Raw genomic sequence first — 229,430 nt, 5'->3', positions numbered from 1 at the left:
TCGACAGCGCGCCTTCTGGCAATAGGGATGGACAAGGCGCCGATCGGGTCAGGTTCCTGCTGGGCCAATGTACTTCTTCGGGATGCCCGAATTTCCGCACTCGAACCTCACTGCTGGGTGACATCGTCAATTCCTCACCGGTCATGGTAGGACCCGCCCAGTATCTGGCGTACCGGATCGGCAAGGTAGACGGCACTGAGGCCAGCTATGCCGCCTTTCAAAAGACTCAGGCCTCGCGACGCGCCCAGATCTATGTCGGCGCCAACGATGGCATGCTGCATGCCTTCGATGCGGCCACTCTGAAGGAGACCTTTGCTTTCGTCCCCACACCGGTCATACCCAATCTCAACCGGTTGATGGCGAAGGACTACGGCACGGCCAACCTTGCCCACCATTACTATGTAGATGGGCCTATCACAGTCAGAGACGTCTACTTCAAGAGTGACAGCACGTGGCGCACGGTCCTGGTTGGGACGCTTGGCGGTGGTGGACGGGGCTTGTTCGCTTTGGATATCACGGATCCAGATCCTGCCAAAATCAAACTGCTCTGGGAGTTTACGTCCGATAGCGCAGCCACACTTGATGCAGCCACCAAGCTGAGCAACCTAGGTTATAGCTTCGGTAAGCCATCTATCGAGCGCCTACACGACGGTAACTGGGCGGCCATTTTTGGTAACGGCTACTACAGTGCCAACGCCAATAGCGGCAAGGCTATCCTCTATGCCTTAAAGATCGAAGACGGAACCTTGATAAAAGCGTTGGAAGCAAAGAGTCCCACCGGAGGCAGCAATGGCCTTTCTACGATTCAAGCCGCGGATTACAACGCGGATATCGTGACTGATGCAGCCTACGCAGGGGACTTGCTGGGTAACCTGTGGCGATTCGATCTATTCAAGCCGACGTCAGCGGATACCCCCTTTGCCCGAGACAACGATGGTGCAGACAGTGCGAGAAGTTTCCAGGTGGCTTTTGGTGGTGCCCCCCTCTATCGTGCCACTACCAATGACCAGACCACAGGATCTGGCGCCGGCAAGCCGCAGGCGATCACGGTGGCGCCCGTGCTGATTCAGCACCCGACCCTGATCGGCTATCTGGTCGCCTTCGGGACGGGTCGCTACCTAGGCGTCAACGACAAGGTCTCGCCCTTCGATGTACAGACCGTTTATGGCGTCTGGGATCGCTGGACACTAGGTCAAACCACCACTGACAACATGGTGAAGACTCGAAACCGCTCTTCTCTGCAACAGCAAACCCTCACCGCCGCCACCTACTCGAACAACGGCGTGACAAGAAACGTTCGGCTCCTTTCCGCCAATCCGATCAACTGGTACAAGGCGAGCGGCGAAACAGATGCCGATGTCGACAGATCCGGCTGGTATGTCGACCTCAAACTGGTTGGCAGCACAACGAATACCGGCGAAAGGATAGTGTTTCCGCTGCGTACCCTGGGTGACGCCCTGGTATTCACGAGCATTACACCCAACGCTGATCCCTGTTCCGCGGGCTTGGATAGCATCCTCTATGCCACCGATGCCAAAGCGGGCGGACGAACCTTGCACAACGTTTTCGACCTTAACAATGACGGTCGAATAGATGGGGCAGACAGCCTGAGTTCCGGCTCCATATCGGGTACGGATGGCACCATTGGAGACAACTCTCTTACCGGAACCCGAACGGGCAACACCAACCTCACCACGCTGATCTGTGATTCCAGCGGCAACTGCATTTCGGCCACGACAGGTCCTGCAGCCAATGGACGTCAGTCCTGGCGGATGCTGCTTCCCGCTCAATAACAAAAAGGCCGCTGCTCCTGGGAGCAACGGCCTTTTGTTTACCTCCTGTGCCGAGGCGTTATACCGCCTTCACCCTGAGCTCCCGCGGCAGGGTGAAGGTGATGTTCTCCGGCTCGCCTTCCAGCTCGACCTCGCCAGTGGCGCCCCAGCTCTGCAGCTGGTCGATGACGCCGCGTACCAGGACTTCGGGGGCCGAGGCGCCGGCGGTGACGCCGATGCGTTGCACGCCTTCGAACCAGCTCTGCTGCATATCCTCGGCGCCATCGATGAGATAGGCCGGGGTGCCCAGGCGTTCGGCGAGTTCGCGCAGGCGGTTGGAGTTGGAGCTGGTGGGGCTGCCCACCACCAGTACCACGTCGCTTTCCAGCGCCAGGGTCTTCACCGCGTCCTGGCGGTTGGTGGTGGCGTAGCAGATGTCGTTCTTGCGCGGGCCGTTGATCTGGGGAAACTTGGCGCGCAGGGCGTCGATCACCTTGCGGGTGTCGTCCATCGACAGGGTGGTCTGGGAGACGTAGAACAGGGCTTCGGGGTTGCGCACCTCGAGCTTTGCCACGTCGTCCTCGTCTTCCACCAGGTAGATGGCGCCACCGGCGCGATCGTCGTACTGACCCATGGTGCCCTCCACTTCCGGGTGCCCAGCGTGGCCGATGAGGATGCACTCCTGGCCGTCGCGGCTATAGCGCGCGACTTCCATGTGCACCTTGGTCACCAGCGGACAGGTGGCGTCGAACACCTTGAGGCCACGCGCGGCGGCCTCGCGGCGCACGGCCTGGGAGACGCCATGGGCGCTGAAGATAAGGATGACGTCGTCCGGTACGTCGGCCACGTCTTCGACGAAGACGGCGCCGCGGGCGCGCAGGTTGTCGACCACGAACTTGTTGTGCACCACTTCGTGACGCACATAGATGGGCGGACCGAAAACGTCCAGCGCCCGGTCGACGATGTCGATGGCGCGGTCCACTCCGGCGCAGAAGCCGCGGGGATTGGCGAGCTTGATCTGCATAGGCTCCTCTGCCCGCTTCACGGGCGGCGTTGGATCAATGGGAGACGGCAGGCTCGATGGCCAGGATTTCCACGTCGAAGGTCAGTACACGGCCGGCCAGCGGGTGGTTGAAGTCGATGATCACCTGCTCGTCGTCGTAGCTCTTGACCACGCCAGGCATCTCGCCACCGGCGGCATCGCTGAAGATGATCAGCAGGCCGGGCGACAGCTCCATGTCACTGAAGTCGTCCCGCGCCATGGTCTGCAGATTGCCGTCGTTGGGCTGGCCGAAGCCACGCTCCGGCGGAATGGTCAGGCTGGTCTTGGTGCCGGCCTCGAGCCCGAACAGGGCTTGTTCGAAGCCGGGCAGCAGGTTGCCGTCGCCGACGGTGAAGGTGGCCGGCGCCTTGTCGAAGGTGCTGTCCACCACATCGCCGTTCTGCAGCTTGATGGCGAAATGCAGGGTGACCCGGGTATCCGGACCGATGGTGATTTCAGCCATGGGCTTCCTCGGGCTTCTTCTTACGGAACATGTCCAGTGCCAGCATGATGGCACCGACGGTGATGGCGCTGTCGGCCAGGTTGAAGGCCGGATAGCGCCACTCCTGACGCCAGTGCACCAGGATGAAGTCGACGACATGGCCCAGCACCAAGCGGTCATAGAGATTACCCAGGGCACCGCCGAGGATCAGCGCCAGGGCGATGGCGGTCCAGGTGTCGTTACGCAGGCGCTTGAGCCAGACCACCAGGACCACGCTCACTACGGCGGCGATGCCGGCGAAGAACCAGCGCTGCCAACCGGAGTGATCGGCCAGGAAACTGAAGGCCGCGCCAGGGTTGTAGGCCAGGGTCCAACTGAGGATATCCGGAATGACCGGCACCTGCTGGTAGAGCGACAGATTATTCTGGAAGTAGAGCTTGGTCAGTTGATCCAGCAGGATCACCACCGCGCTCAAGGCCAACCAGGGCAAGGCACCGAAACGCTGGGCGTCACGCATGCTCGCGTACCTCGCCTGCGCCGTAGACATTGGTCACGCAGCGCTCGCAGATCTCCGGATGCGCGGCATCCTGGCCGACGCTGTGGCTGTGGTGCCAGCAGCGGGCGCACTTGGGCGCCGCGGACTTGCGTACCACCAGCTTGAGCCCACTCAGCTCGCTGACCACGGCGCCTTCCGGGGCCTGTTCCAGCGGCTGGACAGCCGCCTGGGAAGAGATCAGCACGAACCTGAGCTCGTTGCCCAGGGCCTCCAGCACGGTCTGCAGGGCGCTGTCGGCGTAGAGGGTGATCTCCGCCTGCAGGCTGCCGCCCAGGGTCTTGGCCGCGCGCTGGTTCTCCAGCTCCTTGTTGACCGCGGCCTTGACCGCCATGACCTGATCCCAATAGGCGCGATCAAGGGTCGCACCCTCGGGCAGGGCGAAGAGGCCGTCATACCAGGTGGTCAGCATCACCGACTCTTCACGCTCGCCTGGGAGGTACTGCCAGATCTCGTCGGCGGTAAAGGACAGGATGGGCGCGATCCAACGTACCAGGGCCTCGGCGATGAGGTACAGCGCGGTCTGGCAAGAGCGCCGCGGCAGGCTGTTAGCCCCGGTGGTGTACTGGCGATCCTTGATGATGTCCAGGTAGAAACCGCCCAGTTCCTGTACGCAGAAGTTGTGCACCTTCTGGTAGACGTTGAGGAAGCGGTACTCGGCGTAGGCCTGTTCGATCTCCTGCTGCAGCAGCAGGGCGCGATCCACCGCCCAGCGGTCCAGGTCGATCATGTCCTCGGGGGCGACCCGGTTGACCGCCGGATCGAAGCCGGACAGGTTGGAGAGCAGGAAGCGCGCGGTATTACGGATGCGGCGATAGGAGTCGGCGCTGCGCTGCAGGATCTGGTCGGAGACCGCCATCTCGCCGGTATAGTCGGTCGAAGCGACCCAGAGGCGCAGGATGTCGGCGCCCAGGCTGTCGATGACCTTTTGCGGAGCGACCACGTTACCCAGCGACTTGGACTGCTTGCGGCCCTGCTCGTCCACGGTGAAGCCGTGGGTCAGCAGTTCCTTGTAGGGGGCATGGCCGTCGATGGCGCAACCGGTCAGCAGCGAGGAGTGGAACCAGCCACGGTGCTGGTCGGAGCCCTCCAGGTAGAGATCGGCCGCCGGCCCCTGCGGGTGCGCCAGTTCGGCATGGGATCCGCGCAGCACGTGCCAGTGGGTGGTGCCGGAATCGAACCAGACGTCGAGGGTATCGCGACTCTTGTCGTACTGGCCGGCTTCTTCGCCGAGCAGTTCAGCAGGATCGAGCTTGAACCAGGCTTCGATGCCCTCGCGCTCGACGCGCTGGGCGACCTCCTCCATCAGCTCGACGGTGCGCGGGTGCAGCTCGCCGCTTTCCTTGTGGGTGAAGAAGGGAATCGGCACACCCCAGTTGCGCTGACGCGAGATGCACCAGTCGGGACGACCGGCGATCATGCCGTGCAGGCGCGCCTGGCCCCAGGCGGGGACGAACTGGGTCTGCTCGATGGCTGCCAGAGAACGCTCGCGCAGGGTAGCGCCTTCGTTGGGCTGCTTGTCCATGCCGACGAACCACTGGGCGGTAGCGCGATAGATCAGCGGGGTCTTGTGGCGCCAGCAGTGCATGTAGCTGTGATTGATCGCCTCGTGCTTGAGCAGGGCACCTGCCTCTTCCAGCGCGGCGACGATGGCCGGATTGGCCTTCCAGATGAACTGGCCACCGAACAGCGGCAGCGACTCGGCGTAGACGCCATTGCTCTGCACCGGATTGAGGATGTCGTCGTTGCTCAGGCCGTATTGCTTGCAGATGCGGAAGTCGTCCTCGCCATAGGCGGGCGAACAGTGCACCACACCGGTCCCGGCGCCCAGCTCGACGTATTCGGCCAGGTAGATGGGCGACAGCCGCTCGTACAGCGGGTGGCGGAAGTTGATAAGTTCCAGGTCGGTACCCGGGGCAGTGGCGATCACCTCGCCCTGCAGGCCGTAGCGCGCCAGGCAGCTTTCCACCAGCTCCTCGGCCAGCAGCAGCAGGCGATCGCCGACGTCCACCAGCGCATAGGTGAACTCGGGATGCACGTTGAGCGCCTGGTTGGCCGGGATGGTCCAGGGGGTGGTGGTCCAGATGACGATGGCGGTGGGCTTGGCCAGCGCGTCGAGGCCGAAGGCGGCCGCCAGCTTGTCGGCATCGGCGACCGGGAAGGCCACGTCGATGGCGTCGGAACGCTTGTCCTGGTACTCCACCTCGGCCTCGGCCAGGGCCGAGCCGCAGTCGAAGCAGAAGTTGACCGGCTTGAGGCCCTTGAAGACGAAGCCCTTCTTGACCAGTTCGCTCAGGGCGCGGATCTCGCCAGCCTCGTTGGCGAAGTTCATGGTCAGGTAGGGATTGCTCCAGTCACCCAGCACGCCCAGGCGGACGAAGCCGGCCTTCTGCTCTTCGATCTGCTCGCTGGCATAGGCGCGGCAACGCTCGCGGGTCAGGTCCGCCGGCTGATTCTTGCCAAAGGTGGTCTCCACCTTGTGCTCGATAGGCAGGCCATGGCAGTCCCAGCCCGGCACATAGGGGGCGTCATAGCCGGCCAGGGTCTTGGAACGGGTGATGATGTCCTTGAGGATCTTGTTCAGCGCATGACCGATGTGAATGCTGCCGTTGGCATAGGGCGGACCGTCATGCAGGATGAAGGTCGGCCGGCCCTTGCCGATGGCGCGCAGCTTCCCGTACAGGTCGATGTCCTGCCAGCGCTTGAGCGCTTCCGGCTCGCGCTGCGGCAGGCCGGCTTTCATCGGGAATGCCGTTTCCGGCAGGTTGAGCGTCGCTTTGTAATCGGTCATGTCAGTCCAGGCTCGTTGACGGTTGCCCCTGCCAGTAGGCGCGGGCCGTGGCGACGTCCGCTTCGATCGCCGCCTTGAGGGCCTCCAGAGAGGCGAATTTCTGTTCGTCGCGGACCTTCTGCACGAAGGTCACGCTGAGGTGGCGGCCATAGAGGTCGCCGGCAAAGTCCAGCAGATGGATCTCCAGGTGCGGACGACCATCGCCCTGCACCGTCGGCCGCTGGCCGATGTTGGCCACGCCTGGCACCACCCGCCCATCGATCAGGCTGCTGACCAGATAGACGCCGCGCAGCGGCGGCCGGCGCCGCTTGAGCTGGACGTTGGCGGTGGGCCAACCCAGCTGACGCGCCAGCTTCTGGCCATGCAACACCCGCCCCGAAAGGCTGTAGGGTCGTCCCAGCATGCGCGCGGCCAGGGCCAGATCGCCATCGGCCAGGGCCTGGCGGATCAGGGTACTGCTCACCCGCAGGCCATCCAACTCGACGGTGGTGGCGGCTTCCAGGGTGAAACCGTGGTCGCGAGCGGCCAGATTCAGGTAGGTGAAGTCGCCGGCGCGGTCGCAGCCGAAACGGAAGTCGTCACCGATCTCCAGGTGCTTCACCCCTAGCCCCTCCACCAGCACCTGCTGGACGAAGGCTTCGGCGGACAACTCGCGCAGCCGCCGATTGAAATTCAGGCAGAGCACGTTGTCGACGCCCAGGCGCGCGAAGCATTCCAGCTTCTCGCGCAGGCGGGTCAGGCGTACCGGCGCGATGTCAGGCAGGAAGAATTCGCGGGGCTGCGGCTCGAAGATCACCACGCAACTGGGCACCCCGAGCTCCGCCGCCCGCTCACGCAGCCGCGCGAGGATGGCCTGGTGCCCCAGGTGAACCCCGTCGAAGTTGCCGATGGTGGCAACGCAGCCCTTAGGAAAGGCGTCGAGATGATGGAGACCGCGAAACAGCTGCATGGGTAGGGATTGCTCAGAAATTAATCGATTATATCTGGATGCCCGCCGCGAGGACAGGCGCACACCCGGCCATGTGCAATCACAGCACCGCCCGCCGATTGAAGTCGCGCAGGCGGAAACCGAGCAGGAACAGGCTGGCGAAATAGGCCAGTACGCCCGCCGCGACCAGGCCGCCCAGACGCAGCAGGCGCTGCCACATCAGCCCTTCGCTCCAACTGGGCAGCAGCTGCATCAGGCCGAACAGGACGGCGCTCATCACCGCCACCGCGATCAGCAGTCGCATCAGGAAGCCCGTCCAGCCGGCCTGGGGAATGAACAGGTTATGGCGGCGCAACTGCCAGAATAAAAGGCCGGCGTTGAGACAGGCCGCCAGACCTATGGCCAAGGCCAGGCCGACGTGCTGCAGCGGCCCGATCAGGATCAGGTTGAGCACCTGGGTCACCGCCAGGGTGAAGATGGCGATCTTTACCGGCGTCTTGATGTTCTGCTGGGCATAGAAGCCTGGCGCCAGCACCTTGACCAGGATGATGCCGAGCAGTCCCACGGCATAGGCAACCAGCGCCCGCTGGGTCATCAGGGCGTCATGGGCATCGAAGCGACCGTACTGGAACAGCGAGACGGTCAGCGGCTCGGACAGCAGCGCCAGGGCCGCGGAACAGGGCAGCACCAGCAGGAAGCACAGCCGCAGGCCCCAGTCGAGCAGCCGCGAGTATTCCTGGCGATCGGCCTTGGCATAGGTCCGTGACAGCGCCGGCAGCAGGATGGTCCCCAGGGCCACGCCGAGCACCCCCGAGGGCAATTCCATGAGGCGATCGGCGTAGTACATCCAAGACACCGAGCCGGCGGCCAGGAAGGAGGCGAAGATGGTGTTGATGATCAGCGAGATCTGGCTGACCGAGACCCCGAGGATCGCCGGCCCCATCTGTTTCATGACCCGCCAGACACCGGCGTCGCGCAGATTCAGCCGCGGCAGCACCAGCATGCCGATGCGCCTGAGGTGCGGCAGCTGATAGAGAAACTGCGCCAGGCCACCCACCAGGGTCGCCCAGGCCAGCGCCATGATCGGCGGATCGAAATAGGGCGTCAGGAACAGCGCGAAGATGATCATGCTGATGTTGAGCAGGGTCGGCACGAAGGCCGGTACGCTGAACCTGTTCCAGGTGTTGAGCACGGCGCCGGCCAGGGACGCCAGGGAGATCAGCAGGATGTAGGGAAAGGTCACCCGCAGCAGATCGGACGTCAGGGCGAACTTTTCCGGGGTATCGGCGAAACCCGGTGCGGTGATCCAGATCACCAGGGGCGCGGCCAGCATGCCCAGCACCGTGACCACGGCCAGCACCAGGGTCAGCAGGCCGCTTACGTAGGCCAGGAAGGTGCGGGTGGCCTCCTCGCCCTGCTGGGCCTTGTATTCGGCCAGGATGGGTACGAAGGCCTGGGAGAAGGCGCCCTCGGCGAAGATACGCCGCAAGAGATTGGGCAGCTTGAAGGCGACGAAAAAGGCATCGGTGGCCATGCCGGCGCCAAAGGTGCGGGCGACGATGGTGTCGCGCACGAAACCCAGCACGCGGGACAGCATGGTCATGGAGCTGACGGCGGCCAGGGACTTGAGCAGATTCATGACTGAGAGAGCACTCGGTGAACGCAGCGGGAGGTGACGAAAGATGCGCGTGAGCGCAGTCGCGCGATGGGCACAAGCGATCGAGTGTAACGACGCACTTCATCGGCGACCAGCCGGATATCCATCCAGACAGCCTTGACAGCCGCCGCCAGGGGCGTCAAGATTCGCGACCTTAATTTAGCTCTGTACTCGCTACAGAGTTCGCTCTGTACCCAATACAGTCTTTTTCGAAGGAGCTCCACGGTGGCTAACTCCCCCTCCGCCAAAAAACGCGCCAAACAGGCTGAGAAGCGTCGCAGCCACAATGCGAGCCTGCGCTCCATGGTGCGCACCTACATCAAGAACGTCGTCAAGGCGATCGACGCCAAGGACCTGGAAAAAGCCAAGTCCGCCTATATCGCTGCCGTTCCGGTCATCGACCGCATGGCCGACAAGGGCATCATCGACAAGAACAAGGCCGCTCGCCACAAGAGCCGCCTGAACGCTCACATCAAGGCCCTGGCTACCCCCGCCGCCGCCTGATCAGCGTTCGAATAAAAAACCGGCCGAGGCCGGTTTTTTATTGCCTGCGATTTGAGAACCCAACGCCCCCGAAGAGGCGCCAGGATCGACGATCGTCAGACCAAGACCAGATTGTCCCGATGGATCAGTTCGGGCTCGTAGACGTAACCCAACTCGACGACGATGGCATCCGAAGGTCTTCCCAGGATGCGTCGCGCCTCAGTCGCACTGTAGTTGACCAGACCGCGCGCCACTTCGCGCCCATCCGGACCGACGCAGGCGACCATCTCGCCACGCCGGAAGCTGCCCTCCAACTCCCGCACACCCACCGGCAGCAGACTACGATGCCCGCCCACCAGGGCCTGCACCGCACCGGCATCCAGGCGCAGAGTGCCACGCACCTGCAGATGCCCGGCCAGCCACTGCTTGCGCGCCGCCACCAGGCCGCGCTCGGGTGACAGCAGGGTGCCCAGCTGCTCGCCCTGCTGCAGGCGACTGAGCACCTGCTGGATACGGCCACCGACGATGACGGTATAGGCACCGGAGCGCGCCGCGAGACGAGCCGCGCGCAGCTTGGTCTGCATGCCGCCACGCCCCAGGGCGCCGCCGGTACCGCCAGCGACCAGATCCAGCGCCGGATCGTCGGCGCGCGCCTCGCTGATGAGGCTGGCGTCGGGATTGTTACGCGGATCGGCGTCGAACATGCCGTCGCGATCGGTGAGGATGACCAGCAGATCGGCCTCGACCAGGTTGGCCACCAGGGCGGCCAGAGTGTCGTTGTCGCCGAAGCGGATCTCGTCGGTGACGACGGTATCGTTCTCGTTGATCACCGGCACCACACCCAGGCTCACCAGGGTGCGCAGGGTGCTGCGGGCATTGAGGTAGCGCTTGCGATCGGACAGGTCGTCATGGGTCAGCAGGATCTGTGCGGTCTGCACCTGATGCTCGGCGAAACTGGATTCCCAGGCCTGCACCAGCCCCATCTGCCCCACCGCCGCGGCCGCCTGCAACTCGTTGATGGCGGTCGGACGCTGCGCCCAGCCGAGCCGACTCATGCCGGCCGCCACCGCCCCCGAAGAGACCAGCACCAGCTCTATGCCGGCCCGGTGTAAGGCCACCATCTGCTCGACCCAGCCGGCCATGGCCCCGCCATCCAGGCAACGACCGTCGTCGGTCAGCAGAGCACTGCCGATCTTCACCACCCAGCGCTGGGCGCCAGACACCTGATCACGCATGGGCAAGCTCCTTTCTTACCGTACGTAGAAGATTTCCGGACCGTCGCCGTCGTCTTCGTCATCGAAGTCGTCATCGGCATCGTCCACCGCCTTGACCCCGGAACGACGTAGCGCACGCTGGTCGTCCAGCGCCTGCAGCCGCGCCCGCGCCTCGTCCTCGATCCGCTGATCGAGTTCTTCCAGCGCCTCGGCATAGGCCGGATCCTCGGCAAGGCGCAGGGTACGCTCGTCGAGGTACTGCATGATCGCCTGGCAGAGCTGCTCGGTGCCTTCCCGCTCCAGGGCGGAGATGACGAAGACCGGACCCTGCCAGTCCAACCGCTCGACCACCGCCTTGAGGCGCTCTTCGCGCTCGTCATCGAGCAGCTGGTCGGCCTTGTTCAGCACCAGCCAGCGATCACGCTCGCCCAGCGCCGGGCTGAACTTGGTCAGCTCGTTGATGATGGTCTCGGCAGCCTCGGCCGGATCGCTCTCGTCCAGGGGCGCCATGTCGACGAGGTGCAGCAGCAGCCGGGTGCGCGCCAGGTGCTTGAGGAAACGAATCCCCAGACCGGCGCCTTCGGAAGCGCCTTCGATCAGGCCCGGAATGTCGGCGACCACGAAGCTCTTGAAACGCCCGACGCTGACCACGCCCAGGTTCGGCACCAGGGTGGTGAAGGGATAGTCCGCCACTTTAGGCTTGGCGGCCGACACCGCACGGATGAAGGTGCTCTTGCCGGCATTGGGCAGGCCGAGCAGACCGATGTCCGCCAGCACCTTGAGCTCCAGCTTGAGATCACGCTCTTCACCGGGCTTGCCGGGGGTGGTCTGCCGCGGCGCGCGATTGGTACTGGACTTGAACCGAGTGTTGCCCAGGCCGTGCCAGCCGCCCTGGACGACACGGATGCGCTGACCGGGCTGGGTCAGGTCACCAATGATCTCCTGGGTCGCCGCATCGATCACCGTGGTGCCCACGGGAACCGGCAGCACCAGGTCTTCACCCTTGGCGCCGGTGCACTCGGTGCTCCCGCCCTTCTCACCGTTCTGCGCGGTGAAACGCCGGGTGTAACGGTAATCGACCAGGGTGTTCAGGTTGATGTCGGCTTCGAGCCAGATCGACCCACCGTCGCCACCGTCACCGCCATTGGGGCCACCCTTCTCGATGAATTTCTCCCGGCGGAAACTCATCATGCCGTTGCCGCCGTCACCCGCTTTTACGTGTATGGATACTTCATCGACGAATTTCATCTGGACCTCCCGCGCTCGCGGGCCGCTGCAAACAAGGAAATAGCTTAACTACAAACGAAAAAGCCCCGTCGGGTAGACAGGGCTTTTCTTTCGTCACGGGCCTTAGGCGGCGGCGACGATGCTCACGTAACGACGGCCAAAGGCGCCCTTCACGTCGAACTTGATCACGCCGTCCACTTTCGCGAACAGGGTGTGATCCTTGCCGAGGCCCACGCCGTAACCGGCATGGTACTGGGTGCCGCGCTGACGCACGATGATGTTACCGGCCTTGACGACCTGGCCGCCGTACAGCTTCACGCCAAGGCGTTTGCTTTCGGAATCGCGACCGTTACGAGTAGAACCACCCGCTTTTTTGTGTGCCATGAGTCAATTCTCCGTTAGAGGCGAGATCAGGCCTGGATGCCAGTGATCTTGATTTCAGTGAACCACTGACGGTGGCCCTGACGCTTCATGTGATGCTTACGACGACGGAATTTGATGATGGTGACCTTGTCGTGACGGCCCTGGGCGGTCACTTCGGCGGTCACTTTGGCACCATCAACGACCGGCAGACCGATCTTGACGTCGTCACCGTTGCCAACCAGCAGAACCTGGTCGAAGGTGACGGTTTCACCGGTGGCGATGTCGAGCTTCTCGACCTTCAGGTACTCGCCTTCGGCGACCTTGTATTGCTTGCCACCGGTAACGATAACTGCGTAGGACATGGTAAATCTCCGTTAAACCTGCTCACCCGGTGCTTTATAAGAGGCATCGTCGACCGGCATGGCTGCACGGGACCGGAAGGAGCGCCGCGCAATTGCGTAAGACAGGGGGTTAACCCTAGGAATGTTCAGGGCCCGCGATTCTACGCAAGCCAAGGCCCGGAGGCAAGAGCCGCCCGCCCGCGCCTTGACAGTCCCCCACCCCACCCCTAGCATGCCGCGCAACCTCGTTCAGCGGCCATGCCGGGCCGGTGCCCAGCCGAATCGGCAGGAGCGGCGAGCCGCGGGAGCGCGATGGCAATCCCTGGGCATGGCACTGGTGCCGGTCCCTAGGGCATAGTCTGGCGGTCATGCGCCATCCGGCCGCCTGAATATTGCCCGGACCTCCAGTGGACACCTCTCAATGACGCAGCAATCCCAGTCCTTCTATCGCGTGGTGACGGACGATTTCGCCGCCGTAGACGGCATCATCCGCCAGCAGCTGACCTCGCGCGTGCCGCTGGTCGAGAAGATTGGCGACTACATCGTCTCCGCCGGCGGCAAACGCCTGCGTCCGCTGCTGGTCCTGCTGGCCGGCAAGGCCCTCGGGCGCGCCGACCACGATCTGCAGCTGCTGGCGGCCACCATCGAATTCCTGCACACCTCCACCCTGCTGCACGACGACGTCGTCGATGCCTCGGGGATGCGCCGCGGCCGTTCCACCGCCAATGCCCTCTGGGGCAATGCGCCCAGCGTCCTGGTCGGCGATTTCCTCTATGCCCGCTCCTTCGAGATGATGGTGGCGCTGGGCTCCATGGAGGTGATGCGCATCATCTCCCAGGCGACCCGCGTCATCGCCGAAGGCGAGGTGCTGCAGCTATCGAAGATCCGTGACGCCAGCACCACCGAAGAGATCTACATGGAGGTCATCCGCGGCAAGACCGCCATGCTCTTCGAAGCCTCCACCCACAGCGCGGCGATCCTGGCCGGCGCCAACGCCGAGCAGGCCGAAGCCCTGCGCCGCTATGGCGATCACCTGGGCGTGGCCTTCCAACTGGTCGATGACCTGCTGGACTACCAGGGCGACGCCGTGGCCCTGGGCAAGAACGTCGGTGACGACCTCGCCGAGGGCAAGCCGACCCTGCCGCTGATCGTGACCATGCGCGAAGGCACTGCCGAACAGGCGGCGCTGGTGCGCCAGGCGATCCGCCAGGGCGGCAGCCAGGACCTGGAAAGCGTGCGTGCCGCCGTCGAAGCCGCCGGCGCCCTCGACTACACGGCGCGCAAGGCGCAGGAATTCGCCGAGCGGGCCATCGCCTGCCTGGATGCCCTGCCCGCCAGCGAATATCGCGACGCCCTCGCCGACCTGGGTCGTTTCTCGGTGGCCCGCACTCACTGACGCTTGCGCCGACCGATCGAGCCCGCCGTCGCCAGACCGCGGGCTTTTTCATGTCCGACCAAAAAAGTCAGGTAATCCCTTGCTATTTATTGAATAATAATTATTCTCATAAATAGCACAGCAGGAGCCTTGCCATGACTTATCTGATCGACGCCTGGCTGGACCGGCCTCATCCCTATCTGCGCATCCTCAATCGGGAAACCGGCAAGGTTTGCGCGGAGTTGGACGAGACGGCCCTGGAAGAACTCAAGGACCTGGGCGAGCTGGATCTGCACAGCCTCACTTCCAGCGAACCGCGGGTGGTGAAGGAGCAGATCCGCCAGGTCTTCCTGTTCAGCTACGCCCTGGCGCTGCGCCCGGAAAACGAGGCACTATGCCTGGACTGCTAGCGTTAGAGAACGTCAAGCAGCTCGACGTCGAACACCAGCACGCTGTGCGGCGGGATGCCGCCGACGCCCTGGGCGCCATAGGCCAGTTCGCTGGGCACATGCAGGCGCCACTTGCTACCGGCGGGCATCAGTTGCAGGGCTTCGGTCCAGCCGGCGATCACGCCGCCGACCGGAAACTCGGCCGGCTGGCCGCGCTGGTAGGAGCTGTCGAACACGCTGCCGTCGATGAGGGTGCCATGGTAGTGGGTGCGTACCTGGTCTTCGCGAGTTGGCGTAGCGCCCTCCCCTTGGGTGAGCACTTCATATTGCAGACCGGACGGCAACACCACGACGCCAGGGCGCTCGGCGTTGGCCTTCAGGTAGTCGACGCCTTCCTGGGCCGCTGCGGCGGCCTTGGCCTGGGCTTCTGCCTGCATGCTCGCGGATGACGCGGAAGCTGGCATTCAGCGACTCGACGTCCACCCGGGAATCCTGGCCATCGAAGGCTTCGGTGAGGCCGGCGAGCACGGCAGCCAGTTGCATGCCGGGGACCGGATTCTGGCGCAGCTGATCGCCCAGCTGGCGGCCGATGCCGTAGCTGACGCGAGCTTCGTCGGTATCGAGCAGGATGTCGTTCATAGCAGCCTTTCCATCGTGAAAAAAGGAGCCGAGCCTAGCACATCAGGAACCTGGCTCGCCGCCGCCCAGGTTGCCGCGCTGCCGGCGACAGCGCTCGGAGCAGTAGCGCACCTCGTCCCAGCTGCGCTCCCACTTCTTGCGCCAGGTGAAGGGCCGCTGGCAGACCGGACAGAGCTTGGTGGGCAGGTCACCCTTCTTCATAGCGATTCTCCCGCGTCGAGACGCGTCAGCAGAGCCTCGCCACGCTGCCAGAGGGCCTGCTTCCGCTCCGGGGCCTGGCGGTCGAGATTGCGATAGAGATTGAGCATGCGCGGATACTGGGCGAACCGCTCGCGATGGCGGATCAGGAAGTGCCAGTAGAGGGCGTTGAAGGGACAGGCCCTGTCGCCCAGTGCCTCCGTGACCTGGTAGTGGCAGCCCTTGCAGTAGTCGGACTGGCGACGGATGTATTGGCCGCTGGCGCAATAGGGCTTGCTCGCCAGATAGCCGCCGTCCGCATGCATCACCATAGCCTGGGTATTGGGCAGCTCGACCCACTCGAAGGCATCCAGGTAGACCGCCAGATACCACTCGCCGATGGCCTGGGGCGCGATACCGGCCAGCAGGGCGAAATTGCCGGTGACCATCAACCGCTGGATATGGTGGGCGTAGCCCAGCGCCAGAGTCTGGCCGATGGCCTCGCGCATGCAAGCCATGTCAGTGGCTCCGGTCCAGTAGAAGTCCGGTAGCGCTCGGGTATTGCCCAGCACATTGAGCTTCCGATACTCGGGCATGCGCAGCCAGTAGACGCCATGGACATACTCCCGCCAGCCGATCAGCTGGCGCAGGAAGCCCTCGGCGCTGTTGAGCGGCACCCTCCCCTCACGATAAGCGGCATCCACCTCCGCGCAGAGCTGGCGCAGGTCCAGCAGCCCGATATTGAGCGCCGCACTGATCCGGGCGTGATGCAGATAGGGCTCGCCGCGGGCCATGGCGTCCTGGTAGGTACCGAAGTCGCGCAGCCCTGCATCTAGGAAGTGCCGCCAGAGGCGCTCGGCATCCGCGCGGGTCACCGGATAGTCGAAGCCGTCGAGCCGGCCATAGTGGTGAGCGAAGCGCTGCCCGACCAGCTCGAGCACTTCTTGGGTACAGGCATCGGGCGGACAGCTGAAGGGCTCGGGAACAGGATGGCCCCTGGGCAGCGCCTTGCGATTGTCCTTGTCCAGATTCCAGACGCCACCGCAAGGCTCGTCTGGTCCCTCCATCAGCCAGCCGTGGCGCCTGCGCATGCCGCGGTAGAAGGCCTCCATGCGCAATTCGGTGCGGGTTCCGGCCCAGCGGGCGAAGGCGGCGCGACTGCAGAGAAATCGGTCGTCGCCGTGCCAGTGCACAGGCACCGCCAGATCGAGCCCGTGCAGCGCCTGCTCCAGTCGCCATTCGCCGGTCTCGGTCAGATGGACCTCGTGCGCGCCCGACGCCCTGACCCAGCAGGCGATCTCGGCCGGCAGCGAGCCCTGGTTGTCCGGGTCGTCCAGGGTACGGTAGTGGACCTGGAAGCCACGCGCGCGCATCTCGATGGCGAAATGGCGCATGGCACTGAAGATCAGGGCGATCTTGCGCGGATGGTGAGGCACATAGCTGGCCTCGCTCATGACCTCGGCGAGCAGCAAGACGTCCTGCGCGGGATCAGCGTCGCGCAGGGACGCCAGCTGGGGCGACAGCTGATCGCCGAAGACCGGTAGCAGGCGCCGGACGGCGCCCTCGCTCAAGAGGCGTTCCGGTAGTTCAGCGGGATCTTCAGCGGCTCGGCCGAGCGTGGCGCCATGCCGACCATCTCGTCGTAGGCGCTGTGCTGGATGAGAAAGCACGGCAGTGCCGGCAGATCGGCCAGCAGGCGGCGGGCCTGGGCGGCCGAGCCCAAGCGGTAGAAGTGCCCGTCCCGTCCGGTCAGCCGCGTGCGACCGTCCTGGGTGAGCACCTCGAGCACATAGAAGCCGCCCTCGATGGACAGCAGGTTGAGTTCACGGACCTCGCCGGCCTGGGCGCGCTGGGTCAATTCCGGCAATTGCATGGGAACCTCCGGGTCGAGATCGACATCCGGGATGACGTCGATTGGCAGCTGTGAGCATTCGACAACCTAGGACAGGCAAGCGCAGCGGCGCAATCCACAAAGCGTAAGCGGAGATGCCCGGAACGGACGAGCGGCTGCCCTACCCTAGTGCTTGGTCAGACGATCCAGGTAGCCCATGGCAAAGGCAGACACCACGAACACCAGGTGGATGATCACGTACCACTTGAGGTATTCGGGATTGGTGTTCTGAGCGTCCATGAAGATGCGCAGGAGATGGATCGAGGAGATGGCGACGATGGAGGCGGCCACCTTGTTCTTGAGCGAACCCGAATCCATCTTGCCCAGCCAGCTGAGCTTTTCCGACCCTTCGTCGATATCCAGCTGGGACACGAAGTTCTCATAGCCGGAGATCATCACCATGACCAGCAGACCACCCACCAGCGCCATGTCGATGAGCGACAGCACCAGCAGGATCAGCTCGGCCTCGGTGGACTCGAAGATATGCGGCAGGACGTGGAAGACTTCCTGAAAGAACTTCAGCGCCAATAGGACCAGCGCCAAGGATAGCCCCAGATAGATTGGGGCCAGCAGCCAGCGGGAGGCGTAAAGGGCTTTTTCGATCAGACGTTCCATGCATACTCGCTCGGATTACCAGGGCCGGGCGAGTATACCGGGGCGTTGCAGGCGGACCAATGCGGCAGGTTGTACCTGACTCAGGCGTCGGGGCCGACCTGGAAACGCACCTGCTGATGAGCACGCTCGCCATTCATCTTGCGCAGCTCGCTTTGCATGTGCAGGCGCCAGATCTGGGTCTCTTCGACCTGGATGTAGCCCTGCTCGACCAGGTTCTCGGCAATGGCGGTCATGACACCTTCAGCGGCCTTAGGACCATGGAAGGGGCCCTGCGCCTTGATGGCGGTAGGCTGCTGACCGTTGAGGCCAGCGGCGCACAACAGGGTCCAAAGGCCCTGCTCCTGACCGAGCGGCTTGATTTCGCATTCGATACGGGTGACGAGGCCCAGGCAGGGGCGGATCAGGGTAATGGTGCGGGACATGGCGTCATCCTCTCGAAGCGCTCGATGCTCGCCGGTCCTAGGGCCAGAGGTATCCACAGAGGTTGTGGACAACCCTGTTGGTCAACAGGGGGCAAGCGGGTCTGGGCGCCGTGCTACTTGGGCTGCGACGCCTTGTACAAAATCCGACCTGCCCCCTGGACCTCAGTTCTCCTCCGCTTCGTTGTTTTTCCCTTTTGCCTGGGAGTTATCATTGAGTTTGTCGGCCAGTTCATCTTCCAGCTCGAGCTCGGCGATTTCCTTGAGACGCTGTACCACGCGCGCATTGACGCTGCCGTCGGGAAAGCGACCTTTGGCATCCGGCGCCCCGGCGGGCTCGCCCACCAGTAGCGACAGAGCCTCGTCCGCCTGACGTACGGCATAGACATGGAACAGCCCTTCACGGACCGCTTCCAACACGGTTTCGTCGAGCATCAGGTTGGTGACATTGGCGCGCGGGATGATCACGCCCTGCTCGCCGGTCAGGCCGCGGGCCTGGCAGAGGCGGAAGAAACCTTCGATCTTCTCGTTCACGCCCCCGACCGGCTGCACCTCGCCGAACTGGTTGATGGAGCCGGTGATGGCGAAGCACTGCTTGAGCGGGGTGCGCGACAGCGCGGAGATCAGGGTACAGGCCTCGCCCAGGGAAGCGCTGTCGCCATCGACATAGCCATAGGACTGCTCCAGGGCGATGCTGGCCGAGATCGACAGCGGGAATTCCTGGGCATAGCGACTGCCCAGGTAGCCGGTCAGGATCATCACCCCCTTGGAGTGGATCGGCTGACCCAGGCTGACCTCGCGCTCGATGTCGAGGATGCCGCTGGCACCCGGGTAGACGGTGGCCGAGATGCGCGCCGGCATGCCAAAGGCGGAATCGGCCACTTCCAGCACCGTCAGGCCATTGCACTTGCCCACTGCGGCGCCCTGGGTGTCGATGAGGATGAGCCCGGTGAGCATGTCGTCCAGCACCCGGGCACAGACGCGACCGGTGCGGGTTTCCTTAGCCTTGAGCGCGCGCTCGACATGGCCCTTGTCAGTGCGCTCGTCCCCGGCCAGATGGCGGATGAAATCGGCTTCGCTGACCAGCTGGAAGAGATCGCCGATACGCGCTGACAGCCGCCCCTGGTGCTCGGCCAACCGGGCACTGTAGGTGGCCAGACGGGCCACGGCCGCCGAGGTCAGGGGCGCCATGCCCTCTTCCGAGGTGCGCGTCTTTAGCAACTGGGCGAACTGCTCCAGGCTCTCGTCACGCAGCGGCAGTTCCTCGTCGAAGTCCACCAACACCCGGAACATCTCCTGGAAGTCCGAATCCAGCTCCTGCAGGGTGTAGTAGATGTTGCGCGAGCCGATGATGATGACCTTGAGCTGCAGCGGGATCTGCTGGGGCGCCAGACTCATGGCGGTGAGGCGCCCCAGCTCGGCCAATGGCGATTCCATCTTCAGCTGGCGCGAATGCAGGGCACGCTTGAGCGCGTCCCAGACGAAGGGCTCGGTCAGCAGCTTGTCGGCTTCGACGATGAGGAAGCCGCCATTGGCACGATGCAAGGCGCCCGGGCGCAGCTGGCGATAGTTGGTGTAGAGCGCGCCCTGATCGGACTGGTACTCGATGCGGCCGAAGAGATTGTCGTAGGTCGGGTGGGACTCGAACACCACGGGCGCACCGCCGGTGACGTGGTGGCCGATGATCAGATTGGGCTCGTACTGCTCGCGCAGTTCCTTGCGCCGCTGCATGTCGGGCTTGGCGTCGTCGGCCAACTGCTCGACCACCGTCTTGAGCAGATCCACCTGCATGGCCTGCAGATAGGCACAGACGCCGGGGTTGTCGTTGTACTTCTCCGACAGCGGCGCCAGGAGCGGCTGCAGGGCCTGGATGATGGTGTCCTCGTTCAGCGCCCGCAGCTGGTTGCTCGACTCGCGCCGCCATTGCGGCAGGCTGGACAGCTCTTCGTTGAGACGTTCTTCGAGGCTGGAGATATCGGCGTGAAAGCGTTCGCGCTCGGCCTCGGGCAGCTGGGCGAATTCGGCTTCATCCAGCGCCTTGCCCTCCTTCATCGGCGTGAAGGCGACATTGTTGGCATCGCGATAGAGGGCGATCTCCTTTTCCAGCGCGAGCTTTTCCACCACGTCCAGGGCCTGGTCGTAGCGCTGATTGAACGCACGTTCGATGGCGTTCTTCTTCTGTTGGAATGCCGGATGCTCGAACACCGCCGGAAAGGTGGCCAGCAGGTTGTCGATGAACTGCGCCATGTCGGCCACGAAGGCCTCGCCTTCACCAGGTGGCAGTTCCAGGGCGCCGGGAGCGCGCGGCTCTTCGAAATGATTCAGGTACACCCAGTCGTTCGGCGTGGGCTGGCGTTTGGCTTCGGCCTTGAGGTAGCGCTGAACGAAGGAGAAGCGGCCGGTGCCCGGCTCGCCCATGACAAAGACGTTGTAGCCGGGCCGTGGCATCGCCACCCCGAACTGCAGCGCCTCTACCGCACGCTCCTGGCCCAGGATGCCGCGGAAGGGTTCGAGCTGATCGGTATCGGCAAAGGAGAATTGTTCGGGAGCGAAGGGGCGGGTCAGCTCATCGGGAGCGAGCCGGAGACCGGCCGCAACGGGATCGTGCATCGTAAGTCCTTGTCAGGCATGCAAGCAGTGTCCGCATTCTGCGACCGGGATGACAGCGGAGGCAAGGCAAGCCGCGCTCCCCTGCGTATTTAAACGCAGCGGTTCGAAGGGGCTGACATGACGTCTGTCGGTATTTTCCGACCCCAGCGTTTTTTGACGAAATTCTCACCAGACGCCTACTAAGCTTTCTATAGGGGGATCAGTCGTAGGATCCCGTGAGGAGGCCCCATGGCTGGCTCTCGTCGTTTCATTCCGCTGTTCTTCCTGCTGTCCGCGCTCGCGGCCTGCACCAGTTATCACGACCAACTGATTGCCAAAGGCTATCCGCCGGCCTATGCCGACGGCTTCAGCGACGGCTGCCAGACCGGCAAGCAGGCAGTCAATGGCATAGGGTACGAACACAAGGATGCGCGCCGCTTCGTCGCGGAGAAACCCTATCAGCAGGGCTGGGACGCGGGCTACGCGCAATGCGTGCAGGTGGCCCAGCGCGAAGAGCAGCAGCGCTTCATCGAGCAGGTCCGGGAAAACCGCGAAGGCGCGGAGCAACTGCATCTGCGCTCCAAAACACGTTGAGGTCGCAGCCATCCTTGCAGCACAGATAGGATGACCTATGCTGGCGGGCCCGCTTGTTGAGCTCAGCCAATGTCCGCCCGTTCGCCGCTGTTCGCCGTCGCCCTGCTGCTGGTCGCCATGACCTCGATCCAGACCAGCGCGAGTCTGGCCAAGACGCTGTTCCTGCGCCTCGACCCGGTGGGTGTCACCACCCTGCGCCTGATCTTCGCCGCCCTGGTCCTGCTGATCGTGCTGCGTCCCTGGCGCAACTTCCGCCGCGAGGCGCTGGGCAGTCTACTGGGCTATGGCGTCGCCATGGGCGTGATGAACCTGACCATCTACATGGCCATGCAGCGCCTGCCGATCGGCATCGCCGTCGGCCTGGAATTCGTCGGCCCCCTGGTGGTAGCGCTGTGCGCCCTGCGCCGCTGGCTGGACCTGCTGTGGATCGTCCTGGTAGTCGCTGGCCTGGCCGTGCTCCTGCCCTTCGGTCACAACGCCTCGGCGCTGGATCCCCTAGGTACCAGCCTGGCACTGGGCGCCGGTGCCTGCTGGGCGTTGTACATCGTGCTGGGCAAGCGCGCGGGCGCGGTGCATGGCACCGGCACGGTGGCCTTTGGCGCTTCCATCGCCGCCCTGGTGATTCTCCCCATCGGCCTCGTTCACAGCGGCAGCAATCTCTTGCAACCGGAAATCTGGCCACTGGCACTGGCCTTGGCTCTGATGTCCACGGCCATTCCCTATGCCCTGGAAATGGTCGTACTCACCCGCCTGCCGGCCTCGACCTTTGGCACCCTGATGAGTCTGGAACCCGCGCTGGGCGCCCTTTCCGGCTGGGTGTTCCTCGGCGAGATCCTGGGTATCGCCCAATGGTTCGCTCTCGCCTGCATCATCGCCGCCTCGATCGGCGCCACCTGGAGCAGCCGTCTGACCCCGGAGCAAACGCCGCTCTAGGGACTCTATAACGAGGCGAATCCTCACGCGGAGTACCGACGATGATCTATCTGATAATGGGCGTCTCGGGCAGTGGCAAGACCACCCTGGGCGAACTCCTGGCCAGCCGACTAGGCTGTCGTTTCGACGATGCCGACACCTTTCACAGCCAGGCCAACAAGGACAAGATGGCCAAGGGCATCGCCCTCACCGACGAGGATCGCTGGCCTTGGCTGGATGCCATCCACGATGCCATGCAGCAGGCGCGGGCCGAGGGCACTACCCGGGTGTTCGCCTGCTCGGCGCTGAAGAAAGTCTATCGAGATCGCCTGCTGAACGGCCTCGAAGGTGTGCGTCTGCTGTTTCTCAAGGGCTCCCCGGAGCTGCTCGCCGAGCGTATCGGCAGCCGCCGTGGGCACTTCTTCGATCCCAAGCTGTTGCAGAGCCAGCTCGACACCCTGGAAGCGCCCGATCACCTGGAGGCCCAGGTGCTGGACGTGCGGCAGTCGCCGGAGCAACTGGTGGACGAGGTGCTGGAGCACGACCGCAGCGCCTGAGCGCTGCGATCACGGCGTCAGACCGCGACCGGTGCCTTGATGTGCGGGTGGGCCTGATAGCCTTCCAGCTCGAAATCCTCGAAGCGGAAGGCGAACAGGTCCTGTACCGCCGGATTGAGCTTCATGGTCGGCAGCGGCAGCGGTTCACGCGTCAGCTGCAGATCGGTCTGCTCCAGGTGATTGGCATAGAGGTGGCAATCACCGCCGGTCCAGATGAATTCGCCCGGTTGCAGCCCGGTGACCTGGGCCACCATCAGGGTCAGCAGCGCATAGCTGGCGATGTTGAAAGGTACGCCGAGGAAGATGTCGGCGGATCTCTGATAGAGCTGGCAACTCAGGCGGCCATCGGCGACATAGAACTGGAACAGCGCATGGCACGGCGGCAAGGCCATCTCGTCCACTAGCGCCGGATTCCAGGCCGAGACGATCAGGCGGCGTGAATCGGGCTTGGCGCGGATCATGTCCACCACCCCGGCGATCTGGTCGATATGGCGACCATCCGGTGCCGGCCAGCTGCGCCACTGGTAGCCGTAGACTGGGCCCAGTTCGCCATTCTCGTCGGCCCACTCGTCCCAGATGGAAACGCCGTTGTCCTTGAGATAGCGGATGTTGGTCTCGCCCTGCAGGAACCACAGCAGCTCGTGGATGATGGATCGCAGATGGCATTTCTTGGTGGTGACCAGGGGAAAGCCCTCGGCCAGATCGAATCTCATCTGGTAGCCGAAGACGCTGTAGGTCCCGGTGCCGGTGCGGTCGCTCTTGAAGGTGCCGTGTTCGCGCACGTGGCGCATCAGGTCGAGGTACTGTTTCATGGCGGGGGCGCTACCTGGCAAAAGCCAAATGGTATCAAATCGCGCCCTGCGGGAGCGGTCGCGCTTGTCGCAGCCAGCAGCGGGGCACAAAAAAAGCGGCCCGGAGGCCGCTTCTCGTCGCTTAGCTGTTAGCTGTTGGCCGGCGGCGCCGTGAGGGTCGCCGTCTCGCGCTCGCGCTGGCTGATCTCCGAGGCCGTGGCGTCCATGGCCTCCTGCAGCCCCTGCAGGCGCTTCTTCTCGGCACGCCGGGTGAAGTACCAGGCGAAGAAGGTGAACAGCGAGACCACCAGCAGGATCAGGCTGGCGATGGCGTTGATCTCCGGCTTCACGCCCAGGCGCACCGCGGAGAACACCTCCATGGGCAGGGTGGTGGAGCCGGGACCGGACACGAAGCTCGCCAGCACCAGGTCGTCCAGCGACAGGGCGAAGGACATCATGCCACCCGCCGCCAGCGACGGCGCGATCATGGGAATGGTGATCAGCAGGAACACCTTCCAGGGCCGGGCGCCCAGGTCCATGGCCGCCTCTTCGATGGACAGGTCCAGCTCGCGCAGGCGCGAAGAGACCACCACCGCTACATAGGAGGCACAGAAGCTGGTGTGGGCGATCCAGATGGTGGTCACGCCGCGGTCCTGCGGCCAGCCGATCAGCTGCGCCATGGAGACGAACAGCAGCAGCAGCGACAGACCGGTGATCACCTCGGGCATCACCAGCGGCGCCGTGACCATGCCGCCGAACACGGTGCGGCCGCGGAAGCGCGGGATCCGGGTCAGCACGAAAGCCGCCAGGGTGCCGAGGATCACCGAGGAGATGGCCGTGTAGAAGGCGATTTCCAGGGAGCGGAACACCGCGCTCATCAGTTGGCTGTTGTCCAGCAGGCCGACGTACCACTTCACCGACCAGCCACCCCAGACGGTCACCAGGCGCGACTCGTTGAAGGAGTAGATGACCAGGATGACCATCGGCAGATAGATGAACAGCAGTCCGAGCACCAGCATCAGGTTGGTGAACTTGAGGCCTCTCATAGCTTGCCCTCCAGTTCCTTGGCTCGGCTCCAGATTGGAGAGCCGGTTGAACAGCACGATGGGCACAGAATGGCTGTCTGGCTCACAGCTTGCCCTCCAGTTCCTTGGCTTGGTTGCGATTGAACAGCACGATGGGCACGATCAGGATCAGCAGCATCACCACCGCCAGGGCGGAGGCCACCGGCCAGTCACGGTTGTTGAAGAACTCCTGCCAGAGCACGCGGCCGATCATCAGGGTCTCCGGGCCGCCCAGTAGCTCGGGAATGACGAATTCGCCCACCGCCGGAATGAACACCAGCATGCAGCCGGCGATGATGCCGTTCTTGGACAGTGGCACGGTGATCTTCCAGAAGCTGGTGAAGCGACTGGCACCCAGGTCGCCGGCGGCTTCCAGCAGGGTCAGGTCGTGCTTCACCAGGTTGGCGAACAGCGGCAGGATCATGAACGGCAGGTAGGAGTAGACGATCCCCAGGTACACCGCGAAGTTGGTGTTGAGCATCTGCAGCGGACTGCTGATGATCCCCAGGTTCATCAGGAAGCTGTTGATCAGGCCATTGGTGGAGAGCAGCCCCATCCAGGCATAGACGCGGATGAGGATGGCGGTCCAGGTCGGCATCATGATCAGCAGCAGCAGCACCGTCTGTTTCTCGCGACTGGCCCGGGCGATGGCATAGGCCATGGGATAGCCGATCAGCAGGCAGATCAGGGTACTGATGCCGGCCATCTTCAGCGAGCCAAGATAGGCATCCAGATACAGCGGATCGCCGGCGAACATCAGGTAGTTGCCGAAGTTGAGCGCGATATCCAGTTGCTGATCGGCGTAGCTGAACAGCTCGGTATAGGGCGGGATGGCCACGTCCGCTACCGAGAAGCTGATCTTGAGCACGATCAGGAACGGCAGCAGGAAGAACAGGAACAGCCAGACGAAGGGCACGCCAATGGTCAGGCGGCGGCCATCGAGCAGGCGCTTGAGCAAGGGAGGTCTGGTCATGCTTGCAGTACCACGCCGCTTTCGTCTTCCCAGTACACCACCACGGCGTCGTCCCAGGTGGGTCGTTTGCCGAGACGCTCGGCGTTGGCGATGAAGCACTGGACGATGGGCCCGGTCCCCAGCTTGACGTGATAGACCGAGTGCCCACCCAGGTAGGCGATGTCATGCACGGTGCCGCTGCACCAGTTGTAGTCGGGATGCTCGTGATCCGCCGGCAGGCTGGTGCCCATCAGCAGTTTCTCGGGCCGCAGGGCGAAGGTGACCTGCTTTTCTTGAGCTCGGGTGCTGATGCCGTGACCGATGTAGATCGGCCGCTCCAGTTGCGGGCTATGGATGATGGCATGGTCGGCGCCATCGTCGGTCAGCTCGCCGTCGAAGACGTTGACGCTGCCGATGAACTCGCAGACCAGCCGGCTCGCCGGGGTCTCGTAGATGTCCATGGGGCTGCCCACCTGGGCGATCCAGCCCAGGTGCATGATGGCGATGCGCTCGGCCATGGTCATGGCCTCTTCCTGGTCGTGGGTCACCATCACGCAGGTCACGCCCACGCGTTCGATGATTTCCACCAGTTCCAGCTGCATCTGCGAGCGCAGCTTCTTGTCCAGGGCGCCCATGGGCTCGTCGAGCAACAGGAGCTTGGGTCGCTTGGCCAGGGAACGCGCCAGGGCCACCCGCTGGCGCTGGCCACCGGAGAGCTGGTGCGGCTTGCGCTTGGCGTACTGGGTCATGTGCACCAGCTTGAGCATCTCGGCCACGCGCGCGTCGATCTCGGCCTTGGGCAGCTTGTCCTGCTTGAGGCCGAAGGCGATGTTCTGCTCCACGCTCATGTGCGGGAACAGCGCATAGGACTGGAACATCATGTTGATCGGCCGCTCGTAGGGCGGCATGTCGGTAATGTCCTCGCCATCGAGGAAGATGCGTCCTTCGCTGGGCCGCTCGAAACCGGCCAGCATGCGCAGCAGGGTCGACTTGCCCGAACCCGAGCCGCCGAGCAGGGCGAAAATCTCACCCTTGTTGATGGTCAGGGAGACGTCGTCGACAGCGACGGTTTCGTCAAATTTCTTGGTGACCCGGTCGATCTTGACCAGGACTTCCTTGGCTTTCTTGTCGCCGGTGGCGGCTTTCTTGAAGGCACTGGTGGCGGTCGCCATGTACATCTCCCCAGGAAAATCGGGGACCGGCCGGTCCGGTCCGCTTAGCGTTGGTTATTTGCCGGACTTGACCCGCGTCCAGCTACGGGTTTCCAGGCGCAGGAGTTGCGGGGGCAGCTCCTTCATGACGTACAGCTTGTCCATCACCGCCTGAGGCGGATAGACGGTCTCGTCCTGCCGCAGCTCGGCATTCATCAGCTCGCCCGCCTTGGGATTGGGGTTGGCGTAGCCGACATAGTCACTGACCTTGGCGATGACCTCGGGCTGCAGCAGATAGTTGATGAAGGCATGGGCCTCCTTTACGTTCTTGGCATCCTTGGGGATGGCCAAGAGGTCGAACCAGAGGTTCGCGCCCTCCTTGGGAATCGCGTAGCCGATGTTGACGCCCTTCTTCGCTTCCTCGGCACGCGAACGCGCCTGAAAGACATCGCCGGAATAGCCGAAGGCCACGCAGATGTTGCCGTTGGCCAGGTCCGAGATGTACTTGGAGGAATGGAAATAGGTGATGTAAGGCCGCACCTTGAGCAGCTGTGCCTCGGCCTTCTTGTAGTCGTCAGGGTTGGTGCTGTTGGGATCGAGTCCCAGGTATTGCAGTACCGCCGGATAGACCTCATCGGGCGAATCCATGAAGGAGACGCCGCACTTGCTCAGCTTCTTGAGGTTCTCGGGTTCGAACAGGATGGCCCAGGAATCGAGCTTGTCGGTACCCAGCGCGGCCTTGACCTTGTCGACATTGTACCCGATGCCGTTGGTGCCCCACAGGTAGGGCACGCCGTATTGATTGCCCGGATCGCTCTTTTCCAGTTGCTTGAGCAAGGCCGGGTCGAGATTCTGCCAGTTCGGCAGCTGACTCTTGTCCAGTTTCTGGAAGGCGCCCGCCTTGATCTGCTTGGCCAGGAAGTTGCTCGAAGGCACCACCACGTCGTAGCCGGTGTGGCCGGCCAACAGCTTGCCTTCGAGGGTTTCGTTGGAATCGAAGACGTCATAGACCGGGGTGATGCCAGTGGCCTTCTGGAAGTCTTCCAGCGTGGTCTCGCCGACGTAATCGCTCCAGTTGTAGACACGTACCGTCGGGTCGGCGACAGCGGTTCCCATGACGGTCAGGGTCGTCATGGCCAGCAGGGTTTTACGCAACGAAAGCACGGGCGGCTCCTTTCATGATGGGCATCGACGGCGACACACTTTCAGCGGTCCATACAGACGTACGGCACGCCGGAGCGACTCCGGCGTGCCGTCCTTTCAGCCGCACGCGGCGGCAGCAATCACTTGCCGGACTTGATGGTGGTCCAGGTACGGGTCATCAGACGCTGGGTCTTGGCCGGAAGATCCGGGAAGGCATACAGCTTGGTCATGGTTTCCTGGGTCGGATAGATCCCCGGGTTGGTGCGGATCTCTTCGGCCACCAGCGGGGTGGCCGCCTTGTTGCCGTTGGGATACTGCACATAGTCGCTGACCGCCGCGATCACCTTGGGCTCCATCAGGTAGTTGATGAACTTGAGCGCGCCTTCGGAGTTCTCGGCATCCTTGGGAATGGCCATGGTGTCGAAGAAGGTACCGGCGCCTTCCTTGGGAATGTTGTAGGCCACGGTCACGCCGTTCTTGGCATCGGCGGCACGGGCCTTGGCCTGGGCGATGTCACCGGAGTAACCGACCGCCACGCAGACGTTGCCATTGGCCAGGTCCGAGATGTACTTGGAGCTGTGGAAATAGGTGATGTACGGCCGCACCTTGAGGAACAGCTCCTCGGCCGCCTTGATCTCCTTGGGATCCTGGCTATCCGGCTTGTAGCCGAGGTAGTGCAGGCCGGCGGGAATGATCTCGGTGGGCGAATCCAGCACCGCCACGCCGCAGCCCTTGAGCTTGGAGAGATTCTCGGGCTTGAAGATCAGGTCCCAGGAATCCACCGGGGCATTGTTGCCCAGGGCAGCCTTGACCTTGGCCGGGTTGTAGCCGATGCCGATGGTGCCCCACAGGTAGGGGATGGCGTACTGGTTGCCCGGATCGCTGACTTCCAGGGTCTTCATCAGCTGCGGATCCAGGTTGCTGTAGTTGGGCAACTTGGACTTGTCCAGCGGCTGGTAGACGCCGGCCTTGATCTGCTTGGCCAGGAAGGAGTTGGACGGCACCACCACGTCGTAGCCGGAACGGCCGGCCAGCAGCTTGGCCTCGAGGGTCTCGTTGCTGTCATAGACGTCATAGACCACCTTGATCCCCGACTCCTTCTCGAAGTTGGCGATGGTGTCTTCGGCAATGTAGTCGTTCCAGTTGTAGACGTGCAGGACCTTGGGGTCCGCCGAGGCGTTGCCGGCAAAGAGGCCGGCCAGGCTCAGCGCTAGAAGAGTCTTGCCAAAAACATTCATGCGGTGGTGCTCCTCAAGTCATCGTTGGTCTTTTGATTCGGTGCGCGGCCAGCGCCCGCGCGCAGTCTGGCAAGGTCCGCCGCCGCGCTCAAGCCTTGCCGGCCATTAGCCACGTTGACGTAGCACCGCATGGGTCTGATCGAGACTCAGGCGCGCCAGGGTGACGAGCTCGTCGATGGACTCCGGAGTGATGACCAAAGGCGGGGCGATGATCATGGTATCGCCCACCGCACGCATCACCAGCCCATTGCGGAAGCAGTGCTCACGGCAGAGCATGCCCGCCCCACCCTCGTACCGCGTCCGCGTCTTCTTGTCGCGCACCAGCTCCAGCGCCGCCACCATCCCGACGCCGCGGGTCTCGCCCACCAGCGGGTGGTCCGCCAGCTCCGCCCAGCGTTTCTGCAAATAGGGTGCCGTGGCGCTGCGAACCCGATCGACGATGCCCTCGTCACGCAGGATGCGGATGTTTTCCAGAGCCACGGCAGCCGCCACCGGATGCCCGGAATAGGTGAAGCCGTGGTAGAACTCGCCGCCCTCGTCCAGCACCTTGACCACTTCGTCGCGCACCACCACGCCACCCATGGGCACATAGCCCGAGGTGAGACCCTTGGCGATGGGCATCAGGTCCGGGGCGTTGCCGTAATACTGGCTGCCGAACCATTCGCCGGTACGGCCGAAGCCGCAGATGACCTCGTCGGCGATGAAGAGGATGTCGTACTTATCCAGGATCTGGCGCACTCGCGGCCAATAGCTTTCCGGCGGCACTATCACCCCGCCGGCACCCTGGATGGGCTCGGCGATAAAGGCGGCGACACGTTCTTCGCCGACCTCGAGGATCTTCCGCTCCAGCTGATCGGCCGCCCAGACGCCGAATTCCTCCGGACTCATCTCGCCGCCTTCACCGAACCAGTAGGGCTGCGGGATATGCACGATGTCGGGTAGCAGACCGCCCTGCTCGTGCATCGCCGCCATGCCGCCCAGGCTGGCGCCGGCCATGGTCGAGCCGTGGTAGCCATTCCAGCGGCCGATGACCACCCGCTTCTCCGGTTGGCCCTTGGTTGCCCAGTAATGGCGCACCAGACGCAGCACCGTGTCGTTGGCCTCCGAGCCCGAACCGGTGAAGAACACGTGATTCATGCCCTCCGGTGCCAGCTCGGCGATGGCCTTGGCCAGTTCCAGCACCGGCGGGTGGGCGGTCTGGAAGAACAGGTTGTAGTAGGGCAGCTCACGCATCTGGCGACTGGCCGCCTCGACCAGCTCTTCACGGCCGTAGCCGACGTTGACGCACCAGAGCCCGGCCATACCGTCGAGGATGCGCTGACCCTCACTGTCCCAGAGGTGCACGCCCTCGGCGCGGGTAATGATGCGCGCGCCCTTCTCGTTGAGCTGGCGATAATCGGTGAAGGGCGCCAGCAGGTGCCGGCGACTCAGGTCCTGCCAATGGGCGGTGGTAAAGGTAGTCACGAAGCCTCTCCTTGAATCGCGGTCAGACGCTGAGCAGCAGGAATTCCCGCTCCCACGAACTGATCACGCGCTTGTAATTCTCATGTTCGGCGCGCTTCACCGCGACATAGCCACGGGTGAAACGACTCCCCAGATAACGTTCCAGGGTGGCCGACTGCTCCATGCGCTCCAGGGCGGCTTCCAGGGTCAGCGGCAGGCGCAGGTTGCGGCGCTCATAGCCGCGGCCTTGTACCGGAGCACTAGGCGAGACGTTCTCGACCATGCCCAGATAGCCACACAGCAGGCTGGCGGCCAGGGCCAGATAGGGGTTGGCATCGGCGCCGGCCAGACGATTCTCAACCCGGCGATTCTGCGGATCGGAATCCGGTACCCGCAGGCCCACGGTGCGGTTCTCCTCACCCCACTCCACGTTGACCGGCGCCGAGGTGTCGGGCAGGAAGCGGCGGAAGGAATTCACATTGGGCGCGAACAGCGGCAGCGCCTCGGGAATGTATTTCTGCAGACCGCCGATGTGGTGCAGGAAGAGCTCGCTCATGCTGCCATCGGGGTTGGAAAACACCGTCTTGCCGGTCTTGAGATCCACCACGCTCTGGTGCAGGTGCATGGCGCTGCCAGGCTCGCCGGTCATGGGTTTGGCCATGAAGGTGGCGGTGACGTTGTGCTTGAGCGCCGCCTCGCGCAGGGTGCGCTTGAAGACGAAGATCTGGTCGGCCAGGTGCAACGGATCGCCGTGGCGGAAGTTGATCTCCATCTGGGCGGTGCCCTCTTCGTGGATCAGGGTATCCAGATCCAGCTCCTGGGCCTCGCACCAGTCGTACATGTCCTCGAACAGCGGATCGAATTCGTTGGCCGCGTCGATGGAAAAGGACTGGCGCCCGGTTTCCTGGCGACCGGAGCGCCCTACCGGCGGCTGCAGCGGATAGTCGGGGTCGTCGCTGCGCTTGGTCAGGTAGAACTCCATTTCCGGCGCGACGATGGGCTGCCAGCCGTGCTCGGCATAGAGCTTGAGCACCTTCTTGAGCAGGTTGCGCGGCGACAGCTCGATGGGGATGCCGCGCTTGTCGTAGGTGTCGTGGATCACCAGGGCGGTGGGTTCCAGCGCCCAGGGCACCAGGAACACCGCGCGATCGTCCGGGCGACAGTGCATGTCGATGTCGGCCGGGTCGAGCAGTTCGTAGTAGATGTCGTCGTCGACATAGTCCCCGGTCACGCTCTGCAGGAGCACGCTCTCCGGCAGGCGCATGCCCTTTTCATTGAGGAACTTGGCGGTGGGAGAAATCTTGCCGCGGGCAATGCCGGTCAGGTCGGCTACCAGGCATTCCACTTCAGTGATCTTGCGTTCTTTCAACCAGGCGGTGAGCCGGTCAAGCGGGGTGCTCATAAAGACCTCGAAGGTTCGAGCGGGGTGAACAGCATCAGCGGCCGGCAGCGCGCTCCTTGCAGGCCGTGCCGAACGCCTTGAATAAAGCGAGATAGATCGGGTGACTGCGCACCTTCCACTCCGGGTGCCACTGCACACCGCAAGTGAAGGCGCGGGCCTCGGGAAGCGAGACGGCTTCGATCAGGCCATCGGGGGCCAGCGCCTCGGCGCGCAACCCCGGCGCCAGGCGCTCGATACCCTGGCCATGGATGGAGTTCACCTCGAAGCGCGCCGGCAGATCCAGGGTCTCGAACAGGCCACCTGGCTGGACCTCGACCGGATGGTGCAAGCCATAGTGCTCTTCCAGGGTCTCGCCGCGCTCGCGGTGATCCATGAGGGAAGCGACCTCATGCACCTTCTGGTGCAGGCTGCCGCCAAAGGCCACGTTCATTTCCTGGAAGCCCCGGCAGATGCCCAGCACCGGCACGCCCGCAGCCACCGCGGCGCGCAGCAGCGGCAGGGTCACGGCGTCGCGCGCCGCATCGTGCAGGGTGCCGGGCTCGCTGGGCGGGCCCTGGTAATGGCGAGGTTCGACATTGGACGGCGAACCGGTGAACAGCAGACCGTCCAGACGCTCCACCAGGGCCTCGGTGGCGATGAGGTCGGCGAGGGCCAGAATCACCAGCGGCATGCCCTCGGCCCCCTCCACCACCGCGCGCAGATACTTGTCGCCAGCGATGTGAAAGGGATGCAGGCCTAGTTGCCTGGTACAGGCTGTGACACCTATGAGGGGCAGCGCGGACATGGGGCACCGGGTTGAACAGGAATCATCCGAGCCTAGTCTTGTTCGTTATTTTTCACAACCACCGGTAAAAAGTTTCGAGATTCTGCACAGAAGCGGCGCAACAGAGGCGTTCTAGCGCTCATGAATGCGCCAAAAACAGGCACCTGCGCACCACCCCTGAGCAGGCTTTCCGCCAGTTGACTTTGCTCCGCCTTTCGGATTGACTCCAGGGTGGTAACTCCGCTGATTGATATTTTTAACAGGGGCGCTGGCAAAGCGTCGGAGCGCAGGCGAGACCGTACTCTCAGGTCGCTGTCGGATCGACAGCGGGCACTCGTGCCCTCACTGCGGTTGGCCCACTGGGCAAACAGGCGCGTCAGGCGCTAACCGTTTTGTCGAGCGCAGCCAAAAGCAAAGGTGTTTCATCATGTCGGTACCCCCGCGTGCCGTTCGTTTGGATGAAGCGACCGACTTCCTCAGGGAACATCCTGAGGTTCAGTTCGTCGATCTTCTGATTGCAGATATGAATGGCGTGGTGCGTGGCAAACGCATCGAGCGCAACAATCTGCCCAAAGTCTTCGAGAAAGGAATCAACCTCCCCGCTTCGCTGTTCGCCCTCGACATCACCGGCTCCACCGTCGAAAGCACCGGTCTCGGTCTCGACATCGGCGATGCCGACCGCGTCTGTTTCCCCATCACCGACACCCTCTCCATGGAGCCCTGGCAGAAGCGTCCCACCGCGCAACTGCTGATGACCATGCACGAGATGGAAGGCGAGCCCTTTTTCGCCGATCCCCGCGAGGTCCTGCGCCAGGTCGTACAGCGCTTCGACGAACTCGGACTCACCGTCTGCGCCGCCTTCGAGCTGGAGTTCTACCTGATCGATCAGGAGAACATCAACGGCCGTCCGCAGCCACCGCGCTCACCCATCTCCGGCAAGCGTCCCCAGTCGGTCCAGGTCTACTCCATGGACGATCTGGACGAATACGCCGACTGCCTGCAGGACATAATCGACGGTGCCCGCGCCCAGGGCATTCCGGCCGACGCTATCGTCGCCGAATCGGCGCCGGCGCAATTCGAGGTCAACCTCAATCACGTCGCCGATCCGATCAAGGCCTGCGACTACGCCGTGCTGCTCAAGCGCCTGATCAAGAACGTCGCCTACGACCATGAAATGGATACCACCTTCATGGCCAAGCCCTACCCGGGCCAAGCGGGCAACGGCTTGCACGTGCATATTTCCCTGCTGGACAAGGAAGGCCGCAACATCTTTGCCGGCGAGGATCCCGAGCAGAACGCCGCATTGCGTCACGCCATCGGCGGTGTGCTCGAGACCCTACGCGCCTGCATGGCCTTTCTCTGTCCCAACGTGAACAGCTATCGGCGCTTCGGCTCGCAGTTCTTCGTGCCCAATGCCCCGAGCTGGGGCCTGGACAACCGTACCACCGCCCTGCGCGTCCCCACCGGTACACCGGAGGCACACCGCATCGAGCATCGGGTGGCTGGCGCCGATGCCAACCCCTACCTGCTGCTGGCGGGTGTCCTGGCCGGGGTACACCACGGCCTGACCCGGCAGATCGAGCCCGGCCCGGTCACCGAGGGCAACTCCTACGAGCAGCACGAGCAGAGCCTGCCGAACAACCTGCGCGATGCCTTGCGCTACCTGGACGATAGCTCGGTGATGGCGGAGTACATCGATCCGAAGTACATCGACATCTTCGTCGCCTGCAAGGAGCACGAGCTGGAGGAGTTCGAACACTCCATCTCCGACCTTGAGTACAACTGGTACCTGCACACCGTGTAAGCACCGCCTGCCGATCGGTCCTGCACCGGTCGGCAGGTGCGCTGCAGTACCGCCGGAGCCCTGCGCGTAATCACGCTCGCGGCACCCTGCCGATCTTTCCCCTTTATCACCTACGACGACTCTGGACGGAGAGCTTCGCCATGACCACCCTCACCACGCCACGTGCCGACGGCTTCCACATGCCGGCCGAATGGGCCGACCAGCGCCAGATCTGGATGGTCTGGCCCGAGCGGCCGGACAACTGGCGCCTGGGCGGCAAGCCTGCCCAGGCGGCCTTCACCGCTGTGGCCCAGGCCATCGCCCGCTTCGAGCCGGTCACTATCGGTGCCTCGGCGCAGCAGTACGAGAATGCCCGCGCCCGCCTGCAGCACCCGAACATCCGCGTGGTGGAAATCAGCAATGACGACGCCTGGTGCCGCGATACCGGCCCGACCTTCGTCAGCGACGGCCAGGGTGGCGTGCGCGGCGTGGACTGGAGCTTCAACGCCTGGGGTGGCCTGGACGGCGGCCTCTATTTCCCCTGGCAGCGCGATGACCAGGTGGCCAGCAAGATCCTGGCGATCGAGAACCTGCCGGGCTATCGCACCCCGGATTTCGTCCTCGAAGGCGGCTCCATCCACGTCGATGGCGAAGGCACCCTGATCACCACCGAGGAATGCCTGCTCAACGCCAACCGCAATCCGCACCTGGATCGCGAAACGATCGAGCGCTACCTGAGCGACTACCTGGCGGTGGACAAGGTCATCTGGCTGCCCCACGGTCTCTACAACGACGAGACCAACGGCCACGTGGACAACTTCTGCTGCTACGTGCGTCCGGGCGAGGTACTGCTGAGCTGGTGCGACGACCAGGCCGATCCCAACTACGGCCGCTGCCGCGAGGCCCTGGCCGTGCTGGAGCGCGAAACCGATGCCCGCGGCCGCACCCTCAAGGTGCACCGCATTGTTACCCCAGGTCCGCTGTTCGCCAGCGAGGAAGAATGCCGCGACGTGGACGCCTGCCTGGGTACCCAGCCGCGCCGGGCTGGCGAGCGTCTGGCCGCCTCCTACGTCAATTTCCTGATCGTCAACGGCGGCATCATCGCCCCGACCTTTGGCGTTCCCGAGGATGCCGAGGCGCTGCGCACGCTGCAGGCCTGCTTCCCGGAGCACGAGGTGGTGCAGGTCCCCGGTCGCGAGATCCTGCTGGGCGGTGGCAACATCCACTGCATCACCCAGCAGCAGCCGACCGGCCGCTGATTTCCGGCGGAAACGAAAAAAGCCCGTCTTTCGACGGGCTTTTTTCTGACCTGAGCGCGGCTTAGAGCAGCGGCAGGGTGTAGCTGACGATGAAGCGGTTTTCGTCCTGATCGCGCTGACCCGGAACGCCCTGGGTGCTGGCTGCCGGCAGGTCGGAGCGCAGCGAAGCGTTACGCCAGGTGAAGCCCAGACCTTTCAGCTGGCCTTCCGGGACCACGTAGCTCAGCGTCAGATCGCGTTCCCACTCCATGTAGTCGCCATTGCGGGTGCGGATGTTATCGCCGTACTGGTAAATGATACCGGCGGTCAGACCCTTCATACCCAGCTGACCGAAGTCATAGGAGTAGCGAGCTTGCCAGGTGTCTTCACCGGAGCGGGCGAACTTGTTGATCTGCAGGTCGGTGATGATGTAGGCGGAAGCGCCATCACCCTGGTTCAGGAAGGGGAAGTCGCTGTTGCCATTGCTACCCTGGTAGCCGGCGCCGAACGTGTGGCCCTTGATCGAGTAGGTGAACAGGGCGCTGTACAGACGGTTGTCCACTTCGCCACGGGTAACGGCGCCAGTGGCGGTGCGGCCGTAGTAACCACTGGACGCATAGAGCGCGCCTTGGGTGTCGGCATTCTTGTTAGCGCCATCGCCGTTGCTGTCGAAGTAGCGCAGATCGGTCTTGAAGGTACCTTCACCCAGCTTGACGCTGTGGGTCAGACCCAGGAAATGCTGGCTGTAGAAATCTTCCAGCTGACCGAAGTAGTACTGCAGCGTCAGGTCCTTGGTGACCTTGTAGTCGGCACCGGCGAAACGGAACTGGTTGCTGTCACGCGCGGTGGAACCACTGTTGGAGCCCGCGATGGACATTTCTTCGTAGTTGCTGGAAGCACGGCCCTTGACGTGTTCGATCTGACCAGCAGTCAGAGTCACGTCCTTGATTTCCTTGGAGGTCACCTGACCGCCCAGGAAGGTCTGCGGCAGGATACGACCATCGTTGAAGGTGATGACCGGCAGCTTGGGCATCAGGGTGCCGTAGCGCAATTCGGTCTGGGAGATCTTCATCTTGGCAGTAGCGCCAACGGTGCTGAATTCGTCGACGGAGCTGCCGTCGGTTTCACGCGGGAACATGGTGCCCGGCTGATTGGAGCCGTCGGTCTTGCCAGCACGGCCGCCGCCGTCCAGACGCAGACCCAGCATGCCGATCGCGTCGACACCGAAGCCAACGGTGCCCTGAGTGAAGCCGGACTGATAATTGAGCAGGAAGCCCTGACCCCATTCCCGGTTGGTCGACGGGTTGGCGGCGCCATTGCGGTTATCGAGATTCTCGTAGAAGTTGCGCAGGCTCAGGGTTGCTTTGCTGTCCTCGATAAAGCCGGCAGCGTTGGCGGCGGCAATGAGGGACAGGTTCAGACAGGCCGCGGAGACCGCGACCACCAGTGGCTTCTTGACCATGTGTGCTCCAGGGGTGAATCGTTGTTATGCAGCCACCAGAGGTGTCAGCGTCTGCTGGTGGTATGCCCGACGGGCCGTGCGGAAGGGAAAGCTAGAGGGCTTTTGTTTCAATTTGGAGAATTATCCCGGGCTTGGTCGACTTTTAATTTGCGACTTCAAGCACAGGTCCCCTGCCACCGTCTTCCACGTTGCGAAAGCTAATTGCAAAAAAGCATTTCGTCTAGCGATACCTCGTTGAAAACCCGCTCTGTGGTCTTCCCCTTAGACTGGTCGGTCATGGCTGTAGGGAACCTTCCCCGCATGCCGCACCGGAAAGGCTGGCCTTTTCCTGAAAAAAGGCCAGCTCATAGTCTACGACTTTCCGCTCTAGGACGGTATTTTCAAGGCACTGGAAAACCCTTGCAGCCCGTCATCGAATGCTGGATCCAGAGAAATTCTCTACGCTCTTCAAGGACTTGTAATTTTTTGCTACGGCTTCCAGGGCCGACTCGCCCAGCACATGACACGCCTCGTCCGCCGCGTGAAACCTGACATCCCGCATCACCGTGGTTACGACGCGTTAGCGGCTTGGAAACAGACTTTCCATTCAACGGGTGCCAACTCGCCGGCTTCCACAAACAGCTGTGGATAGCGTCAGGCTGCCGGGGCAAGGGGGAAGAAAGGAGTCCATGCCAGCTGACTGGGGAGAGGATGAAGCTACCGGGCACCGAGGACCAGGCTAGGCTAGGCATGATCGGAACTGGCACGCTGGTATCCGAGAGCCAGACCTGGAGGTACGGCTCTGGAACATCTGCCAAGGGCTTCAGCCTTGGACGACTTGATCCTTGCCCTGGCGCTTGGCCTTGTACATGGCCTCGTCGGCCCGTACATAAAGAGTGTCAAGGGACTCATCGCCCTCACGCAGGACGGTGACACCCTGACTGATGGTGACCTTCAGCGGCCCCTCGGCGGTGGGTACGGCCAATTGGCGCACGGCGCGCTGTAGTCGGCCCCCGATCTGCAGTGCGAGGTCGCTGTCGCAACCTGGCAACAAGAGGGCGAATTCTTCGCCGCCGATACGGCCGAACAGATCGCCTCGACGAGTGGTCTGAGCGCCGCACTCGGCAACACGCTGTAACACCTGGTCGCCCATCTGGTGGCCGAAGCGATCGTTGATCTTCTTGAAGTCATCAATGTCGAGCAGCAGGAAGGCCAACGGCTCGCCTTCGTTCTGGGCGAATTCGAAGGCGCGCTGGGCACTTTCGAAGAAGTGCCGACGATTGCTGCTGCGGGTCAGGACGTCGGTGGTGGCGAGCCGCTGCAGCTCCTCCTCCATACGCTTCTTGTCGGTGATGTCTTCGGCGATGCCCACCACCAGGAGCGGCATGCCCGCCTCGCTGCGTTGACTGACAAAGCACTTGTCGCTGAGCCAGCGGATCTCCCCATCGGCGCGGATGATGCGGTACTCGCGCGACTCCACGGCTCCCTGCTCGATCACCTGTTCCAAGGTTCGCTGGGCGTATTCCAGGTCGTCGGGATAGATGTTGTTCAGCCAGGTGCTGTAGTCGCTCATCACCAGCGACTGGGAGCGCCCGAAGATCTGTTCGTAGGCGGGGCTGACATAGATGATCTGGCGATTGCGCCAGTCCAGCGCCCAGAGGACCGCGTTGACGCTTTCCAGCAGCGCACTGAACAGTTGCTCACGATCGCGCAGGCGATCTGCTTCGGCCCGCGAGTGCAGGAGAGCCAAAAGATTCTCTTCCGGGGTGGGAAGAGCAGACAGGGGGGGTTGTTCATCCATATACACATGCGCCTACGCGGGGTCCTGAGGGAGTTAGAGACAGCTGAAACCAGCCTGGTTCAATCCCCGCATAGTGCGCCCCACCGCTTCGGTGGGCTTTTGTGAAGCCTTTCTCAGGCGGTTCCGGCCGGCCGCAGGGAATAGGTTTTCAGCTGCTCGGCGAATTCGCGCAGCGACTGGATGCCGCTGGCTTCGGCCTCGCCGATCCACTGCCGGGTCGCGGCCAGCATGTCGTGACCGTTGGCACTGGTCCGCGCCCAGATCTGCTGCAGCGCCAGGCGCTTTTCGTAGATCAGCTTCAGCGCCTGACTGTGCTCGAGCAGTTCGTCGATGCGCACCTGATGGCGAGCCTTGAGCAGACTGGTCTCGCGGGCCAGCAGCCCCCGGGCGCGACGGAACAGCGGACGCTGGGAGGGCGCCGCACTGCCCCGCTCCTGCCGCAGCAGCGGGCCGATCACCTGCTGGCGGTATTGGGCCATGATCTGGAAGCGGTTGTTGAGGATGGCCATGGCGGTGTCCATGTCCAGCTGCCCCTTGCCTTCGATGCGATGGGCGATGGGGGCGACACGGTTGACCTTCGCCAGACGCAGCCAGGTGAACAGCTTGATCCAGGCCCAGCCCATGTCGAATTCCCAGCGCTTGACCGACAGCTTGGCCGAGTTTGGATAGGTGTGGTGGTTGTTGTGCAGCTCTTCGCCACCGATGACGATGCCCCAGGGGATGAGGTTGGTGGCGGCATCGCGGCATTCGAAGTTGCGATAGCCCACGGCATGGCCCAGGCCATTGACCACACCTGCGGCCCAGAAGGGAATCCAGACCATCTGCACGGCCCAGACGGTGAGACCCAGGGCACCGAACAGGGCGATGTCGATCAGCAGCAACAGCACCACCCCCATATTGCGGGTGCGCGGATTGGAGTAGAGCTTGCGCTCGATCCAGTCGTCCGGGCAGTTCTTGCCATAGATGCGCAGGGTATCGGCGTTGTTCGCCTCGGCCTTGTACAGCTCGGCGCCGCGCCGCACCACGGTGGCAAGGCCCTTGTGCACCGGGCTGTGCGGGTCCTCTTCGGTTTCGCACTTGGCGTGGTGCTTGCGGTGAATGGCGGTCCACTCACGGGTGTTCATCGCCGTGGTCAGCCACAACCAGAAGCGGAAGGCGTGCCTGAGCGCAGGATGCAGCTCCAGCGAACGGTGGGCGGAGTAGCGATGCAGGTAGACGGTGACACTGACAATGGTCAGGTGGGTCAGCAGCAGGGTGACCACCACCAGTTGCCAGACCGACAGGTCAAGCAGGCCGTTGTAGCTCATGGACGCAGAGGACCTCGCGCGGGTTGTGTGGTGCAACTGTCACTGAAAGTTCAGTGAACAGGCGTTCGCGCATTATTGCCGGGGTGGGCGATAAATCCAGCCCTCCCTTTTGCTACACAACGTGTCCTTCACAGACTGCTAATTCTAAAAGTGAATAAACAAAGCATTATTAGCAATTTTAAGAAATAAAGATCAGCCCCCTAAGATGGCGCCACCTCCCCGCCCACCGCTGTACACGAGGACGCCAACCATGAGCTCCGTTCCGTTCCGCAGCCTGGAAAACCAGGACGAAACCGCACTGCTCCGCGATATCCAGCAGGCTTTGCGTGGACTGAGATTCGGCGCCATCGAGATCACCGTGCACAACGGACAGGTGGTGCAGATCGAGCGCAAGGAAAAATTCCGGCCTCAGACCGGCCAAGCCAACAAGCCCTGAGTTTTCGCGGTCAGCGGACGAGTGGGCAAGGTGCCCGCCAGACGGTGTCCGGCTTTCTCACGTCAAGGAGCCTTTTCATGTCGATTCGCCGTTTCGCCCTGGCCGCGCTGGCCGGAGCCCTGTTCGCCACCCAGGTCCACGCCGTCGAATTGCTCAACGTGTCCTACGATCCGACCCGTGAGCTCTACCAGCAGTACAACGCCGCCTTCGCCAAGCACTGGAAGACCGAAACCGGCGAAGACGTGACCATCAAGAATTCCCATGGTGGCTCCGGCAAGCAGGCGCGCTCGGTGATCGATGGCCTGCAGGCCGACGTGGTGACCCTGGCGCTGTCCGGCGACATCGATGCCCTCAATCTGCACCAGCAGCTGGTCGACCCGAATTGGCAGAAGCGTCTGGCGGACAACAGCACCCCCTACACCTCGACCATCGTCTTCCTGGTCCGCAAGGGCAATCCCAAGGGCATCAAGGACTGGGACGACCTGGTGAAGAAGGATGTCCAGGTCATCACCCCCAATCCCAAGACCTCCGGCGGTGCCCGCTGGAACTTCCTTGCCGCCTGGGCCTATGCCAAGGCCAAGTACGGCAGCGATGCCGAGGCGCTGAAATTCGTCACCGAGCTCTATCGCCACGCCCCGGTGCTGGACACCGGCGCCCGCGGCGCCACCATCAGCTTCGTGCAGCGCCAATTGGGCGATGTGCTGATCGCCTGGGAAAACGAAGCCTATCTATCCCTGAAGGAAGAAGGCGGCGACCAGTTGGAGATCGTCACCCCGTCGTTGTCGATCCTGGCCGAGCCGCCCGTAGCCGTGGTGGACAAGGTGGTCGACAAGAAGGGTACCCGCAAGCAGGCCGAGGCTTATCTGCAGTATCTCTACAGCCCCGAGGGTCAGCGCATCGCCGCGCAGAACTTCTATCGTCCTCGCGATGCCAAGGTGGCGGCGGAATTCAAGGATCAGTTCAAGCCGGTCAAGCTGGTGACCATCGACCAGGAATTCGGCGGCTGGAAAGCGGCGCAACCCAAGTACTTCGCCGACGGCGGCGTGTTCGACAAGATCTTCGCCGACATCAACAAATAGCACCGCAGCCGGGACGGCTCACGCTGACCGGCCCGGAACAGGTATCGTTCCACCCCTCTGCGCCCTGGCGAATGCATCGCCGGGGCGCCTTGCAGAAGGACGCCTCATGTCTCGCCGTCTCTCCCCGGTCATACCCGGCTTCGGGTTGACCCTGGGCTTCTCCCTGACCTACCTCGCGCTGATCGTGCTGATCCCGCTGGGCGCCATGTTTCTCCATGCCAGCCAGCTGAGCCTAGGGCAATTCTGGTCGCTGATCACCGGTCGCCAGGTGTTGGCGGCGCTGCAGCTGTCCTTTGGCACCGCCCTGCTCGCCGCCTTCGTCAACGGCATCCTCGGCACCCTGCTGGCCTGGGTGCTGGTGCGCTACGAGTTCCCTGGGCGCAAGCTGATCGATGCCATGGTCGACCTGCCCTTCGCCCTGCCCACCGCGGTGGCCGGCATCGCCCTGACCGCCCTCTATGCCCCCAACGGCCTGATCGGCTCGCTGTTTCCCTTCAAGATCGCCTATACCCCGATCGGCATCACCCTGGCGCTGATCTTCGTCACCCTGCCCTTCGTGGTGCGCACCCTGCAGCCGGTGCTGGCGGACATCCCCAAGGAGATCGAGGAAGCCGCCACCTGCCTGGGTGCCCGCCCCTGGCAGGTGTTTCGCTATGTGCTGGTGCCGACGCTGTTGCCAGCCTGGCTGACCGGCTTCGCCCTGGCCTTCGCCCGCGGCGTGGGCGAGTACGGCTCGGTGGTGTTCATCGCCGGCAACATCCCGTTCAAGACCGAGATCCTGCCGCTGCTCATCGTCTCCAAGCTGGACCAGTACGACTACACCGGCGCCACCGGCATCGGCGTATTCATGCTGCTGGTGTCCTTTGTCATGCTGCTGCTGATCAACATCCTGCAGCGCCGCATCCAGCCCAATATTTAAGGAGTCCGCATGAGCCTCATGACGTCGACCAAGGCGGATGCGCGCGCCAACAAGCAGCGCACGCCGGTGGCCATCGCGCTGATCGCCAGCGCCTGGCTGATCTTCCTGCTGATCCTGGTGCTGCCGCTGTACATGGTGCTGAGCCAAGGCCTGGCCAATGGCATCGGCGCCTTCTGGGACGCCATCAGCGAACCGGACGCGATCTCGGCGCTCAAGCTGACGCTGTTCGCCACCGCCATCTCGGTCCCCCTGAACCTGGCCTTCGGCCTGGCCGCGGCCTGGTGCGTCACCAAGTTCGAGTTCACCGGCAAGAGCCTGCTGATCACCCTGATCGATCTGCCCTTCTCGGTCTCGCCGGTGATCGCCGGTCTCATCTATGTGCTGCTGTTCGGCGCCCAGGGGCTGATGGGCCCCTATCTGCAGAGCGTGAACGTGCAGATCGTCTTCGCCGTGCCCGGCATCGTACTGGCGACGATCTTCGTCACCTTTCCCTATGTGGCCCGCGAACTGATCCCGCTGATGCAGGAACAGGGCACCCAGGAAGAAGAAGCCGCACGCCTGCTGGGCGCCAGTGGCTGGCAACTGTTCTGGCACGTGACCCTGCCCAACGTGAAATGGGCGCTGATCTATGGCGTGGTGCTCTGCACCGCGCGGGCCATGGGCGAGTTCGGCGCGGTGTCGGTGGTCTCCGGCCACATCCGCGGCCTGACCAATACCCTGCCGCTGCACATCGAGATTCTCTACAACGAATACAACATCGTCGCCGCCTTCAGCGTGGCGATCCTGCTGCTGATGATGGCCCTGGTGATCCTGCTGCTGCGGCAGTGGAGCGAGAGTCGCCTGAGCCGCCAACTGCAGCACCGTGACGAGGAATAAGGCGCCATGAGTATCGAGATCCAGGGTATCAACAAGAGGTTTGGCGCCTTCCAGGCGCTCAAGGACATCAACCTGCACATCGAGAGCGGCGAACTGGTCGCCCTGCTCGGCCCCTCCGGCTGCGGCAAGACCACCCTGCTGCGCATCATCGCCGGTCTGGAAGCACCGGACACCGGTAACATCGGCTTCCACGGTGAAGACGTCTCCGGACGTGACGTGCGCGATCGCAACGTCGGCTTCGTCTTCCAGCATTACGCGCTGTTCCGCCACATGACGGTGTTCGACAACGTGGCCTTCGGCCTGCGCATGAAGCCGCGCCGCGAGCGGCCGAGCGAGACGCAGATCGCCAGCAAGGTGCACGAACTGCTGAACATGGTGCAGCTCGACTGGCTGGCCGATCGCTATCCCGAACAGCTCTCCGGTGGCCAGCGCCAGCGTATCGCCCTGGCCCGTGCCCTGGCGGTGGAGCCCAAGATCCTGCTGCTCGACGAACCCTTCGGCGCCCTGGATGCCAAGGTGCGCAAGGAGTTGCGCCGCTGGCTGGCACGGCTGCACGAGGAGATCCACCTGACCTCGGTGTTCGTCACCCATGACCAGGAAGAGGCCATGGAAGTGGCCGACCGCATCGTGGTGATGAACAAGGGGCAGATCGAGCAGGTCGGCTCGCCCGCCGAAGTCTACGAACAGCCGGCGAGCGACTTCGTCTATCACTTCCTGGGGGACTCCAACCGCCTGGCGCTGGGTGAGCAGGAGGTGCTGTTCCGTCCGCACGAGGTGGAGCTGGAGCGTGAGCCGCGAGCGGGTTATCACGCCGCCGAGGTGCGCGACATTCGCCCGCTGGGCGCCATCACCCGGGTGACCCTGAAGGTGCCGGAGCAGACCGAGGTGATCGAGGTGGAACTGGTCAAGGACCACCCGGCGCTGGCCGGTCTGCAACGCGGTGCGCCGCTGCATTTCCTGCCGCGTACGCCCTGAGCTGCAGCAGGCGGCTAAGACCAAAGTCGTAGCCGCCTGGATCAGACAGCGGTTGCAACCTCCGGAAAGCTGGCTCCATGATCGACGAAGCTGACCCACGTCACATTTCGTAATCGATCGAGCCGAATCACAAGGAGGTCGCATGCCCAGGCGCTGGCCCGTCGTGCTGTCGCTTCACCTGGCCATCCTCGTGGCTGCGCTGCTGCTCTGGCAGGGGCTGGCGCTGCCCTCCACCGCCGGCCTGGGACTGGTTCTCGTGGCAGCCCTCTGGCCTTGGCTACTGCTGCTGCGCAAGCCTGTCGCGCCGCCGGCTCCGGCCCAGTCCTTCGACGAGCTGACCAGCGATCTTTCGCGCAGCACGGTGCGCAACGCCGTGGCCATCGCCGGCGTGGCCTTCGCCGCCCAGCAACTGGCAGCCCGGGTGCAATCTCAAGCCAGCACGGCCGCACAGATTTCCAGCAGCGCCACGTCCCTTACCCAGACCGAGCACGACAGCGCCGGCAGCGCCCGCCAGGCCCTGGCGGTGGCGCAGCAGGTGCACCAGCGCAGCGAGGCCGGCCGGGAAGCCCTGAACTCGGCGATCGCCGCCATCCGCGCGCTCAGCGAGCACGCCCGCCAGAGTCGGGAATTGATCGCGGGCCTGAGCGCCCGCACCGACAAGATCCAGCAGGTCACCGAAGTCATCCAGGCCATCGCCAGCCAGACCAATCTGCTGGCGCTCAATGCCGCCATCGAAGCCGCCCGGGCCGGCGAGCACGGCCGCGGCTTCGCGGTGGTCGCCGACGAGGTCCGCGGCCTGGCGGCGCGGACCTCCAGCGCGACCGGCGAGGTGGGCGTGATCGTGGCCGATATCGGCCAGCAGACCGAGGCCGTAGTGGCGCAGATCCAGGAACTGGCCCAGGCGCTGGAAGATGGCGTGCGCCAGGTCGAACGCACGGGCGAAGGCCTCCAGGAGATCGCCCAGCTGGCGCAGACCGCCGAGCGCCAGGCGGCAGACATCGCCCAGGGCACCTCGGCCAATCTCGCCCAACTGGAAAGCCTGGCCCAGGCGGTGGAGCAGGTGCACAGCGATCTTGCCGACAGCGAGCGTCAGACCAGCCGCCTCAGCGGCGGCGCCGATGAATTGGTGGACATGGCCGAAGCCAGCAGCGAACGCCTGGCCGAGGTCGGTCTGGACAGCTATCACCAGCGCATCTTCGAACTGGCACGCCAGGGCGCGGATGCCATCGGTCGCCGCTTCGAGGAAGACCTGGCTGCCGGACGCATCACCCAGGACGCCCTCTTCGACCGCCAGTACCAGCCCGTGCTCGGCAGCCAGCCGGCCAAGTACCGCACCCGCTTCGACAGCTACACCGATGGCGTGCTACCGGCGATCCAGGAGCCGCTGCTGGACCAGCATCCCGGCCTGGTCTTCGCCATCGCCTGTACGCCTGAGGGCTATGTGCCCACCCACAACCGCGCTTTCGCCCAGGCGCCCACCGGCGATGTGGCGGTGGATACGGCGCGCAGTCGCAGCAAGCGCCTCTTCAGCGATCGCACCGGCAAGCGCTGCGGCAGTCATCAGCGCCGCCTGCTGTTGCAGACCTATATGAGGGACACCGGCGAGGTGATGCATGACCTCTCGGTGCCGATCCTGGTGAACGGTCGGCACTGGGGTGGACTGCGCCTGGGCTATCGCCCCGACACCGCGCGCTAGCCCAACTTGAGCTGGGTGACCGCCAGCTGCCAGACCGCGGCTTCCAGCCCGAGCATGCGCCCGGCCTTGTGCTCGAGCAGGGCCTCGAGGGATTCGCCCGGAGCAGGATTCGCCGCCTGCGCCGCCAGGTGCAGGATCAGCGACGGCTTGGGCAGTACGCCGTGCAGGCTATGTACCGCTGTCACCAGTTCGCGCAATTCCAGCGGCAGCCGCCAGTGCCGCTGCAATTCCGCGGAGAACTCCAGGCTGTAGCTCAGCAGGGCGCGCTCCAGCGCTGCCTCCTCGAGAACGCCGCCCCCGTCGCACCAGCGTTGCACACCTTGCAATACGGCCAGCTCACCCAGCCGATGGAGCAGACCGGCGGTATAGCAGCGCTCGGCGTCTTCGCGCGCATAGCGCAGCGCCAGCAGACGCGCGCAGTCGGCGGCACGTTGGGCCAGGTGCAGATAGCCTTCGGCGCGCGTGGCCAGCAGCGGATCGGACAGACGCGTCGCCCGTCGCAGACTCAGGCCCAATACCAGATTGAGGGTAAAGCCGACGCCCAGGCGCGGTAGGGCCTGGCTGAGGGTCTGGCAGGACTGCCCGACGCGCTGGGAGGCGCTGTTGGCTGCGGCAATCAGGGTCGCCGTGACCAGCGGATCCTGGCCGAACTCGGTTTCCAGCTCGCCCAGACTGCAGCTGGCGCTGTCACGGCAGCGCTGGATGATGGCGGGCAGGTCGGTGAACAGGGGTACCGCGTCGATCTCGGCGGCCATGCGCTGCAGATGGTCATCCAGCGAGCCCAGGACCGCAGCCCTCGCCGCCTGGGCCTCGTCATCCGCCGGTGGCATCAGACTGCGCAAGCGGCGCAATACCTCTTCAGCCGCATAGGGTTTGACCAGATAGGCCGTGGGTGCCAGCCGCAGGGCGGCGCGCACATAGGCGGTATCGGCCTGATCGGACAGGAGGATCACTGGCTGCAGCGGCTGGGCGCCGCGCTGGCGGATGCGGCGCAGCAGGTCGAGCCCGTCGCAGTCGGCTGGCCGCTCGACGATGATCAGCGTGCATCTCTTGTGTCGATCCAGCTCGGCGAGGGCCTGATAGCCATGGCCATACTCGTGGACCAGGGCATCGGCCCGCACGGCCAGCACCAGGGACTTGAGCAGGTCACGGGTCCAGGGATTGGCATCGACGATGAGTATCAGGGGCGGCATCCCAACCCACTCCTGCTTGAGGAAAGCGAAGCGGCGAATGATGCGTCAAAGCGGACTTTGTGCCAAGCGTGTCACAGAAAAACCGCCCTCGTGGAGGGCGGTTTGATCAGGACTCAGGCCAATTCGGCAAAACACTCGCCGATAATGGCCAAGCCGCGATCCAGCTCTTCGTCGCTGGCGGTCAGGGGGACGAGGATGCGCAGCACATTGCCGTAGCTGCCGCAGCTGAGCAGGATCAGGCCCTTCTGGCGTGCGCGGACCACGATCTGGCTGGTCAGCTCGGCGTCGGGCTGCTCGATATCGCCACTCTTGCCCAGCTCCATGGCGATCATGGCGCCCAGACCCCGGACGTCGCAGATCTGCGCGTGCTTGGTGGCCAGTTCGCGCAGGCCGGCGGTGAGACGCTCGCCCACGGCCTTGGAGCGTTCCAGCAGCTTCTCTTCCTCGAAGGTCTCGATCACCGCCAGGGCCGCGGCGCAGGCGATGGGGCTGCCGGCGTAGGTGCCACCCAGGCCACCGGGGGTGACCGCATCCATCACCGTGGCCCGACCGGTCACGCCCGACAGCGGGAAGCCACCGGCGATGGACTTGGCGAAGGTCACCAAGTCGGCGTCGACGCCCATCTGCTCCATGGCGAAGAAGGTCCCGGTACGACCGGCGCCGGACTGGACTTCATCGGCGATCAGCAGGATGCCGTGGGTGTCGCATAGCTTGCGCAGGCGCTGCATGAATTCCTTGGGCGCGGCATAGAAACCGCCCTCGCCCTGCACCGGCTCGAGGATGATGGCGGCGATGTCGCCAGGGGCGGCATCGTTCTTGAAGATGCGCTCGACACTGGCGATGGCGTCATCGACGCTGATGCCGTGCAGTTCGCAGGGATAGAGCGCGCGATAGACGCCGCCGGGCATCAGGCCCATGCCGGCCGAATAGGGCGCGACCTTGCCAGTCAGCGACAGGGTCATCATGGTGCGGCCGTGGTAGGCGCTGGAGAAGGCGATGACCCCGGCGCGCTGGGTGGCGGCGCGGGCGATCTTGACGGCGTTCTCCACGGCTTCGGAGCCGGAGTTGAACAAGGCGGTCTTCTTCGGGAAGTTGCCCGGCACCAGTTCGTTGAGCTTTTCGCAGACCTCGACGTAGGGCTCGTAGGCCAGCACCTGGAAGCAGGTATGGGAGACCTTGGTCAGCTGCTCCTGCACGGCCGCCACCACGCGCGGATGCAGGTGGCCGGTGTTGAGCACGGCGATGCCGCCGGCGAAGTCCAGGAACTCGTTGCCCTCGACGTCCCAGACCTTGGCGTTCTCCGCACGGGCGACGAAGATCGGGTGGGTCTGGCCGACGCCACGGGCGACGGCGGCGCTGCGGCGGTGCATCAGGGAATCGTTGGTGTGGCTCATTGCAGTCCTCGATGGCCGCTCATCGTGGCGGCCGGCTACGGGAAAGGCGCGGACCGGATTCCGGGCAGCATACGATGATCGACTGCCAACGGCCCGGCGTCCGCGCCGGGAAAAACTTTGGATCAGGCTGAGGGGCTGTTGGGCTTCGACGGTGAAGCCGTCTCAACCCAACCTACCTCGACCGTAGGTTGGGTTGAGCTCCGCGAAGCCCAACAGATCCAGCTAGCAGCGGTATCAGACGCCCAGGCAGAGGTACTTGATCTCCAGGTACTCTTCGATGCCGTACTTGGAGCCCTCGCGGCCCAGGCCCGAGGCCTTGACGCCGCCAAAGGGCGCGACCTCGTTGGAGATCAGGCCGGTGTTGATGCCGACCATGCCGTACTCCAGCGCCTCGGCCACGCGGAATACGCGGGACAGGTCGCGGGCATAGAAGTAGGAGGCCAGGCCGAACTCGGTGTCGTTGGCCAGCTCGATGACCTCGGCCTCGTCCTTGAAGCGGAACAGCGGCGCCAACGGGCCGAAGGTCTCTTCCTTGGACACCTTGGCGCTCTTGGGCACGTCGGCGAGGATGGTCGGCTCAAAGTAGCTGCCCCCATTGGCGTGGGCCTTGCCGCCGGCGATAACCTTGGCGCCTTGGCTCACGGCGTCGTCGATGTGTTCCTTGACCTTGGCCGCGGCCTTGGCGTCGATCAGCGGGCCGATGGTGACGCCCTCTTCCAGGCCGTTGCCGACCTTGAGCTTGGCCACCGCGGCCTTGAATTTCTCGGCAAAGGCGTCGTACACGCCGTCCTGAATATAGAGGCGATTGACGCAGACGCAGGTCTGGCCGGCGTTGCGGTACTTGGAGGCGATGGCGCCTTCCACGGCCTTGTCCAGGTCGGCGTCGTCGAAGACGATGAAGGGCGCGTTGCCGCCCAGCTCCAGCGACAACTTCTTGATGGTGGGCGCGCTCTGCTCCATCAGCTTGGCACCGATCTCGGTGGAGCCGGTAAAGGAGATCTTGCGCACGATGGGGCTTTCGGTCAGCTCGGCGCCGATCTCGGCGGCGGAGCCGGTGACCACGCTTAGCACGCCCTTGGGAATGCCGGCGCGCTCGGCCAGTTCGACCAGGGCCAGGGCCGAGTACGGGGTCTGGCTGGCGGGCTTGATGACCATGGTGCAACCGGCGGCCAGGGCCGGACCGGCCTTGCGGGTGATCATCGCGGTGGGGAAATTCCACGGCGTGATGGCGGCGGTGACGCCGATGGGCTGCTTGATCACCAGGATGCGCTTGTCGGCCTGGTGGCCGGGAATGGTGTCGCCATAGATGCGCTTGGCTTCTTCGGCGAACCACTCGATGAAGGAGGCGGCGTAGACGATCTCGCCCTTGGCCTCGGCCAGCGGCTTGCCCTGCTCCAGGGTCATCAGCCGGCCCAGGTCGTCCTGGTTCTCGATCATCAGCTCGTACCAGCGCCGCAGCTTGGCCGAACGCTCCTTGGCGGTCAGCGCACGCCAGGCCGGCAGGGCGCGGTTGGCGGCGTCGATGGCGCGCTTGGTCTCGGCGCGACCAAGCTTGGGAATGGTGCCCAGGGTCTCGCCGGTGGCCGGGTTGTCCACGGTGACGGTGGCACCGCTGTCGGCGTCGATCCAGGCGCCGTCGACATAGGCTTGCTGGCGAAACAGGGAAGCGTCTTTGAGCTGCATTACGGTCTCCTTGGCTGAAAGGGCCGGAAGCAAGGGCATGACACCCCTGCGCCTGCGATAGGGTCAGGCTTGAGAACGCTGGCATGGCCACCGTTCAGCGCCCGCTCGAGCAACATCCGAAGCGACTGGGCGTTCGAAATATTGAACGCATCCTAGGAGAATATTGAACTCCCGCGCAAGAGCGCCGGAGCGGTTTTCGCGCGGCCCTCCTCCTTGTTTATGCAGCCCTTGCCACGCCCCGCGAAACAGTCGTTCAAAATCAACAACATCGTGCATCCGGGCATGGACGGTCAGAGGCAAGGTGAGTATGATGGCGACCGATTCAGCGTCATCGAATCATTGCACTCGTAGCTCAGCTGGATAGAGTACTGCCCTCCGAAGGCAGGGGTCGTGGGTTCGAATCCCGCCGAGTGCGCCATCTTCTTTCCCTTGTTTCACAAGGGGTTAGCGCTCCTGACAGAAACCTGTCCTAGTCCTGAAAGTCGTTTTTGCCACAAATTTGCCACACTCAAGTGTGGCGGGAATGGCTGAAATGGCAACAATCAGGAATCGCGGCGAGTATCAGTGGGAAGCGCAAATTCGCCGTAAGGGCTATCCAGCCCAGCGCAAAACCTTCGAAACCAAAGCCGACGCCCAAGCCTGGGCACGTATGATCGAAAGCGAAATCGACCGAGGCATCTTTGTCTCTCGGGTCGAGGCTGAACGCACCGCCTTTCATCAGCTCATCGATCGCTACATCTCCGAGATCGCCCCGAAGCACAAAGGTGCGTACTCGGAAATCAAACGACTCGAAGCGCTTAAGCGTCATCCGCTCGCAACCCGCATCGTTGCCACCCTCACCTCCTCGGATTTTGCCCGCTACCGTGACGAGCGCTTGAAAATTCGCAAGGGCAACACGGTGAAGCGTGAGTTGGCTTTGTTCCAATGCGTGATCGAGGTCGCCCGGCGCGAGTGGGGTATTCATCTCGCGGAGAACCCGGTGCGGATGGTTAGCCGCCCAAGCTACAACGACGAACGCTCACGGCGGCTTGATCCAGTTGAAGAGCAGTACATCCTCAGCGCGCTGGAGCTGTGCGAACGCCGTTCGGACGGCACCTATGCTGATGCCTCTCATAATCCTTGGATGCGCCCCATCGTCCAACTGGCGATTGAAACGGCCATGCGCCGTGGTGAGATCTTCGAGCTGCGCTGGAAGCACGTGAACCTGGATCGTAGAACCGCACACCTTCCTGCGACCAAAAATGGACTGCCAAGAACAATCCCGCTCTCACCCAATGCCATCCAGCTGTTGAGAGGACTACCACGCTCCCTGTGCGGTCGAGTCTTCCCCACCACTGCTGACGCTCTTAAAAAAGCCTTTGTGAGAGCGCTGGAGCGCGCGCGGTCAAAATACCTGACTGACTGCCATCAAGTTGGTGTGTTGCCCCAAGAAAATTTCCTGCTGGATCTGCGTTTTCACGACCTACGGCACGAGGCTACTTGTCGGCTTGCCACCAAACTGCCGAACCTCATCGAGTTGGCTAGCGTGACTGGGCACCGTGAGGTGAACATGCTGAAGCGGTACTACAACATCACGGCAGAGGAGCTGGCGGCCAAGCTGGCCTGATCTAGCGTCAACTGAAAGAGTGCGCTATCAGTTCGCAGGTATGCGAACTTGACCAGTCGCCTGAGGCAACCGACGACTGTCGACGCGAAGCTGCGCTTTACGAAGGACAGCAATCGGCCATAAGCGGCCGTCGGGCGTCTACTGAACTAGGGGCGAATTAGATTAGATTAGATTAGATTAGATTAGAAGGTGAGTATGGAAGATAGATATGTAAAGGAAAAGCTGGCTCGGGATAATTTTGAGAACCAGTTTATGGATGTCTTTTTCTTAAAAGATATGGCTCAGTCCATTATTGATGACTTAGTTAAGTGGTCGAATGATGAGGTCTATTCACGCCTTGGTGGAAAGCTTGAGTGTGAGCTGGCTCTTTCTGAAGCTGTAAATGCAAGGGCATCAGTTGATCCCGCTGATCCATACAACCCGCGTATAATAATTTATATGGGGATGGTGCGCGAAATCTATCGTGACTCTTTGGTCTTTCCAATTCTGGCAGATAGGATTTCTGCCATTCCTGGTCATGATGAAAGTTTTAAAGAGGTGTTTGGTGGCGCACCCTCATATTTTGAAGGTGGTGCTCCTGATATTCCTGATACACTGCTTACTCCACTTTATAAGATTTATAAATCTGCATTAGAAGGAAAAGACCAAGATGCGCGCATGACGGACAAGTCAATCGCTTGCCGATTTTTGATGTTTGAGGTGATGCTGGTGTGGGTGTTTTTTCACGAACTTAGCCATCTTGCACAGCGTCACTACCTATTCAGGAATGGCAAGGTTACTGTGGAGAAGTTAGAAGAAGAGTCTTACGAGATATCTGAGACTGAGTGTGCGGGTGATGAGTGTGTGAGGTTCCAAGCAAGAGAGGTGCTCGCTGACGTTGAGGGTAGCGAACTGACAATACGGTACTTACTTCGGAAAAATATGTTTCATTTTTCATCTATTTATCTTTTGTATTGTGCTCAATATTGCATGTTCAATAGATTCTATATGGGGTATGAGCCTAATCTCGATTTTGTGAACAAAAAGCACCCCCATCCAGTTGTGCGAAATGAATTAACATCATCGTTTCTAACTGAGCATGTGATTTATTGTCTAGTTAACATGAAGGGGGATGTTCCGGTTGAGAAGATATCAATGGCCGTTGTGTACCTTTCAGTCAAGTCGTCACTTATTTCCGGAATCTACTGGGGAAATAGGTATGAGGTTATGAGTGGAGAACTGACTCCGTTTATGAAGCTAATGATGGACAAATTGAAAAGAGACGAATACTGCTCAACGCTTATGCGTTCAGTGCATGAGCACTTGTCCGTAATTAAAGGGCACCACTTGAATAGGCACAATTTTACTGACTTCATTGGTGTGCTGCGTTTTTTCTCTACCGATATCGAGGAAGGTCAGCAAGCCTAGTTTTGATACTCCGACTCATCATCCGGCGGCGCATTTCCCATTCCGGCTTAAACGAGATGCGCCCTGAGTGCAACGCATGCTTGCCGTACTTCCTGTTCACTTGATCTAGCACAGCCATGAGCCCATCCGATCTTGCCGGCTGCGAAGGCGTGAACAGATCCATCGTGAACTCCCCGCGCTTCCGCAAATCCATCAGCAGCACCGCGGCCTTGCTGTACTTGTAGCCATCTCTTCATATCGCATTCAGGCCATGCATAGCGACGTTTGTTAGGAAAACCCCGTCGTCGGTTGGGTAGAGTGGATGAAGGGTGACGCGGTTGGAGTATTTCGGGTCGTCTCCAAGCGGGCTTTCGAGCTCTTGGTAATTTGTCCGCTTCTGGCCGCTAGCTGCCCTAAGGGCAACGTCAGCTTTGGGTCGTCAGCTGCCCTGCACGAAGGGCAGCTTTGGGATGCTTCCCGCCGATCATAGACAACCGGTGCGCTGCTCAATTCGATGCAAACGTCTGGCCCAGTCGTATGCAGGCAACCGGGAATGGCAATTCAAACGCCCAATCATGTGGAGTGGAATTACTCACACAAAGCCAGGTGAAGCTTTTGCAAAGCCCAAAAACCGTTAAAAAACTGTCCTAGCCACGAACTCGGCAAGCAGCAAAAACTGACCTCTCAGATCAATTGAGAGATAACCAGATGCCAGTAGATTACGAAACCATTCAGAAAATACAGAAACTCGGTGATGACGTTCTCGTTGGTGTTGCAGAGGTAGCCGCATTAACCGGGTTCAGCGTACTTACCGTACGCCAGCGGAAGCTGCCTGGCCTTCAGCCGGTACATGGGTTATCGAGGCTTAGGTGGAGGCTTGGCGACCTCAGGGCCTGGATGCGTACCGGAGATACGAATACTCGCCCCCAACCACCAAGAGAGATTGTACCTTCACAGCCGAAGCGCACGGGCAGACCCACGAAAAAGGCACAAGTAGAGGCGCGTCAATGATGGACGCCTCGATCCGACTTCTAAGTTTGCAGGCGGGGGAGCAGTGATCATGGGCAGACAGAGAACCATCAGAGACCAGAATTTCTGGCGATCGCCACGCCTCATGAATTGCACGACTGAGGATAAGGTTGCATTGCTGCACCTATTAACCGCGCCTGACAGCAACATCACTGGTGTCTACCCGCTCGTGCCGCGCATTGCGGGCGCAGAGCTCGGGTGGACCGCAGATCAATGGCTACAGGTTATCCATCGGCTGCAGGATGAAGACCTTGTCAAATATGACCACAACCGCTTCGTTGTCTGGGTGCGCCTTTGGTGGGACCACCATTCTGCAAGCCAAGTAACAGGTCCGAAACTAAGAGACCGCACGGTCAGTGAAATCCGTCGTATACCTGGCGAGTGGCTTGGTGAATTTCTAAATGACTTCAAAGAGCGACTAACCGGCGATCAGCAGCGCCTGGTTGAGGATTTGCTCCACTCAGACCGCCCACGCGTACCTGAAGAGGTATCGATACCACAGCAATGCGGTATCGATACCCTATTTGCCAACGCCCGCCCTAACAACAAACCTCAATCAAAAACACTAACCGAAACGTCGAGCGTGAGCTCTCGTAAGCTGGATATGTCGGGCATCCCTTCCGAACACCAGACGAATGTACACAGGGGACTGGTAAAAGCCATGACCAGCGGTAAGCTCCGCTTTGCGCCCCAGGTGATCGTTAACGCGATGGCTGAAAATTACCGCTCGGTCTCAAGCAAGCCACAAAACGCAATGGCCCTGACGCTGTACCTAGCAGAGCACCTGAACAACGCCCCCTCAGCCAACAGCTCAAGGCCGTAAACTCGGTCAAGCAAGAGCTGCGGGACGACGGTTGCTTTCATTCGTCAGGGACTGATTCGAAACCTAGGATCCGTGCCAATTCGCGATTGGATGAATCGACACGCAGGCGGCTAACCAGTCCCTGCTCTCGCTCCCGCTGCTTGAGTAGATAGGCATCGTCAAAGCATTGCACGATGTCATACTCATTCAAGATTTTCGCCGTGACCTGTCGCTTCAGCCGATTGATTATCTTTCGAGCGCTGAGCTGAGCTGCCTCTCGCACATACGCACGCATGAGGAGATCTCGAAAAACCCAGTCCGAAATCCAACCTTTCGTGAATGCCCAAAACACCAAACGCTGGAACGTATCCCAAGCCATGCGCGATTGCCCGCTGAGGTAGCGCCTCAGCACTCGACCATCAGCATCACCGAAGCCGGACACTTTCAGCTCAGCAAGCTGACGCTCAAGCTTCACCTTGGACATGCCTGACTTCACGCCAACCCCGGCGAACAGATACTCGATCAAATCAACAGGCACGCGGATCACGAAGTTTTTCCTGCCAGTGCCTTGGTGATGCTTGATCTCACGAAAGACAGCCTGCAGGGCTTCAGACGGCTCGATATCCTGGGGGCTTAGCTTCATGCAGCTATTGTTCGACTACTCCGTCGCTCTGTCAAAAGCATATTTGCTTTCAAAAATGCATGATCCAGGCAGTATGGGACCCTTCGCTCATTTCTAGAGCCGTCATCACCTGCCCGCAGCTGCAAGCAGAGCCCTGGAGCAAGCTGGGCACGACCTCAAGCTCCCTGGAGTAAACCCGTAGTGTGCCGCATCTGGCAAATACTTTACCCCTGCCCGGTTCGGCTTTCTGTGCCCTTCTTAATACCGACCGCCAAATGTTCCTCATCCATCCAGTCGATATTTCACTACACCTCGTACCTAGCCATTTTTGCGTTAGCGATAGGCTAGAGATCCCCCATTCCTGCTATTTGACTGTTACCCCAATCATCTTGGAATGCTTCTTTAGAAAATTTATCGAAACACTTACTGCTTACAGACACCGCACACTCTAGAGATACCAAACGTAATGTCGGACGGGCCTCCTTCAGCTCTTTGTCTGCGTCCCCCAGCCATCATTTCCAGGATATGCTTCATGCTTACCAGCGCTTTGTCTTTGCATCCTCATCACCTGTTCCCGCAGTTGTCACGCTAACGCGCGCAGAAGCTGGGACAGGGTAGGGTTTGTACTCCCGCCAAGCATGGCGTACGTACAAGCGACGGTGCGGCAGTCGTTTCACTCCCTTGCCACGTCTACCATCCCTGCTCAGGGCAAGCCCCGAGACCCAGAGCGCAAAGCGGTTACCGATAAGGCATCAGGTAAGCTGGCCACCTAAAAATCAATTGAGATACCAAAAATTGAAAGAATTTCATGCTCCGCCAAGCCTCGGCTACGCATCTCTGAACCCGCTGAAGACGTCAGCACATCGTGCTCAATCCTCTGCTGCTCAAGAAGCCGACTCAGAAGGAAAAATTCATCTTGTGTCTCCATCTCCTGGAGACGCTCTGGTGCGCTGAGCGCCCAGCGATCAAGAATCCGCCAACCGCGGAAATGGTAGGAGCTTGAGAGGCGGATTGAATCGATAGTCGCTTTGCTCAGCACGCGTGTTGCAACACCTGAAATGTTTCGCTCAGTTAGCATCTGTGCTCTCCTTAAATAGGCGATTGATCAAGCGGGTGTTTTGACCAATTGAAGATGATCGAAAACCACCTCTTTCCCGCAGCTCGCAGATATGTGCAGCGGCAAAACCGAGAAAACTCAAAGCCTCTAAATCGTCTAATGCCAGGGCAGCATTCGCGGAACGCATTAACTTATTCGCAGCCTGAAGCCGAGCAATAGTCTCATCAAAACAGCCGACCCCGATATCTTCAGCCATACCCTTAGCACTCCTCATTAAATGAGCAATCATGAAATCAATCGCCAAGCAGCATTCGCAAGCGAGCTTCCGTATCTACTACCTCCCATGGCTTCAATGCCAAGCCAAATGATGGGATAGATAAATTGGTAGTTAAGATCTCTAAACGATAATTTCGTTTCCCTACTGGAAGGATACGCCAGGACCTGATCTCATTTAGCTTAAAAAAATGCCCACCCTCACTCACTGGATAAGCAAGCAACTTATTATTTAGAGAATCGATACCAAGATATGCATCATTGATCTTGGCAAACACCTCTACCTGAGGCTCAAATTGCGTAGAACGATATCTATCGGCTATGCGCCTAAGCTTTTTCCGTAAATCTCATTCACCTTCCAAAAAAACCATCCGCCTCCTGCGAAGTACATAAACAAGACCCAGAATAACCAGCGAATGGCTGGATTCTAGCTATTAGAAAACCCCAGGAAAAAAGGCAGATTAAAGCCAGTAAGCACTAGTACAACCAGTAGCAATGCGCCAATAGGTAGGCAACCAACAGCCCAAGCTACCCGGATTAGCTCCCAAACCAGTCTCATAGCTACTCCAAAATTCGTTTACGCTACGACTTTATCTGAAAATCAGTTATCCGAAAAGCAGATATAGCTTCAGAGGCTGAATTGCCACTGGGCGCAGCCATGAGTAAAGCGATCTACCGACCTGAGCATGCGATTTTTCTGGAAGAACTGAAGCGGATGCGGGTCAAAGCTGGGCTGACACAAGCCCAATGCTCAGCGGCATTAGGCAGGCCACAATCGTTTATGAGTGATGTAGAAAGAGGGATTAGGCGGCTAGATACGATTCAGCTTCGCGATCTGTGCAAGGTCTTGAACACCGACCTTCTCAGCTTCATCAGGTGCTTTGAACGCGCCCTCGACCATAGCAACTCGAACGAGTGAGCCATGGAGCCGCTGTCCGGTCAGCAATGCCGGGGGTGTATAGCAGTCTTTGTAGCTGGCAATTACCGTCTACCATGCATCATAGACAGATGCTCTCCTTGAGGGATGTCAAAATTTATCTCAAGCTTCTCACGAAGCTTGAGAATGTAACCGAAAAAATCACATGTCCAGGATGGCACTCTGCGGCACCTCTCTCTGCCCTGTCTAGCTACCCCTGAATATTATGATTTGGCGAATTCTCACCAAAAGACTTGAGCATCTTCAGAATCGTCAGTGCGAACGCTCTCGTCTTTGTTTCACTCTCTAAAACTTCCAAAGACAGCTTTTCGTGATCAGTGATGGAGTCCAGCACCGTGTCCAATACCCGCTTGGGGAAAAGGCCATGCATAACCTGGTCGGTCGAGTGATTGTTGACCTGAGCCATCACATCTTCTTGTCGACTAATGCGTTTTGCAATGCCGGTTAGAAAATGCAGCTGATCATCATCGCTCACCTCTGCTCCAAAAATATCGTTTAGTGCCTTCACAATCTCTGATAGGCGCTTTTTCTCCGGGTCGTGAGGCTTGCCGCTGCCTACCTCGCTCGCTGGTTGCAACTGGTGTTCACTGTTATCAGCACTTAGCTGAAGCATCTGTTCTGCGCGTTTGCTTAGCCGATAGTGAGTCAACTCCAGCTCGCCAAGATCTACATCATCCCGCTCAAGCCGATCTACTCGAAGCAACGGATACAGGTGCTTAGCAAAGACGCATAGCTCCTCTAACTCACGGTCCTCGTATGGGACAATTTGCGAGAGGAACTCGTACAGGCGTACAAAGCTTTGCAGGTTCTTACGGAAGAGGTCGAGCTGGTCCACCTGCTCGCCCGCCTCCCTGAGAGCATGCTCAGCTTTCTTTAAACCGGCGCTATCGCCATTGGCCTCAGCGGTACGCTTGAAATCAAGTGCCTGCTGGCGTGACTCGACGCTGAAGGCGTAACGCTTGGCAAAGCGTTCCTTCGCCGGTTGGCAGTAATAGCTGAGCTTGCTGGCGGCCGCTTTCGGGTCGAAGAACGCCAGGGCAAACGCCTCAACCTCTTGCCAGTGATAGATCCCTTCAGCATCCAGCCTTTTCTGCAGGTCATAGATGATCTGCGGGTCAGTGACATCGCTCAGCTCGGCCCTAGTGTAGTAAGGCAAGAAAGCATCGAGAATGTCCTGCGGCTCGTTGAAAAAGTCGAGAATGAAGGTCTGCTTCGCAGGGAAGGTTCGATTAAGGCGCGATAGCGTCTGTACGCAATCCACGCCCTGTAGCTTCTTATCAACGTACATCGCGCACAGCTTGGGCTGATCGAAGCCAGTCTGATACTTGTTGGCAGCGATCATGACGTTGAAATCTTGAGTGTCGAAAGCCTTGGCTAGGTCGCGGCCATTTAGGCCAACGTTGAGTAGGTTGCTAGTCTCGGTTACCTCCTCTGGAATCACGTCGTCAGGCGGCACACTACCTGAAAAGGCCACCAGTGGATGCACATCGGCATAGCCCATCCGCTGTACATACTCTTTAACTGCGAGTTGGTAGCGCACCGCCTCCTGGCGACTACTGGTGACTACCATTGCTTTGGCCTGGCCATTGAGCAGATGAAGGATGTTGGCGCGAAAATGTTCGACGATGATCTCGACTTTCTTGTCGATATTGTAAGGATGCAGCCGCACCCAGCGTGCCAGCTTCATGCGCGCTTTCTTCGAGTCCACCTCGTCGTCTTCACCATCGGGGTGGGCGATCTTCCAGGCAGTGCTGTAAGTGGTGTAGTTCTGTAGCACATCGAGAATAAAACCTTCCTCAATGGCTTGACACATGGAATACAGATGGAACGCCTCGGGTTTATTGCTGGCGCTTGGTGGCAACGTCGGCTCAGGCACACGACCAAACAGCTCTAAGGTCTTAGCCTTCGGCGTGGCGGTAAAGGCGTAATAGCTGATGCGCTCGCTCGGCTTGCGCGCCTGTACGGCAGCGTCGAGCAGGTCTTCAGCGCTGACCTCTTCAGCTTCGAGCGCATCGCTGCCGAGGATCTGCTTCAGTTTGCTAGCCGAGGAGCCGGTCTGCGAGGAATGCGCTTCGTCAGCGATCACGGCATAGCGCCCTAAGGCGAGTTTTGGATACTTCTCTAGCGCGTCGAACAGCGCCGGGAACGTCTGGATAGTGACGATGATGATGCGCGTCTGATCAGCCAGTGCCTCCGCGAGTTGCTCGGACTTGCTCTGGTTGCCAACGTCGCGTGTAATTGGTCTCACCACACCTTGAGCATGCTCGAACTGGTAGATGGTGTTCTGCAGCTGGCTATCCAGCACCGTTCGGTCGGTGACTACGATCACCGAGCTGAACAGCCGCTGTCCGTCATCGCTGTACATCGAGGCAAGCTGGTGGGCGGTCCAGGCGATGGAGTTGGACTTGCCGGAACCGGCGCTGTGCTGGATCAGGTAACGCTTGCCCGGCCCTTCGGCGTGGGTGGTCTCGATCAGCTGGTTGACCACATTCCACTGATGGTAGCGCGGGAAGATCATCGTCTCTTTGGTGGTCAGCGTACCGTCGAAGCCTTCGCTGGTCTTCTTGTCCAGATGCAGGAAGCGCCCGAGCACCTTGAGCCACGCATCCGGCTGGAACAGCTGCTGCCAAAGGTAGCCGGTGGCGTACTGGCTGTCGTCGGACGGTGGTGGGTTGCCAGCGCCGCCTTCCGCGCTGCCGAGGTTGAACGGTAGGAAGAAGGTGTCCTTGCCGTCCAGCTTGGTGGTCATTGCCACCTCATTCTGGCCGACGGCGAAATGCACCAGCGCGCCGCGCTTAAAGGTCAGCAGCGGCTCGGGCTTGCGGGTCAGCGGATCTTTTACCGGGCGGTCGTAGCGGTACTGGCGCTTGGCATTTTCTACCGACTGCTTAAATTCGCTTTTTAGCTCCAGCGTGGCGGTGGGGATGCCGTTGACGAATAGCACCAGATCCAACCGTGGGTTGTAGCTCTGCCCGCCGCTCGCCGCATCACGCGCATGGGGCGAGTAGGACACCTCCGGCACCACGCGCAGGCGGTTGCAGCGGTAGCGCTTGAGGGTGTCCGGGTTCATGCCGTGGTCGGGCTGGAAGCTGCACAATTCTACCTTCACTGCCGGCAACTTGAAGCCGTGGCGCAGCACATCCAGGGTGCCGCTCTGTTCTAGCTCGCGCACCAGTTTCTGCACCAGCACGTCATCCGGGTTGTTTGGATTGGCTTTAGCGAACTTGTCCCAACGCTCTGGCCAGGCTTCCTTGAAGTAGCCCAGCACATCCTCGGTATACAGCGCGGTACGGCGGTCGTAGCCACTGGAAGTGCCGACCAGCCAGCCTTGAGCGGCCAGGGCGTCGGTAATGTCATGTTGAAACTGAGCTTCCTTGCTGTCCGCCATCACACGGCCTCTTGTACTAATTCGGGAGTTGGTGCGCTGGCCGGTGGCTGCCAACCGCGCACGTCGATTTTGCCGGTAACGGCGGCGGAGATTAAGGCGGAGCGGCGTTCTTGGAGCAACCTAATGCCCTCTACGGCTTCTTTGCTCAAGAAATTGAACTGTGCTCTTAGCTTTTTTACCGCGGCGACAATTTCAGCCACCTCGTTGCTTGGGGGTATAGGCACATCAATTGATTTGACGATGTCAGTGTTCAAGTTCGGCTGCCCCGAGCCAGCAGCCCTATCTCTAAGCCCCTCAGTCAGGGTTGCCAGATAGAGATATGAATACTCTTTATCCAAGGAGAGGTTTTCGAAGCCAACAACTCCGTCATTAGCGTTTGCGTTAATCATCAGTATTTTCGGGACCCCTAAGGTCGCCCCGCTATTTGAAAGTAGCAAAGTGCCCTTAGAAAAAATTCGGCATTGATCGCTGCCTTTCTTTGTCAGAAACGCCTCTGTTTCATTCAGATAAATCTCATCGTCTTTCGTTATTTCTGCAACTGTTACCCAAGGCGAATAATCACCATTGAAAAGTTCTGGGTCACCGGCTGGTCGCGGTGAGCCACCTCTGACAACAGAAGATATATAACCAAACTTGCTTACCACCCAATGCGCCGGCACCTCGCCTAGCCACTCCACGCCGGAGTCTTTCATCGGCACCGTGGTGTCGAGGCCTTTGGTGACGGCGTGGGAGATCACGGCCTGGCGCTTTTCCTTGAGTAGTTCGATCAGGCGCTGCTGCTCTTCGATCAGCGCGTCGATGCGGGCGGTTTCGTGGTCGAGGAAACAGGCGATTTGGATTTGTTCTTTGTGTGGCGGGAGTGTCACTGCGAGGGCAGCCATGTCCTCCCAGCCGACACGCGGCATTTTGGCACCAATGGTTGATGCATTGAGATCCTCAATCACGGAGGGCGTCAAAATGTACTTATGAAGAAATTCACTATTAACCGCGCGCGGACGGAGTACAAAGAAATCACCAACAGCCTGCCCCGGCCTGTCTGCCAGCCAAACCTTTGCCAAGTAGGGTCTCAGCTTTCCAAACAGAATGTCTTCTTGTCGGAATGCTATTCCGTCACCGGCAAACTCCATATCAGTTTCAATAAAGCGCCCGGTCCATCCTTCAATGTTTTCTAGCCCTACCTGAAACTCTGATGTTGTCGCCTTATCAGTGACCTGCTCGGCTATCCACTTTAAAGGACTGCCCCCCCAATGCTCCGGTACAACTCCGAGCCACTCCACGCCAGAGTCTTTGTACTCCGGATACTTCGGAAACCTACTCGGGCTTTCCCTGCCCTCGCACTGCGGGCCAACGGCTGCGCCGTTGTTCAAATTTGTTCCCGACAAATTTGTCATGCCGACAGCCCCTCGATCATCTGCTTGATGCGGTCGGTGCAGGCTTTCAGGTCGCGGTCGATCTCTTCCAGCGGGCGCGGCGGCTGGAATACATAGAAGTGGCGGTTAAAGGGAATCTCGAAACCGACAACGCCAACTTCGCCGTCCTGCTCATCACGCTTGCTCTCGTCTATCCAGGCATCCGACACATGGGGTTTCACTTCGCGTTCGAAGTAGTCGTACACGGACTCGCCCAGCGGCACGTTCTCGTTGTCGCGCAGGCCGGCATCCGCTTCCGGCTGGCCTTTGACCATGCAGATATCCGCCTCGGGGTCGCGCTCGCTCAAGGCATTGAGGATGGCCTTCAGCTCCGGCGTGCTGGGGAATACGTTGTGGGCGTTGAGCGCCTTCTTCAGCAGCTTGCTGAATTGCTCGCGGTTGCGGTGCAGCACGCTGGCGTCCATGGCCTGCAGGGCTTCGATCAGGCGCTGGCGTGCAGGGGCTTCCAGCTTTTCAATGGCTTTTTCTTCCAGCACTTTCTCAATGCGCTCGGCACTGGTTTGGAAATTCAGGCGCAGCGGGCGCTCGACGGTGATGCGCCGGTAGCCGAAGGCTTCGACGGGGAAGATCTTGCTCTGCGGGGTTTCCTCGAAGCGACCATACAGGCGCACCAGCGCGTCGATCTGCTCCTCGGTGAGGTACTGGCGCTTGCTGCCCAGCGACTTTCGCATCTTGGCAAAGTGCTGGCTGCCGTCGATCAACTGCACCGTGCCCTGGCGCGCAGCGGCCTTGTGGTTACTGAGTATCCACACATAGGTGGCGATGCCGGTGTTGTAGAACATGTCCGTCGGTAGCGCGACGATGGCTTCGACCAGATCGTTTTGCAGGAGGTAGCGGCGAATCTCCGATTCACCCGAGCCCGCGCCACCGGTAAACAGCGGCGAGCCGTTCAGGATAATGCCGATGCGCGAACCACCATCGCGCGGATCACGCATCTTGCTGACTAGGTGCAAGAGGAACAGCAGCGAGCCGTCGGACACGCGGGGCAGGCCTGGGCCAAAGCGGCCATCGAAGCCCTTCTCCGTATATTCGTCAGTGATCTGCTTCTGAACCTTCTTCCACTCCACGCCGAATGGCGGGTTGCTCAGCATGAAGTCGAAGCGCTTGTCAGCAAGCTGATCATTGGACAGCGTGTTGCCGAGCTTGATGCTGGTGACGTCTTGGCCCTTGATCAGCATGTCCGCTTTGCAGATGGCGTAGGACTCGGGGTTGAGCTCTTGGCCGTGCAGAGACACGGTAACCTTGTCGCTAATGGACTGGATGTACTCGTCGCCCTCAGACAGAAATCCACCGGTGCCGGCGGTTGGGTCATAGATGGTGACGATGCTGTTGGGCCCGAGCTTGCCGTCCTGCCCAGTGATCACCAGCGAGGTGGTGAGGTGCACGATATCGCGGGGGGTGAAGTGCTCCCCAGCGGTTTCGTTGGAGCTTTCCGCGAATTTGCGGATCAGCTCCTCGAAGATGATGCCCATGCCGAAGTTGCTTATGCGCTCGGGGCTCAGATCGGTAGCAGCGAAGCGCTGTACGACCTGATATAGCAGGTTGGCGCTAGTCAGCTGCTGGACGAAATCTTCAAAGTGAAAGTGCTCAAATATCTCGCGAGCGTCCTTGCTGAACGCCTGCACATAGCTCATCAGGTCGGCGGCGGTCTGAGTATCAGACAGCGTGGCGAGGGTGAGCGACGAAGCATTGAAAAACTGTTGGCCAGCCGTGCGCAGCAGGATCATCTCGCGCACCGCGTCGGGACGACCCTCCTGCGCGAAGGTCTGTTTGATGACTTCATCCTTAGTAGGCGCAAGCACGCATTCCATCCGCCGTAGCAGCGTGAACGGCAGGATGATGCGACCGTACTGGGACTGCTTGAAGTCACCGCGTAGCAGGTCGGCAATCGACCAGAGAAAAGCGGCCGTTTGAGAATGGTTTTCCGTATTCACGTTGGAGCTCCAAGAATCGCTAGCAAAAACACTAGTTTAGCTTGGATGAATCAAACGATTAGACCTTACCCGTGCCTTCTAGCTACCTAGCGCTACCACTGGCCGGGCGATAGAAAAGCGTGTCTCCTCTCAGGATAGGGTAGCTACGCTCAGATAGTCCGCGAGCTAGAAAATTTTGGATCCCTGTGGCAACCCCTATCAACCTCAGTTGGCGAGGCGCTAAATACTCCTTGTGATGAGTCAAACGTCTCGAAGACAACCGCTGGCAAGCTATGCCACAAATTTGCCACACTCAACCCGCTAATCACGGCGAAATCGAGCTAACGCAAGCTAACTTAACTCGTTGATCAGCAAGCTAAATTCCGCTAACGTGTTGTTTCTAAACGTCGACTTTTAGGACTCCGAAGGCAGGGGTCGTGGGTTCGAATCCCGCCGAGTGCGCCATCTCCGTTCACCGTCGCGTGAACCTCAGCAAAGCCCGCCATCGAGCGGGCTTTGTTGTTTCTGACAGTCTCTCAGGCTGTCCCAAGACGCGAAGAGCGTTCATGAAAGGGACGTAGCCAGATTACCGGCGAAAATTATCTGACCATTATCACCATCCCTCGCGCGATCCTGGTCTAAGCTCTGCCCCTTAGAACCGCTCCAACCAGCCGGCCGGATGCCGATACCCTGGTGATCACCCGCAAGGACGCCTCATGAAATACCTCCTGACCAGCTCGGTCACCCTCTTTCTCGCCGCTCCGCTCTTGACCGAAGACACCGCCCTGGCTCAGGCCGGCCATGCCCTTCGCCCGGGGCTGGAGGCAGCGGCGCACTCCCTCAATCTGTCGCTCCTCCAGAGCAGCGCGGTGGGCAGAGGCCCGGTGGCCGACGGGGCGCGGCTACAGCTGGCGGCGCTGGAGCGACAAGCGCGGTTGGACGACTAGCCTCAGGGCTTTGCCAAGGCCCGGCGCAGAGGCCTTCTTGAACGAAGCGCCCACCCCGAGCTCTCAAGGTCTCCACTACGGCCGCCCCGAGGAGACCTTGATGAAATCCCTGATTCCCCTTTTGCTGCTGCCCCTCGCCCTGGGCGCCTGTACCCGAGAGCCGGTTCGGCAGGACGACCTCGGCCTGCCGAGCTGGAATCTCGAAGAGCAGCGCGCCGTGCCGGGAGAGCTGGGCGGATCGATCACGGATCCGCGGCAGGCGCATGTCTCGATGCGGGCCAATGTGCTGCTGGCGGATGTGAGCACGGCGCGCAAGGCGCGGCGGATCAGTCAGGAGCAGGCGACAGCCTTCAGCGAGCGCATCGCCGCAGTGCGCAGCCAGACCGATGCCTTCGTACAGCAGCAAGGCTTTCTCAGCGCGGCCGAGCGGGCCAGTTTCGATCGGGAATTCGACGGGATCGCCGCGCAGATCTGCCAGCCACGTCCGGCACAGTGATCTCTGCCTAGCCAGGACGGGTCGAAAGACCGCCGCTCGAACGGCTAGGATAGCGGGGCCGATCAGGCGGTGAGGACCCTGCCGCCCTTCTCTTCCAGCCCAGGGGACGACCCCGGCGATCGGTGGGCAGCGTTCCGGGACGGCCCGGTTTCACAGGAGGCCGTCTTTGGCTTGGTTCTATCTGGTCTGTGCAGGACTGCTCGAGGTGGTCTGGGCGTTCTACATGAAGCAGTCCGCGGGCTTCACTCGCCTCACGCCGACGATCATCACCGGGGTCGCCATGGTGGCCAGCGTGGCGCTGCTGTCGATCTCCATGCGCAGTCTGCCGTTGGGTACCGCCTATACCATCTGGACCGGTATCGGCGCGGTGGGCGCCTTCATGGTCGGCATCCTGCTGCTGGGCGAGGCGGCGAGTCCGCTGCGCATCCTGGCCGCGGCGCTGATCGTCAGCGGCCTGGTGCTGATGAAGCTGACATCGTCCTGAGCGCTTGCCCCTAGCGCAGGTCCCCTGCTCGGTCGGCTTTTGGTCGGACCAGCCAGATGAACAGCAAGCCTCCCACCAGGCCGCCCACGGCCATTGCCAGCAGGCCATCCAGGGTACGGGTGGCGTAGATGAGCACCGGCATGGGGGCGAAGGCGTCGATCAGGCGAATGGCGGCGATCAAGCTGACACTGGTGGCTAGCGGCACCACGCAGACTAGATAGGCGCCCTTGCGACGGCCGAGCCAAAAGGCGGCGGCAAAGGCTGGTAACCAAGCGGCGAGCACGATGGCGGCGTAGACGGGTCCGAAGCCCAGCAGATCCTGTAACGACGTCTGACAACGGGTGGCGGCGTCTATCGACTGCCCCAAGCCCTGCAGCGCGGCCAGGTTGTACTGGGTCTGCACCAGGCTGCCCCAGGCGGTGGCCAGCAACAGGGCGGCGGCGAACGCCAGCAGCGGGCGGGGTCTGAACGAGGCGCGCCAGAGCGGTTTGGACATGATCGATCAGTCTCGAAGAGAGGTAGTGATGGTAACGACAGCGGATGCCTGCGGTAGACCTCGGCCGTCACGTAAAGCTTCCCGGCGTGGGGTCTGGTTTGTGTTGCTAACCGTTGTGCTGGGAAGCCCGTTGGCCACGGCGGCGCCCGCCTACCGGATCGAGACGGTAGCGACCGGACTCGAGCGGCCTTGGTCGCTCGCCTTTCTGCCCGATGGCCGGGCGCTGTTGACCGAGGGTGCCGGGCGTTTGCGGCTGCTGGTGCCGGATGGCCAGGGCCGGCTCAGCCTGCAGGCGGAGGCCGTGAGCGGACTGCCCGAGCTCTATACCGAAGGCCAGGCCGGTCTGTTCGAGGTCATGCCGGATCCAGATTTCGCCTGCAATCAGCTGATCTATCTCTCCTATGCGTCAGGCACGCGCCAGGCCAATCACCTCAGGGTGGTGCGCGCGCGGCTGAACGGCGGACGCCTGCAGGACGTCCAGCCGCTGTTCACCAGCCAGCCGGCCAAGGCGTTCGGTCAGCACTTCGGAGCGCGGATGGCCCTGCTAGGGGACGGCACCCTGGCCATCGCCCTGGGCGACGGCAATGTCGAGCGCACCGACGCCCAGCGGCTGGATACCCATCTGGGCAAGATCGTGCGCATCACTCGGGACGGCCAGGTGCCGGCGGACAATCCCTTCGTCAAGCGACCCGGCGCCCTGCCGGAGATCTACAGCCTCGGCCATCGCAATCCCCAGGGTCTGGTCTGGGTGGCCGAGCGCCAGGCGCTGTACGAGCATGAGCACGGCTCCAAGGGCGGTGACGAACTCAATCTGATCCGCGCGGGCGCCAACTACGGCTGGCCGCTGACCACCGGCGGCGTGGACTACACCGGCGCGCGCATCTCGCCCTTTCGCGAGTTGCCGGGCATCACCCCACCGCTGCTGGAGTGGACGCCGTCGATCGCGCCTGCGGGCATGACCTGGTACGACGGCCAGGGCTTTCCCGCCTGGCGCGGCAGTCTGTTCGTGGCGGCGCTGCGCGAGAAGTCGGTACGGCGGATACCGCTGGTGAACGGCGTGCCTGGCGAGCAGGAGCTCTTGTTCCAGGAGCTGGACCAGCGTTTGAGAGACGTGCGCAGCGGACCGGACGGTAATCTCTGGCTGCTGACCGATGGCGAGGACGGCCAGCTGTTGCGGGTAGTGCCGGGTAAGGGCAGCGGCGCCTGAGCGGGCATAGAGCGTTCGGCCTATCGCGGCCATGGCGGTCCGCCGATGCGGCCGCTCCTACAGGCTCGATGTAACCGTAGGAGCGGCCCATGGCCGCGATCAAGGTTCAGCGCGAAAACCTGATTCGGCAAAAGCGATCCGACCCACGAGCGAGACGCCTCGTCGAAACGACGAATACTCCGCCGTTTCGTCAAATAAAGCACAACGATTCGACGCTCTGACGCTCACATCTGGCAGCACCGCTTTTTAAGCTGGAGCCTCAACCACGGAGGATCCGCCATGAACGTCACCCTGCTCGGCGCCGGCCACATCGGCTACACCATTTCGCAATTGCTGCACGCCAGTGGCGACTACCGGGTGACGGTGGCGGATCGTGACGAACGCGCCCTGGCGGCCATCGCGGCCCTGGGCGTGCAGACCCGCACCCTGGACACGTCCGACGCCAGCGCCCTGACCGCGGCCCTGGACGACCAGGACGTGGTGCTCAACGCCCTGCCCTACCACCTGGCGATTCCCGTCGCCCAGGCGGCCAAGGCAACCAACACTCACTACTTCGACCTGACCGAAGACGTCAAGGCGACCAAGACCATCCGCCAGCTGGCCGAGGGCGCGAGCAATGCCTTCATGCCCCAGTGCGGTCTGGCGCCTGGCTTCATCGGTATCGCCGCCCACTCCCTGGCCAAGCGCTTCGACAGTGTGCGCGAGGTGAAGATGCGCGTCGGCGCCCTGCCGGAATTTCCCACCAATGCCCTGAAGTACAACCTCACCTGGAGTGTCGACGGCCTGGTCAACGAGTACTGCCACCCCTGCGAAGCGGTGCGCAACGGCGAACTGCAACTGGTGCAGCCGCTGGAAGGCCTGGAGCACTTTTCCCTGGATGGCGTGGAATACGAGGCCTTCAACACCTCGGGCGGCCTGGGCACCCTCTGCGAGACCTTGCAGGGCCAGGTGGAAACCCTGGACTACAAGACCGTGCGCTATCCGGGTCACCGCGACCTGATGAAGTTCCTGCTGGAAGACCTGCGTCTGGCCGGTGACCAGGAGCAACTCAAGAACATCCTGCGCGGCGCCGTGCCCACCACCATGCAGGACGTGGTGCTGGTGTTCGTCACCGTCAGCGGGATGCGCGGCGGCAAGCTGGTGCAGGAAGTGTTCAGCCGCAAGATCTTTGCCGCCGAGCGCGATGGCCGCCTGACCAGCGCCATCCAGATCACCACCGCCGCTGGCATCTGCACTGCCCTGGATCTGTTCCGCGAAGGCAAGCTGCCGCAGCGCGGCTTTATCGCCCAGGAGCAGGTGGACATGGACGCCTTCCTGGCCAACCGCTTCGGCAAGGCCTACCAGCCGGTCTGATCGACGAAGCCTAACGGCGCACCTGGGGTCCATAACGGTACGACCACCGTTAGAGGACCCTTTTTCATGCTCAGCGTCGCCATCGTCGGTTGCGAACAGATCCACGCCCAGGACTACCTGGACACCAGCCTGGCCGATCCGCGCGTGCGGGTGGTGGCCGTGGCCAGCGAACGCGATCCCGCCCGCGCCCGGCGCCTTGCCGCCCCCCATGGCCTGCCGGTACTGGACGATTTCGCCCAGTTGCCCGAGGTGGATCTGGCCTTCGTCACCACCGCCATCGAGGATCACGAAGCGGCGGTGAGCGCTTTGCTCCCGCGCGCTCGCCATCTCTTCGTGGAAAAGCCCCTGGCCGTCTCGGCTGAACGCGCGACGGCGCTGGCGGCGCAACTGGTCGGTCGTTCCTGCTTCAGCGGTTTCTACCTGCGTACCGACCCGGCCCTGCGGCAGCTGCGCCAGCTGGCGCGGGACGGGGCCATCGGCAGCCTCAGCCACCTGTCGCTCACCGCCGGGCACCCCGGGTTGCTGGAGGGCTGGCTGAGCGATTGGCCCGCGCATCTGGACGAGACGCGCATGGGCTATGGCGCCTTTGGTGACCTGGCGGTGCATCTGCTGGATTTCAGCGCCTGGCTGACCGATGAAGCCCTGACGGTCGAGTACTGCCGCCTCGAGCGCGATGCCCGCTGGCCGCTGGATCACAGCGGCGAGGCGCTGCTCCGGGCCGGTGACCTGCCGATCCAGCTGCGCGCCAGCGCCACCCTGCGCGGTCCGCGGCTGGCCATCCGGCTGGATGGCAGCACGGGAACCCTGGAGCTCGCTGCTGGGCGCCTGCTCCTGCACGAGGCCAGTGGTGAGAGTCAGGTGCTGGCCAAGGCGATCGCCCCCGGTGTTCCCCAGGGTGCCCAGGCGGTATTCGATCAGCTGCTCGGTCAACCCCGTCCAGAATTGGCCAACCTGGAGGATGCCCTTGCGGCTAACGGCCTACTGGATCGCCTCTATGGACGCGACTAGGACGTTAGGCCGGGGCAGCATGAGTAACCATTGCCGAGAGACCGGAGGGGTTAAAGGTCAGACTGTTGGTGCCGATAGCGAGGGCATCCGGTGCAATCTGGCTGGCATCCACGTCGCTGAAAGGAATTCCCAATGGTCTGGTTCAACAATCTGGCACTGGCGAAGAAACTCGCCGTAGCCTTCGGTCTCTGTACGCTCATTACTCTGGGCATAGGCGCGGTCGGCATGAGTGGGCTCAACAGCCTCAACGCCTTGCTGGGTTCGGTGCTGAGCAACAATCTGCGCTCCATCACCCTGCTAAACGACGCCAAGAACAACGTGATCGCGCACAACCGCGACATCTTCCGCCTGATATCTTTGGCCTACGCCAACGCGCCGCAGGCCGAGCAGGACAGCATTGTCGCCTCCCTGCGCTCCAACCAGGCCGACGCTGAAAAACCCTTTGCCGACTACCGAGCCACGCCTCTGGAACCTGATGAAAAGGCTGCGGGCGATGCCTACCAGGGTGATTGGAAAACCTACCTGACTGCCGTCGACGCCGTCTTGGCGCGGCTGGCTGCCAAGGACGTGGCCGGTGCCAACCAATTGCTCAACGAGCAGGCTCAACCCAGCTATCGCAAGACCATGGGCTCCTTCAAGATCATGGTGGAATCCAACAAGCGCCAGGGTAACGAAGCCGGCGTGGCTGCCAGTGCTACTTACGACAAAGCTTTCTGGACCCTGAGTGGTGGCCTCCTGCTGGCAGTGTTCTGCGCCCTGGCCCTGGGCATCGTCATTACCCGCCTGATCGTGACCCCGATTCGCGAGGCCGTCTCCAGCGCCGAGCGTGTCGCCCAAGGCGATCTGACCTTGCCGATCCAGAGCAGCCGGCGTGACGAAGCGGGCCTGCTGCTGCAGGCCCTGGGCGGCATGCAGCGCAGCCTGAAGGATACGGTGCAACAGATGGCTGGTGCTTCCAGCCAACTCGCCGCGGCCGCCGAAGAGCTGCACGCCGTGACCGAGGAGACCTCCCGTGGCCAGGTTCGCCAGCACGACGAGGTGCAGCAGGCCGCCACTGCGGTCAACCAGATGACCGCTGCCGTGGAAGAGGTGGCGCGCAATGCCGCCTCCACCTCCACCGCCTCCCAGGACACCAGTCGCGAAGCCCAACAGGGTCGCGAACAGGTGCAGCAGGCCGCCCAGGCCATGGCGGTGATGACCCGCGAGATCACCGACTCCACCGAGAAGGTGCAAACCCTGGAAGGCCAGGTACGCGAGATCGGCAAGGTGCTGGAAGTGATTCGTGGCATCGCCGAGCAGACCAATCTGCTGGCGCTCAACGCCGCCATCGAAGCGGCCCGCGCCGGCGAGCAGGGTCGTGGCTTCGCCGTGGTGGCGGACGAGGTCCGTGCCCTGGCCCATCGCACCCAGGGGTCCACCGGCGAAATCGAACGCATGATGAGCGCCGTGCGCAGCAGTGCCGAAGAAGCCGTGAGCGCCATGCACAAGAGCCAGTCCCTGGCAGGGGATACCCAGGAGCGCGCCAACCGTGCCGGCGAAGCCCTGAACCGCATCACCACCGGGGTCGCCCAGATCGAGGAGCGCAACCTGGTGATCGCCAGCGCCGCCGAGGAGCAGGCTCAGGTGGCCCGCGAAGTGGACCGCAATCTGGTCAATATCCAGGACCTGTCCACCCAGACCGCCACCGGTGCCCAGCAGACCGCCGCGTCCAGTCAGGAACTGTCGCGACTGGCCAATTCCTTCCAGGGCCTGGTCGCGCAATTCCGTTATTGATCGGTCATCCAGGAAACTTCCGACCAGCGGACGACCTGCCCTCACCCCGGTGAGCGGCAGGCCGCAAGCGCAGCGGTAGCCCTCCTGGTTCAATACCCTGGGACGGGGAATTGAACATTGCCCGCCAGCGCGGCTCTGATCTGAACCCCCTGAATGGATGCTCCCATGCGCTTTACCTACGATGCCCGCCGCAGCTATCGCCTGATCGGCCTGGACGACGGACGTCTGGCGGGTCAGTTGCTGCGTGGGCAGCTGTACATCATGGTCGCCGGCGATGGGAAGCAACCGCAGTCCTATGCCCAGCTCGAAGACGATCAGCTGCGTACCGCCGAAGGCCACCTGATCGGTTGCCGCGAGGCGGATATCCTCACCCTGCAGCGGACTGGTGTCGCCTTGCGTCTGGAGCCACTCGACGCCTGAATCGAGGCGGCTCCGAAATCGGCGTAACCTTTAAAAGCAGGTTGATAAAGCCGTTCGGGCCGAGACACCCATCACCTATCAGTGGGAACCTCTCCCGCGAGTTGTTGCTCCATTTCCTTGAACGTCATCGAAAAGATGCCAAACGGGCGCCTTTTGGCCCCCTTCAGGAGATGTCATGTCCAGCGACAACCAGTACCGCATGCAAAACCCCCTTACCCAGTATCCCCAGCCGGAATTTCCCAAGCAGCCCCAGGAAGCCCCGGGCCTGGCGCAGGTCATGCAGCCGCGCCCCGACCATGGCGAGACCAGCTACCAGGGGTTCGGTCGTCTGGCCGGGCGCAAGGCGCTGATCACCGGGGCGGACTCGGGGATCGGTCGAGCCACCGCCATCGCCTATGCCCGGGAAGGTGCCGACCTGGTGCTCAACTACTTGCCCGAGGAAGAGGCCGACGCCCAGGAAGTGGTCAAGCTGGTGGAAGCCGAGGGTCGTAAGGCCGTCTGCGTTCCTGGTGACCTGAAGGACGAAGCCTTCTGCACCCAACTGGTGAGCAAGGCCAAGGAGGCCCTGGGTGGCCTCGACATCCTGGTCAATGTGGCTGGCAAGCAGACCGCCGTGCAGGACATCGCCGAGCTGACCACCGAGCAGTTCGACGCTACCTACAAGACCAACGTCTACGCCCTGTTCTGGCTGTGCAAGGCCGCGCTGCCGCATCTGCCGGCTGGCGCCGCCATCATCAACACCACCTCGATCCAGGCCACCCAGCCCTCGGAATTCCTGCTGGACTACGCCTCGACCAAGGCGGCCATCACCAACTTCACCAAGGCGCTGGCCAAGCAGGTCGCCAGCAAGGGCATCCGCGTCAATGCCGTGGCCCCCGGTCCCTTCTGGACCCCGCTGCAGCCCAGCGGCGGCCAGCCCCAGGAAAAGATCCCCACCTTCGGCGGCGAGACGGTGTTCAAGCGCCCCGGCCAGCCGGCGGAGCTGGCGCCCATCTATGTGCTGCTGGCGTCCCAGGAGTCGAGCTATGTGACCGGTGAGGTCTATGGTGCTACCGGAGGCATGGGCTGACGGCCGTGGCGGCCTTCGACCCCGCTCGCCAGGACGGCTACGCGCCCCTGGCGGGCTACGCCGCCCTCTCCGATGGCCGTTCGGTCGCCCTGGTGGCGCCGGATGGCTCGCTGGATTGGTGGTGCGTCCCCAACATGGATTCCGCACCGCTGTTCGACCGCCTGCTGGACGCCCCAGCGGGCGGTTTCTTTTCGATCGCCCCGGTCGCCCACTATCGCGTGGAGCGGGCCTACCGCGAAGACAGCAACGTCCTGGAAACCTGCTTTCACACCGCCGAGGGCAGCGTGCGCCTCACCGAATCGCTCAACAGCGGCTCGGCCGGACGCCTGCCCTGGTGCGAACTGGGTCGTCGCGTCGAAGGCCTCTCCGGACGGGTCGAATTGCGTATCGAGCTGGTACCCGGGACCCAGGGCCAGACCGTCTCGCCCTGGATGCGCAGCACGCCCAATGGCGAGGTCATGCACGTCGATGGCGTGATGGCCACCCTGCGCTATTGCGAACGGCTGGAGATCCTCGAGTGCGACGATCGCCGGCTGGTGGCGCGACTGGTACTGGAGGCAGGGCAACGCAGTGTCCTGGCCTTGACCGCGACCGAGAACGAACCCCTCGTGGTGCCGTCCTTGGACGAAGTGGACCAGCGCATCGACCGCAGCGATCAGGCCTGGCGTGAATGGGCCCAGGGCTTCGCCTATCAGGGCGAATTCCTCTGCGAGGTGAAGCGCTCGGCATTGGCGCTCAAGCTGCTGCTCTACTCGCCCACCGGTGCCATCGTCGCCGCCGCCACCACCTCGCTGCCGGAACGCATCGGCGGCGACAAGAACTACGAATACCGCTATGCCTGGGTGCGCGATGCGGTCTTTACCATCAAGGCCTTCCTGCGTCTGGGCGCCCTTGGCGAGGCCCAGGCGGCCCTGGCCTGGATTCAGAACGTCATCCGCCGCCACGGCAATCGCCTGCATACCTGCTTCACTCTGGAAGGCGAACTGGCACCGGAAGAGCGCACCATCCCCGTACCCGGCTATCGCGACTCCCAGCCGGTACGTGTCGGCAATCGCGCCAGCGCCCAGTGTCAGCTGAGTCTCTATGGCGATCTGCTGGAGACCTTCCGCCTCTATGCCAGCAAGGGCCATGTGCTGGATTTCGCCACCGCCAGCCTGCTCACCGATCTGGCCAACCTTTGCGCCGATGGCTGGCGGCAGACGGATGCCGGGATGTGGGAATTGCCTGAAGAGCGCCACTACACCCTGTCCAAGCTGGGCTGCTGGTTCGCCCTGGATCGCGCCGTGACCCTGGCCCGCGACGGCCACATCCCCGACGCCATGTGCGGTCGCTGGGAGCGCGAGCGCGACCGCATCCGCGACTGGGTCAACGAACACTGCTGGAGCGAGCGCAAGCAGGCCTACACCTTCTATGCCGGTACCGAGCGCCTGGACGCCGGGCTGTTGCTCGGCATCCGTTTCGGCTTCGACGGCGGTGAGCGCTCGGTCAGCACCCTGGCGGCCATCCGCCGCGAGTTGGCCCATGGACCTCTGGTCTATCGCTATAGCGGTGCCGAGCAGGAAGAAGGTGCGTTCCTGGCCTGCTCCTACTGGATGGTCGAGGCCCATGCCGTGCTGGGCGAGGTGGACCAGGCGCGCGAGCTGATGCGCGAGGTCCTGGCCGCCAGTCTCAATGGCGTCGGCCTGATGACCGAGATGCGCGATCCCCGTGACGGCGCGGCCCTGGGCAACTTCCCTCAGGGCCTGAGCCACCTGGCCATGGTGCATGCGGCGCTGATCCTGGAAGAGCCGGAGCCCGAGGCGTGAGCGACCTGGATTTCACCCGCCCGGTGGACGAGGTCGCCCGGCAACTGATCGGTGCGACTTTCAGGCTCGAAGGTGTAGGCGGCCTGATCGTCGAGACCGAAGCCTACGACGGCGAAGATCCGGCCTCTCACAGCTTTTCCGGCCCCACGCCGCGCAACAAGGCCATGTTCGGTCCGCCCGGGCATGCCTATGTCTATCGCTCCTATGGTATCCATTGGTGCTTCAATCTGGTCTGCCGCGAGGCTGGCCATGGCGCGGGGGTGCTGATCCGCGCCCTGGAGCCGCTGTGGGGGCTGGAGGTGATGCGCGAACGCCGAGGCGGGTTGGCCGATCGCCTGCTCTGCGCCGGTCCCGGCCGGCTGTGCCAGGCATTGGGCATCGATGGCAGTCACGACGGCCTGTCGCTGGCGGAACCGCCCTTTCTGCTGGAGCCGGCGACCGCCGCGGTGGCGGTGATCGCAGGCCCGCGCATCGGTATCAGCCGCGCCCGCGAGGTGCCCTGGCGTTTCGGCCTGGCCGGCTCGCGTTATCTGAGTCGTGGCTTTGCCAAAGCGCCCCACGCCAGCGATAACGGCTAGGCTGAAGGCAACGTCCTCTGCCAGAACCTCTCGGAGTTCCCATGCGCGCTCGTCACCTGCTGCTGACTGCCCTGCTCTTGCCCCTGCTGGCCCAGGCCAGCCTGCGCTGCGGACAGAATCTCGTCGAAGAAGGTGACAGCGTCGAGCAGGTCCTGGCCGCCTGCGGCGCCCCGGCCGAGCGCAAGGTCAATCACCCTGCCCTGCGTAACAACAACGTGCCCAAGTTCAATGCGGCCGAGACCCAGTTCTGGACCTATGGCCCGGAGAACGGCGCCTCCCGCCACCTCAAGTTCATCGATGGCAAGCTGGTGGAGATCAGGGTCGAGCGGTAGTGGGCGGGAGCTTCCCTTACCCGGCTCTCTCCCAGAGGGAGAGGGGGCAGAGCGTCTCCGGCGTGGGTTGAGCGCAGCGAAGCCCAACATTTTCAGGCGAGCCTCTCCATCAGTTGGTAGGCGGGAGCTTCCCTCACCCCGGCCCTCTCCCGGAGGAATAGGGGGAGGAGCGGCTCCAGCGTAGGTTGGGTGAGCGCAGCGAAGCCCAACATTTTTTAGGCGAGCCTCTCCACCGAGCAGGCAAAAAAGAACCGCCCGAGGGCGGTTCAAGAGGAGCACGACCTAGGGCCGTGGTTAGAACTTGGCTTCCAGGTCCAGCTGCAGGGTCTTGACGTCCGCGTCGCGGCGGAAGCGGCTGGCGGTATCGGACTCGGCGAGGAAGTAGGTCAGGCCCACGCCGAAGTTCTTGTCGATGTCGTAGCCGAGCTTGAGCTTGTGGCCGCGGGCCCCGGTCGAGCCGTTGCCGAAGTCCGAGTCGGTGAAGGCACCCACCACGGCGTTGCGCTGGACATCGCGGTAGTTGTATTCCAGCCCGACCCGCTGCATCAGCTTGGTCTTGGCGCCCAGCAGCCAGGCGGTGTCTTCGCCGTCGTCGGCCTTGTCGTTGACCACGTACTGGCCATAGAAGGACAGCGGCACCCACAGCTTGGTCAGGTCCAGCTGGGCGAAGCCCTCGTAGAGCTGGAAGCGGTCGGTGGTGTTGCCATTGACCGCCAGGGCGCAGGGCGCGGTGACCGAACCGGTGGTCGGGCAGGCGCTGTCCTGCTCCTTGTCGTAGGCATAGACGCTGCCGCCCACCATCAGCTTGGCGGCATCGCCCAGGTTGAAGCGGCTGCCCAGCTGACCGGCGTAGAGGCGCAGGTCATGCTTGAATTCATAGCCTTCGCCGTCGACGTTGTCCTTGAGCACATAGTAGCCCGTGCTGCCGAACAGCTCGGCGCCGCCGCCCAGGTCGTACTTGTAGGTGCCGGCCAGGCCTTCGGGATTGATGTCGGCGTCCCAGATGACGTCGCCGGTGCTGACCCACTGCTGGCCCATCTTGCCGCCCACCAGGTGCAGATTCGGCACTGCCGTGGGGTGGTAGTCGATGTAGGCCTGATCCAGCCAGAGCTGCTTCTTGTTGAAGTAGTTGTTCAGATCCTGGTTGGTGGAGCGGGCGTCGTCGCCACCGCCGGTGGCGATGCGGATGCCAGTGTTCACCTGCGGATTGATCTCGCTGTAGGCACCCAGCCGCGCGCGGATACGCTGGCGCTCACGGTCGCGGCCGTTGTCCGGCTCGCCGCTGATGTCGATGCTCTCGTGGCGCACCCGCACGTCGCCCTTGATCTGGGTCTTGGCGGCCCAGGCCAGCTTCTTCTCGAAGTCGGAGGTCTTCTGCTGCTGGGCGACCTGGGCGGCACGCGCCTGCTGTTCCTGCTGCAGGTCGCCGCGCAATTCGCTGTATTGGGCCGGGGTGATGGAGCCATTGGCCTTGAGCATGTCGAGCAGTTTCTCATCGACAGCGGCACTCGCGGTGGCTGAGCAGGTGGCCAGGAGCACGCCCGAGAACAGCGCCGTGAATCGATAAGGGTTAACAGACATCGGCAGATCTCCTTTCAAGACAATCCAGGTGGTAGTGGCTGGCGGTGCAGCCCGTCACAAAGCTGGGTCAGTCTCGGCAGAAGAGATGTCGTTTTGCTTGCAGGAACATAAAGGTTTTAATTCAAGTCACTGAATCTAAAGCAAAATTTAACCAAAGATTCATCCGTTCCGAACGGCTCCGCTGCGGACCGGGAAGGATGAGGACGACCAGAGGCCCTAGCTCGCCGCTTTTCAGCCACCCATGAAAAAGGCCACTTCGAGGAGTGGCCTTGCGAGCCCCGGCGAGATTTTCAGCCGAAGCGACCGGTGATGTAGTCCTCGGTCTGCTTCTTGTCCGGCTTGGTGAAGATCTTGTCGGTCTTGTCCACTTCGATCAGCTCGCCCAGGTACATGAAGGCGGTGACGTCGGAGCAACGCGCCGCCTGCTGCATGTTGTGGGTGACGATGACCACGGTGAACTCCTGCTTGAGTTCGGCCAGGAGTTGCTCGATGCGCGCGGTGGAGATGGGGTCCAGGGCCGAGGTCGGCTCGTCCAGCAGCAGCACCCGCGGACGCAGGGCAATGGTACGGGCGATGCACAGGCGCTGCTGCTGACCGCCGGAGAGCCCCAGGGCGCTCTGATTGAGCTTGTCCTTGACCTCATCCCACAGCGCCGCGCCGCGCAGGGCCTGCTCGACCCGATCCTGCAGCTCCACCCGGGACAGCCGCTCGTGGTGGCGAATGCCATAGGCGACGTTGTCGGCGATGGACATAGGGAACGGTACCGGCTTCTGAAACACCATGCCGATGGTGCTGCGCAGGCGACTCAGCGAGTACTTGGGATCGAGGATGTTCTCCCCGTCCATGAGGATCTCGCCGGTCGCTTCCAGCCCCGGGTATTCCGAGTAGATGCGGTTGAAGATGCGCAGCAGCGTGGACTTGCCGCATCCGGACGGGCCGATGATGGCGGTGATCTGCTTGGCCGCGATGTCCAGGTTGATCGACTTGAGCGCCTGGTGGCCCTTGTAACGGAAGCCGACGTCGCGCGCCTGCAGTTCCGGTATCTGCGTCTGCATGGTAGTCACTTGGAATCCCGGTTACGAAAGAAGAAGCGAGAGGAAAGGTTCAGGAACAGCACGAACAGCGTCAGCAGCAGGGCGCCGGCCCAGGCCAGGTGCTGCCAGTTCTCGAACGGACTCATGGCGAACTGGAAGATGGTCACCGGCACGGTGGCCATGGGCTTGAGCACGTCGGCGTTCCAGTACTGGTTGCCGAAGGCGGTGAACAGCAGCGGTGCGGTCTCGCCGGTGATGCGGGCGATCGACAGCAGCACCCCGGTCACCACGCCGGCGCGGGAGGCACGCAGCAGGATCTGCAGAGTCACCTTCCACTGGGGGATGCCCAGGGCCAGGGCCGCTTCGCGCATGGCCGGCGGCTGCAGCTGCATCATCTCGTCGGTGGTACGGGTCACCACCGGCACCACCAGCATCGCCAGCGCCAGGGAGCCGGCAAAGCCGGAAAAGCCCAGGCTGCCACCGGAGTACTGGTTCAGCGTCACCACCACGGCGGTGTAGATGAACAGGCCGATGACGATGGACGGCGCCGACAAGAGGATGTCGTTGACGAAACGCACCACCAGGCCGAGCTTGGAGTGGCGGGCGTATTCGGCGAGCCAGAGGCCGGCGAGGATGCCGATGGGTGCACCGATGGCGGTGGCCAGCAGGGTGATCAGCACGCTGCCGAACAGGGCGTTGGCCAGACCGCCGTCAGTGGCGCCGGGTGGCGGCGTCATCTCGACGAAGATGGCCGGGCTCAGGGCGCTGACGCCCTTGATCAGGGTGGTGCCAAGGATCCAGGCCAGGAAACCCAGGCCGAGCACGGCGGCGGCGCTGCCAAAGATCAGCGCGATGCCGTTCTTGATCCGCCGCTTGCGATAGAGATAGGCGTCGATGTGCATCAGTTACCTGCCTTGCGCGACAGTTGCGTCAGCATCAGCCGTGCCGCCAGCAGCACGAAGAAGGTCACCACGAACAGCAAAAAGCCCAGGGCGATCAGCGAAGAGCGGTGCAGATCGGTGTAGGCCTCGTTGAATTCGTTGGCGATCACCGAGGCGATGGAACTGCTCGGCATCATCAGCGAGAGGGAGAACTGGTGGGCGTTGCCCAGCACGAAGGTCACCGCCATGGTCTCGCCCAGGGCGCGACCCAGGCCGAGGAAGGCGCCGCCGACTACCGCCGAGCGGGTGTAGGGCAGCACGATGTCCCAGCAGACTTCCCAGGTGGTGGACCCCAGCGCATAGGCCGATTCCTTGAGCTGGGCCGGCACGCTGCGGAAAACCTCGTACATCACCGAGGTGATGAAGGGCAGGATCATGATCGCCAGGATGATGCCGGCAGTCAGCATGCCGATGCCCAGCGGCGGTCCCTGGAACAGCACGCCGATCACCGGGATGGCGCCGAGGTAGTCGTTGATGAAGGGCGAGATGTGCGCGGCCATGAAGGGGCCGAAGACGAACAGGCCCCACATGCCGTAGATGATCGAGGGGATACCGGCCAGCAGTTCCACCGCCGTGGCCACCGGACCGCGCAGCCAGGTAGGGGCGATCTCGGAGAGGAACAGGGCGATGCCGAAGGCGGTAGGCACGGCCAGCAGCAGGGCGATGAAGGAGGTCATCAGGGTGCCGTAGATGGGCACCAGGGCACCGAACTTCTCGGCCCCGACATCCCATTCGGCCGAGGTGATGAAGTCCAGGCCAAAGGTCATGAAGGCGTGGCGACCGCCCCAGAGGGTGGACGCGGCGGCGCCGACCAGTACCAGCAGTACCAGCAGCGCGGCGGAAAACAGGAGCCGGCGGAACCAGACATCGGCGCGGGTATCCCGGCGGATGCGCTGTTCCTGAGCGGCGGAGAGGGGCAGGGTCTGGTCGGTCATGGAGCTTTCCGTCTACCTGGAAGGACGCGCGAAACCGCCTGGACCCCAGGGGATCCAGGCGGCGGGACAGGCGTGTTTACTTCTTGAAGTCGGACGCCCAGTAGCCTTCGATCTGCTGGACCAGGGCATCCGGGACCGGGACGTAATCCAGGGCCGCGGCATCCTTCTGGCCATGCTCCAGGGACCACTTGAAGAAGTCGAAGGCGACCTTGCTGCGCTCTTCGTTCTTGGGTTCCTTGTACATCACGATCCAGGTGGTGGCGGTGATCGGCCAGGCATCGGCGCCCGGGGCGTTGGTCATCAGCAGGTTGAAGTCCTTGGCGCTCTTCCAGTCGGCGGTGGCGGCGGCGGCCTGGAAGCTCTTGGCGTCGGGCTGCACGAAGTTGCCGGCGGCGTTCTTCAGCTGCACATGGGACATCTTGTTGGTCAGCGCATAGGCGTACTCGACGTAGCCGATGGAGCCCTTGATCTGCTTCACGTAGGCGGCGATACCCTCGTTACCCTTGCCGCCTACACCGACCGGCCAGTTGACGGTGGTGCCGAAGTTGAACTTCTCCTTCCACTCCGGGCTGACCTTGGCCAGGTAGTTGGTGAAGTTGTAGGAGGTACCCGAGCCGTCGGAACGACGCACCACGGTGATGGCGCCCTCAGGCAGCTTCAGGCCGGGGTTCAGCGCGGCGATGGCCGGGTCGTTCCAGGTCTTGATCTCACCCATGAAGATCTTGGCCATGGTCGGGCCGTCGAGCTTCAGCTTGCCGGGCTCGATGCCTTCCACGTTGACGACCGGGACGATGCCGCCAATGATGGTCGGGAACTGGCCCAGGCCACCCTTCTGCAGGTCGTCGGTGCTCATGGGGGCGTCGGTGGCGCCGAAGTCCACGGTGCCGGCCTTGATCTGGGCAATGCCGCCGCCGGAGCCAATGGACTGGTAGTTGATACGGTTGCCAGTCTTCTCGCTGAAGCCTTGCGACCACTTCGACAGAACGGGGAAGACGAAGCTCGAGCCGGCGCCCGTGACATCCACGGCGTGAGCGGCGGTGCTCAGGCAAAAGGCCGACAACAACAGAGAGAGGCTGAACGTGCGTTTCATGGTGGCTCCATTACCTAGTGAGGGCTGGCGCTAGGCTATTGCCGAAATGTGACAATTAAGTGTCAGCGGCATGACGAAACGGGGACGGCAGAGCGCCATCATTGAGAGCGGCGGCGACAGCTCCTGCGTTGGCAAGCGAAGGTGTCCGCACCCAGGCCTTGCAGCAGACCGCTCGGACCCATCTGCCCTAGGCTGTGGATGGCAAAGAGGCCGCCTACCTTCCGGCCGGCTTCCACCGGCGACCTCCAGCGGTCACCAGACGACACGCCTGTCCGCCGCCCGCGGTCGCCCCGGCAGCCTGTGCTGTGGCCGCGACCCAGTTATGGCGGGCCTCGCAGGCCTCCTGGCGCATCTGCGCGAGCGAATTGGCAGGAGGAATTTAGCCAAGGCTATATATATTAGAACTATCTACAAGATAGACTTTCTCTATCCGGATGGGTAAGGTGGCGGCCTCTTTGGGGAGTAGCCTGCTTCCACTGCGGTGGAAAGCGTTCTGATCAACATACTCGGCAACCGCCGTGGTCAGGACAGCCGGTCAGGGTTGGCGAGACCAGAGGCATCACCGCGCCATGCCGGGCGTGCGGGGGTGTCTTGTGGATCGAGCCCGGTCGGCGCTGTGACGATGAACCCCGCTTCCCTGATGTTCCTGGCCTTCGCCATGTCCACCGATGCCTTTGCCGCCGCCGTCGGCAAGGGTGCCAGCCTGCACAAGCCCTGCCTGCGTGAAGCCCTGCGCACCGGCGCCATCTTTGGCGTCATTGAAGCCATCACTCCGGTGATCGGCTGGGCCATCGGCCTGACCGCCGCGCAGTACGTCCAGCCCTGGGATCACTGGATCGCCTTCACCCTGCTCACCGTGCTTGGCCTGCGCATGATCTGGGCCGGCTTCGGCGCGCCCGAAGCCGAAGCCGAGAAGCCCCGCCAGCACTCCTTCCTGCTGCTCGCCCTGACCGCCGTGGCCACCAGCATCGACGCCCTCGCCGTGGGCGTGGGCCTGGCCTTCATCGACGTCAACATCATTACCGCCGCCCTGGCCATCGGGCTCGCCACCATGGTCATGGTCACCACCGGGGTGATGCTGGGCCGGGTGATGGGCAATCTTGTGGGCAAGCGCGCGGAGATGCTCGGCGGCGTGGTGCTGATCGTGATCGGCGCGGCCATCCTCCATGAACACCTGGCCGCTGTCGTCGCCTGATGGCCCGGCTGTGGCGTAGCGCCCTCCTCGTCCTGGTCGCTCTGCTGCTGGCAGCCTTGGGCTTTCTCGCCTGGCAGCGCTTCTGGCCGGCCCAGGCCGCGCCTGGCTGGCGCTACGAAGTGGCCCATGCCGATATCGCCAAGGCCAGCGCCCTGGCCTGGCAGGGCGACGCCCTGCTCACCGCGGAAGAACTCAAGGACGGCAAGGGTCGCCTGCTGCGCATCGATGCCCAGGGCCGGCGCAGCGTGCTCAGCGCGGGCCTGTACAAGCCCGATGGCCTGGTGCCCTACCAAGAGGGTTTCGCCTACAGCCAGGAAGGCGGCACCCATCCGATCCGCTGGTTCGACGCCACTGGCAGTCGTGATCTGTTCATCGGCATCAACGCCCAGGGCCTCTGGGCCGAAGGCAAGCGCCTCTATGCCGTGGAAGACCGCAAGGGCGAGGGACGCCTGCTGCGCTACGACGCCGCCGATGGCAGCCTGACCGTGCTGCGCGACCACCTGGACGAGGCGGAGTCCTTTACCCGCTGCCCGGATGGCAGTGCCTTCTATACCGAGAAATCCCGTGGCCTGGTGCGCCAGCTGAGCGACGATGGCCGTGATCCGCCGGCGCTAAGCGATTTGCGCGAACCGAGCTTTCTGCTCTGCGACCATCGCGGCCTGTGGATCAGCGAAGACTCCACCCACCGCGCCCGCCTGCTGCTCTGGGATCGCCAGTCAGACCCGCGCGCCATCCTGACCTTCCTGCGCGCACCCCAGGCGCTGCTGCCGCGAGGCGACGGCTACCTGCTGGCCGAAGGCGGGCGCGACCGCATCATCGCCCTCGATCCGCGCTAGAGCATGCGTCTCAGGGTGTCGTCCTTGCGCACCAGGTGATGCCAGAGCGCGGCCAGCACGTGCAGGCCGATCACCCAGTAGAAGGCTTGGCCGAGCCAGAGGTGCACGCCCTTGAGCGACTTGGCCAGTTCCGGATCCACGGGAAAGGGCGAAGGCAAGGCCCAGGTGCTGGAAGGAATCTTCACCGCGCCGATGGTCAGCCAGACGGTGAACAGCCCGAGCAGCGGCTGGGCCAGCAGAAAGGCATAGAGGGCATAGTGGGTCAGTCGGCTCACCTGCGCGAGCCCCGCAGCCAGCGGCGGCGTGATGGGCGGCACCGGATGGCGATGGCGCACCAGCAGTCGCGGCAGGACCAGAGCCAGGACCAGCAGACCGACCCAGAAATGACTGAGCACCACCCACTGGCGCTCCAGGGAACCCCGCTCGAACTGGCCGCGGTTGGTGATCAGTACATAGGCCAGCAACACCAGCAGGGCCATGAGCCAGTGCAGCAAGCGGGCGCTGCGCGCATAGCGGGGAATAGGAGAGGCGGAAGACATGACGAGGTCCTGCTACTGAGGTGAAAAGGCGCCGGCAGTGTAGCGGTGCCCCGTTGCCGAGGGTAAGACGGCAACGGCACTAACCGCAGGGCGCCGCCGAGGTGTCCAGCAGCAACTTACTCAGTTGCTGCGGCGGCTGGTGCACCAGGCCGGTGGGCGATTCGCAGACGCGCTGCACGAAGTTGTCGCTGAACAAGAGCTTGCCATGGACGAAGTACTCCTCCGGGCGGCGATTGGGATTGTCGATGCGGGTACCCAGACGCTCCGCCAGCCAGCTGCCGGCTTCGTAGTGACTGATCCAGCGCTCGTCCTGCAGTTCGGCCAGGGCCTCGGTCGGGGCATCGCGCGCCACCACGATCATTGGGACATCGCTAACCTCGGGCACCAGGTCGTTGTGGCCCCAGTGCCCCCCCTCCCCCAGCCGCTGACCGTGGTCGCCGGTGATGATCAGATAGCGCTCGCCGTCCAGACGATCGAAGTCGGCGAGAATCTCGGCGAGCAGGCCATCCAGGTAGTGCAGGGAATTGTTGTAGGCATTGGCCTGGCCCTCGGCGCCGCTGTCCGGCCAGGGCGCGGGCGTGGTCTCGTGCCGATAGTTCTGCGCATAGGGCAGGTGCGCGGTGCGCAGGTTGAGCACCACGAAATTGCGTGGCGCCCACTGCTGTTCGTCGAGGATCTCCAGCAGGGCGCGATCCTGGCGCTGCAGAAAGCGCAGCGGATGGTCCTCGCGGGTGATGGAAACGTCCAGGTGGCGACTGCCCAGGTGCGCCAGCAACTTGGATTCCTGGGACGACAGCCAATGGGTGCGAAAGCCGGCGGCCTGAGCGAAGCGAAACAGATTGATCTCGCCGCTGCGCAACCGCTGGTCCTGGCCCGGCTCGCGGATGGGATTCAATAGATAGGGCAGACTGACGTCGGTGGCCACCCCTGCCGCTACCCCGGGGCGGATCAGCGCCTGGGGATTGTCCGCCAGGTAGGCCGAAAGCTTAGGGGTGGTATCGCGTTCGTAACCAAAGGCGCCCAGCTGATCGCTGCGCAGGGAATCGGCCACCACCAGCCAGACGTGTCGCGCGGTACTGGGCACCTGGGCCAGCCCATAGGGCGCATAGGCGGTGGGCGGCAGGACGACGTCATCACGCCCGGCCAGGCGCACCGCCCAGGCGGAAAAGGCATTGAGGCTGTTGTGCAGGCCGCTGCGACTGGGGCTGGGCACGAAGGCATCGAGGTTGCGATAGGTGGCGCGATAGGGTTTGGACAGCAGCACCGCGGCGATCAACAGCAGCGCCCAGCGACTGGCCGGCAGCGGCACCCGGCCCGGCAGGTAGAGATGCAAGGCGATCAGCAGCCCATAGGGCAGGCCCACGCAGAGGAGCACCGGCCAGTGCTCGGGGAGGCTGAGCCAGAGCGTCTGGCGCACCTCGGTGGTGTCACCCAGCAGAGCCTGGATATCGATGGCGCTGAGCGGCTCACCGAAAAAGCTGAGGTTGCCCAGCTGCAACAGCTGCATCAGCGCGAACCCCAGCAGGATGGCCACTGCCAGGCGTGGCAGCTGGCTCAACCAGAGCGCCAGGCTGAACACCCAGAGCGCGGCTACATAGCCCGCCTCCAGCTCGGCGCGGTTGTTGGGGGTGAAGCCTTGCTGCAGGAAGTCGTCGGCCAGCAACAGCAGGCAACTCAAGCTGCTCAAGGCCAGCAGATTGCGCCAGTGCCGCCAACCCGTGGCGCGGGGGCGGGAAAACGTCGCGAGCAGCATCAGGGGGCCCTGCGCAAGCGCAAGGGGAAGCGAAGGCGAGCGGCCATGAGCGGGCTCCAATGACAGGAAGCCGCTACCCTGAGGGGCGAACCTTAATGAAGTCTTAGTGGCTCATGCGCGGTAACAGATGACCAGGCGGTCAGCCGGTAGGAGGCCGGCTTGACCCTGAAGTCACTTCAGGCTTCAGGATGGTCACAGAAAAGCTATTGCCCGCTGCCTCCTCAACCCTTCGGAGACCTGTAGATGAGTGGCTCCACCCCGCACCACGATCACGATCACGATCACGATCACCAGCATGGCCACGATCACGGCCATGGTCACGCCCATGCCCCGCGGGTCACCGCCGACAACGAGCGCAAGCTCAAGCTGGTCTTCGTCCTGACCTTTGGCTACGCCATCGTCCAAGCCGTGGGCGGCTGGTGGTCCGGCTCCCTGGCGCTGATCGCCGATTCCGGGCACATGGTCTCGGATGCCGCCGCCCTGCTGCTGGCCCTGGTGGCCTACCGCGTGGCGGCCAAGGCGGCCAATGCCCGCTTCACCTATGGCTTCCACCGGGTGCGCATCCTCGCCGCCCTGACCAATGGCGTCGCGCTGTTGCTGCTGGTCCTGTGGATCGGCTGGGAAGCCATCATGCGGCTGCGCGAGCCCACCGAGGTGCTGTCCGGCCCCATGCTGGTGGTGGCGGTGATCGGTCTGGTGGTCAATATCGTTGGCTTCCTGGTGCTGAACGGCGGGCACAAGGACGACAGCAATCTGCGCGGCGCGCTGCTCCACGTGGCCGGCGACCTGCTGGGTTCGGTGGGCGCCATCGTCGCCGCCCTGGGCATCCTCTGGACCGGCTGGACCTGGCTGGATCCGGCGCTGTCGATCCTGGTCGCCCTGCTCATCGTCAAATCGGCCTGGACCCTGGTGCGCGATGCCGGCGCGGTGCTGTTGCAGGCCGCGCCGCGAGAATTCGATACGGCCGGTGCCACGGCGGCGGTCCGTGCCCTGCCGGAGGTGGCCGAGGTGGGTCATCTGCACGTCTGGACGCTGACCGACGAAACCCGCATCGCCACCCTGCACATCACCCCGGCGCCGGGCAGCGACCCCCTGCGTCTGCCGACCCTGGTGGGCGAGCTGCTGCGCAGTCGCCATGGGTTGCAGCACGTGACGGTGCAGGTAGATCCGCCCGGCACCCTCGACGGGCACTGCGCCTAGACTTGTCTGAACAGTGCCTGCGCCAGCCCAGGCTGCGTTAAAAATCCGCTGGGTCGGAATGCTCATTTACCACTCGTAACTTCGCGCGCGAGGCCGATCCGCTTCCTCCTGGATTCGCTTCGCTGGCACTCACCCTTCGGGTAGCCATTAGCTGTTACTCCCGTTGATCGTTGCGCCTCGCCTGATCTTCGCTCGGCGACTGTTCAGACCAGCCTCGGCATGCAACGCCCGGTAACAGTCGCCCTCGCCGGCGCCCGGTCTTCGCGGCGATGATGACGGGCTGGCGGCATGGCAGAGCGAGGAAGACAGGCGTGCGGGTACTGCTGGTGGAAGACGATGCGGCCCTGGCCCAGGGCATCCGCATGGCCCTGCGCGGCGAGGGCTATACCCTGGACTGGGTGGCCGACGGCCTGGCCGCCGAGCACGCCCTGGCGTCCGAACGCTTCGACCTGGTGCTGCTGGACCTGGGTCTGCCACGGCTGGACGGCCTCGATCTGCTGCGCCACCTGCGCAGTCGACCCGACGGCCAGGTGCCGGTGCTGGTACTCACCTCCCGCGATGCCAAGGCCGATCGTATCCAGGGCCTGGATGCCGGCGCCGACGACTATCTGGTCAAGCCCTGCGACCTGGACGAACTCAAGGCGCGCCTAAGGGCCCTGATCCGCCGCAGCTGTGGCCGGGCGCAACCGCTGCTGGAGCACGCTGGCATCAGCCTCGATCCGGCCAGCCAGGCAGTGCACTATCGCGGCGCCGAGGTGATGGTGACCCCCATGGAGTATCAACTGCTGCACCAGCTGCTGTTGCGACCGGGCGCCGTCATCACCCGCGAGCGGCTGAGCAATGCGCTCTATGGCTGGCAGGAAGCGGCCTCGGGCAACACCCTGGAAGTGCTCATCCACAACCTGCGCAAGAAGCTCGACAGCGGCCTGATCCGCACCGTGCGCGGGGTGGGCTATCTGCTGGAGCGTCAGCCATGATCGCCATCCGTACCCGCATCCTCGCCCCCACCCTGGCCCTGGTGCTGGCCGGCAGTCTGGCCCTCGCCCTGCTGGCCCTGCGCGACAGCCATCGCGAGATCGAGGGCATCTACGACGCCCAACTGGTCCAGGGCGCACGCCTGCTGGAAGGCCTGCTGCAGGCCGGTACGCCGGCGGCGGATCGCTGGCCGGAGCTGATCCGGGTGTTCGACCGGGCCATGCAACCCGTTCCCGGCAGCGTACCGGCGCACCCCTACGAGAATCAGCTGACCTTCCAGATCTAGAGCGCGGACGGCCAGTTGTTGGCCCGGTCCGGCCAGGCGCCGCGGTTGGCCGAGGTGCCGCCCGAGGGGCTGCACGAGGTGTTCGACAACGGTCGCGAATGGTGCGGAATGCTGGTGCGTACGGCCAATGGCGGCCTGCGCATCTGGGTCGGTGAGCGCGAGGACCTGCGCCAGGATCTGATCCAGCGCATCGTCAGCCATACCCTCTGGCCGACCCTGGTGGGCCTGCCGCTGCTGGTCGGGGTGCTCTGGTTGCTGCTGGGCTGGGGCCTGCGACCGCTGCAGGACTTCGCCCGCAAGCTGCGCGAGCGCGACCCCCACAGCCTGGCGCCGCTGCCGGCCGGACCGTTGCCGCCGGAGCTGCAGCCCATGCGTGGCGCCCTGGATCACCAGCTCGCCCAGTTGCGCGCCCTGCTCGAGCGCGAGCGCCGCTTCATCGCCGACGCCGCCCATGAATTGTGTACCCCCCTGGCGATCCTCGATCTGCATGCGCAGAACGCCCAGCACGCCGAGACGGCGGCAGAGCGCGAGGAAGCCCTGGGCTATCTGCGCCAGGGCGTCGGTCGAGCCACCCGTCTGGCCAGCCAGTTGCTGACCCTGGCGCGGCTGGAACCCGGCGCCGCCCAGGTCCAGGCGCTGGACCTGGAACCCCTGGTGCGCGAAGAGCTGGCGGAATTGACGCCCCTGGCGCTCAAGCATCAGGTGGAACTGGTGCTGGCGGCCCAGGCCGGATCACCGGTGCTGGGCGATCCGGATGCCATCGCCATCGCCCTGCAGAATCTGGTCACCAACGCCCTGGCCTTCGCCCCTGCCGGCAGTGCGGTGGAGGTCGGCATCGAGGCCAGCCAGGACGACGGCGTGCTGCTGCGGGTGGAGGATCGCGGCCCCGGGGTGGACGAGGCCGAGCTCACGCGGCTGTGCGATCGCTTCTACAGTGCCGGCAATCCCCAGGGCGCCGGGCTGGGGCTGGCCATCGTCGAGACCATCACCCGCCGCCTGGGTGGTGCCCTGAGCTTCAGCAATCGCGCCCGGGGCGGCCTTCGGGTGGAGTTGCGCCTGCCGCGCGCGGGCTAGGTTTACACGGCTAGACCTGCTGGAAGCCGCGCGCCAAGACCGGCCGCGCGGGTCGGGTCAGACGCAGACCGAGGCCCATCAGCAGCACCACGCCCACCGCCATCAGCAGCCAGGCGTTGGCCAGGCTGTCCAGGTAGTCGCGCAGGATGCCGGCGGCCAGCGGCGCCAGGCTAGCGATCAGATAGCCACCGCCCTGGACGAAGCCGAGCAGGGCCCCGGCTTCGGCGGGATCGCGCACCTGGTCCATCGCCAGGATCAAGGACAGCGGAAACAGCGCGCCGATGCCCAGACCGAGCAGGATGGCGGTGGGCACCGCCAGTTGCAGCGGCGCCAGCGCCAGACACAGCAGTCCCAGCAGCACCACGCCGAGCACGCCCAGCACCAGCGGCCGGCGATTGCGCAGCCGGGCGATGGTGGCCGACAGCAACAGACCGGCGCTGACCTCGGCGAGACTCACGCCGCCCAGCAGCAGACCGCTGTCGGCGGCTTGCCAGCCGAGGCCGGTGTAGTACGGCGGCAACCAGGCCAGCACCAGGGTGTAGGCCGCGGTGCCGATGCCGAAGAAGGCCAGCAACAGCCAGGCCTGGCGCTGACGCCAGGGTTGCGCGCGAGGTGCTGCGCCCTGCGCTGGCGCATCCGGACGGGCCAGGGCCAGCCAGATGCCGAGCGCCAGCAGCACCGGCAGGGTCCAGAGCGCCAGACCCTGGGCCCAGCCCCACTGCTCGGCCAGGGGTGCCGCGGTGGCCGCCGCCACGGCCGCGCCGCCCATGATACCGGTGGTGTAGAGCCCCATCAGGGTGCTGGTGCGCTGCGGATGGCAGCGGCGGATATAGGCTGGGATCAGCGCCTGTACCAGAGCGATGCCGACGCCGCCCAGGGCAGCGGTGAGGATCAGCCCCAGGCCGCTCGGTTCTTCCCAGCGCAAGGCATTGGCCAGGGCCAGCAGCAGCAGGCCCTGGCCAATGCCGCGGCGCTCACCGAGCCAGACCTGTAAGCGCGCGCCACCCAGGGCGCAGAGCCCCATGGCGGCGATGGGCAGGGTGGTCAGCGCCCCGGCACCACTGCCTTCCAGGCCGGTCGCGGCCTGGATACCATCCAGCAGCGGACCGATGGCGGCCAGAATGGGCCGTAGATTGAGGCCGACCAGCAGCACCAAGAGCACGGCGAGGAAAGCATCCTGGCGCGGTGCGGGCGTGGTCGGGGATGATGATGACGCGGAAAGCATGGACAATCTCCAAAGTGACGCGGTATTTCTCTTGACGAGAAGTATCTTAACATCAAGATATATTCCCGAGGTAAGCCGATGGCCGATCGCGCCGAATTCGCCGTGGACCAGTGGCACCGCGAACGCCCCGACCTGGATCCCCTGCCCATGCGCCTGGTGGGTCGTCTGGGCGAGGTGGCCCAGGTGCTCAGTCGCGATGTCCTGCAGCCCTTCTTCGACGAACACCAGCTGCACTATGGCGAATTCGACGTCCTGGCGACCCTGAGGCGCGCCGGCGAGCCCTATGCCCTGAGTCCGACGGTGCTCTATGAATCGGCCATGATCTCCTCGGGCGGCATGACCAATCGCCTCGATCGGCTGGAGCGTGCCGGCCTGATCGAGCGCCGCAAGAATCCCGAGGACCGCCGCAGCACCCTGGTGGCGCTCACCCCTGCGGGCTTCGCCCTGATCGACGGCCTGATGGCCGCCCACGTGGACAATGAGCGCCGCGCCCTGGCCACCCTCAACGAGGCCGAGCAGCAGCAGCTGGACGCCCTGCTGGGCAAGTGGCTGGCCGGCCGCACGCCCTCCTGACGGCCATGCTCATCGACTTCAGCTCATGCAATGGGTTGCACGCCGTGGCCCAGGACTTCGCGCATGGCGATCGGGTGCCACCCCACAGCCATCGCCAGGCGCAACTGATCCATGCGCAGTGCGGCGTGGTGATCGTCAACACCGCCCAGGGGCGCTGGGTGGTGCCGCCGGAGCGTGGCGTCTGGGTACCGGCGGGCGAAGAGCACGACCTGCACCTGCTGGGGCGCGTCGAGGTACGCACCCTGTTCGTCGACCCCCAGGTGCGCGCCGATCTGCCAACGCGCTGCCAGTTGATCGCCGTCTCGCCGCTACTGCGGGAACTCATCCTCGCCGCCCTACCCTTGCCGGTCGACAGGCCAGCCGAGGGCCGCGCCCGGCACATCCTGCAGCTGATGCTCGACGAACTGCAGGGCTCGCCCACTGCCGGGCTGCACCTGCCCTGGCCGAGCGATGCCGTGCTCGCCGAGCTCTGCCGCCACCTGCGCCAGCACCCAGGCGAACGCTGGACGCTGACCCGGGCCGCCAAGCGGCTGGCGGTCAGCGAACGCACCCTGAGCCGGCTGTTTCTCAAGGAGACCGGCCTGAGCTTTGGCCAGTGGCTGCAGCGGGCGCGACTGGATTCCAGTCTCACCTCGCTGGCCGCCGGCCATGCCGTCGTCGACGTGGCCCTGGATCACGGCTATGCCAGTCCCAGCGCCTTCGCCACCCGCTTCCGCCAGGTGCTGGGCGTGTCGCCCTCGGCCTATCGGGGCCGGACGGAACTGCCTGTCGTCCCTAGCCCGCCACCCGGCCCAGCTCGGCTGGATCGATGAGCCCCAGGGCCGCGCTCTGCGCCGAGCGGGCAGCCAGGGCCAGACGACCGCCATAGGGATGGCGCGGGTGGATCGTCAGCTGGTTGCAGGCTTCCACCACGCTGGCCACCTCTTCCAGGCGGGAGAAGTCGATCCCCGGCGCGATGCCCTGGCTGTAGAGATTCAGCGCCAGGGTCACCAGGTCCACGTTGCCGGTGCGCTCGCCATTGCCGAACAGGCAGCCTTCCACCCGCGTCGCCCCGGCCAGCTGGGCCAGTTCGGCGCAGGCGACCCCGGTGCCCCGGTCATTGTGCGGATGGACGCTGATGGTCACATGGGGCGCCGGCCCCAGGCCGCGGATGAAACCCTCGATCTGATCGGCATAGACGTTGGGGGTGGCCACCTCCACCGTCGCCGGCAGATTGAGGATCAGCGGGCGCTCCGCCGACGGTTGCCAGGCCTCGCGGACCGCCTGGCAGATCTCCAGAGCGAAGTCCGCCTCGGTGAAACAGAAGGTCTCCGGTGAATACTGGTAGGTCCAGGCCGTTTCCGGCTGGGCGTCGCACCGGGCGCGTACGCGTTGGGTCCCGGCGACCGCCATGGCCAGGGTGGCGGCGCGATCCTGGTCGAACACCACCCGACGGAACAGCGGCGCGGTGGCGTTGTAGAGATGCACGATGGCCCGGGGTACGCCCACCAGGGCCGCGAAGGTGCGGTCGATCAGCTCGTGGCGCGCCGGCGTCATCACCTGCAGCCAGAGATCGTCCGGCAGCCCGTCCGCCGTGACCAGTTCGCGCACGAAGGCGAAATCGGTCTGGGACGCCGCCGGAAAGGCCACCTCGATTTCCCGGTAACCCACTGCCAGCAGCAAGGCGAAGAAGCGCCGCTTGCGTTCCAGTCCCATGGGCTCGATCAGCGCCTGGTTACCGTCGCGCAGATCGGTGGAGCACCAGCGCGGCGCTCCGGTCAGCTGACGGCCCGGCCATTGGCGATCGGGCAGGTGGGGCGCGGCGAAGGCTTGGTACTTGGTCTGGGGTTGCTTGAGCATGGGAGACTCCAGGGCTAGGCCCCAGAGTCTGACCGGCCACCCTGGCCGCTGCGCTCGCGAGCAGGACAGCGCCCTGCGCGATCCGGACAGCCACCGGCATGAAAAAAGCCGCCGGGGATGACCCGGCGGCTGTGTGTGCCTCGGACGCTAACGATCAGTCTACCGAGATGCGCTCCAGCGGCACCGGCTTGAGGCGCGGCGTGAGCACATGGATGACCACGATGGCCACCAGGTAGGCGCTGCCGGCCACGATGAAGATCGGCTGGTAGGACTTGAAGATCTCCAGGATGTAGCCGTTGTAGGTGGTCATCAGCATGCCGCCGATGGCACCGGCGGTACCGCCGATGCCGATCACCGAGGCCACGGCTTCCTTGGGGAAGAGATCCGACGGCAGGGTCATCAGGTTGGCCGACCAGGCCTGGTGGGCCGCGGCGGCGAGGCCGATGATGCCCACCACCAGCCACAGGCTGGAGACGAATTGGGCAGTGACGATGGGGATGACCGCCAGGGCGCAGAGCAGCATGGTGGTCTTGCGCGCCAGGTTGGCGCTGCGACCGAGCTTCATCTGCTTGGAGGAGCCCCAGCCGCCCATCACCGAGCCGATATCGGCGAGGATGTAGATGGCGATCAGCGGCGGACCAAAGGATTTCAGATTCAGGCCATAGGTCTTGCCGAGGAAGTCCGGCAGCCAGAACAGGTACAGCCACCAGATCGGATCGGTGAGGAACTTGCCGGCGGCATAGGCCCAGGTCTCACGGAAGGTCAGCAGCTTGAACCAGGATATCTTGGTCTCGACGGCGGGCTTGGCCGATACCGGGGAGCCGTCGTCGGCCTGGATGTAGGCCAGCTCTTCGCGACTCACCTTGGGGTGCTCATGGGGACGGCGATAGATCAGCAGCCAGGCGATCAGCCACAGGGCGGTGACCAGGCCGATGGAGATAAAGGCCGCACGCCAGCCCCAGGCCAGGGTGATGGCCGGCACCAGCAAAGGTGTGATGATAGGCCCCATGGCGGTGCCGGCATTGAACAATCCGGTGGCCTGGGCGCGTTCCTTTTGCGGAAACCATTCCGAGACCGCCTTGAGGCTGGCCGGAAAGCTGCCGGACTCGCCGAAGCCGAGGGTGAAGCGCACCAGCACGAAGTGGGTGACGGTGTGGGCAATGCCGTGGCCGATGCTGGCGATGGTCCAGATGGTGAAGGCCAGGGCGTAGCCGATGCGCACCCCGACCTTGTCGATGATGCGGCCAAAGGTCAGGAAGCCGATGGCATAGGCACACTGGAACCAGAACACGATCTTGGCGTAGTCGGTCTCCGTCCAGCCCAGGTCCGCCTGCAGCGTGGGCTTGAGGATGCCGATCATCTGGCGGTCGATATAGTTGATGCCGATGGCGACGAACAGCAGGGCGCAGATCAGCCAGCGATAGCGGGTGAAACGGGAGGTTTGCGAGGTAGCGGCGACGGGCGTGTCCTGCGGCCGCAGGGCGGACTCCGTCTCGGGAGTGACCTGGATAGTCATTGAATGGGCTTCCTGACTTGTTGTTATTGACCGGGGTGAACCGGGGTCGTTGGAAAGCTGTTACCAGATATTCATATGACATCGTATGAGTGACTTTCAAAGGTGTCAATCCACCCAAAGCAGAGTGGTCAGCCAGCTCGTCTGAGGGTAGGCGCCCTGCCCGAGCCCGCCCTCTTTGCGCCTCGAATGGGCGCGGGCAGGCGAGAAATACAGGGGCGAAGGATCTGTGACGCGCCTGGCACTTTCGCGCCCGCGGACGTCTAATGCCCCATCCTTGAAGCGAAGCCGTCGCCTCATCTTTTCTGCCGAGCCTGCCGTGTCCTTCGCCGATACCCCCTCCCTGCTGGCGCGCCTCGCCGAGCTGGAGCAGAGCAATCGTCACCTGCGTCAGCAGCTGGACGCGTGCGCGGCGCCCCGGGAAGGCGCCGCCACCTTGGCCAGCGAGCGCTACCAGTTCCTGTTCAATGCCATGGACGAGGGCTTCTGCGTCATCGAATTCATCGATGGCCCCCATGGACCGCTGAGCGACTATGTCCATGTCGAGGCCAACCCGGCCTATACCGCCCATGCCGGCATCCCCGACGTGGTCGGCCAGAGGCTGCGCGACATGGTCGGCGACGAGGCCCAGGCCTGGCTCGATCGCTACGGCCATGTGCTGCGGACCGGCGAAGCCATCCGCTTCGAGCAGGAGTTGGTGGCCACCGGCCGCTATCTGGACGTCACCGCCTTTCGCATCGAGCCGGCCAGTCGCCGGCAGGTCGCGGTGCTGTTCCAGGACATCACCCCGCGCAAGCGGGCCGAAGCGGCTCTGCGGCAACTCAACGAGACCCTCGAAGAACGGGTACAGGCCGCCCTGGCGGCCAATCGCATCCTGGCCAACGTGGTGGATGGCGCCGCCGCCCTGATCCAGGTGCTGGATTTCGATTTCCGCTGGCTGGCGATCAACGGCTCCGGCGCCGATGTCTTCGAGCAGGAGATCGGGGTCCGGCCGCGCATCGGCGATTCCTTCAGCGAAAGCCTCAGGCAGCGGCCCGAATTGCGCGACGGCATCCTCGCCCACTGGCGCCGCGCCTTTGCCGGCGAGACCTTCAGCGAGATCATCTCGCTGGGCGAAGGGCCGGGCCGGCGCCATTACGAACTGCAATTCAGCCCGCTGCACGATGCCGAAGGACGCTCCATCGGTGCCTATCAATTCGCCTACGACGTGACCGAGCGCCTTGAAGAACAACAGCGCATCCAGGTCATGGAAGAGGCCCTGCGCCAGTCGCAGAAGATGGAGGCCGTCGGCCAGCTCACCGGGGGCATCGCCCATGACTTCAACAACCTGCTGACCGGCGTCCTCGGCTCGTTGGAGATGCTCGACCTGCGTCTGCGCCAGGGCCGGTTGCAGGAACTTGATCGCTACACCGGCACCGCCCGCAGCGCCGCCCAGCGCGCCGCCGCCCTGACCCACCGGCTGCTGGCCTTTTCCCGGCGCCAGACCCTGGATCCGCAACCGGTGGCGCTGGAACGACTGGTGATCGGTCTGGAAGACCTCATCCAGCGCAGCATCGGCCCGCAAATCGCCCTGGAGCGCGAAGCCGATCCCCAGCTGTGGCTGACCCACATCGACGCCTCCCAGTTGGAAAACGCCCTGCTCAACCTCTGCCTCAATGCCCGCGACGCCATGCCGGACGGCGGTCGCATCCGCATCGTCCTGGGCAATGAGTGTCTCGACGAAGCCCAGGCCGAGCACCAGGCGCTGCCGCCGGGCGACTTCGTGCGCCTGAGCGTGGGCGATACCGGCAGCGGCATGAGCGACGAGGTCCTCGCCCGGGTGTTCGATCCCTTCTTTACCACCAAGCCCCTCGGCCAGGGCACCGGGCTGGGGCTCTCCATGGTGCATGGTTTCGTGCTGCAATCGGGGGGCGAGATCCGCATCGACTCCGCCCCCGGCGCGGGCACCTGGGTACACCTCTATCTGCCGCGCCATGGCTTGGCGCCGGTGATCAGCCCCCCGGTCCATCCCGAGCCCGAACCCAACCTGCCCGGCCAGGGCGAGACCATCCTGGTGGTCGACGACGAACCGACCATCCGTACCCTGCTGGTGGACGCCATGACCGCCCAGGGCTACTGGGTGCTGGAAGCGGCCGATGCCGTCACCGCCCTGGCGCTGCTCCCGCCCGACCACCATCTGGATCTGCTGGTCACCGACGTCGGCCTGCCTGGCGCGCTCAACGGTCGCCAACTGGCCGATGCCTTGCGCGGCCTGCAGCCGCAGCTGCCGGTGCTGTTCATCACCGGCTATGCCGAGGCCAATGTCATAGGTGCCGGGGATCTCGAGGCGGGCATGCGGGTGCTGACCAAGCCCTTCACCCTGGATACGCTGAAGCGACGCATCCAGTTACTGCTCGACGAACGCTGAACCCAGCCTGAGCGATTACGAATAATGGCTTTTTGCTACCATTCGCCATCACTTCTTTCAGTGCCCTCTGTTGTCGAGAAGCCTATGGACAAGCGCTCTCTGGTTCACCTGCTGCTGATCTTTACCCTGATCGCCTGCATGGCCCTGCTGGCCTCGTTGATTCGCTAATCACGTTAAGCCAGCCATAAGCCGGGCGGTGGCAAGCTCTACCTCGTGCCGAAAGGCATCGTAGAAGCTGACATCTGCGCTTTCAGCCCGGGAGGATCCCGGGCTTTTTTTCGCGCCGACAAAATGCGCAACAGTCCACGGGTCCGCGCTTTGCCACTGCAGCGACATTCGCCGGCCCTGGCATCATGAGGCTCTCGTCCAGGAGGGACAGCCATGATCACCAGGATGCCGTCAGCCACCGCCTCGTCGCTCGCCTTCGATGTCTGCCCCCTCGGCGCGGAGGCCCCGTCCCTGTCCATCGAGATGCTCCGGCAGGGCTTTCTGACCCTGGATCATCATGGACAGCTCGACCTGAGCCGCACGATCAAGCGCCAGTTGCGCGAGCGCCTGGTTGAGCAGCTGGATGCCCAGCTGCCCGTTGTCGCAGCCGCCGCGCTGGAGCTATCCACCCCTCAGCCTCAGGCCTTGCCCCAGCGCCGCCTCCGCGGCGGCTGACCGCCCCGCTCAGTCCCGATAATCCGGCTCCAACCGCATGAGCTGACGCTTCACGCTGTCCAGGTGCAGGCGCGCGCTGTCGGCATTGCCCTGCAGCATCTGCTGGCAGGCGGCGTGGGCGATGGCTGGCGCCACCGGTTTGAGTGGTCGGCCGCTGGCCATGGCCTTGAGTTGCACCTCGGCGGCGCGCTCCAGGTAGTAGAGATCGTCCCAGGCCTCGGCGATGCTCGGTCCCAGCACCAGGGGTCCGTGATTCTTCAGCATGACCACCGCCGCGTCACCCGCCGCCCGGGCGATGCGCTCGCCTTCGGCCGCGTCCAGCGCCAGGCCGTTGTAGTCCTCGTCCACGCTCAGGCGGTCATAGAACTTCAGCGCGGTCTGCCCGGCCCAGACGAAGGGGTCGCCTTCCAGCAGGCAGAGCGCCGTGGCGTGGGGCATATGGGTATGGAAAGCCGCCCGCGCGCCCGGATTGAGCCGATGCAGCTGGGCGTGGATATGGAAGGCGGTGGCTTCGGGCGCGCCTTCGCCCATGACCACGCCGCCGTCGAAGTCGCAGATCAGCAGCGAGGAGGCGGTCACCTCGGCGAAGGCCAGCCCATAGGGATTGACCAGGAAGAGCTCGTCGTGGCCCGGCACCACGAAGGAAAAGTGATTGCAGATGCCCTCGCCCAGCCCCAGGCGGGCGGCCATGCGAAAGCAGGCGGCAAGATCGATGCGCGCCTGGCGGATGGCTGGGGTATTCAGATCAAGCTGATGGGCAGTGGCGTCGGTACTCTCGAAGGCGTGGGCCATGGGTTGCTCCTTGGGAAGAGGCCGGAACGCTGCACAAAGGATGCCGCTCCCTGCCATGGGGCTATCATCATGAAGATTCAGCAGTCTCTTGTTATATATCTGCTGTCTTCGCTTCCGTAGAGAGCCCTGGCCACCTGCTGCCCCTGGAGATCCCGGCCAAGGGGCAACTGGTCGGTCGGGTGCTCGGCGAGAGTCTGGAGGGCGACAAGCGGGGCAAGGCCCGCCACCAGGTGCAGCGTTCCGCACCGGCGGCGGGCGGCCTGGTCACCGAACTCAAGACCCAGAACTCGGCGACACCCGTTACTTCGGCGCCGCCGGCTTCAAGGGGCGCTTGGTCGGGCTCTGATCCGCGGTTAGAGGGTAAGGGTGCCGCGGATGCAATCCTGCACCGCGCCGCCCACCCAGATGCGGTCGGCGATGCGGGCAACCCGCACCCGACCACGGCGACCCATGGCCGTGCCCTGGCTGGCCAGGTAGCGCTCCGGGGCCAGGCCCGCCGGGATCAGCCACTGCGCCAGACTGGCGTTGAGGCTGCCGGTGACCGGGTCTTCGGCGAACTCCTCGCCCATCAGGGCACGTACCTCGAACTGCGCCTCGGCAGCGCTGCCCGTCCAGGGTGCGATCAGGCCGACATTGAGGCCTTCCAGCGCCGCGTAGTCCGGGCGGATCGCCAGCAGCTCCTCGCGACTTTCCAAGAGCACGGCGACCCAGCCGGGGCCATTGTCGGCCCATTGGCTGGCCTGGAAGCGCTCGGGCGAAAGGCCGGTGCCACGGGCGATGCACGCCAGCACCTCGGGCGCCACCGACCCGCCACGCAGCAGTGGCGGCGCGGCGAAGGCCAGCTCGTCCCCGGCGGCGCGGATGGGCACCAGGCCGGAGCCGCACTCCTGGATCACCTCGATGCCGCGCGGCTGGCCGCCCTCGCGCAACCAGACATGACAGCTGCCCAGGGTCGGATGGCCCGCGAAGGGCAGCTCGCGGACCGGGGTGAAGATACGCACCCGGTAGTCCGCGGCTGGATCTGTAGGTTCGAGGAGAAAGGTGGTCTCCGACAGATTGGTCCAGCGCGCCAGGGCGGCCATCTGTTCGGTTGAGAGTGCATTGGCACCGCAGACCACCGCCAGGGCATTGCCCTCCAGGGGGCGCTGGGCGAAGACATCAACCTGATGAAAGACGAGGGACATGGCGGTGGGCTCCGGGGGCAAAGAGCCGATTGTCCGCGGTCGGCAGGCGCTAGGAACAGCCACAGCCAGGTGGCTAAGGGGCCGTACAGAGGGGCGTTGCGCGCGGGATTCGCGTGGAAAACGCTGCGCGGTTTTCCACCCTACGGCATCGACGCGGGGCTTGCCCTCACCCCAGCCCTCTCCCCGAGGGAGAGGGGGCGGTTTCGCGCGGAGGGTGGTGCCGCGAACGAATCACCGGTCACCCGTAGGTTGGCGCTGAGCGCAGCGAAGCCCAACAGGGGCGTCCGCCCTCACCCCGAAGGAAAGGGCAGTCCCTCATTCCACCGCTGGTCGCCCGAAAATTCGGGTCACCGCGTCAAGGTGCGCGGCCATGGCCTGGCGGGCGGCGCCGGGGTCGTGGGCTTCCAGGGCTTCGAGGATGGCGAGGTGCTCCTGCTGGGAGCGGTCAGGCATGTCTTCCGGGGTGTAGCGGCGCTGCAGGAGCTGGAACATGCTGCCGTAGCGATGGCCGAGCAGATGGCGAAGCAGCAGGGCATAGGCCGGGTTGCCGCTGGCCTGGGCGATGCGGATATGGAACAGCCGGTCACCCGGATGGGTAGTGGAGCCCAGGCGATTGTCCTCGACGTTGCGAACATAGGCGGCGCGGATACCGGCCAGATCACTGTCGCTGGCGTGCCGGGCGGCCAGGGCGGCAGCTTCCGGTTCCACCAGGCTGCGTGCCTGCAACAGGGCGAAGGGCGGGATCTCGGCGTCCAGATCCAGCGCCAGGCTCAGCTCCGGATCCATCTCCGCCCATTGGCCGCGCCCGGCCAGCTCCAGCACCGGGGTGTCCGGTGGCGGCGGAGCACTGGGGGCGCAGACCCGCACGCCGTCGCCGACGCGTACGTCCACCAGGCCGATCACCTCCAGAGCGATCAGCGCCTCGCGCACCGAGGCGCGACTCACCCCTAGCTGCTTGGCCAATTCGCGCTCAGCAGGCAGGCAACTGCCCGGCGGGTATTCGCCGCCGTCGATAAGGGCGCGCAACTGGTCGGCGATCTGCCGGTAAAGCCGCGGTTTTTCAATTACCTGAAGGGGCATGGCGGTCTCGTCTCATGCAGGTCGCGCAGTTTGCCGCGAAAAAACCTTGCCTGAGAGCCTAGCAGGGTCTAAACAATAGGACCAATGGCCTGACCATTGACCGCTGGCGGTCAGGCGACTCACAACAATAAACAGCCAAGAGGTCTCTCGCATGAGTCATGCAGGCAAACGCGTTCTGGTCACCGCCGCCGGCCAGGGGATCGGTCGGGCCACCGCCCTCGCCTTCCATCGCGCCGGTGCCGAAGTCATCGCCACTGACATCAATGCCGCCGCCCTGGACAGCCTGGAGGGGCTACAGACCCGGGTGCTCGACGTCACCGATGCCGCTGCCGTCTCGGCCCTGGTCGCCGAGCTGGGCAGCTTCGACGTCTTGTTCAACTGCGCCGGCTACGTCCATGCCGGCAGCATCCTCGATTGCGACGAAGAAGCCTGGCGCTTCTCCTTCGAACTCAACGCCACCGCCATGTACCGGATGATCCGCGCCGTGCTGCCCGGCATGCTGGCCCAGGGCGGCGGCTGCATCATCAACATGGCTTCGATCGCCTCCAGCCTCAAGGGCGTGGCCAATCGTTGCGCCTATGGCGCCAGCAAGGCGGCGGTGATCGGCCTGACCAAGTCGGTGGCCGCCGACTATGTCGGCCAGGGCATCCGCTGCAACGCCATCTGCCCCGGCACCGTGGATTCCCCCTCGCTGCACCAGCGCATCGCCGACCAGGCCGCCCGTGAAGGCCGCAGCGAAGCCGAGGTGCAGGCCGCCTTCGCCGCCCGCCAGCCGATGGGTCGCGTGGGCCGCCCGGAAGAGATCGCCGCCCTCGCCCTGTATCTTGCCTCCGACGCCGCCGCCTTCGTCACCGGGACCGCCCAGGTGATCGATGGTGGCTGGAGCGTCTGACGCCGCTTTTCGTCTGTACCCTTTCGCCCCTCATAGGAGCTCCGATGAAACTCTTGCGCTACGGCCCCCAGGGCCAGGAAAAACCCGGTCTGCTGGATGCCCAGGGCCGGCTTCGCGACCTCTCCGGCCAGGTGGCCGATCTTGCCGGCGAGGTGCTCGGCGCCGATTCCCTGGCCCGCTTGCGCCAGCTGGACCCGAACAGTCTGCCGCTGGTGGACGGCTCACCGCGCCTGGGCCCCTGCGTCGGTCGGGTCGGCAAGTTCATCTGCATCGGCCTCAACTACGCCGACCACGCCGCCGAATCCGGCCTGGACGTGCCCAAGGAGCCGGTGGTGTTCAACAAGTGGACCAGCGCCATCTGCGGTCCCAACGACGCGGTGCAGATCCCCCGCGACTCGACCAAGACCGACTGGGAAGTGGAGCTGGGCGTGGTGATCGGCAAGGCCGGACGCTACATCGACGAGGCCAATGCCCTGGATCACGTGGCCGGCTATTGCGTGGTCAACGACGTCTCCGAGCGCGAGTGGCAGATCGAGCGCGGCGGTACCTGGGACAAGGGCAAGGGCTTCGACACCTTTGGCCCGCTCGGCCCCTGGCTGGTTACCGCCGACGAAGTGGCCGACCCGCAGAACCTCGACCTCTGGCTGGAGGTGGACGGCCACCGCTACCAGAACGGCAACACCCGCACCATGATCTTCACGGTGGCCCAGATCATTGCCTACCTCAGCCGCTGCATGAGCCTGCAACCGGGTGACGTCATCTCCACCGGCACCCCGCCGGGCGTAGGCATGGGCGTCAAGCCGCAGTCGGTGTACCTCAAGCCCGGCCAGGAAATGCGCCTGGGCATCCAGGGCCTGGGCGAGCAGCACCAGCGCACCGTCGCCGCAGACTAAGCCCCTCCCCTCCACCCTTTTTCCAGCAAACCCCCGTGCCCGCTTTCATCCAGCGGGCACGGGGCCGGGTTCGCTCATCCCGCGAAAACCCTCGAGGACAGCGCCATGCCAACAACAATTACCGGCCTGCAGATCGAAGACATCCGTTTCCCCACCAGCCAGGCGCTGGATGGCTCCGATGCCATGAACCCCGATCCGGACTACTCCGCCGCCTACGTCATCCTGCAGACCGACCAGCCGGGTTTGGAAGGCCACGGCCTCACCTTCACCATCGGCCGCGGCAACGAGATCTGCTGCGCCGCCCTGCGCGCCCTGGAACCACGGGTGCGCGGCCTGACCCTGGAATGGATCCAGGAAGATCCGGGCCGCTTCTGGCGCCATATCACCGGCGACAGCCAACTGCGCTGGATCGGCCCGGACAAGGGCGCCATCCACCTGGCCACCGGCGCGGTGGTCAACGCCGCCTGGGACCTCTGGGCGCGCGCCGTGGGCAAGCCGGTCTGGCGCCTGGTGGCGGACATGAGTCCCGAGGAGCTGGTGCGCTGCATCGACTTCCGCTATCTCACCGACTGCATCACCCCCGAGAAGGCCCTTGAGCTGCTGCGCCAGCGCGCCGAGGGCAAGGCCGAGCGCCTACAGCGCCTCGAAGCCGAGGGCTATCCCTGCTACACCACCTCGGCCGGCTGGCTCGGCTATCCCGACGACAAGCTGCGCCGCCTCTGCCAGGAGGCCATAGACGCCGGCTTTTCCCACATCAAGCTCAAGGTCGGTCGCGACCTCGCCGACGACATCCGCCGGGTGCGCATCGCCCGCGAGGTGATCGGCCCCGAGCGCCAGCTGATGATCGACGCCAACCAGGTATGGGAAGTCGGCGAGGCCATCGAGTGGGTGCGCGAACTGGCCTTCGCCAAGCCCTGGTTCATCGAGGAGCCCACCAGCCCCGATGACGTGGAAGGCCATCGCGCCATCCGCGAGGCGGTAGCGCCGGTCAAGGTGGCCACCGGCGAGATGTGCCAGAACCGCATCCTCTTCAAGCAATTCATCATGCGCGGCGGCCTGGACGTGGTGCAGCTCGACGCCTGCCGCCTGGGCGGCCTCAACGAGGTGCTGGCGGTGCAGCTGATGGCCGCCAAGTATGACCTGCCGGTCTGCCCCCATGCCGGCGGCGTGGGCCTGTGCGAATACGTGCAGCACCTGGCGATGATCGACTACCTGTGCATCGCCGGCACCCACAAGGGCCGGGTGGTGGAATACGTCGACCACCTCCACGAACACTTCGAGAACCCTTGCCGGGTGCGCGGCGCGGCCTACCTGGCACCCCAGGCGCCGGGTTTCTCCATCGCCATCAAGGCGGCCTCCCGCGCGCGTTATCGCCACGCCGGGGAGCAGCCGTCATGAGCCTGCGCCTGGATGCCCACCAGCATTTCTGGCGCTACCGCCCGGCCGAATTCGGCTGGATCGACGGGCGCATGCCAGGGCTGCAACGCGACCACCTGCCGGCCGATCTGCAGCCGCACCTGCAGCGCGCCGGCTTCGACGGCTGCGTCGCCGTTCAGGCGCGCACTCAGGAAGAGGAGACGGATTTTCTGCTCGACCTGGCTGCCCAGACGCCCTGGGTGCAGGCGGTGGTCGGCTGGACCGATCTGCGCGCCGCCGACCTGGTGGCGCGCCTGGAGCGCCGCCAGGGCAGTCGCCACCTGCGCGGCTTTCGCCATCCGGTGCAGGACGAGGCCGATCCCGGCGCCTGGCTGGCCGATGTCGCCGCCAACCAGGGCGTCGCCGCCCTGCAACGCCATGGCTATCTCTACGAACTGCTGATCCATGCCGAGACGCTGCCCGCCGCCACCGCCTTCGCTGCGCGTCACGACCACGGCGTGCTGGTGTTGGACCACCTGGGCAAGCCGCCGGGACGGGTCGCCCCCGCCGACTGCGCCCGGCTGCTGGCACCCCTGGCCCGGCTGCCCCACGTCCATTGCAAGCTCTCCGGGTTGGTCACCGAGGCCGACTGGCACGGCTGGCAGGCAGAGCAGTTGCTGCCCTATGCGCGCATCGCCCTGGAAGCCTTCGGGCCGGATCGGCTGCTGTTCGGCTCCGATTGGCCGGTCTGCACCCTGGCCGCCAGTTACGCCGAAGTGGTCGACCTGGCCGAACAGGCCCTGATGGACCTCACGACCAATGAGCGCGCGGCGGTCTTTGGCAGCAACGCGGCCCGCCTCTATGGCCTGGGCACCCAGCCACGGGAGAAGGTGGCATGAACCTGCAGCTGACCGACAAGGTGATCCTGGTCACCGGCGGTGGCTCCGGCATCGGCGCTGCCATCTCCCTGGCCCTGGCCGCCGAGGGCGCCATCCCGGTGATCCTCGCCCGCGAGCCGCTGGAGGGCGACTTTGCCGCACGCCTGGCCAAAGAGCAGCCAAAGGCCCGGGCCTTCACCGTGGAGCTGTGCGACGAAGCCGCCTGCGAGCGGACCGTGGCCGCCGTGCAGGAGGCCTACGGCCGTATCGATGGACTGGTCAACAATGCCGGGGTGAACGATGGCGTGAGCCTGGCTGCCGGTCGCGCCGCCTTCGTTGCTTCCTTGGAACGCAACCTGGTGCACTACTACCACTTGGCGCACCTCTGCCTGTCGGCGCTGCGCGCCAGTACCGGCGCCATCGTCAACATCGCGTCCAAGACCGCCCTCTCCGGGCAGGGCGACACCAGCGGCTACACCGCGGCCAAGGGCGGGGTACTGGCCCTGACCCGCGAATGGGCCGCCTCGCTGCTGGACGACGGCATCCGCGTCAACGCGGTGCTCCCCGCCGAGGTGATGACGCCACTCTATGAGCGCTGGCTGCAGGGCTTCCCCGATCCGACGGCCAAGCTCGCCGCCATCACCGCGCGCATCCCCCTTGGCCGGCGCATGACCACCCCGGAAGAAATCGCCGATACCGTGGCCTTCCTACTCTCGTCACGGTCCAGTCACACCACCGGCCAGTGGCTGAGCGTCGACGGCGGCTACCTGCATCTGGACCGGGCGCTGACGTGAAGACGTGGAGGTAGGTTGGCGCTGAGCGTAGCGAAGCCCAACAGAGGGCGGCTGCCCTCACCCCAACCCTCTCCCAGAGGGAGAGGGGGCGGCTCAGTGGATAGCGGTCAGGTTTGGCGCTAGCCGAGAGCAGCAACGCGTGGAAAACGCCATGCGGTTTTCCACCCTACGCAAGACTAAAAGTAGGTTGGTGCTGAGCGCAGCGAAGCCCAACGAGGGGCCGGCATCGTGGCGCCTCGTAGCGTGGACAACGGCGCAGCCTTGTCCACGCGCCAAACACCAGTCCGCTACCGCTTGGGACTCAAGGGGCTGTCGTCCAGGTCCTCGCGCTCTTCGGTGGTGGTGGTGTTCGCCGAATCCGGCACATCGCCGTATTCGTCGTAGTCGTGAGGGGTCTGCTTGTCGTCCGCGGGTTCGGGATTCATGAGGTACTCCGATAAAAGAAGTGCCCTCGGTGGAGTCCGCCGGCCCCGGCTACGTTCCCGCTAGATCAGCGCCACCAGACGTTCGGCGACCCGGTCGAAGGGTTCGATGCTGCGCTGCGCACGACACAGCGGAATCACCCCCTGCACCGCCGCCACCAGCAAGGTGGCCAGCCCCGTCGCCGCCTCGGCCGAATGCCCATGCTCGACCAGCGCCACCTGCAAGCGCGCCTCCCAACGGCGATAGATGCCCGCCGCCGCGTCCAGCTCGCGCTGGGCGATCTCGTCCACCGGCTCTTCCACCGCCACCGCCATCACCGGGCAGCCGACGCGAAAATCCGAGTCCAGCAGGATGTCACGCCAGAGCCGTAGGAAACCCTGGATCCCCGCCAGGGCCCCGGCCTGCAGCTGCCGCTCCAGATCGCGACTGACCTGGGCACCGGCCAGCTCCACCGCCTCCACCACCAGCTGATGCTTGCCGCCGGGAAAGTGATGATAGGTGGACCCCAGCGGCGCCTCGGCGCGCTTGATGGTCTCGCGGATGCTGGTGGCATTGAGACCGTGCTGCGCCAGCATGGCCGACGCGGCCACCACCACCCGTTCCCGCACCGTCGACTGCTCGGTCATTCATTCTCCTTGCTATGACAGTCGTCATAATCTACCGTCCAGGCATTATAACAACTGTCATAGGGACCACCCCATGCCCAGCGACGCCCTCGTCGAGGACTTGATCACCGCGGACGGTTATCGCCTCAGCACCAGTCGCTATCCCGCCCAGGGGCCGCTGCAGGGACGGCTGATCGTCGCCGGCGCCACCGCCGTGCCCCAGGGCTTCTATCGGCGTTTCGCCCAGCACGCCGCGGCGCGTGGCTTCGAGACCCTGACCCTGGACTATCGCGGCGTCGGCCGCTCGGCGCCGGCCTCGCTCAAGGGCTTTCGCATGGATCTGCTGGACTGGGCGCGCCAGGACCTCGCCGCCGCCGTGGACGCCATGGCCCAGGGCGACGCCCCGCTCTACCTGGTCGGCCACTCCTATGGCGGCCATGCCTTCGGCCTGCTGCCCAATCACGCCAAGGTCGCCGGCTTCTACGTCTTCGGCACCAGCGCCGGCTGGCACGGCTACATGCCGCCGCTCGAACGCCTCAAGGTGCTGGGCATGTGGAAGCTGGTGCTGCCGGTGCTGACCTGGTGGAAGGGCTACTGCCCCTGGAGCGCCCTGGGCCTGGGCGAAGACCTGCCGCGCGACGTCTATCGCCAGTGGCGCCACTGGTGCAGCTATCCCCACTACTTCTTCGACGACCCGGCCATGCGGGGCATCGAGTCCGGCTATGCCGAGGTGCGTACGCCCATCGTCGCGGTCAACGCCCTGGACGATCTGTGGGCCACGCCGCGCTCGCGCGATGCCTTCATGCAGGCCTATCGCAACGTCGAGCTGCAGCGCGAAGACCTCGACCCCCGCCAGCACGGCGGCGCCATCGGTCACATGGGTTACTTCCGCGCCAGTGCCCAGCCCCTGTGGGACCGCGCCCTGGACTGGTTCGCCGCCCTGCCCCGCTCACCGGGTCTGAGCTGAGTCCCAAACAGGCCGCCAACACGGCGCGCCTGTCGCTTTTCCAAAAGCTCCCCGTCGTTTCCGGACAGTCATCCCGCTGCCCCAGGTCCCATTGTGGCGGCACGAATAACAAGGAGTGACACCCGTGCTGATCGGCGTCCCGTTGGAATCCGGTGCGGGGGAAACGCGCGTGGCCGCGACCCCCGAAACCCTCAAGAAACTGATCGGCCAGGGCCACCAGGTGGTGGTGCAACAGGGTGCTGGCGAGCGCGCCAGCGTGCCCGACGCGGCCTACGCCGCCATTGGCGCCCAACTCGGCGATGCCGCCGCGGCCTTGGGCGCCGACCTGGTGCTCAAGGTGGCGGCGCCCGATGCCGCCGAGCTGGCGCTGATGAAGCCTGGCGCCGTGCTGATCGGCATGCTCAATCCCTTCGCCCAGGAGACCCTGGACCAGCTCAACGGCCGCGGCCTCACCGCCTTCGCCTTGGAAGCGGCGCCGCGCACCTCCCGCGCCCAGAGCCTGGACGTGCTCTCCTCCCAGGCCAACATCGCCGGCTACAAGGCGGTGATGCTGGCCGCCGACCACTATCCGCGCTTCATGCCCATGCTGATGACCGCCGCCGGCACGGTGAAGGCCGCGCGGGTGCTGATCCTCGGCGCTGGGGTGGCCGGGCTGCAGGCCATCGCCACCGCCAAGCGCCTCGGCGCGGTGATCGAGGCCTCGGACGTGCGCCCGGCGGTCAAGGAGCAGATCGAATCCCTCGGCGCCAAGTTCGTCGACGTGCCCTTCGAGACCGAGGAAGAACGCCAGTGCGCCGAAGGCGTCGGTGGCTATGCCCGGCCCATGCCGGCCAGCTGGATGGAGCGTCAGGCCAAGGCGGTGCACGAACGCGCCAAGCAGGCCGACATCGTCATCACCACCGCGCTGATCCCCGGCCGCCGCGCCCCCACCCTGCTGCCCGAAGCCACCGTGGCCGAGATGAAGCCCGGCTCCGTGGTCATCGACCTGGCCGCCAGCCAGGGCGGCAACTGCCCGCTGACCGAGCTGGACCGGGTGGTGGTCAAGCACGGCGTCACCCTGGTGGGCTACGGCAACCTGGCCGCCCGGGTGCCGGCGGACGCCTCGGCGCTCTATGCCCGCAACCTGCTGGACTTCCTCAAGCTGGTGTTCAAGGACGGGGCCTTCCACCTCGACTTGGCCGACGACATCGTCGCCGCCTGCCTGATGTGCCACGGCGGCGAATTGCGCCGCAAGAACGCCTGAGCCCCAGCCCGGCCCCTCTGCCTTTAAAGGACTGCCCCCATGGATCTGATTTCCGACGGCCTCTACAACCTGATCATCTTCGTGCTGGCCATCTATGTCGGCTACCACGTGGTCTGGAACGTCACCCCCGCGCTGCACACCCCGCTGATGGCCGTGACCAACGCCATCTCCGCCATCGTCATCGTCGGCGCCATGCTCGCCGCCGCCCTCACCGTCACCCCGCTGGGCAAGACCATGGGCACCCTGGCCGTGGCCCTGGCGGCGGTCAACGTCTTCGGCGGCTTCCTGGTCACCCGCCGCATGCTGGAAATGTTCAAGAAGAAGGCCCCCAAGGCCCCGGCGGAGAAGCCCTGACATGAGCATGAACCTCATCACCCTGCTCTACCTCGTCGCCTCGGTGTGCTTCATCCAGGCGCTCAAGGGCCTTTCCCACCCCACCACCTCACGCCGCGGCAACGCCTTCGGCATGGCCGGCATGACCCTCGCCGTGCTCACCACCCTGGCGCTGATCCACAAGCTCGGCAGCGAGCTGGCGGTGCAGGGCATCGGCTACGTCATCGTCGGCCTGCTGGTGGGCGGCAGTGCCGGCGCGATCATGGCCAAGCGCGTGGAAATGACCAAGATGCCCGAGCTGGTCGCCTTCATGCACAGCATGATCGGCCTGGCCGCGGTGTTCATCGCCATCGCCGCGGTGGTCGAGCCCCAGTCCCTGGGCATCGTCGCCACCTTTGGCCAGCCGATCCCCAGCGGTAACCGCTTGGAGCTGTTCCTCGGCGCGGCCATCGGCGCCATCACCTTCTCCGGTTCGGTGATCGCCTTCGGCAAGCTCTCGGGCAAATACAAGTTCCGCCTGTTCCAGGGCGCCCCGGTGCAGTTCGCCGGCCAGCACATCCTCAATCTGGTCATCGGCGTGGCCATCCTCGCCCTGGGCCTGATGTTCACCTTCAGCGGCAACCTCGGCGCCTTCGCCGTGCTGGTGGCCCTGGCCTTCGTCATCGGCGTGCTGATCATCATCCCCATCGGCGGCGCCGACATGCCGGTGGTGGTCTCCATGCTCAACAGCTACTCCGGCTGGGCCGCCGCCGGCATCGGCTTCTCGCTCAACAACTCCATGCTGATCATCGCCGGCTCACTGGTGGGATCGAGCGGCGCCATCCTCTCCTACATCATGTGCAAGGCGATGAACCGCTCCTTCTTCAACGTCATCCTCGGCGGCTTCGGTGGGGCGACGGAAGCCGCGGCCAGTGGCGGTAGCCAGGAGCAGCGCCCGGTCAAATCCGGCTCGGCGGACGACGCCGCCTTCCTGCTGGGCAACGCCGACAGCGTCATCATCGTCCCCGGCTACGGCCTGGCCGTGGCCCGCGCCCAGCATGCGCTCAAGGAGCTGACCGAGAAGCTGGTGCATAACGGGGTGACGGTGAAATACGCCATCCACCCGGTGGCGGGTCGCATGCCCGGCCATATGAACGTGCTGCTGGCCGAAGCCGAGGTGCCCTACGACCAGGTATTCGAGATGGACGACATCAACTCCGAATTCGGCCAGGCCGACGTGGTGCTGGTGCTCGGCGCCAACGACGTGGTCAACCCGGCGGCCAAGAACGACCCCACCTCGCCCATCGCCGGCATGCCCATCCTCGAAGCCTTCAAGGCCAAGACGATCATCGTCAACAAGAGATCCATGGCCAGCGGCTACGCCGGTCTCGACAACGAACTCTTCTACCTGGACAAGACCCTGATGGTCTTTGGCGATGCCAAGAAGGTCATCGAGGAGATGGTCAAGGCGGTCGACTAGGGGATGTGGGTCGCCATTTGGTGACCTGGCTCCTCAGGCGGCGACGCGGAAGCCGAGCGGGATGCGAGCCGTTTCTCTTCCAGAGAGCTCTCAACCCTCTCCGCTCTCTACCCATTGGCAAGCCAAAGCCACCGCGCGTTTCACGATCCGTCCGTCATTGCCCAGTGCAGTGGCCAACCGAGCTGGAAACGCCGTTGGGTTTTGCTCGGCCCGGGTGCCCGGATTCGCTGGACCACTACGCCTTGCTCAATTAGCAGTAAGCGGCATGCGGTCGCAGGATTAAAACGCTACTTGTCATAGTTCTGTACGCAAACAGCATAGGTTTGGACAACGCATGACTGGGGTTTGAATGGGAGGGTAGGCGTAACTCCTCGGCTTTGGAAAACGAACCCCATGTACCTCAATGCGAAAGAACTTGCCCAGGCGCTGCCCTGGCCGGAATTGATCGACGCCCTGGCGAACGCCTTTACCAGAACTGTCGAATCCCCCGTCCGTCATCACCACCGCATCGAGGTTCCTGGCGAACCTGATGCGATGCTGTTGCTCATGCCAGCCTGGATAGAAGGTGCCTACCTGGGTGTCAAGCAGGTCACGGTATTCCCCGGCAACAACGCGCGCGGCCAGCCAGGTCTCAGTAGCCACTACCTGCTGAGCAGTGCGGTCGACGGCCGTCCGCTGGCGCAATTCGAGGGCAACGAGCTTACAGCGCGCCGTACCGCGGCGGCCTCAGCCCTGGCCTCACGCTATCTTTCCCGACCGGACTCGAGTCGGTTGCTCATGGTGGGTGCAGGGCGGATGAGTCGCTACCTGGTGCGCGCTCACCGGACCGTTCGCACCCTCGACAAGGTTGCCGTGTACGATCGTTCAGCGGTAGCGGCACAGGCCTATGTGCAGGAGCTGCAGCGTGAGGGTATCGAGGCACAGGCCGTCGAGCAGGACGATCTGCCCACCGCCGTCGGGACCGCTGACATCATCAGCTGTGCGACCTTGGCGACCGATCCCATCATCCAGGGTGAGTGGCTGCAACCGGGTGTGCATCTGGATCTCGTCGGCAGCTTCACGCCCCGGATGCGCGAGGTGGACGATACCGCCATCCAGCGATGCGTCCTCTTCGTCGATACCCGCGAAGGCGCCCTCGCTGAGACGGGCGACCTCATCATTCCACTCGCGGCGGGGATAATAGGACCTGAGCACATTCGGGCGGAATTGAGCGAGCTATGCGGTGGACGGCATCTCGGGCGCCCCGCCTTGACGAACCCAGACACGGCGCTGACCCTATTCAAGTCCGTAGGCGCCAGCCTGGAAGACCTGGCTGCCGCCATCCTTGCCTACCAGCGCAGTACCGGCGAGCCTACGCCATGAACCCGACCTCGACGGACGCGGTGGCGGTGATCGGTGCCGGACTCCTGGGGCTCTGTACGGCCTTGCAACTGCGTCGACACGGCCAGGACGTCGTCCTGATCGATGTCAATGCGCCGGGCTCCGGGGCGTCGTCCGGCAATGCGGGTTTTCTGGCCACGGAATCCATCGATCCCTTGTCGACCTGGACGACGCTCAAGGCAGCACCAAGGCTCCTGCTACATCCGCACGGCCCCTTGAAAGTGCCGCCCGGCAACCGGCTGGCGGCCTTGCCCTGGCTGGCACGCTTTCTCCAGGCGGCGCAGGGAGAGCGGGTGGCTGCGCACCGAGACGCTCTGGCCGCCTTGAACAGCAGGGCGGTCCAGAGCTGGATTGACTGCTTGACCTTCATTGGGCGTCAGGATCTGCTCGTGCAGTCGGGCTATCTGCTGGCGTGGGAGAAGGCCCAAGGCATGAGCGCTGCCCGCAGCGAATGCGCTCATCTGGAGCGCTGGGGGCTGGAGGTGGAGCTCGTCGAGGCTTCGGCCATCGACATGCTGGAGCCCGCCATGGCGGGGCGCTTTCACCACGGGTTGCACTTTCGCCAGGCCTGGCGGATGCGTGATCCCAGTTGGCTCTGCACGGCGTTGTTCGAGGCCTTCATTCGGCATGGCGGGACCTGGCTGCAGCAGCGGGTGGAGCGGCTGGAGCTCGGAACGGCGGCGCCACGGCTGTACCTGAATGGGCGCTGGGAGCCCTACGCCAAGGTGGTGCTCTGCGCAGGTGCCCAGAGCGCTTCGTTACTGGCACCGTTGGGCATCCACATCCCGCTGATGGCCGAACGGGGTTATCACCTGCAGTGCACGCGCAAGGGCGTCATCAATCGCCCCATCTGTCCCGTGGAGCGAAGGATCTTTCTGAGCCCCCTGGACAGTGGACTCCGCGTCGTGGGAATCAGCGAGCTGGGGGGGACGCGATTGCCCCCGCAGCCGGCGCGGCTGAATACGCTGAGACACCATGGCCAGGCCTTGCTGCCACAACTCGAGGAGGAACTGCGTGATGCCACACCCTGGATGGGCATGCGCCCTACCCTGCCGGACTCGCTGCCGGTCATCGATGTGGTGGCGGACCGACTGGGCCTCGCCTTCGGGAACCAGCACCTGGGCCTCACTCAGGCAGCGATCACGGCCGAGTTGATCGTCAGCAGGCTATTGGCAACGCCGTCAGCCGTCGATTGCCGACCGTTCCGGGTGGCACGATTCAGCGGAGCGCGCCACGGCTATTGACCTGAGGCATGGCGCGGATGACCTGGCTGACCCAGGTTGGCTATAGTGCGGTCCAGGCCTTTCGCTCTCCATGAGGTGCATCGTGCAGACCTCGCTTCACATCAACGCCATTGCCCAGACCTCGGGCGAGCACGTCCACGACTACCAGCAGCTGATGATCGGTTTGAGCGGACGGATGGATTGCGAGCTGTCCACCGCGTCAGCCCCTCTGATGCGTGGCTCCGTGGGTTTCCTGCCCCAGGGAGCGCGACATCGCTATGCAGGACGTGATGCCGACTGCCGCGTGCTGGTGCTGGATTACCACCTGGATGATCCTTTCATCAGTGCGCTGTGTCAGGCGTCCGGCGCTTCGGCTGAATGCCTGGGCCTGCGTGCCGAGGCGAATTTGTCCAGGCCATCCGCCGCCTTGATCGGCTTGCTGGACTGGAATGCCGCTCAGGGCCGCTTCGACCGGCTGCAGGTACCGGCGGTGCGCAACCAGTTGATCGCGAGTCTGCTGACCGAAATCGTCGTGGGCGATAGCCTTCCGATGAGGGAAACCCTGCAACGTTCCAGGATCAGCCTGGAGGCGCTGCATGCCTGGGTGGATGCCCATCTAGCCGAACCTATAGGTGTCATCGATCTGGCAGCGGCGTTCTGTCTGAGCGAGAGCCATAGCTTCGTGGCCGTCAAGACGCTGGTCGGTTGCTCGCCCATGCAGTTCGTGACGCGGCGTCGAATGCGATTGGCCATCGAACTACTTCGCGGCTCGTCCCTGCGGCTCGAAGAAATCGCCCTGCGGGTGGGCTATGCCGAGCTGAGCAGCTTCAGCAAAACCTTCCGGCGTCATGTCGGCGTAGCACCTGGCTCCTATCGGAAAGAAACAGGCGCTACCGGGGTGCAGATCGCGTCCGAGTGACTCTGTAGCCCTGCAGGCCCACCAGGCGTTTCGAAAGCCTTGCCTAAGCCTCGATGGCCAGCGCCGCATACGGCTTGCCCGGCAGCGCCCAGCCCATGGATAGGCAGATCCAGCGCCACCGCCAGGTAATACCCTGACCAGCGATTGCCGTGCGTCCCTGAAGGGCATCAGCGCACACGGGAAAGAAGCGCCCTGACCACGCGCGTTGACGCTCTCATGCAGCGTCACCCAGATCCTCCGTGACGAGCGCCAGCCTTCGCGCTAACGCCGGATGCGCTGCCACTATGGCGCCGTGCCTCGGGCACAAGAGCTGGCTTCGGCTCCGCGGGGCATGGTGTCGACCGCCTATCTCACCCAGTACAAGGCAGGGCGAGAGCTAACTCCCGTGCGTACCTCTTCTTCATTCTCCTTCAGCGAAAGCCATTGGGTTCCTAAGTCGGACGGCAGTGGTTCCTGTTTGGCTGTTTGGGATGTGCATGGCAACCGAATTCACTACGGCAGTCTTGCTAGGAACCACCGCAAGGGTTCGGTTGAGTATCAGGAGTGTAGGAAAGGGGCGAAGCAGTGGTTCAAATATGAATATATAAAATTATAAAAGCGTTAAGGAGCGGGGACTATTGAGAGAAACGCATCGCCCTGCAGCAGAGGGGTTTAGAGCAATGAATTGATTGGAGAGTCAGTCTCTGCACCCTATATCGCCAATTGCCCATATCGAAAAAAGATTAGAAAACTAGAGCCTTTTATAGACTGCAAAAAAAACAATAACCAGCCAGCTAAAATAAAAACAACCAATTGATCCATAACCAGACAGAGCGAAAGTAAACCTTTAAAACCTTGCAACCCACCGCCAAAAACTCTCGATTTTAAAATCACTACTCTTACCGATTGTGCGTTTAGCCCCACCCGTTAAATTGATCCCTAAGGAACTCCTATGCTCCTCCCATTAATACGCCCCCCCACAAGGACCGTCCCCATGCAAACCTCCCGCTCCCTCATGGTCGCGTTGCTCTTCCAACACCGGTGTCGCCTTAGCCGAATCCCATACGGCCAACGTCCAGCAGAACGGCGGCTTCAATGTGGTGAACCTGAACCAGGGCGGCGAGCTGTCGGCGCGCAACCAGGCGGATATCCAGCAAAGCGGCAGTTTTCTCAATGCCCAGGTCACCCAGCAGAACGATGCCGATGACCGTGTGCGGGTGCTGCAGACCAATGGCAAGAGCGCTGTCGAGGTCAACCAGGCCTGGGGCTCGCGGCGTCTGGTGGATATCGAGCAGCGCGATGGTGGCTATGACCGGGTGCAGGTCGATCAGGGGCCGGGCAGCGGTAACGAGACGGTGGTGCGGCAGAGCGGCTTGCGGCAGGACACCTATGTCCACCAGGACGGTGGCTATCACCGGATCGATATCGAGCAGGACAGCTATGCCGCGGGCCAGAACACCCTGGTGGTGCGCCAAGATGGACTCGACGGCAAGCTGGACCTGGCTCAGCACGGTGACCGCCAAGACCTGCAGGTGACCAGCTTCGGCCTGCGCAACACGGCCTGGGTCAGCCAGAACGGCGAGGACTCCACGACGATCGTCGAACAGCGCGGCAACGACAACTACATCGGCCTCAAGCAAGGCGGTGAGCGACTGGATACCAAGGTGGTACAACAGGGAAACGGCAACGATGCCCGGGTCCGGCATTCCAGCGGCTATTCGCGGCCCAGCACCGTCGACATCGCCCAGCGCGGTGACCTCAACCGTGCGGACGTGAATGTCTATGGCGTCGGCAGCCAGCTGACCCTGGCGCAGAGCGGTAACGGCAATGGCGCCTCCGCCACCGTCTCGGGCGAGGGCAACCAGCTGGATCTGGTGTCCAATGGCGACGGCAATGGCATCACCGCCTATTACCTCGGTAACGACGGCCAGCTGAAGGTCGATCAGCAAGGCAACGACCTCGGGGTGACGGCCTTCGTGCAGGGCAACGCCTCCAGCATCACCGCCAACCAGAGTGGCTACCAGCACACCGCCAATCTGACCCAGAACACGGCGGGCAATGCCATCAACATCACCCAGAACGGGTTCTCCAACCACGCCGTCATTACCCAGTAACCTGAGATCAGCGGGGCCGGGCACCGTGCGCGCTGGCAGCGTATGCGGGTTCCCTCTGCCCCGCCCGCTCTCAATCTTTGCCTCACGCGGCCGCTATCCCTGGGATGTACCTTTCAAGGAGTCCGCGATGTCCAGCACGCTGTCGGTGAATGGCATCGGCCATGGCATCTTGCGCCCGGCCACGCTCACGCTGAGTGGCGCACCGGCCAAATCCACTGCCGAAGATGAAGCGGCCAAGGCCACGCAAGCCAGCGAGACCAAGGGGATCGGCAAGCCCAATTCGCTGAACCAGATCAAGGACCAGGCCGAAGCCGACGCCACCTCTGGCGGCGAGAAGAGCAGCACCGGCAACAAGACCCTGGATACCCTGCAAAAGGCCATCGACATGGCCAAGCGGCAACTGGAGCTGGCGCAAAAGCAGTTGCGCGCGGTGGAGGCCCAGAGCAAGGGCGAGGGCAAGGCCGACGAGACCAGCCAGGCCGCGCGCGAAGCCGCCCAGGCCAATGTGGCCGCCGCCAGCGCGGCGCTGATGAACGCCTATGCCGCCTATACCGAAGCCCTGAAGAAGGCCGGCGACAGCACCGGCGGGGTCAGCGCCCGGGCGTGATGCCTGCCCCTGGCAAGGCGGGCTTGGTACCCTCGGGGCCTATCCACGATCCGGAGGGTATCCGTATGGCAGCCAAACTCAGCGGCAAGACCGCCCTGATCACCGGCGCGGCCCAGGGCATAGGCGCAGCCATCGCCCAGACCTTCGTGGCGGAGGGTGCCTTCGTCTATGTCACCGACCTGAACGCTGACCTCGGCCGCGCCGTCGCCGCCGAGTTGGGAGACGGTGCCCGCTACCTGCATCTGGATGTGCGCCTGGAAGACGACTGGCAGCGGGTGACGCGGCAGATCCTCGCAGAGCGTGGCCGGCTGGACGTGCTGGTGAACAACGCCGGGATTACCGGCTTCGAGCAGGGCCTGGTGGCTCACGATCCGGAAAACGCCAGTCTCGAAGACTGGCACGCGGTGCATCGCACCAATCTCGATGGCGTCTTTCTCGGCTGCAAATACGGCATCCGTGCCATGCGCTCGGTTAGGGCCGGGTCCATCATCAATATCTCGTCGCGCTCCGGGCTGGTGGGTATCCCCAGCGCGGCGGCCTATGCCTCGTCCAAGGCCGCCGTGCGCAACCACAGCAAGACGGTAGCCCTCTATTGCGCGGAGCAGGGCCTCGCGATCCGCTGCAACTCCATCCACCCCGCGGCCATCCTCACGCCAATGTGGGAGCCCATGCTCGGCGCCGGACCGGACCGCGCGGCCCGCATGGCGGCGTTGGTGCGGGATACGCCACTGCGGCGCTTTGGCCGCCCCGAGGAAGTGGCCGCCGTGGCGTTGCTGCTGGCCTCCGACGACGCCGGCTACATGACCGGCAGCGAGCTGAATCTGGACGGCGGCCTGCTGGCCGGTTCGGCGGTGACGCCAGCGACGGCGGAAGCGCCCTAGCCGTTGAGTAGGCAAAGACCGCGGTCTGGCATTCGGCGGGCGAGCGGCCACGCCGATGTCTCAGAGCGGGGTGTCTTCCTGCCGGTAGAGCCGCAGCCCACGCGCCTGGTAGTTGGCCAGGGCGGCCGGGTGATCCAGGGTGCAGGTATGCACCCAGACGCGCTCGGTGCCAGGCCAATCCCAGGCGGAACGCAGGGCATGGCTGAGCAGCGGGCCGCCGAAACCCAGGCCCATGAAGGCACCGGCCAGACCGAAGTAGCGGATCTCGGCGTTGCGACCATCGGGGCGGTACAGCTCGTAGTAACCGGCGATGGCGCCGCGGTGGTAGGCGACCCAGGTACGGTGGCCTTCCTGCTCCACCAGTTCGCGCCATTGGGCGTCGCTCCAGCTGTCGAGATCGCTCCAATCCCACGCCTGGCCGACCAGGGCATAGAGGAAGCGATTGAGCTCGGGTTGCGGCACCTCGCACTCGACGATCTGCAGGTCAGGCCGTGGCGGCTTCTCGCGCAACTCGGTCGCCGCGGTCATCTCCAGGTAGAAGGTGGTGTAGCTCTGCGTCATCGGCTGGCTCCTCTGTAACGTCAAGCCCGATTGTGACCAGAGCCAGAGGGATGCCGCCAGCCTGATTGCGACCTCTGGCACGCGGCCTGAGCGCGATAGCGAGACCTTGCCCTGGAGACCTGAGGTGGTATTGGATGAGTGCCCTACCTGTCGAGGATGACCATCATGCCCCTCTCATCGCGGCTGACGCCCCTGTCCGAACAGAACACGACGGCAGAACAGCAGCGCGTGCTGGCCGAGATCCAGAGCGGTCCACGGGGCAATCTCGATGGGCCCTTCCTGGCCTGGGTCCACAGCCCGGCGCTGGCCGATCATGCCCAGCGGCTGGGGGCCTTCTGCCGCTACGGCACTCGACTGGAATTGCGCCTCACCGAACTGGCGATCCTCACCACCGCGGCCTGGTGGCGCTCCCAGGCCGAATGGCAGATCCATGCCCCCATCGCCCGTCAGGCGGGTCTCCCTGACCAGGTGATAGAGGCACTCCGGCAAGGCCGCGTGCCGGCCTTCGCGACGCCCGAGGAGGCTTGCGTGCATGCCATTGGCGTCGCGCTCTACGACACCCGGCGCATCCCCGATGACCTCTACCAGCAGGGCGTGGCGCTGTTCGGTGAAGCGGGGATGGTCGAGCTGATTGGCGTCTATGGCTACTACAGCCTGGTGGCCATGACCCTCAACGCCTTCGCGGTGGATCGGGGCGGCGACGCGCCCCTGCCCTTCGCCGAATAGCGCCGGCTGCTCGTGGCTACCCGGCCACGGCCGCACCGGTCGCCCGACCGCGCCAGGCCAGAACCAGGGCCATCACCAGACCCAGGGCGGCCATGCCGGCGCCGGCCAGGGAGATGGCTGGATAGCCGAGACCGGCGTCGATCACCGCGCCGCCCAGGGCCGCGCCGAGGGCATTGCCCAGGTTGAAGGCGCCGATGTTGACCGCCGAGGCCAGGTTGGGGGCGTCCTTGGCGGCTTCCATCACGCGCATCTGCAGCGGCGGCACCAGGGCGAAGCTGGCGATGCCCCAGACGAGGATGGCTACGGCAGCCGCCAGCGGCCAGCGCATCAGCACGCTGAAGGCCAGCAGCACCAGGATGAGCACGCCCAGGGAGGCGATCAGGGTGCGATCGATGGAGCGATCCGCCGCCTTGCCACCCCAGAGATTGCCCAGGGTCAGGCCGATGCCGAACAAGACCAGCATGGCGGTGATGAAGGCCGTGGAGCCATGGGTCTCACGGGCGAGGATGGGCGCGATATAGGTGAAGACGGTGAACATGGCGCCCGAGCCGACCACGGTCAGCCCGAGGGCGGCCAGCACCGGCGGACGACCCAGCACGCGGATCTCGGCCAGCACCCCGTCGCTCGGTGGCAGGGCCACGTTGGGCAGGGCGAACCAGAGCGCGGCCATGGTCAGCAGGCCGAGACCGGCGATGCCCCAGAAGGCCTGGCGCCAGCCAAGCAATTCACCGAACCAGGTGGCCAGGGGCACGCCGCCGATGGTGGCCAGGGTCAGGCCCATGAACATGGCGGCGACCGCCCCGGCGCGCCGGTCCGGGGCGACCACGCTGGCCGCCACCAGGGCGCCGACGCCAAAGAAGGCACCATGGTTGAGGGAGGTCACCACCCGGGCGATCAGCAGGCTGGTGTAGTCGGTGGCCAGGGCCGACATCAGGTTGCCCAGGGTAAAGATGGCCATCAGGCCGATCAGCAGATGACGGCGCGGAATGCGGCCGGTGGTCAGGGTCATCAGCGGCGCGCCGATCAGCACGCCCAGGGCATAGGCGCTGATCAGCAGGCCCGCCGCCGGGATGGAGACGCCAAGATCGGCGGCGATGCCGGGCAACATGCCCATGGGCGCGAATTCGGTGACGCCGATGCCGAAGGCGCCGGTGGCCAGGGCCAGCAGGGGTGGATTGATACGCATGGGAAAGGCTCCTTATCTATGCGGTGAATGCTAAGCTCCCGCTTCAAGTGCCGGTAGACGGCGGTTTTGGCATGCACCTTTGCTCTGGGGTCACAAGTGGATCTGACTGGTCGCTCGGGCGAGATGGCGGTGTTCGCCCAGGTGGTCGAGGCTGGCAGCCTCTCGGCAGCGGCCAGAGCCCTGCGCCTGACGCCTTCGGCGGTGAGTCGCTCCATCGCCCGCACCGAACAGCGCCTCGGCACGCGGCTGCTGTTGCGCACCACCCGGGCCATCACCCTCACGGCCGAGGGCGCGGCCTATCTGCGCGCGGCACGGCGCATCCTGGCGGACCTGGCCGAGGTGGAAGACGCCATCGCCGACCAGGGCGTGCCCAGAGGGCGACTGAGGGTCAGCGCCGCCCTCGGTCATGGCCGCATGACCCTGGTGCCGCTGGTGGCGGCCTTCAGCGCGCGCTATCCGGATATCGTCGTGGACCTGGCGCTGGGTGACGAGGTGGTGGACATCCTTGCCGGCCAGGCCGATGTGGCGATCCGCTTCGGTCATCTGGCCGACAGCCCCCTGAGTGCCCGCCCCATCGGCGTCACCGGGCAGGTGGTGGTGGCCTCGCCCGCCTACCTCGCCCGCCACGGCACGCCTCAGGTGCCGGAGGACCTGCTCGACCACAACTGCCTGAGATTCAACTTTCGCCGCGCCCTACCCGACTGGCCCTTCGTCCGCGACGGCCAGGCCTTCGCCCTGAAGATCAGCGGCAACATCGAGTGCAACAGCGGCGAGGCCCTGGCCCTGCTGGCCCGGGAAGGCGCCGGCATCGCCCGCATCGGTGAATTCAGCGTGGCCGACGACCTGCGCAGCGGCGCCCTGGTGCCGCTGCTGGAGGCCTGGAATCCGGGCGATCTGGAGCCGATCCATGCGGTGTTCGTCGGCGGCGCCACCATGCCGGCGCGGGTGCGGGTATTCGTGGATTTCCTGGTGGAGCGGCTGGGCAGTTGACGCGCCCTTCGCCCGGCGGCGTCCCGGTATGGGCCGGCGCTTTGCCGCCCGCGTCATTCGCCAAGCCGGTCCGCTTGTAATAGTCTGAGCAATCAACACGCTTAAATCGGGTCCGCGTCGCGGCGTCATCGCCCACGGCAAGGTCGCTCGCTGCCCGTTGCGGCGGCCCCTCCTGCCGGTCGCTGTCGCTGCCGACGGCGGTACGTCCCAGGCCCTCTTTACTCGCCCCGCAGGAGCTCTCTTGTCCAACCTTCCCTCGCCGCTGGCCTTTCTCGACGTCCCCGGTGAAATGGCCGCGCTGATGCGCCAGAAGGACTGGTCCCAGACGCCCTTCGGCCCCCTGGAGACCTGGTCGACCGCCCTGCGTTCGGCGGTCAGCATCTGCCTCGGCTCGCGCTTCCCCATCGTGCTCTACTGGGGCGAGACCCGCGCCCTGATCTACAACGACGCCTGGAGTCCGGTGCCGGGGCGCAAGCATCCCTGGGCGCTCGGGCGCGCCGGCTGGGAGGTCTGGGCGGAGATCTGGGACATCATCGGACCGATGTTCGATCACGTGATGGCCACCGGCGAGGCGACCTGGTCGGAAGACCAGTTGCTGCCGCTGAACAGATTCGGCTACGTGGAGGAGTGCTACTTCTACTACAGCTACAGCCCGGTGCGCGGCGAGACCGGCGCGGTGGAGGGCATCTTCACCGCGGTGACCGAGACCACCTACCGGGTGCTGACGGAACGGCGCGAGCGATTGCTGCGCAACGTCTCCGAGGCCACCTCGGCGACCCGCGCGGCGGTGGACGCCTGTCGCGAAGGGGTGCGCTGCCTGCATGAGGTGCCGGAGGAAGCGCCCTTCTGCCTGGCCTATCTGCGTGACGCCGCCACCGGCGCCCTGAGGCGCGTGGCCCTGGCCGGGCTGGCCGAGGACGATCCCCTCGCGCCGCTGGAGGTCACGGCGGACAGCGACGCCCTGCCCTGGTCCTTTGCCGCGGCCCGCCAGGCGCCGGCGCTGATCGGCGGGCTGGCCGAACGCCTGGGGGGCCGCCTGATCGGCACGCCCTGGCCGGAGCCGCTGGAAGAGGCCCTGGTGGTGCCCATCCCCGGCCCGCCGGGCGAGGAGCCCCATGGCTATCTGGTCGCGGGCATCAGTCCACGACGGCGGGTGGATGCCGACTACCGGAATCTCTTCGTCCGCGCCGCCGGGCACCTGGGTACCGCCATCGCCAATGCCCAGCGCTACGAGGAAGAACGCCGCCGCGCCGAGCAGCTGGCCGAACTGGACCGCGCCAAGACAGCGTTCTTTTCCAACGCCAGCCATGAATTCCGTACGCCGCTGACACTGATGCTCGGCCCCCTGGAAGACATGCTGGCACGCCCGGATCGCACCGCGGGCGAACCCCGGGTCGGTCGCCAGGAGCTGGAACTCATCCAGCGCAACGGCCAGCGCCTGCTGCGCCTGGTGAATTCGCTGCTGGACTTTTCGCGCATGGAAGCCGGCCGGATGCGCGCGAGCTTCGCGCCCCTGGACCTGGCGCTCTATACCGCGGAACTCGCCAGCAGCTTTCGCTCGGCCATGGCCCGCGCCGGCCTGGCCTTCGGCATCGACTGCGGCCCCCTCGACGAACCGGTCTGGGTGGATCGCGACCTCTGGGAAAAGATCGTCCTGAATCTGGTCTCCAACGCCTTCAAGTACACCCTGGCGGGCGAGGTGCGGGTCAGCCTGCGGCGCCAGGATGGCTGTGCCGTACTGGCGGTCGCCGACAGCGGCGTCGGCATCCCGCAGAGCGAACTGGGCAAGGTGTTCGACCGCTTCCACCGCATCGAAGGCCAGATCGGCCGGACCCACGAGGGCACCGGCATCGGCCTGGCGCTGGTCAAGGACCTCACCGAGCTGCATGGCGGCGAGGTGCGGGTCTCCAGCCAGATCGGCGTGGGCACCACCTTCGAGGTGTGGCTGCCGTTCGGCCACGCCCATCTGCCCGAGGCCAATCGGGTCAGCGCGACCCAGGTGTCCACGGCCACCCGCGCCGACACCTTTGTCGCCGAGGCCCTGCGCTGGCTGCCGGACGAGCCGCTCCCCAGCGCCCCCGTGACGCGCGACGAACAGGTCGGGGGCGGCCAGGGGCGCGGCGAGCGCATCGTCCTGGCCGACGACAACGCCGACATGCGTGGCTATGTCGAACGGTTGCTCAAGGAGTCCGGCTACCAGGTGGAAGCCGTGGCCGACGGCCGCGCCGCGGTCGAGGCGGTGCAGCGGCAACTGCCGGCGCTGGTGCTGTCCGACGTCATGATGCCGGTGCTGGACGGCTTCGGCGTGTTGCGCGCCCTGCGCAGCGACGAGGGCACCGGCCAGGTGCCCATCATCCTGCTGTCGGCACGGGCCGGCGAAGAGGCCTCCATCGAAGGCATCGCCGCGGGCGCCGACGACTATCTGGTCAAACCCTTCAGCGCCCGCGAGCTGATCGCCCGGGTGGAAGGCGCCATGCGCCTGGCACGACTCAGGCGCGAGACCGCCGACGCCCTGCGCCAGGCCAACGAGGTGCTGGAAATCCGCGTCCGCGAACGTACCCGCGAGCGTGACCAGCTCTGGGCCTACAGCCACGACCTCATCGGCATCGCCGACAGCCGTGGCATCTGGGTCAGCATCAACCCGGCCTGGACCCGTACCCTGGGCTGGACGGTGGACGAGATCATCGGCAAGACCTCGGAATGGCTGGAGCATCCCGAGGATCGCCAGCGCACCCGCCAGGAGATCGCCCAGCTGGCGGCCGGCGCCGCCAGCTTCAATTTCGAGAATCGCTTTCGCACTCGCAGCGACAGCTACCGCACCCTGTCCTGGACCGCCGTGCCCGAGGGCGGCCTGCTCTATTGCGTGGCCCGTGACGTCACCGTCGAGCGCGAACGGGCGCTGGAGCTGGAACAGGCGCGGGACGCCCTGCGCCAGAGCCAGAAGATGGAAGCCATCGGCCAGCTCACCGGCGGCATCGCCCACGACTTCAACAACCTGCTCACGGCGATCACCGGCTCGCTGGAATTGCTGCAGCGCCATTTGAACGGCGAGCAGCCCCGCGCCGAGCGCTACATTGGTATCGCAATCGCCTCGGCACAGCGGGCCGCCGCTCTCACCCAGCGCCTGCTCAGCTTCGGTCGGCGCCAGGCGCTGGATCTGCAGCCGGTGGACGTGAATCGGCTGGTCACCGGCATGGAGACCCTGATCCAGCGCACCCTCAACGAGAACATCCGCCTGCAGCTGCAACTCGATGCCGCCACCTGGCCCACCTGCAGCGATGCCAACCAGCTGGAAAACGCCCTGCTCAATCTCTGCATCAATGCCCGGGACGCCATGACCCAGGGCGGTCAACTGATGATCACCACGCGCAACCTGCGCGATCCCCGATTGCTGATGCTGCCCGAGCGCCTGAGCGGCGACTATGTCGAGCTGGCGGTAGAGGATACCGGCAGCGGCATCCCGGCCGCCGTGCTGGAACGGGTCTTCGAGCCCTTCTTCACCACCAAGCCGCAGGGCAAGGGCACGGGGCTGGGCCTGTCGATGGTCTATGGCTTCATCAAGCAGAGCGGTGGCTACATCGACCTCCACAGCGAGGAAGGCCGCGGCACCCGGGTCAGCCTGCTGTTCCCGCGCCATCAGGGCGTCGCCAGCGAAGACGTGCCGGAGGAAGTGGCGCTGCAACCAGGTCGCGGCGAGCGGGTGCTGGTGGTGGAAGACGAACCCGGGGTGCGCCTGCTGATCGTCGAGGTGCTCAAGGACCTGGGCTATACCGCCCTCCAAGCCGAGGATGCGCCCACCGCCCTGGCGCTGCTGGAGCGCGAGCCGCAACTGGACCTGGTGGTCTCCGACGTGGGCCTGCCGGGGCTGAACGGCCGCGAGCTGGTGGAAGAGATCCGTCGCCAGCGCCCCGGCATCGCCGTGCTGCTGGTGACCGGCTACGCCGAAGAGGCCATGGACGTGCAGCGCTTCCTCGGCCAGGGCATGCAGCTGCTGCAGAAGCCCTTCGCCATCGAGGTGCTCAGCGAGCGCATCCAGGGCCTGTTGCAGGACCGTCGCGAGCACCCCTGACCAGGGTTTGCGCCCTGGGCGGGAAATCCTGGGGCTGACGCCTGTCCTATCCAGCCAGGTCGGACCGACCGCCTTCCGTCGCCAGCGGCGCGGGGGCGGTGCGACCTCGCTTACCCCTCAGGTTTTCAGGATACCCGCGTTCCCTATGTCTTCCTTCCGCTCTACCGCTCCCGCCGCCGACCCTGACCAGAAGGCCTCGGCCCGGCGACTGATCTTCATCACCGTGCTGGTCGCCACCATGGGCGCCCTGGCCTTTGGTTACGACACCGGCATCATCGCCGGCGCCCTGCCCTTCATGACCCTGCCCGCCGACCAGGGTGGCCTGGGGCTCAACGCCTACACCGAGGGCCTGGTCACCGCCGCCCTGATCGTCGGCGCGGCCTTCGGCTCCCTGGCGGCGGGCTATCTCGCCGACCGCCATGGCCGGCGCACCACCCTGCGCCTGCTGTCGATCCTCTTCGTCGTCGGTGCCCTGGGTACCGCGGTGGCGCCCTCGGTGGAGCTGATGGTGGTCGCGCGCTTCGTGCTCGGCCTGGCGGTGGGCGGCGGTTCGGCCACGGTGCCGGTGTTCATCGCCGAGATCGCCGGACCCAAACGGCGTGGCCGGCTGGTGAGCCGCAACGAGCTGATGATCGTCAGCGGTCAGCTGCTGGCCTATGTGCTCAGCGCGCTGCTCGCCTGGCTGGTGCACGACAACGGCATCTGGCGCTACATGCTGGCCATCGCCATGGTGCCGGGCATCCTGCTGTTCGCCGGCACCTTCCTGCTGCCCACTTCGCCGCGCTGGCTGGCGGCCAAGGGCCGCATCGAAGAAGCCGAAGCCGTGCTGGAACGCCTGCGCGACACCCCCGAGGAGGTGGCGCGCGAGGTCAAGGAGATGCGCGAGAGCGAGGAGCAGGCCAAACATCGGCCGCCCTTGCGCGAACTGCTCAGCCAGGGCTGGGTGGTCAAGTTGCTCTTGCTGGGCATCGGCCTGGGCTTCGTCGCCCAGTTCACCGGGGTCAACGCCTTCATGTACTACACCCCGATCATCCTCAAGAGCACCGGCATGGGCACCAGCGCGGCCCTCACCGCCACCATCGGCAATGGTGTGGTCTCGGTGATCGCCACCCTGCTGGGCATCTGGGCCATCGGCCGCGCCGGCCGCCGCACCCTGCTGCTGGTCGGCCTGGTGATCGTGGTGCTGGCGCAACTGGCGCTGGGCAGCGTGTTGCTGTGGCTACCGCAGAACCTCACCCAGAGCTACCTGGCGCTGGCCTGCATCCTGGTGTTCCTGCTGTTCATGCAGATGTGCATCGCCCCGGTGTACTGGCTGCTGATGTCCGAGCTGTTTCCCAACCAGGTCCGCGGTCTGCTGACCGGGGTGGCGGTGGCCGTGCAGTGGCTGTGCAACGCCACCGTGGCCTTCAGCTTTCCGGTCGCGCTGGAGTGGATCGGCAACTACACCTTCTATGGCTTCGCCGCGATCAACCTGGGGTCGCTTTTGTTCGTCTATTTCTGCCTGCCGGAGACTCGCGGCAAGTCGCTGGAAGAAATCGAACGCCATCTGAAGAAAGAGTTATAGCGGGTCGTTAGCTGACCGATCGGCGATTTTCCGGCCTGCTGCGGACCAAATGGAATAATTTTTCATTCCGTATCAAGTCGGACTTATCCGAGCCGATGCAGAGGGAAGGCATGTTGCCGTCACTCTTCGCGCAGCGCGCGACCGGGGCATTGGATGAACATCAAACAAAAACTCACGTCGCTTTTCGCGGTAACCGCCTGCCTTCCGGTCGTCCTGGTGGCAGGCGTGGTCATCATGAACGTTCGCAGCCAGGCTACCGGCGACTTCCTCGACGGCAGCGGGCGTGAAATTCGCCAGATCGATCGAAATATCCAGCAGTTCTTTTCCGGCATTCAGCAGAACGTCGACTTCCTGACCAAGGAGCCGAACGTCATCGCTCTGGAAGGCCTGAAGAACTACAGCAGCGCGGATGCCGCGCAGATTCCCCAGACCGAAACCGGCCAGCAGGCGCTGAGCTATTTCACCCGCTTCGCCAAGACCCATCCCACCACCGCCTACCTGTCGGTCGGTCTGGCCGATGGCGGCTACATCAGCTGGCCGGACGACGCCAAGCTGGCCAACTACGATCCGCGCGTGCGCCCCTGGTACCAGACCGCCATGGCCAATCCGGGAAAGGTGGTCCGCACCCCGGCCTACTACTGGGCCCAGGACGATGTGGCCCTGATGGGCATCGTCCGGACCATGGAAGACGCCTCCGGCAAGGTCCGCGGCGTGGTCGGCCTGGACATCTCGCTGAAGCAGCTCACCGACCTGGTCAAGAGCATCACCGTCGGCCAGAGCGGCTACCTGATGCTGGTGGAAGACAATGGCAACGTGCTGGTCGACCCCCATGATCCCAAGCACAACTTCAAGCAGCTCAAGGAGCTGGGCGACGCCTACCAGAGGCTCAGCGGCATCCAGAGCGGCCTGGGCGAGGTCAATCTCAATGGCACCGACTACATGGTCAACGTGTACCCCGCCAAGGACCTCGGCTGGAAATTCATCGGCCTGATCGAGCGTAACGAGGTGATGGGCAAGGCCACCGCCCTGACCTGGCAGATCGCCGGCATCACCGCCGTGCTGGCGCTGCTATTCGCCGTGCTCGGTGCGGCCTTTGCCGGCATGATCGTGCGGCCGATTCGCGGCGTCTCCGCGGGTCTCGAATCCATCGCACAGGGCGAAGGCGATCTGACCAAGAGCCTCAATATCCAGGGCAAGGATGAAACCGCCGCCCTGGCCGGCTGGTTCAACCAGTTCCTCGCCAGCATCCGCCAGTTGGTGCAGCGTATCGGCCAGGCCTCCACCGACCTGCAGCAGGCGTCGCAGACCACCACCCAGGCCGCCGCCAGCATGAACGAGGTGGCCGGGCGCCAGCGCGAAGCCGTGGAAATGGTCTCCACCGCCTTCAACGAGATGGTCGCCACCTCCAATGAAGTGGCGCGTTCCTGCAGCCACGCCGCGGCCTCCGCCGACGCCGGTCACCACCGGGTGCAGGAAGGCTACGGCCAGATCGAGAAGGCCACCGGCAACGTCAATCGCCTCAGCGGCAGCCTGGCCGAGTCGGCCCAGGCCATGGCGGTGCTGGAGCAGGACAGTCACAACATCAACACCATCCTCGACACCATCCGCGGCATCGCCGAACAGACCAACCTGCTGGCGCTCAACGCCGCCATCGAAGCGGCCCGTGCCGGTGAACAAGGTCGTGGCTTCGCGGTGGTGGCCGACGAGGTTCGCGCCCTGGCCAAGCGCACCGCCGATTCCACCGGCGAGATCGACGGCCTGCTCGGCAACCTGGCGCGCAAGACCCAGGAGGTCACCCGCCAGATCGAGACCAGCCTGGAGCTGTCGCAGACCAGCGTGGCCTCCATCAGCGAGGCGCGTGGCAGTTTCGAAGGCATCCGCCAGTCGGTGGACGAGATCCGCGATCAGGCGCTGCAGATCGCCGCGGCAGCCGAGGAGCAGCACCAGGTGGCCGAAGACATCAACCGCCACATCGCCCAGATCCAGGACGACGCCCAGCAGGTGGAAGGCCTGGCCCAATCCACCACCCGCGACTCCTCGCGCCTGTCGCAGCTGTCGGGCGAGCTGGATGGACTGGTGAGGCGCTTCAAGGCCTGATGGCTGGTTGAGAGAGCGAAAGCCCCGCGGGTGATCCCGGCGGGGCTTTTTTATGTGGCCGAATGGGGCAGAACGTACCGTTGGGCTTCGCTGCGCTCAGCGCCAACCTACGGTGCTGCACCCGTAGGTTGGGTTGAGACGGCCCTATCGTCGAAGCCCACCCCCCCTCACCTCAAGCCCCGGACGGCGAACCCTGGTCACGATCGCCGCGCAGGCTGCTGTGGGCCGCCTGGCAGATCTCGCGCAGGCCGCTCTTGAGGCCCTCTTCGAGGGTGGGGTGATAGAAGGGCATGTCGAGCAGCGAACTGGCGGTCTCGCCATGGATCAGCGCCAGCACCAGCAGGTGACCGATATGGTCCATGCCCGGCCCGACCATGGCGGCGCCGGTGAGCTTGCCGGTGCCTGGCTCGGCATAGAAGCGGGCGATGCCCTGATTGCGCGCCTCGACCCGGGCGCGGCCCTGGTCGTGGTAGGAGGAGGTGCCGATCAGGCTGTCCTCATCGGGCGGACTGCCCAATACGGCCACCGGCGGATCGGTGAAGATCAGCGAAAACAGCGGCGATCTCGGTGTGGGCCGTACCTCGGGATAGCAGGCGGCATTGAGCCCGGCGATGGCGCCCTCGTCGGAGGCTTCATGGAGGATCGGCCGGTCATGGTCGGCATCGCCAGCGATGAAGATCGACGAGGACCCGCACTGCAGCGTCTTGGGGTCGTAGACCGGCGTGCCGTGGTCGTCCAGCTCGATGCCGGTGATTTCCAGGCCCAGGCCCTTCAGCCGCGGCGGACGGCCGGCGGCCACCAGCACATAATCGAAGTCGCCCTCGCCGGTCGCGGCACCGGACCAGGACAGCCGCACGCCCGCGCCTTCACGGCGGGCATCCACCTCGACATTCAGGTACAGGGTCAGGTCCTGCGCCAGGATCCGGTGCAGCTCGGCCTTGACCTCGGCGTCCTTGAGCGCGCCCAGGCCGTCGTCCTGGCCGAACAGGGTGACGGCCACCCCGAGCCGGCCCATGGCCTGGGCCAGCTCCAGGCCCACCGGACCGGTGCCGATCACCGCCAGGGAACGTGGCAGATCGGGCAGCTCGAAGAGCGTCTCGTTGGTCAGGGCCCGGTCGCCGAGCGCGTCGAAAGGTTCGGGGACCAGGGGATAGGAGCCGGTGGCGATGATCACGCTACGGGCCTTAACAGTCTTACCATTACTGAGCTGCAGTCGATCCGGCGCCACGAAGCGGGCGGTGGCGTGCTGGGCGACACCCTCGGGTAATTTCTCAAAACCCTGTTTGGTTGCGGCGACGAAATGATCGCGCTCACGTCGTACCCGCGCCATGACGGCTGCGCCATCGACGCCCACGTTGCCCACCTCGATGCCAAAGAGGCCGGCGCGCTGGACGGCGTGATGGGCCTCGCCGGCGACGATCAGCAGCTTGGAAGGCATGCAGCCCACCGAGGCACAGGTGGTACCGGCCCAGTGGTCATCGATCAACAGGGTGCTGGCGCCCTGGCGCCGGGCGGCGCGCTCGGCGGCGAGGCCCGCGGTTCCAGCGCCGATCACGGCGACGTCGCACTGCAGATCGGCGGGGGTCGAAGCGGCTACAGGGTCACTCATCTCATCACCTGAGGTTACGGAGGGTTACCCGACTCGCGCCAGGACTCCAGCTAGTGACCCTAAGCGCAGCGTTGAGGTTGCATCCTCAAGGCGTGACCCACTTCGACAAAAAACCGACGATTCTTGTCAGGACCGTCAAATTCTATGCCACTCGTCACCTTATACTGGCGATCTGGAACCATTGAGGCTTCATATCCTCAATTAGCCAACTTATATGGACGCAGGCATTCACATGGAACGTGACATCAGCAAGATTCCGCTCATCAACGATTGGTCCTACCTGATCGCCCTGGAAACCGGTTTGTTCACCCGTGGTGAACTCAGCGGCACGGTGCTCAAGGCGCTCAACGACCAGGCCCGCCTGCTCTCCCGTCGCTACCTGGTGCAGAAGTCCAAGCTGGACGTACGCAAGCTGTCGCCGGCCGAGACCGAGATCCTCGATACCCTCAGCGACACCGCCGCCAGTCTGAGACGCCGCCAGCGGCTGCCGCACAACATCGTCAAGAGTCTCAGAGCCGGCGGCCTGATCGCCGCCGTCGAGCGCAGCGTTTGCGCCTCGGGCATCCTGCAGTGCCACAACGGCTTCTATGAAGACGGCCTGGAGCCGGGCGCCTTCGAACGGATCGTCATGCGCCACCCACAGGAATTCGGCGACCACGCCCGCCAGAGCGCCGCCCTCTACTTCGCTCAGGAGCCCTTCGCCCTGGAACAACCGCAAGAAGCGCACGACCAGCCGCTGCAGGCCAGCGCCTGATGCACGAGGCGCGCGCAGCGCAAGGGGCGGCCGGGAGGCCCCAGACCCCGTTCGCCTGCGCGCGTCTCGTCGTCCCCGTCGCCTCTCGCGGTACCGCTCTCCCGGAGTCCTGGCGCATGACGCCCGCTTTCGCGCCGCTCAGCCCCCCATAGCCCCTGCCCTCGCCGGCTGGCCGATCTCGCTGATCGCGTCGGCTGTCGCCCTTTCGTTGCCGGTATAGCCGGCAGCGGCCTTTGCCTGCGTCCGTCGCGCTGACGGGCGTTCCCGCCGATGCCGTGTGCGTCGCCGTCCGCCTGGAGTCCGCTCCCGGGCGGCGGCCGCGGCATGGGCCACGGCTGCGAGGAGCAGACATGACCACCGCCCACGTCCCCCAGGGACGCAACAACTTCGATTTCCTGAGATTCGCCGCGGCCTCCACCGTGGTGATCGGCCACGGCTTCTGGCTCTCGGGTCACATCGGCGCCGAGCCGATCCTCAACTTCACCGGTTTCACCGACGCGGCCAACATCGCCGTCTATGTGTTCTTCGTGATCAGCGGCTTCCTGATCACGGCGTCCTTCCAGCGCAGCCGCAATCCGCTGGATTTTCTCGCCAAGCGCGCCCTGCGGATCTTTCCAGCCTTGATCGTTTCGGTGCTCTTCTCGGTGCTGGTGGTGGGCTGGCTCGCCACCAGTCGCGAAACGAGCGCCTACTTCAGCGATCGCCAGACCCTGGGCTTCTTCAAGAACATCCTCTTGATGACGCGCTTCGAACTGCCCGGCGTCTTCACCGGCAATCCCTTTCCCGACACGGTGAACGGCAGCTACTGGACCCTGCCCTACGAGGTCTTCATGTACCTGTCGCTGCTGATCATCGGGGTGCTGGGGCTGCTGACCCGCTCGGTGGTCATGGCCACCCTGGTGGTGCTGGTGGTGGGCAACTTCCTGCTGCTGCCGCAGATGGGCATCGCCAGCTTCGTGCTGCACAAGGTGTTCAGTCTGGGCATGTTCTTTTTCGCCGGTGCCCTGCTGCAACTGGCCGGGCCGCGCATCCCCTGGCGACTGGACCTGGCCCTGGCGCTCTGTCTGCTATCGCTGGCAGCCATCGTCTGGCACGTGCTGCCGGTGATCCACCTGGTGTCGCTGGCCTATGTGATCATCTACCTGGCCCAGGTACAGGTACCGGTGCTGCACGGCTTCGGCCGTTTCGGCGACTACTCCTACGGCCTCTACCTGTTCAACTTCCCGGTCCAGCAGCTGCTCATGCACTGGTTTCCCGACAGCTTCTCGCTGCCCGGTTTCCTGGTGGTGAGCTACGTCCTGACCCTGGGCCTTGCGGTGCTGTCCTGGCACCTAATCGAGGCGCCGGCACTGAGACTCAAGCCGCGGCGCCAGGCCCCCACCGCCCCGGTGGCTCCCGCCTGACGGGCAACGGCCGGTCGACTCAGCCGAGGCGACCGGCCAGGGCGAACCCGGCCAGGGTCAGCAGCAACGATCCCAGCACATGGGCGGTGATGGTGAGCGCCGCCCAGCCCAGGCGACCGCTCTGCAGCAGCGTCACCACCTCGGCGGAAAAGGTCGAGAAGGTGGTGAAGCCGCCGCAGAAGCCGGTCACCAGAAGCAGTTTCCATTGCACGTCCAGCCCCGGATAGCGAGCGAACAGCCCCAGCGCCAGACCGATAACGAAGCCGCCGACCAGGTTCACCAGCAGGGTGCCCATGGGCAACAGCGGGAACAGTGCATTCAAACGCAGACCGACCCACCAGCGGCAGGCGCTTCCCAGGGCACCGCCGAACATCACCGCGAACAGCGCATAGGGCATCTCGAACTCCTCTCAACGACGACGGGCGGCGACCAGCAGCACGGCGATGCCGGCCAGGGCTGACAGCAGCGAGCCCAGCAGCACCCCGATCTTGACCTCGTCGACCAGGAAGGGCGCACCCGGAAAGGCCAGGGCACCAATGAACAGGCTCATGGTAAAGCCAATCCCGCAAAGCAGGGCCACGCCGTAGAGCTGCAGCCAGCTGGCGCCCTCCGGCAGCCGCGCCAGGCCACTGCGGATGGCCAGCAGCGCCATCAGCGAGATTCCCACCTGCTTGCCGAGAAACAGCCCCAAGGCGACGCCCAGCGGCACCGGGTCCAGCAGATCGCCAAGGGAAATGCCGGCCAGGGAGACCCCGGCATTGGCGAAACCGAAGACGGGCACGATGAGGAAGGCCACCCAGGGGTGCAGCACGGATTCCAGCCGGAGCAGCGGCGAGGCGTCGTCGGCCGCGCTATCGCCCAGGGGAATGAACAACGCCAGGATCACCCCGGCCAGGGTCGCGTGGATGCCCGAGCGCAGCATGCAGAACCACAGCAGCGCCCCGACCAGCAGATAGGGCAGCAAGGCGGTGACCTTGAGGCGGTTGAGCACGAACAGCACCGCCACCAGCCCTGCCGCGGCCAGCAGCATGCTGGCGGAGAGATCGCTGGTATAGAACAGGGCGATGATCAGCACCGCGCCGAGGTCGTCGAGGATGGCCAGCGCCGAAAGGAAGACCTTGAGCGACACCGGCACCCGCGACCCCAGTAGCGACAGAACGCCGAGGGCGAAGGCGATGTCGGTGGCGGCGGGAATCGCCCAACCCGAGAGGGTCTGGGGATCGTGGCGATTGACCAGGGCATAGAGCAGCGCCGGCACCAGCATGCCGCCCAGGGCCGCGAGGCCCGGCAGGGCGCGATCGCCCCAGCTGGCGAGTTGGCCGACCGCCATCTCGCGCTTGATCTCCAGGCCCACCAGCAGAAAGAAGAGGGCCATCAGGCCGTCGTTGATCCAGTGACCGACGGAGAGCCCGCCGACGTACCAATGCAGGCTGGCGAAGTAGCCCTCGGCCAACGGCGAGTTGGCGACGATGAGGGCGATGGCCGCGGCGACCATCAATACGATGCCGCCGGCGGCCTCGGCGGCGCAGAAGCGCTGAACGAAGGCCAGGGCCTTGGTGGGGGATAGCAGGGATGACATGGGCAGCAGGACTCCTGCGCGGCGGCCCGACCTGCGCTCGATTCAACCTGTCCTACCGCGCGACTGCGGCGACACCCAGCCGATAATCCTACTACGGCGGACGGCCCCTCGCAGTAGAAAATCCACCTGGGGCGGCAGACGCTCTGGAGCGCTGCCTGACCCCTGGAAGAGGCGGCACAGGGACCGGTTCGGTCTTGCCAGGGCGGCGTACAGGGAGGACCATCAGCGCCCTCGTTCTGCCTAGCAGCTGCTTTCCCATGTCCCAGGAACCCCTTACGCCGTCCCCCTCGCCTTCCCTTTCCGCGCGCCTGGCCCAGGGTCTGCGCGCCTTCTGGCCCGCGCCGCTACCCATCGACGGGCGCGAGCGACTGCGCGCCAGCCTGGGCGCCGGCCTCGGCATCCTGCTCGCGGCGCTGCTGGCGGCCTGGTGGCTGGAAGGCCAGCCGGTGCATCAGCACGGCGCCCTGGCACTGGCCCTGGTGGCGCCGCTGGGCGCCAGCGCCGTGCTGGTGTTCGCCCTGCCCTCCAGTCCCCTGGCGCAGCCCTGGTCGGTGGTGGGTGGCAATACCCTGGCGGCGCTGATCGGCATCGCCTGCGCGCGGTGGATTCCCGAAGCCAATCTGGCCGCTGCCGTGGCGGTCGCCCTGGCCATCGCCGCCATGTTCACCCTGCGCTGCCTGCACCCTCCGGGCGGCGCCTCGGCGCTGCTGATGGTGCTCATCGGCGCCCAGGATTTCAGCTACGCCTGGAGTCCGGTGGCGCTGGACTCGCTGCTGCTGGTGAGCGCCGGTCTGCTCTACAACAACCTGACCCGGCGCCCCTGGCCCCATGTGCCACGCCCGGCCGAGCCGAGCAGCGAAACGCGCCTGCAGCGCGCCGACCTGGACGCCGTGCTGGCGCGCTACAACCAGGTGCTGGACATCAGCCGCGACGACCTCGCCGAATTGCTCGAACAGGTGGAGGCGCGCGCCTACCAGCGCAAGATGGGCGAATTGCGCTGCGCCGACGTCATGAGCCAGCAACCGGTGACGGCCCGTGCCGAGATGCCGCTGCAGGAAGCCTGGGCGCTGATGCGCGCCCGGCGCATCAAGGCGCTGCCGGTGGTGGATCGCCAGGGCTATCTGCTGGGCATCGTCACCGTCGCCGATTTCATGCGGCAGATCGACCTGGACGTGCACGAGGGCCTCGGCTGGCGCCTGCGCTCCCTGGTCCGGCCGAAGGCGCGCCAGGACGAACACAGCGTCGGCCGCATCATGACCCGTACCGTGCGGGTGGCCAGCGCCGACCGCTTGCTGATCGATCTGGTACCGGTGTTTTCCGAGAACGGCCACCGCCACATCCCCATCATCGACGGCTCGCGCCGCCTGGTGGGCATCATCACCCAGTCGGATCTGATCCGGGCGCTGTACCAGGCGGTGCGCGTCTAGCGGTTCAGACCTGGAAGCGGTTCACCAGCCCCTGCAGATCCACCGCCAGCCGGGACAATTCCTGGCTGGCGGCACTGGTCTGGCGCGCACCGTCGGCGGACTGGGTGGAGAGATCGCGGATGTTGACCAGATTGCGATCCACTTCGCGGGCCACCTGGGCCTGCTCTTCGGCCGCGCTGGCGATCACCAGGTTGCGCTCGTACATCTCGCCGATGCGGCTGTTGATCTCGTCCAGCGCCACCCCGGCGGTTTCCGCCAGGGCCCGCGTGGCCTGGGCGCGCTGACTGCTGCTGTGCATGGAGCCCAGGGCCTGGCTGGCGCCGCTGCGCATGCCCGAGACCATCTGCTCGATCTCCAGGGTGGACTGCTGGGTACGGCTGGCCAGAGCGCGCACCTCGTCGGCCACCACGGCGAAACCACGTCCGGCCTCACCGGCCCGCGCCGCCTCGATGGCGGCATTGAGCGCCAGCAGGTTGGTCTGCTCGGCGATGGCGCGAATGACGTCGAGCACCTTGCCGATGTCCTGGGACTGCTCGGCCAGGCGCTGGACCACCGTCCCGGTAGCCGCGACCTCGTCGGACAGCGCCTCAATGGCGCCCAGGGTTTCCGCGACGCGGGTCTGGCCCTGCTGCGCGGCTTGGCTGGAGGCCCGCGAGGCCTCGGAGGTGGAGACGGCGTTGCGCGCCACCTCGTCCACCGCGGTGCTCATCTCGGTGACGGCGGTAGCGGCCTGTTCGATCTCCTGGTTCTGCTGCTGCAGGCCCTGGCCCGCGGCCTCGGTGACCGCATTGAGCTCTTCGGCGGCGGTGGCCAACTGGGTGGAGGAGCCGGCGATGCGCGAGAGGGTCTCGCGCAACTGCCCCTGCATCTGCTGCAAGGCGCGCTGCAATTCGCTCACCTCGTCGCGCCCCTGCACCGCCAGGGTTTGGGTCAGGTCGCCCTGGGCGACACGGCGGGCGGCCAGCAGCGCCTCGCGCAGCGGTCCGACGATGCTGCGGGTCAGCAGCCAGGCCATGAGCACCGTGGCCAGGGCGGCCAGGACGATCACCGCGATGACGATCAGCCGTGAGGCCTCATAGCGGTCCGCCGAGACCTTGCCATCGCGTTCGATACCCTCGGCATAGAGGTCGCCCAACTCGCCCAGCTGCTTGCCGGTGCCGTCCACCACCGGTTTCATGTCCACCAGGGTCAGTTTGTTGAGCGCGACGGTATCGCCCCGCCGCGCCAGGGCGAAGGACTCGGTCATGCCCTGCTGATAGGTGGCGAAATCGCGCTTGAACAGGTCCCAGCGCTGGTGCTCCTCGGGGGTGTCGACAAAGACCTCATAGGCCTTGATGCCCTCCATGAGCACCTTGTTGCGCGCCTCGTACTGGCTGACATAGGTGTCGATGTTGCGTGGTTCCGGGTCCAGCGCCAGCCGCAAGGAGATGGTGCGGATGCGCAGCATGTTCTCGCGGATGGCGTCCACCGCGCGAATGCTCGGCACCCAGTCACGCTCCGTCACCACCTGGCGTTCGCGGATACCCGCCATCTGCGCCAGGGAAAACAGGCCGAGAAAAGCCACCATCAGGGCGATCAGGCCGAAGCCTAGCGCCGCGCGGGGCGCGATGTTGCAATTGCGTAACAGCATGGAATCTCCGTGGCCGCTGGCCCTTTTGTTGTCTGACAACGTATATCGACCAGGACACCCTGTCCTTTAGCGCAGCGGTTGCAGCGAACCTCGCCGCGTTTTCGCCGTCTCACAGGCACTGTCGCCCATTCCGGGCGACCTGCCAGGAATGTTCGGATGAAAACCGGTCCCTCTCGCGCCTCCCCGTTCTCCGCGCCTCGTGCGCTGCTCGCCAGCCTGGTCCTGGGTGGCGGTCTGCTGCTCGCGGGCTGCGCCGGCAATCCGCCGACCGCGCAGATGGCCGTGACCCAATCGGCCGTCAACGAAGCCGTGAGTGGCGGCGGCAACCAGTTCGCCCCGATCGAGACCAAGTCGGCCCAGGACAAGTGGACCCAGGCCCAGACGGCCCTGTCCAACGAAAAATACGACGAAGCCAAGCAACTGGCCGAGCAGGCCGAGTGGGATGCCCGTCTGGCAACCCGCAAGACCCAGGCCGCCAAGGCCGCGGCGGCGCTGCAGGATGCCCAAAACAGCATCCAGCAGATCCGTGAGGAAGGTCAGATCAACCTGCAGCTGCAACAGAATCTACAGAAAAAGGTGCAGCAGTAAGGCTGCCCGCTCTCTTGAAGGACGAAACCCATGCGTAAACGTTTTCTGCTTCCGGTACTGTCGGCCCTGACCCTCACCCTGGCCGCCTGCGCCACCCCGCCCAACCCCAATCTGGAAAAGGCGCGCAACGACTACGCCGCCCTCGAATCCCAGCCCCAGGCCACCCAGCTGGCGGCGCTGGAAACCAAGGATGCCGGCACCTGGCTGGCCAAGACCGACAAGGCCTACAAGGACGGTGAGAACGAGCGCACCGTCGACCAGCTGGCCTACCTGACCCAGCAACGCATCCAGACCGCCATGCAGACCATCAAGCTGCGCATGGCCGAGGCCGAGCTGAAGAAGGTCGATGCCCAGCGCGGCGAAACCCGCCTGAACACCCGCACCGAGCAGCTGCAGCAACTGCAGAAGGCGATCAAGTAAGGCCATGGGCGCAGGACTCCTTCGGGAATCCTGCGCCCGGCACCGTGGTCCTCTACAGACCCGCGAGCGTCCTGCTCGCCATAGTCCGGAGGATCTTTCATGCACGCCATACGCCTACGCAAACCCGGTGGTCTGGATCAGCTGGAACACTGTGAACTGCCCGATCCCGGTCAGCCCGGAGCCGGCGAGATCCGTGTGCGGATCAAGGCCAGCTCGCTGAATTTCCATGATCTGGGCGTGGTGCTCGGCAAGATGCCGACCGCCGATGGGCGCATTCCCATGTCCGATGGCGCCGGGGTAGTCGAGGCCGTGGGCGCAGGCGTCAGCGAATTCGCCGTGGGCGATCAGGTGGTCTCGACCTTCTTTCCCCAGTGGCTGGACGGCGAGCCGACAATCGACGATTTCTCCACCACGCCCGGCGATGGCATCGACGGCTTCGCCTGCGAGGTAGTGGTGCGCCCGGCCACGGCCTTTACCCGCGCGCCCAAGGGCTACAGCCATGCCGAGGCGGCGACCCTGACCACCGCCGGGCTCACCGCCTGGCGTGCCCTGGTGGTGGACGGCAATCTCAAGGCCGGTGACAGCGTGCTGGTCATGGGCACCGGCGGGGTGTCCATCTTCGCCCTGCAGCTGGCCAAGGCCATGGGCGCCACGGTGATCGCCACCTCTTCGTCGGACGAGAAGCTGCAGCGTGCCTATGCCCTAGGCGCCGACCACCTGATCAATTACCGCGACGAGCCGGAATGGGGCGCCAAGGTGCAGGCCATCACCGGGGGGCGCGGCGTCGACATCGTGGTGGAAGTGGGCGGCCCGGCGACGCTGGCGCAATCCATCCAGGCCGCGCGTATCCATGGTCATCTGGCGCTGATCGGCGTGCTCACCGGCGTCGAGGGCCAGGTCCCCACCGCCAATCTGATGCGTCGGCACCAACGACTGCAGGGGTTGATCGTCGGCAGTCGCCGCCATCAGCAGGAGATGATCCAGACGCTGGAGAGCAACGGGATCAAGCCGGTCATCGATCGCAGCTATCCCCTGGCCGAGATCGCCGAGGCCTTCGCCTTCCAGAAGGACGGCAGCCATTTCGGCAAGATCGTCTTGGAGATCTGACAATGGTCAGAAGAAAGCCAGACTGAGACCGACAGGGCTCTGCTAGACTTCCGGAATTGCCTCATCGCGTTCCGGATGTCCCGATGACTTCGTCTACCGCTCTGCCCTATGCCGTCGTCATCGAAGACAACAGTCTGCTCGCCGAGCTGCTGGGCAATCATCTCGAAGAACAATTGCAGTGGGCCTGTACCCGCTTCGACAATGCCGACGATGCCCTAGTGCATCTGCTGCAATGCCAGGAGGCGCCGGCCCTGGTCGTTACCGATCACCTGATGCCCGGCCAGTTGCGCGGCGGCGAGCTGGCGCAGATGCTGCTGCAGCGCTGGCCCGAGTTGCCCATGGTGATCACTTCCGGCTACGGCTACGAAATCACCACCACGTTGCCTCCTCAGGTGATCTTCCTGCAGAAGCCCTGGACGCTAGATGAGGTGGATTCGGCGGTACGCCTGGCGCGAGCGCGTCAGGCAGGCGACTAGACGCCCAGCTGACCGCAGGCCTTCAGCAACTGGTCGATGGTCCAGGGCTTGGGCAGGAACAGCGCCCGGTCTTCGCGTTCGGCATACTGCTGGCCGGTGTATCCAGAGGACACCAGGATCGGCAGCTGCGGAAACCGTTGGCGGACCTGTTTGGCCAGGGCGAGGCCATCCAACCGACCGGGCATGCGCACATCGGTGAACAGCAGATCGGGCGGCAATGGATCGGCTTCGAACCAGCACCAGGCGGCATCGGCGGTGTCGAACGACTGGACGGCGTAGCCTTCCATTTCGAACACCTCCGTCGCCAGCGAGCGCAGTACGGGATCGTCCTCGACGACCAGCACAGTGGTAACGGCTGCGGAAGAAACTACATCGGTCATGGCAACGCTACTTCATTAGTACGACTAAATAGACCGAAATTACTCGAATTGGATCACAACCCTCGGATGGACGGCTGGCCGGTTGGTACTGGCACTTGTCTGATGCCGTAGCGGCTACTTAATTCCCTGTCTGTCGGAAAAAGGTGCCGGCAGATCGCTGGCCGTCGCCCGACTCTCTTACTCTAAGGCTCTCGCTGGACGTCACCGCCGTCTGCTTTCGCTGCCCACCTGTTCGAAAGATCCCATGGCTGAATCCGCTCTCTCTCACGCTGAACTCCAGGCCGAAGTACGCCGCCTGCGCGCCGCGCTTGACCAGTGCACCGCGCTGCCGCCCCAGGACGCCCAACGACGCCTGGCAATCTTCGATGGCGCCATCGATTTCGCCATGATCGTGCTCGATCCGGCCGGAGTGATCGCCGACTGGAACAGCGGCGCCGAGCGCCTGCTGGGCTGGACCGCCGCGGAGATTCGCGGTGCACCGGCGGAGCGCTTCTTCACCCCGGAAGACAACCAGAGCGGCCGAGCCGCGCTGGAAATGCGGCTGGCCCTGCAAGACGGCCGTGCCGAGGACGAGCGCTGGCACCTGCGCCGCGACGGCACTCGCTTCTGGGCCAGTGGCGAGATGCATCCGCTGCACGACGACGCCGGCACCCATACCGGCTTCGTCAAGATCCTCCGCGACCGCACGTCCCAGCACCTGGCCGGCGAGGCCCTGCGTGACAGCCAGCGCTACGTGGGCGAGGTACAGCAGCAGCTGGCGGAGAGCGAGCGCTACTGGCGTGGCCTGTTCGAGCAACTGGACGAGGGCTTCATCCTCGGCACCATCCTGCGCGATGACCAGGGCCGCGGCCGGGACTGGCGCTATGACCAGGTCAACCGGGCCTGGTGCGCGCACTTCGGCTTGAGTGCGCAACAGGCGGTCGGCCAGACCGCGCGCAGCCTGTTTCCCGATCTCGAAGACCTCTGGGTGGAAGACTTCACCCGGGTGGTGGATACCGGCCAGTCGTTCAGCTACGTGCGGCAATTCCAGCACAACGGGCGCTGGTACGAAGGCCATGCGCACAAGGCCGGTCCCGACAGCTTTCTGGTGCTGTTCCTGGATGTCACCGAGCGCGAGCAGGCCGCCCAGGCGACCCGCGACGAAGAGCGCTATCGCAGGGCGCTGGCCGAACTCGGTGAAGGCTTCAGCCAGCTGGGCGACATCGAAGCCGTCACCGACCTCGCCTGCGCCACCCTGGGTACCAGCCTGGATGCCCACCTGGTGGGCTATGGCCTGGTGGACGCCGAGGCCGAGACCGTCACCGTGGGGCGCGACTGGACGATCCCGGGCGCCCGCAGCCTGATGGGCACCCTGAACTTCCACGACTACGGCAGCTACAGCGAAGCTTTCAAGCGCGGCGAAACCGTGGTGATCGAGGATGTGCACGCGGACCCGCGCGCCCGTGACAACCTCGCGGCGCTGCAACGCCTGGAGATCCGCGCCCTGGTCAACCTGCCGCTGTTCGAGCACGGCAACCTGGTGGCCCTGCTCTATGTCGGTTCCAGTCAGCCGCGGCGCTGGACGCCGGCCGAGTTGCAATTCATCCGCGAGGTCGCCAATCGCACCCGCTCGGCGACGGCGCGACTGACCGCGGAACGTGCACTGCGCGACAGCGAACTCAATCTGCGCCTGGTGGCCGACACCCTGCCCTGCCTGATCGCCTTCGTCGATCGCGACCTGATCTATCGCTTCGCCAACGTCGAGGCGCCCAAGTGGTTCAAGGATGCGCCGCAGAGCATCCTCGGTCGCAGCATGGCCGAGGTCTTCGCGCCGGAGCTGTTCGCTGCCCGCCGCCCGGCCATCCAGGCCGCCCTGGACGGCACCCCGGCGCGGCTGGATCTGCCCTGGGCCTGGCCGGACGGCCGGCGACGCATCGCCGACATCCACTATCGGCCGCGGCGGGATGGGCGCGGCGCGGTGGACGGCTTCTACGTTTTCGCCCAGGACGTCACCGTCCAGCGCGACGCCCAGGCGCTGATCCAGGCGCAGAATCTCAGCCTCAGCCAGGAAGTCCAGGCGCGCACCGCCGAACGCGACCGGCTCTGGGCGCTCAGCGAGGACCTGCTGCTCACCGCCGACTTCGCCGGGCAGCTGCTGCGGGTGAGTCCGTCCTGGTCGCGCGGCCTGGGCTATTCCGAGGCCGAGTTGCTCAGCCGCCCCTACACCGAACTCATTCACCCCGACGATCTACCGGAGGTGCTGGTAGCGCTGGACGACCTGCGCCGCAGCGGCCTGCCGACCCGGGTTGAGAATCGTGTCCAGGCGGCGAATGGCAGCTGGCGCTGGCTGTCCTGGACGCTGTCGCTAGATACCGATCAGGAGCACGTCACCGGTGCCGGGCGCGATATCACCCGCGAGAAGGACGCCGCGGAGACCCAGGCGCTGCTGGAAGAACAGCTGCGCCAATCACAGAAGATGGAAGCGGTCGGCCAACTCACCGGCGGCCTGGCCCACGACTTCAACAACCTGCTCGCCGGCATCGTCGGCAGTCTGGATCTGCTCACGGTGCGCATCGGCCAGGGTAGGCTGAACAACCTTGAACGCTACACCACCGCTGCCCAGGGCGCCGCCATCCGCGCCGCCGCCCTGACCCACCGGCTGCTGGCCTTTTCCCGCCGGCAGACGCTGGATCCCAAGCCCACCGACGTCAATCGCCTGGTGGCCGGCATGGAAGACCTGATCCGCCGCACGGTGGGTCCGGCGATCCAGATCGAGGTGGTGGCCAGCAGCGAACTCTGGTCGACTCTGGTCGATCCGCCGCAGCTGGAAAATGCCCTGCTCAACCTCTGCATCAATGCCCGCGATGCCATGCCCGAGGGTGGCCGCATCTTCATCGAGACCGCCAATCGGGCGCTGGATGCGCGCATGGCCCGGGTCCGCGACCTGGAGCCGGGCGAATACATCGCCCTCTCGGTGACCGACAACGGCTGCGGCATGCCGCCCGAGGTGATCGCCAAGGCCTTCGACCCCTTCTTCACCACCAAGCCGATCGGCGTGGGTACCGGGCTCGGCCTGTCGATGATCTACGGCTTCGTGCGCCAATCCGGCGGCCAGGCGCGCATCCATTCCCAGGTCGATGAGGGCACCAGCGTCACCCTCTTCCTGCCGCGCCACCGCGAAACGGCAGCGGGTGTGGACCTCATCGCCAGCCAACCGGCGCTGCCACGCCAGGGTCACGGCGAGACGGTGCTGGTGGTGGATGACGAACCCACGGTACGGATGCTGGTGGTGGAGGTGCTGGAAGAACTGGGCTACGCCGCCCTGGAAGCGGCGGATGCCAGCTCCGGGTTGCGACTGCTGGAATCCGATGTGCGCATCGACCTGCTGATCAGCGACGTCGGCCTGCCCGGCGGCATGAACGGCCGGCAGATGGTCGACGCCGCCCGCCAGCGCCGCCCCGGTCTCAAGGTACTGTTCATCACCGGCTACGCGGAGAACGCGGTGGTCGGCAACGGCCATCTGGAGCCCGGCATGCACGTGATGACCAAGCCCTTCGCCATGGACGCCCTGGCGGTGCGCATCCGTGATCTGATCGAGGGGACCTGACTCCGTAGGTTGGCGCTGAGCGCAGCGAAGCCCAACGGTGCCGAGGTGCAGCCGGGGGCCTGTTGGGCTCGACGATGAAGCCGTCTCAGCCCAACCTACGTCGGTAGCCACCACGGTCCGGCCTCTCGCGTAGGTTGGCGCTGAGCGCAGCGAAGCCAACACCGCCTCCCGCCCAACCAGTCGCGACGGTGGAAAACGCTACGGCATGGGATCCCGGCACCCGGGATAGCCCAGAGCGCTCAGGCCAGGTAACGCCCGAACCAGTCCAGGGTGCGCTGCCAGGCCAGCTGGGCAGCCGCCTCGTCATAGCGCGGGGTGGAGTCGTTGTGGAAGCCGTGGTTGGTGCCGGCATAGCGCTGCACCTCGTAGGTCTTGCCGTCCGCCTTGAGCGCCGCTTCATAGGCGGCGGCTCCCTCGTTGATGCGCGGATCGTTTTCGGCGTAGTGGATCAGCAGCGGCGCCTTGATCGCCGCCACCTCCTCGGCGCGCGGTTGACGTCCATAGAAGGGCACCGCCGCGGCCAGCTCGGGATAGGCCACGGCGGCCGCGTTGGCGACGCCACCGCCATAGCAGAAGCCGGTGATACCGACCTTGCCGGTGCTGAATTCGTGGCTCATCAAGGTTTCCACGGCGGCGAAGAAGTCGTTCATCAGCTTGGCCGGATCGACCTGCTGCTGCAACTCACGGCCCTTGTCGTCGTTGCCGGGATAGCCGCCCATGGACGTCAGGCCGTCCGGTGCCAGGGCCAGATAGCCCGCCTTGGCCAGGCGCCGGGCCACGTCTTCGATATAGGGATTGAGGCCACGATTCTCGTGGGCCACCACCACCGCCGGCACCTTGCCGCTGGCCTTGGCCGGCCGCACCAGATAGCCACGCACCCGCCCATGGCCCTTGGGCGAGGGGTAATAGACGTACTCGGCGACGATGTCCGGGTCGGTGAACTCCACCTGGCTGGCCAGGGCATAGTTGGGGCTCAGCGCCGCCAGCACGCCGGTGGCCGACAGCCCCAGCACCGCGGCACAGGCCCCGGCGCGGTCGAGGAAGTCGCGGCGGCTGATGCGACCATGGACATAGAAGTCATAGAGTTCGAGCAGTTCGGGCGAGAAATCCTGGGCGGTGAGGCGGGTCATCGCGGCGCTCCTCTGGCGGGAAAGGGGACCGCCAGCCCAGCTGGGTAGGCGCCCCGGTGGCCCCAGAGTGTGCCGCGAATCGTCTGACTATGCCATGGCCTACCGCGGGCGCCGCGCAGGGCGTGCAGCTCGGCGATCAGCGCTTCGAAACGACCGACCTGTTCAGAACAACCCCATCTGCCGATCCAGCAACCGGTCGAAGCGGTCGCCGACGAAGGGCAGGATGGCGTCGGCCACCGGGGCCAACTGGCGCTCTACATAGTGATCGTAGTCGGGTGGTGCATGGGGCAGCTCGACCGGCTCGGCGCCGGCGGTGGTGATCAGGTAGCTGATCCAGCCGCCGCGGCGAAAGCGACTGCGACGTCCCAGCCGGGCGTTTTCCGCCTCCAGCAGGCGCGCCGCGCGCACCTGGGGCGAGAGATTGCTCTGGTACTCCTCCAGCGGTCGCCGCAGGCGCTTGCGATAGACCAGCAGGTCGTCGAGGTCGCCGGCGCGGGTGCGGGCGACGAAGTCGCGCACGTAGTCCTCATGGGGCTCACCGGTGAAGATCAGCAGGTACAGCTCGCGCTGAAAGCGCTGGGCCAGCGGCGACCAGTCGCTGCGTACCGTTTCAAGGCCCTTGAACACCAGTTCCGGCTGGCCGTCGGCACCGGGTCTGAGGCCGGCGTATCGCTTCTTGCTGCCCTCTTCCGCGCCACGAATGGTGGGCATGAGAAAGCGGGAAAAATGGGTCTCGTACTGCAGCTCCAGATGGCTTTCCAGCCCCAGCTCCGCCTGTAGCCGCTCGCGCCAGTGGGCGTTGACCGCCGCCACCAGCTCGCGACCGATACGCTCAGCCTCGGCCTCCTCATGGGCAGCCCCGAGCCAGACGAAGGTGGAGTCGGTGTCGCCATAGATCACCCGATGACCACGCGCCTCGATCAGCTCGCGGGTCTGGTGCATCACGGCGTGGCCACGCAGGGTGATGGACGAGGCCAGGCGGTGATCGAAGAAACGGCAGTGCGGCGTGCCCAGCACGCCATAGAAGCTGTTCATGATGATCTTCAGCGCCTGGGCCAGGGGCGCGTTGCCCGCGCGCTTGGCGGCATCGCGCCCCTCCCAGACCCGCGCCACCATCTCCGGCAGGCAGTGCCGGGTGCGGTGGAAGCGCGCGCCGCGAAAGCCCGGCACCGTCTCGTCCTCGGGCAGCGCCAGACCCTCCACCAGCCCTACCGGATCAATGAGAAAGGTGCGGATCAGCGAGGGATAGAGACTCTTGTAGTCCAGCACCAGCACCGAGTCGTAGAGCCCGGGTCGGGAATCCATGACGAAGCCACCGGGGCTGGCCTCGGGCGGCTGGGCACCGAGATTGGGCGCGACGAAGCCCTGGCGGTGCATCAACGGCAGATAGAGGTGGTAGAAGGCGGCGATGGAGGCGCCATGGCGCTCCAGCGGCAGGCCGGTGACGCTGGCCCGTTCCAGCAGGAAGCGCAGCAGCTCGGTCTTGGCGAAGATGCGGGTGACCAGCTCGCAGTCCACCAGGTTGTAGCGCGCCAGGGCGCTCTTCTCGCCCGCGAACATGCGATTGATCGAGGCCATGCGGTCGTGGGGATTGTCGATGGCCTTGCCTTCGCCCAGCAGGGTACGGCTGACGTTCTCCAGGCTGTAGGAGGGAAATACCCAGGTCGCCGACTTGAGTGCCTCCACCCCGTCGATGATCGGCCGCCCGGCCAGCAGCGCCTGGAAGGGCCGGCCCTGGCCGCCGGGTTCGTAGTGATCGTCCTCGGGGGCGCCACGGCCCAGGTGCAGGGGCGCGCACAGCTTGCGCGCGTGTTCGTGGAGCACGCGGATATCGAACTGCAGCACGCTCCAGCCGATGATGACGTCGGGATCGTGGCGCGCCAGCCAGGCATTGAGGCGTTCGAGCAGGGTAGCGCGGTCGGCGACGTATTCCAGGTCGAAGTCCACCGCCGCATCCTCCCCGGTGGGCGGGCCGAGCATGTACACCTGGCGCTGGCCGCAGCCATGCAGGCCGATGCTGTAGAGCTCGCCGCGCTCGCTGGTCTCGATGTCCAGCGACAGGGTGCGCAGCGAGGGGCGATAGTCGGGATCGGGCCGCAGTGGCCCGCCGTCTGCCGTGGGCAGCGTCACCGGCGCGGTGATGAAGCGCTCCATGAGAAAGCGATCCGCCGGGGCGATGTCCGTCTCGTAGACCTCGATGCCGGCGGCGGGGAGGCGCTGCTCCAGTTCGCGCAGGGTGCGATAGCGCGGCGCATAGAGCCCCAGGACGGGGCGCCGCTGGAAGTCCTGCAGCGCCAATTCGCGGATCTCCACCCCGGCCGGCAGCAGGCGCTCGATGTCCGCCCGTCGCGCGGCCGGGGCGAAGGCCACGGCCTGTTGCGCCGGCACCCGCAGCTGGCGCGGACCGCTGTCGGTGGCGAACCAGAACACCAGTTCCATCCCGGTGGAAGTCTCGCGCCAGAGGCGTGTCAGCAAGAAACCCTGGACGGCGGCCAAAGCAGCAGCGCTCCTCGACATGGATGAAGGCCCATTCTCGCAAGGCCAGACCGCGCGGGCGACCCCGGCGCGCCGGGTGGTCCGCTCGTCGCTCCCGCCGAACGGCCTGTGTCCTGTGGCGATGATCTTGCATCGAATGCCCACACCCGTCGTAGAGCCGATTCCCCAGCTCTTGGGCGCACCCTTGGTTTCAGCTGTCAGGCCGTGTCATGAATTCCTTGTCGTCGTCTTTTTCCACCGCTGCCCTCACCGGCTACAACGCCCAGCAAATGCGGGTGCGCGAGCAGGCGCGTCGCTGGCTGGAGCAGGACGTGCTGGTGCTGGATACCGAGGCGACCGGTCTGGGGGAAGAGGCCCAGCTGATCGAGGTGGCGGTGATGACCCTCGGTGGCCGGGTGCTGCTCGATACCCTGGTGCGCCCCAGCATCGCCGTGCCGCGCGAGGCGACCCTGATCCACGGCCTGACCGATGCCCACCTGAGCCAGGCGCCCTCCTTTCCCGAGGTGTTCGCCCAGCTCTGGCCGCTGCTGCAGGGCCGCACCGTGCTGGCCTATGGCATGGCCTTCGACTATCGCCTGCTCGGGCACGATGCCCAGCTCCATGGACTGGCACTGCCGCCGGAACTGGAGCGGGAGACGCCGCCGGTGCAACTGGTGGATGGCACCCGCCTGCACTGCCTGATGCAGCTCTATGCCCAGTTCTGGCAGGAGCCGAGTCTGGACAGCCGCAGCCAGGACGGCTGGCGCCGCAAATCCCTGGCCATGGCCGCTCGCCAGCAGGGCGTCGCCGTGCAGGAAACCCACCGCGCCCTGCCCGACTGCCGCCTCAAGGCCGCCCTGGTGCAGGCGCTGGGCGAGGACGCGCCGGCTACCTGGAGCGGGCTGCAGGCCCTGGCAGGCTAGCCGAGCGGCAGTCCGCCGGCCGCACCGGCAAGCAGACAGGCTAGATTCGCGCGGCTTGCCATACTGGAGGTCTCATCCCACCCGAGGCCCCGCCATGAAAGCCGTCGTCTACGAAGCCTTTTCCGCGCCACCCTGCCTGTGCACGGTGCCGGACCCTACCCCCGAGCCGCACGGCGTGGTGCTCAAGGTCATGGCCACCGGCGTCTGCCGTAGCGACTGGCACGGCTGGGTCGGCCATGACACCGACATCGAACTGCCCCATGTGCCGGGCCACGAACTGGCCGGGGTGGTCGAGGCGGTAGGCAAGGACGTCAGGAGGTGGCGGGTCGGCGACCGGGTGACGGTGCCGTTCGTCGGTGGCTGCGGCGCCTGTCCACAGTGCCACGCCGGCCACCAGCAGGTCTGCGACCATCAGTTCCAGCCCGGCTTCACCCACTGGGGCTCCTTCGCCCAGTACGTCGGCATCCACCAGGCCGATCTCAACCTGATCGGCCTGCCCGAGCAGCTGGACTTCGCCACGGCGGCGAGCCTGGGCTGTCGCTTCGTGACATCCTTTCGCGCCGTGGTCGACCAGGGCAAGGTCAGCGCCGGCCAGTGGGTAGCGGTGCACGGCTGTGGGGGCGTAGGGCTCTCGGCGATCATGATCGCCAGCGCCCTGGGCGCCCAGGTGGTGGCCATCGACATCACCGCCAGCAAGCTGGCCCTGGCCCGCAGCCTCGGGGCCGTGGCCACCCTCGATGCTACCCAGGTGGCCAGCGTGCCCGAGGCGGTGCAAGAGATCACCGGCGGCGGTGCCCACGTCTCTCTCGACGCCCTGGGCCATCCCACTACCTGCTTCAATTCCATCGCCAGCCTGCGCAAGCGCGGCAAGCACGTTCAGGTCGGGTTGCTGCTGGGCGACCAGGCGACGCCGGCGCTGCCGATGAATCTGGTGATCGCCAAGGAGCTGGAAATCCTTGGCAGCCACGGCATGCAGGCCCATCGCTATGACGTGCTGATGGCCATGCTGCGCCAGGGCACCCTGGCACCGGAGCGGTTGATCGGCCGCGAGATCAGCCTGGCCGAGTCCAGCGAGGCCCTGATGCACATGGACAGGTTCGAAGGTACCGGGGTGACCGTCATCACCCGCTTCGACTAGCCCGCTAGCCGGACTCCGCCGCCTGCAACACCCAGCGCAGCCCCTGCAGGTCCTCGGCGGACAGGGTTGCGCGCAGGCGGCAGAGGCGATAATTGACCCGGGTATTCATGGCCACCCATTCCAGGTCCTGGCGGCTGGGCTGGCCGATGAAATACTCGCCGTAGCGCTCGTCCAGCCCGGCCATGCGGTACTGGCCCTTGAGTGGCAGGTAGAGCTGGCCGTTCATTTCCCAGCGACTGGCACTGCAGCCGTGGAAGCGCACCTTATCGCCAAAGGTGGACAGCTGGGTGCGGAAATCGGTAGTGGCATTGCCGGCGCTGGTCTTGAACTGGCTGGCGATCACGCTGAAGACGATCCCATCGGTCGAGGGCGCCCCGCGCCATTCGATGACCCGGCGATTGAGCGCCGTGTCGAACTTGTCGGTGAAGATGCCGGCGGCCTGCGCCGTGAGCGTTGGCAGGGTCAGGGCACCCAGCAACGCCATCATTGTTTTCAAAACAGACTCCTGGTGGCGACCCGCACACCCAGCCTGAAGCAACAGGCAGAGGCGGCAAAGGGCCAGCTTCAGTCTTTGGAGATCCGATTGGCTGAAAGGTGCCCCCAGAGGTCCGGATAAGCGGTATCTTTCACAGTCTAGGCTCTGTACGAAAAGTGCCTGCGCTCGGTGATGCTGCGTTAAAAATCAGCTCGGAATGCTCATTTACCACTCGTAAACTCCGCTTCCTCGCTGATTTTTGCCTTGCCTGACCTTCGCTCGGCGACTTTTCATACAGAACCTAGCGACGAGCCCGCCTCGTCCACTCCTTTTAACCGTCGCCGGTGAGGCGTACGGCCCGACCACGAAACGACCGGCCAAACCGCCGGAGAGCACTGCGAGGATCTATGAGCGCTGCGGACATCGATTGGAAGACCCTCGGTTTCGACTACATCAAGACCGACTTCCGCTATATCGCCACCTATCGCAACGGCAGCTGGCAACCCGGCGAGCTGACTCGCGACAACCAGTTGCACATCAGCGAAGGCTCCACGGCCATCCACTACGGCCAGCAGTGCTTCGAAGGCCTCAAGGCCTATCGCTGTCAGGACGGCTCCATCAACCTGTTCCGCCCCGACCGCAATGCCGCGCGCATGCACAAGAGCTGCGCCCGCCTGCTGATGCCGCCGGTCCCCACCGAGATGTTCATCGATGCCTGCCAGCAGGTGGTCAAGGCCAACGAGGCCTGGATCCCGCCCCACGGCACCGGCGGCGCCTTCTACCTAAGACCCTTCGTCATCGGCGTGGGTGACAACATCGGCGTGCGCACCGCCCCCGAATTCCACTTCGTGGTATTCGGCATCCCGGTCGGCGCCTACTTCAAGGGCGGCATGACCCCGCACAACTTCGTCATCTCCGGCTACGACCGCGCCGCGCCCCAGGGCACCGGTGCCGCCAAGGTCGGCGGCAACTACGCCGCCAGCCTGATGCCCGGCGCCCAGGCCAAGGCCGAAGGCTTCGCCGACTGCATCTATCTGGATCCCCTGACCCATCGCAAGATCGAGGAAGTCGGCTCGGCCAACTTCTTCGCCATCACGGGCGACGGCAAGTTCGTCACCCCGCGCTCCGAATCCGTGCTGCCGGGCGTGACCCGCATGTCGCTGATGGAACTGGCCCGCGAGCGGCTGAACTTGGAAGTGGTGGAGGGCGACGTCCATATCGACCAGCTCGACCAGTTCGTCGAAGCCGGCGCCTGCGGCACCGCGGCGGTCATTACCCCCATTGGCGGCATCCAGTACGGCGAGAAGCTGCACGTCTTCCACAGCCTGACCGACGTCGGCCCGGTGACGCGCAAGCTGTACGAGGAATTGACCGGCATCCAGACCGGCGACAAGCCGGCGCCGGAGGGTTGGATCGTCAAGGTCTGACTTGGGTTGGTTTAGTGTGAAGAAGGCGCCTCAGGGCGCCTTTTTCGTTTGGGTAAACCGGATTGATGCCATTGCTGCTGCCCTGGCTGTTTATCGAGCGATCTGCCGAAACTCGTTTCGCCTCGCTGGCGACTCACCTATCGCGGCCATGGGCCGCTCCTACAGGATGACCAGCTGCCGTAGGAGCGGCCCATGGCCGCGATTCCAGCGAGGCTCAGGCCTACGCACCGTTGGGCTTCGCTCCGCTCAACCCAACCTACAAAGCCCTCCTACACCCCCTCCCGCCGCCGCAACACGGCGCGGGCGCCGATGAACAGCACCACCACGCAGATCGCCGCCGCGATCAACCAGTGCGTCGACACATGATGCTCGGCGAAGAAGTCCCGCAGGATCTCCCCCACCGCATAACCGATGCCGGTCATGACGAAGCCCCACAGCAGGGCGCCGATGATGTTGAAGAACAGGAACCGCCGCGGCCGCACGCCGCTGGCACCGATCAGCAGCGGGCCGATCAGGCGGAAGCCATAGGCGAAGCGGATACCGATGATCCACAACGCTTCGTGGCGATGGATGCGGCTGCGCAGCCAGTCGATGCGCGCCTGCTGGCGTTTGAAGCGGCCGAGGATGCGGTCGCCATAGCGACGGCCGAGATAGAACAGCGTCTGATCGCCGATGAAGCCGCCCAGGGCCACGCACAGCGCCGTGAGCGGAAACAGCAGGTAGCCGTGGCGCGCGGCGATGCCATCCAGGATGGCGACGCCGTCGCCTTCCACCAGAGCACCCAAAACCGCCGCGCCGTAGCCGTAGTTGCTGATGACCTCGCTGTCGATCATGGCACCGCCCTAGAGACCGAGGATGGTCAGCATGATGAAGGTACCGAACAGCACGAAGTGGGTCATGCCCTCGATGGCGTTGGTTTCGCCATCGTTGAGGTTGATGGCGGCGACGATCAGGGTCACGGCCATCATCACCGTCTGCACCGGCGTCATGGCCATCTGGATCGGCTGGCCGTTGTACAGGGCGATGGCCTCCACCACCGGTACGGTGAGGATCACCGTGGACAGGCTGGCGCCCAGGGCGATGTTGATCACCGACTGCATGCGATTGGCCATGGCCGCGCGCAGGGCGGTGAGGATCTCGGGGCTGGCGGAGATCACCGCCACCACCAGCGCCGGGACCAGGGCCGGTACGGCCAGGCCTTCCAGGCCGGTGTCCAGCGACTTGGACATCACCTCGGCCAGGGCCCCGGTGGCGACGATGCCGACGATCAGCATGGCGATGGACAGGGTGGCGCTGCTTTCACCATGGCCGGCGGTGGCGGCTTCGCCCTCGACCGCCGGGCGCTTGCGCTTCTTGTCCGGGTAGTTGTAGCTGAAGAAATAACTGTGCGGACCGGTCTGCATGCGCAGGAACAGGGTATAGAGCAGCGCCATGGCGCCGATGGTGAAGAAGGAATAAACGTGCCACTGGGCCGAGGGAATGAATTCCGGTACCAGCATGGAGATGCTCACCGCGGTGATGATCATCACCCCGTAGCTGCGGCTGGAGTCATCGTTGTAGGCCTGCTCGCCGTGCTTGAGGCCCCCGAGCAGCGCAGTCAGGCCGATGATGCCGTTCATGTCCAGCATCACTGCGGCATAGATGGTGTCGCGGGCCAGGGTCGGCGAGTGGTCGTGGCTCATCATGATCGCCAGGATGATCACCTCCACCAGCACGGCGGAAAGGGTCAGGATCATGGTGCCATAGGGATCGCCGACCTTTTCCGCCAGCAGTTCGGCGTGATGGGCCACGCGCATGGCCGCGCAGATGATGGCGGCGATCAACCCGCCGGCCGCGATCAGCGCCAGGGTCTGGCCACCGCCGAGCAGGGCGTGTTCGAACACATAGGCCAGCACCGTGGCACCGATGGCGACCAGCAGCAGGGTTTCGTCTTTGAGGGCGGCGAGCATGGAAAGGGGCGTCCTTGGTTGAGCAATGCCTTGTTACGACCGCCCTGGAGGGCAAAAGGCTCGCATCCTGTTACACCCCGGCGCTGGCCACCCAGGCTACCGCCGCCTGACAGGCCGCTCAGCCAACCCGAGCACGCGGTGCCAGGCGCTTCCACACGGCCTTGGTGCCGGTCGCGCAGGCCTGGCGATAGCCCAGGGCATGGCGTTCCACCAGGAACCAGGACACCACCGCCAGCGGCAGGGTGATGCCGATGGAGAGCAGCACCATGGTCCAGGCCTCGATGCCGGGGATCACCGCCGCCAGGGTCTGCTGCACGGGAAAGGAGTAGATGTAGAGGCCGTAGGAATAGTCACCCACCTCGTTGAAGGCACGGATGCGGCCGGCCGGCACGAAGGCGAGATAGAGCAGCACATAGCCCAGCGTCAGGTTGTAGACCAGGTAGAAGCTGTCGCGGTCGGGCATCGCCACCGCCAGCAGCGCCACGGCGGCGACGAAGGCCGCCCGCGACAGGGGGATATAGCCACGCAGCACATAGAAGGCACCGCCCAGGAAGAACATCTGGAACAGCCGCAGCAGGTGCGATTCGCTGGCGAAGAAATAGTAGGCGAACAGCTTGAACAGCGCCGCACCCACGGCGAACAGCAGGATGGCGCGCTGGAAGTGACGACTGTCCAGCCGCAGCCAGAGCACGAACAACCAGAGCAGCGCCAAAGCGCCGTACATGCCCACCTCGAAAGGCAGCGTCCACAGCGAGCCATTGACGATGGTCTGCAAGGGATTGCCCTCGAACAGCCCGGGCAGGTCGAATTCGGCGCCAGCGATCAGGCCGGTGTTCTTGAACAGATAGAACCAGGTCTGGGGATCGCTCAGGTAATCCTGCAAGGGTGCCCGGGTCAGCCAGGCACCCAGGCCCAGCACCGTCAGCACCAGCATCACCAGCAGTCCCGGTACCACGCGCAAGGCGCGGCCCCAGACGAAGTCGATGATGTCGGCGCGGCTGAGCAGACTCTTGGTGACCAGAAAGCCGCTGGTGATGAAGAAGATGTCGACCGCGATGTCGCCCAGGGTCATGCCCAGGCTCTCGCGTCCCGGTTCCGCCGTGGCCGTGCCACTGGAGATAGCGAAGCTGTGACTGAAGACCACGGCGAGCGCCGCGATCATGCGAATCAGATTGAGATTGTTGTTCTTGCCGCCAACGTAATCCTGAACGGTCTGCACGGATACCTCACGCCTGGTGTTTGGAGCCATGCGTCCCGATTGTAGTCAGATCCAGACCCAATGCAGGCGTTATGGCCCTTTGCTGGCCCAAAGCGTGGAACGCTGGGAATTTCTGACCGCCCAAACCACCGTACATCGGTCAGCGGGAACCCGGATGCCTGCGGAAAACCCGGCAAAGCGTGCGACAATCGTCCATCTTTTTCTGATTCAAGCTATCCCGAGGCTCCCATGTACGACTGGCTCAATGCCCTGCCCAAGGCCGAACTGCACCTGCACCTGGAAGGCACCCTGGAGCCCGAGTTGCTGTTCAAGCTAGCCGAGCGCCATGGCGTCGCCCTGCCCTGGGGTGATGTCGAAGCCCTGCGCGCCGCCTACAACTTCGGCAACCTGCAGGAATTCCTCGACCTCTACTACGCCGGCGCCGACGTGCTGCGCACCGAGCAGGACTTCTACGACCTGACCTGGGCCTATCTGCAGAAGTGCAAGGAACAGAATGTCATCCACACCGAGCCCTTCTTCGATCCCCAGACCCACACCGATCGCGGCATTCCCTTCGAAGTGGTGGTACGTGGCATCACCCAGGCGCTGAGCGACGGCGAGCGGCAGCTGGGCGTGACCAGCGGGCTGATCCTGAGCTTCCTGCGTCACCTCTCCGAAGACGCCGCCCAGGCCACCCTGAACCAGGCGCTGCCGTTTCGCGACCACTTCGTCGCCGTCGGCCTGGACAGCTCGGAAAAGGGTCATCCGCCGAGCAAGTTCAAGCGCGTCTTCGCCCGTGCCCGCGCCGAGGGTTTCCCGGCCGTGGCCCATGCTGGCGAGGAAGGCCCGCCGGAGTACATCTGGGAAGCCCTGGACCAGCTCGGCGTGGTGCGGATCGACCATGGCGTGCGCGCCTTCGAGGACGAGCGCCTGATGGATCGCCTGGTCGACCAGCAGATCCCGCTCACCGTGTGTCCGCTGTCCAACACCAAACTCTGCGTGTTCGACGACATGAGCCAGCACACCATCCTCAAGATGCTCGACCGCGGCCTCAAGGTCACCGTCAACTCGGACGATCCAGCCTACTTCGGTGGCTACGTCACCGAGAACTTCATGGCCCTGCACGAAGGCCTGGGCATGACCCAGGCACAGGCCCAGCGCCTGGCACAGAACAGCCTCGACGCCCGCCTGGTGAAATGAGCATGAGCCTGACCGCTGCCGAGATCTCCTACTACGAACGCTTCGCCGAGCGCCTGGCCGACGCCGCCGCCGTGGCCATCCAGCCCTACTTCCGCGCCCAGCTGGCAGTGGACGACAAGGGCGATGCCGCCATCGCCGGCCGCCGCTACGACCCGGTGACCATCGCCGACAAGGCCGCCGAACGGGCCATGCGCGAACTCATCCAGGCCGAGCACCCGGATCACGGCATCCTCGGCGAGGAAGAGGAAAACGTCGCCGGCAGCAGTCCCCTGAGCTGGGTGCTCGACCCCATCGACGGCACCCGTGCCTTCATCACCGGCCTGCCGCTGTGGGGCACCCTGGTGGCGCTCAACGACGGCAACCGTCCGGTGATCGGGGTGATGAACCAGCCCTTCACCGGCGAGCGCTACCTGGGCACCCCGGCCGGCGCCTGGCGCAACGGCGCGGCCCTGCGCACCCGCGCTTGCGCCAGTCTGGCCCAGGCCCGGTTGATGTGCACCAGCCGCGACATCTTCGACACCCCCGAACGCCTGGCGGCCTTCGACGCCGTGGCCGCCGAGGTGCAGCTGGCCCGCTTCGGCGGCGACTGCTACGCCTACTGCATGCTGGCCTCGGGCTTCGTCGACGTCATCATCGAGGCGGGCCTGCAGCCCTACGACGTCCAGGCGCTGATCCCCATCATCGAAGGCGCCGGCGGCCGCATGACCGCCTGGGATGGCGGCGATGCCCAGCAGGGCGGCGCCATCCTCGCCTGCGGTGATCCGGCGCTGCATGCGCAGTTGGTGGAAAGGCTCAAGCACCTGGCCTAGGACGCCCACTTTCGTAGGTTGGCGCTGAGCGCAGCGAAGCCCAACATTACAGTTCGTCCAGCCTGGCTTATCGGCGCTCTGGCTGCTTGTCGAGGTTTGGGGGAGAGGCTGTTCGAGACAAGAACCACCAGCAGCCCTCTGTAACCCGCCAGGGCCCTATAGCTAACCCTCAGCAATCGCGGCCATGGGCCGCTCCTACAGGTTCGGACTAGACCTGTAGGAGCGGCCCATGGCCGCGATTGGCAGTGCTCCATTTTCCGTAGGAACAGCAATATCGGCGGACAATCAGTCAGCCCCGCCGTACCCATGCACGTTGCCTCGGGCAACCTCTTAAGCCCCCTCTAAGCCAACTCCCGTATACCGGCAGGATTCCGCCAAGAGTCCCTGCCGTGCTCCCCTCTTCTTCCCCTGCCTCCCCAAAAGCCGCACAGCTGGAGCGGGCCTTGCTGCTCGGCTGCCTGGCCGCCTACCTGCTCGCCGGACTGTTCGGCCGTGGGCTGTGGAAGGCCGACGAGCCCTATTCCTTCGGCATGGTGTGGAATTTCCTCACCACCCCGGACTGGCTGACTCCTCGCATCGGTACCGCGCCCTTCATGGAAAAGCCGCCGCTGATGTACTGGACCGGTGCCCTGGCCGCGCGGTTGTCCGCGCCCTGGTTGAGCGCGCCCGACGGTGCGCGGCTGGCGGTGCTGGGCTGGATGCTGGTGACCCTGGCCGCGCTCGTCTGGCTGACCGGGCGGCTGCTGCCCGGCCGCCAGCGCGAGGCCGTGCTCGCGCTGCTGGGCATGCTCGGGGTGGTGCAGCACAGTCATCTGCTGATCGCCGACGTGCCTCAGCTGGCCGGCGCCACCCTGGGCCTCGCCGGGCTGGCCGCGCACCTGCACGACAACCGCCACTCCTGGCGCCAGGGCCTGCTGTTCGGCAGCGGCCTGGGTATCGCCTTCATGAGCAAGGGCCTGCTGGTGCCCGGGGTGCTGGGCCTCACCGGACTGCTCTGCGCGCTCTGCTGGCCGCGGCGGCTGGTCGAGCCGGAAGGGCGTCACTGGCTGCTCGCCGCCAGCCTGGCCGCCCTGCCCTGGCTGCTGGTCTGGCCGGCGCTGCTCTGGCACCGGGCGCCGGAGCTGTTCCATACCTGGCTGTGGATCAACAACATCGGCCGGTTCTTCGGCCTGGAGGTGCGCAACAGCGATACCGATGGCCTGGCTTCCAGCCTGGCGGATCTGCTGGCGCTGTCCTTTCCTACCGGGTTGATCCTGCTCGGCGCCACGCTCTGGCAGCTGTATCGCCGTGGCGGCAGCCCGCTGAAGCGCCTGGGTCGGCATCCAGGACTGGCTACGGTGGTGCTCTATGCCATCGTCTGCCTGGCGGTGCTGCTCAAGTCGGCGGTGTTCCGCAGCCTCTATCTGCTGCCGCTGTTTCCGGCCCTGGCGCTGCTTGCCGCGCGCCTGCAGCCTCCGCCCGTACTCGCTGCCCTTGGGCGCACCCTCGGGCTGGCCTTCTGGACGCCGATCATCGCCTTGCTGGCTCTGGGCGGTTTCGGCCTGGCGCTGGGCTGGCCGCTGCCCTGGCCAGCGCTGGTCCGGGACCATCTGCCGCTCACTGAACGGCTGCCGGTAGGCCTGCTGGCCTGGATCCTCGCCGCGTTGGCGCTGCTCGGCTGGGGACTGGCGCTAGGGCTGCACAGACGCCTGGCATCCAGCAGTCTCTGGTTCGTCGGCCTCACCGTGAGCTGGAGTCTGGCCAACAGCCTCTGGCTACCCTGGGTCGACCTGGGCAACAGCTATGCACGGCCCTTCACCGCACTGCAGCGGGTGCTCCCCGCTACGGATTGCGTGGCCAGCTACGGTCTGGGCGAGTCGGAGCGTTCCATGCTGCACGTCTACAGTGGCTATCCCCCGCAGGAGCTGAGCGGTCTGCACCAGGTGCCGTGCCGGGTGCTGGTGGTGCAGGACGAGTGGCACGAAGCCGTAGCGGTACCGCCAGGCTGGCAGCTGCTCTGGCAGGGCGCACGGCCCGGCAATCTCAAGGAGCGCTTCCGTGCCTTCATGGTGTCGCCCCAGGTGCCCTGAGACGTTGGGCTTCGCTGACGCTCAACCCAACCTACGGTAGCTGCAGCTCCCACGTAGGTTGGGTTGAGACGGCTCCATCGTCGAAGCCCAACACGCGGGATCTGGCCTTGGGCACCGTTGGGCTTCGCTGCGCTCAGCGCCAACCTACAAGAAACCAATGCCCTTGTAGGTTGGGTTGAGACGGCTCCATCGCCGAAGCCCAACGGACCGCGGTCAGGAGCCGCCGCCAGCACCCCAGGCCGCGAGCAGATCCCGGGATTCCATCACCAGCCCCAGGTGCAGGGAGACCATGCTCAGCGCCGCCCGCTCCAGGCTTTCATCGGTTCCCCGCACCAGGTCGCGCAGGACGATCACCCTGTAGGTGCGGTTGCTGGCGTCGAAGGCGGTGTTGAGCACGCAGCAGTCGGTGAAGCCGCCATCCAGCACCACGGTGGTGATGCGCTGGTTGCGCAGCAGGAAGTCCAGGTCGGTGGGATAGAAGGCCGACAGCCGCCGTTTGTTTTCCACCCGCAGGTCTTCGGGCAGGACCTCGGTGAGCAGCTCGGTCCAGGGCGAGCCTTCCAGGGCATGGGCGTCGGCATTGGGAATCGGCCCAACGTGCAGCGGAAAGGTCCGCCGCCAGGCCGCAGGAATACCGCCCAGGTCATCGGCGCCATTGGTGCGCAGCACCGATTTCACATGGACGATGCGCACGCCCAGGGCGCGGGCCTGGCGGTGGAAGGCGTCCACCGGCGCCACCAGGTCATGGGCGCGGGGCGCCGGGCAGGGGCACTCCGGCGAGGCGTCCAGGTGGCCGCGGTGCAGGTCGATGGACAGCACCGCCGTGGTGCTTGGGTCCAGGTAATCGGCGAAGTCCGCCCGCGCCAGCAGGCGCGGCTCTTCATAGACGAAAGCACGCAGGTTCATCGGCGTTCCTCACGAACATAGGCTTCGCCCAGGGCGCCGGGCTGGCTCAGGCGGTCACGCCCGGCCAGGGCGACCCAGATCATCACGCCCAGGGTGACGGCATAGGGCGCCATCAGGATGAAGTATTGCGACAGCCGCACCCCGGCGGCGGCCAGCTGCGGAATCAACGCCTCGATGCAGCCGAACAGCAGTGCCCCGGCCAGGGCGCGCCAGGGCGACCAGCGGGCGAAGATCACCAGCGCCACGGCGATCCAGCCGCGGCCGCCGGTCATCTCGGCGATCCACAGCTTGGTGCTGAGCACGGCGATGTAGCCGCCGGCGAGACCCACCAGCGCCGCGCCGGCGAGGATCGCCAGCAACCGGTAGCCGGCCACCGAGAGACCCGCCGCATCGGCCGCCTGGGGATTCTCGCCCACCGCCCGCAGGCGCAGGCCGGGGGTGGTGCGTTCGAGCCAGGCGATCACCGCGAAGAAGATCAGCGGGGTCAGGTAGACCAGCAGGTTCTGCTGGAACAGCCGCCCCACCAGCGGCAGATCGGACAGCGGCCAGAGTGCCAGCGCCGGCAGGCCGGCCACCGGCTGGTTGGTCCAGCCCCAGAGAGTACCGAGCAGGCCGGTGAGGCCCTGGCAAAAGAACACCAGGGTCAGGCCGGCGATCACCTGGTTGATGCGCAGCCAGATCACCATCACCGCGAACAGCAACGAGACCAGCGCCGCCGCGCCCATGGCCGCCAGCAGCGCCAGGCCGGCATTGCCTAGGGCCAGTTGCGCGCCGATGCCGAACAGCGCGCCGACCAGCATCAAGCCCTCGGCATGCAGGGCCAGCACCCCGGATCTTTCTGTGAGGATCAGCCCCAGCGCTGCCAGGGCGTAGGGTATGGCGAAGTCGGGGACGTTACCCAGCCAGCTGGCGAGCAGGTTCAAGCGGCACCTCCCTGGCTGCGTCTGAGCCGATGGCGGATGAAGAAATCCGAAGAGGCCACGCAGATGACGATCAGCGCCTGGATCAGCTGCACCATGGCGAAGGGGATCTGGTAGAACACCTGCAGATTGCGCCCGGCGACGAACAGGGTCGCCACGAGGAAGGCCACCACGGCGGCGGCCAGGGGGTTGTTGCGCGCCAGGAAGGCGATGAGGATCCCGGAGAAGCCATAGCCCTGGTAGAAGGATTGGGTCAACCGCCCCTCCTGCCCGGCCGCCACCACGAAACCGGCCAACCCGGCCAGGGCGCCGGAGGCCAGCACCGTGGCAAGAATGGTGGCGCGCACCGGCACGCCGACGGCGCCGGCCACCCGCGGATTGGCGTCGACGAATCTCAGGTAGAGCCCGGCCCGGCTAAGGGCGACGAGCCACCAGGCCAGCACCGCCACCAGCAGCGCCAGGGGCACCGCCAGACTCAGCCCGGGCAACAACTCCGGCAGCCGTTCGAAGGGGCGGAACAGCGGCGAATAGGGAAAGGCGTCGCGCGGGTCCTTCCAGGGACCGAACACCAGGTGCAGCAGGAAGTTGGCGGCGATGTAGTTGAGCATCAGCGAGGCGATGATCTCGTTGACCGCCAGGCGCAGCTTGAGCAGCAGGGGCGCCAGCGCCCAGAGCAGGCCGCCGAGCAGCGCCGCCACCAGCATCAGCGGCAGGCGCAGGGCTTCCGGGCCGATCTCGAACAGCGACACTGCCGTGGCGCCGAGGGCGCCCCAGATCATCTGGCCTTCCAGCCCCAGGTTCCAGAAGCGCGCGCGAAAGGCCAGGCAGCCGGCCAGACCGACCAGGATCACCGGCGCGGCCTGAAACAGGGTGGCCTGCAGACTCTGGGCATCGAACAGGGTGGCGACCACGAATTCGTTGAGCAACTCGCCGGCCGGCACCCCGGCCAGCACCAGGATGGCGGCCGACAGCCCCAGGCCGACCAGCAACGCCAGGCCGAGGATCAGCGCCTGCCAGGGCCAGGCCAACTGCTGGCGGATCTCCAGGGTATAGCGCCGGCTCAACAGCGGTTGCCGTGGTCGCGGGCCATCGACCTGGGAAAGCGGAGCACTCAGGGGTTCAAGCATGATTCACCATGGCATGGCCGATCGCCTGGCGATCGGCGGGTCGCTGGAATTCGGCGACGAGGCGTCCAGCGCTCATCACTCCGATGCGATCGGCGAGGGCCAGCACCTCGTCCAGGTCTTCGCTGATCAACAACACCGCGGCGCCGGCCTCGCGGGCGGCCAGCAGGCGCGCCTGTACCTCGGCGCCGGCGCGCACGTCGAGGCCACGACTGGGGCTGTGGGCCAGCACCAGCCGCGGTTCGCGGCCGAATTCCCGGGCGATCACCAGCTTCTGGGCATTGCCGCCGGAGAGCAGCGCCGCCTTCTGCCGCACCGAGCGCACGCCCTGGACATCGAATTGCGTGACCGCCGCCTGGGTCGCCTCTTCCTGGGCGCGGCGATCCAGGCGGGCGAAGCCACCGAAGCGACCGGCATGCACCGCGCCGATGGCGAAGTTGTCGGCCACCGACAGGGACCCGGCCAGGGCGCTGCCATAGCGGTCGGCGGGAATGGCGGCGATGCGCAGATCGCGGCGTCGGGCGCTGGCGGCCGCGGCCAGATCGCCGAAGCCCTCCAGGCGCACCTCGCCTTCGCAGGGCTGCGGCAGGCCCATCAGCACGTCGGCCAGCTCGCCCTGGCCGTTGCCGCCAACCCCGGCGATGCCATAGATCTCCCCAGCGCGCAGCTCCAGGTCGATGCCATCCAGGGCGCGGCGCCCGCCACGTTCCGGGGTGCGCAGGCCGCGTACAGTCAGCAGCGGTGCCCCGGCAGCACGTCGCGGGGTGTCGGCGAGCGGCTGGGCGTCACCCACGGTGAGACGCACCAGTTCGTCCACCGACACCTCGGCGGGGTCCAGGCTGCGCAGAGTGCGACCGCCGCGCATCACCGTGAGGCGGTCGGCGTAGGTCAGGGCGTCCTGCATGCGATGGGTCACCAGCACCACCGCTGCGCCCTCCGCTGCCAGGGCGCGCAGGGTCTGCAACAGCCGCTCGCCTTCGCCATCGGTAAGTACCGCGGTGGGTTCGTCGAGGATGAGGATGCGCGCCCCGGCCAGCAGCACCTTGAGGATTTCCACCCGCTGCTGCTCGGCGATGGACAGTTCCGCCACCCGCTGCTCCGGGCGGATGGCGAAGCCCAGCGCGGCCGCCTGCTGGCGGATACGCTCGCTGATCTCGGCCAGGCGCCGGCGATGACTACCCTGCCCCGCCGGCAGGCCGAGCAGGACGTTCTCGGCGACGCTGAAGGGGCGTACCAGCTTGAAGTGCTGGTGGACCATGCCGATGCGCAGCCGAGCGGCGTCCGCCGGACCGCGCAGCCGCACCGGGTTGTCGTCCACCAGCAGTTCGCCGGTCTCCGGCGCATAGAGGCCGGCGGCGATGTTCATCAGCGTCGACTTGCCCGCGCCATTCTCGCCGAGCAGCGCATGCACCTCGCCCCAGCGCACCAGGAAATCCGCTTGCTGCAGCGCCTGGAAGCCATCGAAGGTCTTGCCGACGCCGCGCAGTTGCAGGGCGTTGTGTCTTTTCATGCTGGTCGGCCTTTGTCCAAGGATCGCCTCCGTGGAAAACGCTGCGCGGTTTTCCACCCTACCCAGGGGTGAACCGCTACTTCTGCGTCGTCACGCCCTGGACGAACCAGTCCATCTGCCACAGCGCCGGGTCGGACAGCACCTGGCCGGCGGGGACGCGCTCCTTGCCGTCGCGATCATTCAGGGGACCGGCGTAGATCTGCTTGCCCTTGAGCAGGGCTTCGCGCTCGGCGAGGATCTTCTCCTGGGCCGCCTTGGGCACGGCATCGCCGAAGCCGGCGATGTCGGTGCCGCCGTCGGCCATGGACACCAGGACACCGTTGGGTGCGGGTTTCCAGTGGCCGGCGATGACGCGCTTGAGCTCCGGCACCAGGAAGCGATCCCAGACCCACACCGAGGAGCAGAGGGTGGCCTTGGGCGCGAATTGGCGCATGTCACGGTGGTGGCCGGTGCCATAGACGCCACGCTCCTGGGCGACGATCTGCGGCGTGGGGGTGTCCACGTGCTGGCCGATGACGTCGGCGCCCTGGTCGATCAGCGCAGCGGCCGCGGCGCGTTCCTTGACCGGATCGTTCCAGCTGCCGGTGTAGATCACCGTGAGGGTGGCGTTGGGATTCATCTGCCGGGCGCCCAGCTCGTAGGCGTTGATGGTCCAGTTCACCACGCCGAAGGGATTGGCGGCGACGAAGCCCAGCTTGCCGGTCTTGGAGGCAGCGCCCGCAGCCATGCCGCAGAGGTACTGGCTCTCGTAGGTACGGCCGTAGAAGGACTCCAGGTTGCGGCCGTTAGTGGTGCCGGAGGCGTTGAGGAAGGCCACCTCGGGATACTGCTCGGCCAGTTGCTTGAAGGTGTCGGAATAGCCGAAGGCGGTGCCGATGACGATGTTGGCGCCGCGCTTGATGAAGCGCTCGGCCGCCGGGCGGATGGCCGAGGCGGTCTCCGGCACGTTTTCCACGAACTGGATCTTCAGGCCCAGTTCCTTCTCGATCTTGACCCGCGCCTCGTCCATGGCCTGGGTCCAGCCGCCGTCGTTCTTGGCGGTGAAATACAGCATGGCGATCTTCGGCTCGCCCTTGAGGGTAAAGCCCTCGTCGTCCGCCCGCGCCACGCTGGCCAGTCCCACCAGCGCTAGCACACACGCCACTCTTCCCAGCCATCTGCTCAGCATCGTCTCGTCCTTAGTCTGGTCTACAGCATGTGGTTGATACGGAACACGTTGCCTTCCGGGTCCAGCAGCACGGCCTGGTACCAGTGGTAATAGGTTTCGTAGGGCGCCTTTAGCAGGCGGGCGCCAGCGGCCTCGGCCACCGGCACCAGCCGGTCCACCTCGGCGCGGCTGTCCACTTCCAGGTTGAGCAGGAAGCGGCAGCCCTCACTGCCGGCGAATTCGCCCAGCCCCAGCAGCTCATAGGCCTCCGGCGCGTTGAAGCCGATGGCGGTCTTGCCGGTGTCCAGGCCGCGAAAGATCGGCGAGCGGATCGCCTCGATCTCGGGAAAAGCGAACACCCGCTGGTAGAAGCCGCTCAGGGCCATCACGTCCTGGGCGAAGACGTTGACGTAGGAAAGACTCGGCATCAGGCCACCCGCACGCCGGTCTGGGTCCCGCCGAAGGTGGTCTGCTTGACGAACTTGGATCTCAGGTGGTCGCCCGAGGTGATGGGCGCATGGCGCGGCGGCGTGCCGGGCGTGGCGCAACCGGGCAGGCATTCGATGAGGGTGTCGTAGTTGGGCTGGTGGAAGAACACCAGGGACTGGCGGCGGGTGTCGCAACCGGCATCCGCCGGTGGATTCACCACCCGGTGCAGGGTCGAGACCCAGCGGTCGTTGGTCCATTGCATCATCAGGTCGCCGATGTTGACCACGAAGCTGCCCGGCACCTTGGGTACGTCCACCCACTCGCCGTCGGCATTGCGCACCTGCAGGCCGCCAGGGGCGTCGTCGGGACGGACGATGGTCAGGCTGCCGTAGTCGGTATGGGCCCCCGCGCGCAACTGGCCAGGCAGCGCCGCCGCCTGCTGGTGGGGATAGCAGAGGGTGCGGAACATGCTGATGTGGCGATCGATGCGGTTGTCGAAGTAGGTCTCCGGCAAGTCCAGCCCCAGGGCGAAGAGGCGCATCAGGGTGCGCGCCAGGTCGCTCATGGCGGCGAAGTACTCGGCATAGGCCTCGCGAAAGCCGGGGATGGTCGTGGGCCAGACATTGGGGGCGAAGTGCGGCCCGGCTTCAGGGCCGCGGTAATAGGCCGTGGCCGGAACATCCAGCGGTCCGATGGAAAAGGACTCCTTGAGATCCCCCGGCGCCGCCTCTTCCAGGCTGTAGGACAGGCTTTCCTCGGCCACCGCGCTGTAGCCGCGCACCTGATCCGGGCGCGGTCGATCGGCCTTGCGTTTCTCCACCAGCGGCAGGTCGAAGAAGGCCCGTGACAGGCGCGAGACGCGCTCGACCAGTTCTTCGGGCACCTGATGGTGGGTGATGACCAGAAAGCCGATATCGCGGCAGGCCTGGTCGACGGCCTTGGCCACCGCCTGCTTGCCGGCGGTCGAGCCTGCGAAATAGGGGGCCAGATCGATGATGGGAACACTGGACAGCGGCATGACGGACCTCACGAGTGGGACGAAAGGAGACAGCGCGACGCACGTTCACCGGGCAGGACGGCAGCAGGAAAATTGCAACCGCTGTGCCAGCTTTGGACCACTTGGTAAAAAATATAAAAGCCAGTCAAAACAGCAGGTTGAGGGAGATACTCAGGATCCGCTGGCGGTGCGCTGCACCTCGAACGGTCAGTGTGCACCGGGGTGGCGCCTGGGCCGCGCTTGGCGCTGGCAGGCAAGACTCGGGGGTGCTGGATCGGCTTGGCGGTATTGGGCTTCGCTGCGCTCAGCCCAACCTACGGCGGTCGTAGGTTGGGCTGAGACGGCTCCCTCTTCGAAGCCCAACAGCCCCCACTAACCCAGCTCGTGATAACGGCGATCGAAATACAGTAGGCCACCCTGACCACCCGGCTCGGCCACTCCCAGCACCTCGCAGAGCAGCAGGTCGTGGCTGCCCACCGCCTGCACTCCGGCGATGCGGCAATCGCAGGCCACCAGCGCGCCGTCCAGCACCGGCGCGCCGGTGGCGAGGCGGGTCCAGCTCGCCGCGGCGAAGCGTTCGGCCATGGCGGTCTTGCCGCCGAAGAGGTTGGCCAGCGCCTGCTGGCCGGCGGCCAGGACGTTGACGCAGAGCACGCCGTTGGCGCTGAAGGCCGGATGCACCGAGGCGCCGCGGTTGAGACAGACCAGCAAGGTCGCCGGGCTGTCGCTGACGCTGCACACGGCGGTGGCGGTAAAGCCGGCCAGGCCGGCCGGACCGTCGGTGGTGACGAGGTTGACCGCGGCGCCCAGGCGCGCCATGGCCCCCCGGAAGAGATCGCGGTCGACCGGAGTAGCGGGCGTAGTGGCGGATAGGGGCACGGCATGGGCAACGGACATGGCGTTACGCCTCCAGGGCTTGGCTGAGATAGTCGAGTACCACCCGGTCGAAGGTGGCGGGGTCGGTGACGCTGGAGGCGTGGCCGCCCCACTCCAGCAACTGGAGGGTGGCCTGGGGCAAGCCTGCGGCCAGGCGCTGGGACGAGGTCCAGGGCACCAGCACGTCGTCGCGGTTGGCCAATACCAGGGTCGGTACCTGGATACGTCCCAGCTCGGCGTCCACATCGAAGGCCAGCAGCGCGCCGATGCGCCGCAGGACATTGGCCTCACCGGGGAAGTGCGCCAGGGCATGGGCTTCGTCGGCGGTCAGGCGCTCGCCCTGTTCGGCGATCCAGGTGGCCGGATAGAGAAAGATCGCCTGGGCCTGGACATAGGCCGCGGCGCCGCTGTCGCGCAGCAGCCGTTGACGCAGGGCGAAGCAGCGCGCGGTGTGCGGATTGGGTCGGCTCCAGGCGTTGACCAGCACCTGGCGACGGATCAGGCCCGGCCGTAGCAGCTCGGCCTGCAGGCCCACCAGACCGCCCAGGGCATGGCCCATGAACAGACAGTGGTCGAGTTCCAGGCGATCGGCCAGGGACAGCAGGTCCTCGGCCATATGCTGGATGCGATAGTCGGCGGGCAACTCGGCCGGGCTCCTGCCGGTGCCGGGCTGGTCATAGACCACCACCCGGAAACGTTCGCCCAGAGCCGCCAGCTGCGGCGCCCAGAAGGCCCCGGCGCCGCCCAGTCCGGAGCTGAGCAGCAGGGTCTCGGCCGCCGGATCCTGGCGGCCATGGAGTTCGAAGTGCATGGGCGGTCCTTTAAGGTTGGGTGGTTGAGGCTTCCCTCACCCCAGCCCTCTCCCAGGGGGAGAGGGGGCTAGACGGAGCGCGGGCTAGCCGACATGGGCGATGCTGGCGATCTCGATCAGGGCGTCGGGCTTTACCAGGCCGCACTGGATGCAGTAGCGCGCCGGCTTCTCGCCAGGAAAGAATTCGGCGTACACCGCGTTGATGGCGGCGTAATTGGCCCAGTCGGTGAGCATGATCATGTTGAAGGTGACGTCGGCCATGCTGCCACCGGCCGCCTCCACCACGCCCTGGATGGTGGTGAGCACATGGCGCGCCTGGGCGGCGGCGTCGCCGACATGGACCACGTTGTTCTGGGCATCGAACGGCAGGGTGCCGGAGACATAGAGCACCCCGTCGGCCAGGCTGCCGGGCACGAAGGGGGCGATGGGGGTACCGGTACCGGCGGGAATCACGGCTTGCTTGGGCATGCTGGCTAGTCCTTGGCGAAGGTGGTGTGGAAGTCGGCGCAGCTGGCGACCCAGCCGAAGAAGGTCTCGATGTTGAACAGCGCGGCGTCGTGGGCCGAGCGCGGGCCGGCCTGGTGGCAGGCGTCGTGCAGGCAGACGCCGAAGTATTCGAGGAAGAAGCCGTCCCTCAGGGTCGACTCCACGCAGACGTTGGTGGCGACCCCGACGAACACCAGATTGCGGATGCCACGGGCGCGCAGCAGGCTGTCCAGGTGGGTGTTGTAGAAACCGCTGTAGCGGGTCTTGGGCACCACCAGGTCCGCGGCCGCCGGTTGCAGCCGATCCACCAGGGCGTAGTCCCAGCCGCCCTTGGCCAGCAATTGCCCCTGCAGCTCGGGTCTCCTGCGCATGGTCTTGAGGGCATTGGACTTGTGCCAGTTGGGCGAACCGGGGCCACCCGCCTCGCGGTACTCCGGGTCCCAGCCGTTCTGGAACCAGACCACCTGGATACCGGCGCCGCGGGCGGTCTCCACCACCGCGGCGACGTTCTCGATCACCAGGCCGGTGGCCGAGACATCGAAACCGGCCAGATCCAGGTAGCCACCCTGGCTGGCATAGGCGTTCTGCATGTCAACCACGATCAGGGCCGTCTCGCTGGCCTTGAGCCGCAGCGGTTCGGGACGCGCCGGCAGGGTCAGGGCTTCGGTATCGCTCGCAGGCAGGGCATAGCCCGCCAGGGTTTCCACAGCGTTCATCAGGCACTCTCCTTGAGCAGCTCGACGTGACGGCGGCTCTGCATCAGCGGCTGGATGCGCTCGCCGAAGTCGGTCACGCCCTGGACGAAGTCATCGAAGGTCAGCAGCACCCCGCTGGCCCCGGGCACCTCGGCGATCTCGTCGAGCATTCGCGCCACGCTGGCGAAGGAGCCCACCAGGGTGCCCATGTTGATGTTGACCGCCGAGGTCGGATCGGCCATCTGCCGCACGTTGGTGTCGCTGCCGGACTTGGTGTCGGCGGCGGCCTGGGCGCCCAGCCAGGCGATGGCCTCCTCGTCGGCACCGGCCTTGTAGTGCTCCCACTTGGCGCGGGCGGCTTCGTCGGACTCGGCGGCGATGATCATGAACAGGGCGATGGAGGAGACCTCGCGCCCGGTCTTGGCGGTGGCCGCCTGCAGCCGCTCGACCGCCGGGGCGAAGGCCTTGGGCGTGTTGACGCCCTTGCCGAAGACGAAGCTGTAGTCGGCATGCTCGGCGGCGAACGCCAGGCCGGCATCGCTCGCCCCGGCGCAGACGATCTCCATGGGCGCCTGGGGTTGCGGACTGACCCGGCAGTCCTCCATCCGGAAGTGCGCGCCCTGGAAGTCCGACTGACCGGTGCCCCAGAGATCACGCAGCACCTGGGCGTATTCACCGAGGTATTGATAGCGACTGGCAAAGAACTCATCCCCCGGCCAGAGCCCCATCTGGCTGTATTCGGGTTTCTGCCAGCCGGTGACCAGGTTGACGCCGAAGCGGCCGCCGGAAATGCAGTCGATGGTGGCGCCCATGCGCGCGACGATGGCTGGCGGCAGGGTCAGGGTCGCGGCGGTGGCGAACAGCTTGATGCGCGAGGTCACCGCCGCCAGTCCGGCCATGAGGGTGAAGGATTCCAGGTTATGGTCCCAGAATTCGGTCTTACCGCCGAAGCCGCGCAACTTGATCATCGACAGGGCGAAGTCGAAGCCGTAGTGCTCGGCGCGCTGCACGATCTCGCGATTCAGCTCGAAGGTGGGCCGGTACTGGGGCGCGTTTTCCGATAGCAGCCAGCCGTTGTTGCCGATGGGAATGAAGACACCGATGTTCATCGCTCGCACTCTCCCGCAGTCAGGAATCGAAGCGCATCCAGATGCGCCGTGGCTGCAGGATCGGAGCAGAAAGCTTGCCAAGTCTTGAAAGTTCAACCCAATCAAACACTTGGGGGAAATGTCGAAATATCTCCAGACCACTTGGTCCAGATCAGAGCACCCAGTTTGTGCAAGGCGCCCGAATCCGGGGCATGAAGGGTGTCGGGCCATGCTAGAGTTTGGAGACCGGCGCGCTACCCTTCGGGGTCCGCCGGTGATTCGTCACCAGGACGGTGCGAAGCTCAACGACCGCGCCTGCAGCCGGCCCGCGTCAGATGTCCAAGAAGGCCCAAGGAGCAGTTCGTGAGTCAGGCCAGTGATCTTCCGCCACGCAAGCCGCGTCAACCCAGCCCTGCCGCCCAGCAACGCCGGCAGCGCCAGATAGAAGCCAAACGCGCCCAGATCCTCAGCGCAGCGCTTGATATCTTTTCCCGCTTCGGCCTGCACGGCGCCAGTCTGGACCAGGTGGCACTGCAGGCGGACGTCTCCAAGACCAACCTGCTCTACTATTTCAGCAACAAGGAAGAGCTCTATGTCGCCGTGCTGCGTCAGCTGCTGGCGACCTGGCTGAATCCCCTGCGCACCTTCAGCGAAGACCAGGAACCCCTCGACGCCCTGCGCGACTATCTGCGCCAGAAGCTGGAGATGTCCCGCGACTATCCTGCCGAGTCCCGGCTGTTCTGCCTGGAGATGGTCCAGGGCGCGCCCCTGCTGCTGCCGGAATTGCAGGGCAGCCTGCACGACCTGATAGACGAGAAGGCCCGGGTGATCCGTACCTGGATCGAGGCCGGCCGGCTGGCACCGGTGGATCCCTACCAGCTGCTGTTCAGCCTCTGGGCCACCACCCAACACTATGCGGACTTCAGGGTCCAGGTGCAGGCACTCTGTGGTCGTACCCTGCAAGATCCCGCCTTCTTCGACGAGGTTCTGCGCGGCCTGGAAACCCTGCTCATCGACGGGCTGCGACCGCGCCTCAGAGGCTGAAGCCCAGCTCAGGGGGCCAGGAAGAAGTCGGCGAACAGCTCGCTCAGTCTCGGCCAGAGCGGCGCCGGCAGGTCGTGCGCCATGTCGGGTATCAGCTCGAAGCGGGCACCAGGAATGGCTCGGGCCACGGCGCGGCCACAGGCCGGACGCAACAGCGGATCCCGCGCCCCATGGACCACCAGGGTCGGCGCCTGGATGCGCCGGGCAAAGGGCCGCAGGTCGCCGCTACCGAGCAGGGCGAACAGCTGCCGCTGCACCCCGTCCACATCCACACCGCGCGCCAGGATCCGTTGCACCAGCCGTTCGAGATCGGCCTCGCTCTGCCGATAGCGCGGGCTTTCGATGCCGCGCAGCAGGGCCTTCTGCCGGGCGAGCGCCGCTTCCGCCGGCAGATCGGCTGGCGGACGCAGCAGCAGGCTGCCAAGCAGCTTGAACGAGGGCGGCGGCAACAGCGGCTGATTGGTCGACGAGAACAGGATGCCCAGCCGCGCCACCCGCTGCGGCCAGTGGGCGGCGAGGATCTGCGCGATCATGCCGCCCATGGAGCCGCCCAGTACGAAGGCGCGCTCCAGCCCCAGGTGATCGAGCAGCCCGACCACATCGGCGGCCATGGCTTCCAGGCGATAGGGCACCGCGCTGGGCTTGCCCAGTTGCGCCCGTCCCAGCACCGGCCACAGTGAAGGCGGTCGTCCACCTGGCCAGCTCAGCCGCGAGGACTGGCCGACGTCGCGGTTATCGAAACGGATCACCCGCAGGCCCCGGCGGACCAGGGCCTCGCAGAAGCCTTCCGGCCAGAGCAGCAACTGGGCGCCAAAGCCCATGATCAGCAGCAGCGCCGGATCAGCGGGATCGCCCCAGTCCTCATAGGCCAGTTCGAGGGCACCAACCCGGGCGCGACCTTCACGTATGTCCATGGCTCCCCCGCGAAATGGGTAAAGGGTCATGCTACCCCAAGGCCGGCGCGGCGAAAGCGGCAGAACCCGGCGGTCACGCAGCGGTGCTGCGCTATGCTCAGGCAACCCTCTTCTGGAGACCTTCGCCATGCCCGTAGCGCCGCTGGACTACCACCTGACCGACGAGGCACACGAGGATCTGCGCCAGGTCATCGCCGCGCCGCTGAGACGCTACAACGACAGCCAGGCCGGCCCGAGCGGCTACCGGGCCCTGGTCATCAGCCTGACCCGTGGCGGCGAATCCCTCGGCGGACTCTGGGGCTATACCGGCTATGGCTGGCTGACCGTGCAGTTGCTGGCGGTGGAGGAGGCCGTCCGCGGCCAGGGCGCCGGCCGCGAGTTGCTGCTGCGCGCCGAGGCCGAGGCGAGCAGCCGCGGTTGCCACGGCGCCTGGCTCGACACCCATGAGTTCCAGGCCCGCGGCTTCTACGAGCGCCTGGGCTATGAAGTCTTCGGCGAGCTGGCGGACTATCCGCCGGGCTTCGCGCGGTACTTCCTGCGCAAGACGCTCACGGCAGGATAACGGCCAGTCCCGCTCATTGAGCAGTGAGAAAATTACCGACCCGGGCGTTCTCTTCCCCACCCTCCAGCAGGGGCACCTCGGCTTCGTCCTTGAGCTGCACCCCGGAGAGCTTGCGGCGATCCGCTTCGTGCATCAGGTAGAGCAGCTTGTGCGCCGCCAGGCCGTAGGCGAGGCCTTCCAGGCGCACATTGGAGATGCAGTTGCGATAGGCATCGTTGAGGCCCGGGCGCGGCCCGTAGGTGAAGTAGAGGCCGAGGCTGTCGGCCGAACTCAGGCCCGGGCGCTCGCCGATGAGCATCACCAGCAGGCGCGCCTTGAGCAGCCCGCCGATTTCATCACCCACGGCCACCCGGCCCTGCTCCACCAGGGTCACCGGCGCCCAGCGCCAGCCCTCGGCCCCGGCCTGGTCGGCCAGGCGTTCGAGGAACGGCAGCGCATGTCGATGCACCGCCAGGGCCGAGAGGCCATCGGCGATGACCACGGCGACATCGAAGCCCTCGGGATGCTCGGCGGCATAGGCCGCGAGTTCGCGGGCGGACTCCTCCGACAGCCTGCGCCCCAGGTCCGGCCGCTGCAGATAGGTGTGTCGATCCGGCGCGGCGCTCCTGAGCACCAGGGTCTCGCGGCCCTGGGCGGTCAGGCCTTCATGCAGCGCCTGGTGGTCGAAGGCCAGGTGTACCGCATCGCGGGCCTGGGCATGGGCGGCCTGGAAGTCCAGCTGGGCAGCGGTGGGCAGGCTGGTGCCAGCGCGACCGAGGGCGATCCGCGCCGGGGTCAGGCGACGCAATTCGGCCCAGGGATCGGGACGGGCGGTGTCGGCGTCCTTCATGGCAACCTCCTTGGTAGGTTGGGTTGAGACAGCTCCATCGTCGAAGCCCAACAGGTACGGGATGGGCAGGGCACTCGGGCCTTTCGTAGGTTGGGTTGAGACAGCCCCACCGTCGAAGCCCAACAGGTACGAATCGGGCCTGGCAACGTTGGGCTTCGCTGCGCTCAGCCCAACCTACGAAAAAACCCTTCACATCTGCGCCAATGCGCGCTGGAACGGCGCGGGCAGGCCGTCGCCGAGGCGGAAGCGGCCGTCTTCCAGGCGCAGGATGCCCAGGCGGTCGAGCCAGGCGGCGAATTCCGGCGCCGGTTGCAGGCCTAGCACCTGGCGGGCGTAGAGGGCGTCGTGGAAGGAGGTGGTCTGGTAGTTGAGCATCACGTCGTCCGAGCCCGGGATGCCCATGATGAAGTTGATACCCGCCGCGCCCAGCAGGGTCAGCAGCATGTCCATGTCGTCCTGGTCGGCCTCGGCATGGTTGGTGTAGCAGATGTCGCAGCCCATGGGCACGCCGAGCAGCTTGCCGCAGAAGTGGTCTTCGAGACCCGCGCGGATGATCTGCTTGCCGTTGTACAGGTACTCGGGGCCGATGAAGCCGACCACGGTGTTCACCAGCAGCGGCTTGAATTGACGGGCCACGGCGTAGGCACGCACCTCGCAGGTCTGCTGATCGACGCCATGGTGGGCACCGGCCGACAACGCACTACCCTGCCCCGTTTCGAAATACATGAGGTTGTCGCCCAGGGTGCCGCGGCGCTGCGACAGTCCGGCTTCATAGCCCTCCTGCAGCAGCGCCAGGCTGATGCCGAAGCTTTCGTTGGCGCCCTGGGTGCCGGCGATGGACTGGAACACCAGGTCCACCGGCGCACCGCGCTCGATGGCGGCGATGCTGGTGGTGACGTGGGTCAGCACGCAGGCCTGGGTTGGGATCTCGTAGCGCTGGATCACCGCATCGAGCATCTTCAGCAGCTCGCAGATGCCGCCCGTGCTGTCGGTGGCCGGGTTGATGCCGATCACCGCATCGCCGTTGCCGTAGAGCAGGCCGTCGAGGACGCTGGCGGCGATGCCGGCCGGATCGTCGGTCGGGTGATTGGGCTGCAGCCGGGTCGACAGCCGTCCACGCATGCCGATGGTGTTGCGAAAGCGGGTCACCACGCGGACCTTCTGGGCTACCAGGATCAGGTCCTGGATGCGCATGATCTTGGACACCGCGGCAACCATCTCTGGAGTCAGCCCCGGGGCCAGCGCGGCGAGACTGGTCTCGTCGGCCGCCGCACCCAGCAGCCAGTCGCGGAAGCCGCCCACGGTGAGATGGGCGACCGGCGCGAAGGCCTGGGCATCGTGGCTGTCGATGATCAGCCGGGTGACCTCGTCGGCCTCGTAGGGGATCACCGCCTCGCTGAGAAAGTGCTTGAGCGGCAGCTCGGCCAGCGCCATCTGCGCCGCCACCCGCTCCACGTCGCTGCCGGCGGCGACCCCGGCCAGGACGTCCCCGGAACGCGCCGGGGTGGCCTTGGCCAGCAGCTCCTTGAGATCGGCGAAACGCCAGGTCTGGCCGCCCACGCTGTGCTGGAAACCGCTCATGCTACCTCCCGGGTTGCGCTGCGCAGAGCCTGTTCAAAGGCTCGCGAGCTAGAGACAAACAAGGCGAAAATGGCTGAGGAAGCGGATCGGACTCGCGCTCGAGTTTACGAGTGATAAATGAGCATTCCGAAACCATTTTCAACGCCGTTTGGCCGACGCGCAGCAGACTTTGAATAGGCTCTCAGGCTTCGCCAAAGGCAGCATCGGGTGCAATGTCGCCCTGTCTACGGCTGAGACCGCAGACCAGCGCGCCTATCACCATCAGCACCACGAAGACGCTGGCGATCACCGGGTTGTACCAGACCATGGCGATGAGGCAGACCACCGCCAGCACCAGAGCGATGGCCGGCACCACCGGATAGCCAGGGGCGCGGAAGGTGCGCTCCAGATGGGGTTCGCTACGGCGCAGCTTGAACAGGCTGAGCATGCTCATGATGTACATGACGATGGCGCCGAACACGCTCATGGTGATCATGGCGGCGGTCAGGGTCATGCCCTGCAGGCTGATCACCCCGTCGCTGAAAATGGCGGCGATACCCACCACACCGCCGGCCAGCACCGCCCGGTGCGGCGTCTGGAAGCGCGACAGCTTGGCCAGGCCGTGGGGCAAAAAGCCGGCGCGGGCCAGGGCGAAGAATTGCCGGGAATAGCCGAGGATGATGCCGTGGAAGCTGGCCACCAGCCCGAACAGGCCGATGCCCACCAGCAGGTGCAGCCACACGGAGCCCTCGCCCACCACCCCCTTCATGGCCTGGGGCAGCGGATCGTTGATATTGGACAGCGCCCGCCAGTCGCCTACCCCGCCAGCGAAGATCATCACGCCGATGGCCAGGGTCACCAGGGTGAGGATGCCGGCGATGTAGGCCTTGGGAATGGTGCGCTTGGGGTCCTTGGCTTCCTCGGCGGCCATGGCCGCGCCCTCGATGGCGAGAAAGAACCAGATGGCGAAGGGGATGGCGGCGAACATGCCACCCACTGCCGCCAGCGAGAACTGGTCTTGCCCGGCCCAGCCACCGCGGGTGAAGTTGGCCAGACTGAAATCCGGCGCCACCACCCCCATGAAGATCAGCAACTCGATCACCGCCAGCACCGTTACCACCAATTCGAAGGTGGCGGCGATGCTCACCCCGAGGATGTTCAGCGTCATGAAGATGAAATAGGCCGCCACCGCGCACAGCTTGGGATTGAGGGCGGGAAACTGCACATTGAGGTAGGCGCCGATGGCCATGGCGATGGCCGGCGGGGCGAAGACGAATTCGATCAGGGTGGCGATCCCGGCGATGGTACCGCCCCGGGGGCCGAAGGCGCGGCGGCTGTAGGCGAAGGGGCCGCCGGCATGGGGAATGGCGGTGGTCAGCTCGGTGAAGCTGAAGATGAAGCAGGTGTACATCACCGCCACCACCAGCGCGGTAACCAGAAAGCCCAGGGTCCCGGCGACGCCCCAGCCATAGCTCCAGCCGAAGTACTCCCCGGAGATCACCAGACCCACGGCGATACCCCAGAGGTGCAGGGTGCCGAGGGTCGGCTTGAGTTTCTCGTTGGTCATGACAGGCCACTCCCCTTGTAGCGACGTGATCCGAATGGGCGACCGCGATCCCGCGATGCCCGGCTTTTTCGAGCTTAAACAGGCCGGGGCCGTGCCGACTTGACCGCTCGGCACGGCCGCTGTGACCTTGGGTCAAGTCGGCGTTACTCCTCTTCCCAGGCTGCTACCCAAGGCCGCACCACCCTGGTGCGATGTCCGACTCCTCGCCCTGCGATGGGGCACATCAAGGGGCCGAATAGCGTGAAGCCCTCGACGTTATGGTCCCTGCTCTGGATCGACTGCCACCCTGGGGCACAGCCTTTGCTTCATTCATGCCGATCCCCTCCCTGGACCCACCCCATGCCCCTGGCCGCCTCTGGTTTCGCCGCCCTGACCTCAATATCGCGCAACCTCGGCGTGCTCTCCGCTGCCGCCAGCGGGCTGGACACCGTCATCACCAGCCACGGCGGCGATGTCGATCGCATCTTCGGCACCGCCGGCATCGATCCGGAACAGTTGCAGCATCCCACCCTGAGCCTGGGGCTGGGCAACTACTGCCGGGTCCTGGAAGAAGCCGCCGCCCAGTCCGGCTGCGACAACTTCGGGCTGCACTACGGGCAGCAGTTCAAGCCGCAGATGCTCGGTCTACTGGGTTACGTGGGGCTCTGCTCGCCCACCGCCGAGGCGGCGCTGCAGAACTTCGCCGCCGCCTTTCCCTTCCACCAGCACAGCACCCTGATCCAGCTGGTGGACGCCGGCGATTGCTGGCGCTTCGACTACCAGGTACGCCACGGCGCCATCGTCGCCCGCCGCCAGGACGCCGAGCTGACCCTGGGCATGCTGCTCAACCTCTTGCGCCATGTGCTTGGCCCGACCTGGGCGCCGCGGGCGGTGCAGTTCGAACACCCCCGGCCCGAGGGCTGGCACGAGCATCGCCGGCTGTTCGACGCCCCGGTCAGCTTCGGCCAGGCCTGCAACGCCATGCTGGTGCCCAAGGCCGACCTGCGCGACCGCGCCATGCCCGACCACGATCCGCTGCTCCTGCTGGTGGTACAGGACGCCATCCGCCAACTCGGCCAGCGCCTGCCGCAGCTGGAACTGCTCGAAGAGGTCCGCGCCTCGGTACGCCTGGCACTGCCCCTGGGCGAGCCCAGCCTGGAGTCCATCGCCCAGCGCCTGGACCTGTCCACCAGCCAGCTGCAGCGCCGCCTGCGCGACCAGGGCGCGAGCTTCTCGGCGCTGGTCGAAGGCGTCCGCCGCGACCTGGCCCAGCACTACCTGCGGCAGCGGCTGCCGGTCACCGACCTGGCGCCGCTGCTGGGCTATTCGGAGACGAGCGCCTTTTCACGGGCATTTCGGCGGTGGTTTCAGGTGAGTCCGCGGCAGTGGCGGGGGATTTCGTAGAGGTTGGATCCTTGAGCGCCAGCGAAGCCCTGCGTCGAGCGACCATCCAAGCACCGGCATCGGTAGGTTGGTGCTGAGCGTAGCGAAGCCCAACGGCAACTCCTGCTCACCCGGTCAGATTCTTGCAAGGCCCTCCCCAAACGGCCCAACCAAAACAACGACCAACCCCCGATGACCTCTGCTCTGCCTCCTGCCCTCTTCACCCCCGCCTGGCTGGCGCGCCTGGAGCTGGCCTATGCCCGCCAGGGCGACTGGACCCGGCCGACCACCCGCCGCCACGTCGGCCCCTTGCGGGTGCAGAAACATCTGCACGCCGAAGGTCCCGAGGTCTGCCAGCACATCATCGTCCATCCACCGGGCGGCATCGCTGGGGGCGATCGGCTGGACATCGACGTCAGCGTCGGCGAGAACGCCTGGGCCCAGCTCACCAGCCCCGGGGCGGCCAAGTGGTATCGCGCCGACAGCGCAGCGCATCAGCAGATCGAGCTGCGCGTCGCCGCCGGCGCTACCCTGGAATGGCTACCCCAGGAGACCATCGTCTTCTCCGGCGCCCAGGCCCATCTCGCCACCCGTATCGAGCTGGCAGGCGACGCCCGCCTCTGCTACTGGGACATCGTCGCCCTGGGCCGCCCAGCCAGTGCCGAGCGCTTCACCGAGGGGCTGTTCCAGGCGCACCTGGACATCCGCCGCGACGGCACTCCGCTGTGGCATGAGCGCCAACGCCTGGTCGGCGCGGATCGGCTGCTCGACTCGCCCATCGGCCTGGCCGGTCAGCCGGTGTTCGCTACCTTGTTGATCACCGGCACCCTGGACGCCGACACCCTGGCGCGCTGCCGCGACCTCGCCCTGCCGGTACGCGGCGACCTGACCCAGCTGCCCGGCCTGGTGGTCGCCCGCTGCCTGGCCGCCGAATCCCTGCAGGCCCGCGCCTGGCTGATCGAGGTCTGGCGCCTGCTGCGCCCGGCCCTGCTCGGCCGCGTGGCCATGCCGCCACGGATCTGGAGCACCTGAGGCCGCGACACTCTTGTAGGCGCGGCCCATGGCCGCGATGATCGACCGACTTTCCTAGACCGCATCTGCCAACCGGAACACCCATGGACCTGACGCCCCGCGAAAAAGACAAGCTGCTCATCTTCACCGCCGGCCTGGTGGCCGAACGCCGCCTGGCGCGTGGGGTGAAGCTCAACTACCCGGAAGCCATGGCGCTGATCTCAGCCGCCCTGCTCGAAGGCGCCCGTGACGGTCGCACCGTGGCTGAGCTGATGCACTACGGCACCACCCTGCTGACCCGCGACCAGGTGATGGAAGGCGTTCCGGAGATGATTCCGGAGATCCAGGTGGAAGCCACCTTCCCCGACGGGACCAAGCTGGTCACCGTCCATCAGCCGATCGCCTAGGGAGACCGCCATGAGTCTGATCGTCCGCGACGCCACGCCTGCCGACCTGCCGGCCGTGCTGCACATCTACAACGACGCCGTCAGCAACACCACGGCGATCTGGAACGAGACCCCGGTGGACCTGACCAACCGCCAGGCCTGGTTCGACCTGCGCGCCACCCAGGGCTACCCCATCCTGGTCGCCGAGAATGCCGACGGCGCGGTGGTGGGCTATGCCTCCTTTGGCGACTGGCGGCCCTTCGAGGGCTTTCGCCACACCGTCGAGCACTCGGTCTACATCCACCCCGACCAGCGCGGCCAGGGCATCGGGCCGCGCTTGATGACAGCGCTCATCGAACGCGCCCGCGCCTGTGACAAGCACGTAATGGTGGCCGCCATCGAGAGCGGCAACCAGGCGTCCATTCGCCTGCACGAACGCCTGGGTTTCCTCACCACCGGGCAGATGCCCCAGGTCGGCATCAAGTTCGGACGCTGGCTGGACCTCACCTTCATGCAACTGATGCTGGAGCAGCGCCCATGATCCCCGGCGAATACCAGATCCAGGACGGCGACATCGAGCTCAACGCCGGCCGCCGTACTCTCAGCCTGACCGTCGCCAACAGCGGCGACCGGCCGATCCAGGTGGGCTCCCACTACCACTTCCACGAAACCAACGACGCCCTGGTGTTCGACCGCGCCCTGTCCCGTGGCATGCGCCTGAACATCGCCGCCGGCACCGCCGTGCGCTTCGAGCCGGGACAGAGTCGCGAGGTGGAGCTGGTCGAGTTGGCCGGCCTGCGCACCGTCTACGGCTTCGCCGGGCGGGTGATGGGGAAGCTGTAGGGGTACTCCGGCTCTTCGCCTTTTACGCGCTCCCTCACCCCAACCCTCTCCCAAGGGGAGAGGGGGCTCAAGAACAGACACCGAGCTCCCGCTCGTCTCCCTCTCCCTCCGGGAGAGAGTCGGGGTGAGGGCCAACCGGACCACCTTTATTCGGGATCAACGCCTATGAAAATCTCCCGCCAAGCCTATGCCGACATGTTCGGTCCCACCACCGGCGACCGGGTGCGCCTGGCCGATACCGAGCTCTGGATCGAGGTCGAAGAAGACCACACCGTCTACGGCGAAGAAGTGAAATTCGGTGGCGGCAAGGTCATCCGCGACGGCATGGGCCAGAGCCAGCTGCTGGCGGCCGAGGTGGTCGACACCGTCATCACCAACGCCCTGATCGTCGATCACTGGGGCATCGTCAAGGCCGATGTCGGCCTCAAGCAGGGCCGCATCCACGCCATCGGCAAGGCCGGCAACCCGGACATCCAGCCCGGCGTCAGCGTGCCCATCGGCGCCGCCACCGAGGTCATCGCCGGCGAGGGCATGATCCTCACCGCCGGTGGCATCGACTCCCACATCCACTTCATCTGCCCACAGCAGATCGAAGAGGCGCTCATGAGTGGCACCACCACCATGATCGGCGGCGGCACTGGCCCGGCCACCGGCACCTATGCCACCACCGTGACCCCCGGTCCCTGGCACATGGCGCAGATGCTCAAGGCCGCCGATGCCTTCCCCATGAACATCGGCTTCACCGGCAAGGGCAACGCCAGTCTGCCCGGGCCGCTGGAAGAGCAGGTGCGCGCTGGCGCCATAGGTCTCAAGCTGCACGAAGACTGGGGCACCACCCCCGCCGCCATCGACAACTGCCTGGCAGTGGCCGATCGCTTCGACATCCAGGTGGCCATCCACACCGATACCCTCAACGAATCCGGCTTCGTCGAGACCACCCTGGGCGCGTTCAAGGGTCGCACCATCCACACCTATCACACCGAGGGCGCCGGCGGCGGCCACGCGCCGGACATCATCAAGGCCTGCGGCTTCTCCAACGTGCTGCCCAGCTCAACCAATCCGACGCGGCCCTTCACTCGCAACACCATCGACGAGCATCTGGACATGCTCATGGTCTGCCATCACCTGGACCCGAGCATCGCCGAGGACGTGGCCTTTGCCGAGAGCCGCATCCGCCGCGAAACCATTGCCGCCGAGGACATCCTCCACGACCTCGGCGCCTTCGCCATGATCAGCTCCGACAGCCAGGCCATGGGCCGTGTCGGCGAGGTCATCACCCGCACCTGGCAGACCGCCGACAAGATGAAGAAGCAGCGCGGCCCGCTGCCCGAGGATGGCGCTGGCAACGATAACTTCCGGGTCAAGCGCTACATCGCCAAGTACACCATCAACCCGGCGATCACCCATGGCATCAGCCACGAGGTGGGTTCCATCGAGGTGGGCAAGTTCGCCGACCTGGTGCTCTGGCGCCCGGCCTTCTTTGGCGTCAAGCCGACCCTGATCCTCAAGGGCGGCGCCATTGCGGCCAGTCTGATGGGCGACGCCAACGCCTCCATCCCCACCCCGCAACCGGTGCACTACCGCCCCATGTTCGGCAGCTACGCCGGTATGCTCCACGACACCAGCCTGACCTTCATCAGCCAGGCCGCCTTCGAGGCCGGGGTGCCCGAGCAACTGGGGCTGAAGAAGCGCATCGGCGTGGTGAAGGGCTGCCGCACCGCGCAGAAGAGCGACCTCATCCACAACGACTATCTGCCCACCATCGAGGTCGATCCGCAGAACTACCAGGTCAAGGCCGACGGCCAGCTGCTCTGGTGCGAACCGGCCGAGGTGCTGCCGATGGCGCAGCGGTATTTCCTGTTCTAGGGACGGCACCTCGCGGAGGGACCCGCATGCACGACCATCTTGCGCTGACCGGCTCATCAGCCGTGCGTCGGCGTCTGCTCGCCTTGGTGGGCGTGTTGAGCTGCATCATCCTGGGCCTAAATTCACGCCGACCCTAGGCGGTCACGCTGTCCGGCAAATACCCTAGCGACATGCTCTGGGCGACCATGGTGTTCTTCGGCGGGGGACTGCTGCTGCCGCTCAGGCCCCTGCGGCAGCGCCTGATGCTCGCCCTGGCCTCGGTTTGGGGTATTGAAGTCCTCAAGCTTGGCAGGCGCCTTGGCTTGTGGAGCTACGCCACACCATCCTCGGTCATCTAGTATTCGGCCAGGTGTTTTCCTGGCAGAACCTAGTGGCCTACATTCTGGGCGTCATGATGGCTGCATGAGTGGCTACTGCGAGCTATAGTTAAGCCCTTAGACATCCAAAACCGGAGAGAAACATGGAAGACAATTATGAAAAGTACAAAAAGGACGTAACAGAAGACATAAAAAGCTGCCTGGAAAACATGGGGTGCCAGCCAATACTTTTTATTGGATCAGGTCTATCAAAGCGTTATATCGACTGCCCAAACTGGGAAGAGCTTTTGATAGAACTCTCGAAGCAATGCCCATTGATTGATAAAAAATTCGCATACTACAAACAAAAATTCAACGACAACATTGAGATAGGCAGTATTTTTTCAGAAAAATTTAACGACTGGGCTTGGGAAGTAGGGGAAACCGAGTTCCCCGCCGAACTTTTTGAGCCCTCAGTACCACCAGAGTCTTATTTCAAGTACAAGGTCAGTCGTTTTTTCGAGGAAATACTACCGGAAGACATTAAAAGTTTATCTCAAGAAAAAACAAGAGAGATAGAAAAATTAAAATCCATTAGACCCCACTCCGTCATAACAACAAACTACGACCGTTTACTAGAACTAATATTTCCACTCTTCGAGCCAATTATTGGCCAAAAAATATTAAGAACCAGCCATGCAAGCATAGGGGAGATATTCAAAATCCATGGGTGCTCTTCGATACCAATGAGCATCAACATTACAAAAGACGACTACGATGACTTTGTAAATAAAAAGAAATATTTGAGCGCAAAGCTATTAACTTATTTTGCCGAGCATCCTCTTCTTTTTGTGGGCTATAGCGCTGAAGATCCAAATATCAGGTCAATACTCGCCGACATAGATGAAATCCTCTCAGAAAAAAACGAACTAATACCAAATATCTATATTTTGGAATGGAAAAAAGAGACTCCAACCAGTTCCTACCCGATTAGAGAGCGTATAATCCCGACCATTAACAATAAAAGTGTTAGAATCAAGAGCATTACAGCAACAGACTTCTCTTGGGTATTCGATGCCTTTTCCTCGAATAGTGCTTTAGAGCATGTCAATCCAAAACTTCTTAGATCTCTACTAGCCAGAACATACAAACTAGTAAGATCAGACATCCCCAAAAATCCCGTACAGGTTGACTACTCTATACTTGGAAAAGTTACCGAAAACGACGGTGAACTTGCAAAGCTTTATGGCATAGCAAATGCCGGTGACGGAACAGCATTCAACATTAACTACCCATTCACACTGAGTGCCTTAGGGAAAGCGTTGGGCTACAAAGGCTGGCACGATGCAAACAAACTTATAGAACATGTGAGAAACATGACCGGCACTGATCTTAAATCATTTGACAATATTTATCACTGCGCCATCATGAGTGGCAGCCGAGTACAAGACCATAGATACTCAGCAGCTTTGAAATCACTTTTAGAAAAAGTAAGAGACGGCCAAGAGTTCAAGCTCGAAACAACTTAACCCCAAAATTAACCGAAGCCCGACTTACTTTATCGAGGCTTCGGTATATTCACAGCCCTGAACAATAATTTCTAAGAAATCAGCAGACTGAGGATCACTTCATAACTGAAGTTAGATCCAAAAATTTAATCTAACCACGTCCCACCATCACTTCCGCTCGGTCGTCCCGATCATAGGCGGCCTTGTCCAGCTGGCCCATCCAGCGCGCGGTCAGGGTGCCGGCGGTCATGGAGCCGTTGACGTTGAGCGCGGTGCGGCCCATGTCGATCAGGGGCTCGATGGACACTAGCAGCGCCACCAGGGTGACCGGCAGGCCCAGGGCCGGCAGCACGATCAGGGCGGCGAAGGTGGCACCGCCACCTACGCCCGCCACACCCGCCGAACTCAGGGTGACGATGCCCACGAGCGTGGCGATCCACAGCGGATCGAAGGGATCGATGCCCATGGTGGGCGCGATCATCACCGCCAGCATGGCCGGATAGAGACCGGCGCAGCCGTTCTGGCCGATGGTGGCGCCAAAGGAGGCGGCGAAGCTGGCGATGGCCGGCGGCACGCCGAGGCGCTCGGTCTGGGCCTCGATGTTCAGCGGGATGGTCGCCGCGCTGGAGCGGCTGGTGAAGGCGAAGCTCAGCACCGGCCAGACCTTGGGAAAGAAGCGCGCTGGCGACAGGCCGCTCAGGGTCAGCAGCAGCGCATGCACGCCGAAGAGGATGGCCAGGCCCAGGTAGGAGGCGATCAGGAAGGTGCCCAGCTTGAGCACGTCCTGGGGGCTGGCGGTGGCGACCATCTTGGTCATCAGCGCCAGCACGCCATAGGGGGTCAGTTGCAGCAGCAGGCGTACCAGCTTCATCACCCAGGCCTGGAGCACGTCGATGCCGGCCAGCACCTTCTCGCCACGGACCGGATCGTCGCGCTGCAGGCGCAAGGCGGCGACGCCGAGGAAGGCGGCGAAGATCACCACGCTGATGATGGAGGTGGGACTGGCGCCCGTGAGATCGGCGAAGGGATTCTTCGGAATGAAGGACAGCAGCAACTGGGGCACCGACAGGTCCGCCACCTTGCCGACATAGCTGTTCTGCAGGGTGGTCAGACGTGCGGTCTCCTGGACGCCCTGCACCAGGCCCTCGGCGCTCAGGCCGAACAGCCAGGTGACCAGCACCCCGACCAGGGCGGCGATGGCGGTGGTGAACAGCAGGGTGCCCAGAGTCAGCAGGCTGATGCGACCCATGGAAGAAGCCTCGCGCAACCGCGCCACGGCGGCCAGGATGGAGGCGAACACCAGCGGCATGATGCTCATCTGCAGCAGCTGCACATAGCCGTTGCCGACCAGGTTGAACCAGCCGATGGAGGTCTTGAGCACCGGGGCGTCATGCCCGTAGACGAGTTGCAGCACCAGGCCGAAGGCCACGCCCAGGGCGAGGCCGATGAAGACGCGCACGGCCAGGCTCCAGCCGGTGTTGCGGGTACGCGCCAGCAGGCCGAGCAGCACGGCGAAGGCGACGAGGTTGAGGACGAGAGGCAGATTCACACGAGGTCTCCAGAACGGCGCCCGGCGCGGCCGCCGGACGAGAGGCGGGCGATGGTAGCAGCTCGGGCCGCCTGGGCTTAGATCGAGGCGCTATCACCTGATAACCCTGGGACCTTGGGAGGAGCGGTTCTATCGCCGGGGCGAACGGTATTTCCGTCGTGCCCGGCGCTGCTAGAGTGCGTCCCGTCGGGAAACGATGCCCGACGCTGCCAACCAGAAAAGGAGTCACCCCATGCAACGTTTCGCCAAGCTCGCCGCTTCCTTCGCCCTCGCCGCCGCCGTCGCCGGCTGCACCGGCACCGCGATGAAGACGCAGAACCTGGATCCGTCGCAGTACACCGTCGTCGGTCATGGCGAAGGCAAGGCTACCGGTATCATGCTGTTCCAGATCATCCCGATCCAGCAGAACGATCGCTTCGTGCGCGCCCAGCAGGCCGCCATCAAATCCCGCGGCGGCGATGCCCTGATCAACACCCAGGTGCAGGAAAACTGGTTCTGGGCCTGGGTCCTGAATGGCTACACCACCACCGTTTCCGGCGACGTGGTCAAGCTCAAGCGCTGAGCCCCACTCGACCGACAGGCGCCGCCCATCGAGGCGGCGTTTTTGCGCTAGGCTGGTCGCTTCTTTCCGAGGAAGCCGACCATGACCGCGACCCTGATGAAACTCCCGCTGCAATCCATCGACGGCGAAACCCTGACCCTGGAACGCTACCTGGGCAAGGTGCTGCTGGTGGTGAACGTCGCCTCCAAGTGCGGCCTCACCAGCCAGTACGAAGGTCTGGAACGCCTCTACGAGGCCCAACGCGAGCGCGGCCTGGAAGTGCTCGGTTTTCCCGCCAACAACTTCAAGCAGCAGGAGCCCGGCAGCGACGCCGAGATCAAGGAATTCTGCACCCTCACCTACGGCGTGCAATTTCCGCTGTTCGCCAAGCTCAGCGTAGTGGGTGAAGACCAGCATCCGCTCTATGCCGAACTGACCCAGGCGCAGCCCGAGGCCACCGGCGACGGCCCCTTCCGCGAGCGCATGCTGAGTCGGGGTGGTACTCCCAATCCCAAGCCCGAGGTGCTGTGGAATTTCGAGAAATTCCTGATCGGGCGCAATGGCGAGGTAGTGGGTCGTTTCGCGCCCGACGTGACGGCGGATGATCCGCGGTTGGTGGAGGCCATCGAGAAGGAATTGGCCAAGGGCTGAAGCTGCCCTGCCGGTAAATGGCGAGGCGTGACCTGATTCGTAGGTTGGGTTGAGCGTTAGCGAAGCCCAACGGTGTTAGGGTCAACCTTCAATCTTGGTGTCCTAGCTGATTATCGAGTTTTGCTGGCACTTCTTGTTTCGCTCTCCCGAGCGAGTCACTTTTGCCAGTCGCGGCTGCGCGCCCCGGACAAAAGTAAGCCAAAACGCTTGCCCCGGACATCCGGCCCTACGCTGCGCTTCGGATACGCTCACGCCAGCGCCGTTCCGGGGTCGGCCTACACGGGCCGTCCATGGCCCGTTAGACCTCTCGCCGCATCCATGCGGCTCGACCCACTCCACAACGCTGGCGTTCGCCCTCCTGAACGGGGCGATTTCGCAAGCCTGCAAGTGTTGGTTGAAGAGCCGTAGCGTGGACAACGGCAAAGCCTTAGCCACAGGGTTCGGCGTTACGCGCCAGTAGAAAACGCTGCGACTATCTAAACACCACAGTTTCAGGCTGGCACCCCGCCCCCGTCAGTGAGGCCGAGCTCCGGTGTCGTGGCGGGGGTTGCGAGGCAGGAAGCCGAGCAAGGCGCGAGGGGCAGGATGCCCCTTCGTGCCGTGCCCCCGCCACGGCGCCGGGGCGAGGGGACCCGAAGCGCAGCGCAGGGCCGAAACGTGGGGTGTGCTTTCTTTTGCTTACTTTTCTTTGCACAAGCAAAGAAAAGTAAGTCGCCGGCCAGGCGAAACAGGGGCATCAGCAAGGCCAATAAACAGCTAGGGCAACCAACTTCAAAGACGTTGGGCTTCGCTAAAGCTCAACCCAACCTACAGGCGTCTCCTGCCGAAGAAGTCGGGCTGCAACGGTCAACCCGCTACATCCCAACCTTCCCCCTACCCCCGCTGCAATACCCCACGCATGGACCCGAAATGCCCCGGGAAGGAACAGAAGAAGGTGTACTCCTTGCCCGCTTCCAGAACGCCGGTATCGAAGGTCACCGCGTCCTTCTCGCCACCGCCCAGCATGCGGGTGTGGGCAATGACGCGTTCGTCGCCCTCGGGCAGATAGCCCTTGGCCTCCCCAGCGCTCATGCCCGCGGCGTCGACGGCCGAGGCGTCGGTGGCGCGGGTCAGGACCCAGTTGTGGCCCATGACGTTCTTGGGCAGGCTGCCGTTGTGGATCAGCTCGACGGTAAAGGTCTTGCACGAGGCCGGGACCTGGATCGAGGCGCGGCTGTAGGTCATCTGGTCGCCGGCTTCGATCTGGGTGGTACAGCTGTCGGCGGCCCAGGCGCCGGTACTTCCCAGGGCGAACAAAGCGGCGGCAAAAAGCGTGGATTTCATGAACCCTCCGGATGCGTAAAAGTCGCCAGTCAGACCGATGCGAGGGTGGCGGGTTCCAGCGATCATGGCAAGGGAGCCGCTCCGCTCTATCGCCTCCATCGAAACCTTTGCCGGGTCGTCGGGCCTTACCTCTGGGTACTATCTCCCTCATTATCCGCCAGCCAAGGACGCCCGCCATGACCCTTACCGCCCTGCTGCACGAGTTGTTCGCCAGCTATGCCCAGGCCGCCAGCGGCAATGCGCCGGAAGAGGCTTCTCTCGCGCGATGACGGTGCTTTGATCGCGCGTGGCGGGCAGCTAGGCTAGGCGTTTTGCCTGCCTAGGAGTCTCCATGTCGCTGAAAACCGTCTGTGTCTTCTGTGGCGCCAAGCCCGGCGCCTCGCCCGTCTTCACCGAAGCGGCCGCCCACCTGGGTCGTACCCTCGCCGAGCGTGGCCTCACCCTGGTCTACGGCGGTGGCAAGGTCGGCCTGATGGGTGTGGTCGCGGATGCTGCCCTGGCCGCCGGTGGCGAGGTGATCGGCATCATTCCCCAGAGTCTCAAGACCGCCGAGCTGGGCCATACCGGCTGCACGCGTCTGGAAGTGGTCGACGGCATGCATGCGCGCAAGGCGCGCATGGCGGAGCTGGCCGATGCCTTCATCGCCCTTCCCGGTGGCCTGGGTACTCTGGAAGAACTCTTCGAGGTCTGGACCTGGGGCCAGCTCGGCTACCATGCCAAACCCATGGGGCTGCTGGAGGTCGACGGCTTCTATGCCCAGCTGGAGGGCTTCCTCGATCACCTGGTGGCCCAGGGCTTCGTCGCCGCGCCGCATCGCGCCATGCTACAGGTGGAAGACTCGCCGACCGCCCTGCTGGACGCCCTCGCCGCCTGGCAGCCCACCGCACCGCCACGCTGGGCGGAACCCGCACCGCGCTAGTTCGACTACACCGCCCGTCCCGGATCTAGAACCCTCGCCGCTTGTGGCCTGTCGGTACTGACAGGCCCGCAAACGTTTCAAGAGCGACGAGGATTCTCCCATGACCGATTTCCCCAAATCCCCCATGCCGGAACAGCAGCAAGAGGTTCCCGGCCTGCAATCGCGCATGAATCCGGTCCCGGATTGTGGTGAACAGAGCTACAAGGGCTCCGGCCGCCTGACCGGCAAGAAGGCGCTGATCACCGGTGGCGACAGTGGCATCGGCCGCGCCGTAGCCATCGCCTTTGCTCGCGAGGGCGCCGATGTCGCCATCAGCTACCTGAACGAACACGAAGACGCCGAGGACACCGCCCGCCTGGTGCGCGAAGCCGGCCGCGAAGCCCTGTTGCTGCCGGGCTGCCTGTCCAAGCGCGAGCAGTGCCTGGCGGTGGTGGACCAGACCGTGGCCGCCTTTGGCCGCATCGATGTGCTGGTCAACAACGCCGCCTTCCAGATGACCCACGAGACCCTCGAAGAGATTCCCGACGACGAGTGGGTCTACACCTTCGATGTGAACATCACCGCCATGTTTCGCATCACCCAGGCCGCGCTAAAGCACATGGGCCAGGGTGGCTCCATCATCAACACCACCTCGGTGAACTCGGACATGCCGCGGCCGACGCTGCTGGCCTATGCCACCACCAAGGGCGCCATCGCCAACTTCACCGCAGGCCTGGCGCAGCTGCTCGGCGAGAAGGGTATCCGCGCCAACAGCGTGGCTCCCGGCCCCATCTGGACCCCGCTGATCCCTGCCACCATGCCACCGGAGCAGGTCAAGGAATTCGGTGGCAACACCCCGCTGGGCCGCCCCGGCCAGCCGGTGGAGCTGGCGCCGGTCTATGTGATGCTGGCCTCGGACGAATCCAGCTACACCTCGGGCGCGCGCATCGCCGTCACCGGCGGCAAGCCGATCCTCTAAGCGCCCCGCGCACCCCGGCACGCGCCGGGGTCGCCCTTCTCGTCTGCATTCGGAGTCCTCTCGTGAGCGAACATCCCAAGCCACCCCTCAAACCCCAACCCCAGACCTTTCCCGGCTCCGAAGCGCGCATGGATCCGCAGCCCGACAGCGGCGCCGAGACCTACCGCGGCTCGGGTCGCCTGGCAGGCAAGAAGACCCTGATCACCGGTGCCGACAGTGGTATCGGCCGCGCCGTGGCCATCGCCTTCGCCCGGGAAGGCGCCGATGTCGCCATCGCCTACCTGGACGAGCACGAGGATGCCCAGGAGACCGCCCGCCTGGTCACCGAGGCGGGTCGCCAGGCCGTGCTCTTGCCCGGCGATCTGGCCGAGCGCCAGACCTGCCTGGACGTGGTGCAAAAAACCGTGGAGGCCTTTGGCCACATCGACGTGCTGGTCAACAACGCCGCCTTCCAACAGGTGCGCGACAGCCTCGACGAGATTCCCGATGAGGAATGGGTGCATACCTTCAACGTGAACATCCATGGGATGTTCCGCATCACCCAGGCGGCGGTGAAGCACATGCCGCGCGGCGGCTCCATCATCAACACCGCCTCGATCAACGCCGACATCGCCCCGCCGACCCTGCTGGCCTATTCGGCCACCAAGGGCGCCATCGCCAACTTCACCGCCGGTCTGGCGCAGTTGCTCGGCGAGAAAGGCATCCGTGCCAACAGCGTCGCCCCCGGCCCGATCTGGACGCCGCTGATCGTCAGCACCATGAAGCCGGACGAGCCGGAGCAATTCGGTAGCAGCACGCCCCTGGGTCGGCCTGGCCAACCGGTGGAACTGGCGCCGGCCTATGTGTTGCTGGCTTCGGACGAAGGCAGCTACATCTCTGGCGCCATGCTGCCGGTGACGGGCGGGATGCCGGTGCTCTAAGGGTTTGCTGGGGTGCCTGGGTTTGCCCTCACCCCAGCCCTCTCCCAGAGGGAGAGGGGGTTGGTTGGACTCTATGCTTTGTAGGTTGGATTGAACGCAGCGAAGCCCAACGCGGGACATCCAGCAATGTTGGGCTTCGACGATGAAGCCGTCTCAACCCAACCTACGAGGGTAGGGTGCCTGGGTTTGCCCTCACCCCAGCCCTCTCCCGAGGGGAGAGGGGGCGGCTGGATTCCGTGCCCCGTAGGTTGGGTTGAGCGCAGCGAAGCCCAACGCCAGATATCCAGCAGCGTTGGGCTTCGACGATGAAGCCGTCTCAACCCAACATACGAGGCTGGGGTGCCTGGGTTTGCCCTCACCCCAGCCCTCTCCCTAGGGGAGAGGGGGCGGCTGGATTCCGTGCCCGTAGGTTGGGTTGAGCGCAGCGAAGCCCAACACCAGACATCCAGGAGCGTTGGGCTTCGACGATGGAGCCGTCTCAACCCAACCTACGAGGCTTACTCTCTCCGATAGAAGATTGCTCGGGCGCCCCCTCTCCCTCTGGGAGAGGGTTGGGGTGAGGGTCGCGCAGATGTCCTACGGCTGCAGGTAGCGCACCATCGCATCGCCGATCATGGTCTTGTGCCGCCGCAACACCGCCGGTGCTTCCATGTCGATGTCGTGGATGCGGCCGAAGGTGTGGCGGTTGGAGACGCGGTAGAAGCAGAACGAACACATCAGCAGGTGCACATCCACGGCATCAAGACCGCTGCGGATGTCACCGCTGGCTTCGCCGCGCACCAGGATGCGGCGCAGGGCTTCTAGGGCCGAGGAGTTGAGGCTGGAGATGGTCTCCGACTGCGCCAGGTGACGACCGCGGTGGATGTTCTCGATGCTCACCACGCGGATGAAGTCGTCGTGGCTGCGGTGGTGCTCGAAGAGAAACTCCGCCAGGGTGCGGATCGCCTCCAGCGGCGGCAGGCGGTCCAGTGGCAATTCGGCCTCGTTGCCACGCACGTCGCTGTAGAGCTTTTCCAGCACCGTCAGGTAGAGCTGCTCCTTGCTGCCGAAGTAGTAGTAGATCATCCGCTTGGAGGTATGGGTGCGCTCGGCGATGGCGTCCACCCGCGCACCGCTCAGGCCCAGATCGGCGAACTCGGCCACGGCGGCGGCCAGGATGGCCTGGCGGGTCTTTTCGGGATTGTTCTTGCGCGGCGTACGGAGCGCGGGCGCGAGCGCCGGGGTGTCCTGCATCGGGTCTGACTCTTGGCTGGGGAGAGACGCGGGTACCCACAGGTACCCGCCTGGCTCAGAATTCCAGGGGCGCCGGGCGACCCTGGCGGGCCTGCAGCATGGCCGCCAGGCGGACCGGGCTGTTGGCGGCGCCGTAGCCACTGTAATCCTTGCGCTGGAGGATTTCGAAGAAGAATCGGTCGGCGAAGGACTCGGTATAGACGTGGAACAGCTCGCCACCCTGGGCGTCACGGTCGTAGAGCACGTTGTAGTAGGCCAGGCGACTGAGGAAGTCGTCGTCGAAATCGAAGCGCGCCCCCAGGTCGTCGTAGTAGTTCATTGGGATCTCCAGCAGGGGCACCCCGGCGGCCTTGGCCTGCTCCACCGCCTGGAAGATGTCCTGGCAGGCGAAGGCAATGTGGTGCACCCCCGAGCCGCGATAGCTGGACAGCGCCCGGGCGATGGCGGTGTTGCGATTCTCCGAGATGTTCAGCGCCAGGCGCACGCTGCTCTGGCGATTCTTCAACGCGCGGCTCTTGACCAGGCCATAGGGATCCGGCACCACCACCTCGTCGTCGGCGCTGAAGTCGAACAGGCTCTTGTAGAACAGCACCCAGCTGTCCAGGGCATCGGCGGGCAGAGCGATGGCCACGTGATCGACATGGGTCAGCCCGAGGCCACCGCTGGCGCCGGCGCTGACATCGAAGTCGGTGTCATAGAGGCTGCGGCCATCCGCGCGATCGGCAAGATAGATCAGGCTGCCGTCCGGCGCCCGCACCGCCGGGATCTCCCGCTCGTTGGGGCCGACCAGGCCGCGATAGGGCTGCGCCCGGTACTGCTGGGCACGCTCCAGGGCGGCCTGGCTGTCGGGCACCCGTAGCGCCATGGCGCACAGCGAAGGGCCATGGGCCTCGAAGAAGTTGTGGCCGAAGGAATAGGGTTCGGCGTTGAGCACCAGGTTGATCTCGCCCTGGCGCAACAGGGTGACGTTCTTCGAACGGTGCCGCCCGGCCTGGGCGAAGCCCAGCTTGCCCAGCCAGCGCGCCAGTTCGGCGCCATGGCCGTCGTCCACGGCGAATTCGAGGAATTCGGTGCCTTCCAGGCGCGGTGCCTCGGGTGGAGCGAACAGCGGCGCCACCACCGGGGTCTCGTCGCGCTGCAGCCGCGCGGCGGTCTGCTCTTCCAGATAGAGCAAAGACCTCAGGCCATCGGCGGCGGTGGCGCGGGTCTGGGCGGCGCGGAAACCGTCGTTGAAGATCTCCAGCGACAGCGGCCCCTGGTAGCCGGTCTGCAGGATGGGCGCGAGAAAACCGGCCAAATCGAATTCACCCTGCCCCGGGAAGCAGCGGAAATGCCGACTCCACTCCAGCACGTCCATCTGCAGCAGCGGCGCATCGGCCATCTGCACGAAAAAGATCTTGTCCCCGGGGATCTGGGCGATGCCCGCCGGATCACCGCCGATGGACAGGGTGTGGAAGCTGTCGAGCAGCACGCCGAGATTGGGATGGTCGACCGCCTTCACCAGGCGCCAGACCTGCTGCCAGGTGTTGACGTGGCGTCCCCAGGCGAGGGCTTCGTAGCCGATGCGCAGGCCGCGCGGGGCGGCGCGTTCGGCCAGCAGCTGCAGGTCGTCGGCGATCAGGCGTTCGTCGCCGAGGCTGTCAGCGGCGGTGTTGCTGCACACCAGGATGAGGTCGGTACCCAGTTCCTGCATGAGGTCGAACTTGCGCTCGGCGCGGTCGAGATTGCGCTGCAGGCGCTCGCGGCGATTGCCTTCGAAGTCGCGGAACGGTTGGAACAGGGTGATGGCCAGTCCCAGGTCCTGGGCGCGCTGGCGGATCTCCCGCGGACTGGCGCCGGAATACAGCAGGTCGTTCTCGAAGATCTCCACACCGTCGAAGCCCGCCGCGGCGATGGCCTCGAGCTTCTCGGTCAGGGTGCCACTGATGGATACGGTCGCGATGGAACGCTGCATGCCGGTGCTCCTAGGTTGACGGCCACCGCGCATGCTACTGGCGGAGTGACCGGTATTCGTTAGGGTCTGGCACCGATTATTCGTGGCACCGCACGGCCCAACAATGGATTATGTACGAACTGGTTAGTTTCTGTTCGCTGATCGAACATTTGGTCATCTGGCGAATTGACCCGCCCCAGCGGCGCCTCGCACTATGGATCGCAGAGCCCAGCGCTCGTCGCTTCCGCCGCGTCGACCATAACAAGACAAACAAGAGTGTGCGTCCATGCCCCCGCTATCCACGTTATCCTGCGCCCCCCGTCTCGTCTGCAGCCCCACCGTGCTCGGTCGGCGACGGCCAGGCTAGGTCTTCCCGTCCTTTCCATCTTCGGCTCCCGCTGCCCGAGCGAGTTCGTGCGCGGCGCTGAAACCCTCCTGGCCTGACAATAAAATTCCGGAGACAACCATGGCCACTACCGCCTCCCCCACCCCCGGCTCCCAAGCCAAGAAAGCCACTGCCAGCGGCTGGATCGGCTCGGCACTGGAATACTACGATTTCTTCATCTACGCCCAGGCGGCGGCGCTGATCTTTCCGCAGATCTTCTTCCCCTCCAGCGATCCCAAGATGGCCATCGTCGCCTCCCTCGCCACCTATGGCGTGGGCTATCTGGCGCGGCCGGTCGGCGCCTTCGTACTCGGTCATTGGGGCGATACCCGCGGCCGCAAGAACGTCCTGCTGCTGTGCATGTTCCTCATGGGCATCGCCACCATGGCCGTGGGCCTGCTGCCCACCTACCACCAGATCGGTATCCTCGCCCCCATCCTGCTGGTGGTGCTGCGCCTGATCCAGGGCTTCGCCGTGGCCGGCGAGATCTCCGGGGCCAGCTCCATGGTGCTCGAACACGCGCCCTTCGGGCGGCGCGGCTACTATGCGAGCTTTACCCTGCAGGGCGTCCAGGCCGGTCAGGTACTGGCTGCGGCGATCTTCCTGCCGCTGGCCTACTTCATGCCCGCCGATGCCTTCAACAGCTGGGGCTGGCGCATCCCCTTCCTGCTCAGCGCCTTCGTCCTGCTGGCCGGTTTCATCATCCGCCGGGAAGTCCATGAGACGCCCGCCTTCGTCAAGGAAGAAGCCAAGGCCGAGACCGCCGCCGTGGCCAGACGCTCGCCCATCGGCGAAGCCCTGACCACCAGCTGGAAGGCCATGATCCTGGTGGCCCTGATGGCGCTGATGAACGTCATCCCGGTGGTGGCCACCATCTTCGGCGCCGCCTATGCGGTGCAGCCGGCCTACGGCATCGGCTTCGACAAGAGCGTCTATCTGTGGATACCGGTGGTGGGCAACATCGTCGCGGTGCTGGTGATCCCCTTCGTCGGCAACCTCTCCGACCGCATCGGGCGGCGGCCGACCATGATCGGCGGTGCCCTGGGGTCGGGTCTGTTGGCCTTCGGTTACCTCTATGCCATCAGCATCCACAACCTGCCGCTGGCCTTCCTCATGTCGCTGCTGATGTGGGGCGTGGTCTACCAGGGCTACAACGCGGTGTTCCCCAGCTTCTACCCGGAGCAGTTCCAGACCCGCTATCGCGTCTCGGCCATGGCCATCGCCCAGAACATCGGCACCATGTTCACCGCCATGCTGCCGGCGCTGTTCACCCTGGTCGCCCCGCCCGGCACCGACAACATCTGGCTGGTGGTCGGTGGCCTGGCCTTCGGCGTGACCTGCCTGTCGGCCCTGGCGGCCTATCTGTCGCCGGAAACCTACCGGGTGCCCATGAGCGACCTGGGCAAGCCGGGCGCCGTGCAGATGGACAAGCACGCCTATGACACGGCCCGTCAGGACAGCCTCAAGGCCAGCGTCTGACCCCTCGCGAGCCCTCGCCTGGCGAGGGCTCCGCCCTGCTACCTTGGTAGCCTTGCCGCAAGACATACGTTGTCATATAACTATTCAGCCGAATGCGTCGGCCCTAGCTTTCCGATAATTCAAATAAGAAAGGAATCCCTCATGTCGCCTGCACCCTCCTAGCCGTACCTCGCGCCACCGTCCTACCCGCCCTCGTCAGATGCCGCCCCCGCGCCGGCAGGGCACCCCTTACCGACAAGAACAAGGAACACCATGAGCACTCGACTCGCTTCCGGCCGGCTCGCCCGTGCCTGCGCCGCCTTCGCCGCCCTGGCCAGCACCACGCCGCTGTGGGCCGCGGACGGCTTCATCGAAGGCACCAAGGCCAATCTCAACCTGCGCAACTTCTACTTCAATCGCAACTTCGTCGATCCGGCCTACACCGCGCAGAACAAGGCCGAGGAATGGACCCAGAGCTTCATCTTCGGCCTGACCTCGGGCTACACCCAGGGCCCGGTGGGCTTCGGCATCGATGCCCTGGGCCTCTATTCGGTCAAGCTCGACGGCGGCGCCGGCACCTACGGCACCCAGCTGCTACCGACCCATGCCGGCAACGAGCCCGCCAAGGACTTCGGTCGCCTGGCGGTGGCGGCCAAGGCCAAGGTCTCCAAGACCGATATCAAGGTCGGCGAGTGGTTCGCCGTGCTGCCGATCCTCAGATCCGACGACGGCCGCTCGCTGCCGCAGACCTTCCAGGGCGCGCAGATCCACTCCACCGAGATCCAGAACCTGGAACTCTGGGGCGGCCAGATGCGCCAGAACAGTCCGCGCAACGACGCCAGCATGGAAGACATGTTCATGCAGGGCCGCGCCAATGCCACCTCCGACCGCTTCAACTACGTCGGCGGCGAATACAAGTTCAACGAGAAGCGTACCCAGATCGGCCTCTGGTACGCCCAGCTCGAAGACATCTACAACCAGAAGTTCATCAACCTGATCCACTACCAGCCAGTGGGCAGCTGGACCCTGGGCGCCAACCTCGGCTACTTCATCGGCGACGACGACGGCTCGGCCCGCGCCGGTGCCCTGGACAACCGCACCGCCTATGCGCTGCTCTCGGCCAAGCAGGGCGGCGGCACCTTCTATGTCGGCCTGCAGCGCGTCAGCGGCGACAGCGCCTGGATGAGAGTCAACGGCACCAGTGGCGGCACCCTAGGTAACGACAGCTACAACTCCAGCTACGACAACGCCCGGGAACGCTCCTGGCAGGTGCGCTACGACCACAACTTCGCCGCCTTCGGCGTGCCGGGCCTGACCCTGATGAACCGCTACATCAGCGGCGACAACGTGCACACCGGCAGCATCACCGACGGCAAGGAATGGGGTCGCGAGTCCGAGGTGCAATACGAGGTGCAGAGCGGTCCGCTGAAGAAACTGCTGATCCGCTGGCGCAACTCCAGCATGAGACGCGACTACAGTGCCAGCGGCTCCTTCGACGAGAACCGCATCATCCTCAACTATCCGATCTCGGTGTTGTAGGGCGCAGTTTCGGCGGCGGCCCGGGTGGCCGCCGCTCGCGCCGACTGGACTCGTTGATAGCCGTTCCTACAGTCCACCCGACCGCTGCACCCTTGCCCCAATCCCTCAGGCCTTATACTGTACAAAGATACAGCTTTCGAGGCCTCCATATGACCCAGCCCCAGCGCCCACCACGGGGTCGTGGCACCGCCAGCAATCCGCACAATCGCTTTGCCGCTACCCGTAGCGAGGCCGAGTACGACGGCTGGTACGAAGAGGCGACGCCGCTGACCTTCACCACCAGCGTCCGTCAGGAAACGGCGAAGACCGTCATCAGTCGCAATCAGTCGCCGGACGTGGGCTTCGATCGCTCGGTGAATCCCTATCGCGGCTGCGAGCATGGCTGCATCTATTGCTTCGCCCGGCCCTCCCATGCCTATTGGGATCTGTCGCCAGGGATCGACTTCGAGACGAAGCTGATCGCCAAGACCAATCTGGCGGAGCGCCTGGAGGCGGAACTGTGCAAGCCGGGCTATCAGCCGCAGCCCATTGCCCTGGGCATCAATACCGACGGCTACCAGCCTATCGAGCGGCAGTACCAGCTGACCCGCCAGGCGCTGGAGATCCTGCTGCGCTATCGCCATCCGGTGACGATCATCACCAAGAGCGCGCTGATCCTGCGCGACCTGGATCTCTTCGTGCAGCTCGCCGAGCGCAATCTGGTCCGCGTCGCCTTCAGCCTCACCACGCTGGACGATGACATCAAGCGCGTCCTCGAACCCCGCACCGCGGCGCCCCAGGCCCGCTTGCGCGCCATGCGTACCCTGCACGAGCACGGGGTGCCGGTGAGTGCCCTGCTGGCGCCGATGATTCCCATGATCAACGACCATGAACTGGAGGCCCTGCTGGAAGCGGCCCGCGACCACGGTGCCCGCTCGGCCGGCTATGCGTTGTTGCGGCTGCCACTGGAGATCGCCGACCTGTTCGAGGAGTGGTTGCAGACCCACTTCCCCGAACGCGCCGCCCATGTGATGAGCCTGATCCGGCAGTCGCGTGGCGGCAAGAACTACGACAGTCGCTTCGGCATCCGCATGAAGGGCGAAGGCCAGTTCGCCGAGCTCCTGGCCCAGCGCTTTCGCCTGGCACGCCGGCGTTTCGGCCTGGAGCGCCGCGAGGGCGAGGGCCTGGATTGCAGCCAGTTCGCCCCGCCGGGGGAGCAATTGGGATTGTTCTAGGACAGGCGCCGCACGAACTGCTCCCTCACCCCAACCCTCTCCCAAGGGGAGAGGGGAAAAGCGGCGCACGCCTCGTAGGTTGGGTTGAGCGCAGCGAAGCCCAACAGCCTGGCACCCTAACCCCAACCCTCTCCCAGCGGGAGAGGGGAAAAACAGCGCACGCCTCGTAGGTTGGGTTGAGCCCAGCGAAGCCCAACGGACTGGCACGCTTCCCCAGCCCTGCCCAGACAGCTGCTAGGCTAAACGACTGTGCCCTTATCAGGAGTCACCATGACCGCCTCTACCCCGCTCACGCCGGCCCAGGCCGTTGCCGCCGGTATCGACTTCGCCGAACTCAAGGTCGATGCCAGTGGCCTCTACTGGAGTCAGTACGATCCCGCCGACGGCGCCACCCGGCTGTGGCTACGCGAGCCCGGCGCCGCGCCGCGTTGCCTCACGCCGGCGGGCTTCAGCCTGCGCAGCAAGGTCTATGAGTACGGCGGTGGCGCCCTCTGCCTGGGTGACCAGGGACCGCTGTTCGTCAACGAAGGCGACCAGGCGATCTATCGCCAACCGCGGGACGGTAGTACACCCGAACGCCTGGCCGGTGGCGAGCACTGGCGCTATGGCGATCTGCATTGGGACGGGGCCCGACAGCAGGTGCTGGCGGTCGAGGAGGATCACAGCGAGCAGCCGCCGCGGCATCGCCTGGTCGCCCTGCGTTCGGGTGGCGAGCGTCAGGTGCTGGCCGAGGGCGCGGATTTCTATGCGGCGCCGCGTACCTGCGCCGACGGCCGCCGACTGGCCTGGATCGAGTGGGACAGGCCGCACCAGCCCTGGACCCGCACCCGGCTGCTGGCGGCGACACTGGACAAAGAAGGTCAGCCCGTAGCGCCTAGCATCGTTTCAGCCGATCCCGAGGAGTCGCTGCAGCAGCCGCTCTTCGATGAGCATGACCAACTCTGGGCGCTGAGCGATCGCCAGGGCTGGTGGCAGCCCTGGTGCGAGACCGCGGAGGGCTTCAGGCCACAAGAGGCACCGGCGGCGGATCATGCCGCCGCGCCCTGGCAACTGGGTGGCGCCAGTTGGTTGCCGACGGCGCAAGGCTGGCTGGCGACCTGGCAGGAACAGGGCTTCGGCCTGCTCGGTGAGCGGCGGGCAGCTGGCGAGGTCCGTCGCCTGGCCCCGGACTTCAGCCGTTTCCGCGGCCTGGCCTTGGACGAGACGCACTGCTACTGCATCGCCGCAGCGCCGACCCGGCCCTCGGCGGTGCTGGCCATCGACCGCCAGAGCGGTGCGGCGGAGATCGTCACCGGTGGTGTGGCGCCCCTGGCGGAGGCCGCCATCGTCGCACCCCAGCCGTTGAGCTATCCCAGCGGCGACGGCCAGGCCCAGGGTTTTCTCTATCTGCCGGAGCCGCACGGCGAAGGTCCGCCACCGCTGCTGGTCAGCATCCATGGCGGCCCCACCTCCTGCACCTATCCGGTGTTCGATGCGCGTATCCAGTTCTGGGTGCGCCAGGGCTTCGCCGTGGCCGATCTCAACTATCGCGGCAGCAGCGGCCATGGCCGGGCCTATCGCCAGGCGCTGCACCTGCGCTGGGGCGAGGTGGATGTCGAGGATGCCTGCGCGGCGGTCGAGCATCTCGGCGCCCAGGGACTGGTGGATCCAGCACGCGCCTTTATCCGCGGCGGCAGCGCGGGCGGCTATACCGTGCTCTGCGCTCTGGCCTTCCGGGATGTCTTTCGCGCCGGCGCCAGTCTCTATGGCGTCAGCGATCCCCTGGCACTGGCCAAGGCCACCCACAAGTTCGAGGCCGACTACCTGGACTGGCTGATCGGCGATCCCGAGGCCGACCGCGCGCGCTACGAGGCACGCACCCCGTTGCTGCACGCGGATGGCATCCAGGCGCCGGTGATCTTCCTGCAGGGCCTCAAGGACGCCGTGGTGGTCCCGGCCCAGACCGACGCCATGGCCGCGGCCCTGGAAGCGCGCGGCATACCGGTGGTGGTCAGGCGCTATCCCGATGAAGGCCACGGCTTTCGCCGAGCGCCCAACCAGGCCGATGCCCTGGAACAGGAGGCCGCCTTCTATCGCCGCTGGCTGTGATCGAGGCGCGCTCAGAAAGTCGGTCCGGGCCGACGCTGAGCGCACCCGGGCCGTATAGAATGGCGCTTTAGCCGTCGAGTTCTTGCATGCCCTTCGTTCGCCGCAGTATCGAAAGCGTCGTCTCCACCTGGCTGGCCGGCCTGCTCTTGCTCCTGCCGCTGGTCCTGACCCTGGCGCTGATCGGCTGGATCGTCAGCTTCCTCAATGGGCTGATCGGCCCCAACACCACCCTGGGCCGGCTGTTCGTGGCAGTCGGCCACCCCTTCGTCGGCAACTCCCTGGCGGCCTATGGCCTCGGCACCCTGCTGCTCTTGGTACTGCTCTATCCGCTGGGACTGGCGGTCAAGCTGGGCCTGCGCCGGCCGCTGGGCTGGTTCGCCGACGTGACCTTCCGCCGCATTCCGGTGGTGGGCAAGCTCTATGGCCTGGCGGAGCGCTTCGTCGAGTTGCTCGATCGCAAGGAAGGCGGCGCGGATATCCGTGCCATGAGTCCGGTGTGGTGCTTCTTTGGCGGTCAGGGTGTGGCGGTGCTGGCACTGCTGCCCAATCCGGCGGTGATCGACATCGAGGGTCGCCACTATCACGCCGTGCTGGTGCCTTCGGCGCCGGTCCCCGTGGGCGGCGGGCTGCTCTATGTACCGGTGGACTGGGTGAAGCCGGCGGACATGGGCATCGACATGTTCACCAGCATCTATGTCTCCATGGGCATTACCCTGCCGCCGGTGGTCAAGGACCGCCAGGTGGAATTTATTCCCCTGGAAGAGGCCGTGCGCCGCCAGCAGGAAAACGGGACGACCGAGGAGCCGCCCCGCTCGTCCTAGTTCTGCACGGCCTGGACCGAGCCCCCATCCACGCGCAGGTTGCTGCCATTGATGAAGGAGCCGCGTTCGGACACCAGCAGGGCGATGGCCGCGGCCACCTCCTCCACCTGGCCGCGACGCTTCTGCACGATGCCGGGTCGTTCTTCGTCGAGGAAGCTTTCGATGGCCTCTTCGAAGGAGACCCCTAGTTCCTTGGCGCGTTTTTCCATCATGCCGTCAGTCATGCCGGTCTCGATGAAGGCCGGTGACACGGTGTTGCACAGCACGCCGTGGGCCGCTTCCTTGTAGGAGAGGTTCTTGATGAAGGCGGCCAGGGCGGCCTTGGCCACGTTGTAGACGGCCTCTTCCCAATAGGGCTGGACGGCGTTTTCCGAAGTGATGCAGACGAAGCGACCCCAGCCGCGCTTACGCATGCGCGGGATGGCGGCGCGGCCGACGCGCACGGCGGAAAAGAAGTCGGTGGCCCAGGCTTCCTCGTAGTCGGCATCGGCCAGCTCCAGGGGATCGCCTTTGGCGCCGGTGACGCCAGCGGTGTGCACCACGATGTCGATCTGGCCGAAGCGGGCCTCGCCCTGCTCCACCAACTGGTCCACCGCGGCCTGGTCGGTCATGTCGGCGGCGATCAGCAGCGGCTCGCCCGGCAGGCCCTTGGCCGCCGCTTCCAGCTTGTCCTGCTCCAGGTCGGAAAGCACCAGCTTGACGCCCTCCTCGGCCAACAGCTTGGCCGTGGCCAGCCCCATGCCACCACTGGCCCCCGTGATGAGGGCGACACGCCCCTTGATTCCCAGATCCATAGCGACCTCGTTGGTTGTTTGCGTGCAATGCCGTCATTCGGCGTCTCTGATTCCGACTCGCCACGGGGCGCCGTTGCGCTTACCGTTCGGCGGAAAGCGCAACGGCAGACCCGCGTGCCGGTCCAGATAGACAAGTCCCCTGGGAAGATCACGATGCACGCCCCTCGCCTGCCCCTGACCCTCTTTCACGACGGTGCCTGCCCGCTGTGCGCTCGCGAGATCGCCTGGCTGCGCCGCCATGCCGACCCCAGCCAGCTGCACCTGGTGGATCTGGCCGCGCCGGACTATGAGGCGCAGGCGCCCGCCGATGCGCCGCCGCGCCAGGCCATGCTCGATCTGCTCCACGCCCGGGATGCCGATGGCTACTGGTTCAAGGGCCTGGACGCCACCTACTGGAGCTGGCGCACCGCCGGCCTCGGCCACTGGGCCCGACCGCTGGCCTGGCGGCCGTTGCGGCCCCTGCTGGAAGTGGGCTATCGCCTGTTTCTCAAGCTGCGCCCAAGCCTGACCTGGCTGCCGCATCCTGAGGGCAGTCGGCGTTGCCAGGATGATGTCTGCACACTGGAAGAGCCGCGCGACCGCTCGCGCAAGGGCTGACACCACCGTTCGCCTGCCATCGCTTCAGTCCTGCAGCAGCGCGGGTCAATCCTGCTGGCATCCGGCCAGGGTTCGCCTGGCCGCCGGTCTCGGCTAAACTGCGCGGCTGCTCGCGTTACGGATCCTGACATGTCTGCTGCTCAACCCGCCCGCGCCCTGGGCCTCGACTTCGGTACCTCCAACTCCACCGCCGGCTGGCTCAGACCTACCGGCGACGTCCTGCTGCCCCTCGAAGAAGGCAAGGCCACCCTGCCCTCGGTGATCTTCTTCAACGCCGAAGAACGCCGCCCGGCCTATGGTCGCCAGGCGCTGCACGAATACCTGGAAGGCTACGAGGGCCGCCTGCTGCGCTCGCTCAAGAGCCTGCTCGGCTCCAACCTGCTCAAGGGCGAGACCAGCATCCTCGGCAGCGCCCTGCCCTTCACCGAGGTGCTCGGCCTGTTTCTCGGCACCCTCAAGCAGCGCGCCGAACAGCAGGCCGCTCGCTCCTTCGACGCCGTGGTGCTGGGCCGTCCGGTGCACTTCGTCGATGACGATCCGGTCGCCGACCAGGAGGCCGAGGACACCCTGGCCGCCGTGGCGCGCCAGGTAGGCTTCAGCGATATCTCCTTCCAGTTCGAACCCCTCGCTGCCGCCTTCGACTACGAACGCAGCATCGAGCACGAAGAACTGGTGCTGATCGTCGACATCGGCGGCGGCACCTCGGACTTCTCCCTGGTGCGCCTGGCGCCGGAGCGCCGCAACCTGGCCGACCGCGCCGGCGACATCCTCGCCACCGGCGGCGTGCACGTCGGCGGCACCGACTTCGACCGCCAACTGAGTCTGGAAGGCGTGATGCCGCTGCTGGGCTACGGCAGCGCCATGAAGAGTGGCGCCACCATGCCCACCAGCCACTACATCAACCTGGCGACCTGGCACACCATCAACGCCGTCTACGCCAAGAAGAGCGTGCTGGGCCTGCGCGACATGAGATACGACGCCCAGGACACCCGCTGCATGGATCGCCTGTTCAAGCTCATCGAACAGCGCGCCGGCCACTGGCTGGCGATCCAGGTGGAAGACGCCAAGATCGCCCTCACCGACGACTGGCGCCGCACCCTGCGCCTGGATCGCATCGAGACCGGCCTGGCCGCGGATCTGGAACGCCCCCTGTTCGACGCCGCCATCGCCCTGCAACTGGAGCGCCTGAGCCGCGGCGTGGACGACCTGCTGGCCCGCGCCGATCTCGATCCGGCGCGGGTCGACAGCCTGTTCTTCACCGGCGGCTCCAGTGGTATCCCGGCACTGCGCCAGGCCCTCGCCAAGCGCTTCCCCGGCGCCCGCCTGGTGGACGGTGACCGCTTCGGCAACATCGGCAACGGTCTGGCCATCGAGGCGTTCAAGCGCTACGGCTAGGGCTGCCGCCGCGAGTGGCGCCTGTCGCGGACGATCAGGCGCCGAAGGCCCCGTCGATGGTGTGCATGGCGCCGGTGACGAAGCCGGCCTCGGGGCCGGCCAGCCAGGCCACCATGCCGGCCACCTCGTCGGCGCTGCCATGGCGCTTGATCGCCATGAAGCTGTGCATCAGCTCCTTCATGGGGCCATCGGCCGGGTTCATCTCGGTATCGATGGGGCCCGGCTGCACCACGTTGACGGTGATGCCGCGCGGGCCGAAATCCCGCGCCAGGCCGCGGGCCAGCCCCTGCAGGGCGGACTTGCTCACGGCATAGGCGGCCAGGCCGGGGACCGGCATGCGATCGCCGTTCACCGAGCCGATCACGATGATCCGCCCGCCCACGGGCATCTGCCGCGCGGCTTCCACGGCCGCGTGATAAGGCGCCTGCACATTGATGCTGAACAGGCGATCGACGGCGTCCGGGTCCTGCTCCAAGGCATCGCCGAAGAGCGCCACGCCGGAATTCACCACCAGCACATCCAGGGGGCCGCTGTCGCGGACCCGGGCGATCACGGCATCACGATTGGCACTGTCGGTCGCCTCGGCGGTGCTGCCCGTTTCCGCGGCCAGCGCCTGGGCGGCGTCCTTCGAGCTGGAATAGGTGAAGATCACCCGGGCACCCTCGGCGGCGAAGCGCCGCACGATGGCCGCACCTATGCCGCGACTGCCCCCCAGGACCAGCACCGACTTGCCTGCAAAATTCGTCATGACCGTACCTCCCGATTAATGTAGTGAATGCTACAATAAACCTCACTCGCCCCCTGTCAAAGTATTTTTGTAATGAGCGCTACAAATAAATCCGGTACCCGTGGTCGCCCGCGCCGCTTCGATCCGGATGCGGCTGTGGCCCAGGCGCAACGCCTGTTCCATGAAAGAGGCTATGACGGCGTGAGCGTCGCCGATCTGACCCAGGCATTCGGGATCAAGCCACCCAGCTTCTATGCAGCCTTCGGCAGCAAGGTCGAGTTGTATGGCAAGGTGCTGGAGCGCTATGTCACGAACGGTGCGCTGCTGCTGCGGCAGATCCTGGAGACCGACCAGCCGCTGGCCGTGGCCCTGACGCAAGTGCTGGAAGCGGCGGCGCGCAACTACGCGGCCGATCCGCAGGCCGCCGGCTGCCTGGTGCTGGAAGGTACCCATAGCGACGATCTACAGGCCCGTGCGGCAGCGGACGGCTACCACCAGGCAGCCCAGGCACTCATCCATGCCCACATCGCCACACGCCGGCCACAGCAGGCGCGAGAGCTGACCGATTTCGTCGTCACCACCATGGCCGGCCTGTCCGCCAGCGCGCGGCATGGCCAGAGCCTGGAACGCCTGCTGGCCAGCGCGCGTCTGGCCGGTCTGGCCCTGAACCAGGCGCTTCTCGCAAACCCGTAAAGCGGATCTAGCGCCCTACTCCCCCGCGATGAACAGGGGATTGAAGCCGCTGCGGGCGTAGCGCCCCGCTTCGGCCAGGGCGAAGTCCAGCGGCAGGCTGGCAAGGTCGTCCGCGAGGGGATCGGCGCCCAGGTTGAAGCTCTTGCTGACCAGCTTGAGGTAGCTGTCGCAGCTGTCGCAGGTCTCGGCCTGGGCGGCCAGGGGCGTCTTGCCGGCTTCGTCCTCCAGTGCCAGATAGCGCACCTGGGCACTGGTGTTGCAGCAGCTGCACTTGCTGCGTTCCAGGTGCCACTCGGTGGCGCAGAGGCTGCAGTGCAGATAGCGTACGTTGTCGCGATCGCGGTCGGCGTGGACGATACTGGCCAGCGGCGGTGCGGCACAGCAGGGGCAAAGCACCCGGCTGACGTCGCCATGGCGTTGGGGCGGCTGTGGCAGGGTCAGGGCTAGGCGTACCCAGGCCACTTGCAGGGCGGCGCCCACCAGAGGCAGTAACGCCCGGCGCTCGGTGGCGCCAGGCTCCTGCGCCAGAACTTGCTCGGCCAGTTGCTGGCGCTCGGCAGCAGACAAGGCGACCAGCTGTTCGAGCACCGGGCGCTGGCGCTCGGCCACGCGCAGCTCCAGGGTGACCAACAGAGCGTCCAGATCGCCCTGCCAGTCCAGATCCCGCAGCAGAGCCTGGCCCTGCAGGGGCGGCATGCCATGCTCCAGGGCCAGGCTGAAGGCGTCCGGTGCCGGTTGCCAACTGGGCTGGCGTTCCTGCAGGACACCATCCTGGGCCTGGATCAGCAGGGCCATGAAGCCGAGAAAATCACTCAGCTCGGTGCTGCGTTCGGCCAGCTCGCGCAGGCGCCGCGCACGCCGGGCGAACAGCTGCCGATCGGGCAGGACCACCGGCGGCGGATTGAGGATGCCGGTGGGCGAAGTACCGTACTGATGCATCAGGGAGTCCCCTTGTCGGGCATGCGGTGTTCATCCAGGGGGCGGTCGCCCCGCTCGCCCCTTTCGCGGCGCTCCTGCTCGACGATCTCGTCGTACCACAGCCGGTGATGGTGCTTGGCCCAGGCACGGCTGACACGGCCCTGGGTCATCGCCCGGAAGGAGCCCTTCACCCAGATCGCCGAGTAGATGTGGATGATCAGGGTGACGATGGCGATGAAGGCGACATAGGCGTGTACCAGACTGGAAAAGCGCAGCCAGCCGCGTGGCAGGATGTCGGCGAAGTACGGCCGCCAGATGAAGAAGCCGCTGAGCAGCAACGCCGGTACGGACAGCAGCATCACCCAGTACACCAGCTTCTGCCCAGGGTTGTTGGCGCCGATGGGCGGCGCCAGTTCGTCACGGTTGGCGAGGACATCGCTAATGCGCCGGACCCAGGCCACGTCGTGGCGCTTGAACAGGTTGACCCTGAAGAAGCGCACCGCCATGACCACGAAACCCAGGCTCATGGCCACCCCGATGAAGGGGTGCAGGATGCGCGTCATGGTCGGTCCGCCAAACAGCGCCGTGAGGTCGAAAAAGAACGGATGAAAGAAGGCCAGGCCGCTCAGGGTCAGGCAGACGAAGGTGAAGGCGATGAACCAGTGGTTCAGCCGGCTGAAGGTGGTATAGCGCAGGATGCCGCGCCTGTTGTCCGACGGCGTAGTCATGGCCGATCCTCCTCGCGCGCGGCGTGGCGCTCTTCCTCGTCCGGCGATTCCTCGGGTTCTTCCTTGGGACCCTTGGTCAGGTAGTGGGCGATGCCCGCGATGGCGGTAACCCCCAGCAGCGCCGACATGATCGGCTTGGTCACGCCCTTCCACAGACTGACCATGGGGCTGATCTGCGGATTGGCCGGCAGGTGGGTATACAGCTCGGGCTTGTCGGCGTGCTGCAGCACGTACATCACATGGGTGCCGCCCACGCCGGCCGGATCGTAGATGCCGGCGCCGGGAAAGCCGCGATCATTGAGTTGGCCGACCCGCATCTCGGCCTGTTCCGTCATGTCCTCCTTGGTGCCGAACATGATCGCCCCGGTCGGGCAGGATTTGACGCAGGCGGGCTCCATGCCGTGATAGACGCGATCGGAACAGAGGGTGCACTTGTAGGCTTTCTGGTCCTTCTTGGAAATGCGCGGTACGTCGAACGGGCACCCCGAGACGCAATAGCCGCAGCCGATGCAGTGCTCGGAGTTGAAGTCGACGATACCGTTGGCGTACTGCACGATGGCCCCGGGCGCCGGGCAGGCCTTGAGGCAGCCCGGGTCGGCGCAGTGCATGCAGTTGTCCTTGCGGATCAGCCACTCCAGGTTGCCCTTCTCGTTGACGTATTCGTCGAACCTCATCACTTGGAAGGTCTCCGGGGTGAGGTCCGGCGGATTATTGTAGGTGCCGTTGCAGTGGCCGACCTCATCGCGCAGATCGTTCCATTCCGAGCACGCCACCTGGCAGGCCTTGCAACCGATGCAGCGCGACACGTCGATCAGCTTGGCTACCTTTTCCACCCCGCCGATGCGGGTATGGGGCGACTCCTCGGAGGTAGCCGAGCGTGCGACGATGTTCTGGAAGTTGACTTGATCGCCTCTCATAAGACCTTCCTCAGACCTTTTCCACGTTCACCAGGAACGACTTGAATTCCGGTGTCTGGGTGTTGGCATCGCCCACGAAGGGGGTCAGGGTGTTGGTGAGGAACCCGGGTCGGGTCACGCCCTTGAAGCCCCAGTGGATGGGGATGCCGACGTGGTGCACGGTACGGCCTTCCACCTGCAGCCCGCGCATGCGCTTGGTCACCACTGCCACCGCCTTGATATAGCCCCGCTTGGAGCTGACCTTGACCCAATCGCCGGCCTTGATGCCGAGTTCGTTCGCCAGGTCCTCGCCGATCTCGACGAATTTCTCCGGCTGGGCGATGGCATTGAGCCGCGCATGGGTGGTCCAGAAGTGGAAGTGCTCGGTCAGCCGGTAGGTGGTGGCCGCATAGGGAAACTCCTCGCGGGTACCTAGGCGTGCCCGGTCGCCGGGGAAGATCCGTGCCGCCGGGTTGTTCTTGGCCCGAGGGTTGTCCGGGTGCAGGGGGTTGTTGTCCAGCGGCGATTCGAAGGGCTCGTAGTGCTCAGGGAAGGGGCCTTCGGCCAGGAGGCTGCCACCAAAGAAGTGCGCGACGCCCTCCTGGTTGAGGATGAAGGGCCCGGCCTTGGCCGAAGGTGGCGAGGTCCAGGGGAAATCGGGGACGTCGGCCCCTGCCCAGCGCTCGCCGTTCCACCAGATCAGCCGCTTCTCCGGGGCCCAGGAGGTACCGTCCGGCCGGGCGCCGGCGCGGTTGTAGAGGATGCGGCGATTGAGTGGCCAGGACCATGCCCAGCCCAGGGTCATGCCGATGTTGTAGGGATCGGCGTTGTCGCGCCGGTCCATGTTGTTGCCGTGACGGGTGTAGGAGCCAGAGTAGATCCAGCAGCCACAGGTGGTGCTGCCGTCGTCGGCCAGGAAACCGAAGTCGTCGAGCAACTCGCCGCGCTTGTGGGAGATGGTGCCATTCGGCCCGGGCAGGTCGGCCAGGGCCCTGCCGTTGTACTCCTGGGCGATGTCCTCGGGATTGGGTTCCTCCGGATTGCTGTAGGGCCAGGTCAGGTTGAGGATCGGATCGGGAAAGGCACCACCCTCGTCGCGATACATGCCCTGCAGGCGATGGAACAGCCCGGCCATGATGGCCACGTCCGGGCGCGCCTCGCCGGGTGGGGGCGCCGCGCGCCAGTGCCACTGCAGCCAGCGCGAGCTGTTGACGATGGCACCGTTCTCCTCGGCGAAGCAGGTGGTGGGCAGGCGGAACACCTCGGTCTGGATCTGGCTGGGATCCACGTCATTGAGTTCGCCGTGGTTCTGCCAGAATTCGGCGGTCTCGATGGCCAGCGGATCCATCACCACCAAGTACTTGAGCTTGGCAAGCGCCTGGCTGACCTTGTTCTTGTCTGGGAAGGAGGCCAGCGGGTTGAAACCCTGGCAGAAATAGCCGGTGATCTCGCCGTGGTGCATGCGCTCGAAGGTGTGGAGGACGTCGTAGAGCGGCTCGCTGAGCTTGGGCAGCCAGTCGTAGCACCAGTCGTTGTCCTTGGTCGCCGCCTCGGAGAACCAGGCTTTCATCAGGCTGACATGGAAGCGCTCATAGTACTTCCAGTAGGAGACCTCGCCCTCACGCAGGGGCTGCTTGGCCCGCCGCTTGATGTACTCGCGGTACTCCTGCTCCTCGTGGGAAGCCAGATAGAGATAGCCCGGCAGCTGGTTGGAGAGCAGGCCCAGGTCAGTCAGGCCCTGGATGTTGGAGTGGCCGCGCAAGGCGTTGACCCCACCGCCGAGCATGCCGATGTTGCCCAGCAGCAACTGCACCATGGAGGCGGTACGGATGATTTGGGCGCCGATGGAGTGCTGGGTCCAGCCTAGCGCATAGAGGATGCTCATGGTGCGCTCGGGGCGCGCCGTCTCGGCGATCATGTCCCAGGTGGTCTGGATCTGCTCGCGGGGCATGCCGCAGACGCGCTCCACCAACTCGATGGTGTAGCGGCTGTAGTGCGCCTTCATCAGCTGGTAGACGCAGCGCGGGTGTTGCAGGGTGGGGTCTTCCTTCACCATGCCGCGCTCGTCGAACTCGTAGCTCCAGCTGGACTTCTCGTAGGCACGGCGCTTGTCTTCGCCAAAGCCGGAGAAGAGACCGTCGTGGAAGCCGTAGTCTTCCTTCACGATGATGGCGACGTCGGTGTAGGCCCTTACGTACTCATGCTGGATCTGGTCCGTGGTGAGCAGGAAGTTGATCAGCCCGCCCAGGTAGACGATATCGGTCCCGGTGCGAATATAGGCGTGGTAATCCGCCACCGCCGAGGTACGGGTGAAGCGCGGATCGATGGTGATCAGCTTGGCGTTGTTTTTTTCCTTGGCTTCCACCATCCAGCGAAAGCCCACCGGGTGCGCCTCGGCCGAGTTGCCGCCCATGGACAGGATGAGATTGGCGTTGCGGATGTCGACCCAATGATTGGTCATGGCACCGCGGCCGAACGAAGGGGCAAGACCTGCCACCGTCGGTCCGTGTCAAACGCGCGCCTGGTTGTCGATTGCCAGCATGCCGAGGCTGCGGATCACCTTCTGGGTGAGGTACGCGGTCTCGTTAGAAGAGGCCGACGCCGCCAGGAAGCCAGTGGTGGTCCAGTGGTTGACCAGATGACCATCGGCGTCATGGGTGACGAAGTTCTTGTCCCGGTCCTCCTTCATGTAGCGGGCGATGCGGTCCAGCGCCTCGTTCCAGCTGATGCGCTTCCACTCGTTGCTGCCCGGCTCGCGGACCTCGGGATGGGAAAGGCGCGATTCGCTCTTGATGAAGTCCAGCACTCCCGCGCCCTTGGGACAGAGGGAGCCGCGACTGACCGGATGATCTGGATCGCCTTCGACGTGATAGATGTCGCTGACGGTATTGATGCCACCATCGCCACGGCTGTAGAGCAGCATGCCGCAACCCACCGAGCAGTAGGTGCAGGTATTGCGCGTCACCTTGGCGGCGGCGAGCTTGTAGTAGCGAATGGACGCCAGCGCGGGTTCAGGGGCGAAGCCGAGCATGGCCATGCTCGAGGTGGCGACCCCTGCCGTACTGAGTTTGAGAAAGTTGCGGCGCGATACCTTGATCGACATTTTTTAGGTAACTCCAGGCACATCACGGTAGGACTTCGTCCTAACCGAGGCCTGGCAGTTCGAGCGAAGCGTTGACTTTCTTCGTCGAAAACCATTCAAACTAGCATTTTAGCGAAGCGGCGAAGGGCCTTCGCAAGGTCTGGATTAAGCCCTTGCGGCGGCTGCGACCTTTCGTCCGACGGCCTTCACGGCTGACCGCAGGGCGCCGCTGGAGTAAGGTGGCGGCCTTCATCGCATCTTCGAGAGAGTCTGTCCCATGTCGCTGGAAATCGTCGACCATCCCGCCCTGGAAGTGACCGGTCTGCTGTTCGAGCCTGGCCAGGGCGAAGACATCGCCGCCCTCTGGCGGCGCTTCGCCGACCGCGCCGGGGAAATCGCCGGCCGCGAAGGCGACGCCGAATGGTACGGCCTGAGCTGGCGCCAGGCCGGCGCCATGCACTACCTGGCTGCCGTGGCGACCGCGCCGGGCGCGCCCCTGCCCGCCGGCATGGTGCGCCAGGAACTGCCGGAGGGTCGCTATGCCCGCTACGTGCACCTGGGCACCGCACCCAGCGTGGCCAAGAGCCTCGGTCGACTGTTCGCCGAGCTGCTCCCCGCCCGTGGCCTGCAACCGCGTCCAGGTGCCTGCTTCGAGCACTACACCGAGGCCTTCACCGGCGTGGACGCCCAGGATTCGCAGATCTACATCTACGTCCCGGTCTACTAGATCGGCGAGCGCCGCACGACGGACAGGACGTTCGTCAGCTGCGGCTTGCCTCCCGGCATAACCCTTTCCAAGCTGGGGGTATCGTCCGCAACTCCAGGTGCCCGATGTCCCTGCCCGAGCTTCAGTCCTTTATCGCCCGGCACGAGCGGATCTTCCTGCTCACCGGTGCCGGTTGCAGCACCGATTCCGGCATTCCCGACTACCGCGACCGCGACGGCGCCTGGAAGCGCCCGCAACCGGTTACCCTGCAGGCCTTCGTCGGCGACGAGCTCTTGCGCCGCCGCTACTGGGCGCGCAGCCTGATCGGCTGGCCGCGCTTCTGCCAGGCGCGGCCCAACGCCACCCACCAGGCCCTGGCGGCCCTGGAGCGGCGCGGCCAGGTGGAGATGCTGCTGACTCAGAACGTCGATCGCCTGCACCAGGCCGCCGGCAGCGAGGCGGTGATCGACCTGCACGGCCGTCTCGACCAGATCCGCTGCCTGGGTTGCGAGATGCGCCTGCCGCGCCAGGAATTCCAGCAATGGCTGGGCGAACTCAATGGCGACTGGCTGCAGCTGGACGCGGCTACCGCGCCGGATGGCGATGCCGATCTGGAAGGCGTGGACTTCATGAGTTTCCGCGTGCCGGATTGTCCGCGCTGCGGCGCCCTGCTCAAGCCGGACGTGGTGTTCTTTGGCGAACACGTGCCCGGCGCGCGGGTGGAGCGCGCCTTCGCCCACCTGGGCCGCGCCGATGCACTGCTGGTGGTGGGCTCCTCGCTGATGGTCTATTCGGGCTTTCGCTTCGCCCAGGCCGCGGCCCGCGCCGGGCTGCCCATTGCCGCCCTGGGCTATGGCCGGACCCGGGCGGACGAGTTGCTGAACCTCAAGGTGGAGGCCTCCTGCGCCCAGGCCCTGGCCTTTCTGCTGGAGTATCCTGCAGCCGCGGCGCCTCCCCCTACGCGGGGACTTGCTGACGCCGCGGCGCCCTTCCCAGATGCATCAGCGGACGCTCGATCCAGCGGTAGCTGAGCATCGACAGCAGACAGGCGAGCACCAGCACCGGTGGCAGCAGCGCCATGAAGCCGAGCGTGCCCAGGGTCTCGACCGAGCCGAGGTTGAGCAGGGTGAAGAGGCCATAGAGCAGCAGGCCGTGGGTGAGATAGAGGCTGTAGCTGATCTCGCCCAGCACCTTGAGACCGCGACTGCGCAGGAGGCCGAAGAGATCGTTGCCGGCGGCCATGGCGGCGAAGGGCAAGGCCAGCGCGAGCATCTGCCTGAGGCTGTAGTCCGGCTGGGTCATGGCGTAGCCCACCAGCGCCAGCGAAAGCGCCGCCACCAGGGGCGTACGCAGCCGCGCCAGCAGGCCCGGCAGATGAACCTTGACGAACACCGGCAGGAATCCCAGCAGGAACAGCAGCCCGAAGCGCGCGCCCAGTACCTGATAGTGATAGCCGGCGGCGACCAGCCCGCCCACCAGCAGCACCGAGACCAGCAGCGGCAGCCCGAAACCGCGGCGGTTGAACAGCGCGGCGATGATCGGCAGCGCCAGATAGAACAGCGCCTCGTAGCGCAGCGTCCAGTGGGCGCCGGCGGTCATCCAGCCGCTTTCCTCCAGGCCGTTGAGACTGAAGCCGGAAAACAGCTCCCAGCTGAGCAGTTCGAGCATGAAGTGCTGGCCGTCGGCGATGACGAAGTGGGTGCGGATCAGGGTGAAGAGCACCACCACGGCCACCACGCAGAGGTACAGCGGCATCACCCGCAGTACCCGCGAACGGAGCAGCTCGCCCCAGTCCGGCGTGCGCCGGTAGACCTTTCCGAAGAACAGGTAGCCGGTGATCATGAAGAACAGCGACACCGGCACCACGCCCATGTTGTAGAGCAGATCGCTGTCGGGTTCGCGCCACTGACCCTCGGCCTTGAGGTGATAGGTCAGCACGAAATGCAGGCAGACCACGGCCGTGGCGAGAATGCCGCGCAGGGCATCCAGCGGCGAGGAGCGCGCCAGGGTCTCCTGGGTGAGCAGCGGGCTGCGGCGCAGGGCGAAGGCCAGCAGCACCAGGGTGCCCAGGTAAAGGGCGATGGGGAGAGCGACGTCAGTCATATCCGTGACCTTCTTGACAGGAACCGGCAAAGACCCGCCCCCAGACCGCCGGAGCGGTCGCCGGAGCGAGCGAGAGAAAAGCGCGACAGCCGGGCACGCTACCGCGCGGTACGCGACCGAGGGCAGAGGGACCGGAAAGAGAGGAGAACCGCGGCGAGCGGAGGGATCCGCTGTCTCAGCTAAGCCCGAGAACGCCCATCAGACAAGTCTTGTTACAGGCGTTCCCTTGGGTTCAACGTTTCGCTGCCCTGGGTCAGCAGCCCTGGCACGGGCATTAGTAACGCGCTACCGTTGGTCGGCTGTTCAGGCGCTGGAATACACCAAGGGCAATCACACTGGTTGTTTGCTGCCTTTTAGGCTTCAATTGCAGCCCAAAAGGCAGCAAAAAAATTTCTTATGTCCCTTGCTTCCGTTCTATTTCCCGACTATCGCCGCAAGGTCCTGGCACTTCTTCTGCTCCATCCGGAGAGCAGCTACCATCAGCGCGAAATCGCGCGCTTGACCAAGACCCAGTCTGGCACCCTGAGCCGTGAGCTCGTCAAGCTGGTCGCGGCAGGTCTGGCCGTGAAGACGCGCGTGGGTAATCAACAGCACTATCGCGCCAATCGGGAGTGCCCCATCTTCGAAGAGCTGGCGAGCATCTTGCGCAAGACCAGTGGCCTGACCGATATTCTGGCCGAGGCGCTGAGCCCCATTGCAGACCGAATATCGGCAGCTTTCGTCTTCGGCTCGATGGCTAGCGGCAAAGCAAGCGCTGGAAGCGATATTGACCTCATGATCCTGGGTACCGTGACCTTCCGCGAGGTAGTGGCATCGCTCTATCCCTGTCAGGAGACGCTTGGGCGCGAGATCAACCCCAAGGTATACCAGCGAGAGGAATGGCAGAGGCTGTTGGCGGAAGGAGGAGCCTTCATCACGGACCTGCTGGAAAAGCCCAAGGTGTTCGTCATCGGCGACGCTTCGTACCTGTCACAAGGAAGGACAGATGACCCTGGATAATCTGCTCGGCAAGAGTCTTGAGGCGATCACACCGGACCCTGCGAGCATCCAGCGCTTGCTGGAGGCAGCGCAACGTAGCTTGACCGATGCGTGTCTGCCAATACTGAGCAGCGAAAGCCGCTTCGATCTGGCCTACAAGGCAATCATGCAGGGCGCGAACGCAGCGCTTCAGGCCAATGGCTATCGGACCCTGACTAGCCGCCCCGGTCACCATCAGACCATGATCCAGTCACTGCCCCGGACCGTCGAGCTTGATACATCGACGATGTTGGTACTGGATACCTTGCGCAAGCAACGCAACGTCATCGACTACTCGGGCGATCTAGTCAGCGATTCGATGGCTCAGGAGGCCTTGCAGCAGGCCGAGGTCCTGCTCCAGCACGTCACGCATTGGCTGAAGCAAAATCGACCAGAGCTGCTATCGGATCGCGAGCGCTAACAGCGCTCGCGATCCGACAACTGGCTTGCTTCAGGGCGCCAGAGCCCGCGCCACTACCGGGTAGTGATCCCACACCTGGCCGTCCGCCAGGGAGCGCAGCAGCTTCACGTATTCGGCGTGGGACCAGGCCAGCGGCGTCGCCGAATCGGTGCCCTGCCCCTTGGTATAGCCGTGGCGCTGGTTGTCACCCACGCCATCCCAGACCTGCTCGGGCAGCATCAGGCCGGCGTTGGCGAACAGCTCCAGGCCGCGGACGTAGGTGTCACGCAGCTTGCCCAGCGCCGCCGGGTCCGGCTTGCCCTGCAGGACCAGGCGCGCCAGCTCGTAATGGCCGCGCTCGCCGGTGAAGATCGGCCAGACCCGGCCACGCAGCCCCGAGTTGGGCACCGGCTGCTCGGTGGCCGGGAAATTGATGCCGGAGCTTTCGCTTTCGCCATAGCCGTCGTTGCCGTAGCGCCGCCAGCCGGGGAAGGTGCCGGTGACGCCGGGATACTGGAAGCTGTACTTGACCCGCAGATTCTCCGGCAGGCCTTCGTCATCCAGCACCGCCAGGCTCTTCTGTACCAGGGGATCGCCCGCCGGCCGTACGCCGTAGCGCACCAATTCGAGGAAGCCGGCGTCCAGCACCTGGTCCTCTGACAGGCCCGGACGACTGTTGTTGTCCACCAGCTTGCCTTTGTCGTTGGGATCGTCGTTCTGGGTGATGCGCAGGTAGTAGTTGCCGGCGCCCAGGCTGCCCTGGGTGGTGGCCATGGTCTTTTCGACCTGGCCGGAATAGCGCCGGGCGGTCTCGCGGTAACGGCTGACATTGGCCTCGTCGCCGGCATGGCGCGCCAGCTCGCTGGCGGTGGCGAGACCGGCGATCACCGCCGCGGTGGTGGATGGCGAATAGCCCCACTGCTCTTCCCAGCGCTCCTGCTGGGTCTGCGGCGGCTTGACCTGCCAGGTGTTCCAGCCCAGGTTGACCTGGCTGTCACGGGCGAGGAAATCCGCCGCGGGCCTGAGCATGTCGCGGTACCAGCGGTCGATTTCGGCATCGCCGAGCAGGCCGCCCTGCCAGAGGCGATAGCCGAGCATGATGGGCATGGCGGTCTGGTCGAGTTGCACGCCGACCCACTCGATGGTGCCGTCGACATGGGTCTTCTGCAGGAACCAGCCGGTAGCGCCCGGTGCCCGTACCTCGTCGCCCCGTTTCTGCTGATGGATGAAGGCGGAGCTGTCGGCCGGCTTGTGCGCGGTATTGGCATCCACCTGCACCTGCTTGAGGTAACTGAAGGCGACCTTGGGCGTCTGCCGGTCACCCAGCGCCAGCAGAGCCATGGCGCACTGGTAGAAGTCCCGTGGCCAGACCGCCTTGTAACCGGTCGTGCCTTTGCCCGCCGGCACCGTTTCACCCCAGGGATTGGACAGCGAGGCGATCAGGGCGCCGGCGTGGGTCTTGTCCTCCTGAGCCTTGAGCACCAGGGCGCTGGCATTGACCAGCTTGCCGCCGTCGCCGGCCTGCGCCTGCAGGCGCGGCAGTTGGTCGAGACCGGCCAGGTAGTCCTGCCAGCCGATGGCGTCGCCCTCGCCGTTGTAGTGGGCCAGCACCTTTTGGTAGCCACGGGTCAGGGTGGCATCCGCCGCCGCCTCGGCCTGGCGCGGATTGGCGCCGAAGCCCACCACCACGTCCAGGGTGGTCTCGGCGCCCTTGAGCGGCAGCTTGGCCAGCATGGCGACGTTGCCGGCCTGGTCGCCGGTGCTGCTGTAGAGCTGGGTCAGCTTGCCGTTGCGGCGCAGGTCGTCGAGGCCGTCGGAGCTGCCGACGAAGCCCACGGTGGGCGTCTGCAGCGGCTGGCTGGCCTTCACCACCAGGGCGTGCTCGCCTTCGCTGGCGTAGAGCACCCCACCCTTCACCGCGGCGCGGTCGTGGCTACCGCTGTTGGCCAGCGCCGGATCGACATAGAGATAGGGCTGGATGCGTGGGTCCTGGCTGCGAAAGATGACACGCATGACCAGGGTGTCCTGGTCCGGGTCGGTGAAGACGTGTTTCTCGATCTCGTAGCGGCCCTGGCGGTCGCGGTTGACGATCTTGTAGGCCAGCGAGGTGGGCCGGCCGGCGGCATCGGTGGCCAGGTATTCGATGCGGCTGTCGGTGTCGTCGCGCTCCAGGTGGGTGAAGTCGGGACCGCGGATCACCAGCTGCATCTCGCGCAGCTGCGCCTCGTGGATGAGACCCTGCATGGTCTCGGTGACCACCCCCTGGGCCAGGGAAAACCACACCCGCGAGACGCGGCCGGTGCTGGCCTGGTCGCTGTAGGCGCCATCGCGATAGGCCTCGTAGCTGGTGCCGATGCCGGTCTTGCCGGAATAGGACCAGAAGGGCGTGGCACCGGGGGCGCCAGGAGCCTCCAAGGCAAACGCCAGGGGAGTCAGCAGAAAACTGACGGAACAGAGCAGCGGACGGACGAAGCGGACGGGCATGGGCAGGCGGGCCTTGTTCTGGTTGTGCCGAAAGTCGCATGGCAGAGGGTCTGACGGCCCTCCCCGTTCGTAAGCCTAGCCAATATTTCCAGAAGCGCTGCTCAGCCTTCGTCCCGCGCCGGTGGCCGGGCCGGCGGCAGGTACCCGGCCAGGGGCGAATCCGGCGCCAGCAGCGAGGTGCGGATGAAATGCAGGTAGCTGGCGATACGGCGCAGCGGTGAGCGATCGAAGTCGCCCGGATTGGGCTCCAGGTGGCGCTGGGCCTGGTGCGCCAGCAGGATGGCCTGGTCCACGGCGCCCAGGGCGCGGGCCAGGTTGGCGGCGTTGGGCTGGCGGAACAATCGCACCAGGGCCCGCCCCAGGGCGCGAATGGCCAGGCGCCAGGCACGCTCTTCGCGATACCAGGGCAGGGGTGGCAGCGCGGCCTGCTCCAGGCGCAGCTCGATGATGGCGTGGCCCAGCTCCAGACTCAGGAAGGTCCAGCGCAGCAGCCGCCGCTGCACCTCCGGCTGGCCGACGGTAAGCACCTGCACCTGGTTGAGCAGATCGCGCAGGCCGGAATCGAAGCGGCCACTCAGACCGGCCAGGGGCGCCCCGATGGCATGGACCAGTCGCTCGCGCAGGGCATCTTCCAGCCGGCGCCAGACCCAGGGCTGGCTGGGCGGCAGGAGCATGCTGACGGCTACCACCGCCACCGCGCAGGCCACCCCGTAGGCCAGGTAGGTGTTGCAGAAGACATCGGCGTCGTAGCGCGGCAGATTGCCCGGCAGGGCCGCCGAACAGAACCAGACCATCAGCCCGGTGCCATAGCCCGCCAGCCGCGGTCGAGTGATCAGCCAGGCGCCAGCGGCGAACACTGGTGTCAGGGTCAGCAGCAGCAGGGCGAAGCCGTCGATCCAGGGCAGGACCTGGAATTGCAGCAGCCCACCGGCCAGGGCCCCGACCAGGGTACCGCCGGCCAGTTGCAGGCAATAGCGGCGCGGATCGGCCGAGGTGGAAGCCAGCGCCGAGATCAGCGCCGCGGCCAGGGTGCAGGCCGCGCCACTCGGCCAGGCGGTCTCGATCCAGAACAGTCCCACGCCCAGCACCACCAGGGCGCTGCGCAGCCCGGCCATCCAGGCCACCGCGCGACTGGCCAGGGGCGTGAAGGTCTCCCGGGGAGCGGGTGTCGTACTCGCCGGCGCCTCAAGTGCCAGCTGGGCACCAAGCAGCAGGTGCAGATCCTCGGCGAAGCGATAGAGCAGTTCGGCGGCGGTGTCGTAGTCGAGCCGGTCGGCTTCGGCAGGCGTCGCCTGGACCAATTGCTGGCGGCCATTGCGGATCGCGGCCATCAGCGTCTCGCGCTCCGCAGCCAGGCGCTCACTGAGGCGGCGTAGGTCACGCTCTTCCGGCAGGCGACCCAGGGCCGGCGCCAGGACGGCGGCGATCAGCCCAAGGGCGGGCGCCAGCGCTTGGCGCACGGCCCGGGGCCGATCGCTCAGGCGGTCGAGCAGTTGGTAGAGCGCATGGAAGCGGGTGTTGAGCAGCATGAGGCGATTGCCCAGGGCGGCCAGGCGTCCGCTGCGTCGGCGCAGATAGGGCTCCTCGAAGACACTGGCGCTGCGCAGGCTTTCGAAGCCCACGGAATCGGCAGCGAAACGCGCACTGAGCCCGGCGAAGCGTTCGGCATCGAGGCTACCCAGCAGACCGTCATGGGCCATGGCCAGGAAATCGCGCAGGCGCTGGGCCAGGGTCCGGCGCAGGACGCCACGGGTGGTCTGCGGCAGGATCGCGACACTTACCACCCCGGCGCAGCAGATGCCCAGGGCAATTTCCAACAGACGCCACACCGCCTGCAGAAAGGCGCCCTGGGGCTGGGCCACCGCCGGCAGCCCCACCAGGCAGGCGGTGTAGCCGGCCAGCAGGAAGCCATAGCTGCGAAAGTCGCGATAACGCGCCGCCCCCCGGGTGCAGTAGCCGATCCACAGCACCAGGGCGCCGAGCAAGAGCACCCGCTCCTGGGCGAACAGGGCGATGGCGGCGACGGTGAAGGTGAGCCCGGCGAGACTGCCCAGGATCCGGTAGAAACTCTTGGCCAGCACCTGGCCACTCTGCGGCTGCAAGACGATGAACACGGTAACCAGCACGGTGCTCGGTTGCGGCAGTTCCAGGCGATAGGCCAGCCACAGGGCCAGGGTGGCAGCCAACAGCGCCTTGGCGATGAAGGCCCAGGTCTGGCCATCGGTGCGGGCCCATTCGCGACCGGCGCGGCGCCAGGCGTTCAGGCTGGGCCAGCGTCTACGTGGGGAAGCAGTGGGGTGCCGCGCGAAGAGCGGCGAAGCGAAGGGCATGGTGGGCAACGACGGGAGCGACCGGAAGGAGGGAGGCGCAGCGCCTCGGTGGCCATTCTAGGAAGCCCGCCCCACGGCGATTAAGTCGGGTGTGACGGCAAAGAGCGTTAACCAACGGGCGGGTAATGGCCCACAATGCCTCTTTCAACCGCCCTGCCCCGTCCATGGATCATCTCTTCAATCTGCGCGCCTTCGCCTGCGTGGCCCAGACCGGCAGCTTCACCGCCGCCGCCCGCCAGTTGGAATTGACCACCGCCTATGTCTCCCGGGCGGTCAGTCAGCTGGAGCAGCACCTGCAGACCCGGCTGCTACATCGCACCACCCGCCAGTTGCGCCTGACCGACGCTGGCGAACGCTACCTCACGCGCTGCCAGCGCATCCTCGCCGACCTCGACGAAGCCGATGCCGAGGCCCGTCACGCCCTGGCGGTGCCGCGCGGGCGGCTGCGCATCCACACCATGACCGGCCTCGGCCAGCACTACCTGATCCAGAGCCTGGCCGGCTATGCCGAGCGCTATCCCGAGGTGGACCTGGACCTGCAGCTGACCAACACCTTCACCGACATCCTCAAGGAAGGCTACGACCTGTCGCTGATCCTGGCCGCTGGCCTGCCGGATTCGGCCTTCCACTCGGCGCATCTGGGCAGTACCTATAGCGTGCTCTGCGCGGCGCCCACCTATCTGGACCGCCAGGGGCGCCCGGCCACGCCCGCCGACCTTACCGGACATCGCTGCCTGCGCCTGGTCAATCGGGCCATGGCGCCGGATCGCTGGCTGCTGGAGGGGCCTGAAGGGATAGCCGAGGTGGCGGTGGATCGGCCGCCCTTCCAGGTCAACACCGCCGATGCCCTGGCCGAAGCCGTGGCCAGCGGCCTGGGCATCGGCGCCCTGCCGCTGTACGCCGCGGTCGCTGGCCTAGCCAGTGGCCGCCTGCAACGCGTACTACCCGGGCACCGGCTCTATGGCCTGGACATCCATGCACTCTATCCGTCGCGGCGCTTTCTCGACGCCAAGATCCGCACCCTGGTCGACCACCTGCGCGAGACCCTGCCCGCCCTGCTAGAGCGCGATCGGTTGCTGGTGGAAGGGACCTGACGCTTTAAGGCCGCTGCTCGGGCAGCATCCGCTCCAGGGTGCCGTCCCGACGGATCGCCACATGCCAGACCACCGCCGCCACGTGCAGGATCACCAGCCCATAGACGGCGAACTGGCCGGCCACATGGATGCGATTGGCGAGGATGCCGAGGGCTTCATGCCGGGGAAAACCCGGCAGGGAAAACAATCCGAACACCGGCACCGGCTGGCCCTGGCCAGCCATCAGGTAGCCGGTCACCGGCATCAGCAGCAGCACGGCATAGAGCAGGCCATGGTTAAGCGCGGCGAGCAGCCGCAGCAGACGACCGTCACGGGGATAGGCCGGCGGCGCCGGATGCCGCCAGCGCCAGGTCAGGCGGATCAGGATCAGCAGGAACACCGAGATCCCGGTGGATTCGTGCAGCAGATACCAGAGGGTGCGCACCGGCCCGGGCGGAAAATTTTCCGCCACCCAGACGAAGGGCAGCAGCAGGCACAGCAGCGCGACGGTCAGCCAGTGCAGCGCCTGGGCGAAGCCGGTATAGCGGGCGACGGCCATGGGCAGCTCTCTCCAGCAGAGGTATCCCGATAGTGCCCTAAGCGCAGCGACAATGCCGCTACGCCGAGGGACCGCCGGTCAGCGCCTTAGAGATGGATCAGCGCGGCTAGCGCCAACACCAGCGCCGGGATCATCACCACGGCGCCCAGCCTGAGGAATTGCCAGAAGCTCACCGACAGCCCCTCGCGGCGCAGCGCGGCCAGCCACAACAGGGTCGCCAGGGAACCGGTGATGGACAGGTTGGGGCCGAGATCGATGCCGATCAGCACGGCGCCGGCGATCTTCTCCGAGACCTGGGCGGTCTGCACCGCCGCCCCGGCCAGCAGGCCGGCCGGCAGGTTGTTGACCAGGTTGCTGCCAAAGGCCACCAGCAGGCCGGCGCCCCAGGCAGCCCGTTCCGGCGTCGCCTGGGCGGCCGCCTGTAGCTGATTGGCCAGCGCCTGCAATACCCCGGTGGTCTCCAGGGCCTCCACCAGCACGAACAGCCCGGCCACCAACGGCAGCACGCTCCAGGAGATGTGCTTGAGCAACTCCAGGCCGCCGCCGCGCTTGCAGGCCACCACCACCAGGAAGGTAGCGAAGCCGGCGAGAAAGGTTGGCAGACCCAGCTCCAGATCCAGTGCCGAGGCGCCGAGCAGGACCAGGATGGTCAGGATCAGGCCGCAGCCGGCGATGCGTCCGGTGGTGGGCAGGGCCTCCACCGCGCCCCCTGCGGACAGGCGCTCGGCGCGCAGGACCTTGGCCTGGGTCGCCCAGAGGGTCAGGAAGGTCGCCGCGATGGCCAGGATCGACGGCAGGGTGAAGAGCGCCAGCCAGCGGCCCAGCTCGGGCATGTGCTCGGCGAACACCACCAGGTTGGCCGGGTTGGAGATCGGCAGCACGAAGCTCGCCGCGTTGGCGATGAAGGCGCAGGAGAACAGATAGGGCAGCGGATTCTTCACCTTCGCCGCGCGGGTGGCGTAGTAGACCGCCGGGGTCAGCACCACGGCGCAAGCGTCGTTGGAAAGGAACACCGTGACCAGGATGCCGACGCCATAGACCAGGGCGAACAGCCGCAGCGCCGAACCCTTGGCCGCGCGCACCGCATGGCCAGCGACCCAGTCGAACAGCCCTTCCTTCCGGGCGATCTCGGCCAGCAGCATCATGCCGATGAGGAACAGATAGACGTCGGTGCCCTTGGCGATCCCGTGCCAGACGCCGTCCAGCGGTAACAGACCAAAGACTGCCAGCAGCGCGGCGCCAGCGACGGCGAACAGCGCTTCCGGCAGACCGAACGGCCGCGAGACCACACCCAGGGTGGCTACCCCGGCGATGATCCAGGTCAGCAGGTGAGGAGAGAGCGCGAGTGACCCCATGAACGCCTAGTGCCTTCTATCGAGCGGGAAAGCGGCAGACATTAGCCTAATCCGGCCGATTGCGGAGGCTCCATGGCGCCTGATCGAGCATCGGCAACCACCTGGCGGTCGCGGGTCTCCGGCATCAGCAGCAGATAGAGCACAAAGCCCACCGCGGCAATGGCGGCCAGGGTGGTGAAGGCCGCCGCGTAGCCGAAGCGGACGATGATGATCCCGGCGATGGTGGCGCTGATCGCCGCGCCCAGGCCCTGGGCGGTGGCGATGGCGCCCTGGCTGACGTTGAAGCGCCCGCTGCCGCGGGTGAGGTCGGCGACGATCACCGGCACCAGGGCACCGTAGATCCCGGCACCGATGCCGTCGAGCAGCTGCACCGCCACCAGGTAATAGGGGCTGTCGGAAAAGGTGTAGAGCACCCCGCGGATGGCCAGCACGGCAAAGGCGAAGAGAAAGATCGGCTTGCGCCCGAAGACGTCGGCCTTGCGCCCCACCAGGATGGCCACCGGCACCATCACGCACTGGGCGGCGACGATGCAGACGGCCACCAGCGAGGTGGCGCTGTCCTTGCCGACGATATGGGTCAGCTGCTGGCCGACCGAGGTCAGCATGGCGGCATTGGCCAGGTGGAAGATGGCCGCCAGCAACGCCAGCAGTTGCAGCTTGCGATTGGCCAGCAGCGCCTGCCAGGCCGACACCGGCTTGCTGTCGCGAACGCCGTTTTCCTCGCCCAGCCCCTGGGCCAGGTCATCGTCGATCTCGTCCTGGGGTACCCGGACGATGGCGACGATGGAGGCCGCCGCCAGCAGCGCCATCAGCCAGAACACCACGGTGGGGCCGAAGAAATAGGCCAGGCCACCTGCCAGGGCCGCCGAGACGGCATTGCCAGCGTGGTTGAAACCCTCGTTGCGACCGATGTGCCGGGTGAAGGCCTTGGGTCCGACGATCCCCAGGGTGATGGCCGCCAGCGCCGGGGCGAAGAGGGCCGCGGCGGCATGGGCCAAGGACTGGGTGGCCGCCACCACATAGAAGTTGGAAACGAAGGGCAGCATCACGCTGCAGACGGTCACCACCAGGGCGGCGACGCCGACCATGAGGCGCTTGTGGCGGGTCCGGTCGATCAGGGCGCCGGCCGGGGTCTGGGCGATCAGCCCGGCGATGCCGGCCAGGGTCATGATGAAACCGGCGGTGGCCTCGTTCCAGCCCTCACCCGGGCCGCGCACGGCGATCAGGTAGATGGCGAGATAGGGCCCGAGGCCGTCGCGGACGTCAGCCAGGGTGAAGTTCAGGGCATCCAGGGCATGGCGCGCGCGGCGCGAGGGTTCGGCGCTGGCGGCGGTGGCCGGGGCACGGGTTTCGGACATGAGCGGGCATCCGTAGCGAGATGAAGAGTCGCAGGACAAAACGCCCCACGGCACCTCTCGCCCTAGCCCACCAGAGGCCGTCGGTATGACTCGACGGATCCCAGCCAACCACCGCTGCCAGGGGAGATTGCAAAATGTGACCGGAGCGAAGCGGCGCTAGTGCCGTACCGATAGCAAAGAAATCCCTCTGGCCCGCTGCTTTCCGTACGTCTTCACACTTCGCAGAGGGTCGCCATCGCAGGATGCCGGCGTATCAGGCCACCTGCCGGGTCAGGGCGGCGTCGGTCTCGGGTTGGGCCAGGAGCACCGCACTGCCTTCTTCGCTGCGCGGTCGCAGCATCGACAGCAGGTTGGCCTCGATGGTGGCGCACAGCTTGTCCATGGTGATCTGGTGCTGGCTATCAGCGAAGGGCGCCTGCAGATCGCTGCCGATGCGCTCCAGCGCCAGCAGCATGAAGCCGACCACGGTGGACACCAGCGGGGTGAACCAGCCCAGGGTCGAGACCAGGCCCAGCGGCATGGCGATGCAGAACAGAAAGCTGAACAGCTGCGGAAAGCAGACGTAGGGATAGGGCAAGGGGGTGTTGGCGATGCGCTCCATGCCGCCTTGCCAGTTGGACATATCCACCAGGGTCTCTTCCAGCCGCGCCAGGCGGATGCTGTCCAGCCGGCCCTGGCGGTATTCGCTGGCGATCAGCTCGGCGGTGCCGGCAAGGATGTCGTTGGCGAAGTTGAGGCTGCCTTCGGCCAGTGCCAGTTCATGACGGGCGAGATAAGGCGCGGCGGCCTGGGCCGGGTCCTGGCGCTTGAGCTGGGCGCGCAGGGCGTGCAGATAGCCCATGTGCCGACGCAGCAGCACCGCCTTGACCCGGTTCTGCGCCTTGCCGTTATCGTCGATCAGGGTCAGCACCTGGCGGCCGAAGCTGCGCGAGCTGTTGACCATGGCGCCCCACAGGGTGCGCGCCTCCCACCAGCGGGCGTAGGCGCTGCTGTTGCGAAAGCTGATCAGCACCACCAGCGCCGAGCACAGCAGGGTCAGGGGCGTGAGCGGCAGGTCGAAGCGGTCGTCGACGAACAGCATGGCGTCCACCGTGACCGCCACATCCCACAGCAGCAGACCAAACAGCGACCAGCCGACATAGCTGAAGGTGGTACGCAGGAACTGGATCTTCTTCTGGATGGAACGGAGTTGGATCGGACTGGACATCTGGCACTCCCGGCGGCGGCGCGGTTTCTCGATTCGCGGTTGCCCATGCCTTCCTGTCGTCTCGCCACGAGCCGCTCGACCCGTCGCCGCGCCTCCTCCTGAGAATGCAACCTGTTCGCGAGACTAGTCGGCGGTGCTTAAGTCAAACTTAATCCGGATCGACGGACGGATCATGGCAAAGTGCCTTGCCAGAGCACTCCGTTGCCGCTTGAACACCTCTAGCCAGCGTCTCGACGGCGGCGTGACCGCCGATCAGTCCCGCAGCCGACCGGCTAGCTGGGACAGATCCTGGGAGACGCCATGCAGACGTTCGCTGGCGCTTTGGGTACGCCCCAGGTCATCTTCATTGTGGCGAGCCACGGTGACGATCTCCGCCAGGTTGCGGGCGATGTCCTCGGCCACCGAGGTCTGCTCCTCGGCCGCCGTGGCGATCTGCCGGTTCATGTCGCGGATGGCCTCCACAGCCAGGGTGATGCTGCGCAGCCGCTCGCCCGAAGCGACCACCTGATCGCGTCCGGCACTGCTTTCGGCGGCGCCCGCACGCACCGCTTCGGCGGCTTCGTGGGCCGCGCCCTGCAACGTCGCGATCAACTGATGGATCTCGCTGATGGAACTGGCCGTGCGCACCGCCAGGCTGCGCACCTCATCGGCTACCACGGCGAAGCCGCGTCCGGCGTCCCCTGCCCTAGCGGCTTCGATGGCGGCATTGAGCGCCAGCAGATTGGTCTGGTCGGCGATGCCGCGGATCACTTCCAGCACACTCCCGATACGCTCGCTGTCGTGCTCCAGGCGGGCGATGACGGCGGCGGTGCGGGTGATTTCAGCGTGCATCCGTTCGATGGTGGCGATGGTCTGGGTCATGCTCGTCTCGCCTTCCTGGGCCGCGCGATCCGCATCGTTGGCCGCCGTGGCGGCACTGCCGGAATGGCGGGCCACCTCCTCCGCGGTGGCGCTCATCTCGTGCATGGCGGTGGCCACCTGATCGGTACGCGAGAACTGATCGCGGATGCCCTCGCCGCTGCGCTGGGCGATGGCGCCCAATTCCTGGGTGGTGGCATCGAGCGCCCCGGTACCCTGGCGCAACTGGCCGGCTAGATCGACGAAAAAGTCGCGCAGACGATTGGCGGCGCGTGCCAGCCGGCCCACCTCGTCGCGCCGCGACTCAGCCAGGGGCTGCCCCAGGCGCCCCTCGCTGAGCTGAACCAGCTGCTCGGTGACCCGCGCCAGCGGACCGACGATGCGGCGGTTGACCAGCCAGGCATTGAGCAGGGCGATCAGGGCGGCGAAGGCGAGCATGGCGCCCACTGCCAGCAGCACAGTCCGGCGCGCCTCGGCGCTCAGGGTCCCGGCCTGGTCGTTGGCCCGCTCATGTAGGTCGGTGACCAGGCTGGACAGCTGCTCGCTGGTCGCCCGGTCGATGCCCTTGACCGCGACATCGCCCTGGGCGGCGACATAGTCCGCCGCTACATAGGCCGCCAGCCCGCGGCGATAGGCTTCGCCCATATCTCTGTGACTCCGGGCCAGTTGCTGCAGGCGCTGACGCAGCTCGGGTTCGTCGGCCCGGCGTTGCAACTGCTCCAGCGCCGCCTGGACCCGGGCTTCTTCTTCCTGAAACTGCTTCCAGTAGCGCTCACGCTGGTCGGCGGCACCGCCGCGCAGCAATACGTTCTTCCACTCCTGCACCTGGGATTTGAAGGCCAGATTGGTGGCGTCCACCAGGCGCGCCTCCTCCAGCGGACCCGTGAGGAGGCGTTGATAGCCATCCAATTGCCGGGACAGCAAGCCGAAACCGGCCAGGGCCAGTGCCAGCAACAGGACGAGACCGCCGCCAATGAGCAGCAGCAATTGAGCACGCAGAGAACGAGAGGGATTCATGGCGATGACCAAGCGGATGGTGCGGGCGGTCACTTCACTACAGATTTATTGCAATAACGTTTCAAACAATTTAAAGGATGACTATTTCTACCAAGGCCCGCCGTACGGTCGCTAGGCGGCTACAGAAGGTCAGACCCATAGCTTTTGGGACAGCCACCGCCCTTATCGCCGGAGGCGCCGTGCCATAATCCGGCCACCTTCGCCGTCCTAGATGCCTGCATGTCCAGAATTGTGAAAGCGAGCCTCGTGCTGCTCGCGCTCTTGGCCCTCTACAGTCTGCTCGGTTTCCTGGTCGGGCCGCGCCTCGCCCTGCACTACCTCAACCAGACGCTGGCCGAGCGCCTCACCCAGCCGGCCAGCCTGCAGGCCTTGAGCTTCAACCCCTTCACCCTGGAGTTGCACGCCGACCAGCTGCTAATCGGCTCGGCGGAGCATCCCGTGATTGCCGCCGAAGGCTTCTCGGCCGATCTGCAATGGGACAGCCTCTGGCGCCGCACCCTGCACCTGACCGAAGTACGCCTCGACCAGCCCCAGGTCGATCTGCGCATCGCCAAGGGTGGCCAGGTCAATCTGGCCCAGCTCTGGCGCAGCGAACCCGCCACCACTGCCGCGCCGACGCCAGCGGATGCGGAGCCAAGCCAGCCCTTCCCGGTGCACATCGAGCGCATCGCCCTGGTCGAGGGGCGCCTGCACTTCCTCGACGCCCAGGGCGCCCAGCCGGTGGAGGCCACCTTCACCCCCCTGGATGCCACCCTGCAGGATTTCCGCACCCGTAGCGGCGACACCCCGGGCCAACTGGCACTGACCGCCACCACTGCCCAGGGCGGCCAGCTCACCTGGAAGGGCAGCCTGGATCTCCTGCCGCTACGCAGCGAGGGCGACCTGACCCTCAAGGGCGTCAGCCTGGCGCCCTGGTGGCCCTATGTGCGCAACCAGTTGCCCCTGGCGCTGGGTAAGGGGCGTCTGGAAGCCAGCACCCACTACCGCCTGGACCTGAGCAAGAGCCTGCAACTGCAACTTAGCCAGGGCCGCCTGGCGCTGGACGACGTCGCCGTGCAGGCGGTGAATGCCGAACCCAAGGCCAGCTTCAAGCGCCTGGCCGCCGAAGG

Annotated in this window: 202 protein-coding genes, 1 tRNA gene, 7 pseudogenes and 1 riboswitch (2 of these 211 cut by a window edge); of the genes and pseudogenes, 107 read left to right on the top strand and 103 right to left on the bottom strand. The window is 65.0% G+C overall.

Annotated elements, in window-relative coordinates; genetic code table 11:
* Positions 1–1,793: the end of a PilC/PilY family type IV pilus protein gene (locus LRS53_RS11690; RefSeq protein ID WP_231355990.1), read on the top strand. It extends 3,343 nt beyond the left edge of the window; the window shows 1,793 of its 5,136 coding nt (coding positions 3,344–5,136); its start codon lies off the left edge, out of view; its stop codon occupies positions 1,791–1,793.
* 58 nt (positions 1,794–1,851) lie between these two features.
* Here LRS53_RS11690 and ispH read toward each other — a convergent pair whose 3' ends face one another.
* From ispH to murJ, 6 genes are all read right to left on the bottom strand, one after another.
* Complete coding sequence (ispH, locus tag LRS53_RS11685) at positions 1,852–2,796, bottom strand: 4-hydroxy-3-methylbut-2-enyl diphosphate reductase (protein ID WP_231355989.1); 945 nt, start codon at positions 2,794–2,796, stop codon at positions 1,852–1,854.
* A 34-nt stretch (positions 2,797–2,830) separates the two neighbouring features.
* Entirely contained in the window at positions 2,831–3,277 is a 447-nt protein-coding gene (locus LRS53_RS11680; RefSeq protein WP_007160800.1) for an FKBP-type peptidyl-prolyl cis-trans isomerase, read from the bottom strand.
* Positions 3,270–3,773, bottom strand: a complete 504-nt coding sequence (gene lspA, locus LRS53_RS11675) for a signal peptidase II (RefSeq protein ID WP_231355988.1) — start codon at positions 3,771–3,773, stop codon at positions 3,270–3,272. The genes LRS53_RS11680 and lspA overlap by 8 nt, the downstream gene beginning before the upstream one ends.
* On the bottom strand, positions 3,766–6,600 hold the full coding sequence (gene ileS, locus LRS53_RS11670) for an isoleucine--tRNA ligase (protein WP_231355987.1): 2,835 nt from the start codon (positions 6,598–6,600) through the stop codon (positions 3,766–3,768). Before ileS ends, lspA begins: the two co-directional genes overlap by 8 nt.
* 1 nt (position 6,601) lies before the next feature.
* The gene (gene ribF, locus LRS53_RS11665; protein ID WP_007160797.1) at positions 6,602–7,549 is read right to left on the bottom strand and encodes a bifunctional riboflavin kinase/FAD synthetase; all 948 of its coding nucleotides are present in this window, start codon (positions 7,547–7,549) and stop codon (positions 6,602–6,604) included.
* 79 nt (positions 7,550–7,628) lie between these two features.
* Positions 7,629–9,167 (bottom strand): murein biosynthesis integral membrane protein MurJ, encoded by a 1,539-nt coding sequence (gene murJ, locus LRS53_RS11660; protein ID WP_231355986.1) that lies wholly within the window; start codon positions 9,165–9,167, stop codon positions 7,629–7,631.
* A 243-nt stretch (positions 9,168–9,410) separates the two neighbouring features.
* On the opposite strand from murJ, the gene rpsT reads away from it, so the two are divergent.
* The gene (gene rpsT, locus LRS53_RS11655; protein ID WP_017640855.1) at positions 9,411–9,689 is read left to right on the top strand and encodes a 30S ribosomal protein S20; all 279 of its coding nucleotides are present in this window, start codon (positions 9,411–9,413) and stop codon (positions 9,687–9,689) included.
* Between the two features lie 95 nt (positions 9,690–9,784).
* Here the strand turns inward: rpsT and proB are convergent, their stop codons facing one another.
* The 4 genes from proB to rplU form a co-directional block, all read right to left on the bottom strand.
* Positions 9,785–10,903, bottom strand: coding sequence for a glutamate 5-kinase (proB, locus tag LRS53_RS11650; RefSeq protein WP_160923903.1), 1,119 nt, complete (start codon positions 10,901–10,903; stop codon positions 9,785–9,787).
* 15 nt (positions 10,904–10,918) lie between these two features.
* The gene (cgtA, locus tag LRS53_RS11645) at positions 10,919–12,130 is read right to left on the bottom strand and encodes an Obg family GTPase CgtA (protein WP_017640857.1); all 1,212 of its coding nucleotides are present in this window, start codon (positions 12,128–12,130) and stop codon (positions 10,919–10,921) included.
* Positions 12,131–12,232: 102 nt separating this feature from the next.
* Positions 12,233–12,493, bottom strand: coding sequence for a 50S ribosomal protein L27 (gene rpmA, locus LRS53_RS11640; protein ID WP_007160792.1), 261 nt, complete (start codon positions 12,491–12,493; stop codon positions 12,233–12,235).
* Positions 12,494–12,519: 26 nt separating this feature from the next.
* Positions 12,520–12,834 carry a 50S ribosomal protein L21 gene (gene rplU / locus LRS53_RS11635; RefSeq protein WP_007160791.1) on the bottom strand — a complete coding sequence of 105 codons (315 nt, stop codon included), beginning with the start codon at positions 12,832–12,834 and terminating at the stop codon, positions 12,520–12,522.
* Between the two features lie 400 nt (positions 12,835–13,234).
* Here rplU and LRS53_RS11630 point away from each other — a divergent pair, with 400 nt between their 5' ends.
* A complete protein-coding gene (locus LRS53_RS11630) occupies positions 13,235–14,209 on the top strand; it encodes a polyprenyl synthetase family protein (protein WP_231355985.1) in 975 nt (324 codons plus the stop codon).
* Between the two features lie 134 nt (positions 14,210–14,343).
* Complete coding sequence (locus tag LRS53_RS11625) at positions 14,344–14,598, top strand: PA4570 family protein (protein WP_231355984.1); 255 nt, start codon at positions 14,344–14,346, stop codon at positions 14,596–14,598.
* Between the two features lie 2 nt (positions 14,599–14,600).
* Here the strand turns inward: LRS53_RS11625 and LRS53_RS11620 are convergent.
* The 7 genes and pseudogenes from LRS53_RS11620 to LRS53_RS11590 form a co-directional block, all read right to left on the bottom strand.
* Positions 14,601–15,216 (bottom strand): annotated as a pseudogene (locus tag LRS53_RS11620) (FKBP-type peptidyl-prolyl cis-trans isomerase).
* 42 nt (positions 15,217–15,258) lie between these two features.
* Positions 15,259–15,417: a DUF2256 domain-containing protein gene (locus tag LRS53_RS11615; RefSeq protein WP_231355983.1), complete on the bottom strand. Its 159-nt coding sequence runs from the start codon at positions 15,415–15,417 to the stop codon at positions 15,259–15,261.
* Complete coding sequence (locus LRS53_RS11610) at positions 15,414–16,964, bottom strand: cryptochrome/photolyase family protein (protein WP_231355982.1); 1,551 nt, start codon at positions 16,962–16,964, stop codon at positions 15,414–15,416. The genes LRS53_RS11615 and LRS53_RS11610 overlap by 4 nt, the downstream gene beginning before the upstream one ends.
* On the bottom strand, positions 16,961–17,266 hold the full coding sequence (locus LRS53_RS11605) for a DUF6482 family protein (RefSeq protein ID WP_064308082.1): 306 nt from the start codon (positions 17,264–17,266) through the stop codon (positions 16,961–16,963). Before LRS53_RS11605 ends, LRS53_RS11610 begins: the two co-directional genes overlap by 4 nt.
* Positions 17,267–17,410: 144 nt before the next feature.
* Positions 17,411–17,899: a TIGR00645 family protein gene (locus LRS53_RS11600; RefSeq protein ID WP_017640865.1), complete on the bottom strand. Its 489-nt coding sequence runs from the start codon at positions 17,897–17,899 to the stop codon at positions 17,411–17,413.
* An 80-nt stretch (positions 17,900–17,979) separates the two neighbouring features.
* Complete coding sequence (locus LRS53_RS11595) at positions 17,980–18,321, bottom strand: PA4575 family protein (RefSeq protein WP_007160783.1); 342 nt, start codon at positions 18,319–18,321, stop codon at positions 17,980–17,982.
* A 162-nt stretch (positions 18,322–18,483) separates the two neighbouring features.
* Positions 18,484–20,928 carry a Lon protease family protein gene (locus tag LRS53_RS11590; protein WP_231355981.1) on the bottom strand — a complete coding sequence of 815 codons (2,445 nt, stop codon included), beginning with the start codon at positions 20,926–20,928 and terminating at the stop codon, positions 18,484–18,486.
* A gap of 228 nt (positions 20,929–21,156) precedes the next feature.
* Here LRS53_RS11590 and LRS53_RS11585 point away from each other — a divergent pair, with 228 nt between their 5' ends.
* From LRS53_RS11585 to LRS53_RS11575, 3 genes are all read left to right on the top strand, one after another.
* Complete coding sequence (locus LRS53_RS11585) at positions 21,157–21,501, top strand: hypothetical protein (RefSeq protein ID WP_017640867.1); 345 nt, start codon at positions 21,157–21,159, stop codon at positions 21,499–21,501.
* Positions 21,502–21,570: 69 nt separating this feature from the next.
* On the top strand, positions 21,571–22,434 hold the full coding sequence (locus LRS53_RS11580; protein WP_231355980.1) for an EamA family transporter: 864 nt from the start codon (positions 21,571–21,573) through the stop codon (positions 22,432–22,434).
* Positions 22,435–22,475: 41 nt separating this feature from the next.
* A complete protein-coding gene (locus LRS53_RS11575; protein WP_017640869.1) occupies positions 22,476–22,970 on the top strand; it encodes a gluconokinase in 495 nt (164 codons plus the stop codon).
* Positions 22,971–22,987: 17 nt separating this feature from the next.
* Here LRS53_RS11575 and LRS53_RS11570 read toward each other — a convergent pair whose 3' ends face one another.
* From LRS53_RS11570 to LRS53_RS11530, 9 genes are all read right to left on the bottom strand, one after another.
* A complete protein-coding gene (locus tag LRS53_RS11570; protein ID WP_017640870.1) occupies positions 22,988–23,782 on the bottom strand; it encodes a thymidylate synthase in 795 nt (264 codons plus the stop codon).
* Between the two features lie 128 nt (positions 23,783–23,910).
* Positions 23,911–24,807 (bottom strand): ABC transporter permease subunit, encoded by an 897-nt coding sequence (locus tag LRS53_RS11565; RefSeq protein WP_231355979.1) that lies wholly within the window; start codon positions 24,805–24,807, stop codon positions 23,911–23,913.
* A gap of 82 nt (positions 24,808–24,889) precedes the next feature.
* Complete coding sequence (locus tag LRS53_RS11560) at positions 24,890–25,798, bottom strand: ABC transporter permease subunit (protein WP_017640872.1); 909 nt, start codon at positions 25,796–25,798, stop codon at positions 24,890–24,892.
* On the bottom strand, positions 25,795–26,949 hold the full coding sequence (potA, locus tag LRS53_RS11555; RefSeq protein ID WP_231355978.1) for a polyamine ABC transporter ATP-binding protein: 1,155 nt from the start codon (positions 26,947–26,949) through the stop codon (positions 25,795–25,797). Before potA ends, LRS53_RS11560 begins: the two co-directional genes overlap by 4 nt.
* 54 nt (positions 26,950–27,003) lie before the next feature.
* Positions 27,004–28,062: a polyamine ABC transporter substrate-binding protein gene (locus LRS53_RS11550; RefSeq protein WP_173149200.1), complete on the bottom strand. Its 1,059-nt coding sequence runs from the start codon at positions 28,060–28,062 to the stop codon at positions 27,004–27,006.
* Positions 28,063–28,211: 149 nt separating this feature from the next.
* Positions 28,212–29,309 carry a polyamine ABC transporter substrate-binding protein gene (locus LRS53_RS11545; RefSeq protein ID WP_231355977.1) on the bottom strand — a complete coding sequence of 366 codons (1,098 nt, stop codon included), beginning with the start codon at positions 29,307–29,309 and terminating at the stop codon, positions 28,212–28,214.
* 105 nt (positions 29,310–29,414) lie between these two features.
* Positions 29,415–30,773: an aspartate aminotransferase family protein gene (locus tag LRS53_RS11540; protein ID WP_231355976.1), complete on the bottom strand. Its 1,359-nt coding sequence runs from the start codon at positions 30,771–30,773 to the stop codon at positions 29,415–29,417.
* Between the two features lie 22 nt (positions 30,774–30,795).
* A complete protein-coding gene (locus LRS53_RS11535) occupies positions 30,796–32,154 on the bottom strand; it encodes a glutamine synthetase family protein (protein WP_017640877.1) in 1,359 nt (452 codons plus the stop codon).
* Between the two features lie 34 nt (positions 32,155–32,188).
* Positions 32,189–32,938 carry a gamma-glutamyl-gamma-aminobutyrate hydrolase family protein gene (locus LRS53_RS11530; RefSeq protein ID WP_231355975.1) on the bottom strand — a complete coding sequence of 250 codons (750 nt, stop codon included), beginning with the start codon at positions 32,936–32,938 and terminating at the stop codon, positions 32,189–32,191.
* A gap of 406 nt (positions 32,939–33,344) precedes the next feature.
* Here LRS53_RS11530 and LRS53_RS11525 point away from each other — a divergent pair, with 406 nt between their 5' ends.
* Positions 33,345–34,721, top strand: coding sequence for a glutamine synthetase family protein (locus LRS53_RS11525; protein WP_231355974.1), 1,377 nt, complete (start codon positions 33,345–33,347; stop codon positions 34,719–34,721).
* A 140-nt stretch (positions 34,722–34,861) separates the two neighbouring features.
* Positions 34,862–35,959: an agmatine deiminase gene (aguA, locus tag LRS53_RS11520; RefSeq protein WP_231355973.1), complete on the top strand. Its 1,098-nt coding sequence runs from the start codon at positions 34,862–34,864 to the stop codon at positions 35,957–35,959.
* Positions 35,960–36,020: 61 nt separating this feature from the next.
* Here the strand turns inward: aguA and LRS53_RS11515 are convergent, their stop codons facing one another.
* From LRS53_RS11515 to desA, 3 genes are all read right to left on the bottom strand, one after another.
* Positions 36,021–37,400 carry an OprD family porin gene (locus LRS53_RS11515; protein WP_231355972.1) on the bottom strand — a complete coding sequence of 460 codons (1,380 nt, stop codon included), beginning with the start codon at positions 37,398–37,400 and terminating at the stop codon, positions 36,021–36,023.
* 802 nt (positions 37,401–38,202) lie between these two features.
* On the bottom strand, positions 38,203–39,180 hold the full coding sequence (locus LRS53_RS11510; protein WP_231355971.1) for a sensor domain-containing diguanylate cyclase: 978 nt from the start codon (positions 39,178–39,180) through the stop codon (positions 38,203–38,205).
* Between the two features lie 113 nt (positions 39,181–39,293).
* Entirely contained in the window at positions 39,294–40,487 is a 1,194-nt protein-coding gene (gene desA / locus LRS53_RS11505; protein ID WP_133861338.1) for a delta-9 fatty acid desaturase DesA, read from the bottom strand.
* 250 nt (positions 40,488–40,737) lie between these two features.
* Between desA and oscA the strand changes: the two genes are divergently transcribed.
* From oscA to LRS53_RS11475, 6 genes are all read left to right on the top strand, one after another.
* Positions 40,738–40,923: a sulfur starvation response protein OscA gene (gene oscA / locus LRS53_RS11500; protein WP_133861339.1), complete on the top strand. Its 186-nt coding sequence runs from the start codon at positions 40,738–40,740 to the stop codon at positions 40,921–40,923.
* Positions 40,924–41,000: 77 nt separating this feature from the next.
* Positions 41,001–42,002 (top strand): sulfate ABC transporter substrate-binding protein, encoded by a 1,002-nt coding sequence (locus LRS53_RS11495; protein ID WP_231355970.1) that lies wholly within the window; start codon positions 41,001–41,003, stop codon positions 42,000–42,002.
* 106 nt (positions 42,003–42,108) lie between these two features.
* Positions 42,109–42,921 (top strand): sulfate ABC transporter permease subunit CysT, encoded by an 813-nt coding sequence (gene cysT / locus LRS53_RS11490; RefSeq protein ID WP_017640885.1) that lies wholly within the window; start codon positions 42,109–42,111, stop codon positions 42,919–42,921.
* A gap of 9 nt (positions 42,922–42,930) precedes the next feature.
* Entirely contained in the window at positions 42,931–43,797 is an 867-nt protein-coding gene (gene cysW / locus LRS53_RS11485) for a sulfate ABC transporter permease subunit CysW (RefSeq protein WP_231355969.1), read from the top strand.
* 6 nt (positions 43,798–43,803) lie between these two features.
* Positions 43,804–44,772 (top strand): sulfate/molybdate ABC transporter ATP-binding protein, encoded by a 969-nt coding sequence (locus tag LRS53_RS11480; RefSeq protein WP_231355968.1) that lies wholly within the window; start codon positions 43,804–43,806, stop codon positions 44,770–44,772.
* A gap of 142 nt (positions 44,773–44,914) precedes the next feature.
* Positions 44,915–46,468 (top strand): methyl-accepting chemotaxis protein, encoded by a 1,554-nt coding sequence (locus LRS53_RS11475; RefSeq protein ID WP_231355967.1) that lies wholly within the window; start codon positions 44,915–44,917, stop codon positions 46,466–46,468.
* Here LRS53_RS11475 and LRS53_RS11470 read toward each other — a convergent pair.
* The 3 genes from LRS53_RS11470 to gabD form a co-directional block, all read right to left on the bottom strand.
* Positions 46,465–47,661: an HDOD domain-containing protein gene (locus LRS53_RS11470; RefSeq protein ID WP_231355966.1), complete on the bottom strand. Its 1,197-nt coding sequence runs from the start codon at positions 47,659–47,661 to the stop codon at positions 46,465–46,467. The two genes, LRS53_RS11475 and LRS53_RS11470, sit on opposite strands and share 4 nt — an antisense overlap.
* A 113-nt stretch (positions 47,662–47,774) precedes the next feature.
* Entirely contained in the window at positions 47,775–49,055 is a 1,281-nt protein-coding gene (gene gabT, locus LRS53_RS11465; RefSeq protein WP_231355965.1) for a 4-aminobutyrate--2-oxoglutarate transaminase, read from the bottom strand.
* 234 nt (positions 49,056–49,289) lie between these two features.
* A complete protein-coding gene (gene gabD / locus LRS53_RS11460; RefSeq protein WP_231355964.1) occupies positions 49,290–50,738 on the bottom strand; it encodes an NADP-dependent succinate-semialdehyde dehydrogenase in 1,449 nt (482 codons plus the stop codon).
* Positions 50,739–51,079: 341 nt separating this feature from the next.
* On the opposite strand from gabD, the gene LRS53_RS11455 reads away from it, so the two are divergent.
* The 3 genes from LRS53_RS11455 to LRS53_RS11445 all read left to right on the top strand — a co-directional run bounded on the left by LRS53_RS11455 (position 51,080) and on the right by LRS53_RS11445 (position 53,751).
* Positions 51,080–51,156 (top strand) — tRNA-Arg (locus tag LRS53_RS11455).
* 105 nt (positions 51,157–51,261) lie between these two features.
* Positions 51,262–52,344 carry a site-specific integrase gene (locus LRS53_RS11450; protein WP_231355963.1) on the top strand — a complete coding sequence of 361 codons (1,083 nt, stop codon included), beginning with the start codon at positions 51,262–51,264 and terminating at the stop codon, positions 52,342–52,344.
* A 189-nt stretch (positions 52,345–52,533) separates the two neighbouring features.
* Positions 52,534–53,751 carry a hypothetical protein gene (locus LRS53_RS11445; protein ID WP_231355962.1) on the top strand — a complete coding sequence of 406 codons (1,218 nt, stop codon included), beginning with the start codon at positions 52,534–52,536 and terminating at the stop codon, positions 53,749–53,751.
* Here the strand turns inward: LRS53_RS11445 and LRS53_RS11440 are convergent.
* On the bottom strand, positions 53,720–53,869 hold the full coding sequence (locus LRS53_RS11440) for a DUF4113 domain-containing protein (RefSeq protein ID WP_231356123.1): 150 nt from the start codon (positions 53,867–53,869) through the stop codon (positions 53,720–53,722). The genes LRS53_RS11445 and LRS53_RS11440 overlap by 32 nt on opposite strands.
* Positions 53,870–54,790: 921 nt before the next feature.
* Between LRS53_RS11440 and LRS53_RS11435 the strand changes: the two genes are divergently transcribed.
* Positions 54,791–55,582, top strand: a complete 792-nt coding sequence (locus LRS53_RS11435; protein WP_231355961.1) for a hypothetical protein — start codon at positions 54,791–54,793, stop codon at positions 55,580–55,582.
* Positions 55,583–55,619: 37 nt separating this feature from the next.
* Here the strand turns inward: LRS53_RS11435 and LRS53_RS11430 are convergent, their stop codons facing one another.
* From LRS53_RS11430 to LRS53_RS11420, 3 genes are all read right to left on the bottom strand, one after another.
* Positions 55,620–56,204, bottom strand: a complete 585-nt coding sequence (locus LRS53_RS11430) for a hypothetical protein (RefSeq protein WP_231355960.1) — start codon at positions 56,202–56,204, stop codon at positions 55,620–55,622.
* 748 nt (positions 56,205–56,952) lie between these two features.
* Complete coding sequence (locus LRS53_RS11425) at positions 56,953–57,261, bottom strand: hypothetical protein (protein ID WP_231355959.1); 309 nt, start codon at positions 57,259–57,261, stop codon at positions 56,953–56,955.
* Positions 57,251–57,496: a hypothetical protein gene (locus LRS53_RS11420; protein ID WP_231355958.1), complete on the bottom strand. Its 246-nt coding sequence runs from the start codon at positions 57,494–57,496 to the stop codon at positions 57,251–57,253. The genes LRS53_RS11425 and LRS53_RS11420 overlap by 11 nt, the downstream gene beginning before the upstream one ends.
* Before the next feature lie 675 nt (positions 57,497–58,171).
* Here LRS53_RS11420 and LRS53_RS11415 point away from each other — a divergent pair.
* Complete coding sequence (locus LRS53_RS11415) at positions 58,172–58,432, top strand: helix-turn-helix domain-containing protein (protein ID WP_074583989.1); 261 nt, start codon at positions 58,172–58,174, stop codon at positions 58,430–58,432.
* Positions 58,433–58,640: 208 nt separating this feature from the next.
* Here the strand turns inward: LRS53_RS11415 and LRS53_RS11410 are convergent, their stop codons facing one another.
* From LRS53_RS11410 to LRS53_RS11400, 3 genes are read right to left on the bottom strand one after another with little or no spacing between them, the layout of a single operon-like run.
* Complete coding sequence (locus LRS53_RS11410; RefSeq protein WP_231355957.1) at positions 58,641–61,838, bottom strand: type I restriction endonuclease subunit R; 3,198 nt, start codon at positions 61,836–61,838, stop codon at positions 58,641–58,643.
* On the bottom strand, positions 61,838–63,229 hold the full coding sequence (locus tag LRS53_RS11405) for a restriction endonuclease subunit S (protein WP_231355956.1): 1,392 nt from the start codon (positions 63,227–63,229) through the stop codon (positions 61,838–61,840). The genes LRS53_RS11410 and LRS53_RS11405 overlap by 1 nt, the downstream gene beginning before the upstream one ends.
* Positions 63,226–65,202: a type I restriction-modification system subunit M gene (locus tag LRS53_RS11400; protein WP_231355955.1), complete on the bottom strand. Its 1,977-nt coding sequence runs from the start codon at positions 65,200–65,202 to the stop codon at positions 63,226–63,228. The genes LRS53_RS11405 and LRS53_RS11400 overlap by 4 nt, the downstream gene beginning before the upstream one ends.
* A 695-nt stretch (positions 65,203–65,897) precedes the next feature.
* On the opposite strand from LRS53_RS11400, the gene LRS53_RS11395 reads away from it, so the two are divergent.
* The 3 genes from LRS53_RS11395 (at position 65,898) to sugE (ending at position 67,108) form a co-directional block, all read left to right on the top strand.
* A complete protein-coding gene (locus LRS53_RS11395) occupies positions 65,898–66,128 on the top strand; it encodes a hypothetical protein (RefSeq protein WP_231355954.1) in 231 nt (76 codons plus the stop codon).
* Between the two features lie 100 nt (positions 66,129–66,228).
* On the top strand, positions 66,229–66,624 hold the full coding sequence (locus LRS53_RS11390) for a hypothetical protein (protein WP_231355953.1): 396 nt from the start codon (positions 66,229–66,231) through the stop codon (positions 66,622–66,624).
* A gap of 166 nt (positions 66,625–66,790) precedes the next feature.
* Positions 66,791–67,108 (top strand): quaternary ammonium compound efflux SMR transporter SugE, encoded by a 318-nt coding sequence (gene sugE / locus LRS53_RS11385; RefSeq protein ID WP_017640894.1) that lies wholly within the window; start codon positions 66,791–66,793, stop codon positions 67,106–67,108.
* Between the two features lie 10 nt (positions 67,109–67,118).
* Here the strand turns inward: sugE and LRS53_RS11380 are convergent, their stop codons facing one another.
* Complete coding sequence (locus LRS53_RS11380; protein WP_231355952.1) at positions 67,119–67,604, bottom strand: hypothetical protein; 486 nt, start codon at positions 67,602–67,604, stop codon at positions 67,119–67,121.
* Between the two features lie 100 nt (positions 67,605–67,704).
* Between LRS53_RS11380 and LRS53_RS11375 the strand changes: the two genes are divergently transcribed.
* From LRS53_RS11375 to LRS53_RS11335, 11 genes and pseudogenes are all read left to right on the top strand, one after another.
* On the top strand, positions 67,705–68,811 hold the full coding sequence (locus LRS53_RS11375) for a PQQ-dependent sugar dehydrogenase (protein ID WP_231355951.1): 1,107 nt from the start codon (positions 67,705–67,707) through the stop codon (positions 68,809–68,811).
* A gap of 89 nt (positions 68,812–68,900) precedes the next feature.
* The gene (locus LRS53_RS23635) at positions 68,901–69,032 is read left to right on the top strand and encodes a hypothetical protein (protein WP_269216690.1); all 132 of its coding nucleotides are present in this window, start codon (positions 68,901–68,903) and stop codon (positions 69,030–69,032) included.
* Between the two features lie 58 nt (positions 69,033–69,090).
* Positions 69,091–70,164 carry a saccharopine dehydrogenase family protein gene (locus LRS53_RS11370; RefSeq protein ID WP_093255351.1) on the top strand — a complete coding sequence of 358 codons (1,074 nt, stop codon included), beginning with the start codon at positions 69,091–69,093 and terminating at the stop codon, positions 70,162–70,164.
* 66 nt (positions 70,165–70,230) lie between these two features.
* Positions 70,231–71,172, top strand: a complete 942-nt coding sequence (locus LRS53_RS11365) for a Gfo/Idh/MocA family protein (RefSeq protein WP_231355950.1) — start codon at positions 70,231–70,233, stop codon at positions 71,170–71,172.
* Positions 71,173–71,304: 132 nt separating this feature from the next.
* A pseudogene (locus tag LRS53_RS23915) lies at positions 71,305–72,087 on the top strand (MCP four helix bundle domain-containing protein); the annotation flags it as partial.
* Positions 72,082–72,945, top strand: coding sequence for a methyl-accepting chemotaxis protein (locus tag LRS53_RS23910; RefSeq protein ID WP_442968506.1), 864 nt, complete (start codon positions 72,082–72,084; stop codon positions 72,943–72,945). The pseudogene LRS53_RS23915 and the gene LRS53_RS23910, both read left to right, overlap by 6 nt.
* A 165-nt stretch (positions 72,946–73,110) precedes the next feature.
* Positions 73,111–73,365, top strand: coding sequence for a hypothetical protein (locus LRS53_RS11355; protein WP_231355948.1), 255 nt, complete (start codon positions 73,111–73,113; stop codon positions 73,363–73,365).
* Positions 73,366–73,540: 175 nt separating this feature from the next.
* Positions 73,541–74,434 carry an SDR family oxidoreductase gene (locus LRS53_RS11350; RefSeq protein WP_064308104.1) on the top strand — a complete coding sequence of 298 codons (894 nt, stop codon included), beginning with the start codon at positions 73,541–73,543 and terminating at the stop codon, positions 74,432–74,434.
* A 5-nt stretch (positions 74,435–74,439) separates the two neighbouring features.
* Positions 74,440–76,239, top strand: a complete 1,800-nt coding sequence (locus LRS53_RS11345) for a glycoside hydrolase family 15 protein (RefSeq protein ID WP_231355947.1) — start codon at positions 74,440–74,442, stop codon at positions 76,237–76,239.
* The gene (locus LRS53_RS11340; RefSeq protein ID WP_231355946.1) at positions 76,236–76,817 is read left to right on the top strand and encodes a DNA-3-methyladenine glycosylase; all 582 of its coding nucleotides are present in this window, start codon (positions 76,236–76,238) and stop codon (positions 76,815–76,817) included. The genes LRS53_RS11345 and LRS53_RS11340 overlap by 4 nt, the downstream gene beginning before the upstream one ends.
* A gap of 41 nt (positions 76,818–76,858) precedes the next feature.
* Entirely contained in the window at positions 76,859–77,149 is a 291-nt protein-coding gene (locus tag LRS53_RS11335) for a DUF2845 domain-containing protein (protein ID WP_231355945.1), read from the top strand.
* Between the two features lie 294 nt (positions 77,150–77,443).
* Here the strand turns inward: LRS53_RS11335 and LRS53_RS11330 are convergent, their stop codons facing one another.
* The 5 genes from LRS53_RS11330 to pstS all read right to left on the bottom strand — a co-directional run bounded on the left by LRS53_RS11330 (position 77,444) and on the right by pstS (position 82,730).
* Entirely contained in the window at positions 77,444–78,730 is a 1,287-nt protein-coding gene (locus LRS53_RS11330) for a putative porin (RefSeq protein WP_331275300.1), read from the bottom strand.
* Between the two features lie 290 nt (positions 78,731–79,020).
* Positions 79,021–79,785 (bottom strand): phosphate ABC transporter ATP-binding protein PstB, encoded by a 765-nt coding sequence (pstB, locus tag LRS53_RS11325; protein ID WP_017638707.1) that lies wholly within the window; start codon positions 79,783–79,785, stop codon positions 79,021–79,023.
* 5 nt (positions 79,786–79,790) lie between these two features.
* Positions 79,791–80,666, bottom strand: a complete 876-nt coding sequence (gene pstA / locus LRS53_RS11320) for a phosphate ABC transporter permease PstA (RefSeq protein WP_017638706.1) — start codon at positions 80,664–80,666, stop codon at positions 79,791–79,793.
* Positions 80,666–81,640: a phosphate ABC transporter permease subunit PstC gene (gene pstC, locus LRS53_RS11315; protein ID WP_007160736.1), complete on the bottom strand. Its 975-nt coding sequence runs from the start codon at positions 81,638–81,640 to the stop codon at positions 80,666–80,668. The genes pstA and pstC overlap by 1 nt, the downstream gene beginning before the upstream one ends.
* Before the next feature lie 76 nt (positions 81,641–81,716).
* Entirely contained in the window at positions 81,717–82,730 is a 1,014-nt protein-coding gene (pstS, locus tag LRS53_RS11310; RefSeq protein ID WP_231355944.1) for a phosphate ABC transporter substrate-binding protein PstS, read from the bottom strand.
* Between the two features lie 450 nt (positions 82,731–83,180).
* Positions 83,181–83,343, top strand: a riboswitch (yybP-ykoY riboswitch).
* 9 nt (positions 83,344–83,352) lie between these two features.
* On the opposite strand from pstS, the gene mntP reads away from it, so the two are divergent.
* Entirely contained in the window at positions 83,353–83,925 is a 573-nt protein-coding gene (mntP, locus tag LRS53_RS11305) for a manganese efflux pump MntP (protein WP_231355943.1), read from the top strand.
* Positions 83,925–84,761: a hypothetical protein gene (locus LRS53_RS11300; RefSeq protein WP_231355942.1), complete on the top strand. Its 837-nt coding sequence runs from the start codon at positions 83,925–83,927 to the stop codon at positions 84,759–84,761. Before mntP ends, LRS53_RS11300 begins: the two co-directional genes overlap by 1 nt.
* Here LRS53_RS11300 and LRS53_RS11295 read toward each other — a convergent pair.
* Positions 84,758–85,300, bottom strand: a complete 543-nt coding sequence (locus LRS53_RS11295) for a cytochrome b (protein ID WP_231355941.1) — start codon at positions 85,298–85,300, stop codon at positions 84,758–84,760. The genes LRS53_RS11300 and LRS53_RS11295 overlap by 4 nt on opposite strands.
* 79 nt (positions 85,301–85,379) lie before the next feature.
* Positions 85,380–87,053 carry a phosphoethanolamine transferase gene (locus LRS53_RS11290; protein WP_231355940.1) on the bottom strand — a complete coding sequence of 558 codons (1,674 nt, stop codon included), beginning with the start codon at positions 87,051–87,053 and terminating at the stop codon, positions 85,380–85,382.
* Positions 87,054–87,296: 243 nt separating this feature from the next.
* Between LRS53_RS11290 and LRS53_RS11285 the strand changes: the two genes are divergently transcribed.
* The 3 genes and pseudogenes from LRS53_RS11285 (at position 87,297) to LRS53_RS11275 (ending at position 90,588) form a co-directional block, all read left to right on the top strand.
* A complete protein-coding gene (locus LRS53_RS11285; RefSeq protein ID WP_231355939.1) occupies positions 87,297–88,253 on the top strand; it encodes a cation diffusion facilitator family transporter in 957 nt (318 codons plus the stop codon).
* Between the two features lie 311 nt (positions 88,254–88,564).
* Positions 88,565–89,230, top strand: a complete 666-nt coding sequence (locus tag LRS53_RS11280; protein WP_231355938.1) for a response regulator — start codon at positions 88,565–88,567, stop codon at positions 89,228–89,230.
* A pseudogene (locus LRS53_RS11275) lies at positions 89,227–90,588 on the top strand (ATP-binding protein). Before LRS53_RS11280 ends, LRS53_RS11275 begins: the two are co-directional and overlap by 4 nt.
* A gap of 10 nt (positions 90,589–90,598) precedes the next feature.
* Here the strand turns inward: LRS53_RS11275 and LRS53_RS11270 are convergent.
* Complete coding sequence (locus LRS53_RS11270; RefSeq protein ID WP_231355937.1) at positions 90,599–91,813, bottom strand: MFS transporter; 1,215 nt, start codon at positions 91,811–91,813, stop codon at positions 90,599–90,601.
* 78 nt (positions 91,814–91,891) lie between these two features.
* On the opposite strand from LRS53_RS11270, the gene LRS53_RS11265 reads away from it, so the two are divergent.
* Positions 91,892–92,386, top strand: coding sequence for a MarR family winged helix-turn-helix transcriptional regulator (locus LRS53_RS11265; protein ID WP_231355936.1), 495 nt, complete (start codon positions 91,892–91,894; stop codon positions 92,384–92,386).
* A 5-nt stretch (positions 92,387–92,391) separates the two neighbouring features.
* The gene (locus LRS53_RS11260) at positions 92,392–93,198 is read left to right on the top strand and encodes an AraC family transcriptional regulator (RefSeq protein ID WP_231355935.1); all 807 of its coding nucleotides are present in this window, start codon (positions 92,392–92,394) and stop codon (positions 93,196–93,198) included.
* Here LRS53_RS11260 and LRS53_RS11255 read toward each other — a convergent pair.
* Together LRS53_RS11255 and LRS53_RS11250 are read right to left on the bottom strand one after the other, a co-directional pair.
* Positions 93,161–94,225, bottom strand: a complete 1,065-nt coding sequence (locus tag LRS53_RS11255) for a 2-isopropylmalate synthase (protein WP_231355934.1) — start codon at positions 94,223–94,225, stop codon at positions 93,161–93,163. The genes LRS53_RS11260 and LRS53_RS11255 overlap by 38 nt on opposite strands.
* A gap of 154 nt (positions 94,226–94,379) precedes the next feature.
* Positions 94,380–95,741 (bottom strand): MFS transporter, encoded by a 1,362-nt coding sequence (locus LRS53_RS11250; protein WP_017638693.1) that lies wholly within the window; start codon positions 95,739–95,741, stop codon positions 94,380–94,382.
* 316 nt (positions 95,742–96,057) lie between these two features.
* On the opposite strand from LRS53_RS11250, the gene LRS53_RS11245 reads away from it, so the two are divergent.
* Positions 96,058–98,145, top strand: coding sequence for a hybrid sensor histidine kinase/response regulator (locus LRS53_RS11245; protein ID WP_231355933.1), 2,088 nt, complete (start codon positions 96,058–96,060; stop codon positions 98,143–98,145).
* Between the two features lie 381 nt (positions 98,146–98,526).
* The gene (locus LRS53_RS11240) at positions 98,527–98,808 is read left to right on the top strand and encodes a hypothetical protein (RefSeq protein ID WP_231355932.1); all 282 of its coding nucleotides are present in this window, start codon (positions 98,527–98,529) and stop codon (positions 98,806–98,808) included.
* 9 nt (positions 98,809–98,817) lie between these two features.
* Here the strand turns inward: LRS53_RS11240 and LRS53_RS11235 are convergent, their stop codons facing one another.
* The 3 genes from LRS53_RS11235 to LRS53_RS11225 form a co-directional block, all read right to left on the bottom strand.
* Positions 98,818–99,600: an aldolase gene (locus LRS53_RS11235; protein ID WP_231355931.1), complete on the bottom strand. Its 783-nt coding sequence runs from the start codon at positions 99,598–99,600 to the stop codon at positions 98,818–98,820.
* 353 nt (positions 99,601–99,953) lie between these two features.
* Positions 99,954–100,784, bottom strand: a complete 831-nt coding sequence (locus LRS53_RS11230; RefSeq protein WP_231355930.1) for a PhzF family phenazine biosynthesis protein — start codon at positions 100,782–100,784, stop codon at positions 99,954–99,956.
* 315 nt (positions 100,785–101,099) lie between these two features.
* Complete coding sequence (locus tag LRS53_RS11225; protein ID WP_231355929.1) at positions 101,100–101,864, bottom strand: FadR/GntR family transcriptional regulator; 765 nt, start codon at positions 101,862–101,864, stop codon at positions 101,100–101,102.
* A 151-nt stretch (positions 101,865–102,015) separates the two neighbouring features.
* On the opposite strand from LRS53_RS11225, the gene LRS53_RS11220 reads away from it, so the two are divergent.
* From LRS53_RS11220 to LRS53_RS11200, 5 genes are all read left to right on the top strand, one after another.
* Positions 102,016–102,756, top strand: a complete 741-nt coding sequence (locus LRS53_RS11220) for an SDR family oxidoreductase (protein ID WP_231355928.1) — start codon at positions 102,016–102,018, stop codon at positions 102,754–102,756.
* 44 nt (positions 102,757–102,800) lie between these two features.
* The gene (locus LRS53_RS11215) at positions 102,801–103,649 is read left to right on the top strand and encodes an ureidoglycolate lyase (protein ID WP_231355927.1); all 849 of its coding nucleotides are present in this window, start codon (positions 102,801–102,803) and stop codon (positions 103,647–103,649) included.
* Positions 103,650–103,754: 105 nt separating this feature from the next.
* Positions 103,755–105,047, top strand: coding sequence for an L-fuconate dehydratase (locus tag LRS53_RS11210; protein ID WP_231355926.1), 1,293 nt, complete (start codon positions 103,755–103,757; stop codon positions 105,045–105,047).
* Complete coding sequence (locus LRS53_RS11205; protein WP_231355925.1) at positions 105,044–105,904, top strand: amidohydrolase family protein; 861 nt, start codon at positions 105,044–105,046, stop codon at positions 105,902–105,904. Before LRS53_RS11210 ends, LRS53_RS11205 begins: the two co-directional genes overlap by 4 nt.
* Positions 105,901–106,677 (top strand): SDR family oxidoreductase, encoded by a 777-nt coding sequence (locus tag LRS53_RS11200; RefSeq protein ID WP_231355924.1) that lies wholly within the window; start codon positions 105,901–105,903, stop codon positions 106,675–106,677. The genes LRS53_RS11205 and LRS53_RS11200 overlap by 4 nt, the downstream gene beginning before the upstream one ends.
* Before the next feature lie 287 nt (positions 106,678–106,964).
* Here LRS53_RS11200 and LRS53_RS11195 read toward each other — a convergent pair whose 3' ends face one another.
* Together LRS53_RS11195 and LRS53_RS23630 are read right to left on the bottom strand one after the other, a co-directional pair.
* Entirely contained in the window at positions 106,965–107,102 is a 138-nt protein-coding gene (locus LRS53_RS11195; protein ID WP_169742428.1) for a hypothetical protein, read from the bottom strand.
* Positions 107,103–107,162: 60 nt separating this feature from the next.
* A complete protein-coding gene (locus tag LRS53_RS23630) occupies positions 107,163–107,726 on the bottom strand; it encodes a TetR/AcrR family transcriptional regulator (RefSeq protein ID WP_269216689.1) in 564 nt (187 codons plus the stop codon).
* A gap of 73 nt (positions 107,727–107,799) precedes the next feature.
* Here LRS53_RS23630 and LRS53_RS11185 point away from each other — a divergent pair, with 73 nt between their 5' ends.
* From LRS53_RS11185 to LRS53_RS11140, 10 genes are all read left to right on the top strand, one after another.
* Complete coding sequence (locus LRS53_RS11185; RefSeq protein ID WP_231355923.1) at positions 107,800–108,672, top strand: alpha/beta hydrolase family protein; 873 nt, start codon at positions 107,800–107,802, stop codon at positions 108,670–108,672.
* Positions 108,673–108,796: 124 nt separating this feature from the next.
* On the top strand, positions 108,797–109,915 hold the full coding sequence (locus tag LRS53_RS11180) for a Re/Si-specific NAD(P)(+) transhydrogenase subunit alpha (protein ID WP_231355922.1): 1,119 nt from the start codon (positions 108,797–108,799) through the stop codon (positions 109,913–109,915).
* 39 nt (positions 109,916–109,954) lie between these two features.
* Positions 109,955–110,269: an NAD(P) transhydrogenase subunit alpha gene (locus tag LRS53_RS11175; RefSeq protein WP_231355921.1), complete on the top strand. Its 315-nt coding sequence runs from the start codon at positions 109,955–109,957 to the stop codon at positions 110,267–110,269.
* 1 nt (position 110,270) lies between these two features.
* Positions 110,271–111,707 (top strand): NAD(P)(+) transhydrogenase (Re/Si-specific) subunit beta, encoded by a 1,437-nt coding sequence (locus tag LRS53_RS11170; RefSeq protein WP_059316181.1) that lies wholly within the window; start codon positions 110,271–110,273, stop codon positions 111,705–111,707.
* A 393-nt stretch (positions 111,708–112,100) separates the two neighbouring features.
* Positions 112,101–113,069: an ornithine cyclodeaminase family protein gene (locus LRS53_RS11165; protein ID WP_231355920.1), complete on the top strand. Its 969-nt coding sequence runs from the start codon at positions 112,101–112,103 to the stop codon at positions 113,067–113,069.
* Positions 113,066–114,331 (top strand): NAD(P)/FAD-dependent oxidoreductase, encoded by a 1,266-nt coding sequence (locus LRS53_RS11160; protein ID WP_231355919.1) that lies wholly within the window; start codon positions 113,066–113,068, stop codon positions 114,329–114,331. Before LRS53_RS11165 ends, LRS53_RS11160 begins: the two co-directional genes overlap by 4 nt.
* Before the next feature lie 82 nt (positions 114,332–114,413).
* The gene (locus LRS53_RS23715) at positions 114,414–115,229 is read left to right on the top strand and encodes a helix-turn-helix domain-containing protein (RefSeq protein WP_173149154.1); all 816 of its coding nucleotides are present in this window, start codon (positions 114,414–114,416) and stop codon (positions 115,227–115,229) included.
* Positions 115,230–116,305: 1,076 nt separating this feature from the next.
* Positions 116,306–117,322: a hypothetical protein gene (locus tag LRS53_RS11150; protein WP_231355918.1), complete on the top strand. Its 1,017-nt coding sequence runs from the start codon at positions 116,306–116,308 to the stop codon at positions 117,320–117,322.
* Between the two features lie 127 nt (positions 117,323–117,449).
* A complete protein-coding gene (locus tag LRS53_RS11145) occupies positions 117,450–117,929 on the top strand; it encodes a hypothetical protein (protein ID WP_231355917.1) in 480 nt (159 codons plus the stop codon).
* A 65-nt stretch (positions 117,930–117,994) separates the two neighbouring features.
* A complete protein-coding gene (locus LRS53_RS11140) occupies positions 117,995–118,810 on the top strand; it encodes an SDR family oxidoreductase (protein ID WP_231355916.1) in 816 nt (271 codons plus the stop codon).
* Between the two features lie 60 nt (positions 118,811–118,870).
* On the opposite strand, the gene LRS53_RS11135 is transcribed toward LRS53_RS11140, so the two are convergent.
* Positions 118,871–119,371: a GNAT family N-acetyltransferase gene (locus LRS53_RS11135; RefSeq protein ID WP_231355915.1), complete on the bottom strand. Its 501-nt coding sequence runs from the start codon at positions 119,369–119,371 to the stop codon at positions 118,871–118,873.
* A gap of 165 nt (positions 119,372–119,536) precedes the next feature.
* Between LRS53_RS11135 and LRS53_RS11130 the strand changes: the two genes are divergently transcribed.
* Positions 119,537–120,097 (top strand): carboxymuconolactone decarboxylase family protein, encoded by a 561-nt coding sequence (locus LRS53_RS11130; protein WP_231355914.1) that lies wholly within the window; start codon positions 119,537–119,539, stop codon positions 120,095–120,097.
* Positions 120,098–120,113: 16 nt separating this feature from the next.
* Here LRS53_RS11130 and LRS53_RS11125 read toward each other — a convergent pair whose 3' ends face one another.
* Positions 120,114–121,283, bottom strand: coding sequence for an MFS transporter (locus LRS53_RS11125; protein ID WP_231355913.1), 1,170 nt, complete (start codon positions 121,281–121,283; stop codon positions 120,114–120,116).
* A gap of 96 nt (positions 121,284–121,379) precedes the next feature.
* On the opposite strand from LRS53_RS11125, the gene LRS53_RS11120 reads away from it, so the two are divergent.
* The 5 genes and pseudogenes from LRS53_RS11120 (at position 121,380) to LRS53_RS23900 (ending at position 130,003) form a co-directional block, all read left to right on the top strand.
* A complete protein-coding gene (locus tag LRS53_RS11120; protein ID WP_231355912.1) occupies positions 121,380–122,273 on the top strand; it encodes a LysR family transcriptional regulator in 894 nt (297 codons plus the stop codon).
* Positions 122,274–122,514: 241 nt separating this feature from the next.
* Complete coding sequence (locus LRS53_RS11115; protein ID WP_231355911.1) at positions 122,515–126,342, top strand: ATP-binding response regulator; 3,828 nt, start codon at positions 122,515–122,517, stop codon at positions 126,340–126,342.
* A 145-nt stretch (positions 126,343–126,487) separates the two neighbouring features.
* Complete coding sequence (locus tag LRS53_RS11110; RefSeq protein WP_231355910.1) at positions 126,488–127,906, top strand: sugar porter family MFS transporter; 1,419 nt, start codon at positions 126,488–126,490, stop codon at positions 127,904–127,906.
* A 153-nt stretch (positions 127,907–128,059) separates the two neighbouring features.
* Positions 128,060–129,148: pseudogene (locus tag LRS53_RS23905) on the top strand (cache domain-containing protein); the annotation flags it as partial.
* Positions 129,149–129,235: 87 nt separating this feature from the next.
* Positions 129,236–130,003, top strand: coding sequence for a methyl-accepting chemotaxis protein (locus tag LRS53_RS23900; RefSeq protein WP_371099765.1), 768 nt, complete (start codon positions 129,236–129,238; stop codon positions 130,001–130,003).
* Between the two features lie 172 nt (positions 130,004–130,175).
* On the opposite strand, the gene LRS53_RS11100 is transcribed toward LRS53_RS23900, so the two are convergent.
* Entirely contained in the window at positions 130,176–131,612 is a 1,437-nt protein-coding gene (locus LRS53_RS11100; protein WP_231355908.1) for a dihydrolipoyl dehydrogenase, read from the bottom strand.
* A 232-nt stretch (positions 131,613–131,844) separates the two neighbouring features.
* On the opposite strand from LRS53_RS11100, the gene LRS53_RS11095 reads away from it, so the two are divergent.
* Together LRS53_RS11095 and LRS53_RS11090 are read left to right on the top strand one after the other, a co-directional pair.
* Positions 131,845–132,366, top strand: coding sequence for a hypothetical protein (locus LRS53_RS11095; protein ID WP_064308453.1), 522 nt, complete (start codon positions 131,845–131,847; stop codon positions 132,364–132,366).
* Positions 132,367–132,716: 350 nt separating this feature from the next.
* The gene (locus LRS53_RS11090) at positions 132,717–133,769 is read left to right on the top strand and encodes an acyltransferase family protein (RefSeq protein ID WP_231355907.1); all 1,053 of its coding nucleotides are present in this window, start codon (positions 132,717–132,719) and stop codon (positions 133,767–133,769) included.
* A 19-nt stretch (positions 133,770–133,788) separates the two neighbouring features.
* Here the strand turns inward: LRS53_RS11090 and crcB are convergent, their stop codons facing one another.
* Positions 133,789–134,166 carry a fluoride efflux transporter CrcB gene (gene crcB / locus LRS53_RS11085; protein WP_017638665.1) on the bottom strand — a complete coding sequence of 126 codons (378 nt, stop codon included), beginning with the start codon at positions 134,164–134,166 and terminating at the stop codon, positions 133,789–133,791.
* 12 nt (positions 134,167–134,178) lie between these two features.
* Positions 134,179–135,348 carry a Na+/H+ antiporter NhaA gene (gene nhaA / locus LRS53_RS11080; RefSeq protein WP_231355906.1) on the bottom strand — a complete coding sequence of 390 codons (1,170 nt, stop codon included), beginning with the start codon at positions 135,346–135,348 and terminating at the stop codon, positions 134,179–134,181.
* A 257-nt stretch (positions 135,349–135,605) separates the two neighbouring features.
* Here nhaA and LRS53_RS11075 point away from each other — a divergent pair, with 257 nt between their 5' ends.
* On the top strand, positions 135,606–136,775 hold the full coding sequence (locus tag LRS53_RS11075) for an HPP family protein (protein ID WP_064308456.1): 1,170 nt from the start codon (positions 135,606–135,608) through the stop codon (positions 136,773–136,775).
* 4 nt (positions 136,776–136,779) lie between these two features.
* Here LRS53_RS11075 and LRS53_RS11070 read toward each other — a convergent pair whose 3' ends face one another.
* Positions 136,780–138,405 carry a methyl-accepting chemotaxis protein gene (locus tag LRS53_RS11070; RefSeq protein WP_017638662.1) on the bottom strand — a complete coding sequence of 542 codons (1,626 nt, stop codon included), beginning with the start codon at positions 138,403–138,405 and terminating at the stop codon, positions 136,780–136,782.
* Between the two features lie 156 nt (positions 138,406–138,561).
* Between LRS53_RS11070 and LRS53_RS11065 the strand changes: the two genes are divergently transcribed.
* The 4 genes and pseudogenes from LRS53_RS11065 to LRS53_RS11050 all read left to right on the top strand — a co-directional run bounded on the left by LRS53_RS11065 (position 138,562) and on the right by LRS53_RS11050 (position 140,996).
* On the top strand, positions 138,562–138,993 hold the full coding sequence (locus LRS53_RS11065) for a DUF4398 domain-containing protein (protein WP_231355905.1): 432 nt from the start codon (positions 138,562–138,564) through the stop codon (positions 138,991–138,993).
* A 30-nt stretch (positions 138,994–139,023) separates the two neighbouring features.
* Positions 139,024–139,407, top strand: a pseudogene (locus tag LRS53_RS11060) (DUF4398 domain-containing protein); the annotation flags it as partial.
* A 105-nt stretch (positions 139,408–139,512) separates the two neighbouring features.
* Positions 139,513–140,520, top strand: coding sequence for a zinc-dependent alcohol dehydrogenase family protein (locus LRS53_RS11055; protein WP_231355904.1), 1,008 nt, complete (start codon positions 139,513–139,515; stop codon positions 140,518–140,520).
* Between the two features lie 83 nt (positions 140,521–140,603).
* Entirely contained in the window at positions 140,604–140,996 is a 393-nt protein-coding gene (locus LRS53_RS11050; RefSeq protein WP_017638658.1) for a response regulator, read from the top strand.
* On the opposite strand, the gene LRS53_RS11045 is transcribed toward LRS53_RS11050, so the two are convergent.
* Positions 140,993–141,376 (bottom strand): response regulator, encoded by a 384-nt coding sequence (locus LRS53_RS11045; protein WP_051226123.1) that lies wholly within the window; start codon positions 141,374–141,376, stop codon positions 140,993–140,995. The two genes, LRS53_RS11050 and LRS53_RS11045, sit on opposite strands and share 4 nt — an antisense overlap.
* A 244-nt stretch (positions 141,377–141,620) precedes the next feature.
* Between LRS53_RS11045 and LRS53_RS11040 the strand changes: the two genes are divergently transcribed.
* Positions 141,621–144,962: a PAS domain S-box protein gene (locus tag LRS53_RS11040; protein ID WP_231355903.1), complete on the top strand. Its 3,342-nt coding sequence runs from the start codon at positions 141,621–141,623 to the stop codon at positions 144,960–144,962.
* Positions 144,963–145,201: 239 nt separating this feature from the next.
* Here the strand turns inward: LRS53_RS11040 and yghX are convergent, their stop codons facing one another.
* Together yghX and LRS53_RS11030 are read right to left on the bottom strand one after the other, a co-directional pair.
* Positions 145,202–146,092: a YghX family hydrolase gene (yghX, locus tag LRS53_RS11035; protein ID WP_231355902.1), complete on the bottom strand. Its 891-nt coding sequence runs from the start codon at positions 146,090–146,092 to the stop codon at positions 145,202–145,204.
* A gap of 162 nt (positions 146,093–146,254) precedes the next feature.
* Positions 146,255–148,588: a DNA polymerase II gene (locus LRS53_RS11030; RefSeq protein ID WP_231355901.1), complete on the bottom strand. Its 2,334-nt coding sequence runs from the start codon at positions 148,586–148,588 to the stop codon at positions 146,255–146,257.
* 209 nt (positions 148,589–148,797) lie between these two features.
* Between LRS53_RS11030 and LRS53_RS11025 the strand changes: the two genes are divergently transcribed.
* Both LRS53_RS11025 and LRS53_RS11020 read left to right on the top strand, forming a co-directional pair.
* A complete protein-coding gene (locus tag LRS53_RS11025; RefSeq protein WP_231355900.1) occupies positions 148,798–149,490 on the top strand; it encodes a 3'-5' exonuclease in 693 nt (230 codons plus the stop codon).
* A gap of 94 nt (positions 149,491–149,584) precedes the next feature.
* Positions 149,585–150,628 (top strand): zinc-dependent alcohol dehydrogenase family protein, encoded by a 1,044-nt coding sequence (locus LRS53_RS11020; protein ID WP_231355899.1) that lies wholly within the window; start codon positions 149,585–149,587, stop codon positions 150,626–150,628.
* A 4-nt stretch (positions 150,629–150,632) separates the two neighbouring features.
* Here LRS53_RS11020 and LRS53_RS11015 read toward each other — a convergent pair whose 3' ends face one another.
* Positions 150,633–151,124, bottom strand: a complete 492-nt coding sequence (locus LRS53_RS11015; RefSeq protein WP_173149181.1) for a hypothetical protein — start codon at positions 151,122–151,124, stop codon at positions 150,633–150,635.
* A 386-nt stretch (positions 151,125–151,510) separates the two neighbouring features.
* Between LRS53_RS11015 and LRS53_RS11010 the strand changes: the two genes are divergently transcribed.
* Positions 151,511–152,530: a branched-chain amino acid aminotransferase gene (locus tag LRS53_RS11010; protein WP_231355898.1), complete on the top strand. Its 1,020-nt coding sequence runs from the start codon at positions 151,511–151,513 to the stop codon at positions 152,528–152,530.
* Between the two features lie 269 nt (positions 152,531–152,799).
* On the opposite strand, the gene LRS53_RS11005 is transcribed toward LRS53_RS11010, so the two are convergent.
* The 3 genes from LRS53_RS11005 to LRS53_RS10995 form a co-directional block, all read right to left on the bottom strand.
* Positions 152,800–153,363, bottom strand: a complete 564-nt coding sequence (locus tag LRS53_RS11005) for a DedA family protein (protein WP_231355897.1) — start codon at positions 153,361–153,363, stop codon at positions 152,800–152,802.
* Between the two features lie 9 nt (positions 153,364–153,372).
* The gene (locus LRS53_RS11000) at positions 153,373–154,479 is read right to left on the bottom strand and encodes a calcium:proton antiporter (protein ID WP_231355896.1); all 1,107 of its coding nucleotides are present in this window, start codon (positions 154,477–154,479) and stop codon (positions 153,373–153,375) included.
* A 118-nt stretch (positions 154,480–154,597) separates the two neighbouring features.
* Positions 154,598–155,698 (bottom strand): acyltransferase family protein, encoded by a 1,101-nt coding sequence (locus tag LRS53_RS10995; protein WP_017638647.1) that lies wholly within the window; start codon positions 155,696–155,698, stop codon positions 154,598–154,600.
* A gap of 228 nt (positions 155,699–155,926) precedes the next feature.
* Between LRS53_RS10995 and LRS53_RS10990 the strand changes: the two genes are divergently transcribed.
* From LRS53_RS10990 to LRS53_RS10980, 3 genes are all read left to right on the top strand, one after another.
* Complete coding sequence (locus LRS53_RS10990) at positions 155,927–156,877, top strand: adenosine deaminase (protein ID WP_231355895.1); 951 nt, start codon at positions 155,927–155,929, stop codon at positions 156,875–156,877.
* Positions 156,878–156,879: 2 nt separating this feature from the next.
* The gene (gene hisN, locus LRS53_RS10985) at positions 156,880–157,686 is read left to right on the top strand and encodes a histidinol-phosphatase (RefSeq protein WP_017638645.1); all 807 of its coding nucleotides are present in this window, start codon (positions 156,880–156,882) and stop codon (positions 157,684–157,686) included.
* A gap of 443 nt (positions 157,687–158,129) precedes the next feature.
* The gene (locus tag LRS53_RS10980) at positions 158,130–159,755 is read left to right on the top strand and encodes an ArnT family glycosyltransferase (protein WP_231355894.1); all 1,626 of its coding nucleotides are present in this window, start codon (positions 158,130–158,132) and stop codon (positions 159,753–159,755) included.
* A 213-nt stretch (positions 159,756–159,968) separates the two neighbouring features.
* On the opposite strand, the gene LRS53_RS10975 is transcribed toward LRS53_RS10980, so the two are convergent.
* The 12 genes from LRS53_RS10975 to rutA all read right to left on the bottom strand — a co-directional run bounded on the left by LRS53_RS10975 (position 159,969) and on the right by rutA (position 170,765).
* Positions 159,969–160,661 carry a cysteine hydrolase family protein gene (locus LRS53_RS10975; RefSeq protein ID WP_231355893.1) on the bottom strand — a complete coding sequence of 231 codons (693 nt, stop codon included), beginning with the start codon at positions 160,659–160,661 and terminating at the stop codon, positions 159,969–159,971.
* Complete coding sequence (locus LRS53_RS10970) at positions 160,658–161,584, bottom strand: ABC transporter permease (protein WP_184290272.1); 927 nt, start codon at positions 161,582–161,584, stop codon at positions 160,658–160,660. The genes LRS53_RS10975 and LRS53_RS10970 overlap by 4 nt, the downstream gene beginning before the upstream one ends.
* Positions 161,581–162,708 carry an ABC transporter permease gene (locus LRS53_RS10965; RefSeq protein WP_231355892.1) on the bottom strand — a complete coding sequence of 376 codons (1,128 nt, stop codon included), beginning with the start codon at positions 162,706–162,708 and terminating at the stop codon, positions 161,581–161,583. Before LRS53_RS10965 ends, LRS53_RS10970 begins: the two co-directional genes overlap by 4 nt.
* Positions 162,701–164,215, bottom strand: a complete 1,515-nt coding sequence (locus LRS53_RS10960) for an ABC transporter ATP-binding protein (RefSeq protein WP_231355891.1) — start codon at positions 164,213–164,215, stop codon at positions 162,701–162,703. The genes LRS53_RS10965 and LRS53_RS10960 overlap by 8 nt, the downstream gene beginning before the upstream one ends.
* A gap of 76 nt (positions 164,216–164,291) precedes the next feature.
* Positions 164,292–165,383 (bottom strand): BMP family ABC transporter substrate-binding protein, encoded by a 1,092-nt coding sequence (locus tag LRS53_RS10955; RefSeq protein ID WP_231355890.1) that lies wholly within the window; start codon positions 165,381–165,383, stop codon positions 164,292–164,294.
* Positions 165,384–165,403: 20 nt separating this feature from the next.
* Complete coding sequence (locus LRS53_RS10950) at positions 165,404–165,790, bottom strand: VOC family protein (protein ID WP_231355889.1); 387 nt, start codon at positions 165,788–165,790, stop codon at positions 165,404–165,406.
* Complete coding sequence (locus LRS53_RS10945; RefSeq protein ID WP_231355888.1) at positions 165,790–166,809, bottom strand: isopenicillin N synthase family dioxygenase; 1,020 nt, start codon at positions 166,807–166,809, stop codon at positions 165,790–165,792. Before LRS53_RS10945 ends, LRS53_RS10950 begins: the two co-directional genes overlap by 1 nt.
* A 351-nt stretch (positions 166,810–167,160) precedes the next feature.
* The gene (locus LRS53_RS10940) at positions 167,161–167,685 is read right to left on the bottom strand and encodes a flavin reductase (RefSeq protein ID WP_231355887.1); all 525 of its coding nucleotides are present in this window, start codon (positions 167,683–167,685) and stop codon (positions 167,161–167,163) included.
* Between the two features lie 4 nt (positions 167,686–167,689).
* Positions 167,690–168,475, bottom strand: a complete 786-nt coding sequence (gene rutD / locus LRS53_RS10935) for a pyrimidine utilization protein D (protein WP_231355886.1) — start codon at positions 168,473–168,475, stop codon at positions 167,690–167,692.
* Positions 168,476–168,559: 84 nt separating this feature from the next.
* Positions 168,560–168,943 carry a pyrimidine utilization protein C gene (gene rutC, locus LRS53_RS10930; protein ID WP_017642623.1) on the bottom strand — a complete coding sequence of 128 codons (384 nt, stop codon included), beginning with the start codon at positions 168,941–168,943 and terminating at the stop codon, positions 168,560–168,562.
* A 5-nt stretch (positions 168,944–168,948) separates the two neighbouring features.
* Complete coding sequence (gene rutB / locus LRS53_RS10925; protein ID WP_231355885.1) at positions 168,949–169,677, bottom strand: pyrimidine utilization protein B; 729 nt, start codon at positions 169,675–169,677, stop codon at positions 168,949–168,951.
* Positions 169,677–170,765, bottom strand: coding sequence for a pyrimidine utilization protein A (gene rutA, locus LRS53_RS10920; RefSeq protein WP_231355884.1), 1,089 nt, complete (start codon positions 170,763–170,765; stop codon positions 169,677–169,679). The genes rutB and rutA overlap by 1 nt, the downstream gene beginning before the upstream one ends.
* 342 nt (positions 170,766–171,107) lie before the next feature.
* Here rutA and rutR point away from each other — a divergent pair, with 342 nt between their 5' ends.
* Complete coding sequence (gene rutR, locus LRS53_RS10915; RefSeq protein ID WP_184290253.1) at positions 171,108–171,788, top strand: HTH-type transcriptional regulator RutR; 681 nt, start codon at positions 171,108–171,110, stop codon at positions 171,786–171,788.
* An 8-nt stretch (positions 171,789–171,796) separates the two neighbouring features.
* On the opposite strand, the gene LRS53_RS10910 is transcribed toward rutR, so the two are convergent.
* Positions 171,797–172,702 carry an alpha/beta fold hydrolase gene (locus LRS53_RS10910; RefSeq protein WP_231355883.1) on the bottom strand — a complete coding sequence of 302 codons (906 nt, stop codon included), beginning with the start codon at positions 172,700–172,702 and terminating at the stop codon, positions 171,797–171,799.
* Positions 172,703–172,829: 127 nt separating this feature from the next.
* Here LRS53_RS10910 and LRS53_RS10905 point away from each other — a divergent pair, with 127 nt between their 5' ends.
* Positions 172,830–173,264 (top strand): GNAT family N-acetyltransferase, encoded by a 435-nt coding sequence (locus LRS53_RS10905; RefSeq protein WP_231355882.1) that lies wholly within the window; start codon positions 172,830–172,832, stop codon positions 173,262–173,264.
* Positions 173,265–173,277: 13 nt separating this feature from the next.
* On the opposite strand, the gene eutC is transcribed toward LRS53_RS10905, so the two are convergent.
* The 3 genes from eutC to eat form a co-directional block, all read right to left on the bottom strand.
* Complete coding sequence (gene eutC / locus LRS53_RS10900; RefSeq protein WP_231355881.1) at positions 173,278–174,093, bottom strand: ethanolamine ammonia-lyase subunit EutC; 816 nt, start codon at positions 174,091–174,093, stop codon at positions 173,278–173,280.
* 189 nt (positions 174,094–174,282) lie between these two features.
* The gene (locus tag LRS53_RS10895) at positions 174,283–175,674 is read right to left on the bottom strand and encodes an ethanolamine ammonia-lyase subunit EutB (protein WP_231355880.1); all 1,392 of its coding nucleotides are present in this window, start codon (positions 175,672–175,674) and stop codon (positions 174,283–174,285) included.
* Between the two features lie 181 nt (positions 175,675–175,855).
* Positions 175,856–177,220: an ethanolamine permease gene (gene eat, locus LRS53_RS10890; protein WP_231355879.1), complete on the bottom strand. Its 1,365-nt coding sequence runs from the start codon at positions 177,218–177,220 to the stop codon at positions 175,856–175,858.
* 339 nt (positions 177,221–177,559) lie between these two features.
* Here eat and qhpR point away from each other — a divergent pair, with 339 nt between their 5' ends.
* The 8 genes and pseudogenes from qhpR (at position 177,560) to LRS53_RS10855 (ending at position 184,513) form a co-directional block, all read left to right on the top strand.
* A complete protein-coding gene (gene qhpR / locus LRS53_RS10885) occupies positions 177,560–178,603 on the top strand; it encodes an AraC-like transcriptional regulator QhpR (RefSeq protein WP_231355878.1) in 1,044 nt (347 codons plus the stop codon).
* 171 nt (positions 178,604–178,774) lie between these two features.
* Positions 178,775–179,614 carry an urease accessory protein UreD gene (locus LRS53_RS10880; RefSeq protein WP_231355877.1) on the top strand — a complete coding sequence of 280 codons (840 nt, stop codon included), beginning with the start codon at positions 178,775–178,777 and terminating at the stop codon, positions 179,612–179,614.
* 83 nt (positions 179,615–179,697) lie between these two features.
* Positions 179,698–180,000 carry an urease subunit gamma gene (gene ureA, locus LRS53_RS10875; RefSeq protein WP_007162996.1) on the top strand — a complete coding sequence of 101 codons (303 nt, stop codon included), beginning with the start codon at positions 179,698–179,700 and terminating at the stop codon, positions 179,998–180,000.
* A 10-nt stretch (positions 180,001–180,010) separates the two neighbouring features.
* A complete protein-coding gene (locus tag LRS53_RS10870; RefSeq protein WP_231355876.1) occupies positions 180,011–180,520 on the top strand; it encodes a GNAT family N-acetyltransferase in 510 nt (169 codons plus the stop codon).
* A complete protein-coding gene (locus tag LRS53_RS10865) occupies positions 180,517–180,822 on the top strand; it encodes an urease subunit beta (RefSeq protein ID WP_160923973.1) in 306 nt (101 codons plus the stop codon). Before LRS53_RS10870 ends, LRS53_RS10865 begins: the two co-directional genes overlap by 4 nt.
* Before the next feature lie 165 nt (positions 180,823–180,987).
* Positions 180,988–182,688, top strand: a complete 1,701-nt coding sequence (gene ureC, locus LRS53_RS10860) for an urease subunit alpha (protein WP_231355875.1) — start codon at positions 180,988–180,990, stop codon at positions 182,686–182,688.
* Positions 182,689–182,980: 292 nt separating this feature from the next.
* A pseudogene (locus LRS53_RS23895) lies at positions 182,981–183,094 on the top strand (DUF2809 domain-containing protein); the annotation flags it as partial.
* Between the two features lie 54 nt (positions 183,095–183,148).
* On the top strand, positions 183,149–184,513 hold the full coding sequence (locus LRS53_RS10855; protein WP_231355874.1) for an SIR2 family protein: 1,365 nt from the start codon (positions 183,149–183,151) through the stop codon (positions 184,511–184,513).
* A gap of 130 nt (positions 184,514–184,643) precedes the next feature.
* Here the strand turns inward: LRS53_RS10855 and LRS53_RS10850 are convergent, their stop codons facing one another.
* Positions 184,644–186,041: an L-cystine transporter gene (locus LRS53_RS10850; protein WP_231355873.1), complete on the bottom strand. Its 1,398-nt coding sequence runs from the start codon at positions 186,039–186,041 to the stop codon at positions 184,644–184,646.
* Between the two features lie 232 nt (positions 186,042–186,273).
* On the opposite strand from LRS53_RS10850, the gene LRS53_RS10845 reads away from it, so the two are divergent.
* Together LRS53_RS10845 and LRS53_RS10840 are read left to right on the top strand one after the other, a co-directional pair.
* Positions 186,274–186,603, top strand: coding sequence for a hypothetical protein (locus tag LRS53_RS10845; RefSeq protein WP_093256472.1), 330 nt, complete (start codon positions 186,274–186,276; stop codon positions 186,601–186,603).
* Between the two features lie 81 nt (positions 186,604–186,684).
* Positions 186,685–187,233, top strand: coding sequence for a glutathione peroxidase (locus tag LRS53_RS10840; protein ID WP_231355872.1), 549 nt, complete (start codon positions 186,685–186,687; stop codon positions 187,231–187,233).
* A gap of 873 nt (positions 187,234–188,106) precedes the next feature.
* On the opposite strand, the gene azu is transcribed toward LRS53_RS10840, so the two are convergent.
* On the bottom strand, positions 188,107–188,556 hold the full coding sequence (gene azu / locus LRS53_RS10835) for an azurin (protein ID WP_173150176.1): 450 nt from the start codon (positions 188,554–188,556) through the stop codon (positions 188,107–188,109).
* A 331-nt stretch (positions 188,557–188,887) separates the two neighbouring features.
* Here azu and LRS53_RS10830 point away from each other — a divergent pair, with 331 nt between their 5' ends.
* From LRS53_RS10830 to LRS53_RS10820, 3 genes are all read left to right on the top strand, one after another.
* On the top strand, positions 188,888–189,475 hold the full coding sequence (locus LRS53_RS10830; protein WP_231355871.1) for a TIGR00730 family Rossman fold protein: 588 nt from the start codon (positions 188,888–188,890) through the stop codon (positions 189,473–189,475).
* 100 nt (positions 189,476–189,575) lie between these two features.
* Positions 189,576–190,433 (top strand): SDR family oxidoreductase, encoded by an 858-nt coding sequence (locus LRS53_RS10825; RefSeq protein ID WP_173150180.1) that lies wholly within the window; start codon positions 189,576–189,578, stop codon positions 190,431–190,433.
* A gap of 62 nt (positions 190,434–190,495) precedes the next feature.
* Complete coding sequence (locus LRS53_RS10820; protein WP_231355870.1) at positions 190,496–191,353, top strand: SDR family oxidoreductase; 858 nt, start codon at positions 190,496–190,498, stop codon at positions 191,351–191,353.
* 576 nt (positions 191,354–191,929) lie between these two features.
* Here the strand turns inward: LRS53_RS10820 and LRS53_RS10815 are convergent.
* Positions 191,930–192,586: a TetR/AcrR family transcriptional regulator gene (locus LRS53_RS10815; RefSeq protein ID WP_017642644.1), complete on the bottom strand. Its 657-nt coding sequence runs from the start codon at positions 192,584–192,586 to the stop codon at positions 191,930–191,932.
* A 55-nt stretch (positions 192,587–192,641) separates the two neighbouring features.
* The gene (gene quiC / locus LRS53_RS10810; protein WP_231355869.1) at positions 192,642–194,540 is read right to left on the bottom strand and encodes a 3-dehydroshikimate dehydratase QuiC; all 1,899 of its coding nucleotides are present in this window, start codon (positions 194,538–194,540) and stop codon (positions 192,642–192,644) included.
* 445 nt (positions 194,541–194,985) lie between these two features.
* Here quiC and LRS53_RS10805 point away from each other — a divergent pair, with 445 nt between their 5' ends.
* The 5 genes from LRS53_RS10805 (at position 194,986) to LRS53_RS10785 (ending at position 202,024) form a co-directional block, all read left to right on the top strand.
* Entirely contained in the window at positions 194,986–196,383 is a 1,398-nt protein-coding gene (locus LRS53_RS10805) for an MFS transporter (protein ID WP_064307553.1), read from the top strand.
* Between the two features lie 252 nt (positions 196,384–196,635).
* Entirely contained in the window at positions 196,636–197,901 is a 1,266-nt protein-coding gene (locus tag LRS53_RS10800) for an OprD family porin (protein ID WP_173147018.1), read from the top strand.
* Positions 197,902–198,050: 149 nt separating this feature from the next.
* The gene (locus tag LRS53_RS10795; RefSeq protein WP_231355868.1) at positions 198,051–199,115 is read left to right on the top strand and encodes a PA0069 family radical SAM protein; all 1,065 of its coding nucleotides are present in this window, start codon (positions 198,051–198,053) and stop codon (positions 199,113–199,115) included.
* Between the two features lie 270 nt (positions 199,116–199,385).
* On the top strand, positions 199,386–201,203 hold the full coding sequence (locus LRS53_RS10790) for an alpha/beta hydrolase family protein (protein ID WP_231355867.1): 1,818 nt from the start codon (positions 199,386–199,388) through the stop codon (positions 201,201–201,203).
* 86 nt (positions 201,204–201,289) lie between these two features.
* Positions 201,290–202,024, top strand: coding sequence for a DUF502 domain-containing protein (locus LRS53_RS10785; RefSeq protein ID WP_231355866.1), 735 nt, complete (start codon positions 201,290–201,292; stop codon positions 202,022–202,024).
* Here LRS53_RS10785 and LRS53_RS10780 read toward each other — a convergent pair.
* Positions 202,021–202,818: an SDR family NAD(P)-dependent oxidoreductase gene (locus LRS53_RS10780; protein WP_017642651.1), complete on the bottom strand. Its 798-nt coding sequence runs from the start codon at positions 202,816–202,818 to the stop codon at positions 202,021–202,023. The genes LRS53_RS10785 and LRS53_RS10780 overlap by 4 nt on opposite strands.
* 153 nt (positions 202,819–202,971) lie before the next feature.
* Here LRS53_RS10780 and LRS53_RS10775 point away from each other — a divergent pair, with 153 nt between their 5' ends.
* Both LRS53_RS10775 and LRS53_RS10770 read left to right on the top strand, forming a co-directional pair.
* The gene (locus tag LRS53_RS10775) at positions 202,972–203,415 is read left to right on the top strand and encodes a thiol-disulfide oxidoreductase DCC family protein (protein WP_231355865.1); all 444 of its coding nucleotides are present in this window, start codon (positions 202,972–202,974) and stop codon (positions 203,413–203,415) included.
* Positions 203,416–203,544: 129 nt separating this feature from the next.
* Entirely contained in the window at positions 203,545–204,810 is a 1,266-nt protein-coding gene (locus LRS53_RS10770) for an Hsp70 family protein (RefSeq protein WP_231355864.1), read from the top strand.
* A 34-nt stretch (positions 204,811–204,844) separates the two neighbouring features.
* Here LRS53_RS10770 and bdcA read toward each other — a convergent pair whose 3' ends face one another.
* Positions 204,845–205,558, bottom strand: a complete 714-nt coding sequence (gene bdcA, locus LRS53_RS10765; RefSeq protein WP_068384263.1) for an SDR family oxidoreductase — start codon at positions 205,556–205,558, stop codon at positions 204,845–204,847.
* 72 nt (positions 205,559–205,630) lie between these two features.
* Here bdcA and LRS53_RS10760 point away from each other — a divergent pair, with 72 nt between their 5' ends.
* Positions 205,631–206,230: a TetR/AcrR family transcriptional regulator gene (locus tag LRS53_RS10760; protein ID WP_231355863.1), complete on the top strand. Its 600-nt coding sequence runs from the start codon at positions 205,631–205,633 to the stop codon at positions 206,228–206,230.
* A 15-nt stretch (positions 206,231–206,245) separates the two neighbouring features.
* Here the strand turns inward: LRS53_RS10760 and fdhE are convergent, their stop codons facing one another.
* Genes fdhE through fdnG form a run of 4 tightly spaced genes read right to left on the bottom strand, consistent with a single transcriptional unit; the run spans position 206,246 to position 211,869 of the window.
* Positions 206,246–207,169, bottom strand: a complete 924-nt coding sequence (fdhE, locus tag LRS53_RS10755; RefSeq protein WP_093256456.1) for a formate dehydrogenase accessory protein FdhE — start codon at positions 207,167–207,169, stop codon at positions 206,246–206,248.
* Positions 207,169–207,876, bottom strand: coding sequence for a formate dehydrogenase subunit gamma (locus LRS53_RS10750; protein WP_231355862.1), 708 nt, complete (start codon positions 207,874–207,876; stop codon positions 207,169–207,171). Before LRS53_RS10750 ends, fdhE begins: the two co-directional genes overlap by 1 nt.
* Positions 207,873–208,793: a formate dehydrogenase subunit beta gene (gene fdxH / locus LRS53_RS10745; RefSeq protein ID WP_068384269.1), complete on the bottom strand. Its 921-nt coding sequence runs from the start codon at positions 208,791–208,793 to the stop codon at positions 207,873–207,875. The genes LRS53_RS10750 and fdxH overlap by 4 nt, the downstream gene beginning before the upstream one ends.
* 10 nt (positions 208,794–208,803) lie before the next feature.
* Positions 208,804–211,869 (bottom strand): formate dehydrogenase-N subunit alpha, encoded by a 3,066-nt coding sequence (fdnG, locus tag LRS53_RS10740; RefSeq protein ID WP_143075308.1) that lies wholly within the window; start codon positions 211,867–211,869, stop codon positions 208,804–208,806.
* Between the two features lie 262 nt (positions 211,870–212,131).
* Between fdnG and LRS53_RS10735 the strand changes: the two genes are divergently transcribed.
* Positions 212,132–212,581 (top strand): GyrI-like domain-containing protein, encoded by a 450-nt coding sequence (locus tag LRS53_RS10735; protein ID WP_064307562.1) that lies wholly within the window; start codon positions 212,132–212,134, stop codon positions 212,579–212,581.
* 104 nt (positions 212,582–212,685) lie between these two features.
* Entirely contained in the window at positions 212,686–213,591 is a 906-nt protein-coding gene (locus tag LRS53_RS10730; RefSeq protein ID WP_068384275.1) for an NAD-dependent protein deacetylase, read from the top strand.
* Here LRS53_RS10730 and LRS53_RS10725 read toward each other — a convergent pair.
* Positions 213,518–214,663 (bottom strand): acyltransferase family protein, encoded by a 1,146-nt coding sequence (locus tag LRS53_RS10725; protein ID WP_017642668.1) that lies wholly within the window; start codon positions 214,661–214,663, stop codon positions 213,518–213,520. The two genes, LRS53_RS10730 and LRS53_RS10725, sit on opposite strands and share 74 nt — an antisense overlap.
* A gap of 396 nt (positions 214,664–215,059) precedes the next feature.
* On the opposite strand from LRS53_RS10725, the gene LRS53_RS10720 reads away from it, so the two are divergent.
* Both LRS53_RS10720 and LRS53_RS10715 read left to right on the top strand, forming a co-directional pair.
* Entirely contained in the window at positions 215,060–215,662 is a 603-nt protein-coding gene (locus LRS53_RS10720) for a nucleotidyltransferase domain-containing protein (RefSeq protein ID WP_231355861.1), read from the top strand.
* Complete coding sequence (locus LRS53_RS10715; RefSeq protein WP_068384281.1) at positions 215,649–216,101, top strand: DNA-binding protein; 453 nt, start codon at positions 215,649–215,651, stop codon at positions 216,099–216,101. The genes LRS53_RS10720 and LRS53_RS10715 overlap by 14 nt, the downstream gene beginning before the upstream one ends.
* A gap of 30 nt (positions 216,102–216,131) precedes the next feature.
* On the opposite strand, the gene LRS53_RS10710 is transcribed toward LRS53_RS10715, so the two are convergent.
* Both LRS53_RS10710 and LRS53_RS10705 read right to left on the bottom strand, forming a co-directional pair.
* Positions 216,132–218,564 (bottom strand): glucan 1,4-alpha-glucosidase, encoded by a 2,433-nt coding sequence (locus tag LRS53_RS10710; protein WP_231355860.1) that lies wholly within the window; start codon positions 218,562–218,564, stop codon positions 216,132–216,134.
* A gap of 101 nt (positions 218,565–218,665) precedes the next feature.
* Positions 218,666–220,894: an FUSC family protein gene (locus tag LRS53_RS10705; RefSeq protein ID WP_231355859.1), complete on the bottom strand. Its 2,229-nt coding sequence runs from the start codon at positions 220,892–220,894 to the stop codon at positions 218,666–218,668.
* Between the two features lie 164 nt (positions 220,895–221,058).
* Between LRS53_RS10705 and LRS53_RS10700 the strand changes: the two genes are divergently transcribed.
* Positions 221,059–221,988 (top strand): LysR family transcriptional regulator, encoded by a 930-nt coding sequence (locus tag LRS53_RS10700; RefSeq protein WP_017642673.1) that lies wholly within the window; start codon positions 221,059–221,061, stop codon positions 221,986–221,988.
* Positions 221,989–221,992: 4 nt separating this feature from the next.
* Here the strand turns inward: LRS53_RS10700 and LRS53_RS10695 are convergent, their stop codons facing one another.
* From LRS53_RS10695 to LRS53_RS23885, 6 genes and pseudogenes are all read right to left on the bottom strand, one after another.
* Complete coding sequence (locus LRS53_RS10695; RefSeq protein WP_231355858.1) at positions 221,993–222,526, bottom strand: cytochrome b; 534 nt, start codon at positions 222,524–222,526, stop codon at positions 221,993–221,995.
* A gap of 86 nt (positions 222,527–222,612) precedes the next feature.
* Positions 222,613–223,881 (bottom strand): arsenic transporter, encoded by a 1,269-nt coding sequence (locus tag LRS53_RS10690; RefSeq protein ID WP_231355857.1) that lies wholly within the window; start codon positions 223,879–223,881, stop codon positions 222,613–222,615.
* A gap of 41 nt (positions 223,882–223,922) precedes the next feature.
* Positions 223,923–225,239, bottom strand: a complete 1,317-nt coding sequence (locus LRS53_RS10685) for an MFS transporter (RefSeq protein WP_231355856.1) — start codon at positions 225,237–225,239, stop codon at positions 223,923–223,925.
* Positions 225,240–225,492: 253 nt separating this feature from the next.
* Complete coding sequence (locus tag LRS53_RS10680; protein ID WP_017642677.1) at positions 225,493–226,446, bottom strand: bestrophin family protein; 954 nt, start codon at positions 226,444–226,446, stop codon at positions 225,493–225,495.
* A gap of 252 nt (positions 226,447–226,698) precedes the next feature.
* Positions 226,699–227,412 (bottom strand): methyl-accepting chemotaxis protein, encoded by a 714-nt coding sequence (locus LRS53_RS23890; protein WP_423814403.1) that lies wholly within the window; start codon positions 227,410–227,412, stop codon positions 226,699–226,701.
* Between the two features lie 156 nt (positions 227,413–227,568).
* Positions 227,569–227,742, bottom strand: a pseudogene (locus tag LRS53_RS23885) (HAMP domain-containing protein); the annotation flags it as partial.
* Between the two features lie 798 nt (positions 227,743–228,540).
* On the opposite strand from LRS53_RS23885, the gene LRS53_RS10670 reads away from it, so the two are divergent.
* Positions 228,541–229,430: the 5' portion of a DUF748 domain-containing protein gene (locus LRS53_RS10670; protein WP_231355854.1), read on the top strand. 1,963 nt of this gene lie beyond the right edge of the window; 890 of the gene's 2,853 nt are visible here — the first part of the coding sequence; the start codon lies at positions 228,541–228,543; its stop codon lies beyond the right edge, outside the window.

The organism is Pseudomonas sp. PLB05, assembly GCF_021106615.1.
Lineage (GTDB): Bacteria > Pseudomonadota > Gammaproteobacteria > Pseudomonadales > Pseudomonadaceae > Chryseomonas > Chryseomonas benzopyrenica.
Note: the sequence above shows the minus strand (reverse complement) of the source record. Positions and strands in the feature narration are given on the sequence as shown.

Coding starts and splice junctions, on each gene's coding strand:
- LRS53_RS10780 (WP_017642651.1), bottom strand. CDS start 202,818: ATGGATCTGGGAATCAAGGGGCGTGTCGCCCTCATCACGGGGGCCAGT.
- LRS53_RS11255 (WP_231355934.1), bottom strand. CDS start 94,225: ATGCTCAAGCAACCCCAGACCAAGTACCAAGCCTTCGCCGCGCCCCAC.
- qhpR (WP_231355878.1), top strand. CDS start 177,560: ATGCCCCTGGCCGCCTCTGGTTTCGCCGCCCTGACCTCAATATCGCGC.
- LRS53_RS11470 (WP_231355966.1), bottom strand. CDS start 47,661: ATGCCGCCCCTGATACTCATCGTCGATGCCAATCCCTGGACCCGTGAC.
- LRS53_RS11260 (WP_231355935.1), top strand. CDS start 92,392: ATGCTCATCGACTTCAGCTCATGCAATGGGTTGCACGCCGTGGCCCAG.
- LRS53_RS11680 (WP_007160800.1), bottom strand. CDS start 3,277: ATGGCTGAAATCACCATCGGTCCGGATACCCGGGTCACCCTGCATTTC.
- LRS53_RS11475 (WP_231355967.1), top strand. CDS start 44,915: ATGCCCAGGCGCTGGCCCGTCGTGCTGTCGCTTCACCTGGCCATCCTC.
- LRS53_RS10830 (WP_231355871.1), top strand. CDS start 188,888: ATGTCGCTGAAAACCGTCTGTGTCTTCTGTGGCGCCAAGCCCGGCGCC.
- LRS53_RS10700 (WP_017642673.1), top strand. CDS start 221,059: ATGGATCATCTCTTCAATCTGCGCGCCTTCGCCTGCGTGGCCCAGACC.
- LRS53_RS11110 (WP_231355910.1), top strand. CDS start 126,488: ATGTCTTCCTTCCGCTCTACCGCTCCCGCCGCCGACCCTGACCAGAAG.
- LRS53_RS11595 (WP_007160783.1), bottom strand. CDS start 18,321: ATGTCCCGCACCATTACCCTGATCCGCCCCTGCCTGGGCCTCGTCACC.
- LRS53_RS10960 (WP_231355891.1), bottom strand. CDS start 164,215: ATGAAAAGACACAACGCCCTGCAACTGCGCGGCGTCGGCAAGACCTTC.
- gabT (WP_231355965.1), bottom strand. CDS start 49,055: ATGAGCCACACCAACGATTCCCTGATGCACCGCCGCAGCGCCGCCGTC.
- mntP (WP_231355943.1), top strand. CDS start 83,353: ATGAACCCCGCTTCCCTGATGTTCCTGGCCTTCGCCATGTCCACCGAT.
- LRS53_RS11065 (WP_231355905.1), top strand. CDS start 138,562: ATGAAAACCGGTCCCTCTCGCGCCTCCCCGTTCTCCGCGCCTCGTGCG.
- LRS53_RS11330 (WP_331275300.1), bottom strand. CDS start 78,730: ATGTCTGTTAACCCTTATCGATTCACGGCGCTGTTCTCGGGCGTGCTC.
- LRS53_RS11410 (WP_231355957.1), bottom strand. CDS start 61,838: ATGGCGGACAGCAAGGAAGCTCAGTTTCAACATGACATTACCGACGCC.
- LRS53_RS11025 (WP_231355900.1), top strand. CDS start 148,798: ATGAATTCCTTGTCGTCGTCTTTTTCCACCGCTGCCCTCACCGGCTAC.
- LRS53_RS11160 (WP_231355919.1), top strand. CDS start 113,066: ATGAACCCGACCTCGACGGACGCGGTGGCGGTGATCGGTGCCGGACTC.
- LRS53_RS10710 (WP_231355860.1), bottom strand. CDS start 218,564: ATGCCCGTCCGCTTCGTCCGTCCGCTGCTCTGTTCCGTCAGTTTTCTG.
- LRS53_RS11535 (WP_017640877.1), bottom strand. CDS start 32,154: ATGAGCACCCCGCTTGACCGGCTCACCGCCTGGTTGAAAGAACGCAAG.
- potA (WP_231355978.1), bottom strand. CDS start 26,949: ATGGCGACCGCCACCAGTGCCTTCAAGAAAGCCGCCACCGGCGACAAG.
- LRS53_RS23635 (WP_269216690.1), top strand. CDS start 68,901: ATGGCCGCGATCAAGGTTCAGCGCGAAAACCTGATTCGGCAAAAGCGA.
- eutC (WP_231355881.1), bottom strand. CDS start 174,093: ATGAAGGACGCCGACACCGCCCGTCCCGATCCCTGGGCCGAATTGCGT.
- LRS53_RS10990 (WP_231355895.1), top strand. CDS start 155,927: ATGTACGACTGGCTCAATGCCCTGCCCAAGGCCGAACTGCACCTGCAC.
- LRS53_RS11125 (WP_231355913.1), bottom strand. CDS start 121,283: ATGCGTATCAATCCACCCCTGCTGGCCCTGGCCACCGGCGCCTTCGGC.
- fdxH (WP_068384269.1), bottom strand. CDS start 208,793: ATGAGAGGCGATCAAGTCAACTTCCAGAACATCGTCGCACGCTCGGCT.
- rpmA (WP_007160792.1), bottom strand. CDS start 12,493: ATGGCACACAAAAAAGCGGGTGGTTCTACTCGTAACGGTCGCGATTCC.
- LRS53_RS11000 (WP_231355896.1), bottom strand. CDS start 154,479: ATGCTCGCCGCCCTCAAAGACGAAACCCTGCTGCTGGTCGCCATCGGT.
- LRS53_RS11165 (WP_231355920.1), top strand. CDS start 112,101: ATGTACCTCAATGCGAAAGAACTTGCCCAGGCGCTGCCCTGGCCGGAA.
- desA (WP_133861338.1), bottom strand. CDS start 40,487: ATGAGCTACAACGGCCTGCTTGACCTGTCGGTCTGGCAACTGGTGGTG.
- oscA (WP_133861339.1), top strand. CDS start 40,738: ATGAGCTCCGTTCCGTTCCGCAGCCTGGAAAACCAGGACGAAACCGCA.
- LRS53_RS11335 (WP_231355945.1), top strand. CDS start 76,859: ATGCGCGCTCGTCACCTGCTGCTGACTGCCCTGCTCTTGCCCCTGCTG.
- LRS53_RS11530 (WP_231355975.1), bottom strand. CDS start 32,938: ATGTCCGCGCTGCCCCTCATAGGTGTCACAGCCTGTACCAGGCAACTA.
- LRS53_RS11290 (WP_231355940.1), bottom strand. CDS start 87,053: ATGCTGCTCGCGACGTTTTCCCGCCCCCGCGCCACGGGTTGGCGGCAC.
- LRS53_RS10910 (WP_231355883.1), bottom strand. CDS start 172,702: ATGGACATACGTGAAGGTCGCGCCCGGGTTGGTGCCCTCGAACTGGCC.
- LRS53_RS11380 (WP_231355952.1), bottom strand. CDS start 67,604: ATGTCCAAACCGCTCTGGCGCGCCTCGTTCAGACCCCGCCCGCTGCTG.
- LRS53_RS10725 (WP_017642668.1), bottom strand. CDS start 214,663: ATGACTGACGTCGCTCTCCCCATCGCCCTTTACCTGGGCACCCTGGTG.
- LRS53_RS11045 (WP_051226123.1), bottom strand. CDS start 141,376: ATGACCGATGTAGTTTCTTCCGCAGCCGTTACCACTGTGCTGGTCGTC.
- LRS53_RS10720 (WP_231355861.1), top strand. CDS start 215,060: ATGTCCCTTGCTTCCGTTCTATTTCCCGACTATCGCCGCAAGGTCCTG.
- LRS53_RS11495 (WP_231355970.1), top strand. CDS start 41,001: ATGTCGATTCGCCGTTTCGCCCTGGCCGCGCTGGCCGGAGCCCTGTTC.
- LRS53_RS11515 (WP_231355972.1), bottom strand. CDS start 37,400: ATGGTCAAGAAGCCACTGGTGGTCGCGGTCTCCGCGGCCTGTCTGAAC.
- LRS53_RS10955 (WP_231355890.1), bottom strand. CDS start 165,383: ATGCTGAGCAGATGGCTGGGAAGAGTGGCGTGTGTGCTAGCGCTGGTG.
- LRS53_RS11145 (WP_231355917.1), top strand. CDS start 117,450: ATGTCCAGCACGCTGTCGGTGAATGGCATCGGCCATGGCATCTTGCGC.
- LRS53_RS11295 (WP_231355941.1), bottom strand. CDS start 85,300: ATGTCTTCCGCCTCTCCTATTCCCCGCTATGCGCGCAGCGCCCGCTTG.
- LRS53_RS10825 (WP_173150180.1), top strand. CDS start 189,576: ATGACCGATTTCCCCAAATCCCCCATGCCGGAACAGCAGCAAGAGGTT.
- LRS53_RS11550 (WP_173149200.1), bottom strand. CDS start 28,062: ATGACGACCCTGACCGTCATGGGAACCGCTGTCGCCGACCCGACGGTA.
- LRS53_RS10785 (WP_231355866.1), top strand. CDS start 201,290: ATGCCCTTCGTTCGCCGCAGTATCGAAAGCGTCGTCTCCACCTGGCTG.
- nhaA (WP_231355906.1), bottom strand. CDS start 135,348: ATGTCATCCCTGCTATCCCCCACCAAGGCCCTGGCCTTCGTTCAGCGC.
- ribF (WP_007160797.1), bottom strand. CDS start 7,549: ATGCAGCTGTTTCGCGGTCTCCATCATCTCGACGCCTTTCCTAAGGGC.
- quiC (WP_231355869.1), bottom strand. CDS start 194,540: ATGCAGCGTTCCATCGCGACCGTATCCATCAGTGGCACCCTGACCGAG.
- cysW (WP_231355969.1), top strand. CDS start 42,931: ATGAGCCTCATGACGTCGACCAAGGCGGATGCGCGCGCCAACAAGCAG.
- LRS53_RS10845 (WP_093256472.1), top strand. CDS start 186,274: ATGCAACGTTTCGCCAAGCTCGCCGCTTCCTTCGCCCTCGCCGCCGCC.
- ureC (WP_231355875.1), top strand. CDS start 180,988: ATGAAAATCTCCCGCCAAGCCTATGCCGACATGTTCGGTCCCACCACC.
- LRS53_RS11415 (WP_074583989.1), top strand. CDS start 58,172: ATGAGTAAAGCGATCTACCGACCTGAGCATGCGATTTTTCTGGAAGAA.
- aguA (WP_231355973.1), top strand. CDS start 34,862: ATGACCACCCTCACCACGCCACGTGCCGACGGCTTCCACATGCCGGCC.
- rutB (WP_231355885.1), bottom strand. CDS start 169,677: ATGAACGCTGTGGAAACCCTGGCGGGCTATGCCCTGCCTGCGAGCGAT.
- LRS53_RS11215 (WP_231355927.1), top strand. CDS start 102,801: ATGAAACTCTTGCGCTACGGCCCCCAGGGCCAGGAAAAACCCGGTCTG.
- LRS53_RS11040 (WP_231355903.1), top strand. CDS start 141,621: ATGGCTGAATCCGCTCTCTCTCACGCTGAACTCCAGGCCGAAGTACGC.
- crcB (WP_017638665.1), bottom strand. CDS start 134,166: ATGCCCTATGCGCTGTTCGCGGTGATGTTCGGCGGTGCCCTGGGAAGC.
- LRS53_RS11135 (WP_231355915.1), bottom strand. CDS start 119,371: ATGACGCAGAGCTACACCACCTTCTACCTGGAGATGACCGCGGCGACC.
- LRS53_RS11055 (WP_231355904.1), top strand. CDS start 139,513: ATGCACGCCATACGCCTACGCAAACCCGGTGGTCTGGATCAGCTGGAA.
- LRS53_RS11090 (WP_231355907.1), top strand. CDS start 132,717: ATGACCACCGCCCACGTCCCCCAGGGACGCAACAACTTCGATTTCCTG.
- LRS53_RS11560 (WP_017640872.1), bottom strand. CDS start 25,798: ATGACCAGACCTCCCTTGCTCAAGCGCCTGCTCGATGGCCGCCGCCTG.
- LRS53_RS11170 (WP_059316181.1), top strand. CDS start 110,271: ATGAGCATGAACCTCATCACCCTGCTCTACCTCGTCGCCTCGGTGTGC.
- LRS53_RS11070 (WP_017638662.1), bottom strand. CDS start 138,405: ATGCTGTTACGCAATTGCAACATCGCGCCCCGCGCGGCGCTAGGCTTC.
- LRS53_RS10975 (WP_231355893.1), bottom strand. CDS start 160,661: ATGAACCTGCGTGCTTTCGTCTATGAAGAGCCGCGCCTGCTGGCGCGG.
- cgtA (WP_017640857.1), bottom strand. CDS start 12,130: ATGAAATTCGTCGATGAAGTATCCATACACGTAAAAGCGGGTGACGGC.
- LRS53_RS10715 (WP_068384281.1), top strand. CDS start 215,649: ATGACCCTGGATAATCTGCTCGGCAAGAGTCTTGAGGCGATCACACCG.
- LRS53_RS11075 (WP_064308456.1), top strand. CDS start 135,606: ATGTCCCAGGAACCCCTTACGCCGTCCCCCTCGCCTTCCCTTTCCGCG.
- LRS53_RS11365 (WP_231355950.1), top strand. CDS start 70,231: ATGCTCAGCGTCGCCATCGTCGGTTGCGAACAGATCCACGCCCAGGAC.
- LRS53_RS11590 (WP_231355981.1), bottom strand. CDS start 20,928: ATGCACGATCCCGTTGCGGCCGGTCTCCGGCTCGCTCCCGATGAGCTG.
- LRS53_RS10730 (WP_068384275.1), top strand. CDS start 212,686: ATGTCCCTGCCCGAGCTTCAGTCCTTTATCGCCCGGCACGAGCGGATC.
- LRS53_RS11225 (WP_231355929.1), bottom strand. CDS start 101,864: ATGCCCCTTCAGGTAATTGAAAAACCGCGGCTTTACCGGCAGATCGCC.
- LRS53_RS10805 (WP_064307553.1), top strand. CDS start 194,986: ATGGCCACTACCGCCTCCCCCACCCCCGGCTCCCAAGCCAAGAAAGCC.
- LRS53_RS11100 (WP_231355908.1), bottom strand. CDS start 131,612: ATGAGTGACCCTGTAGCCGCTTCGACCCCCGCCGATCTGCAGTGCGAC.
- LRS53_RS11220 (WP_231355928.1), top strand. CDS start 102,016: ATGAGTCATGCAGGCAAACGCGTTCTGGTCACCGCCGCCGGCCAGGGG.
- LRS53_RS10855 (WP_231355874.1), top strand. CDS start 183,149: ATGGAAGACAATTATGAAAAGTACAAAAAGGACGTAACAGAAGACATA.
- LRS53_RS11510 (WP_231355971.1), bottom strand. CDS start 39,180: ATGGATGAACAACCCCCCCTGTCTGCTCTTCCCACCCCGGAAGAGAAT.
- pstB (WP_017638707.1), bottom strand. CDS start 79,785: ATGCAGACGCAGATACCGGAACTGCAGGCGCGCGACGTCGGCTTCCGT.
- fdhE (WP_093256456.1), bottom strand. CDS start 207,169: ATGCATCAGTACGGTACTTCGCCCACCGGCATCCTCAATCCGCCGCCG.
- LRS53_RS11355 (WP_231355948.1), top strand. CDS start 73,111: ATGCGCTTTACCTACGATGCCCGCCGCAGCTATCGCCTGATCGGCCTG.
- LRS53_RS10945 (WP_231355888.1), bottom strand. CDS start 166,809: ATGCCGCTGTCCAGTGTTCCCATCATCGATCTGGCCCCCTATTTCGCA.
- pstC (WP_007160736.1), bottom strand. CDS start 81,640: ATGACCGACCAGACCCTGCCCCTCTCCGCCGCTCAGGAACAGCGCATC.
- LRS53_RS11195 (WP_169742428.1), bottom strand. CDS start 107,102: ATGAATCCCGAACCCGCGGACGACAAGCAGACCCCTCACGACTACGAC.
- LRS53_RS11130 (WP_231355914.1), top strand. CDS start 119,537: ATGCCCCTCTCATCGCGGCTGACGCCCCTGTCCGAACAGAACACGACG.
- LRS53_RS11630 (WP_231355985.1), top strand. CDS start 13,235: ATGACGCAGCAATCCCAGTCCTTCTATCGCGTGGTGACGGACGATTTC.
- LRS53_RS11420 (WP_231355958.1), bottom strand. CDS start 57,496: ATGGCTGAAGATATCGGGGTCGGCTGTTTTGATGAGACTATTGCTCGG.
- LRS53_RS11350 (WP_064308104.1), top strand. CDS start 73,541: ATGTCCAGCGACAACCAGTACCGCATGCAAAACCCCCTTACCCAGTAT.
- LRS53_RS11265 (WP_231355936.1), top strand. CDS start 91,892: ATGGCCGATCGCGCCGAATTCGCCGTGGACCAGTGGCACCGCGAACGC.
- pstA (WP_017638706.1), bottom strand. CDS start 80,666: ATGCACATCGACGCCTATCTCTATCGCAAGCGGCGGATCAAGAACGGC.
- LRS53_RS10695 (WP_231355858.1), bottom strand. CDS start 222,526: ATGGCCGTCGCCCGCTATACCGGCTTCGCCCAGGCGCTGCACTGGCTG.
- bdcA (WP_068384263.1), bottom strand. CDS start 205,558: ATGACGAATTTTGCAGGCAAGTCGGTGCTGGTCCTGGGGGGCAGTCGC.
- LRS53_RS10775 (WP_231355865.1), top strand. CDS start 202,972: ATGCACGCCCCTCGCCTGCCCCTGACCCTCTTTCACGACGGTGCCTGC.
- azu (WP_173150176.1), bottom strand. CDS start 188,556: ATGAAATCCACGCTTTTTGCCGCCGCTTTGTTCGCCCTGGGAAGTACC.
- LRS53_RS11185 (WP_231355923.1), top strand. CDS start 107,800: ATGCCCAGCGACGCCCTCGTCGAGGACTTGATCACCGCGGACGGTTAT.
- ureA (WP_007162996.1), top strand. CDS start 179,698: ATGGACCTGACGCCCCGCGAAAAAGACAAGCTGCTCATCTTCACCGCC.
- LRS53_RS10760 (WP_231355863.1), top strand. CDS start 205,631: ATGAGCGCTACAAATAAATCCGGTACCCGTGGTCGCCCGCGCCGCTTC.
- cysT (WP_017640885.1), top strand. CDS start 42,109: ATGTCTCGCCGTCTCTCCCCGGTCATACCCGGCTTCGGGTTGACCCTG.
- LRS53_RS11425 (WP_231355959.1), bottom strand. CDS start 57,261: ATGCTAACTGAGCGAAACATTTCAGGTGTTGCAACACGCGTGCTGAGC.
- LRS53_RS11230 (WP_231355930.1), bottom strand. CDS start 100,784: ATGTCCCTCGTCTTTCATCAGGTTGATGTCTTCGCCCAGCGCCCCCTG.
- LRS53_RS10895 (WP_231355880.1), bottom strand. CDS start 175,674: ATGAGCGGTTTCCAGCACAGCGTGGGCGGCCAGACCTGGCGTTTCGCC.
- ileS (WP_231355987.1), bottom strand. CDS start 6,600: ATGACCGATTACAAAGCGACGCTCAACCTGCCGGAAACGGCATTCCCG.
- LRS53_RS23910 (WP_442968506.1), top strand. CDS start 72,082: ATGCAGCGCAGCCTGAAGGATACGGTGCAACAGATGGCTGGTGCTTCC.
- LRS53_RS11270 (WP_231355937.1), bottom strand. CDS start 91,813: ATGCTTTCCGCGTCATCATCATCCCCGACCACGCCCGCACCGCGCCAG.
- LRS53_RS10770 (WP_231355864.1), top strand. CDS start 203,545: ATGTCTGCTGCTCAACCCGCCCGCGCCCTGGGCCTCGACTTCGGTACC.
- LRS53_RS11625 (WP_231355984.1), top strand. CDS start 14,344: ATGACTTATCTGATCGACGCCTGGCTGGACCGGCCTCATCCCTATCTG.
- gabD (WP_231355964.1), bottom strand. CDS start 50,738: ATGCAGCTCAAAGACGCTTCCCTGTTTCGCCAGCAAGCCTATGTCGAC.
- LRS53_RS11235 (WP_231355931.1), bottom strand. CDS start 99,600: ATGGCCCACGCCTTCGAGAGTACCGACGCCACTGCCCATCAGCTTGAT.
- LRS53_RS11525 (WP_231355974.1), top strand. CDS start 33,345: ATGTCGGTACCCCCGCGTGCCGTTCGTTTGGATGAAGCGACCGACTTC.
- LRS53_RS10690 (WP_231355857.1), bottom strand. CDS start 223,881: ATGGGGTCACTCGCGCTCTCTCCTCACCTGCTGACCTGGATCATCGCC.
- LRS53_RS11600 (WP_017640865.1), bottom strand. CDS start 17,899: ATGGAACGTCTGATCGAAAAAGCCCTTTACGCCTCCCGCTGGCTGCTG.
- LRS53_RS11250 (WP_017638693.1), bottom strand. CDS start 95,741: ATGACTATCCAGGTCACTCCCGAGACGGAGTCCGCCCTGCGGCCGCAG.
- LRS53_RS10905 (WP_231355882.1), top strand. CDS start 172,830: ATGCCCGTAGCGCCGCTGGACTACCACCTGACCGACGAGGCACACGAG.
- LRS53_RS11480 (WP_231355968.1), top strand. CDS start 43,804: ATGAGTATCGAGATCCAGGGTATCAACAAGAGGTTTGGCGCCTTCCAG.
- LRS53_RS10815 (WP_017642644.1), bottom strand. CDS start 192,586: ATGCAGGACACCCCGGCGCTCGCGCCCGCGCTCCGTACGCCGCGCAAG.
- LRS53_RS11580 (WP_231355980.1), top strand. CDS start 21,571: ATGTCCGCCCGTTCGCCGCTGTTCGCCGTCGCCCTGCTGCTGGTCGCC.
- LRS53_RS11575 (WP_017640869.1), top strand. CDS start 22,476: ATGATCTATCTGATAATGGGCGTCTCGGGCAGTGGCAAGACCACCCTG.
- LRS53_RS23630 (WP_269216689.1), bottom strand. CDS start 107,726: ATGACCGAGCAGTCGACGGTGCGGGAACGGGTGGTGGTGGCCGCGTCG.
- LRS53_RS23900 (WP_371099765.1), top strand. CDS start 129,236: ATGAACGAGGTGGCCGGGCGCCAGCGCGAAGCCGTGGAAATGGTCTCC.
- LRS53_RS11370 (WP_093255351.1), top strand. CDS start 69,091: ATGAACGTCACCCTGCTCGGCGCCGGCCACATCGGCTACACCATTTCG.
- LRS53_RS11285 (WP_231355939.1), top strand. CDS start 87,297: ATGAGTGGCTCCACCCCGCACCACGATCACGATCACGATCACGATCAC.
- pstS (WP_231355944.1), bottom strand. CDS start 82,730: ATGAAACGCACGTTCAGCCTCTCTCTGTTGTTGTCGGCCTTTTGCCTG.
- hisN (WP_017638645.1), top strand. CDS start 156,880: ATGAGCCTGACCGCTGCCGAGATCTCCTACTACGAACGCTTCGCCGAG.
- LRS53_RS10950 (WP_231355889.1), bottom strand. CDS start 165,790: ATGCCGAGTCTTTCCTACGTCAACGTCTTCGCCCAGGACGTGATGGCC.
- rplU (WP_007160791.1), bottom strand. CDS start 12,834: ATGTCCTACGCAGTTATCGTTACCGGTGGCAAGCAATACAAGGTCGCC.
- LRS53_RS11565 (WP_231355979.1), bottom strand. CDS start 24,807: ATGAGAGGCCTCAAGTTCACCAACCTGATGCTGGTGCTCGGACTGCTG.
- LRS53_RS10705 (WP_231355859.1), bottom strand. CDS start 220,894: ATGCCCTTCGCTTCGCCGCTCTTCGCGCGGCACCCCACTGCTTCCCCA.
- ispH (WP_231355989.1), bottom strand. CDS start 2,796: ATGCAGATCAAGCTCGCCAATCCCCGCGGCTTCTGCGCCGGAGTGGAC.
- LRS53_RS11300 (WP_231355942.1), top strand. CDS start 83,925: ATGGCCCGGCTGTGGCGTAGCGCCCTCCTCGTCCTGGTCGCTCTGCTG.
- LRS53_RS10870 (WP_231355876.1), top strand. CDS start 180,011: ATGAGTCTGATCGTCCGCGACGCCACGCCTGCCGACCTGCCGGCCGTG.
- proB (WP_160923903.1), bottom strand. CDS start 10,903: ATGCGTGATCAGGTGTCTGGCGCCCAGCGCTGGGTGGTGAAGATCGGC.
- LRS53_RS10680 (WP_017642677.1), bottom strand. CDS start 226,446: ATGTCCAGTCCGATCCAACTCCGTTCCATCCAGAAGAAGATCCAGTTC.
- LRS53_RS10735 (WP_064307562.1), top strand. CDS start 212,132: ATGTCGCTGGAAATCGTCGACCATCCCGCCCTGGAAGTGACCGGTCTG.
- LRS53_RS11390 (WP_231355953.1), top strand. CDS start 66,229: ATGAAATCCCTGATTCCCCTTTTGCTGCTGCCCCTCGCCCTGGGCGCC.
- yghX (WP_231355902.1), bottom strand. CDS start 146,092: ATGACCCGCCTCACCGCCCAGGATTTCTCGCCCGAACTGCTCGAACTC.
- murJ (WP_231355986.1), bottom strand. CDS start 9,167: ATGAATCTGCTCAAGTCCCTGGCCGCCGTCAGCTCCATGACCATGCTG.
- LRS53_RS11050 (WP_017638658.1), top strand. CDS start 140,604: ATGACTTCGTCTACCGCTCTGCCCTATGCCGTCGTCATCGAAGACAAC.
- lspA (WP_231355988.1), bottom strand. CDS start 3,773: ATGCGTGACGCCCAGCGTTTCGGTGCCTTGCCCTGGTTGGCCTTGAGC.
- LRS53_RS10840 (WP_231355872.1), top strand. CDS start 186,685: ATGACCGCGACCCTGATGAAACTCCCGCTGCAATCCATCGACGGCGAA.
- LRS53_RS23890 (WP_423814403.1), bottom strand. CDS start 227,412: ATGCACGAGATGAGCGCCACCGCGGAGGAGGTGGCCCGCCATTCCGGC.
- LRS53_RS11450 (WP_231355963.1), top strand. CDS start 51,262: ATGGCTGAAATGGCAACAATCAGGAATCGCGGCGAGTATCAGTGGGAA.
- eat (WP_231355879.1), bottom strand. CDS start 177,220: ATGACCAACGAGAAACTCAAGCCGACCCTCGGCACCCTGCACCTCTGG.
- LRS53_RS11005 (WP_231355897.1), bottom strand. CDS start 153,363: ATGATCGACAGCGAGGTCATCAGCAACTACGGCTACGGCGCGGCGGTT.
- rutD (WP_231355886.1), bottom strand. CDS start 168,475: ATGCACTTCGAACTCCATGGCCGCCAGGATCCGGCGGCCGAGACCCTG.
- LRS53_RS11545 (WP_231355977.1), bottom strand. CDS start 29,309: ATGAATGTTTTTGGCAAGACTCTTCTAGCGCTGAGCCTGGCCGGCCTC.
- LRS53_RS11395 (WP_231355954.1), top strand. CDS start 65,898: ATGAAATACCTCCTGACCAGCTCGGTCACCCTCTTTCTCGCCGCTCCG.
- LRS53_RS10790 (WP_231355867.1), top strand. CDS start 199,386: ATGACCGCCTCTACCCCGCTCACGCCGGCCCAGGCCGTTGCCGCCGGT.
- LRS53_RS10965 (WP_231355892.1), bottom strand. CDS start 162,708: ATGCTTGAACCCCTGAGTGCTCCGCTTTCCCAGGTCGATGGCCCGCGA.
- LRS53_RS10800 (WP_173147018.1), top strand. CDS start 196,636: ATGAGCACTCGACTCGCTTCCGGCCGGCTCGCCCGTGCCTGCGCCGCC.
- LRS53_RS10865 (WP_160923973.1), top strand. CDS start 180,517: ATGATCCCCGGCGAATACCAGATCCAGGACGGCGACATCGAGCTCAAC.
- LRS53_RS11175 (WP_231355921.1), top strand. CDS start 109,955: ATGGATCTGATTTCCGACGGCCTCTACAACCTGATCATCTTCGTGCTG.
- LRS53_RS11140 (WP_231355916.1), top strand. CDS start 117,995: ATGGCAGCCAAACTCAGCGGCAAGACCGCCCTGATCACCGGCGCGGCC.
- LRS53_RS11435 (WP_231355961.1), top strand. CDS start 54,791: ATGGGCAGACAGAGAACCATCAGAGACCAGAATTTCTGGCGATCGCCA.
- LRS53_RS10750 (WP_231355862.1), bottom strand. CDS start 207,876: ATGACTACGCCGTCGGACAACAGGCGCGGCATCCTGCGCTATACCACC.
- LRS53_RS11020 (WP_231355899.1), top strand. CDS start 149,585: ATGAAAGCCGTCGTCTACGAAGCCTTTTCCGCGCCACCCTGCCTGTGC.
- rutA (WP_231355884.1), bottom strand. CDS start 170,765: ATGAACATCGGTGTCTTCATTCCCATCGGCAACAACGGCTGGCTGCTA.
- LRS53_RS10795 (WP_231355868.1), top strand. CDS start 198,051: ATGACCCAGCCCCAGCGCCCACCACGGGGTCGTGGCACCGCCAGCAAT.
- rutC (WP_017642623.1), bottom strand. CDS start 168,943: ATGCCCAAGCAAGCCGTGATTCCCGCCGGTACCGGTACCCCCATCGCC.
- LRS53_RS11605 (WP_064308082.1), bottom strand. CDS start 17,266: ATGCAATTGCCGGAATTGACCCAGCGCGCCCAGGCCGGCGAGGTCCGT.
- LRS53_RS10685 (WP_231355856.1), bottom strand. CDS start 225,239: ATGTCCGAAACCCGTGCCCCGGCCACCGCCGCCAGCGCCGAACCCTCG.
- LRS53_RS11405 (WP_231355956.1), bottom strand. CDS start 63,229: ATGACAAATTTGTCGGGAACAAATTTGAACAACGGCGCAGCCGTTGGC.
- LRS53_RS11570 (WP_017640870.1), bottom strand. CDS start 23,782: ATGAAACAGTACCTCGACCTGATGCGCCACGTGCGCGAACACGGCACC.
- LRS53_RS11430 (WP_231355960.1), bottom strand. CDS start 56,204: ATGAAGCTAAGCCCCCAGGATATCGAGCCGTCTGAAGCCCTGCAGGCT.
- LRS53_RS11240 (WP_231355932.1), top strand. CDS start 98,527: ATGATCACCAGGATGCCGTCAGCCACCGCCTCGTCGCTCGCCTTCGAT.
- LRS53_RS11095 (WP_064308453.1), top strand. CDS start 131,845: ATGGAACGTGACATCAGCAAGATTCCGCTCATCAACGATTGGTCCTAC.
- LRS53_RS11210 (WP_231355926.1), top strand. CDS start 103,755: ATGCCAACAACAATTACCGGCCTGCAGATCGAAGACATCCGTTTCCCC.
- LRS53_RS11205 (WP_231355925.1), top strand. CDS start 105,044: ATGAGCCTGCGCCTGGATGCCCACCAGCATTTCTGGCGCTACCGCCCG.
- LRS53_RS11440 (WP_231356123.1), bottom strand. CDS start 53,869: ATGGCTGTGCTAGATCAAGTGAACAGGAAGTACGGCAAGCATGCGTTG.
- LRS53_RS11585 (WP_017640867.1), top strand. CDS start 21,157: ATGGCTGGCTCTCGTCGTTTCATTCCGCTGTTCTTCCTGCTGTCCGCG.
- LRS53_RS11200 (WP_231355924.1), top strand. CDS start 105,901: ATGAACCTGCAGCTGACCGACAAGGTGATCCTGGTCACCGGCGGTGGC.
- LRS53_RS11010 (WP_231355898.1), top strand. CDS start 151,511: ATGAGCGCTGCGGACATCGATTGGAAGACCCTCGGTTTCGACTACATC.
- LRS53_RS11615 (WP_231355983.1), bottom strand. CDS start 15,417: ATGAAGAAGGGTGACCTGCCCACCAAGCTCTGTCCGGTCTGCCAGCGG.
- LRS53_RS10880 (WP_231355877.1), top strand. CDS start 178,775: ATGACCTCTGCTCTGCCTCCTGCCCTCTTCACCCCCGCCTGGCTGGCG.
- LRS53_RS10940 (WP_231355887.1), bottom strand. CDS start 167,685: ATGTCCGTTGCCCATGCCGTGCCCCTATCCGCCACTACGCCCGCTACT.